Genomic DNA, 230,686 nt, shown 5'->3' on the forward strand with positions numbered 1-230,686 from the left:
TATTACTACAATTAAGAAATAGTATATAACTATTAAACACGCATGCACTATGAAAAACAACCGGAGAAGATATTACCTGAGTTTGTGGATGATACTATTTGTTGGCATCTTTACAAGTTATGCTCAACAAACTGATACTGTTTATATGAATAATATTGTCAGTTCATTTAAGCAAGTTACTAATTTGCCGCAAGAGAAAGTATATTTGCATACCGATAAACCATATTATTTTGCAGGTGATACAATTTGGTTGAAAGCATATTTGGTGAATGCCATTACCCACTTTTCCGGAAATGGCAGTCACTATGTGTATGTAGAACTTATAAATCGCAAGAATAAAGTTCAGCAACGCATTAAGATTCGGCAACGCGAAGATATTTTCTCAAGTTTTATCCCCCTTCCAAAATTATTGGAGGCTGGTGATTATTATCTCCGTGCATATACCCATTGGATGTTAAACGAAAAATCCGACTTTTATTTTTCCAAAAATCTAAAAGTCTTTGCTTCCCAATCTTCGTTTATGTATCCGGAAATAAGATATGAACAGAAAGGGAAAAAACGTATAGCAACTGTTACCTTCAAAAGACCCGACAATACCGTCTATGCAGGTAATTACGTGCACTATATGGTTCGTACCAAGCCATACGAAAATAAATTCCGTCAGCAACAGACTAACAAGAACGGAGAGATTCAAATAGATATACCTGAAAAAGATAAAATAAAGCAATACATCTATGTTGTATTGGAAGATAAACAGTTAAAGCACAAACACACATTTTATGTTCCGGATGCTTTTGACTACCATGTCGATTTTTTTCCGGAAGGTGGTAGCTTAATTTCGGGATGTACCCAAAAAGTGGGTATAAAAGCTATAGACACAAATGGAAATTCAGTAGAAGTGACAGGTAGTATTTTAAACAGTAAAGGTGATACCACTACTCATTTTAAGAGTGCTTATGCAGGTATCGGCAGTTTTATGCTACCTATTTCAATAGGTGAAAAATATAAAGCAGTCGTTAGTTCTATTACAGGAAATATGAAGAAAGAGTTTTTACTGCCTGATCCGGAGGCTGACAAATTCTCTTTATCCATTACCGAACGTAACGGCATCATACATTACACTGTATTACATTCTCCCCAAGAGAAGTTGCCGGATAATTTATACTTGATAGCCCATGTTCGTGGTTTTCTCCTATTTGTACAGCCCATACAGAAAGGACAAGGAGCGGTTAGTCTGAAATCCATCCCTGAAGGGATATTAACCCTTACTTTATTGGATGGAAATTACGTTCCACACAGTGAACGTCTGGTATTCGTTCGCCAAAATCATTCAACCTGGCAGTTAGCCTCTGATAAGACATCCTATGGTTCGCGTTCACCGATATCTCTTGATATCCACCTCTCCGATCTGTCAGGGCAACCTATAACGGGTGATTTCTCTTTAAGCGTTACAGACAACTATGCCATCAGATGTGATTCTACAGCAGATAATATTCTTTCTAATTTGCTGCTGACATCAGATATAAAAGGATACATCGAAACACCAGGATATTACTTTAAAGATAATTCTCAGCGATTGAAAGCCTGTCTGGATAATTTAATAATGACACAAGGGTGGAGTCGTTTTAATGTAGAAGACATTCTTAAAGAACAGCAAAAGAACCCCAAATACTTTATGGAAATCGGACAAACTATTTCCGGTAAGGTATTAGATATTCGTAATAAGCCACTTTCTGGAAAAACTGTGAATGTCTTCGTCAATAAACGTCCTTATCCCTCAACACAGACAGATAATAACGGAGTGTTTATTGTAGATAAGTTAAGTTTTGCAGATACAGCCAGAGTCGAAGCACAGGTAATAGAAAAAGGAAAATTCTTTCGTGCTAATATCCGGATAGACAGGGATTATTTTCCGGAAGCGGTAAACACCCATCCATACAAGGATGCAAAATATGAGCAACAGAACGAATATATAGAAGAAATGCAATCACCTTTTGTCAGAGAAGATGGAGTCTTGATGCTACGTCTTCCAGAAATCGTGATTAATGCCAGAAGTTTAGTAAAAGATCGTTTTTCTTCCTATAAAATGGATGATGAAGAGATGTTGGCTCAACAAGATGCGTGCACGGCACTCGATTTAGTCAAGAATGTTCCCGGATTCCGAATTATAGATAATCGTCCCTATATAAACCCCAAATACTCCCAACGTCCGGAACATCTGATGTCTAATGATGTAAATAACAGGAATGCATTGCGTCCCAAAGAGAAAATAGATTATGGCCGTACTGCGCGCTTCATGCTGGATAACAAAACGATCAGTTTCAATGCTCTTTCTCTCATCAATGCGGAAGACATCGTAGGAGTACATAAAATTGATCCGGAAGTTGATGCAGCCGTCAATATTACTCAAAATCTGAAATACTTGGAAGCAGCCTATAATGAAGCTTTTGAGAGTGGTGCCACCTTAGAAGAATTGGAAGAACTGGAAGTGGACAGACAACTCCAGAAAATGAAGGATGGTACTCAAAGTATTTCCGGTGGATGTATTGTGTTAACCTCACGTACCGGTAATTTAGAGATACCGCGTACTTCCCAAGGAGACACGGCATTTCTGCTCGGCTTTAATCGGTATAAATCCTTTTATAGCCCTAAATACGTAACAGACGAAGAACGCAAATCACTTGTACCGGATAATCGTACCACTATTTACTGGCAGCCTCAACTCCGGACAGACGAAAGAGGTAATGCCAGTGTACACTTTTACACAGCTGATCGTCCCAGCTATTATACAATTATTATTGAAGGCATAACAGATAAAGGTGTACCTTGTCGCTATGAACATTTATTAAAAAGATAAGCAGCTTATTTTTTATTTTAAATTTGATATCATGAAGCGTATAAAATTATTGTTAGCACTATTTGTATTGGCTATTCTTTTATGTGGAATAAGTTCTTGTTCAAAAGAAGAAAGTGATAAACCGGATACCGAACAGCCCGACCCAGAACCAACTCCTGAACCTACCCCGGACCCAGAACCGGACCCAGACCCGGAACCGGATGACTATAAACTACAGGGAAATATGCAAGCTGCACGACAACTGGTTGGAAAAGATTATTCGGAAATCCATAAGTATATGCGCTCTTATGGATGGGACTATTCTGAACATCCTAATTCATCTGATAAAGATCATAAAGACGGAGTGCATTGCGAAGTTATATATGACGAAGCGATACAGCAATATGTTTTCAAGTTTATCAGCCATGCCAATGCTGATGCCCTTGACGGTGACCGAGGGAAACTGGAAGACCGCCAACGTAATGAAATGAAAACACAAACGACTGCTGCCTGGTATAAATTGAATGGTAACTGGGATGAATGGCAACGCCTTGAATGGAAATTCCGTATTCCGAAAGATTTCAGACCTTCTACAAGTTTCTGTCATATTCACCAATTAAAGGCACAGGAGGGCAATAATGGTTCTCCATTGATAACCATAACTCCCCGCTGCAATAGCAATGGCAGTAACCGTCGTGTACAAGTGATCCATACCGGTGATAATACTGCTACTACTAAAGGAACAATCATAGACAATCTGCCATTGTCTGATTTTGAAGATGAATGGATACAAGTAGAAACAGAGATGCACTTTACGCACGATGGGGCATTCAGTATTAAGATGACACGTATCAGTGATAGTAAAGTATTAGTTGATAAGGCTTTTAGCAATATTGACCTATGGCGGAAGGGAGCGATAAGTATCCGAAATAAATTTGGCATTTATCGTAGCTTTGGAAGAAAGATGGAAAGTACTGATGATCGTCCTACCAATGGAATAAAAGATGAGACTTTGCAACTGGCAGATTTCAAGGTTTATGAGAAAAATACAAATCCCAAGCCTGAAAGCCACGATTAGGGTGATTTATTAAAAGTGTGCGCGAAATTACTGACGACGGGAAAGCATGTCGATACGTAAAACAGATAAGATAAATTGCTAATAAACGGAGGAGGCGGAGGCATAGTCAGATTATTTCCGTATCTCTTTTAAGGAACAATATGTTCACAGGCAAGAAATATTTGTTTCTTGCCTGAGAAATAAACGTTCCTCAGGGGTGGAACGACGACATAGCTTCTTCGTGGAGTCTTATTTATCGCACTTCGCTACAGAACAATCTATAAAAGAAAGCCTTATCGGACAGGGAAGCCTGCACTGGTCAGCGACGCCCAAGGCATAAACGATTGGTTGGCCGTTCCTTCCGGACGGCTTCTTTGAATCATCTTACGAGTGTACGGCATATCCATTCCTTTGCGGTCATGATAATGATGGTAAGCTCGTTCCCAAGCTGGACAGATCTTCTCCCGTTGTTTGGATGAGATCTCAGGTCCATAGACCGACTTTCCACACCAAGTGATATACTGTACATGAGGAACTTTTTCGCCGGACATGTACCGGGCCGTGTACTCAAATCCTTTGTAGAGGCGATTGTCGAACGCTCCATATAAGTCTATATCTTGATTCCAGGCAATTTCGGCGGCACAGGCAAGGAAAGCAAGGCCCATCTGTACATGTTGTTGGTCACGTCCACTCTCCTGGCATTGTCCGCTTTCATAAAAATAATTTTTGATAGCCCCATTCGTATTACCATCGGTAAGCTGCTTACAGGCAGTGTCAAAAATATCCCGTCGGTCAAGGAAAATGCCGATACACATAAGTGTTTGTCCGTTGGCAGCATCCCAGTTACCATTATAGCGAGGCGTCCAGTCCTTTATCACCGGATACCAGACGTTGATGACCATATCCTCAAATGCTTTACGATCTTTGGCATTCCAGCCCTTATAAGTATGTTTTATTATCTCGGCAGCATTGAGATATTTGATTCCTGCCGTACCCACCTTCAATTGACGGTTGTGATTTACGACCGATTCAAGAGTCTGAGCCCAGGCATTGAATATCTCGATAGCCTTCTCCGCATAAGCTTTGTCACCTTCCACATACCATTGCAAAGCCATGGTGTAGGCTGCTGCACCATCACGTACAAACTCTTTTCCTCCATTATCGGGGTTATTATAAGGGCCGTTATCTACAACCTTAAAAGGAGTCGGTTTGTAATTGAGCGAAGCGATTTCCGATGACTTGAGCTGACTCCACGCTTCCTTCCAAGGTGCTTCGCCTGCAAGGACTTTAGCTTTCATGAATTCAAGATCAGAGGTCGTGTGTAACATTCCGGGATGTACGAACTCCTGTCCGAAACAAACAGTACATATTAGCACATACAGGAGTGGAAAAACAGTTCTTTTAGTCATAATCATTAAGAAATTTATTACTGATATTATAATTATATTATTTTCCAACAGTTCTTATCAGAACCTTCCGGCTGTAAGCCTTCTGACCGGCTTCTTGCACACGAACCACGTAAAAATCATCGTTCAATGGCATACTCTCCACCCAATTGCCAGAAGAAGATTTGAGCATCTGCACCATGCTTCCATGAGTCGTGTAAATAGATACCCATGCATCTTTTTGCGATTTTACTCTCACACGATTTGTTTCCACAACAATATGCGGGATATCTTCTCTGCCTGCTTCAGGCATTATCCCCGTAGAGATACCTCTTGCCGCCCTCTGAGCCTCATAGAGTGATGCGGGCTGCAGGCCTTTACGATTCTGCCCTTCTATGTATCCATTGGTATATTCGCTCATATTGTTGCGGTATTTCCGTATTGTTTTAGCCGTGCATCCGATAGCGTAGTTTTGTCCCGTAGGCACTTTATCCAGATAAATGGCACCGTCCTGTACATCACAATTCCAGAATACACTGTTGGTGCCTCCCCATCCGTGGCCGCTTCCCATATTGTCACGCAGATACATACCTATTTTCCCGGCATTCGATTTTATAGTTCCCAATTCCGCCCAGTTATCAAACAGAATCCCCTGCGACCACAACCGGTGTCCCTCAGCTTGTGCAAGGGAAAGTTCCGAACGGAAATTCAACACAACAATTCCGCTGGTAGAGGCACAGCCGTTGGAGATATAATGATGACGTCCGTTGCGGGCATAACAGTCCTTCAGCAAGATGAGTTGTGAACGATGGTAATTCTCAAAGTTGTAATACGTACCGCCTGTGCAAAGTCCGGAGGGATCAATAGCATAGCAATCTTCAATTGTACTCCTCGTGGTTGAAGTCGTTTTAATACCCGCATGAACAAAACCGGACATTGAAACACCTTTCACCCATGAATTTTCCAACGAACTCATATAGATACAATTCTGATCAACGTTAGCCGTGGAATTCTCCGGACTTCTTTCAAAAGAGATGTGCAGATTCTCAATCCCTACATTGTGGCGGATTGTTCCCGGATTTGATATCTTATAGATATATGCCTGTGCATACTGTTTGTCGAGCGCATAAAATACGGGCGCATCCACTTCAATCATATTACCTTCCACTTTGGTGACGTAGCGATGGTAGGACATATCAATATCCTTAGTTTTCCATTTCTTGCTTTCATCTGTGTTGCGCTTTGTATTGCCGCCATACCAGACTGCCTCCAGCCAAGCTGTTGTGGTAGGATATTTTATACAAATCAAGTCGCCCACCCGATAGGCGCTTGCATCTTCCACCTGAAAGGAATAGTCGCCGGGCATCACCTTCTGTGTTACAATATTCACCTGAGCATCCCCTTTCCCATTTCCCCAATTGTGCGCGGAGGAATTTCCCATTAAGATAAGCCGTTTAGCCTTTTCTGCCGCATTTCTACCGTAGAGAACCGTGGAATCATTGTCCGAGAAGCAATTACCTTCGCCACGCAGAATGACTCCGTCGTAAGTCAGGTTTAACGTCCCGTCCACATTATACCGTCCGGCTTTCAGCAATACGACTCCTCTGATACCCTCTGCGTCCAAAGCCTGTTTTCCTACTTCGTCAATGGCTTTCTGTATATGTTGCGTATTATCGGCCTCCTTGTCCTCCAGAGGACTGAGAGTAATGGTGCGTTCCGGTAAACTGACCACAGGAAGGTCTTTTCCATTCCCATATCCGGCCTGGCTGAAATCTGGAATGACAAAGCCATCATTATCTTTCTTATAAGTCAGGCTTCCGGATTCATCCTGAATGACGAGTTGCGATTGCCAACTTTCCTGGGCATTAAGGGAACAGCTGCCTACAAAACATAAGCTCCCGATACATAAAGATACAAGTTGTGATTTCATATGTATTTATTACTTTTTTGTGATATGTAAAGAAAGGGAGATTTCTTCTATTAGTTTTGTAGTGTTATCTCATTTCCTTGCAATATTGTATCGGTCTATTTCATGGTGACATAGATTATAGCATTTCATCGACACAAAGACATACTACGGGCGATTATTCTGACAGGGCTTTAAGGAGAAAACAGTCTTTCAGCCGGACTAACCATCCGTTTTTTCAGAACAGATGGTCTATCTGACCGGAACAGACGGTCTGTTTACCCAAAACAAACCATGTATTTCAGCTAAACATACCATCTTTTCGGGCAAAACTAACATTCTTTTTCGTGATAAGGCTACACCTTATGCCCCAAAAGGTGTAGCTATGTTGCATAAAGGGTGACACCATACGGGATATAAGGTGTAGCCCTTTACTTATCGGGCTATATTCTTTTCTGGTTGCATCGGGAAAGTATTCGGGCGGAGAGTGTTCTTTTTATGCATGAAACGCTCAATGACTATCGTTTTCACTTAAGATATGATAGTCATAGCACCCCTTTTTATTATTTCGTCCCCTTTCCCTTTCTTTCCGCATTTCTTTAATGGAGAATGCTTGCGTTCTTTCTTTTTCCTCCACCGTCGGGCGGAAAGAAAGGAATCTGAGACAATAGGATTATCATTTTGTCAGCCTTGACAAAATGCTCTTTTAGAGGTCGTCATCTGAAAAACCGGTTAGTCATGCGGCTGAGGATTCGGATTGGTATGCGCTTCATAAACCTTGAAATCAGCCAACTGCAGGCTTTCATCTTTAAGTCCGTTATCGGGTCTGTCGGATGCACTTTGCATTTTCCGCCCCAGACTGCGATAAATACCGAATTTATTCCGGATACTTGTCGCCCCCTTCCTCCATAAGTCCACATCAGCGAAAGATTGGTCGGCAAGCACTTTTCCATCGCTGATACGGGTCAGTTTGATGCGGAACGTGCCATGATGGGTATAATGCATTTCTGTCTCCACTTGTATCCATTCATCTTCAAAGTCGGCAAGCGGAAGGTTGTCTATGATAACACCCTTGCCGGACGTTCGTGTGTCGCCTGTATGAATCACTTGTACACGCTTATTCCCTCCGTCTTCATCGCAACGGGTACTGATAGTAATGAGTGGGGCGCCATTGTTGCCTTCTTGTGCCTTCAGTTGGTGAAGATGACAGAACTTGGTGGTGGGTTGGAAACCTTTGGGTATGCGGAATTTCCATTCCAGCCGTTGCCACTCGTTCCAGTTTCCGTTCAGATGATACCAGTCATGGTTTGTCTGGCTTTTCATCTCATTGCGCTGGCGGTCACTTAGCAATCTTCCCCGGTCACTGTCCAGGGCTTCGGCATTGGCATGATTGGTGAATTTGAAAACATATTGCTGCAGGGCCGCATCAAAAAGAACTTCACAATGCACACCGTCGTAATGGTCGTTTTTTGAGATATTGGGATGTTCGGAATAGTCCCAACCCAAGGCACGCATATACTCATGTACAGCCCTGTAATCTTTTCCCGCTAACTCGCGAGAGGCTTGCATACCTCCCTGAAAAGTATAGTCGGAACGGACAGGGGAAGGTAACTGTACGGTAGGCCCATATCCAATGGCTTGCAATGCGGATTCGCCCAAACGTTCCTTCAATTGCGCCAGATAAAGACTTTGAGGGGCAACCGGAGTATCATGCGAATCGAAAATACCTACCGGCAACGTAGGACCGGACTGATTGAAAGGACGACGCAACGGAGTACTTTCTCCTTTACTGCCTATTACCCAGTTATAAGTGCCCGGGGGAATCTGATTTACATAACTCTTCGCCAAGCAATTCCAGGCAACAGACCAGGCTGTGCCCCAACCATGACCGGAACCCATAGAGCCGCGGTTCTTGAAATCAATACCTCCGCCCGGCAAATTACAATTATCAAGCAATAAACCTGTACTCCAGCGTTGATGTCCTTCTATACGGCCATTCCCTTTGAAGTTGCAATTAAGGAATACAATAGGCCCTGTTTGCCCGGCGCCAAGTGCCACAAACCAGATATTATCTCCCTCTACCGAACAACGGTCAATCAGAATCTGTCCTCCGTTCGGTGCAAACTCCGCCGGTTTGGAAGCTCCCTGGTGCAAAGCCCTTCTGATTACATTAATCTGTTGCAAAGTGATGCGTCGCCCGCCTACACCTATGCTCTCCATGGTTTCCAATGCATTGATGTCCTTTGCCCAACAGTCTTCTCCGTTGATTCTTAGTGCATAATATAATGCTTTCCCGTGATTGACCGCTTGTGCGGGCGACTCGATACGCAGATTCTCCACACCGCACTGACGGAGGCGTTGTACGTTATTGGCCACTACCAATGTAGTATTGTCATCGGTGAATTTCGCATCGTAAGAGTCTACCAGCGGGACACTCAGCACAATTGTATTTCCTTCAATACCTGCAATGGTCCGTTCGGCAATCAGTTGCCGTCCTGCCTTTATCCAAGTTTGAGGTTTCCCGTCACGAACCAAATCATTCATCTTCATATATTTGATCCATTTCTCGGTTACGGGTTTGCGTATTTCTATATTGTCACCGACGGAAAGTCCGGAAACATCAGCTACCGTCAAACGATATGAACCGGCAGGGATGTACTTGTCGATCACCTTTATGCTTTTTTCATTTGGAGAAGTTTCGCCTAAACGATTGCCTGCACGTTGGCGGATGCCATTATTCACCACGATTGCCGTATGTTTGTCTCCGGTCATGACGATAACGCTTCCACTCGGATCACTCCCGCTGCCGCGCAATACGACGCCATCTGCCATTATCTGAAGGGAACGGTTGCATGCGTAACGTCCCGGTGCCAGCAGAACTGCACCCCGAAAGCCATCGGCATCTTTGGGGAGTGCGGAAACCATATCAATGGCTTTTTGAATATAATCCGTGCAATCTTCGTTTTCTCCTAAAGGATGTACGGTCAGTTTTGCCGGAACGTATGGCAAGGTTACACCACCGCCCTTATATCCGGCATGTGAAAAGTCGATAATCCGGTCACCTCTCTTAGTGGCTTTATACACTAACTTTCCGTTAGCATCTCGATAAACCCACTGGCTTTTGCCCGTCGGTTCCTGTCCCATAATGGATAGGGGGAAAAGAAGGCATAATAGATAATAAATGTTCTTCATTCTTTGTCTTATTTTCAGGTTTACACTTTGTATTCCAACAATAGACAAAAGTAGGCAAAGGCAATAAATAGCATTATAACTAATGTCTCAAATTCTATAACTAATATCTATTAATTGATTTATTTGAGAGAATAAAGTATCCATTCAGGGATTTTCATGGCAGAAGAGTTAGCGAAGGATTATTTTATCCGTATGATGATAACGCCGTTCGCTCCTTTCATACCATACTCAGAACCATCTTTTTTTATTTCGACTTCTCGTATATCTTCTACTGACACTGCGTTATTAGCTTCTTCCAATGAATTATATTCGGTTCCGCCTACAATGAATAGCGGTTCGGTACTGAGAGCAAAAGATGAACTTCCCCGTATTGAGGCCTTCATTTGTCCATCAGAATAATTAATCTGCAATCCGGCAATATTACCTCGCAGCAAATCTATTAAATTGTTGACGTCTAATTGCCGGATTCTCTCATAAGTGATAATATTGCTGTTATAGGTTTGTTCCGGTATTTCCTGATACATGCAGGTTATTGTTTTTTCATTCGTGGCATAGCGCAATGAATTCTTTCCCAGATGTATGGTATAGGTTGGAATTCCCGACATAGGCACATAAGCCACTAACTTCCTGTTAGGATATACCAACAGTGTATCGCCTGTTTTTACATTATCCAGTTCAAATGTACCTTTTGATGAAGTGGAAAGCATCTTCATGCGCCCCTTTACACGCATTTTTATCTTCTTGGCCGGTTTACCCTTTTCATTCAGGATAACTCCTGCCACATTGTCCTGTGCTGTTCCCACTAGTGAAATCAGAATAGCTGATAATAAAATCAGAATACGATGTTTCATATCTTTATAATATTAATAAAAGGAGAGAATATTCAAACACAATATGTATGTCCAATATTCTCTCCTTTTTCGATGAATGAGATTGATTATTTATCTTTCACGAGGTTCGGCTGTGCAGATTGTACCATTATCAAATACAAATAGATTATCGGCAAAAATAACGACTTTGTTGTCCAATCCGAAACCAGAACGAGATACATAATATTGATCCTGCACACTGGCTAATGCACTGCTCTCAAAATATTTCTTGCCATCATAGTAAACAATGAATTTCTTATTTGCATCGATTGATACCGCAATAGTTTTGAAAGCATCCTTTTTAAACTTAAAGTTTGCCGTATCCGTACCTTCATCTATTGTAATATCTTCCGTCTTTCCTGTTGTCACATTGGTTGTGGTATAAGTTGCTTTCCATGCTCCTGTTTTGGGGTAGGTTGTAAAGCATGCCTTAGTTACATAAAACGTGGCATTATTGATACGGGCAAATTCAATACGGATCTCTGCAAAATTATTATCTGAAGGACAAGCATTTACTGCATAGTCCACTTGTGTGGAGAAAGGAACAGATACATTATCCCAGCTACGGGCAAAACGTCCGTCAGCTTTAGTGGAAGTTAATTTAACTGCACCATTCGTTCCCTTATTAGCGTCAAATGCTACTGTCATAGATGCATTAGACCAGCCTTCATTATAATAAGGAGTCTCAAAGTTAGAGTAAAACAGTTCATCCAGTACAGTCATTTTGGAACGACGGGTTTCTTTCTTACCACCACATTTTACCGTGCACCAAATTTCATAAGTTCCGGCTTCATTCGGAGCTTTCCATACATTCTCAAATAGTCCTTGAGGATTTGTCATGCTTCCACCATCGCATCCCCATTCATAACTAACATCTGTATCATCACTGAGTTCGGCAGAAACAAATACTTTCACCACATCATTACGGCAAAACTTTGTGCCGAAAGTGTTCAATGAAACAATATTTACACTGTCATCGTCTGAACAGGAAGTGAAGATCACACATATTAATATAGCAATATTGAATACTAGTTTTTTCATACGTTTCTATATTATTAATTTATTCTTGACCCAAAAAATATCTCGATGGGCGAGGTTGCCACCAGTCAGATACATGGATATAACCATCACGTGCATGAATGTTAGTGGTGCGGCAACTACCGGAAGATGCAGCTAACAATCCTCTAAAATTCCATTCAAAATTATTCAATTGAAGCGGCAGGTTACGGTCATGTCCGGCCTTGACACACATTACTGCAGTATCTCCTTGAAGTGTCTGACCATCTTTGTTGTAGGAAAAGCTACCTTCTCCATAAGTCCCGATCCAACGGTCCGAAGAATCTATATTAAAATATGACCATTCTCCTCTTACAATATGATAAGTCAGCAATTCTTTTACCACTTTCTTGTCATATTGCTCCCACGCAGTAGCAGCTGCGGCTTCCGTAGCTCCTGGAAGCATCACCGGATTTTTCTTCCAAAAACAGTTATCCCCACTGCTAAGAGCGCTATTGGTCAGCAATATATGCGTATTTCCTGCTTCTTTATACAAGTCTTCAATTCCTGCATACTGAATACCTTCAATTAAAGAACTGAATATATCAGGACGGCTCTGGATAAATTCCCAGATTGTCATATTTACCTTATTATCCGCTTTTTTTGCTTCATATTCCTCGTTGCTTTGAAAATCAAGGTCAAACAAGGTGCATGAACTCAGTGAAATGCAAAATAAGGCCAGACTTATAAAATATCTATAGATTTTCATATTCATTATTGTTTAAAACATTATTGTTATTCTTCATAAGGTTTGTTCTGTTGTCCTCTCATAGATGGGTTCTTACGGAATACATCCTGATTCAGAGGCCACAAAATTCTGCCGTAACCGCCAATCTGATTAGCTTCTTTCTCAGCACCAATAACAAAACCTTCCGGAATTCTCTGATCACCCAAGTCTTCATTCTGCAAATATGGATCTAAATATTCTTTTACCATATCATTGCGTACCAAATCAAACCAACGTTTACCTTCTGCCCAAAGCTCAATGGTACGTTCATCAATAATCAACTTAATCAAATCTTTCTCGGTTGGGTAATCCTCTAAAACTGCAATATTTTCCCAACCTGCACGTTCACGTATTTGATTGACGATATTAATCGCGCCTTGATAATCTTTATGCGTACCTAATACTAAAGCTTCAGCTTTTAGCAACAAGATATCTGCTAAGCGATAAATTGGCATATGGGTAGAACATGATCCGTTAGCAACATAGGAATATCCGGGCCTGCCATCATTAGCAGTTGCTCCGTATTCTGTGAATTTCGGACATTTAATTTGGAAATTAGCGGCATTACCATAATCACCGTTCATTGCTTTTTCATACGATTCGTCTATCATCTCGTCAGGAGTAATGAAATAGCTGATAGCAAATGTATCCATAATCATAGTGACGCGGTTATCTTCTCTCTTACGGGATACCAATTCCTTATAATATGCCTTTGTCGGATGATATCGGATCGTGTTTGAACCTGACGCAAGTTCCTGAGCATATCCAAAGCCGTTGCTATCTTCTTCATAGTTCCAGAAAAGATTGAATATCATTTCTTTAGAACTTGATGGATTCAAAAACATACTGGAATAGGTAGATGCCGGTTCAAGACTATATTTATAGTTTGTCAGTAAGTCATTAGCTGCTACGAGCGCTTTGTCATATTCCTTATACCACATTAATACATCTACACGCAATGCCATAATAGCTCCGCGATTTAAATAGTACTTACTGGCACTGGACATATCTGTAGAAGCACCAATATGTTCTAATGCTTTCTCTATATCTTCCAGAATAAAAGCTTTCAATTCTTCTACAGAAGTTCTTCCATAATATCGTTCCTGCGAAGAGACATCTTCCATGGGTTCAGTGATTTTAGGTACACCGCCCCATACACGTATAGCATAAAAATACATCAATGCACGCATTGCATAAGCCTGACCTAAATATGGAGCAGATACAGAACTGCCTATAGGGCTGGTGGGAATATGCTTAATAGCCGCATTCGCACGATAAATAGTTTTATAAAGGTCACTCCAACTGGAAGAGCCCGACTGAGAGTTCAAACCATTGTATAGTAAGTTACGGTCGTAAGCCGTTCCACGTTCTGCATACACACCGGAACGAAGTTCGCCCCAATAGAACCAGTTTGTACGTAAGGTAGATTGCAGACCGTCATACATACCTGCATTCCAGGTTTTCAAATCCTGTTCTGAAGTCCAGAAAGTCTCGCCCGACAGCGAACTTTCGGGTTGTCTGTCTAAGAAGTTCTCACAAGAAGTGAGCAGCAGACTGACACCAGCGATCAGTAAATATTTTAATCTTTTCATAAGTTGTTACAAGTTAAAAGTTAACATTTAGTCCGAAACCAATTTCTCTTGCGGTAGGATATCGTCCGTTATCAATACCCGGACGCAGCACATTGCTATTGGAAATACTTGACGGATCAAATCCTTTGTATTTTGTCCAAGTAAGAAGGTTGTTTCCATATACATACAACTGAAGATCGGAGATATGGAACCGTTTGATAAGATTACGGTCAACCCTATAAGCTAAACGAGTATTTGTAAGGCGAATATAGTCGCCATCTTCCAGGAAGAAAGAAGAAAGTTCACGCGCATTGTTTACACCAGTTGTTGCTTTGGCACTACTATAAACTTCTGTTATTTGTCCCTGATATTTCCACAAACGATAACAGTCTCTTGCTAATGGAGTCATATTCGATGATGAATTTTGTAACAGGTCACGGCGTTGTTTATTATAAATCTTGTTACCGAAACTTCCATAAAACGAGAAGGATAATGAAAAATTCTTGTAATTCAAATAGTTAGTCCATCCCATATACCATGTAGGCATGCCATTACCCAAGATACGTCTGTCCGAATCACCAATTACACCATCATGATCCAAATCATCCCAGATTATATCACCACCTTTGCTCACTGAACCGGCGGTAGTCATTTGACCTACATCACCTGTATATTTCTGACCACCTTTTGTCTCATAGTGTAAGAAAATGGGTTTACCGTTAGAACCATAAATATAGTTATTATAGTTATTCGGATCTCTTTGATACACAGGAACCAAACGATCACCAAACGAACCGTCGCTATTCTTGATATATGCATTTGCTTCATCTGTGGCATAAATGCCCAAAGCTTTTTGTCCAAACCATTGTCCCAAAGGCGAACCTTCTTCAATTAAGTATTTACCATCTTCCACAAAACTCTTGCCTTCCGATAGCTTTAATACTTTATTCTTGTTTTTAGTATAGGTAAGAGTGGTCTGCCATGAAAAATCACGAAGCTGAACAGGAGTTGCATTTATTGTCAGCTCAATACCTTTATTCTCAATATTACCCATATTGACACGCATACTACTAACACCTAATTCTGAAGGGATAACTTCATCGGCCAACAAATCTTTAGTCTTCTTGATATAATATTCCGCTACTAAAGAAACTCGTCCGTCAAGTAATGTCACATCCAAACCAATGTTAGTTTGTTCTGTTGACTCCCAACTTAAATCAAGGTTAGCCAACTTATCCGTTTGGGTAACTCCGATGACGCCATTATAATATGAACCAATATTATATTGGTTAATTGATTCATAGTTACCTACGCGTTCATTACCATTTGTACCCCAACTGAGTCTGAATTTAGCATCAGTCAGTACAGGCTTTGCCCAGTCAAAGAAAAATTCATCAGAAGCGCGCCATGCAATAGATGCAGACGGGAATAGTCCCCAACGGTTACCAACGAAACGTGAAGAACCATCATAACGAAGATTTGACGTAAATATATATTTCCCTTTATAACTATAGTTTACACGTCCGAAGAAAGATGCCATAGCATGACTTTCATAAGTGGTCTTAGTTTTTGTCAGGTCTTTCACTTGCTGAGCGTTAGAAGTTAGGATCGATTCTGATACATAATCGCTACCTTCTAAGTGGAATGTCTCATCACGCCAATCCTCGACACTGGTACCGAACATAGCGCCTACTGAATGATCTTTGAAATCTCTGGCAAAGTTAATGTAGGTTTCCGCAGATAATTTACGAGGGATTTTTGCATCATTAGAACCGGAACTGATACCTGAAGAAACCAAATCTCCACGGATTAACTGGTCATTACGGTTAACTTTCAATTCTCCCTGTACATTGGCAGACCAGATTAAGCCTTTCATAAGCTGAAATTCTGCTCCCTGATACAAAGAAACTGAATAAGAAACACTTTTATTAACACGTTCATATGCATCAGCTATCGGATTGAACTGCCCACCATTATTATATACATAAGATCCATCAGGGAAGTAAAGTGCCATTTGTGGCGGACGACGTAATGCCTGATTAATTACACCACCAGTATTGATGTTATTCTTATCCGTATAAGCCACATTAAAGCGGCTCATTAATTTGAAACGATCCGACACAGCGAAATCAACGTTAGTTCTAGAAGTTATACGATTCAAATAACTATTTAGTACAATACCTTGTTCGTTCAAATAACCAATACTTGTATAATAACTCATTTTATTCTTTGCACCACTGATATTAATATCAACTTGGTTAGAATGAGCCATACGAGTAATCAAATCCTGATAGTCGTTATCAGCCATGAAGTTAGGATGCAAAGAGTCATTACTGGTTTTCCATAAAGAAGTTCCTGCATTACCGGCTCTTTCTTTCAAATAACGTTCAAATGCATTTGCCTGATCAATCTTATGTCCTAACTTCTTCATTGAGTGGTTGTACTTCACTGAAATTCTAGCAGGAGCACCTTCTTTACCACGTTTAGTACTGATGATAATTACACCAGCAGCCGAACGTGAACCATAAATAGCGGCTGAAGCAGCATCTTTCAAAATTTCCATGCTTTCAATGTCGGCAGGATTGATAGTAGAAATATTATCTACTGCCACACCGTCTACAATGTATAACGGAGTAACACCTGATCCCATAGTAGAAGCACCACGAATCAGCATAGTACCTGTATCCCCAGGAGCACCTGAGTTATTGGAAATCTGCAGACCGGATACTTCCCCCTGTAATGCTTGAAAGATATCAGTCGGTTGGCGTTCTTCAATCGTTTTGGCATTTACAGTGGAGATAGCACCTGTCAAATCTCTCTTCTTTACCGTACCGTAACCTATGACTACAACTTCATCCAATGCTTGGGCGTCTTCCGTCAGTACTATATTCATTTTAGTACCCATTGCTACCTGCGTTGCATCCTTATAGCCAATATAGCTAAATTTCAATGTAGCACCTTTGTTACATTTAATAGAGAAGTTACCATCAATATCAGTAATTGTCCCATTACTACCTTTCATAACGGAAACCGTTACTCCAATTAGAGGTTCCCCATTTTGATCGACAACCGTACCAGTTGTTGTTATTTCCTGAGCATATAGATTAAAACTCATAGAAAATGCAAACAGAACGAGGAGAAACCGCCATAACAGCGATTTCGATTTGTGTTCTTTCTTTTTCATTAAACTACTTTTTAAATTAGACTTAAATTAACAAGGGATTTCACCTAAGATTCTTTTTGAGTTGTTCATGATTTGATTGTTTTTACATAATATCAATACATCATTTTAAAGTTAAACATCATTGTTTTCCATACCGCAAACAAACAACAATTTCCTCAAACAAGATTTAAAGATTGTATCAAATACTATCAATTATATCTCAAAGTGTTATAGACTGTAAACGAAAGAAGAAATAACAATCTAGAAACCAATACATTACCAACAATCACGATTTTACAACACCAAATTACAAGCTAATTCCGGCTTATTTAGTCAATATTCGCAAGTCCATATTCTTATGACGAGCCATTAATTGTGCTATATAAAGTGAACGGGGGAAAACATTCTTCTCATTCTGTCCTTCCCAAACACCATCCGGACGATCAATAAAAACTCCCGGATATTTTTCACCCTTCATACCAAAACTATAATTATATCCTGATGTCCAGGGGCTCTGTACAGCAGCACGCTTCACACGACAGTTCCAAAGTACCTGAGTTACTCCGGCCCAGCCATGTCCACTTCCCATTTTACCACGATCCTGCACATTGATTTCTCCATCGGTAATCACATTATCATAAAGGGTTCCAACTGCCCAGCGATGGTGAGGACCTATATCCGCATAAGTTTGCGAAGCCGTACAATTATAAAATACATTGGGACCACATACACGTGCACCCGTCACATAGTCATGACGCCCCTCTGTACTCTGACAGTTCATAAACAGATTTTGCTGTCCCCAATTATTAAAAGAATATCGCAGTCCACCGGTTATCAGAGATTTTGTTTCCAGGCAGCGGCAATCCGTCACAGTTACATTCTTCGCATTGCGTTCACAACTTACCGCTGAATACCCGAAATAGCGACAAGTTAGATTACGCGCCCAGCAGTTTTCCACTTTATCGAACTGAACGCCAATCCAACCATGCTCGTTATCCTCATAATGTTCAAATTCAGATTCCAAACACATATTCGTCACCCCGACTTCACTGATACGACTGTCAAATGTATACTTAAAAACTTCACCACCACCATATTTCTCTTCCATTTGCATTACTACCGGATTATCAATATAAATACGGTTACCTTCTACTTTTATAATTTCACGTTCGAAAGAAAGATTATACTCCCGTGCAGTCCATTGGCGGGTTCCCTGGCGTTCAACGATTTGATCCATCTTAATATCATGTATCCAATTCTCCGTTCCCGGGCGATAAACAATGATACGATCACCCACTTTAAAATTTGTAGCAGAAGAAACCTGAAAAGAGTGTGTTCCCACCGGTACAAAAGCATCCGTAATCTTCACCCTTGTTCCGGATACTTCCTCCATTCTACCATTACCAGATACTTCTATCAATGAAAAACGCTGCTTACCGATAGCCAATAGACGGGTTTCATTCACATTATCTCCTTCTCCGGTCAAAATAACTCCACTTGCATTTATATGAATCGTTCCATGAACATGATATACTCCCCGTTTTAGCAGAACCGTTCCACGGTGTCCGTCTTTATCCGGTTGCATACGAGACACTTCATCTATTGCATTCTGAATTCTCTGACGGCTATCCCCTTTTCCCACAGGATATACAGTTTTTGTTACCGGATAATCAGGAATTGATTTATCACCATGATGATAACCAACCCGACTAAAATCCGGTATCGTATTTCCCTGTTTATCGGGATAATAAGCTAACTCCCCTTTCGGAGTAATTTTCACATAGCTGGATTGCCAGCCCGGAGGTAATTTGGTCTGGGCAGATACACTTACACAAAGTGTTATCGCCAATATACCTCCCACAAGTTTCTTTACACGATTCATTCTATTCTCAATTATTAGTTTGTATATAAATTCAGTTCAATCTTCTCACCCGCCACAGTCGGTATTTGCAGATATTCTCCATAAAGTATGTCCGATTTTCCATTTTCCCGGATAACTTGCACAGGGCATCCTTTCCATGGATTTTCTATTTTACAGACACGCCCTTTCTCACTAATCAGGGTTACTTTCCGAATTAATCCTTTCTTCAAAGTAGAAGTAACTAGAAACGCACCATAAGCTCTCAGATTTTCAAAAGATGCATCCTTCTTATGATTCCAATTTGGAAAAACACGAATAACGCCTTCATAACTTTGTAGCAGCATTTCATTAATAGTAAGGGGAACAGCTGCTAAAGTTTCAATGCCTCCCCCACCTTGCACAATCCAGGAATTGGGATATACATCCATCTCAATCCGCTTCTTCAAATGAGATAGAATCTTATCCGAGGGATACCCCACACGCACAGCTCCGGGATAGCAGGTTTCAATTCCATTGTTAGATGTATTTCCCCAATCATTCGGATCACGTTGTTTATCTGACCAATGCGCCACATCTTCCAGCAAGATAGTATTGAAAGCCGCATCTGTCATGGGTCCCACAACACCTGCAGGGAGAATCAAGCCATGAATAGACACCCTGTTCAGCCCCGATGGACGTACTTCTTTATCCTGAGGTCCCTTCTCCATATTCTTCAAACTTTGACGTCCGCCTTCTGTAATTCCCAATGGGTATTCACTCAGTTTCTCCAAAATATCCTGCCAGCGGGATTGCCGTATCTTGTCAATGGAAAGGAAATCACTCATATCCATCACACCCTGAAACAGCATACGAACCAAACCCAACGAAAGAGTTGAATTAAAATCACCTAACCGATTACGCCAGACACCTCCATTGCGTTTATTAGGCATCACCTCGTTGAAATGATCCATACGAATGACATAACGTCCATTCTCTAGAGAGAGATAATCTTCCCAAAAATCCGCACAGGCCAGAAGATACGGATATACTTTACGGGCATACGCCTCATCATACGTACTGTAATATCGCATCAACATATTTCCAACACTAAACACCGCATTGATTTTCTGTCCCAAAAACTTATAACCGCCATCAATTGTATTTTCACGGGTCGAATACTTTTCCTGCATTTCTTCAGGAGTTAACGGCCACATAGCTGTACATAAACCTTTAGGACCGATACCTACCGGATAATAAATACCTTTGCAATTCAGCAATTCCTGCGCATGCTTCCGTCCAGCCTCCATATAATCTAATAGAGGCTGATCAAAATTATCCGTCAGACTAATATGATTGGAAGAAAATGACGCCCAGTAAGGTGCCTGATAATTGTAATTCAGATGATAATCACCTCCCCATGCCGCTTCGTCACGCGTAACAAATGGTCCCCAGATACCAGGCGCAAACTTACCCTCACGGGAAGAACAAGCAAACAAATATTGCGATTGATAGTAATACTTTTCAAAATAACTATCATCTATATTAATATGAGACTGTTTCCAAAAATGATTCCACCAGGAATGATGTTCTTTCCGTAATTGCTCGACACCCGCTTCCGTTACTTTCTCTGCTTCTGTAATAGCTTTGTTTTTCCAATCCGGTGTATCATGATTCGTATAAACAGATATAACCAATTGTACTTTCTTACCTGGAATCAAGGAAAACTCATCAGAACTTGAGTTTAGAGCCAATGCCACATGAGTAGACCAACGCAGCAATTCCGTATTTTCAAAGGAACGACTTACCCACATTACTTTATCTTTGCCTCCCGCCGTAGTCGAAGTATTACTTTCCGCAGCCCATAGACGCAAATGGGCAGTAACGGCTTTGTCCGATTGCAATTCTATAATAATCTTATTATCCGTTGCAGCAACCCATGCAGACAAATTCAACTGACAATGAGGAGTTGTGAATTTAGTTCTGATTTCAGCAGATCCGGGCAATTGTTCCGCATAGTAAGTAGCTCCTTGCAGTTCTTTTATCTCTATATTCAGTCCACCCGGAAGCGCAATTCCTCCCGGATAAACAGGATAAGCCCTCCAAAAATCATTTTTACCAATATAAAAACAGAGTTTATCAGGAGTACCTCCCATTGTGATACCGATATCTCCATTACCGGCTAAAGGAGCATCCGGAGTTTTGGTAGTGGGAACATGCTGTGGGGATGAGGTAAAGACAGCTTTATAGTTATCAATGGCAAACTGAGCCTTCACCCCAATAGTGCTCAGCAATGCTACGCCCAAAATAAAAGCCTTGTGTGTATTCATAGTCTATAATCATTTATCTAAAAACAAAAATAGACGTATCTTACCAACAAGGCTTGCAATATTATTTCAATCGTTTGGAGAAATGGTTCAAAATGTGTTTTTTAACGAATTAACCCACTATGGAAGTTGTTTTCCCCTTCTCTTTTCCTTCGGGAAGAGAAATACGTACCTTTTTATGATTCAACTCAAGTTCTGCAACGCTTCTCTGTTGAGTCGGATCGGCATAGTTTATTATGTACCGACCGGATTCACTTTTCCGTATCATATAGATTCCGGGAGTTTGAATATTCAATATCAGATCCGTACTTACAGTTAATTGTACCGGCTGATAAGCGGCCACCCAACAAGTAGTATTTCCTTCACTATAGACAGCCTGAACAGTAGCATCATTACGGAGTATCCGTATATCCGATAAATTAAAAGCAGCCACATTTTCTTTGTCCATTTCGGGCAATATCAAATATTGATATGCGCCTTGCTTAGGTGCAACGCCATGCGTCAAATAGATGGCGGTCACCTCTCCATGTGTTTCTTCCGGGTGATACATTTGCATCACATCATACCATGATCCCGTACGTTTTGCTGTTTCAGCTACAACTTCATGAGTATTGCCCCATACAATATATCCTGTATGATCATGAAAATAGCGCTGTTCCTTTCCCTTAGCAGATTGCTTTGTATTCACAACATTCCATCGTGCATTTTCCCAAGAAAGCAGTTCCCCATTTTTATGACATTGCTCTATAGAAGTGGTAACAACAAGATTACTATCTGACTGTATACCTGCTCCCAAACAAAGAATAAAGTCATCCGTACAAACCCATGCCTTATGAGCCTTCACTCCGGAACGATCTAACTCCATAACAGTCATTCCTTGTTTTCCATCCGAAACAGCTCCTACAAAAGTTCCTTTATTACGAGGTTGATAACTTTTAATCAGAGGCATAGGCGCATTATCTTCAAAAGCTGTTACTCCCGGTAATTTCCGCCAGTCCCAAAGAGGAAAAATATCCAGATACTCCTTACCATCTTTATAAATATAAGTAGCTCCATCTGCCATATAATACCCTTTCATATTATCGCCATTCATCATTTCCGTACCGATAATACGGTCAGAAGCCATTTTTATAGACGCCATCCAGGAAGGACGGCGATGAATTGTATAATCCGACTGCCAGAAATGCTTATGTCCTGTAAGCACATTCACTGCAGGTGCAGGATAATTATCACGAAGCAAAGCTGTTGCCACAGCCACGCACTCATCTGATTCACCTCCACCTAACTCCGAGGCTGCAAATGCAAGACTCAGTGCTTTATGTACGGGAGCATGATGAAACAGTTGACGTCCCAAAGCATTTACATCCATCATTCCTTTCCAGATTACCCAACGATATCCCTTATCAATCAGCGTACTCAGAATACTCAACTGTTTATCATCAAATGCTAACGACGTCCCTGAAAATAACCCAGAGAAGAAACTCATTCCGGATACGAACGAAAGCCCATAATTACCAAATTGCTGCTGAGCACCATGCTGGTGAAAGCACCAATCGTCTTTTATACCTTCTGCTCCCCCCGTGACTATTTCAGATGCAATGGTATCACGCGCCATCTTTACCAACTCATAATCATTCTGTAATAATGCACGCATCATCACATTTCCGGCAAGCCATACCTTATTCTGTCCGGTCATCCCAAACTTAGCATTCTCCATTACAGTTATAGCGTTCTGTTTCTCCACAGGGGTCAATTGCTTCTCAAACAAGATAAAAACCGTACCCAGTGTTTTAGGAATACCTATTTGATTATACCACCAGTTCAAACATACCGGTTTAGCAGTAAACCAATAATTCAAAGCTTTATGAATAATCGCTTCCACCTCCGAAGAATGATAGTAGGAAGTCTGATCGGAGCTATAGAGCTTTACCAGCTCCAGAATACGTTCCGCATGAATTTTAGGCTCCCAGCCGGAACGCTTTTTGTCATCGTAATTAATATCCGGCCATGTTCCTGCTTCCGTGAAAGAAGACAGATAAGTTTCTACTTTCTTTAAATCAAAAGGATATCGCTGATGCAACTCTACCACAACCTGATCCGAAATCTCTGTTTCCGGTTGAATAGACGAAAGGATGGACAATAAACCAAACGGATCTTTACCAGAAGGAACCAACATTCGGGCATAATTTTGCTTGATACGCACCAACTCATCCACACCACTTGCCTGTACAGTAACAGATACAAGTAATACACTAATTATAATCAGATTACGCAAAATTCTCATTCCTGTTTATTTTTTCAGTTGTTCTGTTTCCATTATAACAGCCGCCCACAATATGCCGGCAACAGCCTCTTTGGCATTCAATATTTTGGGAACAGTAACATATTCTACAAAATTCTTTTTAATCACAACTCCATCACATGCTCCTATCACATCCAGTAAGCCTCTGTCATTCACCTGTATAAAAGGAAAGAGACTTTGATATCCCCTATATGCAACCAGAGTATATTCCTTTGCTTTTAAGAGCCCTAACTCTACACCACGCTGAATAGAGTATACAAACATAGCAGTTCCGGATGGATCTACAAAATTTAAAGGATTATCTCCTTTATCCACAACCATAAACCAACCGCCGGTCTTCTTATCCTGCACTTCTTTCAGCCCTTTACACATTTTCAGATAAATATCAAGGACCTGCTGATAATTCGGATGTGTTGTTGGTAGTAAAGCCAGTAGTTCAGGTACCACCAAAGTGTACCACCCCATGCCTTCACTCCATACCTCCGGTGACAGTCCGGTAGTTTTATCCGCCCACACAGCCCTTTCAGGCTCTGTAGTCCATGCATGAAGGATAAGTCCATCCGGGCGTTGCAAATGACGGGCAGCAGTAATAATATTCCTACATGCCACATCATAGCAATAATCGGCTTCCCCCACATATTGTGCACAACGTATAAGGAACATCTGCATCATAAAAACACCATCTATCCACATATTAGGACTCCGGTTTCCGTGCCAGAACTGTCCATCAGAACTGGGATACTGATCCACAGCTTTCAATATTTGCAAGGCAGCTTTCTTATATTTCTCATCACCCGTACGCCCGTATAATGTACAAAAGGCCGAACCAGTCATGAAATTATCGAGATTCGTTAATCCACCTCCTTTGTAATTACCCGCTTCATCGACGAAATGATCCATATATTTCTTTATATATTCCAGATACCTGCTATCGCCTGTCAATTGTCCCAAACGGTCTATAGCCTCAAACATATATCCCTGCACATATGTATAGTCTTTCCAGTAAGCCATCCGATAATCCGGATACCTCGCCATGACAGTTTCCGACAAAGGTATAGCCAAATATTCCGGAGTAACTCCGGGGGTATATCCCAGTTTAGCTTCCGGCACTCCCTGAGAAGTAGTTCGCCGATAGCGGGTAGTAGTCTCCTGAGAAAAACTCGTACCGACTGCACATACGATATAAACTCCTACTATTATTTTCCGTGTTATTATCATAGCATCATTATTAATGATTAAATCCAAATCAACGGATTACGTACAGGCAGATTACGCACCACTTCATCGGTTACAGGGAAATGCTCTAACTTCTCCCATGCTGACTGCCAGTTTTTATTATGAATCTGTAACGCACCGAATATCAGGAAAGGATGTGCTACCGGCCATTCATCCCAATACATTACATCTTTCGTATAATTCCATCTTTCTTTATCAATGACATAAGGATAGATAAAATTAATACCTTTCTCCATATTCTTACCTCCCTCTGCCGTATAAATCCATAAATTATCATTCTTATCCGAAAGCGTCTGGCATATTGTTGCCATGGCATCCAGATTAAATAAAGAATAACCATAAGGTTTTGTACGCGCTGTCTCTAACGGAAAACTTCCGTCTTCTGCCATCTGCTTAGGTAAAAGTACTTCTTTATAACGCCGCTTACAAAAATCCATCGTATCCTTATCACCGGCATAACGGGCAAATACAGCAGCCTGCATCACCCAACAGGTACCATGATTATTCTTAGCATTCATCTCGTCTATGCCATACTGATGTGTGAACATCCATTTCAAATAATCAGCAAACCACTGTTTAGTAGACTTTATATCATCCTTAGACAATACTCCAAGCTTTTCTAACTGCCATAACGATTGGGCTACTTCCATAAGATGTACCGTATCAATGATGCCAATACCACGTCCTGTAGCAATTCCCTTAATAGCTTGCGCATACTGCAAGTTAGGATTCATTTTCGTAGACTCATTCACAAACCAGGCACGCACATGCGCCAGTATCGCATCTACATATTCTTTATCCTGAGTCAATAAATAAGCAGAGGTCAGATTACCTACGATTGAACTAAAGCGTATCATAGCATGACGATGAGCTACAAAATTATCCGGATTGGTCTCACCATCCCGACGCACATAAGGTCCGTCAGGGTTCAAAGTATCCGGCCACCAATAATCACCCTCCGAATAAAAATCATGTATATCCCCTGCACTGCGTTCCGCTATAAAGGCGGTAACCGTTACCGGCTCCTCCTTTATATTCATAGCGGCACGTTCCAGTATACCCTGCTTTAAAACGCACTTCACAAAATCTTTACCGTCTTTATCCGATGTACACGAAATAGCCAGAAAAGAACATATCCCTAAAAATAACATACCTACCTTTTTCATAATCTTACTGCACCGTTATAAATGATGTTTGGACTTTATCAGCTTTTACAGCTACACAGGAAGTACCGCCTTGCGTACGAACCCGTATTTGTGCCCGCCCGTTACGTGCCTGTACTTTGCGGGAACCGGTTGCCGTGCCCTGATTCTGTATCAGTTCTCCGTCACCGGCAATATCGAAAGAAACAAAAACTCTGGAATCAAGACACCTGATACCATTACTATCTACCAGCTGGGCTTCAACTTCAACAATTCCGTCTTCTTTAGGAGTAGAAGTTACCCGGAATGCATGTTCTTTCCCCCACTTCTCGGTCTGATATTCAAAGCTCAATTCATCAGCAAGAACTTCTTTTCCAGCAGCCACTGCACGCAATGTATTCTGCCCCTTAGCAAGCTTCACATTCCAGCGCAAACCCGCTGCGGGAAAATCCTGACTATTACGCTTGCGTATCCCCTGGCTTTGTCCGTTCACAAACAGTTCCACCGATGGACAGTTAGAGTAAACCAAGACCTCTTTTTCTTCATCGGCATCTCCCCATCTCACAGGCCAACCATGCCCATAGATATGAACCATAGGCTTTTCTGTCCAATAGGATTGGAATACGTAATAACTTTCCTTTTTCGTAAAGTCACGTTCCACCACTCCTTTCTGATTCATATATGGTACCGGATTATCCGGACGCACCGGTGTGGAAAAGTCCTTAAACGGCCAATAAGCAGCGCCGGTCAGCCAAGGCATATTCTCCTGTTCCTTCAAATGCCAATCTATCAGCTTAACGATATAACTTTCCGACCAGTCTCCTTTCTTCAACACCAGAGCCGAACCGTTCAGAGCTGCATCGCCATCACTTTCACCTTCTTTTCGTATAGGAGCAGTAGCCTCCGCATGACGTCCGGCATGGCTATCACCCCCCCACTCTACATGCAGAAAATGTTTCACCTTCTCCATTTCTTCTTTGGACATCTGCTGATAATCTGTATAAACCCCACGATACCAACCGGCCCAGATCGAAGGAGAATATACATCTACAATATCGCTACAGAATGCACAACGGCGAATTGCCGTCTTGCGTTCGGCATCAAGATGATGTGCCAGTGTATTCAACTCACTCATCAGGCTCCGTATCTCGCGTTGTTCAAATTCAGGAAAGTCATTCGGCCAGTCATTCTCATTACCCAATCCCCAGATTATCACTGAAGGGTGGTTATAGTGCTGGGTTATCATATTCGTCAACATACGTTTCGCTTGTCCGCGATAAGTTTCATTCCCCACACCACCACGGCACCAAGGAATTTCTTCCCAAACCAGAATACCCAGTTCATCACAAAGATTCAAAATGATTTCAGATTGCTGATAATGTCCCAGACGGATGAAATTCACTCCCATCTCTTTCATCATTTTCATTTCCTGTATCATCTGCTCCTCGGTCATGGCAGCAGCTACTCCTGCATGATCCTCGTGCCGATGTGTTCCCCGCAACAAGAGGCGCTTTCCATTCAGCATGAAAGGCCCCTTATCTATAAACTTAAAAGAACGGAAACCGAAACGTTCACTCGCTGTCACTTTCTGCCCATTAGCAGTTACAGTAACCTCGCAAGTATATAATACCGGATGATCTACATCCCAAAGTTGTGGTTTATCAATCTGAATACCCAACATATCCAAATCTCCCAACGGAGTTATTTTATCCAGCGTACGGGTAGATACCACTTCACCTTTAGCATTCTTCACAGTAACTTCCACCAGTGCTTCACGCACATCCGCAGGATTATAGAATGTACCGGATACCTTTAACATCCCCTTTTTCAATTTAGCGTCCAATGCCGGTTCTATCCGGAGAGAAGCCACGGAGACTTCCGGAAGATACACCAGATTCAGATAACGGTAAATGCCGCCATATAAATTGAAGTCCGATAAATCCGAAGGTATCATTTCAGCATCCCGGGTATTATCACAACGAATACTCAATGGAATTTCACCTCCAAAACGTTCAGCATCTTTGCTTACCAGAAAAGTTCGCACGGCATCTGTTATATCTACATTCCAACTATCATATCCACCGACATGACTACCCACTTTGGTCATATAAACATATACATCCGTCTTCTGTCCCGCTCCTTCGAATTCCAATACCACCCGTCCGTCAGGATATGGATTATCCAGTTTCAGGCGTGTTTTATACCACCCCGGTCCCTGATAGTAATTCAAATCCGGATCGACAGCATCCTCCGCATTAAAGCAGTGGGGCAACGTAACTTTTGTCCATATAGGTTGTTCTTCCGGCTGGCCTTTCTTTACAGGGCGTACCAGTTCCCAAATATTGCCCACATCCTGACGGAGAAACTCCCAGTTATCCGTTAACCGGATCTTATTGCCCATCACAGGTACCTTCGCAAAGGTACCTGCAACAAAGCAACTCATCACTAACAATGCAATTATACGTCTCATACCTATTGATTCTCCACATTTACAGAATAGCCGTACCTTCTTTCTCTAATTTAGCTTTCTTAAGCAAAGCTTCCAGGAAGTAATAGTCTGCATAAACCAAAGGCACGTCTCTTTCAAAGTTACGGGCACCTGTGCTGTGCAGAAGCAAGAATCCACGGTCACCCTCCAATTGCGCACGATAGTTCTTGCTTAAGCTCTCAACAATCGTATCCGCCCATTTCTTGTATAATGCAGCTTTCTCCGGATTGTACATAGATAATTCGTACATGGCACAAGCCATCACTGCGGCAGCAGAAGCATCTCTCGGTTCGTTCGGAATACCCGGAGCATCAAAGTCCCAATATGCAACCATATCTTCCGGCATGGTAGGATTGGTAAAGATGTAATTGGCTATATTCTCAGCCTGCGACAAGAATTCCGGAAGTTTCGTTTCACGATAACACATGGTATAGCCATACAAACCCCATGCCTGACCTCTTGACCAGGCAGATTCGTGATTGTATCCCTGGTGCGTATGCTTATGAAGTACGTCGCCGGTGATTGTATCATAATCGATTACATGATAAGAGCTATAATTATCGCGGAAATGATTTTTCATTGTAGTGCGGGCATGTGTATTCGCAATGTTATAATACACGGAGTCACCGGTTTCCTTAAATGCCCAATACAGCAATTCAAGGTTCATCATATTATCAATGATAACCGGACATTGCCACTTGTCCCGACTGTGATCCCAAGAACGGATACAATCAATTGTAGGCTTATAGCGGGTAATCAATGTGGCTGCAGATTCCAGCAGAATATCTTTGTAGTTCGCATCATTGGTCAGGCGATAACCATTACCAAAGCTACAGTACATTTTGAATCCCATGTCATGCGTTCCACCATTCGTTTTCTGGTCTTCTATATTAGCAGTAAACGCCTGTGCCTGCTTCTTCCAGAAATCATCTTGTGTATACTCATACATATACCACAATTCACCGGGAAAGAAACCACTGGTCCAGTCTCTTGATGCTACCAGGCGCAAGGCACCGTTATCTTCTATCGTGCGGGGAGAGACCGGCTTCCTTTTCAGTTGTTCCTCCGGCATGCTTGCTTTAGCAGAATCTATTTGCGTAAATGCATACTTCAACTGCTGTCCGGCAAAATCAAAACTGTCTTTTACGACATCCGTTTCTTTTGTCGCTTGGCTGCATGCTCCACATACGACCAATAACGATACTAATCCTGTTTTAAATTTCATAATAGTTATTCTTACTAATGTTGATATTGATTTAAAGATTAAATTCTCCATAAAAAGATTGCGCTAAGATAGGCGATTTATCTTAGCGCAACTTTCAATATTGTCTTATTCATTTGAGATTCTATTCCAAACGATATGTAAAACATAAGCTATTTGGGAGTTTCTCCCTTATCATTATGCCTTTGTACCCACTCTGAAGGTGAATAGCCATAAAATGACTTGAAGCAGTTGGTGAAATAAGCATGACTATTGAAGCCTGTGTAGACCGATATTTCAGAAACCGTATAACTGGATTCCAACAAGAGTTTGGCAGCTATCTCCAAACGTTTATTACGTATCAACTCTGTTGGAGAAAGCTCCGTTACCGCTTTCAGTTTCCGGTACAGGTTGGCACGGCTCAAACCTAACTCCTGGCTCAACAAGTCCACTCCAAGCTCCGGATTAGAGATATTCTTCTCAATGATCTCAAAGAAACTCTGCGTAAACCGATCATCCCCCGAAACAATCTCGATACCCATCGCTTCCGGAGAGAACTTCTTTCCATATAGTTTCTTCAGTTTCTCACGGGATTCCAGCAAACTGTTGATACGGCAAATCAACACATCCATACTGAAAGGTTTCACGATATAGTCATCGGCACCAACCGAAAAACCTTCCTTGATATGAACCACCATGGACTTGGCCGTCATCAGTACTACCGGAATATGCCCAAGCTGTAAATCCTGCTTCACACGTGAGCACAGTTCCAATCCGTCCATCTGCGGCATCATGATATCACTCAGTATCAAATCCGGATATTTCTCCAGACTCAGTTCCAGTGCATCCTTACCATTGTTTACATCCAGCACATAGAAATAAGGATCCAGACATTCTTTGACGTAAGCTCTTACTTCATCATTATCTTCCGCCAGAAGTACAGTCCACTTCTTCTCTATCTCAAAGTGCATTTCCTTGGCTGACGGGATAACGTCCTCCACTACCTGCTCTTCATCATCCTCCACTAACTGCTCCTTGCCGTAGACAGAATTGCTGATCGGAATATAAACTTTGAAGATCGTACCCGTAGGCTGATTATGGGATACGGAAATAGTGCCTTTATGCAGAAGCACGATTGAGCGTGTCAGACTCAGACCTATACCCGTACCCACATTCTCTTTATTGTCATCTTCACCCTGATAAAAAGGTGCAAATATATTCTTCATATCTTCCTCCGTAATACCCTTCCCGGAATCGGTAACCGAGAGACAGGCAAACCTGGTATCGGCAGGCATCTTATTCAACTCCGCCTGCTGTTCCGACGGAAGTTCGGCAAAGGTACACCGGGACAGTGAAAACACAACTTTACCATTATTCGGAGTAAACTTCATCGCATTGGACAAGAGATTGAAGACCACCTTTTCTACGATAGACTTGTCAAACCATGCTGACATTCTCTCCTCATTCTTCTCAAAAGTAAATTCTATGGATTTCTTTGCTGCAAGATGGTTGAAGGCATAGTAAATCTCTTGCAGGAACAGATTCATATCCGTTTTGGCAATATGCAACTTCAATTTACCCTCCTGGTTCTTGCGCAGATCCATCAACTGATTCACGAGCAGCAACAGGCGTTGGGCATTACTGAATATCAGGCTCAGCTTATTCTTCACGCTGGAAGAGAATTCCGGCATAGACACCAGATCCTGTAAAGGTGCAATAATCAGTGTAAGCGGAGTGCGGAGTTCATGGGAGAAATTGGTAAACATACGTATCTTCGCCTGATGGAACTCTTCCAGTTGTAGTTTCTCCTTCTGTTTGAATTGCAATTCACGCTCCAGCTTTTGCTTTTTCGATATATAATACATGATGAGTGTCATTATAAAGACAAAAGCAATGGCATAAAACAGGTAAGCATACCAGGTTTTCCACAAGGGTGGATGCACAATGATGCGTATCTTACGTGTCTGTTGGCTCCAGACTCCATCATTATTAGAAGCCTTCACTTCAAATACATAGGTTCCCGGACTTAAGTTCGTATAGTAGGCTTCCCGACGATTGCCAATATAATTCCAGTCTTTATCGTAGCCTTTCAGGAAAGTGGCATACTGATTCTGCCGGGCAAAAACAAAGTTCAGTGCGCAGTAACCGATAGAGATATTATTCTGATTATAACTCAGTTCTATTTCTTCCATACCGTCCAGCACGGTGTCCAATATTCCGGTTTCGTCTTCCGGTTCAATCACCTGGTTATTCACTACCAATTTCGTGAACACCAATGGCGGTACAAAAGAGTTTAATTGCAACTCCTGCGGGCTAAAGGTCACAAAGCCGTTGTTACCACTAAAGCAGATTTCTCCATTGGGCAGTAATAAACCACTATGGGGAGTAAACTCATAGACTCCGATTCCATTCAGAGAATTGTAATTGGTAAACTCCTCTGTCTTCAGATTGTATTTCGAAATACCATTGCTCGCACTGATCCATAGGTTATTGTCGCTATCTTCCACAATGGAGCAAATATCATTCTCTATCAATCCCTGTTCCTTCGTTACGGTCTTTACAATTCCTTTCTCTTCATCGTACAAAGCGATACCGCCACCAAACGTACCAATCCAGATACGACCGGAACTATCACGCACAATACCCGTCACATAATTACTAAGCAACCGATGAGGCTCTTTCTCATCCGTATCATAGTAAACCACCTCTTCCCTATTTACATCGTACTTTATCAGACCATCATTACGGCTGCCAATCAGCATTACCCCATCACGCAACTTCAGTATGCAGCGCGAACTGGCAAACAGGCAACTGTCCTTTCCGCCATTAATAGGAAAGTGTTTCTGAAGTTCCTTTTTATCCGACAAGCGCATCACTCCCATACGCGAATCGGAAGTTATAACCCACAGACTATTATCCTTATCACGAAGCATGGAGTAAATGGACATTTCCCCCGGCAGCTGATAATAGAACGTATATTTCTTAGTACGGGTATTGAATTGATAGATAGATCCCTTATTCGTTCCGCACCAAAGTATATCATCTTCCAACAGAAGCCCTTTTATAATATTCTGGCTGTACTGCAACCGTGAAGCCTTATCTATCGGGTAATACGCATACTGCCTGTTTTCCAGATTATAATCGAGCAGCCCTCTGCCCTCCGTTGCCATATATAAAGAACCGCCGGGAGTGGAAACCATACAACCGTATATCCCAAACAATGCATCAAACACCGTAGCAGGATCATGGAAATCAAAGCGGTTGTTAAAACGGCTGGAGAAACTCACTCCACCGGCATACGTCCCCACCCATACCGTCTGACTCCTGTCTACAAACAACGAATAAATGGAAAAGTGACTCAGATTCCCCTTTTCAAGGGAAGCATCCGTATGTTTCCAGAAAGAATTAGTGGAAAGATCGATGGTATACAGCCCGTCGAACGTACCGACAAGCAACATTCCGCGCAACTCCGATATGGCTCTGACGCTATTGCTCGTCAGGACACTGTTACCCTTATGGTAGGTCACCATTTCCTCCTTCTCAAAGTTTATGCGATACAATCCGCTCAGTCCGCTTCCCACCCATAACGTTCCGTTTGAATCTTCATAGATAGTAGAGATGCTATTGCCAAGCAGATGAAGCCCCGGCGTCCGGGTGGTCAGTTGCCGTTGCACTTTCATGTTCATATCGCAGACAAACAGGCCTTTCGTAGAAGTGCCTATCAGAATCTGATGCTGCTTCGTTTCGTAGACTACAGAGATAAATTCATCTTTGATCTTCCCGTTCAGGTCTATACGCTGAAATACATCCATTGCAGGCACATACAGGTACAGCCCCTTGGTAGTTCCTATCCAAAGGCGATTACGAGAGTCTACCGTCAGGCAGCGTACTTCACTTTTGGCAAAAGCGCCGTATCGTTCGTCAACAAACGGCTTGATACGGTTGGTTTTCAGGTCGAGTTTATTCAATCCGCGTGCCGTACCAATCCACAAATTGCGGTCGTTATCTTCGGCTAAACTCCAGATATGATTATCACTCAGGGTCAGAGAGTCTTTCGGATCATGTTTATAGATCACGAACTCACTGCCATCATAACGATTCAATCCGTTGCGCGTACCAAACCAGATGAAACCTTTGGTATCCTGGAATATTTTAAGCACAGATATCTGAGACAAACCATCTTTCAGATTCAGGTTCGAGAAATAGAAGTTCTCATTATTCTGCGCGGTTACTTCCAGGGTCGCCAACAAGGTTATCAGCAAAAGAATATGTTTTCTCATAGGTCAAAAAGAAATGTGATAGGCTTTATTTCGTCAACAACTCCGTAGCGCACCATAACAATGGAGCGTGAGCGTGCAGGTCACCGGTGATTTGCTTGCGGTTCATGTAATGGTTCTTGTCATTCTTGATATTGGTTCCCTCGCATACGTTTGTTACCTCGTCTTCATCATTGATATAAGAAACCAATGCCAGCCATCCTTTTGTAGCGGCAGGAGCATAGGTTTTCTTATCGAGCCAACCGTGTTTTACACCCACCAGCATGGCATAGGTGAACATTGCCGTGCCGGAAGTCTCTTTGTACGAAGCGGGTTCATCGATCAACTGGTGCCACATGCCATCGGGGTCCTGATTTTCGAGTAAGGTAGCCATCATCTTTTTATAGGCTTCCATAATAACCGGGCGGTTCGGATTATCCTTCGGAAGTACGGAAAGCAGACGGGACATTCCGGCAGCCATCCAACCATTGCCACGTGCCCAGAAGAAAGGGGCTGTGGGGGCGTGATAGAAAAGACCGTTCGGTCGTTGTATCTTCTCCAGATACATCGCCATTTCAGCAGCGGCGCGGTCTATATACTTCCGGTCACCCGTAGCCAGGTAGGCTTGCGACTGTATGGTGGTTATCATAAACATGTCGTCAATCCATACACGCGTTTGCCAGGAATAGCCCTGTTCGGCATACGCTTTCTCCTCCGGCTTGGCATCGGCAGGAACTTCCCATTGGGTATCGGCATACTTCATTCCGAGATCGAAGTATTTCCGGTCGCCCAACTTCTGCATATGGATTTCGAGGGGAACAGCCCCCACCACGTTATAGTCTACGTGCACCATGCGGGGGAGCATCTTCTTTTCTGTAGTAAACAAGGGTTCAAAGCGTTCCTTCAGCCGCAGTTGCATATCTTTATTCTTCACGGCTTTGCTGAACCATAAGGCGCCCAACCAGGTACAGGCATCAGGATAAGTCACATAATTGGGAGCTTTTTCCGCCCGCGGATTTCCAAAGCGGGTATGAGGGGTGACCAGGAACTTATTGACTATACGCGTACCTATCACTTTCGGATCGGCATCTTTCATACGTTTCTTCAAATCGGCATCCTGGGCGTTCATTGTTCCACACCAGCCTGAAAAGGCGGCAAATAGGATAAGTAAGATCTTGTGCGTCTTCATTCCATAGCATTGTTAGCAGATTAATAACTATGGCAAAATTAGGGAATTTGGGGCTGAGGGGTTTGAAGGATCGTTCCAAAAGCTTGAACTATTCGCTCAAAATAGCGTATATAGGCCTATCTTACAGCATCTTCCTCTTCTGCCGGCTCCTCGCCCACCCTAAGCACTTTATGGTCCACCCACCGCACCGGTTCTTTCAGCGGTGTAGGTTTGGTGCAGCACTGCGAACTGACGGCCAGGCGATAGGTTCCATCGGGCAAATCTTTGGGCAGACGGAAGAAAAGGCGCGAACGGGTGTTCATACTCCCCAGCTCTGCGGCAGGGAAATGGTGTATCACTTCTTCAGTTTCCGCATCCAGCAGTTCCACTCCGCGCAGGGGCGAATCACCGTTCATCAGCAGCAGGCGTCCTTTGAGAAAGACGTAACCTCCGGGAGTGAGGCGTTCATTGTGCGTGCCGCTCTCCATATCGCGTATATCGAAGATGAAGGGGCCTTGTTGAAGGGAGTTTTCTACGTGGAAGAGAGGGTCTTCGAATACTTTTTTCAGTTCGGTGCTCAAGGCGTAAGAGAGCGATGCCTGGTTCTGTGCGCGGGCGGCAGGGTTGATACGGTTGAAATTCCACATACCACGCACGACGGGGGTGAGCCGTCCCATAGGCGTGTTCAAGGCATAGCCGTCTACAAGCGCGTCGCGGGCAACGGACATGAGTTGGTTTACAATCAGTTCGGTGTCGGCGGCACGGTAGATGCCCCGGCTGCGCTCTTCGAGGATAAGTGCCAGGTCGTGCACATCGAGTGTGCCCCGCAGCACGACGCGGGGATGGAGGTCGTCACTTTCTTTCAGGTTGTAGTGCTGGAGGCGGACGCCCCATTCTACACGTTTCTTGTATTTAGCCATAATGATGGAAAAGTTTTATTCAGAGAGGTAAAGGTAGGCAATGCGTGTGAGAGTATGATGGTAGTGGCGGTTAAAGTGTGTGAAAGGGTAAGGATGAAGTTCATATACGCTCCGATATAGTGTTTTATACCGAAGCGTATATTAAATTATACCGCACGGTATATTTATTTATATCACTCGGTATAAACAGATATACCGCACGGTATAATTAGATATACCGAATGATATAATTCAATATATCGGATGATATGTATACTTCATCCTTAGGCTGTAGGAAGGTATAACAACAGGAGGAAGGGAGGAATGAAGAATGAGGAACGAAGAATTACCTTGCGGCATGCTTGCATAGCGCAGCCAAATTCTTCATTCTTCATTCTTAGTTCTTCATTAAATTATCATTTCCCAAAACGCGCCCGCCTATACCCAGCATAAATCATCAGCGCAAAAGCGCAGGCATACGTAATGAAGACGGCAGTCAGTCCCGGCGGTGTATCACCTCCGCCATACGAATGAAGACCGGACAGATAGTAGTTCACACCGAAGTAAGTCATCAGTACCGAAGCAAGTCCCAGTACGGACATGACGCTGAATGCATAATCCGAACGGAGAACGGGAAGAAAGCGTGCATGCAGGATAAAAGCATAAACTACCATCGTAATCAATGCCCAAGTCTCTTTAGGATCCCAGCCCCAATAACGTCCCCACGACTCATTTGCCCAAACAGCACCAAGGAAGATGCCCGCCGTCAGCAGATAAAGCCCTATATGCAGGGACATTTCATTGATGATGCGGAGTTCACGGATATGGGGCTGCAACAAGGCTACTTTCGACGGATTGCCGGCACTCATGAATGCAAGGGTAAGCAGACCGAGCAGGAAACTGATACCGAAGAAGCCATAACTTGCCGTAATTACAGCCACATGTATCATCAGCCAATACGACTTCAACACCGGAACCAGGGGAGTGATTTCGGGGTCCATGAAGTTCAGGTTGGCAACAAACAGGATGATACCTGCGAAGAAAGCCGCCAAAGCCAACGTCATGGAGGAACGCTTGATAAACAAAAGTCCCGCCAACGCTGTAGCCCAGGCCACATATATCATGGACTCATAAGCATTGGCCCAGGGGGCACGCCCGGATATGTACCAACGGATACCGATTCCGGAAGTATGCAACAAGAAGATCAGTACGACCAACGCCACCAAGGGAATGATAACGGTTTTCAGCAGACGGCGTCCGGGCTTCAGCAACCGCCCTACCACGAATATCAACAATAACAGTCCGACCGCCATATACCCCATAGCCGACCAGAAGAACAAACGTGCTTTATTATAAAACAATTCCCACGACACTTGCTTCTCCGTCAGCAAAGGTGTGGCGCTCTGCTTCTGTTGATACACGTTCATCATGGAAAGCACCTCTCCCGCGCTCTCCCATGTACCGGTACGCAAGGCATCAAAAGCTTCTCCCAGATACCACGGCATGATTTTCGATACGAACAGAGAGTCTTTCCCGGAATACACACTCAGATCATCTCCCGGAGAATACCATTTGCCACTCGTATCTCCCGGCAACGGGAACAGTGCAAACATCTTTCCTTGTTGCAGGGAATACAGGATATTAATCTTTTCGTCCAGCTTCAACAGGTCTTTTTCAAGCCGCGAACGTTCGGCTGCCGGACGGGAATATGCCTTGTCTACGGCATCGGAAATCAGATAGCTGCCATCTTCACTGAATACATCAAAGAAACGGATATATTTGCCTTCGGGCAGAGCGTAGGCTTGCGGCAATTCTTTATTAGTCTGGCGGATAAAGGGAATATTTCCCCAGTAAGACGGATTCATAAGAAAACCGATAATGACCTGTTCGGAACTAAGTCCTTCGAAAGTATCGCTACGGTAGATCTTGCGCAAGAGTTTGTCCGTATAAGTATCTACTGGTTCAATACGGCCTGTAGGACATTGTATCTGCATTCTCCCCCATTGTTCAGCCTGTTCCGCAGGGATGGTGTTCTTCAGCAGATGTTCCGTTTCTGCCTTTTGCGCAAAGGAAAGGGTGGGAAGAAAAGCCAGTAGCAAAAGAGGAGTCACCTGTTTCAATTGTTTTGCCAGTTGGCGGAAACGGGATTTTTTATCTGCCAGAGTCAGCAACATACCGGCAAGCAGCAGCAGATATCCGGCATACGTAATACCTGTTCCTGCCGTATCATTGTTGACGGTCAAGACGGTGCCCTGTTCATCGGCATCATAGGAGGACTGGTAGAGCCGGTATCCCTGTTCGTAAATCACCTTATTCATGTAGATGTGTTCGCTCCGTTCTCCCTCTTCCGTATGAATGGTAAGGAAACTCTCAAAAGAAGAAGGGCTATGAGAACCGGGATAACGAACTAACTTAAAGTCATCCAGGCGGATGGAAAAAGGTAACGGGCGTTGGTCTTCCGTTGTACGCATATGGGACACGGTTTCTCCTTCCCTGATATGCACAATGCCCTCAAAACCGAACATATTGGTCACCAATGCTCCCAGCAGAATTACAATGAAGGAAATATGCAATAGTAAGACTCCGTATTTGCGCCGGCTCCACAGACGTGCTTGCCAGGCAGTAGCACAGAAATTGAGTACCAAGAGAAATTGCAGAAGATAGAAAAGCGGATTGTTATAGATTATTTCCCTTGCCATTGCCGTCCCTTGCGCCTTCTCGACAAAAGTTGCGGCAGCCAGCAAGATCACATAATGCACCAGCAATATCAATGTTATCTTCCACGAGGTGAACATCGCTTTCAGGGAGGAGCTTACTTTTTTCATGCGCGGATATATCCTTTCAATTGTTTTATGATTGATCTGTCATTCTATTGAAACATTGTTATTCTATTGAAACATTCAACGTAGCCAACAATTCTGCCAGTGCCGGTGGTGTCAGTTGCTGGGCAGCATCAGAAAGAGCTTTCTGCGGACAGCAATGCGACTCGATAAACAGACCGTCGGCGTGCAAAGATATGGCTTTCTCGCAAATAGCCGCCAATAATTCACGTTTTCCTCCGATATGGCTCGGATCACAGTAGAAAGGCAATTCAGGAAAATGAGTATGAAAACGTTCCGCCAACTCCCAAAGGGGGGCATTGCGGTAAGGAGAACTATCTACCGTGCAGAAGCCACGATGAATGATGCGGATGTCTTTCAGTCCGGCCTGTTGAAGGCGTTCTACCGCACCAATCCATAAGTCTACGTCGGGACATACAGGATTCTTCACCCATACCGGCATATCGCACCCGCGCAGGGCTTCTGCCAGTTCGTGCATCATAAAAGGGTTGACCGTAGTACGCGCACCAATCCAGATCATATCCAGACCGGCTTTCCGTACAGCTTCCACGTGGCAGGGAAGTGCCACCTCAGTCATAACCCGAAGTCCCAGTTCCTGTTGTATCTCTCGCATCCAGTCCAGTCCTTCTTCGCCAACTCCCTCAAATGTTCCACAACGCGAACGGGGCTTCCACAAGCCGGCACGCAGAATGCCAACGCCCATCTCTTTCAATCCTCTTGCTGTTTCCAACATCTGCGTACGACTTTCCGCACTACACGGACCGGCCACTAAACCTATAGTTTTCATATTATAATAGTTACGAGTAACGAGCTAAGACAGTTACAGGCTACAAGCTACAAGTACCTTTCGGCATAATAACCGAAGTATCTCAATTCTCCTCCTCTTGGGAATTTAGATAGTCTGTAAATAACACGCCGAAAGGTACTTGTAGCTCGTAGCTCATGTAGCTCGTAGCTTTCTCACTCTTCGATAATCACACGGAAACCCACATTGTATACTTTCTGCCAAGGCAAATACGATCTGCGGTAGTATGTGGTGGACGCTTTCGGATGATCATTCCATGATCCGCCTCTAACCACTTTTTCCGCACCCGTACCTTGCGCCTTTTCATTGTAAGGATAAGGCAGATAATCAGAGGATGTCCATTCGGCAACATTACCCTGCATATCATAGAGCCCCCACGCATTAGCCTGGTACTCACCGCCTTTCACCATCAGCATATTGCCGTCATCCACACCATTCTCCTTGGGTTGATACGTGTAGTACTTATACCACGGATCATTCTCCCGCATCGGCATCGGATTCACTCCCTTCACTGCCATCTGATTCAGGTGCTTGTCAGCCAGATTCTCAAACTTACCAAAGTCTGTGTTCAAGGAACCATACCAGAACTCACCGTCGCTACCTGCACGGCAGGCCCACTCCCACTGAACCTCGGTAGGAAGAGTAACGGTCTTACCGGTCTTTTCACTCAGTTTCTTGCAGAATGCCATTGCCTCTTCCCAGCTCACACGGATGGCAGGCTGTTCAGGGTTGTTGGCAGGATAGCCCTGGTGTACATGGTCTTTCCACAATTGGCGGATGAAGCGGCTGTCATGTTCCGGGAAGATTGTGCGGAACTGTTCATTGCTGACTTCTATCTCACCCATCCAGAATCCTTTCTTCACAACTTGCTTATGAGCAGGAGAGTAATCGGAATGCCCTCTGTTACTACCCATCACAAATGAACCGGCAGGAACACGGACAAAATTCATCTTTACGCCCGGAGCCAATTCAATGCTCATTTTCGTTTCTCCTTCTTTGGCAAGCATAGTCTGGGCAGCGGCTTTATCAAACGGCCAGCCTTTGACTTTTACATCCTTGTCTTTATACTCCTTCCTTTCCGGTTTCACTGGGGCCGGTTTCTCTTGTCCTTCCAGGTATTTGGCATACGAACGGATCTCAGCCTGCCAGTCTACACCGGAGCGGGCATATTTCTCCGTCAATTCCGTACGGCGGCTGATTTGTTCCACTCCCTTAAATTCATTGGCTTTGAACTTGCCATGATAAGGAGCATTGAAGTCAATCCAGTTGTACAGAGCTTGCCATTCTTTGTCAGTCAGTTCCACTCCATGATGCCCCGTCTTCAATATCTTGATCAACGGACTCACGGAAGCATGATATTCATACGGATCGAGCACTTCAATCTCCGCTTCCGGACCTTGACGGTACACATAAGGATGCAGATTCAGGTAACTGACTCCAAAACCGGAGAACTTATCTATCTTTCCACCTGTAAAGTCAGCCAGTTTATTGGAACCATCGTGGCAGGCAATACAAGCACGATCCAGTACAGGCTGTACTTCCAGATCAAAAGTGAAAGAACGTACTCCACCTTCCGGCTTCGTAATCTCATGGGGCGCCATTGCCGAAGCTTTCACACGTTTCGGTATAGGCAATTGGTTCTGGTCTTCGTGGCAACCTACACAAGAAACAGTTTCTCCCGGCATACCGGTCAGCCAGCTACGCATCCACTGAATGGCACGTCCTTCCGAATCCAACGGCTGCAATGAAATTGGTGTATTGGCAGGAATCTTAAATATCGCGGAACCGTCTTCTTCTACAGGAACGGTCCCCAACAAGCGCTTGATATCCCAGCCGCTCTGAACACCTTGCGCCCAATGGTCGGACGGAGTTCTGTTATAAGCATATTCATAAGCAAGCACACGGAATGCTTTTACTGTACCACGGGGCACACCTTCCAGACCTTCACCCTCGTATATATCCTGAATGAATACGGTAGCCTCTTTACTGGCCGGATTAATCTTTTCAGGAATCACCGGAGGTACCGGACGCTGCACAACCGGAGTCGGGCAAATAAGACCTTCACCTTCAAATTCGGCAATCAACGTGAGGTTATCGTATATATCAATCAGATAGACTCCCCACAGGGCACTTTCATTCAGCTTAGCAGTAACCAGGAAATATTTATCGGTCAACGGATAAGGCTTGATAAACTGAGGCCATACGCCATCTACCAAGCGGTCTTTCACAATCGGTTCTATCTTACGGTCGCGGAAAGGCAATTCCTGTAACATACCTTTCTCCGACTTACGACTCTTTGAAGGATCAAACAACATCAAACGGCCGGAACGTGTCACACCATGATGACCGGAAATCACACCGATAAACTGTGATGAACCACCGGGCAGAGGTTTGGCATCGAACGTACTATTCGGGAAGTAAGAACCACTACCATACAAAGACTTCTGTTCCGTTCCGTCCGGATTCATGTGCATTACGAAGCGTGAGAAATAGTGAGTCAAATCCGTATATTCCCAACGTGTGTACATGATACGGCCATTATTCATAACCGTTGGCGCCCAGTTGGCATCCTGGTCAAAAGTCAGACGACGCAAAGAGCCATCTTTCGGATCATACAAGCACATATTACCTACCTCATCATTACCATTCACGCAAGGTACACCGTTATAACCGATATTGGATACAGCGATAAGCTTGCCGGAAGGCAAATAAGTAGCATCAAAGAATTCCAAATCCTTTTCCGGAGTCTCTATGAGTTTCTTCAAACCGGTACCATCCAGCTTCACCTCAAATACTTGCCAGCGGCGGTCGGTATCTACCATAGAGAACATCAAACGGTCAGCATCCCAATGTAATTTCAAATCAGGAACAGAGGAACCGTTGGTAGGTTTAAAGATAGTACGGGTCTTAACATCTCCACGCAAGTTGGATAACTCTGCAATCTCAGCATTAAAACCACCGCGTGAAGCGGAAGTCTGGTTGGACCAATTGTTATTCTGAGTACCCAGAGCACGCGGATTCACCTGACGGGCGGAAGTACCTATCTTGTAACGGCCGACAATGATCTTATCCATATCCAACGCTGTATTTGCCAGCAGGATATCACGCTTCAGTTGCAAAGCTTTGCTGGCAGCTTCCAGTGCAGAAGCTTCATTCTTATAAATACCGGAGAAACCTTTTCCGGTCAACAGCTTCAGTTCGGCAAGTCTGGCCTGGTTCGCATTCTTATCATAACCGGCATCTTTTGCCATATCATTATAAGCCTCTTCAATGGCACGCATATTCAGCCAACTCAGAGACTCCTGCAACTGATATACTTTCATAGCCTCCTGTGCCAGATTCAAATAGCCGATAACCTGATCGTCCAAGGTCGGTTTAGAAGCAATCTGGGCAATCTGGGCAGTGAAATAGGATTTATCATTCAGCAAATTAATGACTTCCGTTACTATATGCTTTTCGATACCGGCATCATAGGTCGTAACCAACGCTTTCATATCGCTTCCGCCGAATGGCAGGAACAAAGTAGCCTCTGTCGGATATTTAGCAACAAGATCCGAAGCAGCTCCGGCACCGGTAATCCCTTGGAGACGGAAAATCACCGTACCCGCAGAAGAGCGGTTTTCCAATCCGATCTCCGCCTCAAAGCGGGTATATTTCTTATCCAGAGGAACCACGATTTGCGCATTGGCATTTGCCATGATCGTGCGTTTGTAGGTTTTACCTTTCATAACCACATCCTGTCCCTTGGCATTCTCATTAAAGCGCAGACCACCGCTACCTGTTTTCTTGAAAGTACTTCTCAGGTCGTTCAGCCAAACCGAAGAGCCGTCTGCCGCCACTAATTTAGCATTTGCCCATACAGCCTGGTCATCTCCTGTACCATCTACAGTACCCCAGGTATAAAGCACCATTTCATCCAGTCCGGTTATATCCGCCGAGAAAGGCACTGCCGCCTCTTTTGCCTTAATTACCTTCGATGCAACCGGCAAACAGGTCTTTTGCATTTCCGCATGGGCCTGATTCTTAGCCGCAGCAATGCTTTCCGCCCACGTAGCAGGCGCTTTCACCTTCGCACTCGCCCTTCGCTGTGCCATAGTGGGAAGCGACAGGGCAATGCATACAGACATTACTAATAATTTCTTATTCATAATACTTTGTTCTAAAGTTAATCTCCTATTTTAAGTTCGGTAAGCGAAAATTGTCTATATAGCAGGCAGCGGATATCTTACCGACATTCTTCTTATCATGCAAGTTCCACACCACTTTACCGTTTTTATCTATCTCTATCAATTGCGGTTCATCCACCGTGGTATCTTTTGTATGTCCGTACCAGTTACAAATCAATAGATTCCCATTCTTCAATTGCAGGATTTGCCCTACAAACAATAAAGCAACTCCTTCAATATCCAGTGCATTTACCCGTTTCAACTCTTCGCCTGTCTTGCGGTCGATCACGATGTAACAATGATTGTCGCCACAAGGCAACAGCAGATTTCCATCAGGAAGTTCAAGAGACGAGAATGCCTTGCCCTCAATCTGATGCTCAGCGATGATCTTCCCTTTACGGTTTACTTCCAGCACTTTCTGTTTTGCCATTACCGGTATCAGATAATTGCTGTTCCGGAGTTGGAATACTTGTCTGAACTGGCTGTGGGGTCTTTCCACCTCCAGATTCAATGTTACTTTGTTTACTTCTTTACCTTTCTTATCCAATTCTATGAATTGGGCAGGAACACCACATATTCCCAATAACACGCCACCGTTCTGCAACAAGGTAGCTGATTGTAATTCTGTCTTGTCCGGTGTTTTATAATCCCAGACCACCTGATGGTCCCATGTCACGAGTTTTGCTCCCCGCTTATACGAATACAAGATTTCTCCCTTTTGAGTCAAAGCAACCGCATTACATTCTTCCCCTTTCTCCAAAGCATGCTGCCATTCCACTTTCCCCGTCTGTTTATCCAGCAGCAGAATATTCGGATTTCCGGAACCGGCAACCAAGAGTTTATCTTGTGCTGCCGCCCGAAATCCCATGGAAAGAATGATCCAAATAATTATATAAACCCTCATCATTCTTTTTGTAATCAGTGTTACTTATTCTTCAGTTCATTGAACAGTTCGAATGCCTGTTCCGGTTTCAGGTTTTCGTGTACCACTGCATGAACGGCCTGTATCATAGCGGCAGGTGCTTCCGACTGGAACACATTACGTCCCATATCCACACCGGAAGCACCCTCACTGATTGCCTTATAGCACAGTTCCAACGCCTCCAGTTCAGGAAGTTTCTTTCCGCCTGCAATCACTACAGGAACAGGACATGCTGCCACCACCTTTTCAAAACCATCACAATAATAGGTCTTCACGATATTCGCCCCATTCTCGGCAGCGATACGGGAAGCTAAACCGAAATAACGGGCATCACGTGCCATATCTTTACCAACAGCCGTCACTCCCATCACCGGTATTCCGTAACGGGTACCTTTATCCACTGCCTTGTACAGGTTGGCAACCGTTTTTGCTTCGTGGGCTGCATCTCCGATAGACAGCATGATTGCCATGGCCGATACATTCATACGTATCGCATCTTCAACGTCAATCAAGACATTGTCATTCAGTTCTGTAAGAATAGAAGTGCCGGCATCCGAACGAAGACAAACAGGTTTATTGGTACTGGGCGGTATTACCGTACGAAGAATACCGCGTGTACACATCAGGCAATCTGCATATTCTATCAACGGAACGATGTTCAAATCGATACGCTCCAAACCGGATGTCGGTCCCATAATAAAACCATGGTCAAACGCCAGCATCACGGTTCTGCCTGTCTTCGGATTGAAGATACGCGATAAACGATCCTTCATACCCCACGGAAGATGTTCCGCTCCTTTTACATGAAAACTATTATTAGTAGAAGCTACCCCCAAACCGAAATTGCAGCCTTCTCTTAAATCATCTAAATCAGCCATTTCTTATCTTTTCATTAGTTATTTATTATAAAGCTTTTGCGAACGCATCAAACATACACGACCAGGATGAAGCCCCGGAATCCGCGTACCCGATAGAACGTTCGCCGTAATTACGGGCACGTCCGAAGTTTGCTTTCATATCTTTAGTAGCTTCAGCACCTTTCACAGCTGCTTCGGCACCCGCTGCCAGGATAGCCTTCACATCAGCAGAATCACAAGCCTGAATGGCTTCCACCGCCGGTATCAGGGCATCCATCATTGTTTTATCTCCCTGTTTTGCTTTTGTTTGTTTTCTCACACCTTCAAGTCCACCTGCAAACATAGCTTTTACGCCTGCCACATCCAGTTCGATACCTTCCGCATGGTCGCTCATTCCCAGGAAGAATCCCCCCAGTAATGTGCTGGTCGAACCGCTGATCTCAAGCATCAGGTTAAAACTCATGTCATTCAGCATCGCCTTAAACTCAGTGCTCTTATCAGCCGTAGCAACAAGGGCGGACATGGATTGAACGATAGCTGTTCCATGGTCGCCATCTCCCAATACCGCATCCAGTTTTGAGAATTCGTCGGAGCGCTCCGTAATGCACACCAGCGCATTACGAAGCATCTTCTTGAAATCATCTATAGTCAGTTTATCCATCTTTTATTTACCGATAGTCGTCCAATAAGGAGCATTAGACATTTTATTGTTCAGATAATCGATGTGATCGTCATCCAGCAAACCAAGAATCATCTGGAAACCTGCCTGTTCCTGAACGGTCAGCAACTCACCGATACGGGCAGCAGCCACTTCGATTCCGGCATTTTCCAACACCTGATGCGCTTTGCGATAAACGATATTCATCTCCATGTGCGTAGTTGCCCCCACACCGTTAATGATTAATAAAACCTTGTTACCGGCTTTCGGCTGTAACTTCTTCATCAGCAAACCGATCATTTTTTCGGCTGTTTCATCGGCAGAAACCAATTGCTTGCAACCGCCGCCACCTTCTCCATGCTGCCCCATACCGATTTCAATTTCACCGTCCGGAAGGTCGGAGATGGTCATGCCGTTTTGCGGATGGGTACAGGATTTCATAGCCACTGCCAACGTAGCCAAACGTGCATTGAAACGTTCACCTATTTCAATAATCTCGTCCAACGACTTACCTTCTTCAGCGGCAGCTCCAACGATTTTAATCAAAGGAACACAACCTGCCAGACCACGGCGATCTTCATCCGGTGCATCCAATCCGGCACTGATATCATCGTGTGTCAGGATAGTCTTTACCTTAATGCCTGTACGTTCAGCCAACTGGCATGCCATGTTTGCACTCATGATATCACCGGAGTGGTTCAACACCACAAGCAAGATACCGGCCTCACGTTTGAACATCTGCAAAGCCTGGAACAAGCGTTGTGCACCCGGAGCTGCAAAAATATCACCGACTACAGAACAGTCCAACATTCCGTCGCCCACGAAACCGCTTAATGCGGGTTCATGACCGGAACCACCCAAAGTGATCACAGCTACTTTATCTTCAGCTTTCGCATGTGCACGCACAATAATATTTTCTCCGCCGATGGCTACCTGATTACTATAAGCCATTACATATCCTTCCAGCAATTCAGCTGTCAGATTATCCGGATCATTTATGAATTTATTCATCATAGTTTCTTTCTACTAATTGATTATTTATCAAACTGCATTAACTCCAAAGCAATACCTTCTTCTTCAATGAAAGCAATTGTCAGATTCTCTCCACCCGGCATCGGTTCAACCAATACTTTTGCACCTTCCAGTTCGGCTGCCAGATCATCTACTTCATAAGCGATATGTGCTACTTTCTGAATCAGCTCAGGCATCCAGCTGCCTTCTTCGAAACGCAAGTATTCTATCTTATTGGGGCTTTCATTAAAGTTAGTCAGCCATACCTTCAATCCTTCCGCATATACCTCACCCGGTTGCGGTGTGGTGGTCGGTACTCCAAAATGATTAATCTTTCTCATGGTATTCTTAATTATTGAATGATTTACAAAGCAGCCTGTCCATTAGTAAAACGCAGACCATCATTATCATGGTAACATGCCCACTCATCTACAATGGCTCCCTCAGGACCGGCCATCATAAAGTGGAAAGTACCCAGCTCTTTCAGACGGAGAACATCACCCACACTCTGTTTCACGAAATTCTTGCTCTTGATAGGACCGTGAGATGCCGGAACCGCAGGAGCATTCGGAGTTTCATCTCCTACTTCGGAGAAGTTATAAACCCAACCGTGATTTACCATCCACGACTCGTGTTTCGCAGGGAATGCCGTTTTTACATGGGCATGTTCCGGAATCATCTGTCCCGGCAACAAGTAAATAGCATGTGCAAAATAACCATATTCTGGATCGTTTACCCAGAAAATGCCTCCCATACCTACATTCTCAAAGTCGCCCAAACCGAAATCTGTAAACCAGATATCTTTCTCCATCAGTGGAGTGTAAGGCACGCCATAAAATTTAAACATATCAAGGAATGCTTCTTTAGCAGCTTCCTGGTCAAACTTTCCGTCTTTGTAGAAGTCAGCATTCGTGTACTTCTTCTGATACGTTGCCTTTTCCTGTGTCATAACTTGTTCTGTTTTTTTAGATTCTGCCGTACAAGAAGCGAGTCCCATACCGCAGGCGGCAATTAATGCCAGGGTTAATACTTTTTTTAATCTCATGTACTTATCTATTTTAATGGTTAATAATCAGCCTCAGCAAAGCACTCCCATTCCTTCTATCTCTATCAATAGTTCCGAACGGCACACATCTGTTAAAGTATAGATGGCAGGTAAATCGGGATATCGTCCTGTCACTACCAGTTTTGCTTTTTCCATATCTTCCCAACGTTTCACGTACACGCGGAAGGTGATAAGGGTAGCATTCTCCGTAGCAGGAATACCGGAACTATTGAGGTTATCACGGGATACCAGATATTCTATATTCTCCAAGGTAGTCAGGGTTTGCTGTTCAATACCAACGCCTTCCAGACTCTGTTCACCACGAATAGCTGCTGTGCCCGATACGTATACGAAACCATGATCCTCTTTCCATACAGCCTTGGCACGTTCGAACTTCGGAGTGCTCTTTTGAGGAAGAGCCGCATCTTTTTCTCCCAATAATACATTCTGCGAGTAAGCATGAGCGGCAATCTGCAAAGGATTATCCACCCCAAGGATCCGGACACTTCCATCTTTACAAAGTAAGGCATCCACATCAATCATAACGCCACCCCACTGAGTCCCGATACCGGTAGCTGCCGGATAACCGGTAGTCCATTCCACACCATTATAGAATAGCGAACGTGCATCATTGAAATCCTGATAATGCTGGTGACCGGTTGCATCGCAAGCTGTTATCTTTTCAATATAGTTCCATTGACGTATGATTGAGGAAACAGGCATACCTTCCGTTTCCAATACCCTGGCTATCCTGGAGAATACTTCATGAGATTGCTCACGGATATTCTGATGTAGTACATCTCCTGTCACACCACTCAGAAACAGGCGTTTACAACCTTCTCTTTCGATCGTGATATAAGGCAAATCTCCCAGTATCCGATATTCAATGTGATCTTGCTCTGTCAGTTGCACTTCATGCACTTCCATCACCAATCCCATACTCTGAGGCGGTTGTGCCACATAGCTTACGGAAGGTTGCTTCTCTTTAAAAAGCTCTTGCACCGCTTCCCTGATGCAAGCAAAGCGGGCTACATATTCTTCATTATCCACCGGTGCATCGAATATCACTATACGTACAGGAGTATGAATAGCTTTATATTCCGCCAGTAGCTGCGCCAACATTTCCTCAAAGGGAGCTTTATCAACCAACAGGAAATAATGGATAATCTCTATATTTTCGTGTGTAATCATGGTCTTCTTATTCTATTAAAGTGAATTCACGTATTCGGCAAGTTCTTCCGCTTCTTTAGCTGATATTTTCTTTTCAATACCATGCTTATGTACCGTGAACACTTCTTCCATAGTGGCAGCACGTCCGTCAAACAGATAAGGAGCCGTACGCCAGACTTCACGCAGCGTCGGAGTGTCCCACCCGTTCTCAAATTCGATATCTTCACCGATACGGTGCATCTTCATATCCGTATAATAGGGACCGGAATGACATTCGTCGCAATTAAACTTTTCATAAACCTTACGCCCCCGTTTAGCCTTTTCCGAAAGCTCACCATTTACCAGATACGGACTGGGAACGGGTTTCAGTGCCATCAAATACTCATCCACACACTCTGCAAATTCTTCCGGCAGATCACTGAACTGAATGAGCTTATATCCGGCACGAACAGCAATTTCGGCATGAGCACGAATACCGGAAATCATACACGGCGGAGTGACATGGGAGAATAACAGGCTCTTGCAGTTTTTCGAGTTACCAATACCATCATTCATCAAATCCCAATTCATGGCATCCATACGCGCATCTCCCGGATGGCATCCGTTACACGACTGCCAGTTCTGAAAACAATGTTCCGCATCATTGAAGTATTTCTCACCACGCTGTATTCTGCTCTCCGTACGATTCTTCACCATAGCAACCGACTGAACATTTGCCGTATTCAAATCCACGATATTCAATGTATCAGAGAAATAAGTAGGAACAACAGCCGTTCCGTCCTTCAGCATCATACAACGCGGTCCATTGCCTACCAAGGCTACACGTTTACGCATACCATATAAAAAGCGTAAATCATATGCCAAAGCATCCTTTTGAGGATACTGCTCAAACTTCTGAATAAATGCAGGATAATCTATCACACTAACCTCATGGGTACCGGAGTGACTGACCACAATCTTATCCTCCGTACACTTCACATCCCAGATACCTGCTGCCCCCCGTTCCGGTTCATCCAGCAATACGGCACCCTCAAAGTTCAGAGTAGCCAGATTAACGATACTGATGGCACTGGTATTCATCCAGCCCTGTTGCAACTGGGATGTCGGAACCTGAAAACGACCCAGATTATGAGTAACCAGCAAATAACGCCCGTCCGGAGAAAGCGACATTCCACGCAAGGCATTACTTCCATTGGCCAGTTGAATATCCTTTATCTTCCGGAAACTGTTCATATCAATCACTGATACGCAAGCAGCTACAGTATCTATATCCGCCCGTTGCATAGGTAGGAAATTGGTAACAAACAAATGTTTCCCTTCTTTATCAAAAACAGCAGATTTCGGTTCACGCAATACTTTCACCGTTCTTACCACATTCTTTCCATTCTTATCCAACTCTGACACTGTGCCGGCAAACTGGTTGCAAATATATAACTTGCCGTTACCCGCATTTACCAACGGAGCGCAGGCACCGGATGCTGTTTCCACAAAGACTTTTTCCGAAGGATTGGAAGCAGACAGGAAATAAACACCATTCTTATGTTCACCTGCCACCGTTGCATAAATCTGATCTCCATCTGTAGCAACTCCGGTAGGGACTTCATCCAATTCCCACTCTTGCAAGCGTTCTTTATAATCTGATGAATAAATAGAAACCTTCTGAACGCCCTTCTGAGATACGATCATTCCGGATTTATAAGGAGTGATACCCGTTATAAACAATGGAGTTCCTTCCGGCTGCTCCGCAGTATGAGTAGTAAATGCAAATAGAGATACCACTAAAAACACAGGCACTATAACCTTTGCGATGCTACGACTTTTATACTTCATAGTGATTGAATTAAGCTTGTTTTTCACATCACAAAGATAGGGCATCACCGGTCTGAGGGGTATCAATTGTGTATCATTGACTTGCAATAATGTCTCAAAACAAATGTAGTAAGCATTTTGAGACGGTAGTGGGAATCGTTTGAGACAAAAAAGGCGGAAACTCCTTTCCGCCTTAAATCTTATTTTTCATCTTATCTCTTCTCTTTGTTCGCACTGTTCATCTGTACGAACTCCGTAGGCGTGAACCCATAGAACGCTTTAAACGAATTGGAGAAGTAGGAATGACTGTTGAATCCCAACAAAGTTGCCACTTCCGAAACGCTCATATTCGTTTCCTTCAAATAGCGCAATGCCACCTCCAGACGCTTATTACGTATCAGTTCCGTGGGCGAAAGCTCAGATATAGCTTTGATTTTGCGGTAGAGATTGGCGCGGCTGATACCAATCTGGTCACAAAGCATCTCTATACCCAGATTCTGATCAGATATATTCTTCTCAATAATCTCATACAGTTTCTGTGAAAAACGTTCATCCGCCGAGGTAGTACTTACACCTACCACTTCGGGCGAGAAGCGTTTGCCATACAGTTTCTTTAATTGCTCCCTCGACTGCAACAGGCTCTGAATACGTATCCGAAGCACATCCATACTGAAAGGCTTAATCACGTAATCATCCGCCCCTGCCTCAAACCCTTCCCTGATATGCATCACCATGGAGCGTGCAGTCATCAGTATCACCGGTATATGTCCGATACGGATATCATTCTTAATCATGGAGCAGAGTTCAAGCCCATTCCGTTTAGGCATCATAATATCGCTCAGCACCAAATCGGGAAAGAACTGTACCGCCTTGTCATATCCTTTGATACCGTTTGCCGCTTCAATGATCTCATAGTCATTCTCCAAAGACTTATGTAGGTAATCCCGTACGTCTTTGTCATCTTCCACCAAGAGAACCACCGGCTTTTTGGATGCTATTTCTCCAATGGGAGATGTTTGCGGTTTCTCCACCGGCTGTGCAAATGCCGTATCGCCAATCGTTTCCACAGGCATGGAATCCGTCTCTTCCTCTGTGAAAGCTTCACGGGAAACAGGCAGCAGAACAATGAACCGTGCTCCTTCCGTCCCATCTTCCCGGTCTTCAATACGGATCACTCCCTTATGCAGCTTCACAATGGAATATACCAGACTAAGCCCGATGCCTGTACCCGGTACATTTACCCCTGACGTTTCAGGTACCCGGTAGAAAGGTGTGAACACCTTATCCCGTTCCTGCGGTGGGATTCCACAACCGGCATCCACAACCTGCAACATCATATACAGGGCAGAAGGGGCTACTTCTTTTCGATACGATTCTTCCAACTCTCCGACAGAAATGCAATCTACTGACATACGTATGTCTTTACCGGAAGGAGTATACTTGAATGCATTGGACAGTAAATTAAATACGACCTTCTCAAGCAGCACTTTATCATACCAAGCCTGGAACTCCCGGTCCCGGCAATCCAGTGTGAAAGTAATTTCATTGGTTTGCGCTATCTGATTGAACGCACAGTAGATCTCTGTGACAAACTCATATACATTATTTTCCGTGACCTGCAATTCCATTGTACCACTCTGGTTTTTCTGCAAGTCCATCAGCTGATTGACCAACAAAAGAAGCCGTTGGGCATTTTTATAAATGACCATCAGTTTATCCCGCAGTTCCAAAGTCACATCCATCCGCTTCACCAGCTCTTCAAAAGGAGTGATGATCAGCGTCAGTGGAGTACGTAGCTCATGGGCGAAATTCGTGAACAGATGCATCTTTGCCTGATGGAACTCTTCCTGTTGCAGTTTCTCTTTTTGCTCCATTTGCAGCCTTTCCCGCAAGCGGCGACGGGCATTAAAATAATGGAATATTGCGTAGAACACTCCTATCAGCAATAGTCCATAAATCAGGAAGGCATACCAGGTAGCCCATAAAGGTGGGGTAATGACAATCTTCAAAGTCTTCCCTTCCTCATTCCATACCCCATCGTTATTACAAGCCTTGACATGAAAAAGATAGGTACCGGGACGCAGATTGGTATAGTAAGCAGTACTACGCTCTCCCACATGATTCCAGTCTTTATCATATCCTTCCAATTTATAGGCATACCGGTTCATCTCCGGATTGATGAAATTCAACGCTTTATAATTGATTGCCAGATTATTCTGATTATACTGCAAATTGATACCCTCCGTTTCATTAAGCAACCCATTCAAGATTCCTGTTCCATCATCTGCACGCACCACACGATTATTCACCAGCAGGTCTTCCAATACTATTGGCGGTACAAAACGATTCATCGGCATCTCCGGCGTATAAAAAGTGATAAAGCCATCATTACCGGTAAAACACAATGTACCGTCCGGCATGGCTACCCCACCCCGATACGTAAACTCACGCAAATGAATACCATTATTGAATGGAAAGTTTTTAATCTCCCCGGTAGATGGAGAATAAGAGGAAATACCCTGCAACGAACTCATCCATAGATTTCCATCCGCTCCCTCCAGCAATTTACAAATATCCTCCCCCATCAATCCCTCTTTCTCTGTTACCCGGCGAAGCACACCACCACGTTTGTCCAGTTGAAAGATACCGCCTCCATAGGTAGATACCCATACATCACCGGATCTGGTTGATAATATGGAAGATATATAGTTACTTGGAATTTGCATTTCCTGCTCCGAGCGCGATGTACGAAAGACGGTCATTTCACCTGTACGGGTATTAAAACGGTATAGTCCGGCAGAACGCATACCTATCAATAACACACCGGGACTCTCTTCTGCCATGCAACGAACGGAAGAAAAGTGCAATTTTTCTCCTTTCGGTCCGGTAAATTCAGTCTTCCGCTCACCGGCAGGAGTAAAACAAGTCAGTGCATATCCACCTTTTGAAGTTCCTACCCATAAATTACCGTCTGCATCACGCACAATACCATAAACAGCAAGTTCTATGGGATATTTATAGAATAAAGAAAAACGCCGGGTAGCAAGATCAAAACGATAGACCTCCCCCAATACCGTACCACACCAGATACAGTCATCCTCAGCATATACCGTCTTGATAACATTCGAATTATGCACGGAATAACTCTCCTTATCAATCAGGTAAAAGTTTCCCTCTCCTGTCGAGATTTCGTATTGGAGCAATCCATACCCTTCAGTAGCTATCCATAAATTTTTCTGTTTATCGACACAAGCCGTTCCATAGATTCCCGTTTGCTGATTCACCGCCTTTCCCGGAGTATGATGAATGAAGCGGTCGGTAAGCGAACTCAGCCAAGTGACGCCACCGGCAAAGGTACCAATCCACAACGTACCGGTATGGTCACGACAAAAAGCATAAATGGAAAAATGCCCCAAGCCACGTCCGGGCTCGTCATAACTGCTCACTTTACGAATCTGATCTTTCAACGGTGCATAAGCATAAATACCATCAAAGGTACCAATCAGCATCTCTCCATCCCATTCGGCAAGACAGCGGACATAATTATTCTTCAGACCACTGTTGGCAGATGTATAAGAAGTTATTTTATGGTTACGGACATCAATGCGGTTCAGTCCTCCAAATTGACAACCGACCCAGATACGATGATAAGAATCTTCATAAAGAGTGGAAACACTATTGTCCGGTAAACCGGCACGACGGTCATAATGATTCATCACCTGCATCTGTTTGTTACACTGGTAAACTCCGTTCACTGCCGTACCTATCCAGAAGTTACCTGCCTTATCCTCCATCAAGGCAGTGACGGAACTATTGAAATTTTCCACAAATTCCACCCTTTTAAAGTTGTCTTGTTCGGGAATATAACAACAAAGCCCGCTACGGGTACCCACCCATACTTTGCCGGAACTATCAACTAAAAGAGAAAGGATACTTGCACTGGAGAGTCCATCTACATTAAAATAATTGCGGATACGTTCCGTACGAAGGCACATCCGGCTTAATCCCCGACTGGTAGCTATCCATAAATTCTTGCTATGATCTTCGCGTATTTCATTGACTTCATTGTCTGCCAAACTCAATGAGTCCCCCGGATGATGGCGAAAGACGGTATATTCACTGCCATTATAACGATTCAGTCCATTACGCGTCCCCAGCCAAAGGTATCCCCGGGTATCCTGGCAAATAGTCATCACGGAGAGTTGGGAAATCCCTTCATTCAGTTTCTGGCTGTAGTAGAATGAATATTTAGAATGTTCTGCCCACACGTACAAGGCTGAAAATGAACAGATTAATAAAGTCAACAATATTTTCCTTTTCATCAGTATAGATATATTTACTGCACAAAAATAAGAAAAGCGTAGAAATAACATAGGATATAGTGCAGAAAGGTATGGAAATAGAATAAGACGAGCAAGGGTCAGTGGTAAACCCATACTATCAGAAGTTACGACAGAACTTACAATCAATGGTATTGATTGTAGGAATCATTGGCAATGATTGTATGAATCATCGGCAATGATTGTAGACATCATCGGTATTGATGATAAGATGTCTCTTACACTTATCTATCCTGCATGCATTATAGATTCACCCTCACTGCTACACCTTCCGTTATATTCTTCCTTAATATGGGCTTGCCACCTTTCAAGACTTCTACATGCAGTTTCTTTCCTGCACGGGATACACGAATATCAAACTCCGAATTGAAAGCACGTACACAATTCAGATTCATATACTCCCACTCCTGCGGCAAACGGGGTGTCATCTCGAAACTGCGTAATCCTGTGGGACGGATGCCAAACAGACCTTCGGTATAAATACGGCAATACAGTCCGCTTTCAGCAGAGAGATGACGCTGATCTCCTTCGGGCCACGCTTCAATGGCATAAGGCACATGATCGCCCAACAAACGACGGTGCGAATACTTCTTAAGGAAGCTCATGCCTTTCTCCACTTCTCCGGCTGCAATGGTGCCACGCAGGGCATAGAGAGTACTACGATCCCAAAAGGTTTCGGTACCGGCTTGCGTCAGTAACCCATCGTCCGTCCATAGGCGGGGTGAGAAGAGAGCATCAATAGTGCCTTGCGCACGGGTGTAAATCCCCATAACAAGAGGCATACAAATCCAGGAACGCAGGATATCATTACCTTCATAATAGCGGTAGCTGTGGAAACCTTCTATCTCGTAACCAAAATGTTTTTCTATGGCTTTCTCTAAAGCATCCGCTTGATCACGATACGTGTTCAATTGCTTTGCCGATACTCCCAATTCACGTCCCAGCATAACGGCTGAACGCAAAGCGTCATAGTAAAGCGTAGAGGTACAGAGGTTTGCATCACCAGCCGGAAAGCGGTTCTCCAATTCATCCGAATTCGATGCAACCACGCCAGCCGGAGTTAGTTTACGGTTGCAATACTCCAGACACCATTCGATCAGAGGCCACAGTTCACGCGCTTCCGCCTTATCTCCACGAGCCAACGCATAGCGTGCAGCACCGTAAGCAATCATCGCACCGTCTCCCCTATCTTTGGCTCCATGCCAGAAGCTGACACCTTCGGAGATGATGGAACTCGGAATAGGTTTATACTCCGGATTCATATAGCGGGCAAAGTGGCGGAAAGAGTTCAATGCGGACTCATCACCAATCTCATAACCCAGGAAAGGGAAGAAAGGATTGATATACTCTGCCTGGTCGTTAGCCCAGACAGCCGCATAATAGGCTTCACCACCGGGACCATGCATCAATCCGCCTTTCGTGCGGTAGATGCTTTCAGCACCACGCAGTTTGGCGAAGGCAAACATACGATTGAGCACGGGATCAGGGGTCTCCAAAACCAAATTGCCCCACCACTGACTGATAAGCGCTTCACGCGCGGCACGTTCACTAAGGATGTTGATGTGTGAAAGGCCGGCGTTGTTTCGCCCGGACGAGGCATCCGCCAGTTTCCTTCCGGAAAAGATTGCATAGAATTCAAGCGTCTCTCCCGGTTTCAAAACAAAGACACCACTTTTGGAAAGAGCGGCTTCAATGCAATAAGCACCATATACACCGGCTTCCTCAGGAGTAGTATATGTTACATTCCACTCAGGCACTCGCAGCGTTATCTGATTCGGACTGCTATTCTTGAAAGTATATTCCTCACAATAGCGTGCGGCGTTGGTGGAGGGATAAAGTACACGAGTCAATTGTACGGCATCTTTCAGTTCCTTACGCCGGTACACATAGCCGAAACTGCTTTCCACACGCATGATACCATTAAAGGTTACGTCGCGTACTTCTTCATTCAGCAGGGTTTGATCGTCCACTGTTACTAAAGCGGGAATATTCACATCGAAGCGTTGCTTCAGATTGTTCTGTGTCTTGTTGGGATGCATGCGAAGCATAGGAAAAACAAGACTGCGGTTCAGATGAAAACGCTTCTGTGCATCTACACCGTAACGAAGGACAACGGAAAGTTGCTGCCCACTCATCTCAAGATGATCGTCATGTGGAATATTATCATTGATATTCCAGCGGATGGCTCCATCATCCTGAATAGTCCAACGGTCTTTCGGTTGTGCAATGGCCAGTGAACCGACCAAGATAAAAGAGAAAAGTAATAAGCTTCTTCTCAAGTCCATAAGGTTATTGTGTTTAATTGTTAGCTATTAATATCAATACTGCACTCTCAAACTGGGTATTCAATGGATTCTCCAGACCTTTCTCCATCAGTTCCGCTCCCGTAAATACCTTGCCATTGGCAGGGAAACGGGAAGTCACTCCCTTTGCCTGACTTACTTCCTCCACACGATATTTCTTATGGGCATCCAGGCCACCAAGCTTTACACGAGGTTCATTACCATCTTTAGTCTGGTAGAAGTAAACAACTGCCTTTTGCTTATCTGTTGAAACATAACTCAAAGAAGCCAACGGAGACTCATAGGGAGAAACCAAGCGATAAAGCTCACCATGCATCACCAACGGACGGATACGCTCTTTATATAATTTCACAGCATCGGCAATCTGCGCACGTTCTTCAGCCGTAGCCTTATCCAATGCCAGGTCTATTCCGAATGCACCGCTCAACGCCACATCTATGGCCATCTTCAAATGACGTTTCCCCATACGGGTGACGTGAGCAGAGATCGTATTTGCAGGGAAGAAATGTGAGAAGCCCCATTGTATCTTGATACGTCCCAACGGGTCTGTGTTGTCACTGGGCCAGAAGGAATGGAAATAGGGCATTGCACCATAGTCCACACGTCCCGATCCACCGGCACAAAGCATGGCCATCACATTGGGGAAGCCTTTGGCGAAACGATCCATCAGACGGTAAAGCGCCCAGTTATAGTCTATCCAGAGATGACTTTGATCAGCAGGCTGCAAATAAGAAGACCCGGGTTGGGTGATGTAACGGTTACAGTCCCACTTCACATAAGTGATATCCGGGTTAGGCCGCAAGGTTTTGTCGATAATATCCCATTCAAAAGCCTGTACCTCGGGGCGGGTAAGATCCAGTATTTCCTGATGACGACCCAGTATCGGTTCACGCTTGGGTTGAGTAATGATCCAATCCGGATGTTTCTGATAAAGTTCACTCTGAGGATTCACCATCTCGGGTTCCAGCCAGATACCGAAGCCAACTTTACGCTTCAATGCTTCTTTGGCAATATATGACAGACCTTTGGGTAACTTCTTGGTAGAAGGGGCCCAATCTCCCAGACCATGCTTATCATCATCACGGGAGTAAGGGCCATTACCGAACCAGCCATCATCCAATAAGAAAAGTTCAGCACCCACCTGGCGGGCACCGTCAAAGAGTTGTTTCAGGCGGTCTTCATCAAAATCGCAGTGTGTAGCTTCCCAGTTGTTCAACAATACAGGGCGGTCTTTCTCTGCATCGCGGATGGCATTTGCCATAGCCCAACGATGGAAACGACGGCTGGCTTCTCCCTTACCCTGCTTACTATACGTGTAGAGAATGGCGGGTGTAGTGAATGTGCCGCCACGCTCCAGATTGTATTGTGAGCCCAAAGGATTCATACCGGTCAGCAAACGCAGGTTCTTGTTCCAGTCTACATCGAAAGCGAATTGGAAACTGCCGCTCCAACGCAAAGAAGCAGCCAGTACCTCACCTTCATTTTCTTTAGCCGGTCCGTTTAGAGAGAGGATAAAAGAAGGAATACGCATCTGATGCGCACGGATGCCTAATTTGGAATCCAGAATCTTGACTCCTTCCGAAAGGCGTTCTTCATTGAGGGTTGCTTCGCGCTTATAGTTACCGGAGAATTGAGTAAGCCAGTATTCCTTTGCCTTTACCACCGGGGCAGCTGAAGCAAAACGATGCAGAATAACTTTACCTTTCTCATTATGCGTAACAGTATTCCATATCTCCATCATGCTATTGTCTGCATAGCACTTGATATAGACATCTACGGTGAAAGGATAGGCAGGGTCTTTCAGTGAAATAACGGTTTGTTCGATACCCGGTGTCAGCGCTTCCGTACGATGTCCGGCGTAGTGAAGTTCCGTAGATGTATTTCCATCTACATGAGTTGCCTGAATAGCCGGTTCTGTCAGGACACCGTTTCCATAAGGAGGAAGAAACTCCCATTCACGTGAGGGTATCTTAGCAGGAGGCTCTACTTCACGGGCAGCATCTCCAAAACCCAATTGGTAAAGGCGATTGTCCGTACCCACCATAAAGGTCAGTTTCAGTTCGCCGGATGTAACGGTGAAGAGCTTCTTCACATTCGGATTATCTGCTGCATGCACCGTGAGGAGAAGGCAGAGAAATAAACAGGTCGTCAATATATTCTTCATAATCTTATCATTCTTCTGTCATAAACTTCCAGGTAACATTGTCAATACTGTTCGGCTTACCTTTTTCTGCTTTGGATATAGCACCCTTCAGCTTGCCTTTCTTATCGCGTGTCACAGTGATATCACGCCAGGAATAGGCGCCTTTCTCATAATCGAATGTTTCTCCGTCATCATCATACAAACGGTAAGAACCATCCGCTTTTCCATAATGGCGTATTTCCAGATTCACCTTCTCTCCTGCTTTCGGTGCATGCAGGCGGGGTTCCATAAATGGCAGGATAGCTCCATCCTTTACATATACCGGAATACGGTCCAAGCCCGGCGTAACAGTAATCTTCTCGCCATTGCCCGCATATTTACCTGTATAGAAATCGTACCAGTCTCCCTTAGGCAATACCACCGTACGTTCTTTCTGACCTTTGAACATGGGAGCCACCAACAGATATTCACCAGCCATATACTGATCCTTAATTTCCTTGGAAACAGCTTCCAGATAAGGATTCTCTTCCAGATTTGCATCCGACAGTTTCGCTGTAGTTCCTTGTTCCGGGTTGAAACCAGGTTCCAGATTCATGGCACGGAACGGAGGAATACCATCGAAATGATAACGTGCAAATTCACTATACCAGTAAGGCATCATCTGCATACGCAGCATAGCATACTCTTTTATCTGATTCTCTACTTCGGGGAAAGTCCAGGGTTTCGTACCGCTTGCCCAGGCATTAATCATTGCCATCGGTGAGAATACTACAGACTGGAAACGACGTAGCCAGTCTTCCGATGAACTGGAACTACGTACTTCCGGAGTCCACAATACGCCACTAAAGCCTGAATTAATCAAAGCAGTGATAAAGTCCTGATGGCTGTAATAGTCATTGTAAATCACATAGGGGAAAGAAGTCGCACCGGCATTCGATGCGCGAACCAATCCGAAGGTACGCTGATTACGTTTCTTGTACAGTTCCGCAGTAGTGCGTTGAACCCACAAACCATAAGTCTGGCGCATCTGCTCGGCAGCAATTCCACTGGGGAAAGTGGCTACATCCGGCCACACATAACGGTCGTATCCGTCTACTTCATCCACTTTATAACCGCTGACACCGATATTCACGTGTTCCTGTTCCAGCTTATCCATCCAGATTTTGCGGGCTTTCTCGCCTGCCAGGTCGGGCACGATGCCACACCATACGGTGTGTGAGCCGCTTACCGGATACATTTCCTTATATATCTTTGAATCAGGAGATACGTATGGGTTTGTCCATAAGTTGATGCGTACTCCTTTAGCCAACATATCTTTCACAAAACCGGCGGGATCCGGATAGCGGGTAGCATCCCATTCAAAGGTACAAGGATACGCTTTGCTTTGCCAGCCCGGTTCCAGTCCGATGAAGTCCAACGGGAAACCGCGCTGTTCAAACTCATCCGCCTCGTTCTTCACGTCTTCAGCTGTATAGAGCTTCTTTGTACGTTGCGTAAAGCCCAATCCCCAGCGCGGAGGTAATGTACCTCCTCCACAGAGCAGGTTATAACGACGGACAACATCCATAGGAGTAGGTCCGGCAAACAGATAAATTTCTGCACCCGGGGCAGGAACCAAGATAGAAACGGCATCCGAGTAAGGAGCGGATGTCCAGGTCTTATCCATATTACGGTCTTTGGCTACCGGAGCATTCGGACTATCCTTACGTGCGCCGCTACCAGCATACACCGTCAGATAACGTGCCGAATTGATCAGTACCCCATAACCTGAACTGGAAATATAAAAGGGAACAGGAGCATGTGTGCGTCCGTTGTCACGTCCACCGTAATGGTCTACATGCAGATTCAGAATCTTGCCGCGCTGGTGTACCGTCTGGAAGTTCAGTCCAAAGCCGTACAACTGTTCCTTACGTTGCAAAGGAATGCGGAAACTTGTTTTACCATCCTGTATGGAACCCACAATTTCATTCGCTAATTGGGGTAATGTCACCTCCGGTAAGCGGGCAAAACCTTCCTTTTGCGGTGTGACACCGGCCACTCCCAGTAATGAATACTCTTCAGGAGTACCTACCACGCCTTTCCAAACACCGGGCTCCACTTGCTGCCAGGCTATCTGCGCTTTAACAGGGCAAAGCATCACCAAAGCCATTGCCCCTACAATCAAAATCTTCTTCATTCTCTTCATTTTATTATAATAGTGTTATTCTCATTTCATCGGATTATACCGGCAAAGCCACCGTTCGGAAGCACCTTCACTTTTACCGTTCCGTTCATATTCTCCACAGGCATGTAGTCAAAACTATCCTTATCTTTTCCATCTATAATCATAGTAAATGGTTTACCTTCACATCCGGCAGGCAAAGTAAATTCTATTTCACGCTTCTCTTCCTTACCACTGATGCCGCCGATATACCAGACATCACCGGAACGACGAGCTACAACAGCATAATCGGCCGGATAACCAGCCAGCAGGATACTTTCGTCCCAGGCAGCGGGTACTTCTTTCAGGAATTGTTTCGGTTGTTCCGATAGAGAAAGATAAGACTCCGCCTTATCAGCAAAACATTGGAAGCCGGATTCGAAGACAACTGCAAGGGCTAACTGATGCCCCATAGTCGTCTTACGTATAGCAGGTATCCCCTGACGCACTTTATCAGAGAAAGTCACCGGAGTATAATCCATCGAACCGACTACATTGCGTGTGAAAGGTACAGTAGCATTGTGCTTTGCCGCCTGGTCACAACGTTCCTGACGTCCCAGGGTTTCTGCACCCCGGATAGCTTCCGTGGTCAGCATATTCGGATACGTACGTTCAAAGCCACGGGGTAAAGTAGCACCATGAAGATCTACCAGCAAATGATTATCTGCCGCATCTTTCAATAAAGCCGGATAAAGTTGGATAATACGTTGTTTGTCTGTATCAAAGAAATCGACCTTGATTCCTTTCACTCCTACTTCACTGATGTGTTTCATTTCTGCACGACGTAATTCCGGATCACTCATCAGACGATGCGTCGGTATAGAGTCGCTGTCACGCCCTGCACCGGAATGGTACCATAACCAGACACCCACTCCCTTTTGCTGCGCGTATTTCACGACATCTTCCATAGTGCCACCGTTGCCCATGCTTTGCCATCCGGCATCAATCAGCATATATTCCCAACCCATTTCTACACTAAGATCCACATACTTCAGTTGTGCTTTATAATCACGGGGAGTACCGCCATTAGACCACCAGCTCCAGGATGCGCGTCCTGCCTTTATCCAGGACTCATCGCTCACTACAGACGCAGGATTCAGGTGTGAAATCATTTGTGTCTGGAATATGGTATTCAGATTATCTCCTATGATAATGGCACGCCAGGGAGTGAACCACGGTAATTCCGATACCGGCTCTACTGCATCCGGTACAATTGGCTCATCCGGTTCTGGAAAGCGGATTTTATATGCTTTATCTGTTCCGGCATTATCTATATGAGTAGCTGGATATGAACCATCCAGATGAGCTTCTGTGATCATCATCCAGATTCCGTTAGTATTGAATAGCATAGGGAATGCCCAACCACGCCCATGTCCACATTCCGAACGGATATCTATTTCACTCCGGCAATATTGTTCATAGCTCGGTTTATGACGATCGTTCCAGTCATACGGATGTATCCACGCTTTTCCATTTACGGGTACGGCAAACTCTGTATGTTCGGCCTGGATAGTGTGCATTTGTCCATCCTCTCCGGGTAGTTCATAGCGAAAAGCCACTCCGTCATTATATACCCTTACGATCAAATTAAATTGCTTATCCTCTTTGGTACGGAAAGTAAAAATCTGCTCACAGCACTCATCCGTAGCATTCAATTTCTTACCGGATTTTAACTGATAAGCAGTAGAAATATCTTTCACTGCAGAAGCGGAAACAAATTGTGCGTCTTTTCCATACTCACAATTATCCATAACCAGCCCTAAAAGAGATTTCTCCATTGCCTCTCCGTTTTTATAAAATACAGAGTAGCTAAGCGCCGTACTTCCATTTTCCTGTTTATTCTCCAAGGCAAAGCGAATATTGCTGTCCTTAGACACTAATTCCCATGCATCAGGAGCCGTACAAGAAGTCATTAATATTACAAACAGAAACAGTGCTGTATTCAATAGTTTTTTCATGGTATTCATCATTTATAGATTTGCATATCTCCATCTTCACAAATAATCTCCGGACGAGCATCGGGATTCTTCAACTCAAACGTAACATTCTTCAGTTTCAATCCTTTCACATGGCGTGCCCATACCCCGTATGCCGGAATCTTAGGACCGAAAGTTTTCACTTCCGGATATTTGTCTATAGCTTCAGGCACCTGAGACAAGGCATCTTCAGGAGTTCCTGTACCCAATAAACGAATATGAATATTTTCCAAAGTCAGGTTTGTAATATAATGTCCCGGAATGCCGGTAATCAGAATACCGGAAGGAGGTGTCAGTTGAGCTTTATCGGCAGCCACTGCCTTTACGTTGCGAATCGTCACATTTTCAAAGACTCCAATCGGTTGCTGACGGTCTTCTTTTTTGCGAAAAACACTAAGACGGGCACCCAAACGAAACAGCATCGGTGTACGTACTTCGTCCATTGTGATATCAGAGATTTCCACATTACGCAAATGGGCTCCATCTACAGAGAATAACTTAATACCTCCATTCTTGGTGTCGTAAATATGACAATTACTGATCTTGATGTTCTCAAATCCTGCCATGGATTCTGTTCCCATCTTGATACCTGCCTGATTACTTTTCAACTTCATGTCCGTAACAATGATATCATCACATCCCATTTTACTGGCAGTAGTCTTAAAGCAAAGAGCATCGTCGCCACTGACAATATCACAATTACTAATGCGTACATGCCGGCAACCATCAATATTAATACCATCGTTGTGAGCCACTCCAAAGCTACGTATCGTCACATTATGGATATTCACATTGCGGCATTGGAAATAATGGGAAGTCCAGGCACCTGCATATTTTAAAGTAACTCCTTCTACGCGTACACCTTCGCAACGCACCCAGCGAAGCAGGAAAGGACGCAATCCCCAACGCTGTCCTTCCGGACGGGTATCTACTTTTATATGCCGTTCTTTCAAAGCCGAACCTTGACCATCGATAGCACCTTCACCCTCCAATGCCACATTTTTAGCATCCACCGCTACCAGTAATGCCCAACCGACATCGATACCCAGACCTTCGGTAAAAGGATCAAGGTTATCATAAGCTTTATAATCGGTAGTACCCAGAATAAGGGCATCTTTCTCCAAATGCAAAGTTACATTATCTTTTAGCACGATAGTAGCCGACAAATAGGTTCCGGCAGGCACAAGCACCGTTCCACCACCTGCTTTATGACAAGCATCAATTGCTTTCTGGATGGCCGGTGAATCCATCCTTTTGCCGTTTCCCCGTGCACCGTACTTCTTTACATTGAATGTTTCAGCCTGCAAAGTAAATGGCAGTACAAGCAATAGTGACAACAGTAATAAATTCTTTTTCGTTTTCATGATTAGTATATGTAAGTTAACTATTTAATTTCCTTTGCAATATTCACTGTATAGATCCTGTTACTGCGCCGTCCCGGATGTTCCAAACGCAATTCATTGGTACCTTTAGCCAACGCTACAGGGAATACAAACTCTCCGCGTTTCCCACCAAATGTAGCCAAATAACCGATATTCTCACTTCTTTTCTCTCCATTAATATATAAGTAAGAAGGAACCGGATTGCCACCCGCATAAGATACTACCAAATAATATTCACCTTTATGTGGAATGTTGACTTTCCAACTCACACTTCCTTCTGAACTTCCTTTCTCGCCTTTGAATTCTACCGAACCATCCTCATTCAAGGATGCAGATCCCTGTCTTTCCATATCTTTAGCTTGACATATCTCTATATTTTCCAAGCGACGTACCACTACACGTTGTGAAGATGTTACTTTTCCATTTGCCAAAGTCTCCAGATTAAAATCAGTCGTTTTAGAGATAGATAAAGGAATGACGCCTTCTGCATCTTCCAAACGTTTACCATTCAATCGCACTTCCTCTGCATGGGATGTTTTATAATGCAAAGCATTTTTATCTGCGTAGAAGTATTCTATTGCCGGACGTTTTTCATGCAACGGAACTCTGTATAATTCAATCCCTTTACCTGTGCCCAGATTACGACTGTACATCCGGTGCGTTGGATTATTCCAATGCTCATGTACGCCCAGGCTACCTTGCTCTTTTCCAATATAAGCTATTCCCGAAGGAGGATTCCCTATATTCGCCGCCTCATGAAGAAAATTGTCGGCATTGGCACATAAAGGAAGTTCCGAATAAATAAAATCAAGTACCACTGATTCGATGGCAACCTGATCATTGGAAGCCAGGAAACTGGAAGTCCAGCCATTATTGAACGGGGGAAGTTGGAAACGTACCGCTTTCCCGTTATGCTTGGGATTTACGTACATAGCATCCACCAGATACACCAAGGTATTTCCACCTATACGTTCGTGAGCCATCAGATCGACAATGCAGTTATAAGTACCCATACCACGGAAAGAAGACCAGTCACGAATAGAAAGATGCAAAGGCGGTACATTGCCTATCGAACCGAACTGATTCTTACCGGTAGCCGTTATAGCTGTCTGTCCGGCACTGTCCCGCCATTTATCGGTTGGTTCGGAATGTCTTTTCATTAATGCCATGTTAATCATATAGTCGGCTTCATAAGCCGCACGTGCCAAACTTCTGGCACCGGCATCGGTTATCTCACTGGAATAACGAATTACATCGGGAACAAATCCTCCCCAGTTCTGATAATTGACATTTGGATAAACCGGTTGTACATAATCGTAAACAGCCGAAATGCCCCGACGCTGTGCATCATATACCGTAATACAGTTCTGGGGAATTTTCATTATATCCACCAATTGATGCAGCAAAGAATATACAGACTGTGGAGTAGCATCAATGATATTAGTTCCACCATTGTCATTCAAATTGATTTTGATAGCAATCTTCTCACCTTTCTTATACTTTACCGCACCTTTACCTTTCTTATAATTAAAGGTTCTGAACAATTCATCCCATGCCTTATCAATCGTATTCTGGCGGGTCAGTGCAATGATCACTCCCTCCATCATATCATCAACACGTGTCTGACTATTATTATCCGGGTCCGAATAAAACCCTCTTTTTCCATCCCAGGCAGCCGCCTTCGGATCATATGCCCATGCCACCCGCCCCGGATGAATTCCTCTGGCTACTCCCATCGGAGTGTTGGGAGCATCAACAGGCACAAAACGTCCCATATCAGTACCATTATCAATCTGCTTACGAATGACCTGCCCCATTAAAGAATTATCCACTGACATTATATATAATGTACCCGATAATAATATACCGACCGCCAATACGGACAGCCCCATATAGAACCGACGGGAATGCCACAAGAATTTGAAACGTTTCCACATACCAAATCCAACCAATGTACTACTGATGAAAGCTACGAAAGAGAAAGCGATAGGAGCAGCGATTTGCTGACAAGGATATTCTATTCTGGAAGGTTTGGGCACTACCCGTATCAGAAACCAAATCAGAGCTGCTAATCCGAACAGAGGAAAGCAAATCTTCAAAACAACATTTTTCTTGTTGATTCCAACGATCCGTCCACTCTTCGGACAAGTCTTAAAGAACCATCTTTTTATTTTTGTATTCATTTCATTAGATATAAAGGATTATCTTTCATGGTTACAAAAATAGGCAGATAAAAAAGAGACGATTATCAGTATTCCATCAAATACTTGAAAAATCGTCTCAACCAAGCAGACAGTGTCCTATTTATGTAAATAGAGTAACTCTATTCCAATATCTTTCCCCATATTACGGCTATATTTCTTTTCTTCCGGATTATTCCAATGTTCCAAAACTCCGAGACTGCCAACTCCTGTACCATCTCTTTCCGGATCATAGAAAGTAGTGGATAACGGACGGTCTGCCAGAGCCGCTTCCACCAGATACATATCGCAATAATCCACATCGGCCATACGTGGAAACTCTGCACTCAGGAAATCAATACCCACCGCATCAATGGCTACCGGATCCTGGGAAGCCAGCAGTGAGCAAGGCCAGTCTCCATTAAACGGTGACATCTTCCATTTACCGGAAGGCGCCCCGTTCACCTTTTCCGAACCGTACAGACCATCTATCAGAAAGAGCATTGTCTTTTGTCCCAAATCCTTATGTGCGATATAATCGGTAAAGGTCATATAGCGCGGCTTTCCACCACGATCCTGATTAAAATTATTATGCTGATTTTTCCGGAAGTCCCGGTTGATGTCCGTTACTCCATACCAGTTTTTCGCACAGAGTGTTACTCCCTGTCCGCCATGTCCTTTCAGCAATGCCATATTGATCAGGTAATCAGCCTCAAGTGCACAGTTTGCCAATCCTCGCGCCAAACGGCCATTATCAGCTGAATACGGAATTGCATCTGCCGTATAAATAGATTGGGTACGCCCGTTTCCTCCTTCATTATCTAAATATACAACACCGGGAAATTCGGCATGACATTTATCATAAAGAGTTTTCGTAATAAAACGACTGGCATCAAATACTGTGATTTGCTCCTGAGGCACTCCACCGTCATTCACCAAACTACGAAGCAAAGCAAGCGTCAGATGCGGAGAAGCATTCAACTGTTCACAATCTTCATGTGAGAAAGTATTATTCTGATTAATCTTGATAGCAATTCTTTCTCCTTTCCTATATCCATACTTCCCTTTATCATGCTGTTGATTGAAATAAATAAAAAGAGATTTCCAAGCTGCCTTTTCTTTCTTCTCTCCGGTCAAGGACAAGAGAGACTGGTTTAGAAGCCAGTCGGCATCTGCCTGATTATTCCAGCGATCTTCAAACCAAAAGCCCTCTCCTTTCTCCCATGTAGCTGCACCCGGTGCATGAGTCCAGACCACCCGTCCCGGATAAATACCTTTCGCCTCTCCTACCGGATTATTCTTTCCCCATGCCATACGCGGTTCTCTAGCCGGAAGAAAAGTTTGTGCCAGCATGTCAGTGCTATTTTCTACCAACATCAAAGTACCGAAGAAACAAAAACCTGCAAAAGCAAAGACTCCTACCACTACCTTCCGGTTACGGAATGCTTCACGCAACTTACGCAGACTCACCCAGACTCCCGTGAATGAGAGTAAGTACATGACAAATGCAGACATCAGCGGTGCCGCTGTCTGCATACATGGATAACTGGCACGGGAAGGTTTCGGAATAACCCGCACCAAAAACCAGATAGTGGAAAAAAGACCGAGTCCCCAAAAGAAGAGTACCTGTATCCCTCTGGAAGTAAATTCCCCCTTCTCGATCCTCTCTTTAAAATATAAATAAATACGTTTCATACTTTCTTACCATTATCTATTATTTTTTTCATGTTTCTCTGTTCTTATTTGATAATAACCTTTTCACTACGGAGCGATTTTACGTTTTCTTTATCCGTAATGCCTTCTTTCACTTTCAGATTCCTAATCTCAGCGCCAATCACATCATCCAGTACTACTGCATAACGCCCATCTTTCTGCTCAGCACTGATACTGCAATTATCTAATAGGAAGCCCTTCACATGACGCGCCCAGAAACCAAAAGAAGGTTGTATTTTCAAATCACCTACATTATAACGTCCCACCCCGATTTCAGGCGGATACGCTTCTGCATCTTCCACCGGATGTCCGCCTTTCACAAGTAAATTCACATCATGGAACTGTACATTTTTAATATACCCCGTATGCTGACCATTCGGCAAACGGAATGTCAGTCCTCCTTCTACAACTTCCGTATCCGGCAGTTTGAAACCTGCGATGATGGGAGTTGCCGTACTTTGAGAGCCATCGTATGCTTTCCAGCGATCTCCCCGGAAAGAACTTCCACCATAAACCTCATCAATGTCTACTCCACAAATCACAATATTCTCCACCTGCCCGATATCAGAGTTAGTTACCAACAATTCCTTACGTACACTTCCATTTTCCGTGAAAGTAAAAGGAGCGACATCGGCACCCAACACACGGCCTCTATTGGATATAGATATGAAGAACGGAGCACGCGTACGATGCATCACCGAACGGGAATGTATCGGTCCTGTCTTTCCACTATTCAGATAGACATTTTTTACATATCCGCCATCATTGGTAGATATGGAGAAACCTGCTTTATTGGCACCCAGTACATAAATATTATCCACGTATAAATCCTGAATATCATCCGCTGTTTCCGAACCTATCTGGAACAGGTTACAATTGGTATCTCCAACTATATTGCGTACCATATAGTTACGTGCCGGACGGGTAAAACCTAATGAACAATCCGAACCCGGTTTCACAATATCATCCGAACTGACACGCGAATAAATGTTCGTCACCGTTACATCATTACATGCCATAAAGTCGTAAATATCACGGGCATTCCGGGTATTATGTTTGGCAAAATAGGTATCATGCACATGAATACCATCAGTACCTGTAGCCAACAAAACAAAATGCCCTCCCTGATCTATATGCAGCATATTGCTGACATCATAATTCTTCCGATTATCCGTATCTATATAGTAGGGCTCATCTTTTTGTGGATCATACCACATATCTTTACCTATATTCCAGCCTCCAATTTCAATATTGGTACAAAGTTTCAAAGAGAACATTTTGTCGCAACGTTTCTCGGGAGCATTATTCATTACTTTATCAGAAGTAACCAGATTACCATTACCCGTGATACGTCCTGTACCCACAATCTTCACATTATCAATACGTTCTCCAAAGAACATTGCATTACGGAAAAATGTATGTCCCACATCCTGCTTCGTCAGATAGTTTTCCGGATCGGCATAAGGGCGAGGATCGGTAGGAGAAAGTCCCGAACGGTAAGCCCGGTCACTAAACCAGGTCGTTTCCGGCACATCACCACCCGGAAGTCCCTGAATTGTGGCATCTGCATCCAGATGCAGCCAAACATCGCTCAACAGATGAACCGTCCTCACATTATAGGTACCTGCCGTGAATCGCAGAATACCCCCACCCAACTTATTCATCTCTATAATAGCTTTGTTTATAGTTTCCGTATCGTCTGCTATTCCATCTCCTTTTACTCCCGTAGTCTTGATATCCTGCAAACCGGAATAGAACCAAGCTATATTTGATTCGCCCTGATTATCTCCTCCTTTCACAAGTAATTTAAAAGCATACAGTTGATTAGGATTCAACCGGCCGACGGCAGCAAAATCATCATCCGGTAATATCTCCGTTCTTACAGGTTTCCAAGTCTTTCCCCTATCCTCAGATAATAACAAAGTCACGGATTCCGCATTACGAGGAGTTGTCCAGTAGAAAGAAGTGAATGATAAATCCCAATCTTTTTTATACGTAAATGCCCGTAAGGGAGTACGGGTAAAATCGGCAACGGTCGTCACACCTTCAAAAGTTGCAATGGCAATCGGACTATGCAAGACTTCAGGTTGAGAGGTTATATAATCAGCCTCGAATGTATAGTTCCCCTTTTCCGGTATTGCCACTCCACGGAAACAAAGACGGATATCAGGTCCGTTAGAGGGACGGAAATCCAAATCTTTAAATATCAACAGAGTGCCATTCTTCCCATCTTTACGTATTTCCACATCTCCAACTTTTTTATAAGAATAGTTGGTTCCGGTTCTTCCGATAGACTGCTTAGGCAAATCACGGAGAATTACTTCTCCACGGCCTATTACATTTACCGTTGTATTATCCAACGTTATGTCAATACCTTCCGGTACACGGATAGTAACAGTAGTCATCGGACTACGTTGCCCTGCATAGAAATCAAGTGTCAGATTTCCCGCAGTCTTTATAGTAAATGCAGTACGATCCAACTTAATCAGAGGCGGCAATGCCCCTTTACGTATCCCCACAGGCAAACGCTTTTTAGAAGATGATTGCAAATAATCGCCATTAGCGGGGAAACCTTCCGTTTTCTCCTGTCCGGTAGAAGTAAAAAGACGATAAATACCAGAACCGGAATGAAACAATTGCTCCTTCAAAGCTTCAACTGAGGGCAAAATGGAACTTAACCCTGCATTCTCGGGAGTGTCTACAGTATAACGATTGGTAGTACCTTCAAACAATAATAAAGAGTCACGCGTTAGTTGCCAGGGATACAATTCACCTGCCTGTATATTTGTTCCTGCCACTCCCAGCAGCAAAAGAACAAGAAAAGTTTTTAATAGTATAAACTTCATACCCAATAGTGTATTTCTCATAAATTAGCGGTTCGTATTGATATAGTTTACATTCTCATTCACTGCCTTATACCATGTCGGACCGGCAGTAAAGATACAGGCATCTATCCGTTCTTTTTCCTTTTGTTCCAAACCGGAAGGCATGTCAATCGGTTTAAATCCTTCTCTCACCTGTTCATAAGAAACAGCTGAAAGGGCATTCTTATCAGAAAATGCCCACTGATTATCCAGCAATAAAAAACCGGGAAGTACTTCGTCCGCTCTCACTATCTTCAATTCAGGAGTTTGTCCTGCGAACAAATTATGGGCAAAACGAACATTACGGGGCATCTTTTCTCCGCGACCTGATCCTAACTCCAAAGAACTATTCAGAAAAGTATTATAAGCGATATCCACATTCTCTACCCGATGGTATGAAGTTAACGGTTCTTGCTTCACATCCGTTTCCGCCGTAGGGCGTTCGTAGACTCCCACGCGCACCAACAGTCCAAATGACCTTACATCTTTAATATAATTATCGTAAACCGTATGTCCCTGATTAATGATACGAATACCGGCAGTTCCACGCAGATTATGCCCTATAAATGTATTTGCCTCTATCACATTGTAATGTCCATGGCGACAAACCAGTCCTCCGGCGGATTCATAAAACAAGTTTCTGCGCAACACATTATGACAGGACTTCACAGAAATAATCTCATTTTCCCCGCTACACCTGAAAAAGACATTGTCCTCAACAATTGTCCGAGATTCCAACTGAGAAGACCAAGAGTGTCCGATACGAATAATTTCTGCTCCATTACCACCATAAGGCTGACGTTCGCCGAAAAAATTATGATCTATCAGATGATTGTTCAAGTGGTTATCAGCACTTAGCCATACCTGTAAAACCAGTCCTCCTACCCGTTTATTAGCAAAATAGCAGTGGTCTATCCGGTTATTTGTTCCTCGTAATCCAACCCAGTATTCATCCCCTTCATTCGGGCGTTCGCCTTTTTGGGGGTCATTACACTCATCAATCACACAACGAGTCATCCGGCAATAAGATGCATATTCTCCTTTCTCCCTCTGAAAATCAATCATATCATGCCCTATGGCCCACGCCTTATAAAAGAGTAAATCCTCCAGTTGCAGATACTCTCCATATATCTTCAGCCTTAACTTCCCCGAAACAACAGCCCTTCCGGGATTCTCAGCCCGCCAGACAATCGGCTTACCGAAAACCCCTTTACCCGTAAAATGTATTTCTTCCAGATTATGATACGTTCCGTCTTTCAGTACAACGGCATCCCCCGGCTGCAAATTTCCACTACCCAGCAACTGTTTCATCGCCGGAACATCTTTCGGTGAAAATGTATACTCTTTGGCATTGGCAAAGAGTGACACTGTTAAAAGCAAAAGAACACAAAGTTTTTTCATCATGTTTTTCTATTAGAGTTTAAAATCACAGAGCAAATATAAGTGATTAAAACATGAACGGAAATAGCCTCCTTCACTCCTGAAGTAGTTTGAGAAGATAATTCAAAAGAATGGTACGTTTTTATAAACCTGAAGTGCAGATATAAAAAAATCGTCCCCTTACATTGTGATTACAACGTAAGGGGACGACCCTTTTCTAAAAATAGAAATTATTTATTTCTTAGCCGGTGCCGGAGAAGAATATCTTGCATTCAATCCATCTACGATTTCTTTTGTAATATTATAGATGCTGTCAGCATACAACAGGTTATCAAAACCGGTATTGCTGATGATCATGCTGTATCCCTTTGTCTTATTATACTCTTTCAGGAAAGCATTGATAGAATCACGCAATTGCAAGCTGTTCTTTTCGTTTTCGCTCATCAACTCTGACTGCAATTTATTGCCTAAAGCCTGCAAGTCTTGTTCCAGTTTAGCAATACGGTTGTATTCCTGCTGTGCTCTTTCCTGAGAAAGATATGCATTATTCTGTACTTTGGTCTGGAAATCCTGTTTCTGTTTTTCTAATTCCCGAGCTTTCTGATTTATCGTCAAACGAACATTTTCACTCTTCTTTACCATACCTTCATTCAGGTCGATGCAGAAATTATATTGTGACAGAAGCGTATCTATTTCAACATAAGCAATCTTCATTCCAGAAAGTTCACCTGAAGCTTGTCCTGACGTAGTTGCCGTTTGATTATCAGCTTTACCTGTACACTGAGAAAATAAAACGATAAGTGCAAGGGCAGCCAAACCGTTTACGAGGTAGTTCAATCTCTTCATAACTTGTAAAAAATATAGTTTTTAAATTATTAATTCATACTATCATTTAAGGCTTTTTCCAATTCATCAATGGAGAAACGGGGTTTCTTCTGTGCTTCCCGGTCCTGCGACTGGGCACACCCAATACCTCTCTCCCGCATTGCTTTATTACCGCTGACGTGCCCGTTCGGGAACTTTCCGCCTTTCACAAAAAAGACTTTTACACCTAATAATGCAATGCAAATAGCAACTATTAACAAACTTATCAATACTGTATCGAGCATTTCTACTATTTTTGTAATACGAAAATAGACTGCATTTCAGCAAAATGAAAATAAGATTTTCTTTTGCACTCAATTTGCTCTATTTTTGTGGGTGCAAATATAGGGCTTTGTATGGACTAACCCACTTTTTTTACCATAAAAAAAGAGAAACGGTAATAAAATAGCCAATTGATTTAACCATATTTAGCAATAAGAGGTTAAATACGAACATTCATAAAGGAATTAATATGGAAAAGAATGAACTGAAACCGGCAGGCGTTTTTCATTATTTCGATGAAATCTGCCAAGTGCCGCGTCCTTCGAAGAAGGAAGAGAAAATGATTGCTTATCTGAAAGCATTCAGTGAGAAACATAAGTTGGAAACACTGGTTGACGAAGCCGGAAACGTCCTCATCAAAAAGCCCGCTACACCGGGTATGGAGAACCGTAAGACCGTAGTACTGCAATCTCACATCGACATGGTGTGCGAAAAGAACAACGATGTGCAGCACGACTTCCTCACCGACCCGATAGAAACCGTAATTGAAGGGGAATGGCTGAAAGCCAAAGGTACAACGCTGGGAGCCGACAACGGTATCGGTGTAGCTACAGAACTGGCTATCCTCGCAGACGACAGCATTCAGCACGGACCTCTGGAATGTCTGTTTACGGTGGACGAAGAAACCGGACTGACAGGTGCCTTTGCCCTGAAAGAAGGTTTCATGAACGGTGATATTCTGTTGAACCTCGACTCGGAAGATGAAGGAGAACTCTTCATCGGCTGTGCAGGAGGTATCGACTCCGTTGCAGAGTTTACATATAAAGAGGTAGACGTACCTGCCGGATATTTCTGCTGCAAGGTGCAGGTAAAAGGATTGAAAGGCGGACACTCCGGTGGAGATATCCATCTGGGACTCGGTAATGCCAATAAGATATTGAACCGTTTCCTGAGTCAGACTTTCCAGAAGTATGATATGTACTTGTGTGAAATAGACGGTGGTAATCTGCGCAATGCCATTGCACGCGAAGCACACGCGGTTATTGCTATACCGGAAGATTACAAGCATGACCTGCGTGCCGATCTGAATATTTTTGCAGCGGAAGTACAAGCTGAGTATGCCGTAGTCGATCCGGGGTTGCAACTCATCTTAGAATCGGAAAACACCCGTGCGAAAGCCATCGACAAAGATACTACGAAGCGTCTGCTGCAAAGCCTCTACGCTTGTCCTCACGGAGTGTACGCTATGAGCCAGGACATTCCCGGACTGGTAGAAACGTCTACAAACCTTGCATCCGTCAAGATGAAGCCGGGCAACGTTATCCGCATCGAAACCAGCCAACGCAGTTCTACCGCTTCGTCTAAGCAAGATATAGCCAATATGGTACGTACCGTATTCGATATGGGAGGCGCCAAAGTTACTTTCGGTGAAGGCTATCCGGGCTGGAAACCTAATCCACACTCTGAAATACTGGAAATCGCCGTCGAGTCATACAAACGTTTATTCGGTGTAGATGCCAAGGTGAAAGCTATCCATGCCGGACTGGAATGCGGTCTGTTCCTCGATAAGTATCCGGCGCTGGATATGATTTCCTTTGGTCCTACTTTGCAGGGTGTGCACTCTCCCGATGAACGGATGCTGATTCCTACAGTAGATAAGTTCTGGAAACACCTGCTGGATATCCTGGCTAATGTTCCCGTAAAGAGATAACCCACATCCCTTATTCCTCTTATACGGATGGTTAAAGGGGAGTATGTAAAAGATGGCATCTTTTGATGTAAAAGATGCCATCTTTCGTAACATAAGATGCCACCTTTCGCTGCAAAAGATGGCATCTTTTGCATAATAGCCTATAGAGATGTAACTCCTTTCAATATACCATCGTCTCATCAAGGTAGTAAGATAAAAGCGAAAGATATAATAAAGCGAAAGAAATACCGTTATTTAGTAAAACCTACAGAACGTACGGTATGAAATCGAAAGCACTATACCTTATATATATATTCCCGGTACTTTTCCTGTTGTCCTTTGTCGCGTGCGACGACATGGATGATTATTCGTCCGACCCGAAGCATACACTTTGGTTCTCACAGGACACGCTGCGTATGGACACCGTACTCACCGGCATTCCCACTTCCACCCGCCAACTGAAAGTTTACAATCCACATAAGAAGGCATTGCTGATATCTTCCATTATTCTTGCCGATGCCGGCAAATCCGGTTTCCGTATCAATGTGGATGGCATTAGGGGAGATCAATTCTCCGACATAGAAATTGCAGGAGAAGACAGCCTCTACATTTTTGTAGAAGCGACTCTGCCTCAGCAGGACAATGCCGACATCAGGTTGATAAAAGACTCTATTCTCTTTCAACTGAATGGCATCCGGCAAGAAGTTAAGCTACGGGCGTATGCACAGGATGCTTTTACTTTCCGGGGGAAAGTAATCGAGAAAGATACATTGATAGCCTCCCGACGGCCGATATTGATTTATGACAGTATCAGCGTGGCTCCGGATGCGCACTTAACGCTGGCGGCAGGTACCCGCCTGTATTTCCACGGAAAGGCTGGAATGCAGGTGCACGGACGCTTATCTGTGACAGGCAGCCTATCCGCCCCGGTCGTTTTCCGTGGAGATCGCACCGACCGTATGTTCCCTTATCTTCCTTACGACCGATTACCGGGACAATGGGGCGGCATACGATTCTACAAGACCAGTTACGAGAATCATCTTGTTTATGCAGACATTCATGGAGGAAGTTTCGGTATTCGCTGTGACTCTTCGATGACAGACCGCAGGAAACTGACATTGGAGTCTTCTATCATACGGCAGGTATCAGGCAATGGACTGGAGTTGACATCATGCCAGGTGGTGGTAGGAAACAGCGAAATCAGTAATGCGGGAGAGAATTGCGTCAGTTTGTTAGGAGGAGATTATACATTCACTCACTGTACGCTGGCTAATTATTTCAGTTGGAACGTACGGAAAGGAACAGCATTGCAAATCCGGAATGAACAGGATGACATGGCCTATCCGCTTTCATCAGCCATATTCCGCAACTGTATCATTGCAGGTTCGGGCACGGATGAAGTCAACGGAGGACGCTCCAAGAATGAGGGTATAGCTTTCAATTATTACTTCTCACACTGCCTCATCAACTCGGTGAAAGAAGAGAATGACAAGATAGTCAATGTGATTTGGGAGAAAGACGATAACTTCTTGCTGATGGATAGCCGTACACAGGAATACAGCTTTAACCTCAATGAAAAGTCTAAAGCCACCAATTTAGGAAAGCAAGAAGATGCTATCGCTTATCCGACAGACAGAAATGGGAACTCCCGACTACAAGATACAGCACCGGATGCAGGATGTTATGAATCTATGATCCTGCCATCACACTAAAAACGGCTTTCAATGAACATTAAACAATATATCACCTTTTCATTTCTGTTCGCTCCTTTTTTCTTCCTCTACGGACAAACGAAGAGAGATACTCTCTCTTTTCGCGTCGTCAGCTATAACGTTGAAAACTTATTCGATTGCCGCCACGATACGCTAAAGAATGATTACGAGTTTCTACCCGACGCGATGCGCCACTGGAATTATACGAAATATAAGAAGAAACTGGATGCCATAGCCCGCACGATCACAGCCGTAGGTGGTTGGACTCCGCCTGCACTCGTAGCCCTTTGCGAAGTAGAAAACGACAGCGTATTGCGCGATCTGACCCAGCGTTCGGTTCTTAAGGAAGCCGGATACCGCTATGTAATGACCAACTCACCCGACCAGCGCGGAATTGATGTGGCACTGCTCTATCAGAGAGATCAGTTCAAATTGATTTCCCATCAGGGTATTCCCATACCTCACAGATCCGGCAAAAAGAAATTCCGCCCTACACGGGATATACTGCACGTCTGCGGAATGTTGCTGAACAGCGATACCCTGGACATCTTTGTTGTACATCTTCCATCCCGTTCAGGAGGTGCAAAGGAGAGTGAACCCTACCGTCTATTTGCTGCCGGACAGCTGAAAGCCGCGGTAGACAGTATCTATTCCCATCGGCATCATCCGCAAATTCTTATCATGGGAGACTTCAATGATTATCCCGATAATGCATCCGTCAACAAAATACTCTCAGCAGAAGCACCAGCCCAGAACGGTGACAGCCTGCAACCGCAAAAGCTCTATCACTTACTTGCCCGCAAGAGCGCAATTCGAAAGCACTTCGGCAGTTACAAATATCAGGGTGAATGGGGATTACTGGATCATATCATCGTGTCCGGCACTCTTCTTCAACCGGATGCGGATTTCTGCACCGGCGAGGATAAGGCTGATGTATTTCATTCTTCGTTCCTATTGACGGAAGATAAAAAGTATGGCGGTGTACAGCCATTCCGCACTTACTACGGGATGAAGTATCAAGGTGGTTACAGCGATCACCTCCCTGTATGGACGGATTTCCGGCTCATTTATTAATCCGAATACTGATACAGTTTCAAATCAAACTTCTGTACCATCACCAGCAAATGATCGAATATATCGGACTGAATACGTTCGTATTCTTTCCATACCTTATTTCGGGAAAAGAAGTAAACCTGAATGGGGACTCCATAAGTGGTCATTTCCTTCTGGCTGATAATCAAGTCCAAATCCTGGTTCACGACAGGAAGGCTGCAAAGATAACGTTCGATGTAAATACGGTAGAGTTGTGCATTGGTAGGTACCTCGCCTTCTGCCGGCTGATAGTCTGCCATCAAAGGAACTTCCTTACGGATGGTATCCAACATTTCGGGAGTGCAAAACTTCAGGGTCGTCATGTCCAGATAGATATTCTTATCCACACGCCGGCCGCCACTCTCCTGCATACCGCGCCAGTTCTGGAAAGAGCCGTTCACCAAGGTATAAGGCGGAATGGTAGAAATCGTGTTATCCCAGTTCTGTATCTTTACGGTGTTGAGGGTTATCTCTTTCACAATACCGTTGGCAGAGCCATTGGGTAAGGCAATCCAGTCGCCGATACGTAACATTTCATTGGCAGAGAGTTGCACTCCAGCCACAAAGCCCAGAATACTATCTTTGAATACCAACATTAATACTGCCGCCGAAGCACCCAGCCCGGCAAAGAGGGTTGCGGGAGATTTATCTATAAGAATAGAAATGGCAATGATAGCCGCCACAAAGAATAACAATACCTGCAATACCTGGACAAAGCCTTTCATCGGATGGTTCTTACTGGTGCCTTTCTGATTATGAAAATCCAGAAAGACGAGCAACAGCCCATTCAGCGCAAAGGCTAAAGCAGCCACTATATACACGGCACAGACTTTCTGCGACAACTCCAACAGTTCTACTCCGTGTACAAAGGTATGAGGCAACAGGAAGTAAATCAGAATTCCCGGTAAGGTATGTATCAGATGGGGAACCACTTTCCGCTTCATCAGCAAAGTATTCCAGCGATGGGGGGAACGATTGGTATAATGCTTCATTCCCCCTACGAATATTGCTTGAAACAGATAGTCCAGCCCTATAGCTACGGCAATGATTAATATGGCGATGATAGTTTCATCAAATGTATTCGCTATTTTAGGATCTACTCCCCAGCCTATAAGGATTTTATTCATCCACCCTCCTAATGTCGTCATATATTCCTCCGATCTTAATTGCTTATGGGAATAATAACAAATAAAGGGGAGCTGTTGTTTAATGAAACTTCTTTCCAGCTTCATCTCTTACTTTTCCGGCTTCAGCAAAATAGTCCCGGCATATCTGTCTGGAACAGATTACTTTCGTTCCCGGATTAAACAAAAAAAGTATGAACCGAAACGTAAAACTTATCAGTATTCTTAGCCTCGGACTAATGCTGGGGGCCTGTGGTGGTAATTCGTCTTCACAAGAAGAAACTATCATTGTAAAAACTGCTACAGCGAGTACCTACAGCAACGAAACAGTCAAAGAATTCCCCATTATCACCCAACCGTTCCGCACCACAGAGCTGTCCTTCCGCGTCAGCGGACCTATCGACCGGCTGGATGTCTATGCCGGAAACTATTACCGTCGCGGAGATATTATTGCAGAAATCGATCCACGGGACTACCGCATCCGGCGTGAACGTGCTGAGGCCGTCTATCGCCAGGCAAAGGCAGAGTATGAACGTATCAGTGCGCTTTATCAGAAAAACAATCTTTCCGCCAGTACTTACGAGAAGGCACGTGCGGAATATACTTCTGCCAAAGCTGCTTTCGACACAGCCGCCAATGAACTGGAAGATACCCGCCTTATAGCCCCCTTCAACGGATATGTAGGCGAAGTCTACGTAGAGAAATTCCAGGATGTCAAGGCCAGCCAGCCCGTATTGACATTTATCGATATAGACCAACTGAAAATAGAAGCTTATGTAACGCAAGATATAGCCTATCGTGTTCAACCAAGGCAGAATGTGCAATTAACGCTGGATGTACAGCCTGACACGGAGCTGGAAGCACAGATTGCAGAAGTATCCAAAGGAACCACACAAAACAATCTCTCTTATCTGGTAACGGCATTGTTACCCAATAAGGAAGCCCGGTTACTGGCAGGTATGTCCGGAAAGATACGTTTCGAAGAAGGTGCTTCGGAATTATCGGATAGTACTGCCACCGGCGGACATTTGATTTCTATTCCGCAAACAGCCTTGTGCAATCGCCCCACAATGGGAAGTTATGTATGGACGGTACATCCTGAAAGCGGGATAGTCAGCCAACGTAAAGTTAGTGTCAGCAAACTGCTGCCGCACGGCAATGCAGGCATCACTGCCGGACTGCAACCCGGTGAAATAGTGGCCACAAGCAGCCTGCGTTTCTTATCAGACGGAATGAAAGTAAAAATCCAATGAAACAGTAAGCATCATGAAACTAATCAAATATTTTCTGCAACGCCGCTCTGTCACTATTCTGCTGCTGGTACTGGTACTTGCCGGCGGGTTATTCTCGTACGTCAAGATGGGAAAGCTGGAGGATGCCCCTTTCACCATTAAACAAGCGTTGGTGTTGACTTCTTACCCCGGTGCATCTCCCTCGGAAGTACAAAGCCAGGTGACAGATGTATTGGAAGAAGCCATCCAGTCATTGGGCGAACTTTACTACCTGAAAACCGAGAACCGTGCCGGACTCTCCAAAATCACCGTATATGTAAAGAAAGAGACACGGGCTGACGAGATGCAGCAACTGTGGGATAAACTACGCCGTAAGGTAGGCGATGCACAGAGCAAGCTGCCCGCAGGAGCCGGACCTTCGGTTGTGAATGATGACTTCGGTGATGTGCTGGGCGTCTTCTACGGACTAACGAGTGAAGGGCGCAGCTACCGGGAACTGGAAGATCAGGCAAAACTTATCAAAAATGAATTGTTAAAGATAAAGGATGTCGCCCGTATCGAGATCTATGGAACGCAAACACCTACAATCGAGGTAGTGGTCAGCCCCGCAGTTATGTCCCGCAGCGGCATTACGACAGCGGATATAGCCAATGCGTTCAATGCCCAAAACAAGGTAGTGGATGCGGGTGGAATCACAGCAGGTACAGGACGTATCCGAATCGAATCCACCGGTAACTTCTATTCTCTGGACGAGATACGAAAACTCACCATCGTTTCACGTAGTGGAGAACACTTCCGACTGGGAGATATTGCCGACATCAACGAAAGTTACCAAACGCCTGCCAGTAACCTGATGCGCATAGACGGAAAGCCGGCTGTAGGTATTGCCATTTCTACCGTGCCCACCGGTAATGTGGTAGATATGGCTGAAGCTATCGAAGCACGCATCGAAGAACTGAAAACCGATATGCCGGAAGGTTTCGTTCTCGCCCCTATCTACGACCAGGGCCATGAGTCCGCCATTGCCAACCAAGGCTTTATCATCAACCTGATAGTTTCCGTAATTACCGTAGTGGCTATCCTGCTTTTCTTCATCGGTTTCAAAAATGGCTTACTGGTAGGTAGCGGATTGGTATTCTCCATATTTGCCACACTGATTGTGATGCTGGCGGGAGGAATTGCTTTGCAGCGCATGTCATTGGCTGCCATTATCATTGCCATGGGAATGCTGGTAGATAATGCCATTGTAGTATCCGACTCTGCACTGGTAAATATGCAACGGGGGATGCGGAAACGGGTATCCATCATGAAAGCATGTTCCGGAACCGCCCTCCCCTTATTGGCTGCCACGGTCATAGCGATACTGACCTTCCTGCCTATCTATTATTCACCACATATCACAGGAGAATTACTGTCCTCCCTGGTTATTGTCATCGGTGTATCGCTCATGTTCAGCTGGGTATTTGCACTGACACAAACCCCGTTCTTCATTCAAGAATTCGTACGCCGCCCGCGCCCTTCGGAATTGCGCGGAACCCTATTTTCCGGCAAGGCTTACGACCGCTTCCGAAGCGCATTACGTTTCGTAATTCGCCATCGTTATGCCACAGTGGGGTTGATGGTTGTATTGCTTGTTGTTTCCGCCTGGAGTTTCAAGTTCATCCCGAAAGTTTTTGTACCTGCTCTGGAGAAACCCTACTTCACGTTGGATGTATGGCTGCCCGAAGGAACCGATATCGCTGAAACAGACCGCATGGCCTCAGAAATGGCTGACTATATCCGCAACCAGGAAGAAACAGAAATGATTTCAACTTATGTAGGACGTACACCACCCAGATATTATCTGTCTAATGTATCTTTCGGCCCGCAACCCAACTATGCACAGTTATTGGTAAAAGCGCGTTCCTCCAAAGAAACCAAAGCGTTGCGCACCAGACTACAAGACTCTATCCGTACACTTTTCCCGGGTCCACTCATCAAAGTGAACAAATTCGAACTGAGCCCGCTAACGGAAGCTGTTATCGAAGCACGTTTCCTGGGTCCCGATCCTGCCGTACTCGATTCACTGGCAGGCATGGCCATCGAGGTTATGCGCCGCAACCCGAAAGTAGCGGATGCCCGCAACGAATGGGGTAACATGACACCTATTATCCGCCCGGTTTATGATCCGGTAAAAGCCGGTGCACTGGGAATCACAAAGTCTGCAATGATGGAGTCGGTCAAATCCATCAATGACGGACTTACCGTGGGAGTCTATCGTGATAATGAGAAAAAGGTTCCCGTACAACTAAAATCCGCAGGTACTGATATCACAGATGCACAGGGACTGGGAAACTTTTCTGTATGGAACGGACAGAATTCCGCTCCATTATCACAAGTCACCGAAGATATTGGGGTAGGCTGGGAATGGCCACAGATGCGTACTTATAACCGACAACTGTCCATGGCCGCCATGTGTGGGGTAAAAGCCGGACACACTATGGCAGAAGTACATGGTGAAATCCGCCGGGAAATAGAATCCATTCAACTTCCCGAAGGATACACCTTCTTCTGGGATGCCCAATATAAGGATCAGCGCGAAGCCATGCAAGCCATAGCAAAATTCTTCCCGTTGGCATTTCTGGCACTAGTAGTCATACTTGTAGCCCTGTTCGGTAACTTCCGCGATCCGTTAATCATCCTGTGTGTACTGCCGCTATCTCTCATCGGTGTTGCCGTAGGCATGCTGATGACCGGTTTCGAATTCGGTTTCTTTCCTATTGCCGGTTGGCTGGGATTACTGGGAATGATTATTAAAAATGTGATTGTACTGCTGGATGAGATACAGGTGCAACGCCGGGCGGAAGTACCGGTCTATACTGCCATTATCGAATCTACCGTGTCGCGTACCCGGCCTGTACTGATGGCTGCCACCACCACTATTCTGGGTATGGTTCCTCTATTGTTCGACGTGGCCTTCGGTGGTATGGCGGCCACTATTATCTTCGGATTGACGTTCGCAACGTTACTGACTCTGTTCGTCACTCCGGCACTCTATTCATTGTTTTATAAAGTAAAAGAGAAATAGATTATGAAGAAAATATATATCCTTTTTATTCTATCGTTGTGTGATCCGTTCGCTTTTGGCCAGCAAAGTGCGATGCTGGAGAAGTACAGGTCGATGGCTCTTGAATATAGCCACGACCTGAAAGCGGCGGAGAAAAATCTGGCTGCCAGCATTGAACTGGAGAAATCCGCCCGTGCAGACTTGAAACCCAAACTCTCCGGTGATGCCAACTTTCAGTATACCGGAAATCCCCTAGAGATTAATCTGAACCTCCCCGGTATGGATAACCCGTTACAGATACAAGGACGTGATACCAAATACGGTGCTTCCCTTACCTTATTACAACCTATATATACAGGCGGGCGCTTACTTGAAAGTATCCGCATGGCACAACATCAGCACGCTCTTGCTTCACACCAGAAAGAACAACTTTTATCCGAAGTCTGTTTTCAAACGGATATTCAATACTGGAATACCGTTGCCCGCCAGGAAATAGTGGACATCGTTGCAGATTACCGGAATTCTATAGCTGCGCTGGCTCAAACAATCCGTGAACGGGTGGAGGTCTCACTCGTCAATCCCCAGGATTTGCTAATGGCCGAGGTGAAATTAAACGATGCCGAATTTCAGTTACTCCAGGCACAAAAGAACTTCGATACCGGACTTATGGCCTTCAATTCCCTGATCGGATTACCTCTGGAAGAACCTACCCCTATAGATACAATCATTCCACAAGTGGATATTCCGGACAGTTCACGACTGGCACTCGCTATCCCACGCCCTGAAATTAAGATAGCGCATGACCAGATTAAGATGGCAGAAAGTTCATTAAAGTTGAATGACTCAAAATATAAGCCTCAACTATACGTAGGAGTAGACGGAAGTTATTCTTCTCCGGGCTACGACCTGCGTGCCGATCCGGACCCTAACTATGCTATATATGCCAAAGTCAGTGTCCCTCTGTTCGAATGGGGAAAACGACGCAATGAGAAGCGGGCTTCCAACCAAAAGATCGGTATGGCGAAAGACAATCTGAATCTGATTCAGGATAAAGTCAACCTGGAAATACAAACGGCCCGCCTCTCTTTGTCACAAGCATTGGACCAGGTACAACTAAGCCGGCAATCGCTGGAAAAAGCCCACGAGAATGAACGTCAGGCCATGGAACGCTACAATGAAGGTGAAATATCCATTGTAGAGGTAATAGAGGCGCAGACTTACCGGCAAAATGCTGAAATAAATCATGTACAGGCCAAAGCTTCCGCACAAGGACAGTACTCGGCATTAATAAAAGCATCGAACCAATATAAATGATAAGTGGAAATTCGTAACTTTGCCCTTATGAAGTGGAACACTCTTTTATACAGCCTACTCTTTTCAGGATTGGGAGTTTTCTCATTCCTGTTGCTGGCTAATTATACCAACCTTACTCCGCAGGTTACGGATATCATCCACACTCCCGGTGCATTTGTTTTTGTCGTTGCCACTTTCAACATATTGGGATATTGTACTCTCCGCATCAGTTCGTGGATGAACCGTTTATACTCCAACAATTTGCGTTGGAAGTGGAAGTTTTTAGCGGTATATATAGGTGTTATGCTATTGTTTCTGTTGCTGAACTACGGTCTGTTAGTGGCTGCCAAACTGATGGGCAGAGCGGAAAACCCATTTACTTTCCAGATAGGAGGAGTACGTATTCTATTAGTAGTGTGGTTAGTGGAACTTGTAATTCTGGGATTATTGCTTGCCAACCGTTCCATTAAAAATGCCCTCCGGCTGCAACAAAAAGCAACACTACTACAGAAAGAGAATAATGCAGCCCGATATACTGCCCTTCAAAATCAGCTGAACCCTCACTTTCTTTTCAATAGTCTGAATACGCTGATAGCTGAGATAGAATATAATCCGTCAAATGCCATACGCTTCACCCGGAATCTCTCTGATGTATATCGCTATGTACTTCAATCGCAGGATAGAACCCTGATTACATTAAGTGAAGAATTAGAGTTCATTCAATCCTACCTTTTCCTGCACGAAGTCAGGTTAGGCAACTGCATCACCTGCAACATCACGATACCAACCGAAGCTATGGATTACCAGCTTCCCCCGCTAACCCTGCAACTATTAGTGGAGAATGTCATTAAACACAACTCCATTAACAGCAATAAACCGATGGAGATCACGATACAAATTGCCGGTCACTTTCTGGTTGTCAGTAATCCGATACATGCCAAAAAGAGCGATACCACTTCAGGTGTAGGACTACAGAATCTATCAAACCGTTGCAAGCTAATGATAGGTACCGATATTATTATCAATAATGAGAATCATATATTCACTGTAAAAGTTCCCTTAATCTATGAGTAAACTAACTGCTGCCATTATAGAAGACGAAGTACCCGCTGCCCGCCTCCTATCTTCCATCATCACACGTCTGCGTCCCGACTGGGAGGTTACCGTACTACCCGGAAGTGTGGAAGAAGCCATTGTTTGGTTCAGGACACATTCTCATCCGGATATTCTGTTTCTGGACATTCAGTTATCGGACGGTAATTCATTCGACTTCCTATCTGCCGCACAACCTTCTTCATTGATTATTTTCACAACAGCCTATGATCAATATGCCATTCGTGCCTTCACCGTGAACAGCGTAGACTATATACTGAAACCGGTAGATGAGAAACGTTTGCTGGATGCTATCGTAAAGTACGAAACTCTGAAAGGGAAAGATTATAAACAAGATAATTACATAGGGGATTTAATTCAGAGTCTGCAAAAACAGGAAAAAAACTATCGCACCCGCTTTCTTATTGCCGGAGTGGATAAATTCTGGGCTTTGCAAGTCAGTGACATTGCCTATTTCTATTCAGAAAATAAAATCACCTTTGCCGTCACAAAAAGCGGACAGGAGCATATCATAGACCTGTCTCTCACCCGACTTGAAGAGCAACTGGATCCCAGACGTTTTTTCCGCGCCAATCGCCAGGTAATAGTCTGCATTGATGCCATTGTGCATGCCGCACCTTATTTTAACGGGAGAATAATACTTCACGTAAAACCAGTTCATAAGGATAAGATAACCGTCAGCGAAGAAAAAGTATCCTCTTTCAAGATGTGGCTGAACTTTTAATATCCAAAGTAGTAACAAGTAACCTATTATCTTTCGCGCCACTTCATCTGTTTTATAACCGGATAAAGTGGCGCGAAATAATATATTATAATTCTAATATCCTTCGTTTTGCGACATACTTGGATTCACATGCAACTCGCGCATGGGAACAGGAAACACCTGTCTCCAAACAGGTATATTCAAAATATCCACTGCAATATTATTACGCTTCAGGAAAGCAAAATAAGTACCTGTCCCTCTTAATTCCGATTGCCATACATTCGCCAAACGATGAATGAACTCATCAGAAGTACGAGTGGTAAAAACTGAAGAAGACAGCGATACATTTGAGGGATAAGCCGGAGATCCTATATTAGCTGTCATCACCTGATTCAAATAATTCTCAGCCTGCGCAGAATTTCCTAAACGAGACTCACATTCAGCCAAACTAAGCAGTACTTCTGTATAGCTAAAGCAAATATCCGATACCTGTTCAAACTGGACATTCCGATTCGTATCGGAAGCGGGTAATTGATAGATTAAATCTCCCAATTGATATCTGCCACTGTCTACAATTCCAGTCAGCATAGATTTAGCCTCAGTTATTTTCCCCTGTTCCATATAAATACGGGCCAATAATAAAGAAGGAAAGTCACGGGAAGGGAAGAAAAAATCATTCATCACCGACTGTCCATTTATCTCTCCCGGCAAGCGTTCACGTAAGAACAGCAATGGTTCTACAAAAAGCTTTAATACTTCAGCCTGTGATATTGCAGGCATACTTGTTATTATTCCTGATGGATACTCAGGAAAATATACAGCTTTTCCCCATAAATTAACTTTCTCATAAAATAATATAAAACGCTGCATATCCAGCAATTTCGTTATAGTTATACTATCCGAAGAAGTCAACTCTTCCTTGCTCGAACGTGGTATTTGCTGATTCATGAATAGAATCATATTTACAGCACTATAAAAGGAGCTCCATGCATTTTCTACCTCTCTATTATTTGAGTTCAATGTATGATTTATAAAATCGAAATGCCATTCATAACCTTGTTCCTTTTCTGACTGCCGGGAATAGAGTTCCTCTTGCGTATACATTTGTTGCAAAACCAAATAAGAATTCTTATAAAGCCCTGCAAATGTTTGTTCGCCGTATTGAGTCAGACACAAACGTACTACCTTTGTCGGATCAGTTTCTTGCTTGATTATCAGTTTCGCTTCTTTGTTCTCATGCTCTCCATAAATGGTGATTGTAGCAGAACTTGCTTCCGCACTAACTGCCGGTTCTACCTTTATTTCCAGATACTGGCCATCGTCAGATAAGGTTGCCTGATAAGGAATCCGAGGTTTGTTTTCATACATAAACAAAGGCTCCTTGAAGTAAGTATCTACAGAAACATCATAAATAGGGTCATTCTCCTTGCCTTCCGGCCACAAAAGACTCCACTCCGTCATCTTCACAGGTACATTGGCATCTACTTTAATACGATAGGTTCCACCCGCCATCGGTACATCCAGCCTTGTCTGTTCTAATTTCACGGATGTAGGTTTTCCTGCTTGCCAGATTTTCAAAGTATCACATTCCTGACCATTTTTGCTCTTTATCAAGACCCTTCCCCGACGAGGAGCGAATCCGTCATTCCTGGCTGCTTTCAGATAGATTTTGCGAAGTTGCAAGCCGCGAGCCGCCGCACTTTCCGTAATCCACTGGCAGGTATCCGCAGGATGTATTTCTACATCGACATTGGCATTTACATCTATACCTATAATCGTATCATTAGGGGTTTTCAATTCGATATTCTTATTATCAATCACTACTGCATCTTTCTGCGCTTGTATCACAGTCAGTGTATCAGCAATCGAAGTATTATCTTTGTTATAGAAAATAATTTTGGCGCGGCGGCTCTCATTCGCCTCATTGGGACTGATTGTATAATAAATGGTGTGACTGGACATTCCCCGACTCATTGTAGCTTCTTTAATCCAACTCACATCCGGCATGGTTATGCCATACTCACAATTACTACGTAACTCTACCTTAATCGTCTCTCCCCTGTCGCCGACAGGATATTCATTCTCATTCAACAATATCACATCACCTCCATACTGATAAACTTTTACGGTTTCGGTCAAAGTACCATCAGTGATATATATTTCTCCTTCACGCTTCTCTCTTTCCCCATTCATCTCTATCTTGAAGCTGATAGTAGAGGCCTTCAATCCGCGAGTAATAGTAGAAGCTGCAGGCTTTATCCAACTCTGACAATCATCTGCAATAACAGCTTTATACTCCACATTGGCTTCCACTTCCACATTAATTGTTCCGCCTTCCTGCTTCACCTCCCTACGCTCACTTGATATTAGCAAAGCATTTTTCTGCTTTTGCGCAACCATCAATGTTTTCTTGGTCTTACCGGCATTAATGGTAATAGCAACGCTACGTTCATCATAACTATCATTATCCTCAACACTGATAGAAATATCCGCCTTCCCGGGACCTCCACTGGTGGGGTAAACCTGATACCACTTTTCACCATTCCGAGTAGTTGCAGTGGTTATGTTCCAGTTTTCTGTAGCCGTAAACTCCAAAGACTGAGTACCCGCAGCTGTTGTAAAATTCACACCTTTCTCAAACAGGGTTTCCGTTTCAGGTGGCAAGGTAATTGTAGTTTCATCTTCTACTTTATCATCACTACAAGCAACTAATAACATCAGGCACGCAATTAGATGCCATGTGTTTTTCATAAACAATTTTACTTTCATATATGATTGTTTCATTAATAATCAAGATTTCAAGGTTTTATTCTTCATTTTTCCTCCTCACCTGATTCCCTCCAATACGGAGGACAAAGATATAAAGACTTCCATAAAAGAAGATTAAAAGAGGCAGAAAATATACTTTGAAAGCCATTTATTCATCTATTGCATAGCTTTCTCCTGTTTCATAGCCTGATAGAGTTGCACGAAGTACCTGTATCATATCCTGTCGGAATGATTCCGGTGAAAGTATCGTCAATTTATCCCGATGCCAAAGTAGGTACGTATTCTGACTACCTTATCGCCCATTGCAGTCATTAAAGGATAATATATACCCTTTCTTCATCAACGATTCTATCTTCACTGAAGGATCATTGCGAAGCGCCTTACGCAAATAAGTAATTTGCACATTCAGCGCCAAAGAGTTTGCATAAGAGGCACTGCTCCAAACTGTATTCAACAGCAAGTCACGGTCTACAGCCAAGTTGAGATTCTTCGCCAACAAGCGGAGAATCTCTGCCTGACGGGAGGTAATAAGAACCTTATTATTTCCCGTTCGTATTTCATTGGTACTGTAATTGAAGACAGAGTGACCAAAACGGTAAGTTTCTTCCTCCACCGTATCGGAAAGTTGGGAAGTAAAACGTTCATGGATACGGGCTATAAGTTCTTCCGGATAAAACGGCTTGGCAAGATAATCGTTCGCACGAAGCTGGAAACCTTGCAGGCGGTCGGCCTTATCGCTACGGTCGGAAAGGAAGAAGATTAGGACATGTTTATCCGTCTCACGGATGCGTTCGGCCACTTCAAAGCCATTGTAACCGGGCATATTGATATCGAGCAATACCAAATCGGGCTTTACAAGCGGAAACTGTTCCAGAGCAATCGTACCGTTTCCGGCATAAGTCACTTCATAGCCTTCCTTCTCAAGAAAGCGTTTCAGCAACATCGAGTACTTCAAATCATCATCGGCAAAAAGTATTTTCAAGGCTTTCATATAGTTGAATGTTTTTTCAAAGACAAGCAACTCGTTACTTGTAACTCGTAGCTTGTAACTTCTTCATTGGGGAATATTAATTTCAATCGTTGTCCCCCTGCCTGGCTGGCTATTTAAAGAGACACTTCCATGATGCGCTTCTACCAGCAACTTTACATAGCTCAACCCCAGACCAATACCGGGCAACGAACGGTCGGGAAGATTACTGCCCCGATAGAACTTATCAAATACACGATTCTGTTCGGAAACCGGAATGCCGATACCATCATCAGACACCCGTATCATTAATTGGTGATCCTGCAAAAGACAATCTACAACAATATGCACAGACCTGCCCGAATACTTCACGGCGTTCTCTATCAAATTACTGATAATATTGGAAACATGCACCGGATCCGCCGTTACCAGAGTCTCCGAACTGAAATGGGTTTCAATAGAAACATCCTTATCCTCAGGAACATGGTAAAGCCGGACAAGCTTTTCCAAACTCGTCTTTATATCAAATGTACGGACAGAAAGCTGCGTGTGTTCATCATCGGCACGCGTCATATCACGTAATTTTGAAAGATAGGCCGACAGATTATCCAGCTCGGACATGGAATCGTGAATCACTTCATCCATTGCTTTCTCGTCTATTCGCATAGACTTGTCATTGAGAAAGGCTATACACATTTTCAGAGCCTGGACGGGACGTTTCAGTTCATGTATCATAGTGTTTACAAAGCTTTTTCGCAGTTCGTCTATCCGCCGTTGCTTCAAGATGGTTTTTATCTGAAACAGCAGACAAAGCCCCAGCAAAAAGATCAGGCAGGTACTGCCCACTAACTGCCAACCCATACGCACGAGTACCGCATGGGGCGAAACCTTCACGGAAACAAGCACAAACTGGCGTTTCAGGGGATTATAAGGATACATTACTTCTATATACGGATTGAACAATGTACCTTGCCGTTTCAGCTCAGCATTCCACCGGTAAATGGAATCTTCGGTAACCACCAGATGCGTAGTAAACAGTTGATTGTCCAGGCGCATGGCAAGCAAAGAATCAAATTGCTGCAATGCGAAAGGTACATCCAATTCAAGACGATAAAGATTAATCACCGAATTCAGATTAGGAGCATCCTTATCGGACATATTAATCTTAAATGAATCCATAACGATGATTCTTTCTTTAGGAATGATACTATCCAACGTCCATTGCTCACGCTGTGTTTTCTTTGTTTGGTCATCCACCTTAGCCGAATCTCGCGTCTCTATCTTGAGAGTTTCTACATTCACCCCCATGTTCTCCAGCTCTCTTCCTTTCAGAGCACCCAAAATCACTTCATCAATGGTGGTGCGGTGTTCCAAATCAATGGATTTGCTCAGCTGATAGAAGAACATATTGGCATTGTTGAGCACCTTTTTGGGTTGAGGAGTACGGATAGAGTCATACTGTTGAGTGGTCTGCAAGATGCGATCATAAATATCATTGATCTGTTCATCATTCATATACTGATACTGATTACGCAACCAGTAGACCTGTCCGCAGGTAATAAGCAGCATCGATACGATGGAGAATATCCAAACGATCTTAATCCGTTGTTCCATAATTGTTCTTTTTTTAGTCTCGCTTAGAAAGACTTTCATTTAGTACCGGCAAAGGTAAAAGTTAGCTTGCAAATATAAGTACGTGCGAGGCAGATATTATGCATTGAGTAATATTTCAGTAATAACTTTCAGCCTCTTCTGAAGTAAAATCCGCATAGTTTTGCACTACAATATTTGCTGGCAACAGCATGTCAAACCTCTAAAAAGTAAAACTATGAGTACAAGAATTATCTTTCTTAATCTGTGTCTCGCCATGTTGTTCACATCACAGGCAAAGGCACAAATCATCGTTTCTGATGGAACGAAAATCCAAAATGATACCATCGGTGAGGCACAGCTCCTTGTGCAATATGAAACGCGCTGTATCAGCAATACGGAAAAGCCGGAAAATGTTACGGAAGAAACTATGATGTTGGAAGTCGGTAAAAATCTCTCCAAGTTCTATAGTTACACCAAGTATGTTTGCGACTCCGTACTGGCAGTGGACTTCGCCAATAAAGCCTCGCAGGAAATGATTAATGAACATCTGAAACAATACGGGACAAGCAAACTGAGCGAACGCACATTCAGAGGTTATCCTGCCGGAAAAGTAACGACTCTCGATGAAATAGCAGGCATATCCCGCCTGCGTTGTGAAGAACCGGATGAACGTCCGCAGTGGAAGATACTGGCAGAAAACGACAGTATCCTCTCCTACCTCTGCGGCAAAGCCGAATGTCGGTTCAAAGGACGGACATGGACAGCATGGTTCACTACAGAAATTCCTGTCAGCGAAGGTCCCTGGAAATTATGCGGACTGCCTGGACTGATACTAAAAGCCGTAGACAGTGAAGGGCATTATTCATTCACTGCCATAGGTATAGAGCAATGCCATACTGACAGACCCATACTCTTCGATGGAAAGAAGCATGAACCGATAAATCGTAAAGCATACAACAAAGTACATGAACGCTATTATGCAGATCCGGTAGGATTTATCACCGGAAGTATGCCAAACGTTACCATCAAAATAAGTGATGAACACGGTAATGCAACCAAGAACCCGAAGAACATTCCTCATAATCCATTGGAACGGGGTGAATGAGTTACGAGCTGCAAGCTACAGGCTAATTGTCAATAATTATACATGCCTATTTTTCTATATTTATCTCCTTATTCTTTATCTTCTGATTTTAATGACTGGACAAGCTGAATTTTGCTGACCCACGCTACAGTACATTGTAGAGGGGGTAACACCTCCCATTTTAGGGGGGGTTAACTCCCCAGCTGGGGAGTGCGTTACTCCCCGGTTAGAGAGTGCGTTGCTCCCCAGTTGGGGAATGCGTTACTCCCCAGCTGGGGAGTTAACACCTATTCAACTGGGGAATTTTCATCTGTAAAGTGATGATATCGGAATATAGATATATATAAGTACTTTTTACTATCATATATATATTTATAAAGTCATCATCGGAATAAAAGATGGACTAATAACCGTATCCTTTATTTTTTTAATGAATTGAATATATGAACAGATCAGTTTTCTTTATGGCTTTCCTCTCTTTTCTTTATTTCTCAACAATTAGTCGTGCTCAAACTCTGAGCGGAATAATAACAGATGCAGAAACCCATCAACCGCTGGAAGCTGTAATGATTAGTGTGTTACGCGGAAACATGATGATAGATTACACGCTGACCGACACCAAAGGGCAATATTCTCTGCCCTGGAAGCATAGCGGGACATTGCAGCTTAATGTTTCCCTGTTAGGCTATAAGAGAGAGATGCGCAATATCAGTGCAGCAGGAACCCTGAATATCAACCTACAGGCAGAATCGATTATGCTAAAAGAAGTACAAATACGTCCCGGACGTATCAATACCCGAAAGGATACGGTAAGATATGACCTGGCACAGTTTGCCTCATCCAAAGATGTACACATAAAGGATGTATTAAAGAAACTTCCGGGTGTGGATATAGATGAAAACGGACAGGTAAAGTATAAAGGGAAGGCCATCGACCATTATTTTGTGGAAGGAATGGATGTGACAGGCGGACGTTATAACCAAATCAACAACAATCTGAGTGCCAAAGCCGTAAAGAGTGCGGAAATCATGGAGAACTATCAGTCGGTAAAGGCCTTGAAAGGAAAAATTAATTCCGAAGAAGTGGCATTGAACCTGAAACTGGACCCGAAAGCACGTGACCAATGGATAACAAACGGTACCCTGGGAACCGGATGGAGTGACAACAACGACAAAATCCTGTGGGAAGGCGGACTGAATGCCCTTCAACTGGGTAAAGGAAAACAGAGTGTCTATAATTACAAGACAAATAACAATGGCAAGGATCTCAGCAACGAGCAAACAAGACTGACCGGAAATAACCAGCAACAAGTTCCGCTTTCCGGTTTTCTCTCCCAGCCGGGCATCAGCGCACCATTAGACAAGAATCGCTTGCTATTCAATGAAACCCACACCCTGAACGGTAACCGCATGTACAAATGGAATGATGACCGCAGCTTGCGCCTGCAAGCCGGATATACTCATGATCTAATCCAACAGCAACGGGGAAATACCCAAATCTATTATCAACCGACAGATACCATACAAATAGACGAAACCTACCATTATCGTCTAAGAAGTGACATCGCTAATCTGGAACTGCGTTATGAAGATAACAGCAGCCGGAATTATATATCCAACCGCTTCACCGTAGACGGAGAAATAAATCGCGGACGTTCGGAGGAACTGGGACAAACTCTGCAAACTTCACAACTAAGTGCCGGAAACTACTTCAATCTTATCCGGAACCGGGAAAGCGGAACCTGGGAATTCCGTTCGGCAGCGCAGTATGCTTACCAGCCTGCATCCTTATTACTCGAAGAAGGAAAAAGTAAATTCAACCAGCATAACTTCTACACAGATAACAGTGCCGCATATCTACGAAAGTATAATGGATTTACCCAACAATATAAAGCAGGAATACAAGGGGAACGGGCTACCCTGAAATATACCCCGGCAGGACAGTCCTATGATTTCAATGCTTCGCATCTATCATTATATCTTACCCCCTACTTCCAGCTGAAACGGGGAAAATGGCTGACTACGCTTTCCCTTCCTCTGAAAGCAGAATGGTATTTCTCACAACAGCGTTCGTTCCTGTTCTTCAATCCGTCCATGTATTTGCGTTATAAACTGGATTATCATTGGACGTTCTCCCTTTATGGCAGTCTGAAACGTTCAGCAGGAGATTTCTCCGACTTGTATCCGGGACTCTACCAAACCGATTACCGCACCTGGCGAGACGGCAACGGACTTTTCCCTACCAGCACCACGCAAACCTACAATCTCTACGGAGAGTACAAAAACACTGTACAGGAATTTTTCATCACCGCCGCACTAACCTACAGCCGCAGCAATCGGAATACCCTTTTCGAACAGAGTGTTTCCGAAGATGCCATTGTCTACACCCGTCGTGAATTACCGAACCATAACGATAGCTGGAATCTCAGCAGCACCCTGTCCAAAGGTATATATGACTGGCATTTGAAAACCTCACTCACCCTACTACTCAGTCGCAGCAATGGCGAGCAGCTTACCCGCTTGGCTGACAGCGAGGGCAATCAACAAAGTCTTCTGCAAACCTATCGTTATGATTATCTGAAAGCAGAGCCTAAAATAATCTGGTCGCCCGCAGATGTTTTTGAAGCGGAATATCATGCCACATTAGGCTACGGTGGCAGCAAGATAGGAAGTGACCCCCGTCTCACCCCGTTACTGGACTTCGTACAACGATTACATCTCACATTCAGTATCGGGCAAGTAGACCTGCGGCTCTCCGGCGAGCATTACCGGAATGACCTGGGAGGAAACACACATCTCAACACAGTATTCGCAGATGCATCCCTTATCTATAAAAGAAAAAAATGGAGATTGGAAGCAACCCTTAACAATCTCTTCAACAAAAAAGAGTATGCTTACACAACGTATTCCGCCACGCAAAGTTACACTTCACGGCTAAATATACGTCCAAGGGAAGCAATGGTGACAGTCAATTATCAGTTCTGAATCTATAAGATCATCACTGTGGAATATATCAGTATCCCCACTATCGTCAATCCGCCCACCAGTATCGGAGCATAAATGTGGGGAACTTTCTCCATAGTCTTATGTCCGCTGACTTTCAGGAAAAGGCGGTATACAATATATGCGGCCAATAATCCGATCAGTGTTCCCACTATGAGATCGCCCGGATAATGTACTCCCAGGTAGATACGTGAATAGCAGGTCAGCAACGCCCACCCCATCATAAATACGGTGAGCCATCGTTTACGGAAAAGAAACCAGACAAAGAATGCCAGGCCAAAAGTATTGGCAGCATGGCAAGACGGGAAACCATAACGCCCTCCTCGACGTCCATTTACAATATGCACCATATCGGATATAGGATTTTCCAGATTGGAAGGGCGGAGACGTTCCACATACGGACGTATCAATGTTGCCCCCGTCTGGTCGGCAATGGTAATTACGAGTGCCAGACCGACCATGCAGAACAAAGTCACTTTCCAATGGAAATTGCGTAGCATCACGTACCAAATGGCGGCATACATGGGTATCCAAATCCATTTACCACTGTAGGTACTCATGAAATAATCAAAGAACGGACTGTGCATCCGATTGATGGAGAGGAATATGTCAGTATCAATGTCAACAACCTCATTCAAAAGTTCTAATAGCATCATCTTGTTTTATCTTTTAGCAATGTCATCATACAATTTCTGCAAATAGGCCTTGCCCGGTAGCAAGTTCTTGCCTTTCGTACTGCCTTCATCTACTGCCACGGCATTAGCTTCGCAGTTAAATATCAACTGATTGTCCGGTGTCACCATACCAAAGGCATCCGGAACGGCAAAGAATGCAAAATGTGGAGAAGCCGGATTCAGCATATCTTTACTGAACACAAAATCCTGATGTGGCAATGATAATTGTGCCAATAAAGTAGCCGCAATATCATGTTGGGAACCATATATATCAATGCGTCTTGGTTCGCTAACCGCACCTCCTATCAATAACAGGGGGATTTGGTAACGATCTACCGATAGATTATTCAAATGTTCGGGATACGCGCCCAAGTGGTCGGGAACCAATACCAGCACTGTATTCTTCCATTGGGGCAATTCGCGGAAACGCTTCACAAAGTCGCCTACACAACTATCAGTATAAGCAAAAGCGTTTAAACGATCATTCGCCAGACGGCGATACGGAACTTCAAAGGGTTCATGACTGCTGGAGGTTTGCAATACCTGGAAAAAGGGACGGGCATTTTCCGCCGAAGTTGTGTCTGCCGCCTCAGCTTTCATATCTTCCAGCAGACGGTTGAAAACAAGATGGTCATGCGCTCCCCATTTACTCAAGCGCTCTGATACGGGAAAGTCCTGATCGGAAATAATATTCTCGAAACCGGAAGACATCAGATAGGAACGCATATTCGTAAAGTCGGCATCACCTCCATAATAATATTTAGTACGGTATCCGGCATCACGCAGGCTACCTGCAATGGCAGGAAGATTCTGTGTCTTACGGGGATACTTCATGATACTCGTGGTAGGCTGTGCGGGATAGCCACTCAGAATAGCCACCAGTCCACGGTCTGTGCGGAAACTGTTGGCATAAAAGTTTGTAAAGAGTACTCCCTCCTTTGCCAGACTGTCCATCTGTACAGCAATATCCGGTTCACCGCCCAAAGTTGTCATCAATCTGGATGAGAAGCTCTCCAATATAACAAAGATAACATTGGGGCGTTCTGTCTTGAATAAAGTCGTACGTAAAGTATCGGGAACCACTGCAGTACTGTCCAGCACTGACGGATCTACCAGATTCTTTATCAACTCATCCGCCTGTGCCGCTTCCATAAAACGATATTGCTTGCCGAAATCCTTTTGCTTGGATAGAGATTCCATCAGGCTGAATGCCGGATTGATAGCTGCATGGTTCAAGCGTTGGTTGGAACTGAAATAAACTTTGCCGGTGTTCATTGTAGAAACGGTAAAACCGCCACGGATAGGAATAAAGAGCAAACCGGTCAGTAACAGCATTACACCTGACACCGACAATCGGCGATAAGGCAGTTTCATCCTTTTCCAGATACCTTTCTGTATCCAAAGAAAAAGAGCGTAAAGCAATGATGCATACAGGATCATGGCTACTATTCCTCCCAGCACCTGCCATATACTGATACTTGCCAGCGCATCTTTGGGAGAAGAAAAGAAATAAAAAAGCGGTGTAGCATCCAGACGGAAGCCCCAATACTCATATAAACCTATATCAACAATGAAAATGACAGCGAGCAAAATAGCGATGAAGAAGTAATAGCCGTTCCAGATGCGGCGGAGTGCCTTGGAAAGTGTCCAGGCGGACGCTATGAAGAGTAGTCCGGGAATAGCCGTTAAATATCCGGCAAGCGAGAGGTCGAGGGGTAAACCATTCCAGATAACCTTGAAAGGGTCTGTCCAGGAAGTTCCTGCATACAAAGAACTGTAGTAGAGTATAAATAACGGTTTCTGTAGTATAAAGATACAGACGAAGAGAATGTACGTCTTTATCAATCCAATAAGCCTTTCTTTCATCAGCTTTTTCTCTTTTTATATTTATATTGAGCGCAAAAATAGTTGTTTTATTCTATTTTACGCCAATATTGTTCAAGAAAACCGTGAAAGATAGGCTTATAGAGTATTTTTTATTATCCGTTTACACGTTTATAGTCTTCAAGGAACTTTTTCAACCCGGAATCCGTCAACGGATGATTGAGTAGACCTTTGATGGCAGACAACGGACAGGTTGCTACATCAGCCCCCACTTCAATACATTGCATGATGTGCGCTGTATGACGAATGGAAGCTGCAAGTACCTGTGTAGTATAACCGTAATATCGATACATTTCTACAATCTTGCCTACCAGTGCAATACCGTCTTCACAGATGTCATCCAGACGCCCGACAAACGGAGAAACATAAGTAGCTCCTGCCTTGGCGGCCAGCAATGCTTGTCCTACGGAAAATACTAATGTGCAATTGGTACGGATACCTTTGGAAGTGAAATATTTGACAGCCTTGATACCGTCGGCAATACAGGGAACTTTTACTACGATGTGAGGGTTGAGTGCAGCAAGTTCTTCACCTTCCTTAATCATACCTTCATAATCCGTAGCAATTACTTCGGCACTGACATCGCCTTGCACGATGTTGCAGATTTCTACATAATGTTTCCGCTGGTTATCTACTCCTTTGATACCCTCTTTCGCCATGAGCGAAGGATTGGTTGTCACTCCATCAAGAACGCCCATATCATAGGCTTCCCGGATTTGATCTAAATTTGCAGTGTCAATAAAAAACTTCATGGTATAAACTGTTTTATTGTGATTTAAAAGATAATCATGCTACATCAAACTAATTGAATTTACGAATGTGAAGCATATATAATAAGAACAGATAGTTTAGTTAAATGTTTTCAGTGCATGCTATTTTATCCTTATAAAGAACAGAACAAGCCAATAATCCAATAAACTCCGGCTGCCAAAAGCCCACTCACCGGGATCGTCAGCACCCAAGCAATCATCAGACTTCTTGTCACTCCCCAACGTACAGCGGAGAGTCTTTTGGTAGCACCGACTCCAATAATAGCTCCGGTAATTGTATGTGTAGTACTCACCGGAATTTTCAAGAACTCCGTAAGATATAAAGTAAAAGCACCGGCTGTTTCCGCGACAACACCTTCCAAAGGTGTTACTTTAGTAATCCTGGTACCCATCGTTTTCACAATCTTCCACCCACCGGACATTGTACCAAGAGAAATGGCTGTAAAACACGAAAATGCCACCCAATCCGGCAAATCCTCAATACTGTTTATTCCCATTCCCAAGCCTTCCGAATGGGCTGCTATCATGGCCGCCGCTATAATACCCATTACCTTTTGCGAGTCATTCAAACTATGCCCTATACTGAACATAGCCGAAGAGACAAGTTGCAATTTCTTAAACCAGACTTCAGCCGTATGGGGATGCGCACGCCGACAAGCATAAAGAACCAACAATGTAAATCCGAAGGCAACAATCATTCCTATCAAAGGAGCAAGAAATATGAAAGCCGCAATCTTCAGAATGATATTGAGTTGAATAGCATCGAAACCATGAGCCATAATGGCGGCTCCTGCAAATCCGCCAATAAGGGTATGGGAAGAAGATGAGGGAATACCTCTCCACCAGGTAAACAGATTCCATGCTATGGCAGCAATCACTCCGGATAATATAATAGGCAGTGTTATAAACTGTTCCATCACAGTCTTGGACACAGTATTGGCTATACCGAAACCGCCGATTAAATATTTGGCAATAAAAAATGCAACGAAGTTAAAGAAAGCCGCCCATATTACTGCCTGAAAGGGAGTAAGAACTTTGGTCGATACAATAGTGGCTATTGAATTTGCCGCATCGTGGAAGCCATTGATATAGTCGAATATCAGAGCCAGTACAATAATTATTACTAATAATTCCATGTTCTCAGCTTCTTCTATGCATATTTTATAATCAGATTCTTTAGTATCTTACCTACCTGCTCTGCCACATCGGTTGTTTTTTCCAATTCATGCATGATCTCTTTAATCTTGATAAGTTCAATGCAATCCTTTTCTTCTTCAAAAAGCTTCGTGATAAAGTGTTCATATACATCATCTGCCTGATTTTCTATATCATGTAACTTATTGCAGTATCCACGCAATGCGGCCGGTTTCTGACGGAAAGTTTCAAGTTCATCCATCGCCTTGCCAATATATACAGCCTCCTGTTGAATCAGGCGACTCAACTCTTTTCCGCTATCGGAAATCGGGTGGGGATTATAGATATTAATACGTTTGGCACAACTGTTTATCCCGTCTATAACGTCATCCATGGTTGAAGCCAACGCATGAATATCTTCACGATCAAAAGGAGTAATGAAAGTAGTTCCAAGCTCATCAAGGATTAAATGAGTTAATTTATCCCCCTCACGTTCCAGGTCTTTTATTCTTTTATAATAATCTGCTCTCTCTTCCGGTTTATCATGTTGTAAACTTTCTACCAAAAGAGTGGATGATGCAGACAAAATCTCAGACAATTGTTTCAACAGAGGAAAGAACTTAGGTTCTTTGGGAGTAAACCTGCTAAAAAAAGAATTTTTCATAAGAATAAATATATCAAATTATTTCTGTTTTTTTGATTTCTTTTTTTGCCCGTATCACCTCTATAATGGCAGGTAATATGGATATAACTATAATTGCCACAATCAACAATTTAAGATTTTCCTGTACAATCGGGAGGTCTCCGAAGAAATATCCGGCATAGCAGAAAAGTGCCACCCAAGCTGCACCTCCTATCAGATTGTATACCATGAAATAATAGTAATGCATTTTACCCATTCCTGCTACAAACGGAGCAAAAGTGCGCACAATAGGGACAAACCTGGCTATAATTATGGTCTTGCCTCCATACTTTTTATAAAATTCATGTGTTTTATCCAAATGACTTTGTTTGAATATTCTGGATTTGGGATTATTGAACAATTTGCGTCCGAAGAGATGCCCTATCATATAATTACAAGAATCTCCCAAAACTGCGGCGAAAAACAAGATCAAAACAAGAATATTTACCTCAAGAGGCGTCCCGGGTAACGAGGCAATAGCTCCCGCCACAAAGAGTAATGAATCTCCCGGAAGAAAAGGAGTAACAACCAATCCCGTTTCACAAAAAATGATTATGAACAATATTATGTAAGTCCAGGCATGATATTCCTGCACAATGTTTATCATATATTGATCAATGTGAAGAATAAAATCTAATATAAATTCCATTATCTATTGAATATTAACATATAGGTATATACATATTCCACAACAGAGATATGACTTTCCAGTTATTCTCAATGAGAGGAATACATATGAATTGAAGTAATAAGAAGATATAAGACACACTAAATGCCTTATAGAAAAGAGAAAGATTAAATAATAATATGTCTTAACGCATAGATATAGTATCTACTGGAATAGTGAGTAAGAGAGAGTTGATACGGAAAAGACATTCTTTTTTCTTCGGGAAGTAGCACCTTTATGGATTTGACGATCTTTGCTACAACTGAAAGGGCATTAAATCTTAGAACTTGTGAAGAAGGAATATTACTGCGTGAAACGGATGTTGCTATATTACCAATAGCCTTACTTGCATATTCTCCGCCATAGACAACTTTCCTACATTGCTCTGCACCTGCCTCAGATATATTACATTCCGTCCTACCCTGCTGCAGGTCTGTTACACAAAGTTCCCCATACTCCTTCACACCACCGGACACAGATTCGAATCCCGATACAAGGAATACACCTAATAACATGCAAAATAAAAGTATATACTTCGCCATAACGGCTGCAAATATAAAAAGTATTTTTTAGAGATGAATCATTTTAGCCTTTTATCTTACGAACCTCCTTTATTCTTTTCCGGGTAATATATACAAAAAGAGCGGATCGTCATACATATAACATACCTGATACAATCGCTTCCCATCTGATACAACCCTGCCCCAATGGTCAAGTTTATAGGAAGAAATAATCATTCGCAGCAGATATTCCCCAATAATAAGTCACATTATCCGGACCTAATGTTAGTATATCATTCTTGGCTTCCACACAGCAGCAAAAGTAATATCCCGTACGGTTTGAGCAGATGTATCCATTACCAAGACTTTACGAAAATATTTATAGGCATATGCCATCCGGTTACCGGAAGGAGAAACAATAGATAGGACCTTCTTCATCTAATATTTGATGAATACCAGCCAATTCTATAAGTTCTCCGAAATCCTCATCTTTTAATGTCACACATCCGGCCACCAGCTGAGCATCTTGTATTACTTTCGGAGTTTCTGCAATAATCGTGTCGTTCGCCTCCCGCTGTTTCTGCTCTGCCCGCGGCTTGCAGGCAGAGAGAAACGATAGAGACAGCAATATAATGTAAAGTAAGTGTTTCATTTATTATTTCAACTTAGCGTACAGAATATAGTTATTGTCATTCTCATGAATGCTATCTGCCAGCTTTTGTACACGTTCCCGGTCGGCAGCAGAAATGTCTTTAGCATCTACCAGATATTTTTCCAATGTTTCTTTCAGAGTTACAGGTTCCATGTTGGCCGTATAATATCCGTTTGAGCAACAGTCTGAAAACCAAGAAATAGGTAAATTTCCCAGATAGTCATTCTCCACTTTATAGAAAGCCCCTTTCAAAGACTGTTTATCTATGACAAAATCGGCAGGGACCTCAGTCGTAAAATTATTTTCATCCACTTGTTTTTCTACAAATATACTTCCCAAGAAATGATGTGGAAGTTCCCTATAATCATGGATAGGAACCTCTTTCTTAGCAAAACTCATAGTGAAACGAGGATTCAAACGCCCGTTGGCATAATGATAAAGGCTATCCGAACGGCGTTCCCAGAATGGGGAAAGAGATACATCAAAATCAGCACCATTCTTATTACTGTGTACCTCATTGCTGAAATCAGGTTTTAAGGCCAGATGGCGTGAACGTATCGTATCTTGTATTTCTCCACTGAACTTCTGAGTCCATGCCACATACGGCAAATAATCAAAAGGCAGAAGGAATACAGACAAAAGAGAATCCTTTGTATTTGCCTTGAAGACACCTTTCGGCACCAAACTAGGTAATGGAATGTTCTGTACAGCCTGTCCTTTCAAATCATAGGCCAGCAGAGATCTTGCATTCCATGGAAGCAAATATATACGCCCACCAGCCTCGTCTATCTGAGCATCATAAATCAACTGATACTCACCGGGACCTTGTCCAAACGCCCCCACATTGCCAAGAAACTTCCCTGATTTATCGAAAAGCTTAAAAGGAGTTTGGTCTTTGCCCCATACCAATATATAATTGTCAGAAACAATCACATTCCGCACAGGCACCAATGCTTCATCCCGGTTATCCAACTTCACAATCTGCAATTCATCTGCAAAATAACTCAATGGAAGTACTAATGTATCTTTCAGTGCCGATAGGTTGCAAACCCATACAGAATCTCCGTTTAAAATCTCCACCGAACCAACTATCGGTTGTGCGTCTAATGCATCACCTTTTGATCCTTGTCCACCATTTGTACAAGAACTCAACCCTCCAATAAACATCAGGCATATCAGTCCTGCACTTTTCCATTGTTTGCTTTTCATATTCTTATTTTTTACATGAAACAATGAGGCAAAGATAGCTGGACAAGGAAGGAAATACAAATTATCTTATAGACAAAAGGTACAAGTTGTCAAGCACATAAATACATGATTATAAGCTACATATAAATTAATCAATCACAATAAGTATAGACAAAAGCTCAAAAACGGCGCAAAAAATCATCCAAAGTCTCATTATTCTCCGTCAATCCCAACTTATCTCGTTTCATCCGCTGTTTCTTACGACTTATCGAGGTACGACTGATACAGTAAATGTCAGATAGATCTTTAATACTAACGTTTATTTTCACCAGGCAACAGAAATACACATCCTTCATGCTCAATCCCGGAAAAGCTTCCAGCAACCGCGCTGAAAAATTATCATAACTTCCATCCACCGTTTGGCGTATATCCTCCCACTCTTCATTAGACAAGGCTATACGTCGATTTTGATTATCATTTTCCTCTTCAGTACTCTCTTCTTCTTTTTCCAAAGAGGGAATTTTATGAAACGACTTCATCCGTCGAAAAAGCGATTCGCGAAGCAGACTCTCTTTTTCGCGCAATATACTCAACTCTTCCGACTGCTGTAACAATTGTTCCGTCTGACTCAGTCTCAGGGATTGCTCACGCCAAAGCTGCTTATACATCTGGCGTTTGCGACGTTGCCAAACAATATAACTCGCAGCAAATGCCACAACAAAACAAAGTCCCAAACTTAACAGCCAGATTTCCCGCCTCTGCTTATCTATTTTCAACCGGTTCAGTTCATTTTCCAGTTTAGCCTTTTCATACTTCGTCCGGCTTTCAACTCCTTCCTCTCTTCTCAGTTCATTTACAAGATGCTCATTAGCAGCAAGTGCTGAATAGAAAGAGCAGCTGTCTTTCCCCAGCGAAGAGTATAGCAACTTCAACCTCCGGGATGCCTCGGCTGCAACCCAACGGTTCAAGGACATCGACGCAATACGATAATAGGTAGAAGCAGAATCATATTCGTTGATACCGGCCCAAAGATTTCCTTTAGCTAAATGATAATAAGGTACCATCTGCCTGTTATCCATATTCTTCCGTATAGAATCTAATCCAGATACCCCCTCCCGGAAACGCCCGGCAGCAGTATAAGCATCAGCTATTCCCTGACAGATAAAACTATACTGCCATTCTTCTGCCGTACGACTGGCCCTCAGAAAATAACGGATAGCCTCATCCGATTCTCCTCTTGCCGAATAGACAGAAGCAATGTAACGGTTCACCTGCGCTTTATGCCCATCACGTATGAAGAAACCTTCAGCCAATTGCATATAGAATAACATGCTGTCCATGTTATTGGAATGATGATAAACTGCCCTTCCTTTATTATACAAATTCAAACCAATCGCAAAAGAGTCGGGTATTATCCGGGAACTTTCACTTATCGGTACCTTCCCTCTCCCACAAGAAAAGAGGAAAGAAAGTATCAAAAACAGGAATAACAGTTTCTTCATAATTTTGACTGATTACCGATTACGCTTTAAAGCTATGCGATCTGTAATAGTAGCGGGCAACTCCCTTTCATAGTGGGTAACCATAATCATGGTTTTATCCTGCCGGCGGCAAAATGCTTCGATTATCTTCTTTACCCGCCGACGATTGTATGTATCCAGACCATGCAAAGGCTCATCCAATATCAATAATTCCGGATCTTTTACAAAAGCACGTGCCAGAAGTGCCAGACGTTGCTCACCGCTGGATAATTGCAAGAAAGGTTTGTCTTTTAAGGCAGCAATACCGAAAATATCCATCCACCATTCACAAACAGACATCTGTTCCGCTTTCGGACGCTTGTATAGTCCGATACTGTCGTGCAGGCCGGAGGCAACTATTTCAATCGCCGGTAGATTCTTCAAATAAGCACGGTGCATTTCAGGGCTGACATAACCAATATGTTTCTTTATTTCCCAAATGCTCTCCCCCGTCCCTCTCTTTCTCCCGAACAGACTGATATCGCAAGCGTATGATTGAGGATTATCGGCACACACAAGACTAAGTAAAGTAGACTTTCCCGCTCCATTCTCACCACTCAACGCCCACTTCTGTCCTCGCATCACTGTCCAGTCCAGTTCTTTCAAAATAGTACGGTCACCATAACGAATACTGACTTTATTCAATCGGACCACTTCATCGGATACATAATTGGTATTATCATAAGGAAGGTCAATAACACGCTGCTGTAAATCTTCGGGTACAAGTATATCTGCATTCCGGAATATGGTAAGATATTGATCACGTTGCATCATTTGCCCTACCGTACGATTAGCTATCGGCAGTACTTTATTAATATATGAGGGAATATCATCCATCATAGAAAGTATCAGGATAAGTTGTACGGCAGAGCGTTTGGCTAGTCCTGCCAACAAAGTATTCAGCAATTCACGGGTCTGGGCATCCAGTCCAATGAAAGGATTATCCATGATAAGAACACGGGGAGCTGTAAGCAGTGCTTTCACTAACTGAAATTTACGCAATTCACCACTGGAAAGAAGAATCATCGGCTTATCCAGCATAGGTTCAATACGGAATAATTCAAAAAGTTCTTGTTTCAGTTTTTCATCCCTGACTTCTCCCAACATATCCCTAACTAACGGAACATCATCATGATCATGAGTATTCCAGCGCTGCTGATAATAATAGTTGGCATCCGCCGAACCATACGTATCGCGAAAAGCAATATATTTGATATTCTCATAGACTGTTTTTGACGTTGAAGGAGAAAAGTCATAGGTTATTGTTCCTTCCTTCAAAGGGTATTTTCCGATAAGCATATCTACCAAAAGGCTTTTTCCAGAACCGTTAGGTCCGACAATGGCAATGTGTTCATCTGCCGGAAAAGATGCGGAAGCAGGTGCAGCTAATCGCACAAGTGGATTACGGGCCACACCACCCGTCAAACATATAGTATATGGTTGCATTATTTCAGACGTATTTTGTTTAGTGATGCCACAAAGATACCAAGTTTTCCTTTTAAATGCTCAAAATGAGAGCAGTTTAATCAATTCTTCCTTTTTTAAGCAACTAATATGAAAAATAATCCATATATTGGGAAACAATTTCCCTAGGAAATCTGTTTCTTTAAAAGACATGTATCAAAAGTATTAAAAAAGGATGGAAAAAACATTCGCTAAAAGATATTGGCCTACAATCGTAGGTGCAATAGTCGGGGCTATTGGCGGCTATCTATATTGGAGGTATGTCGGCTGTAGCACGGGTACTTGTCCAATTATCTCATCTCCACTAAACAGCACATTGTGGGGAACTGTCATGGGTGGCCTATTAGGGAACATTTTGCAGCCAAATATCATAAAAAAGAACAATCAAAATAAATAATACAGGAGTCTATGGAGAAAGAATCAACACCAGAACGCCCGTTAGGCCAGACCTATAACCTTTCCGGTATGTTTTCGCTGGCTCTCCGCCTGGTAGTCGGATGGACTTATTTTTCTGCATTCTGGCGAAGATTAGTTCTGGAAAATAAGCTGGTAGAAGATGCCCCGGGATATATCGGTGAAAAATTTAACCACTTTCTACCGAATTCATTGGGCATAAAGCCAGTCATAGAATATCTCGTAAGCACTCCGGATATCCTTTGGTGGGCAATGGTTCTTTTCACCATCATAGAAGCTATTGTAGGTTTACTATTTATATTAGGATATTTCACAAGACTGGCAAGTGCAGGAGTGATTGGGCTGGCAGGAGGAATATTATTAGGTTCGGGCTGGATTGGCTCAACTTGCCTGGACGAATGGCAAATTGGAGTTTTAGGAGTCGCATCCGGATTCACTGTATTCATGACAGGTGGTGGATTTTATTCTCTCGACCGTATACTTATGCCCAAAACTCCCTGGCTGAAAAAACGTAAATGGTACCCTTGGATAGCATCCGGAAATTTATCTATAAAAGAAAATACTGTAAAAAAGATAGTAGTTACCGGCAGCATAGCCATTCTGGCACTAACACTTTATACCAATCAGGTTTTCCATGGTGGGGTATGGGGTGAATTACATAATAAATCCGTAAAACCCAAAATCGAAATCTCTGATGCCCAGTTAAAGGGTAACAAACTCAAATTCACAATATCAAGAGTTGAGGGAATAGATGTTTACGGTTCTTTTCTGATTGGTATCACTTTAAAAGATGATGCAGGTAATAATGTACTTGAACTGAATGCAGAAGAATTAGCTAATTTCCCGGTGAGCAATATACGTAATAAATATGTTGCAAAAGTAAAACCCGGGGAACATAGTCTCGTTATTCCATTAGGGGCTAAAGCAGAAATTAATATTGAAAAAAACACTAGCGATATACCAACTGGAATATATAAACTTGAATTAATGGATATAAGCGGAATTACCTGGAAAACGGATATCGCTAAAGAATAACACAAACTATAATATAATGCCCAAACTCTCAATTTTTATGTATCCGGGCGAATACAGATGCGCCCCTACAAGTAACACAACTCGTAGGGGCGATATTTTATTATATATACGCTATTCTTATTTATAAATAATCAACGCAGACTGTGCAGGAACGATCACTTCTGATCCGTAAAGTGTACCCAATCCTTTTTCACTGATGAAACCATCCTTGCAAACAACCGTATACTTACCTTCGGGAACTGTCAGTTTAGCAGGTTCTTTACGTGAGTTCAACGCCACTATAATATCTTCCCATGCATCACTGTTGGCATGTTCCTTCAAACGGTAGGCTATCAAGTTACCGCCCTCCACCGGAAGGAATTCCAAATGTTTACGTACCAGATCCGCATCTCCCATGCGGAAAGCAGGGTGATTCTTGCGTAACTGTATCAAACCTTTATAATAAGCGAAAACATCTGCATGTTCTGCTTTACGTTTCCAGTCAATAGCATTAATAGAGTCAGGACTTTGGTAACTGTTATGCACGCCCTTCTTATCACGCATCACCTCTTCACCGGCATAAATAAACGGTATGCCTTGTGAAGTAAATACAGCCGTTTGAGCCAATTTATCCAATTTTATCAACTCCTGTGGCGTAATACCCGGAACACTTGCATTCAGTCTGTCAACCAAGCACATATCATCATGACAAGAAACATAACTGACCATCTGTGTCGGCTGTTCAGCCCAGGAAGCCTTACTATAATTCACCAAATCATTGTCCACTTGCGGATGCTTGATAGCACCAACAATACCAAACTTGATACTCTCCTCTCCTCCCGGAACTCCGGCAAGAAAAGCACCTTGATGATTATCATTGAACGGACCACGCAATCCATCACGCATTTCATCAGAGAATGCAGCAATACCCGGCATCCGGTAAGTATTTGCTTTCATAGCCAACGAGTCTTCCGGCATCTGGGGAGCTTTAGCCGCCCAACCTTCACCATAAATAATGATACTCGGGTCAACCGCTGTGGCTGCCTTACGAATTTCATTCATCGTTGCTATATCATGAATTCCCATCAGGTCAAAGCGGAAACCGTCAAGGTGATACTCATTAAGCCAATGCAACACGGATTCTATCATATATTTCCGCATCATAGGGCGGTTACTTGCCGTTTCATTGCCGCAAGCGGAAGCGTCAGCAAAGCTGCCGTCCGGCATCTGGCGATAAAAATATCCCGGCACCGTACGTTCAAAGTTGCTTTCAGCCGTATTGAATGTATGGTTATACACCACGTCCAGCACTACGCGAATTCCTGCTTTATGCAACGCCTGCACCATCTGTTTGAACTCTTTAATACGAACAGCAGGATCAAAAGGATCGGTAGAATATGACCCATCAGGCACATTGTAATTCTGCGGATCATATCCCCAATTGTATTTGTTTTCATCCAATCTGGCCTCGTCTACGGAAGCATAGTCATAAGATGGCAGAAGATGTACGTGCGTCACCCCCAGTTCTTTTAAGTGATCAATACCGGTTGCCAATTGTTCAGGACTCAATGTACCTTCTTCTGTCAATGCCAGGAATTTACCTTTGTGCTGAATACCGGAAGAAGGATCAATAGAGAAATCGCGATGATGCATTTCATAAATAACCGCATCTGCCGGAGAAGCCAACGCAGGGCGTTTATCGGCTGCCCAACCTTCGGGATCAGTCGCATTCATATCTATAATTGCGGCACGCTTTCCGTTCACTCCTACGGATTTAGCATTGATGCCCGGAGTATCCCCCAGCCATTTATCTTTAATCTTTACGTTGAAAGTATAGAATTTCCCTATCAGGTCTTTCTCCACCTTTGCTGTCCAGGTTCCTTCCTTATCAGCCACCATCGAAACGGTTTCATAAGCATGACCACCGTCACCGGTATCAAACAACATCAGACGTACTTCATCGGCAGTGGGTGCCCACAATGTAAAATTTGTAACTTCAGGAGTATACTCCATCTCCGTCAAGTCGTCCGAGCGGACAGGATACAGCTCATAAGATGCGTACTCTTTTTTTGCCGGAGAACAACTGACAATCGTAGCAGCAGCCACTCCAATCAAGGCAAGTTCATTCAGTTTCATGGTCGTTATTTTAAGTATTAAATGTCATGTATTAAGTATTAAGTATCAAGTATTAGGTATGAGATATTATCGCTTTACTTTATCGGGATTCTTGGCAATGAAATCTTTCCAGCCGTGATATCCTTTCTCTACTGTAGGACGTCCCATTTGCAGAAAGTGGCAATAAGCGGCAGCAAGACCGTCCGTAGCATCCATAAATGTAGGCATATCTTCCTTTGCAAAATGCAACATGCGTTGCAACATATCCGCTACCTGCTCCTTGGAAGCCTGACCGTTTCCGGTGATAGCCATTTTAATTTTTAAAGGAGCATATTCCGTGATCGGTATATCCCGGCTGAGAGCGGCCGCCATGGCAACACCTTGTGCACGCCCCAACTTCAGCATAGACTGTACATTCTTCCCGAAAAAGGGTGCTTCAATGGCAAGTTCATCAGGCAGATAGCTCTCGATAATACTCAACACCCGTTCGTGTATATGACGTAATTTCAGGTAATGATCACCCATTTTGCGCAGATCAATAATGCCCATAGCTATCATCTCAGGTTTTGTTCCCTGCACACGCAAAACTCCGTAACCCATAATGGTCGTACCGGGGTCAATGCCCAGAATTATCTTTTCCTTGACAGGCTGTATCACTCTATCACCTCCATCAGTGTAGGAAACCCTACTACTTTATCCTGGAATATCTTAACCAGCTCTTCGTTCAACTTCGTTCCCTGTTCCAGATGCCAGCGATGCAATATACCGGAATTTTCCACTTCAAACTGAAGGGAATAACAAGTGCTGCCCTCTTCACGGTGGCTGAGTACACGAACCATGCGCGGTGTATGCAATGCCCCTGCCTTTTCTACTTCGGGTAAATAGAATTCTTTGATCCAGATCAGGAAGTTATCTTCCTGTCCTTCTTCTACTTGATAGGTTGTATTATAAATCAGCATATTTTTTCTTTCACTTTGTTTCGCAAACATAGCAATTATTTCAGAATAATGCATTATATTTGCGCCACCAAAAAGAGAGAAACCTCGCAAACGTTAGCGAAGGGTCAAAAAAGGGGGGTTAGCTCATCTGGCTAGAGCGCGACACTGGCAGTGTCGAGGTGATCGGTTCGAGTCCGATACTCTCCACCATAGAAAACGAGGAATATATCAGAAAGATGATATATTCCTTTTTTTATTCCATTTTCCTCATCTATCTTTTATAAATCCGGAAAAGTAGTAAGTGAATAAAGTGAAATGGTTCATTCAAGCATCCACACTCGAACAAACCATTTCACCTTTAATCAAACAATGCAATGATTGCTAAAACTTATCCTATTGTAACTTAAACGTCACAGGCACTGTAAACTTGCAGCGTACGGGTACGCCACGTTGTTTTCCGGGCTTCCATTTCGGCATGGTAGAAATAACGCGAACCGCTTCTTTGTCCAGATAAGGATCAACACCTCTTATCACGTTCACATCCACGATACTACCATCCTTGTTTACAACAAACTGCACAGTTACACGCCCCTGGGTTCCATTCTCTTGTGGAATGGTGGGGTACTTGATATTCTTACTCAAATACTGTAAAAGACCGACTGTACCACCATTGAGGAATTGCGGATTTTCTTCCACAACTTCAAAAATCTCATCTTCTACCGGCACATCTTCGTCCACCGTGACAGGTATATGTTTCACTACCACATCCTCACCGGTTTCTTCCGAGGAAGCGAAATTGGTTTCTTCTACATTAGCGTCATCATCTATTATTGTTAAAACATCATTAATAGGAGTAACTTGAGGTGGAGGTGGGGGAGCAACCTCAGGCTGCCTTGTAAGAGGGATCTCCATGTCCTGTTCAAATACATTTTCGACGATACGACCACTCGTGTCAATCTTAATATCACGCGTCCATTCAAACGCTACGAACATGAAGGCAAGTACGACTACATAACCTACAAGTAACCACGTGGGTCTCTTGCTTTCCAAGTTTGCTTTGGGTGTTTTCTTGGTTTCCATAGTTTACAAATTAGTTACTATACAATGTCTTCCGTTAAGAATCCGACACTATACAGATATTGTTAGTAATGCGAAAACACTTGTGGCCACTATTTTCTGTAATAAAGATAGTTGAATAGCTATTAAGTTGTTATCAGAGAGGCCTATTAATATGCTTTTTTAATATCTGTTCGAAAAAATTGCTTAGCAAAAAGATTATTTACGCCAGAATACTTAAGAATACTAAAAAAAGCTACTACCTTTGCCTAATAAATCAATCATAAAAAATGAAACAAACTAAATCAGGGAAAAGCGACATCATACTGCATACGCTTAACCCTTATGACCCAGAAATGCAGCGTTACATTTCCCTCTCTAAAAAAATCGAGCAATTGATGAATAATGCGGAAGATGAAAATGACTCATGTATTCCCATTGAGCTTGTAGCAGAATTCTGTGTATTGCAAGAAGAACTTTATCAGAAAGCACTAAAAAAGAACAAAGAAGAAGCTAATTAACCTCCCACAAAGATAATAAGAAGAACGGTGCATAGCTGACAAGGATAATGATTATCCGCAATCTATACGATTCGTACCCGGCCCGTATCTGGTCCGTGGTTGCTCCGTAGTTGCTCCGTGTCTAAGAAATCAGGTAAAACATAGAGCTGATACGGAGCATCTACGGACTTGATACGGACTTAATACGGACCTGATACGGACCTGATACGGAGATTGCATGGAGATGCTACGAAGATTTACACCTAACCAGCCACAGACTTTTTCCCCGCGACCGATTAATTTTATAAAAAGATTGGGAGCGAAATCATGATAAAGTTGTATCTTTGCACCGTTTTATGTATTTCGGAAATAAATAATAACGACGATATGATAGATAAAATCAACCAGCTTCTACAAGAAGTGGAAGCACTGAAAGCTGCCAACGCCGAGGAACTGGAAGCACTCCGCATCAAATTCCTTAGTAAAAAAGGTGCTATCAATGACTTGATGGCAGACTTCCGCAACGTGGCTGCCGAACAGAAGAAAGAAGTCGGCATGAGACTGAATGAACTGAAAAACAAGGCGCAGGACAAGATTAACGCCCTGAAAGAACAGTTCGAAAGCCAGGATACGGGTTGTGACGACATTGACCTCACTCGTTCCGCTTATCCGGTAGAACTGGGTACACGTCACCCACTCACCATCGTAAAAAACGAAATCATCGATATATTTGCACGTCTGGGTTTCAGCATTGCCGAAGGTCCGGAAATTGAGGATGACTGGCACGTGTTCTCCGCATTGAATTTTGCCGAAGATCACCCCGCACGCGACATGCAGGATACCTTCTTTATCGAAGCACATCCCGACATCGTATTGCGTACGCACACTTCATCCGTACAAACACGCGTTATGGAAGTTTCACAACCTCCTATCCGCATCATTTGCCCGGGACGCGTATATCGTAACGAAGCTATCAGCTATCGCGCACACTGCTTTTTCCATCAGGTAGAGGCGTTGTACGTAGATAAAGACGTATCTTTCACTGATCTGAAACAGGTGTTATTGCTCTTTGCCAAAGAAATGTTCGGCGAAGATACCAAGATCCGTCTGCGTCCGTCTTATTTCCCGTTCACGGAACCCAGTGCCGAAATGGACATCAGTTGTAACATTTGTGGCGGAAAGGGCTGTCCGTTCTGCAAGCATACCGGTTGGGTAGAAATCCTGGGTTGCGGTATGGTAGACCCCAACGTATTGGAAAGTAACGGCATCGACAGTAAGGTATACAGCGGATATGCCCTTGGTATGGGTATCGAGCGTATTACGAACCTGAAATATCAGGTGAAAGACCTTCGTATGTTCTCCGAAAACGACACAAGATTCCTGAAGGAATTCGAAGCCGCTTACTAAAATAAGTAGAGAGTTGAGAATTCTCAACTCTCAATTTAATAAGAATGAAAGATAAGCTTGTCACTTCCAGTTATTGTTTTATTCTCGCAGCCAACTTCCTGCTGTATTTCGGATTCTGGTTGCTGATACCGGTACTACCTTTTTACCTGTCCGAAGTATTCAGTGCCGGCAATTCCATAATCGGTATCATTCTTTCCTGCTACACAGTAGCTGCATTGTGTATCCGCCCCTTCTCCGGTTATTTTTTGGACAGTTTTGCACGTAAACCTTTATATTTGATAGCTTACTTCATCTTTATGACGATGTTTGCCGGATACATCATTGCAGGCTCGCTTACACTGTTTATCATATTCCGTATCATACAGGGAGTATCGTTCGGAATGGTAACCGTAGGTGGTAACACTGTGGTGATTGACATCATGCCATCTTCACGACGCGGAGAAGGATTGGGATACTATGGGCTTTCAAACAACATTGCAATGGCAGTGGGTCCGATGTCAGGATTATTTCTGCATGATGCGGGAATGAGTTTTACTACCATATTCTGCTGTTCACTGGGTTCCTGTATGGCGGGTTTCGTTTGCGCTTCTCTTGTAAAGACTCCTTATAAACCACCCGTGAAACGGGAACCGATATCCCTCGACCGATTCATATTACTGAAAGGTATTCCGGCAGGTATCAGCCTCTTGTTGCTTTCCATTCCTTATGGAATGACGACCAACTATGTGGCTATGTATGCCAAACAAATCGGGATTAATGCCACCACAGGTTTCTTCTTCACTTTCATGGCAATAGGAATGGCTATTTCACGTATATTCTCCGGAAAGATTGTGGACAGAGGTAAGATAACGCAGGTTATTTCCGCCGGACTGTATCTCGTGGTGTTCAGTTTTTTCCTGCTTTCGGCCTGTGTATATCTTATCAGCTGGAACAACATGGCATGCACAATTGTTTTCTTTTTCGTGGCCTTGTTGCTGGGAGTGGGGTTCGGCATTATGTTCCCCGCTTACAACACCTTATTTGTCAACCTCGCCCCCAACAGCCAACGTGGTACCGCCACTTCCACCTACCTGACCTCCTGGGATGTGGGCATCGGTATCGGTATGTTGACAGGAGGATATATTGCAGAAGTCAGCACCTTTGATAAAGCTTATTTATTCGGAGCCTGCCTTACCATTGTTTCCATGCTCTACTTCAATGGCAAAGTGGCTCCCAATTACCATAAAAACAAATTGCGATGAGAAAGAAAGAACGTTATGAAAAAGTCCTTGCCTGGTTTCGGGAAAATCGTCCCGTAGCCGAAACGGAACTGCACTATGAGACTCCGTTTCAGCTGCTGATAGCGGTCATCCTCTCCGCCCAATGTACGGACAAACGGGTGAATATGATTGTTCCGCCACTGTACCGCGACTTCCCCACCCCGGAAGTTCTCGCTGCCAGTACTCCGGAAGTGATCTATGAATACATCCGTAGCGTGTCTTACCCCAATAACAAGGCAAAACATCTGGTAGGTATGGCGCAAATGTTGGTGAAAGACTTCAACAGCGAAGTGCCCGGCACACTGGAAGAACTCATAAAACTTCCCGGTGTAGGACGTAAGACGGCAAACGTCATCCAATCCGTTGTATTCAACAAAGCGGCAATGGCAGTAGACACCCATGTGTTCCGTGTAAGCCATCGCCTCGGACTGGTTTCGGACCAATGCACCACCCCGTTCAGCGTAGAAAAAGAACTGGTGAAAAACATCCCGGAAGCCGACATTCCCATTGCTCATCACTGGCTTATTTTGCACGGACGATACGTCTGCCAGGCACGTACACCGCAATGTGACAACTGCGGTTTGCAATTGATGTGCAAATATTATTGCGAGAAGTATAAAGTTAGCAAAGAGAAGCCGAAAGATAAAGAATAAATGACGGTTTCATAGCAAAAGAAAGAAATATACATTATCTTTGCACTCACAAAAAGGAATTAATAACACTTTTAAATAAAATAGAGTATTATGACAATTGATCAATTCAACTTTGCCGGTAAAAAGGCATTCGTTCGTGTGGACTTCAATGTACCCTTGGACGAAAACTTCAACATTACAGATGATAACCGTATGCGTGCTGCTCTTCCTACGCTGAAGAAAATTTTGGCTGACGGTGGCAGTATAATTATTGGTTCTCACCTCGGTCGTCCGAAAGGTCCGGCTGACAAGTTCTCTTTGAAACATATCCTGAAACATCTGTCAGATTTGTTGGGTGTTGAGGTGCAATTCGCTAACGACTGTATGGGCGAAGAAGCTGCTGTAAAGGCTGCTGCTCTGCAACCGGGTGAAGTGCTGTTGCTTGAAAACCTTCGTTTCTACGCTGAAGAGGAAGGCAAACCCCGTGGCTTGGCTGAAGATGCAACAGACGAAGAAAAAGCTGCCGCCAAGAAAGCCGTAAAAGAAAGCCAGAAAGAATTCACCAAGAAATTGGCTTCTTATGCTGATTGCTACGTAAACGACGCTTTCGGTACAGCTCACCGCGCACACGCTTCTACAGCTTTGATCGCTAAATATTTCGACAAAGACAGCAAGATGTTCGGCTACCTGATGGAAAAAGAAGTGAAAGCTGTTGATAAAGTATTGAATGACATCAAACGTCCGTTCACTGCTATTATGGGTGGTTCTAAGGTTTCTTCTAAAATCGAAATCATTGAGAACCTGCTGAGCAAGGTTGACAACCTGATCATCGCTGGCGGCATGACTTATACTTTCACTAAGGCTATGGGTGGCAAGATCGGTATTTCTATCTGCGAAGATGATAAACTGGATCTGGCTCTTGACCTGGTAGCAAAAGCTAAAGAAAAAGGTGTAAACCTGGTATTAGCTGTTGACGCTAAGATTGCTGATGCTTTCTCTAACGACGCCAACACCAAGTTCTGTCCGGTTGACCAAATTCCTGATGGTTGGGAAGGTTTGGATATCGGTCCTGAAACAGAGAAAATCTTCACAGACGTTATTAAAAACTCCAAGACTATCTTGTGGAACGGTCCGACTGGCGTATTCGAATTCGAGAACTTTACTCATGGCTCACGTGCCGTAGGTGAAGCTATCGTAGAGGCTACCAAGAACGGTGCTTTCTCACTCGTAGGTGGTGGTGACTCTGTAGCTTGCGTCAACAAGTTCGGTTTGGCAAGCGGTGTTTCTTACGTTTCAACCGGTGGTGGTGCATTGCTCGAAGCAATCGAAGGAAAAGTTCTTCCGGGTATCGCTGCTATCAACGAATAAAAACAGACATTATCATACCCAAAGGCAGCTCTTTGAAAAGAAGGGTTGCCTTTTTTAATCTTATATCTTCACATCTATAAAAATAATGAAACGAATTCTGTTATCCTTCGCTTTCCTATTCTCTGTCCTGATAGCAACGGCACAAGATGCTTGTTTAAACGATGTAGTAAACACTCTTAAAGACCGTATCAGCCTTGTCGGTTATGCACAGGTGGGATATACGTATGATGATGCCGGTGACGGCAGTAATACCTTCGACATCAAGCGGGTTATCTTCATGGCACAAGGTAAAATCACTGACCGCTGGCTATGTTATTTCATGTACAGCTTTGCCAATACGGGAAAAATACTTGAAGCATACACCGAATACAAATTCCTCCCCCAACTGACTGCCCGCATCGGACAATTCAAAACGATGTATACCATTGAAAACCCAATGTCTCCCTGCTATGTAGAGTTGATCAATTGCTACGCGCAGTCTGTCAATTACCTGGCCGGTATCAACGGCAGCGATCCGTTATATGGTTCCAGCAGCGGACGCGATATGGGTCTCCTGATTTATGGAGACCTGTTCGGCAAACTGGTAAATTATAATCTTGCATTGATGAACGGACAAGGTATCAATCTGAAAGATAAGAACAACCAGAAAGATATTGTAGGCAGTCTGATGGTTCATCCGCTCGGCTGGCTGTCCGTAGGCGGTTCTTTTGTTAAAGGAAAGGGATGCGCAGTAGCCACTTCCACTCTGAATCCGGATATACAGGTGGGTGAAAACTATACCCGTAACCGTTGGTCGGCAGGTGCAGTGATCAAGACCAAACCGGTTGATGTACGCACAGAATACCTGGCCGGAAAAGACGGACACGTGAAAAGCGACGGCTACTACGTAACGGCATCTGCACATGTATTCCCCAAAGTGGATGTCATTGCATCTTATGACTATCTTAACAAAAGCAAAGTGCTGGATGACAAGCAAACCAATTACGTAGTGGGACTGCAATACTGGTTTTATCCTAAGTGCAGAGTACAGGCACAATATACGTACTGCAACCGCCATATCGGAGAAAACAGTAATTTATTGCAGGCACAGTTGCAAGTGCGCTTTTAAACAAAAACCTTACATGCTATGGATTACATCCGAATTCTGAAAGAAATATACGAAGAAATACAGCCGTATGCACAGGAAGGCAAACCGGCAAGTTATATCCCTGAACTGCTGAAAGTCAATCCTGATCGTTATGGCATCTGTCTGCGCACCATCGAAGGCAAGGAATATGCCCAGGGAGACAGTGATGAACGTTTCGCCGTGCAGAGTATTTCGAAAGTATTTTCTCTTGCCATGAGCTTTGGCCGGATAGGTAACGAACTTTGGAAACGCATAGGCGTAGAACCGTCCGGCAATGCATTCAACTCCATCTTTCAGCTGGAAATGGAGAAAGGAATCCCCCGCAATCCACTCATCAATGCAGGGGCATTGGTAATGGCAGACGTCTTGCTCTCAGTACTTGAATATCCGGAAAGGGAATATCTCTCGTTTGTGCGGAAACTCTGCGGCAATGACATGATTCAATATAATGAAAGCATGGCTACTTCCGAACGGGAGTATGGATATCTGAATGCCGCCATCACCAATATGCTGAAATATCACGGCAATATAGAAAACGATATCGAGCGGGTACTTCGCTTCTACTTCCGTCAATGTTCCATAAGCATGAATTGCCGGGAACTGGCACACGCCTTCCTCCCCTTTGCCGATCACACAAGATCGTTCAGCTTTGATGGAACCGAACTGACGACTTCGCAGGTGAAGCGTATCAATGCCATTATGCAAACATGCGGTTTCTATGATGAAGCCGGAGAGTTTTCTTATCTGGTAGGATTACCCGGGAAAAGTGGTGTCGGTGGTGGTATCGCTGCTGTATGCCCACGCAAGTATGCAGTAGCTGTATGGAGTCCGCGACTCAATTCCAAAGGCAACTCCGTAATGGGCATGAAAGCTCTGGAATTACTGACAACCAAAACTGCTGTCAGTATTTTCTAAGAACCCGAACTATTTTGGCATCATTTTTGTGCCTTATACTAATAAAGTATTAAAGAAAGGACTGAATATGAATGAACAATCCATCCAAAAACAATATTATCAGATAGCCAGTTTACTGGAAGATAAACGGCTGAAAGAAGCTCTCGTTCAGCTGGATGCTTTCTTATATAATAGTAATGACTGGACCCTGCGTAACCGCCTGGAACAAATCCAGACTTCCTATCAGTATATGCTGCAATACATGAAGCTGGGAATGAAAGATCCGGAACGGCATAAACTGTATCGCCAACTATTAGCCGATACCTGGGAAATTGCCGATCAGACGCGCATCCTATTGCTGGACGAGATATCCACCCACTACTATCATTCTTTGCGCAGGAATCCGAACCAGTTGCCAAAGGCTTATGACCTCTCTGTCCAACAGAGGATACTGGAAGGATTCTCGGACGAGATGGCTGTATCACAGTTGGCAAACTATCAGGGCTTGGACGCTATCTTAAAGCGACATGAAGAAACACACCAGGTTATGTTTCTTACCACCTGGAGCAACAATAACTGGACTTTGGAAGAATTTGCCCAGGCAGAAGATATGCTCCGCTCGGAAACATTACCAATCAATGATTTATGTCTGTTTGTCAGTGCTGTCACACTTAGTTTAATGGAGTGTTTCGACGAACGCAAGATCAATTGGCTGCTCGACGGACTCCGCCATACCCATCCGCAAATCAACCAAAGGGCTTTGGTAGGACTTGTCATCACCCTGCATCTCTACCCCACACGCATTACACTCTACCCGGAACTGGAAGCACGCATTTCTCTTTTCAGAGAAGATCCGGACTTCAGTAAACAGGTGAACCGTGTTTACATCCAACTGCTTCGCAGCCAGGAAACCGAAAAAATAGACAAGAAGATGCGGGAAGAAATCATTCCCGAAATGATGAGGAACGTGAATATCATGCGCAACATGAAATTCGGTTTTGAAGAAACTGATGAAAACGACCGTAATCCGGACTGGGAACAGGCTTTCGAGCAATCAGGACTGGGAGACAAAATACGAGAAATGAACGATTTACAGTTGGAAGGCGCTGATGTCTATATGAGTACATTCGCACAACTGAAAGGCTATCCTTTCTTCCGCGAACCACACAACTGGTTCTATCCTTTCGACCGGATGCACTCCAGCATCATCCACCAGGTCGGCTTGAACCAGACGAGTGAAAGTTCTGTACTCTCTATCATTCTGCAATCCGGATTCTTCTGCAACAGTGATAAGTATTCATTCTGCTTCACCATTGCCCAACTTCCGCAAGGACAGCGGGATATGATGTTGAGCCAAATGACGCCCCAGGATCAAAGTGATTTTATGGAAGAGAAGAATAGCGCCAGTCTGAAGCAATACGCAGAACGGCCTGACGTTATCAGCAACCAGTATATTCACGATTTATATCGTTTCTTCAAACTCAGCCAGCGCAGGTATGAGTTCCACAACATCTTCCAGGAAGAGATTGCTTTGCACCGTAATCCTGTGCTGAAAGAGTTGTTGAGCGCTCCCGAACTATTGGTGGCTGTTGCCGATTTCCACTTCCGCAAAGAGCACCCTGCCGAAGCATTGGAGCTCTACCAGATACTGATAGACCGGAAACAGGCCAATGCGGATATTTACCAGAAAATAGGTTTCTGCCTGCAAAAGGTGAAATGCTATAAAGAAGCTATAGATGCTTATCTGAAAGCCGATATGCTGAAACCTGATCATTTGTGGACGCTCCGGCATCTGGCTACCTGCTACCGCCAGATGAAGAATTTCGATGCCGCTCTGGAGTACTACCACCGCGTGGAAACAATCCAACCTGAGAACCACAATGTGTTATTCTATACCGCAAGTTGCCTGGCAGAACAGAAAAGATACGAAGATGCACTACAATACTTCTTCAAACTGGACTTTCTGGAAAACAACTGCATGAAAGCATGGCGCGGTATCGGCTGGTGCTCATTTGTCAGTGGCAAGCATGAACAGGCAATGAAGTATTATGACAAACTTCTCGCAGCCAAGCCGCTTGCAACAGATTATCTCAATGCCGGACACGTGGCATGGGTATTGGGAAATATAGAAAAAGCTGCCGGACTATATGGCAAGGCCATGGCAGAAAGTGGTAGCAAGGACGCATTCCTGGAAATATTCGACAGAGACCGGAACAGTCTGCTCAAACAAGGCATCGCAGCCGAGGAAATTCCATTAATGCTGGATATGATTGAATAAAGACAACTACACTTTCAGTAATTCCCTGTACAGCCTCTGTACAGGGAGTCCCATGATATTATAGTAACTCCCCGAGATATTCTCCACCCCAATAAAACCGATCCACTCCTGCACTCCATAGGCTCCGGCCTTATCCATCGGTTTGAAGTTATCTACGTAATATATAATTTCATCTTCGCTCAATGTAGCGAAACGTACTTCAGTCTGTGCTGTAAAACTTCGCTGCCAATCGGTAGTGGTTATGCATACGCCGGTGAAAACCTCATGGGTACGTCCCGACATAGTCCGCAACATCTGCAAAGCATCTTCCCTATCCCGGGGTTTGCCAAGAACCTTGCCATCCAGCCATACAATCGTATCAGCCGTAATTATCAGTTCATCAGGTTGCATCATAGGTATGTAGGCGTCCGCTTTTTCCTTAGCAATGTAGAGCGGTATTTCCTCCCCCTGCAAAGTATCCGGATAAGATTCATCCACATCCGGAAGAATCCGCACTTCATAATTCACGCCCAAACCTGCCATCAATTCTCTCCTGCGGGGAGATCCCGAGGCAAGAATCACCTTATATTTTTCTAAATTGTCCAACATAACGATTTAAAGTATTAATTTTTAAGTATTAAGTATTAAGAGGAGATTACCAGCCAAAGGCTTTATCATCCATCCAAAGTCCCTGAACTTTCAATACTTGTTCTACAACGTCCCGACCACAGCCATAGCCACCATTGGCATAGGAAATGTAGCGGGAGACGGTCTTCACTTCTGCTGATGCGTCTTTAGGACAACAAGGTAATCCGCACTCACGCATTACTTCAATATCCGGAATGTCATCACCTACATAAAGAATCTCTTCGTCCTTCAAGCCATGACGGTCACGAAAATCATGATAATCATGGATTTTTACGGAAGAAGCCATGTAAATATCCTCAGAAGGAATTCCCAAGGCCATAAAGCGTTTGCGAACAGCTTCGGAGCGTCCACCGGTAATGATTCCCAGTAACAAACCCTGTTTACAGGCAAGGTGCAAAGCGTAGCCATCTTTAATGTTCACGGTACGCATCGGTTCTCCATCCGGACTCATCGGTATGACGTTAGCACTCAAAACGCCATCAACATCAAATACAAGTGCTTTTATCTTTTTCAGATCGTAATTGATAGTACTCACTATATTCGGTTTTTAATTAGGTTATCTTTCAAAAAGAACAATGCTTGTTTTAGGATAAAACTATGCTTGTTATGTACCAAAACATTGCTTGTTATGCATCGAAACATTACTTGTTATGCAAACGATGTATATTCTCGCTCACAAGCTGATACAATTCCTGCATCTCCGGTTCATCAGCAAGCATCTCCAGATGCTTATTGATTACATTTTCATCATAACGTACAGCCGGACCTGTCTGAGCCTGCTTCGGTTCCAGTTCATGCACTTTACGGGCTGTTTCATCAATCAAGGGTAACATCGCATCGAATGGAAGATTATATTTCTTCAATAATTCAGCCGCCAGAGCATACATGTGATTCGTAAAATTACAAGTGAACACAGCTGCCAGATGCAGGCTTCTACGCTGCTCAGAGGTAGCTTCATACACCTTTTCCGAAAGGACAGAAGCAATTGCCTTCAACAATTCCGTATCTTCGGATGAATTACTCTCTATGAAGAAAGGAATCGTACGGAAATCCACCTCGCGCTGTTTGCTGAAAGTCTGCATAGGATAAAACACACCGTAACGCGAAGTTTTTCCTTCCCAAATGCTCATCGGAATGCTTCCGGCTGTATGTACCAGCAAAGCATCTTCCTTCCCGGCAACAATCTCGGGTAATAGTTCCACGAAAGCAGCATCCTTCAAAGAGACAATATAGAGCCGGGCATCTCTGGATACTTCCGAAAGTTCAGTCGTATATTCCGCCTCTATCGCTTGAGCCAAGGCACATGCAGCCTCTTTTGTACGGCTGTAGACCTGTACTATACGAAAACCATTTTGATATAAAGCCTTGGCCAGATTCGTTGCGAGGTTTCCGGCACCGATAAAGACTACCGGCGTATCTTGTACACTCCTTTTCATCTTGTAGCCAGCCAATATAGAATAATTCCGAGAACCAGCAAAGCCACAGGTAACAGATAGGCAGACATCGTGCCGAGCAATGCCGTTATCAATCCGAAATTCAGTATCAGCCACAGCCCAATCAACACCAGCCCCACTGATTTATCACGCTTGAAGATGAGAAATATCACCGCCGTATAAAGCAGAAAATTATCCTTATTCATCACCCACGGCAGACCAATACTTGAGAAATGTATCAATTTGTCCACCAGATAAAGTATACCGAAAACAATCAACGTAACCGCTGTGGCCCTGTAAGTATCGCGGTTATTGTTTGCTTTTGCTGCACCCACCGTTACTTTCCTCCGTATTTATTGATATGAACTTTTTCCCATTGCAGATGTTCTTCACTGAAAGGCTTACGTTCCATGCCTTTGTGTCCGATAGCAACGACACTGAGCACTTGCAGTTGTAAGGGAATATCGAGCACTTCGCGTACATATTCATCGGACGGCATACCGGAAGCGGTGAAACGTTCGCGCACCTGCACCCAGCAACTGCCTAAGCCCATATCTTCTGCCTGTAATTGTATAATAATCGAAGCAATGGAAGCATCTTCAATCCACACATCACTCACTAACGGATCAGCCGTTACTACAATTGCCAACGGTGCATCAGCAATAAATTGCGACGCTTGCGCCTTGCAATGTGATAGTTTTTCAAGCAACTCCTTATCGTCCACCATAATAAACTGCCATGCATTTGTCCGCTTGGAAGTGGGTGACATCAGCGCAGCTTTCATCAGGGTAACCACCTCTTCCTGCGTCAACTCTTCATCCGTAAATTTCCGCATACTGCGGCGAACTTTTAGCAATTCACTGAAATTTTCCATATATCATATTTTATTAGTTACGAGCTACAAGCTACGGGCTACGAGTGCCATTCGGTATAATAGCGCAGCTACTCGTAGCTTGTAGCCCGTAGCTAAATTATCGTTTAAGAATGCAAAGATACAAGATTATTTTCTAAATTTGCAGTCAATGCCTTTGAAACTGACGACATATTACCACGGGAGTGACATCCCGGAACTGCCGGGCAATAATACATTTCACTCCATCGAGTTGTTTCATATCTACGAAGCAACCCCGGGTTATACGCCCCTTCTCATTGTTGCATCAGAAGCCGAAAAGCCTGTCGCCAAGCTATTGGCAGCAGTACGAAAGAGTGTCCGTCTGTTCCCGCCCGCCATTATCAAGCGATGTGAGGTTTATGGCACAGGAGAGTATTTTGATGAAACTGTTGACAAGGAGTTTGTCTTTGGTGAGATGTTGCAACGGTTAACGGCTGAAGCGTTACGGGAGGCATTCCTTATTGAATTCCGTAACCTGGAAAACTCCCTGTTCGGTTATAAATCTTTCCGCAAAAACCATTACTTCGCCATAAACTGGCTACGGGTACGTAATTCATTACATAGCATTGAGCATGTAGAAAGCCGCTTCAGTCCCTCGCGCATCCGGCAAGTCAAAAAAGGATTAAAAAATGGTGCAGAAGTAAAGGAAGCTCATACTCCGGAGGAAGTGCATGCATTCTCCCAGATGCTGCACCATGTCTATTCTTCTAAAATACGCCGTCATTTCCCCAGCAGAGTGTTCTTCCTACGCATGGAAGAAGAAATGATGAAAGGGGAACAAAGCAAAATATTCATTGTCACTTACAAAGATAAAATAATAGGCGGCAGTGCCTGCATCTATTCCGAAGACAGTGCTTACCTTTGGTTCTCTGGTGGTATGCGCAAGACGTATGCCCTTCAATACCCGGGTATACTTGCCGTATGGTATGCTCTGTTCGATGCCAAGCAGCGGGGATACCGTCACCTTGAATTTATGGATGTCGGTCTCCCCTTCCGCAAGCATGGTTACCGCGAATTTGTCTTACGCTTCGGCGGTAAACAAAGCAGTACCCGTCGCTGGTTTCTTTTCCGCTGGGAGTGGCTGAACAAATTGCTGAATAAGATTTACGAATAGAATTATTCCACACTCTGATACGTCAACGGCGGATCAAAGTAACGGGACATACTCTTCATATTTTCTCTGTAAGAAGGCTTTGCAAAATGAGTATTCATGAAATAATCATCTTGTTGTTTCTTCTGTTCCTGCTTGAGTGCATCCAGTTCTGCTACGTAATTGGCTGTCTTCTTACCAGAGGCATCAGAGACATCCACTGTCATACGTGCTCCCTCTGTCCTGATACTTACCGAGTGATCTGTTGAAACCGGAACATCCAATGTCTGATAAGAATCGATATCCAGTTTGAGAGTTACGGGTGTACCGGTCCATTCATAGCGGTAAGTTCCGCTAGCATCGTTTTTAGCAATAATCATACGTAATGTACCATCTCCTATATTTACCCGACTATCCACTAGCTTCAATTCAGAAGGAAGCTGCGGATCAATGGTTATGGAATGATTGAGCATATCAGGACGGATTCCCAGGAAGTATTGGTTCCACACGCGAATATGCTCGCTATTACTCCACGCCTGCAGGAAAGTTCCACTTCGACGTACCCATGTCTGTCCGGCACGTGGCCATGCATCCGCATTCTCTGATAAACTACCGACAGCACCTTCCGCAAGTGCCTGGCGGTTCATGTTCCTGAACAAAGTATACGCGATGTCAGCTTGTCCGTTTTCTATCATCCGCTGCATGGCCATACCATTATTCCAAAGCCATATCGTGCCATTATGATAAGCATCATCTTTATGATAACGATACCATTGCTCATGATAAGGATGGAACTGTTCGTCAGACTGATCGAGTGAAGACACTCCCCACGGATATACCAGACGTTCCCAAACTTCTTTTGTCTCATGCATCTTCAAGTCAGGATCAGAAACCAGATCCAACGCATAGATAGCATTGGGGCGGAATTGCGCATCCCCACTTCCATCTGTATTCAGATGATCATAGATTGACTGGGCGGCTGTGTCTACAAAATCCTGTTCAAAATTTGAGCGGAGACGCTCCGCGGCAAGATTCCAACGCTGGGCATCTTCTTCACGGTTCATGTAGCGGGCAAGATCCGAGGCATTCATCAATTGGGTATACCACAATGCCTGCACATCCACAGCACGATTGCCACGTGGTGAACAGGGATACTTGCTTTGACGTTTGGCATCCATCCAGGTATCTGCGTCCGCATGGGTGAGATACCCTTTTTCGTCCGTATACAAGCGAAGAGAAGCATCCGTAGCAATCTTCACTGAAGGATAAATTTCTTTCACGAAGGCGGTGTCACCCGTATATTTCAGATAATCATGCACCTGCATAACGAAACGAGGGGTTCCGTCAGTGGTATTATAAAGAATACCTTCCAGATTCAAACGATTAGGTACACGTCCGTAAGTAGGAGATGTGGAAATGGTATCCTGATAACGTGCAAATGACGCAAGAATATCACGTGCCGTATCAAACTGCCCTGTACAAAGCACTGCACCCGGCATAGAAATAAACATATCCCGCCCCCAGAAGTCCGTGAACCAGGGTAAACCGGCATACATACCATAACCACCGTGCTGATGAGTGATCAACTGATCATTGGTAAGCATAATCCAGGCAAGGGCATGATCCAAAGAATCCAGATTAGTCTTTAAAGGATTATGGTCCAGTAAGGATTGAATACGCTGACTACGTGCAGCCAACCACTTCTCTCCTTCTTTACGAAAACCGTCTATTGCTTGCCGGCTATCTTCTTCCGTACCAAAAGCAATCAGGAAACCACCAGCAGCAACCGGAACAGTTATCAGATTATCTGCAAATTCAATTCCTGCCTCCGCTACGGGTGCTATACGTATTACATTTTCCGGTGACTCTTTCGTTGTATAGAGTACAGAATTTCCATCCTTCCGTGCATCCACCACATTTTCCCCCATCAGCATGAATGAGATCTGCTTCCCTTGTACACTATCCATACGAACATACAACAGCTTCGGTTCATCCACCAGACAGAATGTTTCCACAGCCCTTTCATATCGGCGAACTAATTTGTCAGGATATACCGATATGCGGGCATTTTCCCGAAGCAATCTTTCTCCATCCACATACAAGCGGTAATCTGCAAAGATACGTTTGGCATAAATATTCCAGCCTGCATACCAATCTCCCCAATCATCCGTAGAGGTCATTCCATAATAGAAACCTCCGTTTTTGTCTGTATAAGAATATTCACGCGACTGGCCGCCAGGTATGGCAATGCCTAATTCGTGCGTACTTAACGGAGACAACTCTTTTACATTTTCACTACAAGCCATCACTAAGAAAGAAGTAGCTGCGAGTAATATACCCGCAGCTTTCTTCGAAAAGCATAAATTCACTTTGTTGTTGATCATATTTACAGCAACTAACCTATTTTATCGTACCTAATCTATTTCATTATTTTGCAAACCTGCACTCTGCCATCTTCCATATAAACCCGTGCCATATAATAACCAACGGGCAAAGCAGACAAACCGACAGAAGTACATTTTTCCTGTGTCATCACCAGCATTCCATTCACAGAATATACTTCTATGCGTTTAGCTTCTCCGGCAGGCAGCACTAAAGTATCTATACCTCTATTGTAATATATTAAAGGTTTTTCGGCATCAGGAGCAGTGGTCTCAATACCTGTCAGAGTTGGTTTAAAGTTAGTAAAGAGACGGAATTCATGGGCAGGAACAGCAATAGTTTGCGTAGTGCTTGATACACTCAAAGGCTCATTGTCTTTCAGTAACTCATACCATGTACCTGTTTCCTGGAAAGTTACAGAAAAGTTCTTATCTGCCAGCGCAAAGTTGCCAACAACTACAAGAGACTTGCCGTCAATGGAAGTAGCCGACAAAGTACGTCCATTGTCCCAGTTAGCAGTACCTACTTTCCAGCTAAATGTAGTACTTGAAGCAAACAGTTCAGGATAGGAATGACGTAAATCTAAAAGAGCAGCATACGTCTCATACAATTTCTTTCGATCAGCATCTTCAAAGTAATCCCAACGTATCGGTTTAGGATCCGTACGATAACCGCCCTGATCATCATATTTAGAGCCGTCACTATTGTTGTTTATTGAGAAATCATATCCTAACTCACCAAATTGCCAGATCATCTTCGGTCCGGGTACGGTAAGGAAGAAGGCCGCATTAGTGGCTAAACGTTTGGTGCGGGTAGAGAGATTAATATTACTTCCTGTTGCAGGGCTCATTCCGGTATTTGTACTCGTAGTTGATGCTATTACTCCGGAATTTCCCCATTTCCAGGCTTTAAACCCTGTACGTTCTTCATCATGACTTTCCATATATCCTACTAAGCTACCAGCAGGCATACCGGATGTCCCTGCAAACAAACCAGAAAAATCGGTTTTTGAGCCACTCCATCCCATAGCAGTTTCACAATATGCTTCATTTTTATTACGCCATAGCAAGATGCCTGCATCTCCTAACTGCTTTTCTTCACTGGTAGCTGCCAAATGTTCAAAAATAACATAAGCACCCGGTTGCCGTTCCTGTACGGCAGCCGACATACGTTTCAGATTGGCAATACGTGCATTATCCGGTCCATTTGCCCAATCATTCTCTCCATAAGAAGTATTAGAGAACCCTTTCGTAAAGTCATAACGGAAACCGTCAATTTTGTATTCCGACATCCAGAAGCCGGCTACACTATCCACCAAAGCTCGGGTATATTCACTATCATGATTGAAATCATATCCCCATGAAAGACTTGGATTCTTAATATTTGATTCTTGATTATACCACGGATTATCAGCAGAGGGCCTTCCATCCGCATCTTTATACAAAAGATAGAAAGGAGACTGGCCAAAGCTATGATTCAGCACAAGGTCGATAATAACAGCCATCCCTTGACCGTGACATTCATCTACAAAAGCTCTTAAATCATTTTTTGTACCGTAATACTTATCTACGGCAAAATAGAATGAAGGATTATACCCCCAACTCGTGTTTCCTTCAAACTCATTAACAGGCATCAGTTCGATTGCATTTACTCCCAGATTCTTCAAGTACTCCAGTTTTTCTTTCGCAGCATTGAAGGTATGTTCCTCGGTAAAGTCACGAATCAGCATTTCGTAAATAACCAACTTTTCAGAAGCAGGGCGCTCAAAGTTCTTCACTTTCCAGTTATAAGCAGCCTGTCCTGTTTGCAGGACGGAAACAATACCTTCTGCTTTTCCGGTCGGATAGGCTTTCAAATTCGGATATGTCGTACTCTCAATATACTGGTCATTCCAAGGGTCCAAAACTTTATCTGTATATGGGTCTGCCACATAAATAGAACCATCTACCAAATATTGGAAAGCATATTCTTCTCCTTTAGTCAATCCTGAAAGAGTTATCCAGAAATATTCACCGTCTTGTTTCAGTTGATAGTCTGCTTTAGGCATCCAATCATTAAAGTCACCTACCACATATACATACTTTTTACCCGGAGCCTGCAACACCAAAGTTACTTCCGTATCACTGACATAGTTAATACCGGGACGTACTCCCTTAGGCATCGTTTCCGAAGTACTTGTTCCATTCAGTACTGTCACACCTTGTGTAGCGGATTCTGTTTTACCATTAGCAGTAGCCTCTATTTTCAAAGTATAGCTTCCGGCAGTTGAGAATGTATAAGATTGGGAAATAGTAGTAGTATTAGTTGCTGTAGCTATTTCGTCCGCATTTACATAAAGTTTCAAATCGGAAGCCGCAGAGGCAGAAGCTTCAATTGTAAAGGGCGTACCGATAAGTATATTTTCTTTTTCAGCAGGTTTGTCAAAGCGAACGGTTAAGCCAGCGGCATGTACATCTACAAATATATCTTTGCCACCTGTTTCTTTTCCTTCTTTCGATTTATCGGCACTACGAAACACAAAAGCTAACTGCGTTACAGTTTCACCACTCTTAACGCTATAATATTCACGAATACTGGGAGTTAGCTTTAATTGCCATTTATCATTTCCCAGTGAAGTCATTTTATATTTCGCTGAGTTATCTCCCCATGTCGGAGCATATTGCCAAGCTGTGCCCCCAATTGTCACCCCTGTATGTGCATACACATCACCGGTAAAACCTTTCAGCCCAGCCGTACCTTTCGTTGCATCAAAAATAATGGTGACTTCATCATTCTCCGTCGGGAAAGCCGGAGTAGTGGTTACTATTTGCGCTTGCATGGCAACCACTGCCAGCAAACAAATAAATAAGGAGTAAAGTCTTCTCATTCGGTATCAATTTATTGGTTAATGGCTCAAAAGTACACCAGTTATCCCGGATTATCAAGTACTTGAAACAGAAGCAGGGAAAGAAGTAGTGCAAACGGTTGCATGAATCAAAGCATACATTCCTGATCAGCTGGTTTCTGTCGGCAAAGATATAACGGACCGGAAATCAGCTTATGGGATTTGGTGGATTTCATCGGTTTTATTAGAGAAATATTTTTTTCCAGTTGGAGAAATATTTTTTCCCAAGTAAGAAAAAAAGCAGAGCTCTGCAAAACTTGCAAACTTGCAAGTTGTTACGACCTATGAGCTATGCAGCTTTTAATTTTTAATACGATTAAAAAATTATTAATGCAAATAACAAGTTGCAGTCAACTCATTATAGGACGTTATGAATTTTCATTTTGATGTGGTCGCCTTGAAAGAGAACGGAAAAGAGAAATCAAGCAATAGTTTTGTTATTATGGAGTAGAAACATTATTTTTGTATCACATAATATTTGCAGCTATGGAATTTGTTGATAGAATAGAGGAACAGCAACGTCTGATTAAGACATTGAACAGTGAAAAGCCTACTTTTATCGTGGTATATGGCAGAGCAAACGGAACGTGCCCACCAAATCAGTTTGTTGGCAAAAGAGGTCGGTCTGGTATTTCCGGACTTCGACAAGGTAGTTTATCCCGATTAGCAAGAGTGGAGGTGCTTTTACCATTGGTTGATGATAATACTCCTGCAAACGATAAGAATGCAGTGGAACTCACCGTTATGTCTGATATAGTGATTGCTTACGAAAAGGAACATTGCCCAATAGAAAAGCCTACGGTTGCTGAACTAGATTACTTTGCCGGGTACTATTCCTCCAGCTGCAATGTTAGGATTTTAAGGAAGGGCTATGACCGCCCTTAAACCTACTTAAGCTCCTTATCCTTTACTACAACCTCCTTATCGCCCTTTACTAAATAAATATGGCAACAGTTTGCTGAAACAACATAGTTTTCAGTAACTACTATTTTTTCTCCTATTTTACCAACAAGCTGCAACTCAATCTCTTTTCCTGCAAATTCTTCTCTATCAAGATCTGAAGCAATGGTATATGTATGAAATTCTTCTCCCCAATTAGGAACATCCCGCACTTTTCCTGTAGCAACTTCTATAACTTCATAATTATCCAATACAACAGGTGTACCATCTTCATATTTTATTGTAATTGGAATACTCAAAAACGCCATATCGCAAATTACATCAGAACAATCCTCTGTTCTATCATTATTTTTATCACTACTACACCCTGTACACAAAATAGCCAAACATAAAGAGGCAAAAAATAATAAGTTTTTCATAAGTAATATATTTTTAGGTTTCTACTTATATAGTAAATACCTAAAAACTGAAATACTGCATTCTATAAGCAAGAAAATACTATTTTCACACTTACTTTCCTGCCTATAGAATGCATCTATTATATTTTTAAGTCTACTTTCCTACTGTTATTTTATCAGTCAAGACCTCATCCCCTACTACTACACGAATAATATAGACTCCCGGTGTCCAGCCTGAAGTATTTAATTGATAATTAGAATCCATTATTTTTTTTACATCACAAACTTTTGTACCATAAAAAGTGTTATACACTTCCATTTCCCATTGAGTGGAATTCTTTGTTGACGTTTCAACAGGAATTAAAACTATTTGTTTCACATTACTTGATAAAGATGACAACACTTTTAATGAATAAGTATATATTGGCGCGTTTGCATTACGAGAATAAGAGAAAAAAAGTAAATTCTTTGTTCTACAGTATCCATCTCCACCTATCTTAAATGTAAATGGTATACCTCAAGACCCATAAGGTAATTGAAAATCCAAACGACTTCCATTATAAGACCAATAAAGAGGTTCTGGAACTCCAAAGCTATTATCAAATCTGACACTCCTACCATATTCACCATTTAAATAAACATGTACCATACAACCTTGATGAACAAATGTCGCTGCCTCAGGTTTCAATGAACCGCTTAGTTCAGGATGACTTACTCCATAAAAATCGCATGCTTCCTGTTGATAGGTCCCTTTAACAATATGAGTTTTATCTGAAATATAAATTCGCCTAGTAATTGTTCTAATTGTATCATTAAACGATATATGAGCCTTCAAATCGACTTTAGCCGGCAAATAATCACGATTCCATATTTGACATTTATTCATCGTAGGCTTGTCTACTTGTAATACAGGACCATATGACTGTATAGCAATACATTCCCACGTAACCAAAGCATCTACAGGTAATTTGTCTACATAGTAAATCGCAGAGTCACATACAACATTATCACCCACAATATCCAGATCCAGATTCCTTGCTTCCATCTCTATTATTCCCAAATTATCAGGATCTAACCAATCTTTTAATCTTCTCGTTGCAACACTTCCACAATTCCAAGATTTATCGAAACGATCGTAGTATTTAATAACCGGACCTCCACAAATAGCATTAGCTCCTCCTCTCAATTTTCCGATTAATTTATGGTTTTGATTAATCAAAGGAGAGCCAGAAGAACCATTTTCAATCATACCCTTATTAAAGTCAGCTACCCAAAGAGTATTAGGTGCTGAAAAAGTACCATTATCCCAACTATACCTAAACTGATAACTACGTATGGGCTCATAGTCTATCGATATTTTTTTTATATCTCCTTTAGGATGATGAATACATGTTCCTCTAGTAGCTGGAATTGTATCTCTTGACCATCCAATATAATAAGGAATATAACCTACTAAATTTACTATTGGTTCTGTCAATTTTAACAATGCAAAATCCAAGTCTGGATTGTTCGCAACAATAGCTGCAGCCGCAGTACTAGGTGGATTTACATTCATTGCATTAGCACAAGTTGGACTTTCATTATTCCAATAAAAAATGAGCTGATTTACTTGACTTTTTCCTTCAGCATCATAACTTGTACCATCAAAACAATGATCAGCTGTTAAAACATAATCTTCTTGAGCCATATTATTTATTAATGTACCTGTACAAGCGTATCCATTTGCACCATAAATACAAACAACCGAGCGCTTATCCCTTTGGTAATCACCTCCATCAGGACAATTTATATTAATGTTGCAAGACATTGATTCTCCAGGCTCTGGTAGCGATATACGAGGCATTATATTAGATTGAGCAGCAAGAATATTTTTATAAATATAAACTACATGTTGTAAAGATATAACTCCCATAGAGTTGCCTATAGGCTCATAATACTCCAATACAATATTATCACCTGCAACAAATCCTGTTGCAAAATCCTCTGGTTTTTCTCGTGTTCCTTTATTATTAGAATGCGTAAAGGCTCCTATACAGAATGTTTTATCTGCGTTATAAATAAAAAATTTAGCACCTTCCGGTATCCAAAATTTATCATAGCTGACAGTCATTGCCTTTGCCCCTGCTGCATGTAGTTGTAGACGCCAAACCCGCACACTATCTCCCAAGACTTGCCAATGGCCAGAATTCTGAAGATTGTAACTTACAGCAAGAGGTAAACCAACACGATAAGGAATATTAGCATCCGCAAACAAGCTGTCTTCATGTAACGCTTCAGCTACATCTGGAACAGGCAAATTAATCACATCACTCGAACGAGTAGAGAATAAAGAGGATGAAAAACTCGGAGGTAATTCATTGGTGCTGATTTGAGCATTAGCACAGACTGAGCAAATTGCAATAAGACAAAATGCAAAACTCTTCAATAAAGCTTTTGTTTTCATAGTATTATATTTTTGTTCATTAACAAAAATAATACACAAATAGGATATAAACAACAAAAGAGTATGGACAAACAAGCACTACATAAAATATTAAGGAACAGAATATTAGGCGAAAAAGCAATCTATTTTAGTGGACAATTACTAAATCCATATTAGCAATAGCATACCATTTTAATAGGCTTATCATTCATATAAGACAAAAAAGCATCTCCTACTTTCCACTTCATTGGACGTTTTCATACCTCTTTTTAATATTCATGAATTCTGTCACTGTCTCCCAGTATTGCTTTTTGTTCTCAGGACACGGATGCCAATCCGGATCAGGGCTATTACGAACAGCCTCTTCCCAATTTCCATCATTCACAAATTTATAGTCAATAGTGCAGGAAGATAATTCCTTTATAGGTTTAAGAAATATATATCCATCAAATAAATCTGCTAAAGTAAAGTCTGTATACCCCATTGAGTAGTAACTATGATCACGTAATTCTCCTATAAGCGACCTCTTCAAATCAAAACCAACAGGTTTATTGTTGTGTTTGCTCATTAACACTTCCAATTTTCCTACTGCTGGAGAAACCAATGCAGGCTGATGATTTGGATAATTAAAGAAAGGTTGATGTAAAGCCACAGAAACTACTTTCGTATTATATTTTGAATAGAGTAAATTTCCTAAGAAGCGCTTTTCATAGCGCACAAAATCAGGAGAAGTATAATCATAATAAGGAAAACAATAGGATGTAAATGCATGAATTGTCCCTGTCAAAACCAATATTTTCTCATGGCAAGACAGCACTTCACGTTCTAAAAGTGCACATCTGAAATCTTCCGTATTCCCCAAAGGAAAAACTTTTTTCATATTTTCCGGTGTTCTCACCTTTTCAAACGCTTCCCAATTATACCGATAACTGATATTCAAAATACGGAACCTCCTCGCTTGTTCCGGTAACGAACGATTCCATTCCCATGCAGCCTTATAAATATTCATATACTCAACGATAGCCCATCGGGTATTATAATTAAACATCAACTGACGAGCCAATTGTTCATCATACTTTGGTGCATTTATCAATGAATCTAATTGTCGTTGATCTTCGTATGCCCCGAACTCCATACCCAACATATAAATACCATTCTCATACAATTTAGGTATCATGTTTCGAACAAAATCCAAATTCTCTTTCACCCCATGATCCTCAGCCAACAAAACAATGTCTGCTTCCTTAAATTTAGATATCAAATAATCATCAGGTGAAAGGTTCTTATCGTGATTATCACAAATAGCATTCTTCCTTTCACTTCCCAAAAGAAATATCAACGGATTATCCAAACGCTTATTCCAATCTTCCTCCGTATGTCCAGCTCCCGGAAAAACCTTAGATATCCACATGGGGGGCTTCCAACCTTTCCTCGCCATCAGACTATCCAGTTTATCTTGATAAGGAGGATAATAAGCATCTAAAGTGGCATCCCCCCTATCCATATAAATCATACGGCTGTTAGCCTTTGGGAGATTCTTATCCAGATAATTCCGAAAAGCTTCCGACCATTGGTCCGCTTTTTCTTTAGAGAGTTCATTACTTAATATCATAGGGACATGAGTTGACATACAAGCAGCTCCTCCAAACACTTCTGGGTATTCGCATAGTGCATATAGTGAAATTAAGCCCCCCATACTAGAGCCCATCACAAAGGTATGCTCGACACTTTTATTCGTGGAATACTTTTTATCAATAAAAGGTTTAACTTCTTCTACCAAAAAACGAAGATAGTTATCCGCATTAAACCCCACATCACCCGGAACCACATTATCCGGTAAGTTCTTCAATGCTTTTTGAGGAAAGTAGTCTGCATATCTCGCTTCCGGGATGTTTGCCACTCCTACAACAATACAGGGTTTGATCTTCTTTTCATTCAGGAGTTTTCCTACAACTTCATCAATCCCCCATTCTTGCTTATTCCAAGTGGTATTCGCATCAAACAGCATTTGACCATCATGCATATAAAGAACATCATACTTCTCTTTTGGAGAATAATCAGAAGGTAGCCAAACAAAGACATCACGCGGGGTGACAATTGAAGAGTTAAAGCCAGGATACTCTACAAGTTGTCCTAAAGAAACGGCTTGCTGCGCAATACCATAATGACATAGCAGCAAAGTAAATGCTATAAAAAGGAACCTCATTTTCATTGTATTACATATTTATCCATGACCAATGCACTTACAAGCTGTCACTAATACAGTTTAGAATGTTATTAAACATACCATTATCTCTAATATTGTCTGTTCCTAAACAAATCACTAACTTACCAAGCATTAATCTCCAATATCATAATTCAAGCACAAGCACTTCTTTTGGCTGTAAATGAAGTTTTTTTCCTAATGGCACATTACTATCCGTCAACACATTCTTCGAATTAGTTCTATCTCCTATAACCTCTTTATAAAACGTTAAATCCAAGTCAACTTCCTTGTTAACTCCGTTCATTATAACCAGTATGCTCTTGCCATTATAAGAACGCTCATACACATATACATTGCTACGAGGCATGAAATGCTTCATTTTGCCTTTAGATATAGCATCATTTCCTTTACGCCAATGCAGCATTTTTTTCATAAAATTGAAAGCTTCCTGTTGCATAGCCGTTCTCCCACTTTCTTGAAAAACACTAATTTCATCTCCATTCCAACCTCCTGGCATATCCGGACGTACATATCCAAAATCTTCCTTTGTACTACCAGTCATTAATAATTCTTGTCCATAATATAATTGTGGAATACCAGGAATTGTCAACAACATGGTAACCGCCTGTTTATATGCATTCAAATTTTCCGGATCTTCCAATAAAAAACGATCCGTATCATGATTCTCAAGCAGACGCATCACATTATTAATATCAGGATAGCAAAAATCATAAGCAAAATGTTCAAAAAGAAGTTGCAGACCGGTATTCCAAGATGTTTCTTCATGGAAAACGTCAGCTGCTATTGTCCTTAAACGAAAATCCATCACTGATTTCAGTCTTGTATTAGCTTTCCCATTTACTATGCTGTTTTGCTGCCAATATGCAGTACCGACAGGGTTATTAGGAACCATTACTTCACCCACAATATTAAAATTTGGATACTCCTCAAAAACTTCTTTACACCAACGTACCATCATATCCGGATCCGGATATACATATGTATCTTGACGAATACCGTCCAAATCAGCATATTCAATCCACCAAATTGAATTCTGAATCAAATAATCAGCAACAAAACGATTCCTCTGATTCAAATCGGGCATTGTAGGTACGAACCACCCATCCGTTAATTCCTGTTTATCTATATCCGAAGCATAAGGATCAAAAAATACAGTTTTATTATGATTGGTCTCAACATATTTATGCGAATTATTAAACCAATTGTGCATCGGTGGATCGAGCAACCAAGGATGATTGGTTCCACAATGATTAAAAACCATATCCATTATCAGTTTCAGGCCACGTTGATGCATGAGTTCTGCCAAACGGACATAATCCTCATTAGTTCCCAAACGAGGATCTATTTTATAGTAATCGGTTGCAGCATAACCATGATAAGAGCCTTCACCCATATCATTTTCCAAGACAGGAGTCGTCCAGATTGCTGTAACACCTAAACTATCTAAATAATCAAGATGTTGCATGATACCGGCTAAATCCCCGCCATGACGAGCATTCACATCCTTACGGTTTACCTCATAAGGATGCCTCATCTGTATATTGTCATTGCTTTCATCACCATTAGCAAAACGGTCCGGCATTAATAAATATACAACATCAGAAGAATTAAAGCCAATCTTATCTTCACTGCTACGCTGGCGTTCTTTCAATTCATAAGTACAATTCAGTTTACGCTTACCCTTAATAAATTCTATTTGAAATTTACCTGGCACCGCATCTTTCACATCCAAATACAAAACCAAATAGTTTGGACTTTCCATTGGACACACTTCCTTTAGAACAACTCCCGGATAATTAATTTCAGGTTTATATGCTGCTATATTCAAGCCGTATACCATCAACTGTAAGCGAGTATTCTTCATACCACACCACCAAAAAGCAGGTTCTATCTTATCAATCTTCTCACTCTTCTTGTCAGAAGAACCTGCAGAAAGCCCAACAAAAATATCATGCAAAGGTATAATAGAAGATTCAAGCTCAGGATATTCAATGAGCCTCCCTGACGGCACTATTTGTTTAGCAAATCCCGATTGGCATAACAATAAAACAAGAAATAAAAATAAAGTTCTAATTTTCATGATACATAAAGTTTAAAGATACTATTACAAAACATAATGATCCGCTAATAAGGAATAAGAAAAATTCAAATCAACGAGTAATCGGTTGTATAAAGAAATGAAGCTCTTTCATTGCTGGAAGTACCTTCCCTGTATGATTATCAAAAAGTCCACGGTTAATCCATCCCTTAGTTACGGTATTGCCACAAGCATTTTCTTCGGGAAACCACCAAAACAGTCCCGTTACATTGGTATGACGACGTAGTTCAGCTACCAGCTCATGAGTAAATATACGTTGCCCCTCGACAGTAATAGGATAGAATTCAGAGTGTTCATCTGCACTTTTTGCCCATTGATCATTCTCGTGGGAATAGTAGGCAGCAGCCTCAACTACCATCACCTCCTTGTCCGGAAATTCTATAGCAAGAGAATCAAGCGTAGCAGCAAGTACCCCTACAGCCTTATGCCACATAGGATAATAACTAAGCCCAATGACATCGTAATCAAGTTGCCGTAAATGATTGTAATAAGTTTTAGTTTTATTCCATTCACCTGCTTTCTCTGTATGTATGATTATTTTTGCTTTGGGACAAATTTCACGACAAGCCTTAGCACCACTTTCCAAAAGTTTAACAAACAAATCCCAATTTTCCATTCCAAGCGGATCCACTTTTGCTACTGGCCATAACATTCCATTGGTTATCTCATTACCCACTTGTATCAAGTCAGGGGACGCTCCTTCTTTCACCATATGCTCAAGACTATTCTTAGTATATTCATATATGCTATCTGGCAAAGAAGCCACATTGACATTCTTCCATCTGTCAGGCATAAATTGCTTGCCAGGATCAGCCCATGTATCAGAATAATGAAAATCAAGCATAAATTGAAAACCCTCTTTTTTTATCTGCTGTCCAAATTTAGTTACATAATTCAAATCTTGACACACACCTTCACCTTTGTGCTCAGCAGAGGCTTTAGAAGGGTCAACAAAAAGACGGACACGGATAGCATTCCAACCTTGTTCTTTAAAATATTCAAGAGGTTTTACAACTCTTCCTTTCTCATCACGATACACAGTTCCTGCCTCCTCGTAACTTGGCAACAAAGAAATATCACCACCCAAAAGACATTGTTGAGCATGAGTTTCGACACATAAAGTTAGCAAGAATGAGATAACAAAAATTAATCTAAAATTCTTCATAACGACATTATTTATGACTTCAATGGAAAAACAAAATCCTCTTCCCCATTTTTTCAATTATGAGAAAGAGGATCTTTATCAAAATACCTAACAGCCTTGATCTTTAAAATCGCTATAGATATTCTATAGCCAACCTCAGTTAGTTAACAGCTTCAATTGTACAATAAGATTTACCTTCACAAAGAGGATAAAGGTTGATGGTATACGTACCAGCCGTTTCAATCTTCAAATTAGCACCGTTATTGGTAGTTAGATTTTCGCGAGTACCTCCCCAACTAATGTCCCAAGCATCATTGGCACGAAATTTTAATTCATCCGCTTTCAATTCAGTAGTGATAGTCCAATAATGTACCGTACCTTTACCTTCTTCTGTGTATTCTGCCAATTCCATATCCGTATCGGCATCCCAACCACTGGGAGTAGCAGGACCAATGATACCTATCGCAATGGGAGTCAGGGTATAAGTTTTCTCATTCAGATCAACAACCACTTGATAGAAACCCGCCTCTTCGGTCATCATAATATTGGCAGCATCAGCAGCAGTGCTGAAGTCTGCGCCATAGTTAGTACCATTCCAATTTTCCTCTGAACAGAATTTGAAACCTTCCTGATTGAGATACATATACCCTTTGTAGACATTATCATATTCAGGACTTGCCATTGCATCAATCTGTTTCCAGCCGTTTGCAGCACCGGCCATATAGAGATAAGCAGTAGCAGGAGTAATCGAATAAGTATAGTTGACAGCATCAAATGTAATGACGAAATGCCCTTTTCCTGTAATTGTAGGAGTTTCCACATTATATACATCACCCGTCCAAACAGCAAAGTTTTCAGTTTTGTCGTCACCATTTACACGGCAACCAATCTGCCCGGCATTAGCAGCATCCCAACCGCCAGCTATATCATAAGATTCATAGATCTTAAACCAGTTAGAACCTGCAACCTTAGTTTCTATCGTAGCTTGATAAATCCCTTCTTTACCTTCAACGGCCTTCATAATGACGGGATGTTCAGGATCCCAATAGTCGCCCACTTCAACAAAATCACCTATCAACGCATATCCATCAGCACAAACTTCCGGGGTAGTTATCGGAGTAAGTTTGGCTTGAGAAGTGCCCGAGATGTTTACCGCTTCACCATTTTTCAATTTAACGGCAAGATTCATATTCACATCCAGCACACGCTCTACATGGGCACGGCTGAAAAAAGCATCGCGAACCACAGAATCAAGTTCAAGAGTATTCACCTTCACTATATTCCCTGTCTTGAATGCAGCATTGATGGTTACCCCGTTGATATTTATACTGTTCACCTTGATTGAAGCCACCTCGGAATTCGATGAAGATAGAGCAGCTATTTCCACAGAATCAGTCTTTTGTGCTTCCTCTTCAATAGTACTGTAAAACTTATCCATATCTATGACCGCATCAGCACCTGCAGCGAAACTGATTTCATATTTAGCAGCAGCCTCTTCGGGAGAATTGGATTGGGGGTTAGCCCAATCCGTATAGTCGTCCGTACAAGCACCTAAGGTTATTCCGGCGAGGAATAGACCTGCGAGTATTTGATTTTTCTTCATAATGTTTTTCTTTTTAAATAAGATTATCATTCAGCTTATTTCACCTCACCCGTATCTAAGCCATCTTCAGTAGAACCTACAGTAAGATAGAGCTTTTGTCCCGCTCCGGCATTTACACTGTATTCGGATCCCATATCAGTGTTCCAATTGCTGGCTATATTGGCATTCTCACGCCAGAAAACCTTGCCATCCAAAAGCGTAAACTCTGTTTTCCACCAGTCAAATTCACCTACTTGAGCATAAGCACGTAACTCACCTCCTGATACAAATTCAGCAGACACCCACTGACCACTGTTATCTGCGGGAGCAACCATCGGAGTAGAAGGAGTACCAGGAGTAAATCCTCCATTAGGATCACCAGTAATAAAGAGTTGTGCCGGATAAAGAGTCAGCGTGTAGTCAATAGCTTCACCATTAATCTTACCCTTAATATAGAGCGTATACCAGCCACCATTTTTTACTTTCACATTGCCACCATTATCAGAAATATCTGCACCTGCTTGATCATCAATAGTTTTAAAATCAGCATGACCCAACCATTGTTGAGGATAAGTTCCCCACTTGAATTCGGCATCGTTAGGAAGATAAACTATCGTAAAGAAGTTACCAGCCATACCATTAATAAGCGCCATTGGTCTCCAAGTTGTCCAAGCAGCACCAATGCTCGAACCGCATACATAGAGATCTTCGGGCAACGTTATACTCGGAGCCTGATAAGTAGCTATCACCTGAATCTTAATAACATTAGAGTAGCAATTCCCCAATTCCATACCATTAACGTTAGCATGTAGACGTACATAGAGTTCTTTCACTTCATTAGAAGGATATGTCACGCCTTCATTAGCATCCTGAAACATAGTAATTACAGCATCATTCAATCTACTACCAGATACTTTAATGGTAGCAGAAGTAGAGCTTGTCACAACTTTATACACAGGTTCTTCTGCTGTAAAATCTTCAAAAGAAATCTCCACGTCGTAGTTAGTACTCAAAGGTATGCCACCGTAATCAGGTTGGCTGGTGGTAAAAGTGAGTTCATCAGTAGTCAGCAAATCCAATACATTATTGGCTGCGTTGGCAGGCATATTCAATACAAATCCTGTAGTATTTTCGTGGAATGTAGGATTGCTATCCATATCCTTCTCACATGAGGTGACCAACACCAAAGTAAGAACGGGTAGCAACATTCCCAACAGTATCTTTTTCATATTATTGTTTCGATTTTAGTAGTTCGATAATAAATTCTATTAATAACGCGGATTTTGAGTCAAGTTCTTATTGCCATTGATGTCATCAGCCGGAATCGGATATACGTTGAAGAAATCTTCTACACTTTTTCCTTCTGCTACACCTCCCTTGAAATCCCAAACATATTTGTCACCAGTGAAAAGCCCGAAACGAATCAAGTCACTACGACGACGACCTTCCATATAGAACTCACGACACCATTCATCAATAATATATTGTTCGGTAATGGTAGCAGGAGTAGAAGCACCTGCACGGCTACGCAAAACTTCAATGTCAGCACGTGCTTGTTGCGGATCACCTGTCAGACGGAACTTAGCTTCTGCACGAGTCAGATACATTTCGGCATAGCGTATCAAAGGAATATCCACATCGGGGAATTCATTGTGTGAAGTCGCTGCACCATCCGTGCGGATATTACTCCATTTCACAATAGAAAGACCGGAGTTAAAGCCTGCAATCTGTTCAGCCTGTAACTTACGAAGTCCACCACCGCAACCGGAATAGAAGAGTGCACGATGATCGTTAGCCTTTTCCTGTACATCTTTGGTAGCAGTCCCTGCTGCAGCATCAAGTGCTATTATTTCAGCCTCCGTTGCACCATCGGGAGCTTTCTCTGTAGCAAGCGGACAATCTTCAATAGTAGGGAAGAACTTCTTAACTAAAGCCGCACGGGAGAAGTTACAACTCCAACCATTGGAAGTACCCATATAAGGCATTCCGGTGATACGAGTAGAACTTACCAAATAGTTGGCACCACTATAACTTTTTGTTTTAGCTCCATCCTGACGGATAGGCAGAATAATTTCTTTCATGGCTTGCTGGTTTTGGTCATTGTCGGCCATAAACACTTGTTCATAACCTGTATAGCCATTCTTTTCAGCCTTGGAAAGCTCGTATTTTCCATCAAGCAGGTCACAATAGTCAATAGCCTTCTGATAGTCCTTTACAGCACCTTTGGTATAAACAGCAGAGTTCAGAGCTAAACGGGCATGGAGCATATAAGCAGCACCTTTGTCGGCACGCCCAAAGTTGGAAGAATTATTAAATGCACCCACTTCGGCAAGATCCGGCTCTATTTCAGTCAATTCTTTGTCAATCCAATCATAAAGTTCTTTACCTGCTTTCTCTACCGGCAACTCATAAATGTCATAAGTTGTTTTGAAAGGTGCCTTTCCCCAAAGATCAAGGAAGTACCACATATGAAGCGCACGTAGGAAACGTACCTCGGCACGATAAAGTTTATAATCAGGATCTTCTGCTTTATCCTCTGTGTTAGTAAGATAGAAATTACAAAGAGTCACATCAAAAGCCAGACGCTGGAATGCCCATTGCACGCGGACAGATGAAGCCGTCCAGTCAATATTGGTAATTTGAGGAATATCAGCGTCAGTCTGCCAAGCCCAAAGACATTCATCAGTACACAGTTCTTGCAAATTGAATGTAGTACGGTAAAAGCCGCTTTCACCTTCATCACTACTAATATCGCCACTACCGGCAGGACCTTTTTGTCCAGTCAGACCCAGTGTACTGTAAATTTTAGCCAGCAGCTCCATATCTCCATACGATGAACTGGACTGCGGATCAATAGACGAAATATTCAAGTCGTTGATACACGACGTTGCCACTCCACCCATAAGAAGGGCTGCAAGGGCTGTTTTCAAAAATATATGTTTCATCTTTATATGCATTTAATAGATTAGAAATTCAGGCTCAAGCCTATTTGAATACTGAAAGGACGCGGATAAGGATTAGAGTCAATACCGCTTGCCACTTCAGGGTCGATACCTTTGTACTTAGAAATAATGAAAGGGTTTTGAGCGGTAAGGAATGCACGGCCAGAACATGTTTCATGACCAGCCACCTTAAACAATGCAGGGAAAGAGTAACCTAAAGTGATGTTCGAACACTTCAGATAAGAAGCATTACGTACGAAATAGTCGCTCAAATAGTTATCGTTACCTACTCCTACACCGGTAAAGCCTAATGCTACAGCCTCTGCAGTAGAGTTATGCAGGGCACTATTGGAATACAGACCGGATTGGCTGACCATTGCACGATTCGACAAGAAGTCGTAGTAAACATAGTTACCGATAGAAGCACGGAAAGACATACTCAAATCCCAATTCTTATAAAGGAATTTAGTCGTAAGCCCCATAATAACATCAGCAGAGGGCTTCTTGTAAAAATAGCGGTCACCATTGTCAATACGTCCGTTTCCATCACGGTCTACGTACATACCTTCAATAGGTTTGCCATTCTCATCATATACTTGTTGATAAACAAAGAACGAGTTAGTAGCTTTACCTACAGTATTAGCCTGAATCAGAGTATTGTTACCACGACTGATTTTATCTCCTGCCCATGCATAGTAACCGGCATCGCCATCCACTAAGTCAGTAATCTCATTATGATTCCAGGCAATATTATAGCTCACGTCCCAAGTAAAATCTTTAGTAACAATAGGTTTAGCATTAATAGAGAATTCCACACCATAATTCTTCAGCGAACCGATATTCTTTGTCAATTGAGAACCAAACTGCATTCCTACAGGAATAGTAATAGAGTTCAGCAAATCTTTGGTTTCACGATAGTAACCATCAATATTGGCTGAGATACGGTTATTCAGAAAACCCAAATCTAAACCGGCGTTATAAGCAGTTGTAGTCTCCCACTTCAAATCGGGATTGTAAGCCGACGGACGCATAGTGCCATAGTAAGTATCACCAAAAGGATACTGAGCGAAAGAGTCACTTGAAGTATAGTGAGTTTCATAACCGAAGTCAGAATTAATATCCTGCTGACCTGTCATACCCCAACCTAAACGGAGTTTAAACTCATTCCACCAAGTAAGCTTCTTCATAAATGCTTCTTCATTGATTTTCCATGCCAATGCCACGGAAGGGAAATATCCCCATCTGTTATCACTTGAGAAACGCGAAGAACCATCGGCACGGAACGTAGCTGTAAGCATATATCTATTAAGTAGCGTATAGTTCAGACGTCCAAAGTAAGAAACTAAAGAATTATGCGTAGCCCATGCTTGTTCTTCTCTTAATTTGGCATCATGAGGAGTACCATCGTAAGGATCGGTACCTTGACCATAGTCGTAACCACTGCGGTGGAAATGACTTTCTTCAGCACCAACCATTATATCGAAATTATGAGCGCCTACTTCCTTCACATACTGAGCATAAGCATTAGCAGTAACACTATATTTATAAGTCTGCGTTATTCCATTCCAGCCAAAGTAGTTGTTAGAATAAGAATACTTGGAGATTATATCGTCCTGTTTACTTTCCGTATACTGTCCACCATAGCTGGCATGCAGACGTAAATCTTCAAAACCATGCACCTTATAGTCCACATCAAAGTTACCTGTAAAGTCATTGGCAGCAGCCTGCACATCTTTAAGTTTCAACAGAGCCAGAGGATTCTGAGGAGCATTGGGATTATTAGTATATTTCCACTCAGCATTGAAATCTTTAGGCGACTGTGTATGTTGGAAATAGCCATCAAAGAAAGGAGCACGGGCATCATCTGCATCGAAATATACAGGCTGCGTGGGATCCATCGAAAGGGCAGATCCTATCGCACCTCCTGCATCAGCATAACGGTCTTTCTCGTACATATACTTGGCATTGATCTTCAAATTGAGGTGATTGTCGAAGAAAGAAGGAGAAAGATTCAAGCCAATGTTGGCACGACGCATCCATGAAGTTTCAACGATACCATCAGAAGAATTATATCCCAAACTCAAACGATAAGGCATATTCTTCAAACCACCGGATACTGAGACATTGTGGCTATGCGAGATGGCAGTGCGGAATATTTGGTCCTGCCAATCCGTATTAGCATTACCCATACCTACCTCACCGGCTTTATCTCCCCAAATGTCATTGACAAGTGCACGGAATTCATCACCATTAAGTACATCATACTTTTTCTGAATCATTGAAATCGTCATGTCACCATTATAAGAGACTTTGGGAGCAGAACCACTCTTACCTTTCTTAGTAGTGATAATGATAACACCATTTGAAGCGCGGCTACCGTAAATAGCAGTAGCAGAAGCATCCTTCAAAACTGTAAAGGTTTCAATATCATTTGGGTTTACCATAGCCAAAGGATTACTCATTCCTTTTGGAGTATTGTTATCGATAGTCAAACCATCAATTACAATCAACGGGTCATTTGAGGCATTGAGGGAAGATCCACCACGCACGCGAATCTGAGCACCTGCACCCGGAGTCCCCCCCGCAGTGATAACATCAACACCAGCTACTTTTCCGACCAACATGTCTTGTGCATTGTTAGTGATACCTTTACTGAGTTCATCCGGTTTGATTGCCGTTACCGAACCTGTAAGGTCATCTTTCTTCGTACGACCATATCCCACAACCACAACTTCACTCAAGAGCTCCGCATCATCTTTTAGCGTCACCATTACCATAGAAGCGGCTGCCACCTCTTGTGTCTGATAACCAATAAAAGATATTGTTAATGTAGCGCCTTTGGGAACAGTCAACGTAAAGTTTCCATCAAGGTCAGTAATTGTACCATTAGAGGTATTACCTTTCTCTACGACATTTGCGCCTATCACTTCCAACCCCGTGGCATCTTTTACATGCCCTTTCACGGTGATGTTCTGTGCATAAACGCCTACAGACAAGAATAACCCTACTAATAGGGGAAGAATCATTCGATAGATTCTAAGATTAACTTGCTTCATGCATTTAAAAAATTAAAGTTAACAATATTAATTACCTATATTTATTATTCGAAATTATCTTTCGATTGCTTTTTCCTTTATAAGGTATCTATAACATGACGCAACAAAAATATGCTTTATAAAAATATTAAAATACAAGAAAGATAAGAAATATGCAATAGCAGCAGTGCAAACGATTGCACGGAATTGCACAACTACAGCCAGATAAAGAATCTATATTTCAAAAGAAGATCTGATAGATATATTAAGCATTTTCAAATGGGAAAACTTCATGAAATATCAAAACGGAGCCTAATTTTACAATTTACCCTCACAATGATTACATTTGCATACATTCCATAACACGAACAAAAATTCAAAACTGCATTCCAGCATATTCTATGAATAAACAAGGAATAAAAATCCGTCATTACTGCATATACATACAACCATACAAGTTATTTATGCAGAAAAGGGTTACTACTTATGGCTAACATGGTTACTACTTATAAGTGATATGGTTACTACTTATAGGTAAAAGGGCTACTACTTCCGGCTGAAGCACTTATTTGCATCATGCTTTTCACTTATAAGAGTAACTTTCAAGGGATATTCTACTCCAGAATAAATGTAAGTATTTCGATATTCCCCAATCAATCTGTCACTTGCTTACTTTCATTCGCATATTTCAGCTTTCACCAGCATCAGGACAGAAACAATGGATTCTCAGCCAACTTAAAATACAATTTGTCAAAATGACAAAGAAGCCACTATAGTCTTGATCAAGCATTTTGATGATACTTGTGCAGAATACTAAAAATAGGTATTCACAGCAAACTCAAATTGCTCCATAAAGATTCTTTTGAAAGCGGATATATTATTCTGCTCATAAAAAATCAGCATCGCTTTTTTATAGTCAATTGAATCCTTGTTGAACGATACGTTCGTCAATTTCTTTTTCAAAATAAGTATCGATATTAAGCGTGATTAATACATGAGCTTGTGGGGTAATGTTATATTTAGTCGCTTCACCCTTTACCGTTACATGTATAAGATTCTATTTTACAGCTTCGGATATTGCTCGTTTAAGAGTTGCCGAACTTACTTTTAAAACGAATGAATACAGCTCAACTTGAGCCGAAAAGAATGCTTTTTAATAAATTCTTGAGTCAAATCGGTCCATTACATCTCCATGCAACCTCCACGCAATCTCCGTAACATCTCCATACCCGGTCCGTATCTGCTCCGTAGCATCTCCGTGTCTATAGGAAGGGAGCAGGTACGGAGATGCTACGGAGCAGATACGGACCGGGTACGGCTTTGACACGACTATATTAAATTTCCCTTTTTAATACCAAGAATAAAACAGAAATCAGTACTTTTGTGTATTGATGTGCAAAAACAGAAAAATATGAGCAATAAGATTTATCCCATAGGCATACAGAACTTCGAGAAGATTCGTAAGGACGGTTATTTCTATATTGATAAGACAGCCTTGATTTATCAAATGGTAAAGACCGGTAGTTATTACTTCCTGAGCCGCCCACGCCGTTTCGGCAAGAGCTTGCTCATCTCAACACTGGAAGCCTACTTTCAAGGGAAGAAGGAGTTGTTCAGCGGACTGGCCATGGAAAGGCTGGAGAAAGACTGGATAAAGCATCCGATACTGCATCTCGACCTCAATATCGAGAAGTATGATGTACCGGAGAGTTTGGACAATATACTTGAGAAATCACTGACTGCATGGGAAAAACTCTATGGTACCGAACCATCCGAACGTTCTTTCTCCCTACGCTTTGCAGGTATCATAGAACGTGCCTATGCACAAACAGGGCAGCGCGTTGTTATCCTGGTAGACGAATACGATAAGCCCATGTTGCAAGCCATTGGTGATGAAGAACTGCAAAAACAATTCAGGAACACCTTGAAGCCATTTTATGGAGCACTAAAAACAATGGATGGTTGCATCAAGTTTGCCTTATTGACAGGAGTGACAAAATTTGGAAAAATCAGTGTATTCAGCGACCTGAACAACTTGGACGACATATCAATGTGGAATGAATACATTGAAATCTGCGGCATCAGCGAACGGGAGATTCACGATAACCTGGAAGCTGAACTTCATGAATTTGCCGCTGCCCGGGGAGTGACATACGATAAGCTTTGCACCGAACTCAAGGAGAATTATGACGGTTATCATTTTACGCATAATTCCATTGGTATGTACAATCCCTTCAGCCTGCTCAACGCCTTCAAACGCAAAGAATTCGGAAGCTATTGGTTTGAGACGGGAACGCCTACCTACTTAGTGAAGTTACTCAAGAAACATCATTACGACCTCGAACGAATGGCACACGAAGAGACCGATGCCCAGGTGTTGAACAGCATAGACTCTGAATCGACCAATCCTATTCCGGTGATTTATCAAAGCGGATATCTTACCATCAAAGGATATGACGAGCGCTTTGGTATGTATCGCTTAGGATTCCCCAATCGCGAAGTAGAGGAAGGCTTTATCCGTTTCCTCTTGCCTTTCTATACAAACGTCAACAAAGTAGAAACTCCATTTGCTATTCAGAAATTTGTTCGTGAAGTAGAATCGGGAGATTATAACTCCTTCTTCCGCCGCCTACAAAGTTTCTTTGCAGATACCACTTACGAAGTAATCCGCGAGCAAGAATTACATTATGAAAATGTACTCTTCATTATTTTCAAATTGATAGGTTTCTATACCCAAGTAGAATATAATACAAACGACGGACGCATCGACCTCGTATTGCAGACTGATAAATTCATCTATATCATGGAATTCAAATTAGAAGGCACTGCCGAAGAGGCTTTGCAGCAAATCAATGACAAGCATTATGCGCTTCCTTTTGAAATGGATGAACGGAAACTATTCAAAATAGGAGTAAACTTCAGTGAGAAAACCCGGAATATTGAAAAATGGGTGGTAGAATAAAACTAACGAAACGAACAGACGCTATTTTAAATAGCAATAGACTTCAGCAAGAAAGCTCTTTTTAACTTTGGAAAGATTTGCGCACATCAAACTATTGAGTAATTTTGCATTAAGCATTGAGTAAAATTACGCAGTGCATTGAGTAGTTTACCATTAAGGAGCACTAACTATGTACAAAAGAGCTTACTTCCAATCAGTTAAAGAAAGAATTGAAGAACCCAGAATGTTCATTCAAGTGATTGCCGGACCGCGGCAGGTAGGTAAATCTACCCTCGTTTCACAAGTATTGCAAGAGATTTCAATCTCTTATACATCCGTATCAGCTGATGATGTACCTACAGCCGATGCCGGATGGATTAGCGACATCTGGGAAAGTGCGCGGATTGCCCAAAAGCTGAAAAAGGAGAAAGAGCACTTGTTAGTCATTGACGAGATTCAAAAGTTAGATAACTGGAGTGAAACCGTGAAAAAAGAATGGGATAAAGATAGCCGCGAAAACAATAACATAAAAGTAGTATTATTAGGTTCATCCCGGTTGTTGCTCAAAAAAGGATTGACCGAATCACTCGCAGGACGTTTCGAAATCATTCGCATGGGACACTGGGCTTATGAAGAAATGCAGGAGGCTTTTGGATGGGATATAAATCAATATGTCTATTTTGGCGGGTATCCCGGTACAGCACGTCTGATAAAAGATGAAGAGCGCTGGCGCATATATGTGAAAGATGCATTAATAGAGACTACTATCTCCAAAGATGTACTGATGCTTACCCAAATCAATAAGCCGGCATTACTGCGGCAAGTTTTCGAGTTAGGTTGTATGTATTCCGGACAAATATTGTCATTAACCAAAATGTTGGGACAACTACAAGACGCTGGAAATACCACCACAATCTCCAACTATCTGAATCTGCTTGATGAGTGTGGTTTATTGGCTTCCCTGTCTAAATACGCAGGAGATGAAGCACGCACAAGAGCCTCCGTTCCTAAGTTTCAGGTTTACAACAGTGCACTGATGAATGCTTATAACCCACTCCGCTTTAAGGCTGCCCGGACAGACACTAAAGAATGGGGAAGATTGTTTGAGTCTGCTGTCGGTGCCCATCTGGTGAATGGAGCTGACAAAGGAAATTATAAAGTGTTCTATTGGAGAGAAGGGAACGAAGAAGTGGATTATATTATCAAGAAAGATGGCAAGTTGGTGGCTATTGAAGTGAAAAGCGGAAGACGAAGTACCAATAGCGGCCTGTCTCGTTTCCGTGAAACATTTCATCCCCACCTCGCATTCGTAGTAGGTACAAATGGGATGGGGATGGAAGATTTTCTTAAATCAGATGTTACACAATTATTTTAAAGTTCTCAGCATAAGTTTACCGGATTTCACCCCCTTAGCCTTAGCCTCGAAAACGATTTCGCCGGGTTGTTCAGCCGTTTGAACAATTGCCGTTAACTGACCGCTGAAGGCGGGCATCTTCGGTAAATGGAATAAGTCGAGCGAAGTAGCATCGCCATTGGCAGCAGCACGATAACGACCGGCACCTTTCACTGAGAAATTAACAAGCCGGCTGTCGGCAGGACAAAGATTACCGTCTTTATCAACTACGCGGACGGTGATATAAGCCAAATCCTTGCCATCAGCTTTCAGCTGACTGCGGTCGGCAATCACTTCCAGATGGTGAGGTTTACCGGCGGTACGGATTACTTTTTCCTCTACGGATTTGCCGGAAGCATCGTATGCGACCACTTTCACTTCACCCGGTTCATAAGGAACATCCATCCACATCAGGCGGTAACGACGCTGCAAAGCAAGAGCATCTTTCCCCTGCAATGCTTTACTCTCTTCGGCAGTGAGTTTACGCTGCTTGCCGAAGCTCTTACCATTAACAAAAAGCTCAGCCGACGGATAGCTCGTATAGACAAACACAGGAGTGTTCTCCCCTTCCCTACCCGGCCAAGTCCAATGAGGAAGAACATGAAGAGTATTAGCCTGCTTATTCCAAAGACTGCGGTAAAGATAGTAACGGTCTTTGGGCAGACTGGCAAGATCGATGATGCCAAACAGCGAACTATGGCTTGGCCAGGCATCCGTATCGTATGGTGAGGGTTCACCCAGATAATCAAAGCCTGTCCAGACAAACTGCCCGATAGTCCAGTCATAATCATCGGCAAGGGCAAAGTCCTCATCAGGCACATTAGACCAGGAGCAATGTTCCAGATCATAGCCTGAAGATTGATGATCCTCATACTTTGCATCGCCGCGTTTCTCTACAGGGAATTTATATACACCACGAGAACTGACAGTAGAAGATGTTTCCGAACCAAGCACAATGTTCTGTGGTAGTTGTTCATAAGCTTCCAAATAACGATGTGCGCGATAGTTGAAACCGGGAACATCAATCATGGCGGCAAAGCCGTTCTTCAAGACACAAGTCACCTGGTCCATACCACAAGTTACGGGACGCGTCGGGTCTTCGCGGTGGCAGATATCCTGCAAGAAAGAAGCCACCTTATAACCTTCGGGACTACATTGGGTAGGAACTTCATTACCAATGCTCCACATCACAACACAAGGATTATTACGATATTGATGCAACATATTTATCATATCACGCTCCGCCCACTCATTGAAGTAACGGTGATAGCCGTTTGTACATTTGGCAATATCCCATTCATCGAAAGGTTCCAGCATCATCATGAATCCCATTTCATCACAAAGTTGCACTAATTCCGGCGCAGGCATATTATGAGCTGTACGGATGGCATCGCAACCCATATCTTTCAGCATAGTAAGCTGGCGGCGTAAAGCGGCAACATTGATAGCCGCGCCCAACGGCCCAAGATCATGATGATTGCACACACCCTGGAATTTACGGTGCTTGCCATTCAGGAAGAAACCCTTATCAGCTATGATTTCTATGCTGCGGATACCGAAACGGGTAGTATATTCATCCGTTTGCTTGCCATCGGCATAGATTTTAGAAACTGCCTTATATAAATAAGGTGTTTCCGGTGACCACAGGCAAGGAGCATCCACCAGAAAGTTTTGTTCGAAAGGCTGACCGTGATTAATCTTACGGGTATTATCCTTCGTTGCTACGACTTTACCATCCGGTGAGATAATCTCCGTAACGATACGGATATCTTTCCCCTCATCATTGGCAATAGTGGTCAACAAGCGAACTGAAGCATATTCATCGGCAACATGGGGCGTAGTCAATTGTGTGCCCCATACAGGAACATGCACTTTCCCGGTAGTCACTACACGCACATTACGATAAAGCCCGGCTCCGGGATACCAGCGGGAAGACTGCGGTTTGTTTTCCAGACGAACAGCCAGAGTATTGTTCTTACCGTCTTTATTCAAAAGAGAAGTGACATCGCAATGGAAAGAATTATAACCGAACGGCCAGAAACAGGCTTCCTGCCCATTGACGTAGACACGGGCTTCACTCATAGCGCCATCGAAGACAAGAGTGGTCTGCTTATCGGCGGTGACATCAAAAGTAGTACGATACCAGCCGATACCCACATAAGGAAGCCCGCCTGTGCGCCCGGTCTTGACGGAAGCTTTCTTCTCGAAGTTCTGCGTTATTGCCACTTCCTGCAAGTCGTTGTTGCGGTCGAAGGGACCGAAGATGGCCCAGTCGTGAGGCACGGTTACGGTTTCCCACTTGCGGTCGTCAAACTCCGGTTTCATAGCTTCCGGAGCGTCGCCTTTGGTGAATTTCCAGTTCTTCTCAAGAAGAGACTCGCTGCGTTGCGCTTGCAGGGAGGCAGCGAGTAAGGTCATTAAGAATAAAGTCGATAGTTTTTTCATGATGGTATATTATTGATTAAATGCGTCCAGTGCAACAGTCGGTTTACCACTTTCATCAAAAGCTCCCAACGTATATCCGTTCCAACTGCCATAAGACTGCGGTTCCCAATAGAAAACGCCAAGACACTGTTCGATTGCTTTAGATTTGGCAATCAGCTCGGTCAGGCAAGATTTTGAGATTTCAGGCTCATCCCACGGCATGCCGACTTCGGCAATCATAACCTCCTTATTATAACGGCTCACCATATCCTCCATATTGGCCACACAGGCGGCAACCATCTCTTGCCAGTTATCTGTTCCGGGATAAAGGGACATAGCTATGACATCATAAGGAGTGTTGTTGGCTTTCAGAATATCGAATATCCAGCGATAGGTACCGTTGTTGTTTCCATCATGCAAATGTACAATAACTTTTGCATTGGGGAATACCTCTTTCACTGCATTCGAACCGGTTGTGATAAAATCTGCAAAGTTCTTCTCATTTTTCGCATAAGTCACGCCCTCCTTCGGAACGTCATACGTGGCACCGCTCACCGTGGCATCCTCATCCCACAACATACCGGGAGTAATCTCATTACCCACCTGCACCCATTCGGGAGTAATACCTTTCTCTTTCAAGGCATTCAGCACATCTTTGGTATGGTCGGCAATTGCTGTCTTCAGTTCATCAAGCGAAAGTCCCACCCAGGCGGCAGGCTTATACTGGCTACCCGGATCTGCCCATACATCACTGTAATGGAAGTCAATCATCACCCGCATACCCAGTTGATGGGCACGCCAGGCTTTCGCCACAACATCACTCTTATTGCACCAACCATCCGAAGGATTCACCCATACACGCAGGCGGATGGAGTTCATGCCCAGGTCACGCAATAAAGTCATACACTCCGTTTCACGACCGGAAGCGTTGTAGAACTTCTTTCCCGACGCTTCCATCTGTGTCAACCAACTGACATCGGCACCTTTGGCAAAGCCGGTCATGTCATAAGCCGGTTCTTCGGGAAATGTCGGTTTATCATCGTCACTGCAAGCGGCTGCTCCCCAAAGGAGCAAGCCGGCTAATAATATATTCATTAATTTCATAATTGATATCCTTTATTCAATAGTATAGGTTGCATTAATTAAATCTACAGTCAGAGTGTATGTGCCCGGCGCCAGCGTAGCATCATCCGTGATGCCGTTATTGCTCTTGTAATAGAGTTTCCCGGCACTTCCGCCATAAACGTAATTCCAGTCTCCATTAAAAAGATAAATCTTAAATCCCCAGGCAGACGGTTGGGTAATAGTGATACTGCCACTATATACACCACCGGTAGCTGTAGCGGGTAATGGCTCAAAAGTCCAGTCTTCATCTTTCAGTTTATTGAGACCGGCAACATAAATTTCATTGCCTATAGCCGTCAATTTATAAGTCAATGCTTTCAATGATACATCAAAGAAGTAAAGACCGCCATCCGGTGCAGGAATATTGTTCTCCGCATTAAAAGCTAACGTTCCGGCATTGGCATCGCCTTCGCCCAATTTATAAACATCTCCCCAATTACCTTCTTCTATTGCAATCTGATATCCCCAGGGAGAATTAACATCCGCCACACCGGCATATCCCAGATTATCCTCATCATAAAGCCGGAGGTAGTTATTGAAGTTCCAGTCACCTTCTCCTTCACTGATACCCAGCATATAAAGAGTCTCTCTCACCGGTTCGGGCTCGGCACTGCCACTGGTTACTTCTACCGTCCACTGTTTCGGATTGCTCAAATCAATAACCAAAGTACATTCTCCCGCTGCCGGAACATTCACAGTGATATTACCCGCTTCTCCGCCAAAGATAAGATTTTCTCCGTTTTGCGCAAAACTTACAGGAGTTTCAATTCCTAAGTTGGCATCACTATCCGAACCATCGGTGCCCGTAGAAGAATCGTATAGACGACCGGTTCCGTTTACCTTGAATGTAATATTTCCCGCCTGTGCAGCACTAAATGCATACGTCCATTTCACATTCGGACGATCAAAAGTCATTGTACCTGCCACATCGCCTGTAAGCGTAAGAGACGGTATGTAAAGGGCCGACCAAGCTTTCTTGTTAGTGTTTGCATCCACATAATAACAACCGCCCATTCCGGGGAACCAGAAGTTCCAGGAGGATTCTTCCGAAGACATCAGAAAGGCCGTTCCTGTTACGCCATCATTACCCCAAACCGTTCCATCACCTTCTTTCATAAAGAAGTTGTACCAGGCAGTGGCTCCCATGAAACCCAGATATTGCCCGTCGGAAGCAGCCGAATAGAGTGTCACACCGGTTTCTGCCTTATCGGCATTAAGAATATACCCCAGACTCATGTCAATCGTATAGGGAGTGACCGCTACTGTAACTACATTAGAGTAAACAGGGGTCATATTCTTTCCCGTCTGCGCAGCAAGCCGGAAATAAACGTTATTCGCCACATCAGGATTGGCACCGATATTCTTGGCCAGTGCATTCAAGGCAGCACCGGTATAAGCCTTCGAGAGGGAAGTTTCTACATTTTCGCTCACCACACCCGAAAAATCCTGAGTAGTGGAAACCTGCAAGGTCTGGATGGTCACATCAATAGCCGACAAAGCAGGGTCACTGATCTGCAAGGCATCTTTCGTCCATGCCAAAGACAGGACAATGTCATTACTGTTTTCCTGCGACAAGACGACTGTACTTTCCGTCGCAACCAGTTCACCGGATTCAATACTGCTCAGATATATTTTGTCTTCATCCTTTTCGCAAGAGGCAAAACTAAAGACTGCCGCAAGAAGGAGAAGGAAATTCTTCATTGTCTTCATATAGTATAGAATTAATAGTTTTCGTTATAAAGATTCGGGTTAGCCGTCAGTTCGGTGGACGGAATAGGATAAATGTTATATTTGTTGTCTACCGCCTGTCCGTTCATCACACCGCCTTTCCACTGCCACAGATAGCTGGAAGTGGTAAACTTGCCGTAACGTATCAGATCCGTGCGGCGGACACACTCCAGATAGAGTTCACGGGCACGCTCGTCAAGAATAAAGTCGGCGGTCAACTGTCCGTCGGTAATATTCCCCGAATCGTTACCAAAGGCACGTCTGCGCAAGTCGTTGACATAACCTAAAGCTGTGGAACGGCTGCTGCCTTCTCCCCCTCTCACTACAGCCTCAGCCAACATCAGATAGACATCCGCCAGACGGAAAACCGGGAAATCGGTATTCACACCACCGTCGTTGCTATTGGAAGCGGCTTCGCCCGCATCAGTCAGGTTAGTCCATTTCTCCGGAAGATAACCGTTGCTTTGGTTTTCCACCACATCTATTGTTTTGGTCTGTCCCTCAGTATAGAACATCCCCCGGCCATCACCATCACTGAAAAGATCGGGAAGTTCGCCTCGCAGGCGGAAATTGCCCCAACCGGAAGATACACCGTAATCGGCAGGTACCTGAGTATCGGAAGTGTTATTCACGCCTCCGCAGATGATATAAGTAGTTGCTCCCCACGATACGGTGTGTGTTGCATCCACCGGAAAAGCATAGATGATTTCATTGGTACGGTTATGGTTGTCGGCATTGAACAGTTTGGCATAATCACCTTCCAGCGTATAACCCGCTTTCAGGATTTCGTTGCAGTAGGTGATGCAATCCGTCCAATGGGCAGTACCCGTATAAACTTCCGCATTGAGATATAAGCGTGCCAACAGGGCATAAGCGGCTTGTTTGCAGGCACGGCCGTATTCACATTCTGTGCGGTCCAGCAAGTCTGCATCCACATCTTTCAATTCCGTCTCCAGATACTCGAACATTTGTGTAGCAGTGTAGCGTGGCGGCAGATAGCTGCCTACAGGATCATTCTCGGTGACGAGAGGTATGTTACGATAAAGATCGAGTGCATGATAGTATGCCAATGCACGGAGAAAACGGGCTTCAGCCCGATAATGGCGTATTTCCGCCTGCTCACTCTCACTGAATTTTTCAATCTGCCCGTCGGTGGCATTACGCAGGAATTCATTGCAAAGCGCTATGGTATAGTAAATACGATAATACGTATCGGACACCCACGCATCATTGGCATCCCAACTCAGATAAGTAAGCCCACTCATTTTTTCGCCTCCCAGCCAGGTGTAGACCACCTCGTCGGTGCCACATTCCTGCATATTGAAGTAACAGCGCATATAGTCGTAACCGAAGTTACTGTCGAGGTCTTTATCTCCGCCGCCTTTTTCTTGTCCGGCAATGACGAAAGACACATAAAGTTTTCCTAAGACGGCTTTATAGTTAGCTGCGGACGTATAAACATCAGCCGAAGTGGTTTCCGTATGCGGATACTGGTTGAGGTCATCCAAACAGGAGGTTGTGAATAGTGTACCGGCAAAAAGCAGTACGGTATAGAATATCTTTTTCATATGATATGTCTTGTTTTTAATGGTAAAGATTAGAATTCAAGTCCCAGGCTGAGTGAGTAAGTACGCGGACGGGGATAGAAAGAAGAATCCATTCCACTCGGAACCTCCGGATCAACACCCGAATACTTGGTTATGCAAAATACGTTTTGCACCATGACACTGGCATTCAAACTGAGCCAGCGGCATACACGGCCAAAGTTGTAGGATAGTGACAGGTTATCCATTTTCAGGAATGAGCCGTTCTCCACATAATAGTCCGATAAGTGCTGGCGGCTTTGGAAACCGGTATTCAGATAACTGCTGTGCAGATTATTCAACTGGAATGAGTTATAGCTCATCGTCTCCCAGGCACCGGTGTTCATAGCCATACCGTTATATACGTAATTCCCCACATTGGCACGAAGACTGGTGCTCAGCGTCCACTTCTTATAGTTCAGCGAAGTACTGAAGCCGAAGATAAAGTCGGGTGTAGGTGATTTATAGCGATAAAGGTCACCTGAGTTTATCTCACCGTCATTGTTCAGGTCGGCATAAGCTCCCTCGATGGGTTTGCCGGTTTCGGCATCGTAAAGCTGTTTATAGACGTAGAACATATAAGGTTCGTAGCCTTCGCTCAACACCTGCACATTTTGTCCGTCAATGGAGGCACCGGCCGAGATGTTGGTGGCAGCACCACCTTCTACCAGAGAGAGGTTCTTGACTTTCATCTTTTGCCAGGTCATGTTGAAGCTGACATCCCAGTTCCAGTTCTTGCTTTGAATGGGGCTGGCGTTCAGGGAAACTTCAATACCCTGACTATCTACATTACCCACATTGGTCAGGATATTCTTATCGAAATTAGTACCGGCGGGAGAGGCAACAGTAGCCAACAGGTCCTTGGTCTGGCGGGTATAGTAATCAAAGCTACCGGTAATACGGTCTTCAAGGAAGCCAAAATCAAAACCGGCATTCCAGGCGGTAGTAGTCTCCCATTTCAAATTAGAGACGTATGCCTCAGGGCGGTAGGTGGTGATGTACTGATTTCCGAACTGTGCTTCCGCCCCACTCTGGCTGGCTGTATAAACGGGCAGGTAATTATAGTTACCAATGCCATCCTGCTGACCGGTGACACCGTAACTGGCACGGAGTTTCAGGTTACTCAACACTGCATTGTCTTTCAGGAAAGCCTCTTCACTGACTCTCCAGGCCAGAGCTACAGAGGGGAAAGTTCCCCAACGGTTATCTTTGCTGAAACGAGAGGTACCATCACGACGCATGGTGGCCGTCAGCATATAACGCGAATCAAAAGTATAGTTCAGACGCGCATAGTAAGAGAGAAGCACATGGCGCTCGTCGGAAGCGGCAGTCGTACTTTGTATCTCGCCTAATGTGCTCAGTTCACTGTATTGAGGGGAAGTACTCTTCCAGTATTGATAATCATATCCCACAGTGGCATCAATGCTGCTCTTCCAGGAGTCGAGGTATTTATTGTAATTGAAATAAGTAGTCAGCAGGCGGTTGGTATTCTTTTGCGGGCCATATTTATAATCACGCCCATGAGTTGTCTCATACTGGGCTGCCTCAGCCGGAACATATATTTTGCCTTGTCCCTTGGCATAATCATACCCCAAAGTAGCATGAAATTTCAGTTCGGGCAGGAAGTGCATTTTGTAGTCCACATCAAAGTTACCGACCAGACGGGACACACGGCTGGTTGATTTATACTGCTTGAGAGCCCCCAGAGGATTGACCGTACCACCTGTAACCAACTGCCCTACATTGTCAGTAGCCTCAGTGTATCCGCCAAACGTATTGTTACCCGAATAAACCGGAATGGTAGGGTTCCAGGTTGCTGCATTCCAAATGGCATTTGAATTGGCGAAACGGTTGTCGTTACGCGAACCTTTCACATTGAAGTTCAGTTTCAGATGGTCGTCAAAGAAACTGGGAGATAAGGATACACTTCCTGTGATGCGCTCTGCATTGTCCGTCTTCACCAAACCATCCTGGTTATAATAACCTAAAGACACACGGATAGGAAAGTTCTTTGCCAGACGACCGGACAGGCTGAGATTATTGTCCGTACCGAAAGCGTTATGATAGATTTTGTCATTCCAATCCGTGTTGGCATTACCCAGCAAGGCTTTCTGTGCATCCGAACCCTGAGTATTGACCACATTGATGAACTCTTCGCGTGAGAGCATATCGTTCAATTTAGTACGGGTCTGTATGGAATTGGTAGTTGTGAAACTCACTTTCATACGGTCAGTACTTCCTTTCTTGGTAGTAATGATAATGACACCGTTTGACGCGCGCGAACCGTAGATGGCGGTGGACGAAGCATCTTTCAGGATAGTCATACTTTCTATATCGCTCGGATTGATTAATGCCAAAAAGTTACCGTCATTACCACTGATACCACCCGTTTCAAGGGGTACGCCATCCAACACGATAAGCGGGTCGTTACTGGCATTCAGCGAAGCGCCGCCACGGATACGGATGGTACTTCCGGCTGTGGGCGAGCCACTATTACTCATAATCTGTACACCCGATACTTTACCGTTAATCAGTTGTTCGGGCGAGGAAATCAGCCCGGAATTGAAATCCTTGCTGCTGACATTAGAGACAGATCCCGTCAGGTCACTTTTGCGGGTTGTTCCGTAACCGATAACAACCACATCACTCAGTACCTGAGAGTCACTTTTCATCTTTACATTCACGGTATTGTTGTCCGGAATGGGAACAGTCATAGTTTCATAGCCCACATAGGAGATTTGCAAAGTGGTAGCTCCCGAAGGTACAACAATGGAAAAGTTTCCGTCAAGATCGGTTATCACGCCGGTACTGGTGCCTACCACCAGGATACTGGCGCCGATAAGGGGTTCGTTCGTGTCGTCTACGACATGCCCGGTTACTTTTCTTCCGTCCTGAGCGGAAAGCGGGCTCGTAATTGCTGATAGTGCGATGCACAGCAGACATAGAAAAGCTGTGACGCGATGTCTTAAGGTTTTGTTTCTCATACTTGGTATTTAATTTAAAAGTGTTACTTATTCCAGCCAAATGCCACCTATTTCTATTTCCGCCTGTTTCCCGGCAGTTCCTTCAAAGGACAGTTCAAGGCTTTCTATCTTTTCTACTTGGAAAGGTATCTCCGTTTGCGGACGGAAATAGTTGTCGAGGAAAACCGGATAGGCATGAGGCAACAGGGCGGTATTGGTCTGTCGCAGTTCCGTGAGAGGAATGCGAATGATATCATCCGTTGCAGCCGTACACGGTGCGAGATAGGTATATCCGTCCGAAGTAATGAAACCTGCTTTAAGCCCTTCCGGCATCTTCTTCACATGCAGACAAAGCTTACGGCCGGCTGCAAGGCGTTCGGGACGGCCGCTAATGTCATCTTTAATATAGCGGCGAAGAAAGAATACCGGATTCGGGTCCTTGGATTCAAAAGTAATGCGGAGAGTCGGTCTCTCCGTTGGGGCATTCTCAATCAATTCACGATTGGTACGGCTCCACTCCGGCAAGGTATAGACTTCCAGGTTATTGTCGGTATCTCCCACTTCCAGTAAAGAAAGTGGCTTCGTAGAAGCAACTACATTCGTCTCCCACAGGGTAGCCGTAGTATAGTCCCAATCCAGCGGACTCTTGGCTACCCCGGAAGGGAATGTCTGTCGTTTATCTCCCCGACATACAACGATGTTATACCTAAAACAACCTTCTTTTATATCTGAGGCAGGAACAATGGCACGGTATGTGTAACCACCTGCATAGTTCATCTTGATAGATGGATTCTTTTCATTCCAAAAGGAGATTTTATCAGTATAGATAATAACGGAGTCGGGCTGTTCATTGCCGGCTACAGTGGCTTGTATGGTCAGGTCTTTGCCGGCATCAACAGTTCCCACCGGAGAATGATTGACTATGAAGTCAAGGTCTGAAGGTTGAGAGTGGAGAGTTGGGGAGACGTATTCGCCGAGAGTGATGTTTTGCCAATGGGTATCAGCAGTCCAGGTTCGGGAAGCGGATATGCCTTCGCGTTGCAAAAGATAAACACCGGGACGAAGGGCGGAAATGGTACCGTTCGTGGCGGCAGTATGTCGGGAGTTATCTTTATCTAATCCATTTATCTGGAAATGTTTACCCAAGTCAGGCAAATCCAGCACCATATCCCATGCATTGGAAATGATATGCATCACTTCTTTATCCAAAGAAGGTTTGGCAAACGGATCGCTCACCTGCACTACATCGGGCATAACTTCCAGGCGCCAAACACCATCTTCCAACTTATCTATCCAATAAGCACCTGTACCCTCGTAACTGACAACGGGAGAACTGCCACATCCGGCAATGGCACGAAGCCGTGAAACATCTTTCGGAAGGGTCTGCGTCGTATTGGAATAGTAGAATTTCTCTCCATCGTTCAGTTCACTCAAATCCTGTACGTAGCTGACGCGGAAGTCATTGAACAGCGTATCTGCCGGATAGCCTCCAAAGCTCTCTCCCCTGCCCACTTTTTGTGCCACTTCTGCGGCAATCATCAAGCCAAGAGCCTTGTTCGGAGTATAAGCCACATTCAGGTAATGAGTCTGATATTCGGTATTATATGCCGCCATATCAATAGGATCATACGCAAACTGTGTAATCCACTGGAAACCGGCAGAACGGAAAGTGCGGACAGTGGCAGGATAAAGATAGGAATAGAGATTGTCCGCAGGATCAAATTCATAAACCAGACGCGCCTTTTTATTGAAACCTTTCAAATTGGAGAAAGGAATATCGTATCGGTCTACCGCAGGCAGGAAGTTTCCTTTACGGGTATGTCCGGAAACAAGACCCACGGGATACCATTGATAAGTAGTACCCTGAACGGCAGTATCGTAGTAAGCCTCAACCACATGCTGATTGTGGCTGACATTATAGAATACCGGTTTCCGGTTGCCTGCACGTTTCAAGGCAGATAACATCTTGTTGATATAAGTACGCGTCTCGGCTACCGTACCCGGATGGCAGGGTTCGTTGTTGATTTCAAAACCTACGATGTAAGGATCGTCTTTATAGGCATAGCCTGTGTAAGAATTGACGTGGCGCACAAGGGCGGCAATATATTTTTCCTGCGCGGCAATGGCCTCTGCATCGCTATGAACAGCACATTTACCATAATTATAGGAAAAGCCGCCGGTAGGCTGGTTACGTTCGGGATAGCCATTGCCGAAGTTGGTTTGAGCAGTAATAACGATGCGAATGCCACGTTCCTGCAATTTAAAGATAAGATAATCCAGCAATTCCAAATGCTCGTTCTCCAGCAGGTTGCCTTCGCCATCGGAAATCTCAACGTCCCAGATGTGGATGCGATAAGCATTCAGTCCCAGACGTGCAAAGTGGTAGACATCACGGTCGATAGCAGCTTTGCGATCAATGCCCAGATAGCCCATTGCACGGTAAGCATGGGCAAAAGGCAGGGTATAATTCACACCAAAGAAAGAAGCCTCTTTCCGGGTATCGGACCAGCGCATGACGCCGTTGGCATCCACATAAACAGTAGGGATACTTTTTCGTACTTGGGGCTGTGCGCTTTTTTGTACTTTGTTCTGTGCCGGGGCAACTACCGCCAGCAAACAAGTAATCAAGATAAGAATGTGTCTCTGCATGTCATCAAATTCAAGTTGGTTTTTCTTGACGGCAAAAGTAATGGAGGGCAATTATTCATCAAAGCAGATATCGGACATAAAACAATACAAAAAGGACATCCACTGATTATCAACAATATACATATAACATTTATGAACAATAAGCATAATAACAGCCGGGAATTCTCAATCAAAAGACTACTACTTTTTCTCCATTTTCTTGTAATTATTAAGCATAAAAAAGTATCTTTGCCACATCCCTTTGCTAAAGATAAGATGAAAAGATACACTAACATACTAATTTTACTACTTCTTACAGGACTTTTTATCCCTGCCGGGGCACAAAACAACCCTTATAAGATAGATGACTCTTTATACCCCTTTTTTCAGCGCGCCACCAAATCACGAACTTATCCCCAAGGATTGCTTATCGCTGACACTCTTTATGCAGAAGCAACCAAAAAGAAAGACAAAAAAGCACAATGTTTGGCACTTACCATTCCGGTAAGTTTCTACTATAGTTCCGGCAATTATGAGAAACTGGAACAGGCAGCCACTAAATTAAAGGAAGAGGCACGCAAAAACAACTATCTGCAATATTACTATTCCGCATATACGAGCGAAATAAATTGGCTCCTTAACAACGGACATTCACTGCGTGCCCTGCACAAAGCCGAAGAAATGAAAGAACAGGCTTTCAAAGACCAGCACAACTACGGCATCTTTTCGTGTATTCGTACCTTGGGACACATCTACTATATGCGTCAGAATAGTGAGGTAGCAGCCGAGTACTACAAAAATGCCTTAGAATACATGCTGAAGCATTTGCCCGAACAAGATCCGTCATACCTTTACATGAACCTTGCTGAGTATTACCGAAAGAAAGACGAAGGTGAAGTAGCATTGGAATACAATGAGAAAGCCGTGAAAACTGCTAAAACCAATGAGAGCCGTGTAGCTTCCCTAATGGATAAATGCCAGACTCTGTATAGTATGGACCGAATCGATGACTTTAACACTTGCTATGAAGAATGCCTGCAACTGGTCGAACAATATGGTGTTATCCGCAAATCAGCTTTGTTGCGTTTACGTATCTGCAAACTTGTTCTGGATAAAAAATACGATCAGGCATATATAACCGCTGATTCGATAGGAAGCCCATTACAGATTTACCAGATACGCCATGAGTTATATCTGAAATCAGGAAACTATGAAAAAGCTTATATATATAATAAGTTGATTCACAGATATCAGGATTCAATCAATCGCCTGGTACAATCCGCAGACATCGCCGAACTGAATGCACAGATAGGCAACGAACGCATGAAACTGGATGCCAAGGCCCTGGAATATAAGAATGCAGCACTCAACCTGAGGAATACCCAACTGGAACTGGACCGGACAAAGTCACAATCTGAACTGGAAAAGATAAATGCTGAAAACAGCAGATTGGTATTGAGGAACCGGAATCTGGAACTGGCACGTCTCAATGTAGAAGCGGAAAAACAGAAAGCCATCTTAAAAGAGCAGCAAAGTGCTTCTCAACATTACATCGTAACTCTCAGCCTTGTACTCTCATTCTTATTTCTTTTCACCTGTTTCCTGATATTCTACCTATACAGACGCCGTAAAACAATGGCCATCTTACAAGAAAAAAATGGAGAGCTCACCATTGCACGCGACCATGCCGAGGAGTCGGATCGGATGAAAAGTTTCTTTATACAGAATATGAGCCACGAGATACGTACACCGCTCAATGCCATAGTCGGATTCTCACAAGTTTTATCCACTCCGGATATGGAGGTGGACGAGGAAGAGAAAGCAGAGTTCAGCATGCTTATCCAGCAGAATTCCGAGTTACTGACTACGCTAATTAATGATGTCCTCGACCTTGCCAGTTTGGAAAGTGGTAAATACACCATGCATCTGGCGCCTCATCGCTGCAATGAATTATGCCAGGTAGCAATGATTTCCGTTGTACATCGTAATCCGAAAGAAGTGAAGTCCTATTTCACTTCCGATGCACCAAATGACTTCTTGTTTGTGACGGATAAAGAACGCCTGCAACAGGTACTTATCAATTTCCTGACCAATGCGGAGAAACACACGGAACGGGGTGAGATTCACCTCCATTGCTCTCTCACAGAGAATCCGGGAAAGATAACCTTCTCCGTTGCAGATACAGGTCCGGGAGTTCCGGCAGACCAGGCAGACTATGTTTTCGACCGTTTCAGCAAACTGGATGAATTTAAACAGGGCACAGGACTCGGACTGAATATCTGTTCCATCATTGCCGAACGCCTGAAAGGTGAAGTGAAACTGGATAAGAGTTATACCAAAGGAGCACGTTTCCTGTTTATACTTCCACTGGACGGTGCTCCTGGTAACTAAACAAAACTCCCCACTCGTTGTTCTCTTCGGAGCGATAACAATCTAAATGAAGGAACAATGAAAAAGTTGACGTATTCTTTCCTGCTTCTGATGCTCCTGACATCAGTTCCGGCCCTGGCCGATTATGCGCCTGTCAATGTACAGACAGCACTGAAAAAGATGTACCCTGCCGCCAAGGATGTTGCCTGGTCACGGGATGAGGCTTACTATGTAGCGGACTTTATACAGAATGGTTACGCCACAAAGGTCTGGTTCAACTCCGAGGCACAATGGGAAATGAGACAGATTGACTGGGGAACAATGGACGAAGTGCCCAATGCCGTGTACAACGCTTTTGTTGCAAGCGAATATTCCGATGGAATGGTGCAGGGAGTCACATTGGTTCAATTCCCTAAGAAACAATCAGTAATTTCCGTAGTTGTGGGAATGGCGAATACACAAACCAGATACCAACTACTGTTCACCCCCGACGGAGGACTTGAGGATGAACGGAATGCCACTTACTTTAATAATCTGCTGGGAGCCGAGGTGTTCCTGAACACTTAACTTTGCCAATTCCGTGCCACCTTGTTGGCAAACTTTTGCCACCTTATTGGCAAACTGTTGCCACCCTATTGGCAAGACTCTGCCACCCTATTGGCAAAACCTTGCCAAGCCTATGGCAAAGAGTTGGCAAAGCCGAACTAAACATATTGCTTAGGCGTCACCCCGAACTCCGTCTGAAAGCACTTGGAAAAGTAAGAGTGATTGGAGAAACCGACCATGTACATCACCTCGGCAACCGTGAACTTCTGTTGCTTCAACAGCATGGCGGCTTTCTTCATGCGGATGGATTTAATGTATTCCACAGGTGTCATGCCCGTCAGTTGTTTTATCTTGCGGTACATCTGCTTGTTATTGGTGCCAGTCCATTCGCAAAGGGCATTCACATTCAGTTCGGAGTCTGAGATGTGTTCTTCAATCAGATGAATCACACTTGCCAGGAACTTTTCATCATAAGAAACCGCCTCTATCTCCTTCGGGGTGGAAAGAACTTCCATGCGGGCTTTCGCCTCATGCGTCTCCCGGCTATGAAGTAACTGCTCCACACGCGAAAGTAAAATATCTGGTTCAAAGGGTTTAGGAATGAAAGCATCTATATGCAACTGGATACTTTCAAGCTCTGTTTCCTTATCGCTTTTCGCCGTCAGCAAGATAATGGGAATAGTGGATGTAGGAACATGCTTCTTGATATGACGCACCATTTCAAGACCATCCATTACGGGCATCATGACATCAGCAATAATCAGATCGGGCATTAATTCCAGGGTAAGTTCCATACCTATCTTACCATTTTCCGCCAAACGGCAACGATATTTAGTATGCAGTATCTGATAAATAAACTCTGAAACCTCCGGAGTATCATCCACAATCAGAAGCAATGGAGCATCCGGAGCGGGCGTATCTGTATCTGGAACCACAACTGTAACTCCGGCAGCGACAGGTTCGATATCAGAAGATACAATTTCCGGAGAAACCTCTACGACAGGCTGTTCCATAGCAATCACCGGAAGGGTCAGCGTAATGGCAGTACCTTTATTCTCTTCTGAAGAAAGCTGAACTTTACCACCATGCAGTTCCGTATAAGTCTTTACCAAATACAGGCCGATACCTGTTCCCTCCTTCGTGCCTGCCGTCTTGGGAGACTGGAAGAAGCGCTGAAAAACATACGGTTGATCCTGACGGGGAACACCGATACCTGTATCGGATACAGAGATATGCACTTCTTTATCAGAAGCCTGCAGACGAAGCGTTATCTCACCCTCTTCCGGAGTATACTTCACGGCATTGGATAAAAGGTTATCCAAGATAGATTCCAGTTTTATGGCATCCATCTGTATGTATATCTTTTCACGGTCGGCATGGAAATGGAAAGTCAGCTTCTTCTCTTTCGCCTTCTCCTCTGCATACAAGGTGAATAAGCCACGCGCAAAAGACACCAGTTCGATTTGAGAAAGTATCAGTAATGTATTGTTTCCGCTATCCACCCGGTTGAAGTCCAGCCCCTGATGAATAAGCGAATTCAACTTCATGGCATTGCGATGCACCTGTTCCAGTTGTTTCTTCTCCTGCTGATCCTTGATGCCGGGCAGCAACTTGCTGATAGGCGCGATAATCATGCTCAACGGAGTTTTCAGGTCGTGGGAGAGATTCGTAAAGAACTCCATCTTAGCCTGAGACTGCTCCAGGATTTTCTCTTTCTCCAGACGCTCCAGTTTTAGACGGTTCTTCACGCGGAAGAAGTTGATTGTCCAGAGTATCAGGACAAGGCACAGCAAGACATAAACGGCCTTTGCCCACGGGGTGTAGTACCAGGGCGGAATGATGTGGATGTCCAATGCATACGTTTTTTCGGACGGCTTGCCATGCGCATCCAGTTTGCTCACTATCAGGCGGTAGTCACCGTAGTTCAGATTGTTGTAAGTAATCCGGTTCGTATTCGGTTTCAACAGGTTCCATTCACGGTCCACACCTTCCAGGCGATACAACAGTTTGCTTTTCTCTTCAAGGGAATAAGGCAGGTCGGAGAGTTCAAAAGCAAGATTGTTCTGGTCGTAGTCCAGATTTATACGCTGTGAGTAACGGATGCTTTGTGCGGATTGCACTGCATCAAGCGCCTGCCCCGCCCCAGACTGGTAAAGTTGGTTGTTGACATAAAGGGCGGTTAATATCAAAGGCTGTTCAAGGTGTTCCGCCAGCAAGGCCTCGGGTGAGGAGATGGCAAACCCGTCTGCGGTGCCCAGATAGAGTTCTCCGCTTGTCTTATCAAAGAACATGCTGGTGAAACGCTTGTCGGTGATATTCAGGCGGCGGACTTCCAGAGTCTGCTGGTCGGCTACCCAGAAACCATCTGTGGTAGAGATCCAGATGCGACCGTCGGCTTCGGCCATGGAAAGCACTTCGTAATGATTATAAGCATCAAATGGCAACATACGGATACTGTCGTTTTCGGGAGTCACGCGCATCACTCCGCCGGGGAAGCCTATCCAGATGTAGCCGTCCTGGGCACAAAGGATAAAGTTGGGAGTACGCTCGCCTTTCAGTTCACCGGCGGCAATATGGGTGACTTCGCCGGTACGGGGATTTATCTTTTCGATGCTGTTGGGACTGTTATAGAGCAATGCCCATACATTCCCTTCCCGGTCGGGAATCATCTGGTTGATGAACATGCCGGACAGGCCGTTGTGGATGGAATAAGTCTTCTCCGCCATGTAGAGTCCGCCGGAAGAACGCATGAGGTTTTCCTTATCTACAACGAAAATACCGCCGAGACAGGTAGCTATCCAAAGTTGCCCGTCATGGTCTTCAAAAAGGCTATACGTCCAATTGGCGTTGTAGCGGCGGGTGCTGTCCACTATGTTATAATGTATAAACTGGCGTTTCGCCGGGTCGTAACGACTGATGCTGCCATCCGTAGCCACCCAGAATTGTTGTTCACGGTCTTCGTAAAGATGGCGTACCCGGTTGTGGGACAAAGGATATTTCCGGTCTCCCATCTTATACCAGGCAACGTCCTGTTCCCCATCCATAAGAGCGGTGAAGCGAATGAGGCCGTTGGTGCCGCCAAACCAATAAGTTCCGTGCGTATCGCGCAGCATGGAATAGAACTGGTTGCCCTCCCCTGTTCCGGTAATCTGCGAGATAGGGATGTGACGCAACACACTGTTATGGCGGGACATGGAGATGCCGTAATCCGTACCCAGCCAGACGTTATGCTCTCGGTCGGCAAAGATGGTCCAGATGATATTGTTAGAAAGGGACTGGAGGTTTCGGGAGTCATGAACAACGTGCAACAGGGGCTCGTCCTCCTGATAGACGTACAGACCATTATCGGTGCCTACCAGCAATTGTCCGTTCCCGTCCAGTGCCAGAGACTTGACGGAGTTATCATGGAAAGCATCTATCCGCTGCGTATGCCCGTCGGCAAGGGTGTATTTGAAAAGACATCCTTCTGTGCCTATCCAGATGCAACCGCGTGCGGTATCTTCCAGAAGTGAATTGACAAACTGATTGCTTCGGCCACGGGTGACGGGCAGGTCTATGGTTTCAAAGCGTCCGGCGGCGGGGATGTAGCGGCAACAGCCGTTGTACGTGCCAATGTAGAGGTTATCGTCCGAAGCGCGGATAATGGAATAAATGGTCTGGTGCGGAAGTCCTTCGGTGATGGCGGAGAGTTGCCGGGTTTCCGGTGAGTAGGTATAGAGGCCGTTTAGTGTCCCCAGCCACAGCACGCCGTCACGCAATGCCAGTGTGCGGATGTCGGTCGGGAAGTCCGCTTCCGGTTCTTGGTAAGTGTCTGTCCGGTAGTTATAAATCAGTAGGCCATTGTCCGCACCTATATAAAGATAGGTGCTGTCCACCACCGTACCGCAATAAATGCGCGTATTGCTGCGCTCGCCGAAAGTGAAATGCGGTTGTGAGGAATAGCCGTCGTAACTGAACAGTCCTTTGTTGGAACCTATCCATATCAGTCCTTGCGTGTCTTGCAGGAAGCAACTGATGACGGATGCTTCCGTCCCCAGACTGATATTATCAAACAGCCTGTAATCGGACTTCTGCCCCGCCAGAGTGCAAGGAAGCCATATCTGTAACAGAATGAAAAGAAAAAGAACTGGTCTGTGCATATGCCGGGTTACGTTAAAGGTCCGGACTACTGTATTTCTTCGCACACCCGCATTTCCATGCCTTTATACACCACCACAATCTTATGTAGCCGGGTGCTGCCGATGGCACGCTTCACCGTATCGGTATCAGCGTAGCGGTTGGCTTGTGCGATAGCCTCCTGACGCAGTTCCTCCACACGGGTTTCGGGGTCTTTGTACTTGGCATACTTCAACTCTATAATGTAGCTGTGCGTCATGTCGGAGTAGATGTCCAGCATCGGACAGAGGAAAATATCGACATAGCCCGCCTGCGTATCTTGTTCGGAGATGGGGCGGTAGAAGCGGTTCTGTGCGGTCATGGCAAGGGTGAAGCCATGCACGAAGAACTCGCCCTTCTGCTTGTCGCGCTGCGAGGCGTAGGTCTTCAGGCAGTCAGCGATGTAGTCGAAGTAGGCTTGCCAGTTGCCATCGTAAGCGAGCTGACTTGCCAGTTCACTCTTTTCGTAGCTGCTGAAACTGAGGTCAGCTTCGTTGTAGGTGCTTAACAGATAGGTATAGAGTTGTTCCTGAACTACCAGATTGGGGATGATGAGTTTGGTTTTTCCCCGGTGCATGCCGTTGATGGTGAGCATGCCGAAATAGTAGAGTAAGCTCACGAAATTATCGGGATTGGTGATGCCGGAGGCAGGGAAGCCACTCTTCAGTTCGCCGGTGATGAAGCCCTGGCTCACGAGGGTTTGAATGACTGAGGCGTCGTGGGCAAACTCCTTGTCCTTGCGGATGAGCATGCGTAGTTTCTCATAGTCGATACGGATGTTCTCTTCCACCATGCTTAGCGGTGCTTTGCCACGCGAGATGTAGTTCTTGACGAAATAAAGCACCATGTTGGAGTTATACATCGTGGTTTCGCCGTAACATTCCTGCGCGAAGCAATAGTTATCATACCACGGCTTCATTATCTCTATCAGTTCGTCAATGGTATGATTGAAGGGGCTGGTGGTAGAATAGTAGGTCAGCATTTCGCGCACTTCTTCTTCTGTAAATCCCATCATTTGGTTGAAGTCCGGTGAGAGGGAATAGTTGGTTCCTATGTTAAATCCGCTGGTGAGGTCGTCCATCGTCACGGGGCTTACACCGGTAATGAAACAGCGCTCGATGCTGGAATAGGTTCCCGCTTTCACTTTGTTGAAGAAGGCGCGCAGATAACCCTCGCCATGCGTCTCGTTGGTGTAACGGTGCAGACTTTCGGGGTCGGAGAGAATGGCGTTGGTGAAGTGGTCGTACTCGTCTATAAAGAGATACACCTTTTGTCCGGCACGTTCGCATTCCGAAATCAGATAGTCTAATTGGTTGACGGCTCCGTCCTTCTCGTCCAGCCGATCCCTGATGCCTTCCGGCAGAAGGTCGGCATAGACTTCGCAGAAAAAGTCGAAGCGGATTTGGCAGTGCTCATCCAGCCCTTTGCGATAGTCGTTCAGTGCACCGGTGATGCCGGAGAAATTGAGGTAGAGCACAAGATAAGTGTTACGACTCGGTGTGGGATGCTGCCCGATGTAGAGGTCGCCAAAGAGGTCGTCGAACTTGTCGCGGGTGCGCACATCGTAGTAATGTTGCAGCACGTTCAGCGTCAGGCTCTTCCCGAAACGGCGCGGACGGATGAAGAAGAAAAAGCGGTCCGCCTGCTCTATCATGGGGATGAAGCGGGTTTTATCCACATAATAATAGTCTTCACGGCGGATGACCGCGAAGTTCATCATGCCGTAGGGAAGTCTCCTTCTGCCGGGTACTAAGTATTCTAATGGATCCATATGATGTCCTCCTGCTGTTTTTGGGATATTTAATCCGTCGCTTTATGACGGGATAACGACACAAAGATAATGCAAATTGAGTGCAGAACTTTCATGCAAGCATGAAAAAGTTATGCCGAAATGCAGCTTATCTTATCTAAAGACAACAAAAGTTCTTATAGGGGGGCATCGCAGTTATTATTTATGCAGACCCGACAGTTTCATCTGGCAACAAAGCGTCTCGCAAAAAAGCAATGGCTTTGTTTGCGAGACGATCATTTTTCTGTATATCGGGAAACGGGGAACACTTATAGCAGAGCAGCGTATTTACGTATCTGGTTCAAACGCTCCATGAGTGTTCTGTCGCTCATTGCTTGCTGCATGTTATATTTCAATTGCAATCGCATCAGTGAATCGGCAGGAATATCCAGCGCAGCCTCAAACATCATGGCAGTGACTGTGGTCAACGTGCGACGCCCATTCAAAAGGTCGTTGAGTACCTTGTAAGAGATGCCCATTTGTTCCGCCAATTTCCGTTGTGAAATCTTGCGGTATTCTATTTCATCCTTCAGCACCTCGCCGGGATGGGTAGGAGTATATCCGAACTTTACAGTTGCCATATCTTTTGTTCACTTATAATGATTAGACAATTCAGTTATATTGCACACGGTGATTACAATCTCAGAAACTACTTTAGTTGTTTTGAACTCTATACGATACTGGTCGTTCACCCGAACCGATTCCAAGCCAGCTTTATCGCCAACAAGTACCTCGTAATGCAACGAATGGTATCTGAAAAGATCTTCTGCTACTGCCACCGATTCCAACAAATCTATCGTCTTACGATATTTGGCAACGATTGGGGGCTGAAAACGATGCTTCTTATCAGAAGTCTTTCCCTTGAGATACAATTCCTCTAAATATTCTTTATCAAACTTTATCTCCATGCTTTGATTGTAGTCAACTGATGCAAAGTTAATGCAATTCTTTTAAAGTCCACAATATTTAAGGATTTTGTTTTAAAGCAACAGAAGAAAGACACTTGCAAACGTTTGCACTATTCTATAACCCGATAATTCTCAACGAAGAAGCTTATTCTCATCTATTCCGCTATTTTTGCAATCGGATTAGTTGGCTTTACATTTTTTAGTTTGGCAGCTATCCTCATTTCAATTACCTTTGGGAATATTTAGAAAATACCATGAATAAACCGCAGATAACCATCAAGGATATTGCCCGGGCGTTGAACGTCTCGCCATCCACTGTGTCGAGGGCGCTGAAAGACAACCCGGATATCAGCCAGGAGACCCGTGACCTTATACATGCGTATGCCCGGGAGCATAATTACAAGCCTAACGTACTTGCAGTGAATCTTCGTGCCAGCCGCTCGAATACGATTGGTGTGATTGTGCCGCAATTGGTGCACCACTTCTTCTCGTGCGTACTGAGTGGTATTGAAAAGGCTGCCGCCGAAGCGGGATACAATATTTTGGTAGCGCAGAGCAACGAGTCTTACGAACAGGAAGTAAAGATAGTACACTCATTCCTTGCCGCCCGTGTCTGTGGTGTGATTGCTTCACTGGCAAAAGATACTTCCCAATACGACCATTATCAGGAACTGCTGAACAACAACATCCCCATTGTTTTCTACGACCGCATCTGTACCGGATTGAAAACGGAACGGGTGGTAGTGGACGACTATGCCGGCTCTTTTGCCGCCGTGGAGTATATGATACAGACAGGTTGTAAGCGTATCCTGTTTTACGGTGCGGCGCCTCATCTGGAAATCACCAAGAACCGCCGGAACGGATATCTGGATGCCATGAAGAAGTATAAAATCCCTGTGGACGACAGCATGATTATGTTGTGTGACACACGTGAACGCGCCATAGCCATCACTCCGGATATTCTGGAAGGTCCTGGCCACCCCGATGGTTTTTTCGCCATCAATGACGAAACAGCTTCGGGCATTCTGTATGCCTGTAAACTGGTTGGAAAGAAAGTGCCCGACGAAGTATCGATCTGCGGATTTACCGACGGCGCCATTGCCCAAAGCACAGATCCCAAACTGACCACCGTGGAACAGCACGGAGAAGAAGTCGGAAAAAGTGCTTTCAGCATTCTGACAGGTAAGTTGGAAGGGGGCGATGACAAGAGTAGCAACAAGATTGTAAGGACGAATCTTGTAGTGAGGGGAACAACGAAATGAATAAGTGACAAGCTATGAGCTACGAGTGACGAGTAGGCTGTGCGAAATTGCCAGTATGCCGAAAGGAACTCGTAGCTTGTAGCTCGTAGCTCGTAACTAATAATTTATTAAGAATGAAAGTAAAACCTGATTTGAGCTTTTGGAAGTTGTGGAATATCAGCTTCGGCTTCTTTGGCGTACAGATCGCATATGCTTTGCAGAGTGCGAACATCAGCCGTATTTTTGCGACATTGGGTGCAGACCCGCACAATTTGAGTTATTTCTGGATATTGCCACCATTGGCAGGTATCATCGTGCAGCCCATCGTAGGTGCTGCAAGCGACAAAACGTGGACACGCTTCGGACGACGTATTCCTTACCTGTTTGTCGGTTCACTGGTAGCCGTACTGGTAATGTGCCTACTGCCGAATGCCGGTAGTTTCGGTATGGCAGTCAGCACGGCAATGATATTCGGATTAGTATCGTTGATGTTTCTGGATACATCCATCAATATGGCGATGCAGCCATTCAAAATGATGGTGGGCGACATGGTAAACGAAAAGCAGAAAGGCCTTGCCTACTCTATCCAGAGTTTCCTGTGCAATGCCGGTAGCTTGGTAGGTTTCCTGTTCCCGTTCATCTTTACATGGATAGGCATCAGCAACATAGCTCCCCAAGGTGTAGTTCCCGACTCGGTTATCTATTCCTTCTATATCGGAGCAGCCATTCTGATACTTTGTGTCATCTACACCACGGTAAAGGTGAAAGAAATGCCACCTGCCGAATATGCGGAATACCATGGCATCACCGAAGAGGAAAAAAAGGAAAAGATCAATATGGTGAAACTACTGGTGAAAGCACCGAAAGCTTTCTGGACGGTAGGTTTAGTTCAGTTCTTCTGCTGGTTTGCTTTCATGTTCATGTGGACCTATACCAATGGTAGTGTAGCTGCCAATGTATTCGATGCTCCTACCGTTGAAACTGTGGTGAACGGTGCAAGCAAAATAGTGCTGGACACTAAGAGTATCCAATATCAGAATGCTGCCGACTGGGTAGGCGTATTGTTTGCCGTACAAGCCATCGGTTCTGTACTCTGGGCTGTATGTATCCCGATGTTCAAGAACCGAAAACAGATCTACTCACTCAGTCTTGTTTTGGGTGGAATAGGTTTCATCTCCACGTATTTCGTTCACAATCAATATGTATTGTTCATCTCCTTCCTGCTTATCGGTTGCGCATGGGCAGCTATGCTGGCATTGCCTTTCACCATCCTGACCAATGCTCTAAGCGGCGGACACATGGGTACCTACCTGGGACTGTTCAACGGAACGATCTGTATTCCGCAGATTGTAGCTGCTACGCTGGGTGGTAGTATTCTGGCTCTGTTCACCCCGAAAGGCATGTTACCGCCTGAAATAAATATGCTTGTCATGGCAGGCGTGATGTTGATTATCGGTGCCGTTTGTGTATATTTAATCAAAGAGACCAAAGGAGAACAAGCAAAAGCATAATCCTTATAAAAAGGGTGGTAAAGTGATGAAGTGGCAAAGTGATAGTGGAACAACACTCTGTGATATATAGCGCGGCTACTTTATCACTCTATCACCTTACCACTCTATCACTTTGCCACTTTATCACCTTATCACTCCCCCTTCATCTACTTTTGTCATACTTTCTTGCCGTTTATCCGTTTATTTGTTTATCTTTACCGCCATAATCACCATTGAGATACACACCATGAAAAGATACCTTAAAACCGATGAATGGAATATTATTGAAGATAACTTTCACGCTGACAATCTGCGAATGTCCGAAAGTATATTCAGCCTGGGGAACGGTCGCTTCGGCCAACGGGGAAATTTTGAAGAGCCTTATTCAAGCGATTCGTATCGCGGTTCATTCGTTGCCGGTATTACCTTTCTTGATAAAACGCGTGTAGGCTGGTGGAAGAACGGCTTTCCCGCTTTCTACACCCGCATCCCCAATGCAGCGGACTGGGCACGCGTCAGTCTGCGCCTCATCGACGAAGAACTGGATCTGGCACAATGGGACGTGAACAGCTTCAGCCGCAGGCTCGATATGAAAGCGGGTATCTCCTACCGCGATTTTGAAGTGACTTCTCCCAGGGGAAACCAACTGCGCATCCATGTGGAGCACATCAACAATATGGCTCACCCCGATTTATGCCTGATAAAATACAGCGTCACCTCCATTAATTATACGGGAAGAATATCACTGATTCCCTCCCTGGATGCAGTCATAGTCAATAAGGACGATGATCCGAACGAGAAGATATGGAATATCCTCCGTTCCGGCGTCACAAAGGATTGTGCTTATCTATGGACGCAAACCCGGCGGGAAGATGCGCAAGTGTGCTATGCCATGACCTATCAGTTCTTCAAGAATGGCAAAGAAGCCACCTCGAACCCAATACGCATTGAAAAGGAGAAACAAACCGGATTCAGTATCGGGGCAGATGTGAAACCGGGAGACAACGTAATGCTCATCAAATATACCGTTATAAGTTCGTCGCTCTATGATGAACGCCAGGAATTGATAGATCATTCCATCGCCAAAGCCCGTCAGACTAAAATAGACGGCTGGGATAAGCTGGAAAACGATCATCAGCAAGCCTGGGCCAATATATGGAAAGAAATGGATGTGGTTATCGAAGGCGATCCGGAAGCACAACAGGGTATCCGGTACAACATCTTTCAACTATGCCAAACGTACCGCGGTGATGATCCGCGCCTGAATATCGGTCCGAAAGGATTCACTGGTGAAAAATACGGCGGAAACACATACTGGAATACGGAACTTTGTTGTGTACCGTTCTTCCTACTCTCTACTCCGAGGGAGATTGTGAAAAATCTGTTGATATACCGTTATAACCAACTGCCGAAAGCGATAGAGAATGCCCGTAAACTGGGTTTCAAAGAGGGTGCCGCCCTCTTCCCGCAAGTTACTTACAGCGGTGAGGAGTGCCACAGCGAATGGGAAATTACCTTTGAAGAAATACACCGCAATAATATCATCGTCTATGCCATTGCACAGCATGCTGCAATCACGGGCAGCAAAGATTATGTAGCCAAATACGGACTGGAAGTAATGATTGCCGTCTCCCGCTTCTGGAGCCAGCGTGTATCTTTCTCCAAACCAAAACAGAAATATGTGATACTGGGTGTAACCGGACCGGATGAGTACGAAAACAACGTGGATAACAACTGGTACACCAATTACTCGTGTGTGCAGTGCCTGCAGATGACACTTAACTACCTTGAAATCATTGCCGGAGAATACCCCGACGAATATGCCCGTGTACGCCGTGTCACCAACCTCCGCCAACAAGAAGAGGCTGAACGCTGGCGCGACATCATCAACCGTATGTATCTGCCGGAAGATAAAGAACTGGGGATCTTTGTACAAAATGACGGTTTTCTGGATAAGGAACTGAACAGTACCGATGCCATTCCACCCGAAGAACGCCCCATCAATCAGCATTGGTCCTGGGATCGTATTCTTCGTTCATGCTACATCAAACAAAGTGATGTATTGTTGGGCCTATATCTGTATTACTTCAATTTCGACAAGGAAACCGTCCGCCGTAACTTCGATTTCTATGAAACAATGACGGTGCATGAATCTTCACTTTCCCCGCACATCCACTCCATTCTTGCCGCCCGCATTGGCGAAGTGGAAAAGGCTTACCGGCTCTTTCTGCATGCCACCCGTCTCGACCTGGATGATTACAACAACGAAACTCACCAAGGACTGCATATCACCAGTATGCCGGGCAGTTGGCTTGCCATTGTACGAGGCTTTGCCGGGATGCAGATTCTGGAGGGCATACTCTCTTTCTTCCCAGTCATTCCAGAGAAGTGGAACAGTTACTCCTTCCAGATAAATTATCAGGGACGTACACTTCATATGCATGTAGGCAAAGAAATAAATATTTCACTTATTGCCGGAGAAGAACTGAACATACAAGTATATAAAAACGTTTATAAGCTCAAATTGGGCACCGATTTGTTGCTCAGGATAGAGGAGTAGAAGCCTGTATCATTAACAACGCGTAACAAAATAAACCGGGAGAACAATTATCTGTTTTTCCGGTTTTATGTTTCTATACCTAAACGAACAACTATACATTAGTATGAAGAAAATCTATTTGTTCGCCATCAGCGTGATGCTGCTTGCCACATCATGCGGGCACAAGAAAGAGGGCGATGCCACGCTGATCCGACCCGTCAAGACAGCTACCGCCAGCTCCCAATCGGTCATCCGGAAAGACTTCTCCGGTATTGTAGAAGCCGTAGAATACGTGAAACTGGCCTTCCGTGTCAGCGGACAGGTCATAAATCTGCCTGTGGTAGAAGGTCAGCGGGTAAAGAAGGGACAGCTGATCGCCGCCATTGATCCGCGTGACATTTCCCTGCAATACGCCGCCGACAAAGCCGCTTACGAGACTGCCGCAGCACAGGTGGAACGTAACAAACGCCTGTTGGGACGCCAGGCTATCTCCGTGCAGGAATATGAAATCAGCGTTGCCAATTATCAAAAGGCAAAGTCAGCTTATGAACTGTCCAGCAATAATATGCGGGATACCAAACTGACCGCTCCCTTCGACGGTTCTATTGAAAAACGTCTGGTAGAAAACTATCAGCGCGTGAATTCCGGGGAAGGCATCGTACAATTGGTGAATACACAGAAGCTCCGCATCAAATTCACCGTGCCGGATGATTATCTGTATCTGCTTCGTGCAAAAGATGTAACATTCAAAGTGGTTTTCGACACCTATCCGGACATGGTGTTCAACGCACAGTTGGAAGAATATCTGGACATTTCTACAGCCGGAACAGGTATCCCGGTAACTATTACGATTGAAGATCCTGCTTTCAACCGTTCCCTATACGATGTGAAACCGGGATTTACGTGCAAAATCAAGCTGGCTTCGGACGTAGCTCCCTTCCTGGAAGAAAAGCTTGTGAATATTCCGCTCAGTGCCATATTCGGTGAAAGCGAGAACCAGAAAACCTATGTGTGGGTAGTAAAGGATAATAAGGTAAACAAGCGGGAAGTAACCGTATACTCTCCTACCGGAGAAGCCAATGCTCTTATCTCTGCCGGTGTACAGCCAGGAGAAACTATTGTGATTGCCGGAGTGCATCAACTGGTAGATGGGCAGACGGTGAAGATTATCGATTGAGACCGTTGAATACTCATTCTACAGACCGGTGAATACCTATTCTACAGTCCGTTTAATGAATATCTCCAATAAAACCTAAACATTCAGCATTATGAACCTATCTAAATATGCATTAGACAACACCAAGATTGTATATTTCTTCCTGGCTGTGTTGCTAATCGGCGGTATACTATCATTCGGCCGGTTGGGAAAGAAAGAGGATGCACCCTTCGTCATCAAGTCAGCGGTCATTATGACCCGCTATCCGGGGGCAGAACCGGCAGAAGTAGAACGACTGATCACCGAACCGATCTCCCGCGAGATACAGTCGATGAGTGGTGCATATAAAATCAAGTCGGAGTCCATGTACGGACTATCCAAGATAACATTCGAGCTTCAACCTTCCCTTTCCGCAGAATCCATTCCGCAGAAGTGGGACGAACTGCGCCGCAAGGTGCTCAACATACAACCGCAACTACCCGCCGGCGCTTCCGTTCCCACGGTATCGGACGATTTCGGCGATGTATTCGGCATCTATTATGGTCTGGTAGGCGATGACGGTTTCTCTTACGAAGAAATGCGCAACTGGGCAGAACGTATCAAAACCCAGGTTATCACTGCTGACGGGGTAATGAAAGTAGCCTTGTTCGGTACACAAACCGAGGTGGTGAATATCTATATATCCGTCAATAAACTGGCCGGTATGGGTATAGATCCGAAGCAAGTAGCAAGCCTGTTACAATCGCAAAACCAAATTATCAATACAGGTGAAATCAATGCCGGTGAACAACAACTGCGCATTGTAGCCAACGGAACCTATACCACCGTCAATGACATCCGGAACCAAGTGATTACCACTCCGGGCGGACAGGTGAAACTGGGCGATATTGCCGTCATTGAAAAAGGATATATGGATCCTCCCGGCAACATTATGCACGTCAACGGGAAGCGTGCCATAGGTATCGGTGTTTCCACCGACCCGACGAAGGATGTAGTAAAGACCGGAGAACTGGTAGATCAGAAACTGGCTGAACTTCTTCCCCTTATTCCGGTAGGGTTGGAATTGGAAAGTCTGTATCCGGAAAATGTCATAGCTCAGGAAGCAAATAATGGTTTCATCATTAACCTGATAGAATCCCTCCTCATTGTAATTGTCATCATCATGCTGGTGATGGGGCTGCGCGCAGGTATACTGATCGGCAGTTCGCTGCTATTTACCATTGGCGGCACGCTGCTCATCATGTCCTTCATGGGGGTAGGACTGAACCGTACTTCCCTGGCAGGTTTCATCATCGCCATGGGTATGCTGGTGGATAACGCTATCGTAGTGACAGACAATGCGCAAATAGCCATCGCCCGAGGTATAGACCGGCGAAAGGCACTGATAGATGGAGCTACCGGACCGCAATGGGGATTACTTGGCGCTACGTTCATCGCCATTTGTTCATTCCTGCCGTTGTACCTCGCCCCTTCTGCCGTAGCGGAAATCGTGAAACCCCTGTTTGTCGTACTTGCCATTTCTTTGGGATTAAGCTGGATACTGGCACTCACACAAACCACCACTTTCGGTAACTTTATTCTGAAAGCCAAATCCGGCGATGCCAATAAAGACCCGTATGATAAACCTTTCTATCACAAGTTCGCCTCTATCCTCGGAGTACTTATCAAAAAGAAGACTCTTACACTGGGTAGTATGGTAGTCCTGTTTATCATCTCACTGGTCATCATGGGAATGATGCCGCAAAACTTCTTCCCCTCACTGGATAAGCCCTATTTCCGCGCCGATATATTCTATCCGGACGGTTACAGCATCCGTGACGTGGAAAAGGAAATGAAACAGGTGGAAGCGCACCTCCTGCAACAACCGGAAGTGAAACGAATATCCACCACATTCGGAAGTACGCCGTTACGTTACTATCTGGCATCTACTTCCGTCGGTCCCAAGCCCAACTTTGCCAATATACTTATCGAACTGACCGACAGTAAATATACAAAGGAATACGAAGAGAACTTCGACCAGTATATGAAGGCAAACTATCCGAATGCCATTACCCGTACCACTTTGTTTAAGCTATCGCCTGCGGTAGACGCCGCCATTGAAATCGGCTTTATCGGTAATAATGTCGATTCACTGGTGATGCTGACCAACAAAGTCCTGGAAATCATGCATCGGGATAATGATCTCATCAACATACGCAATTCATGGGGGAATAAGATTCCTGTATGGAAACCCGTTTACAGTCCGGAACGTGCCCAACCGTTAGGTGTCTCCCGGCAAAGTATGGCACAGAGCATTCAGATCGGTACAAGCGGTATGACATTAGGTGAATATCGTGAAGGCGATCAGGTGCTGCCCATCCTGCTAAAGGATAACACAGTCGATTCTTTCCGCATCAACGACCTGCGTACACTACCCGTATTCGGAACAACACAGGAAACCACTACCCTGGAACAAGTAGTCAGTGAATTTGATTTCCAATATAAGTTCTCGAATGTGAAAGACTATAACCGTCAGATGGTAATGATGGCGCAAGCCGATCCACGCCGGGGAGTAAATGCCATAGCAGCATTCAATAAGATATGGAAAGAAGTGCAAGAAGAAATTCAGGTACCGGAAGGATACACCATGAAGTATTTTGGTGAACAGGAAAGCCAGGCAGAAAGTAATGCAGCATTGGCAGCTAATATGCCATTGACGTTTTTCCTGATGTTCATCACCCTGTTGTTCCTGTTCAGGACCTACCGCAAGCCAATTGTCATCCTATTGATGTTGCCGCTTATCTTTATCGGAATCGTACTGGGATTAATCTTGCTTGGTAAATCATTCGACTTTTTCTCAGTTCTCGGCCTACTGGGATTGATTGGTATGAATATCAAGAATGCAATTGTATTGGTAGACCAGATCGATATAGAAGCAGCTTCCGGAAAAGCCCCCCTAAATGCCGTAATCAGTGCTACAACCAGCCGTATCATACCTGTAGCCATGGCGTCCGGAACTACGATTCTGGGTATGTTGCCGTTGCTATTCGACGCTATGTTCGGTGGTATGGCGGCAACCATCATGGGTGGTCTGCTGGTAGCCTCAGCATTGACGCTGTTCGTGCTTCCGGTGGCATATTGCGCGATACATAAGATAAAAGAGTGAAAAGAAGAAATACAAGTAATCATGAAGAAGAAGATATTCATAATCACCCTACTCTGTTGCTTCGGCATTAATGCCGGAGCGCAGCAATACCTCAGCCGCGAAGCATATCGTGACAAAGTAGAAGCCTACAGCCAGGTGCTGAAACAGCAGCGCCTGAAAACCATGGCAAGCACTGAAGCGCGAAAAATAGCAAATACCGGCTTCCTGCCACAAATAGACATCACAGCCGAAGGTACCGCCAACCTCAACCACCTGGATAAGTGGAACAGTCCGAAAGGTGAATACCGCCCCTACACCTATCAGGCACTCGCAACTTTGGCACAACCCCTCTATACCGGTGGTTCTCTGATAGCCCAGAAACGTATGGCGCAGGCTGATGAAGAATTAAGCCAGCTCACCACAGAACTGACTCTCGATCAAATTCATTATCAAAGCGATGCCGTTTACTGGAATGCTTCAGCCGCCTATGCCAGTCTTGAGGCTGCTGCTACATTTCAGGATATAATAAAGAAGCAGCACGATATTATTCAGGATCGTTTCAACGATGGCGCTATCAGTCGTACAGACCTGCTGATGATTTCCACCCGCCAGAAAGAAGCTGAATTGCAGTATATCAAGGCCCGCCAGAACTATACCCTTGCTCTGCAACAACTGAACATTCTGATGGGAGTAGCACCCAATACCCCTGTAGATAGCCTAAGTGAAATCAGTATAGCCAGTGAACCCGTCGACATTCTTGGACTTGACGATGTACTTCCACGCCGTGCCGATTATGCCAGCACAACGGTAAACATAGTCCGAAGTGAAGCACAACGCCATGCCGCCCTCAGCAAGTACAATCCTCAGGTAAGCATGTTCCTTGCCACAGGTTGGGATACCGGTATCACGTACATGGGACAGGAAATCCCCCATACGCCTGTAGCCGGAGTAAACGTCAGTATCCCCATCTTCCGTTGGGGGGCGCGTTTCAAGACAAACCGGCAACAGAAAGCATTCATTGGTATCCAGAAGCTGCAACAAAGTTATATCACTGATAATATTCTTGAAGAACTCTCCGCCGCCACCACAAAACTGACGGAAACAGAGCAACAAGTAAAGACAGCAAAGGAAAATATGGATCTTGCCGAAGAGAACCTGGACCTTGTCACTTTCTCTTATAACGAAGGAAAATCCAGCATGGCAGATGTCTTGTCCGCACAATTATCATGGACACAGGCGCATACGAACCTGATTAATGCATATCTGGCAGAGAAAATGGCAGTGGCAGAATACAGGAAAGTGATTAGTGAATAAAGATTCAGGCGCGGATTACACGGATTCTTTTATTGCAACAAAAGAATCCGTGTAATCCGCGCCTGAAAAAGAGTCCGCGTTCGTCCGCCTCAATCCGCGTCGTCCGCGTATCTATTCTCCTTATCCCAAGAATGAGATCAATACACCCGCAGCTACCGCCGAACCGATAACACCGGAGATATTACTGGACATACAGTAATTCAGCACATGGTTCTTCGGATCATACTTCGTAGCAATCTCATTACATACACGACTTGCCATAGGCACAGCACTCAGTCCCGTTGCACCAATCAGCGGATTGATCTTCTTCTTGCTGAACAGATTGAACAGCTTCACAAAGAAGATACCACCTGAAATAGAAAGTGCAAACGCAAGGAAACCACCCACTACAATACCGATAGTCGTCCAATTCAGGAACGCTTCGCTTGTCATAGTTGCACCTACACTCAGTCCTAAGAAAATAGTTGCCGCATTCATAATGCTATTTGCAGCTGCATCAAACAAACGACTGGTATCCGCACCGATTTCCTTAATCAGGTTACCGAACATCAACATACCGATCAAAGGCACTGCCGTCGGTACAAAGAGAGCGACAACCGTAGTCACTGCTATCGGGAAAATAATTTTCAGTACACGCAGATTCTTGATTTCCGTCTTCGAGGGATAGAGTTTTTCCTGTTCCTTCATATTGATCATCAGCTCCTTCTTAGAGCATAACAATTTCACTACCAACGGAATAATCACCGGGACCAACGCCATGTAAGAATAAGCGGCAATAGCAATCGGGCCCAACAAATGCGGAGCCAACTTGATAGTAGTAAAAATAGCAGTCGGACCATCAGCACCACCAATGATACCGAGAGCACCTGCTTCCTGCGGTGTAAAACCAATCATCACTGCACACAACAGTACTGTAAAGATGCCCAACTGCGCTGCCGCCCCGAAGATGGAAAGATGCAAATTACGGAGCATCGGTCCAAAGTCCGTCAAAGCACCCACACCCATAAAGATGATGGGGGGCAGGAAACCTGTCTTAATCAACATATAATAGATGAAGTTCATCAATCCCAAGTCGTGTGCAATTTCATGCAACGGCATTTCCCAGATGTTCTTCAACGCCCCATTTACCATTACCATTCCGTTTTCATCCGCCTGAATGACACCCATTTCGCCACCGGGAAAGTTGGCGATGAGCACACCGAAAGCGATAGGTACCAGCAATAACGGTTCGTAATGCTTCTTGATACCCAGATACAGCAGGATGAAAGCAATGGCATACATCACCAGAAACGACGGGTCTTCAATGATATTGCTGAAGGCCGTCATACCGTAGAGTCTTCCAAATATATCTTCCATGCTGCGTTATCCTATCTTCATTAATACATCATCTTCTGAAATGGTATCGCCCGGAGTAGCACAAATAGCAGTAACTGTTCCGTCGAAATCGGCACGGATGGCGTTATACGTCTTCATAGCTTCGATGTAGCAAAGCAAGTCACCTTTCTTCACCTTGTCGCCCACCTTCAACGGAGTTTCCTGCGCATTCTTCGTCAGGAAGAATTTTCCTTCCAACGGAGCAACCACATCCTGACCTTCGCCTACAGGAGCTTCCACTTTTGCTGTAGCATCTGCCGGCAAATCAATATCACCGTAAGCTACCGTTACGCGATAAGCCTGTCCGTCCACCTGTACGGTAAGTGTCTTTGGTTTGGCATCATCCAGCGGGGATTTGTTTAGTTCCGCCTTCCGTTTTTCCACGTCTGCCAGGAAGTCTTCTTTCGCCTTGCCACTCTTGTATGCTTCGTATTGTGCCGGATGCATGGCATATTCGAAGAGTTCTTCATCATCTTCACCCAAATCCCATTTGTTCTCTTTCATCATCTTGCGATACTTATCGAGCGCATCCGGATAATTATCCTGCGGGTTTCCGGTAAAGAACTTACGGCCTTCACGTTCGGCTTTCTCAATGATTTCGGGAGCCAGCGTACCCGGCAATTTACCAGCTTTACCTAACAGCATATCCCAGATATCATCAGCAATCATACCCCAACGTTCCTTGCCTTTTTCCATAGCAATCACGTTCATCATCGCCAGATTCTTAACATACTGGCTGAACGGAGTTACCAACGGAGGATAACCTACGCGCGGCCATACGTAAGCCACTTCATTGAACAGCTTGATAAGCAACTGATCCTGCGTCATAAACGGCAAGTTACGTTTCGCCTTATATTTATTGATAGATTCCAGATTGGACTCCAAGTCAGCCATCAAGCTACCCATCATACCACCCGGAAGTCCCGGACCGATCAACAAGGAGTTCATCAAGCGGTTCTTCGGACTGATATACAAACCGAGGAAGTCATCCATAAATTCCTGAATCAATGCACGCACCTTCATGTATGCTTCCATATTCACCTCAGGAACCTGGAAACCTGCATCTTTCAGCATAGCCTGCACACTCAGCAAGTCAGCGTGTCCCGTACCCCATGACAACGGTTCCATGCCCACGTCAATATAATCGCAACCAGCCTCGCAAACTTCGAGGATACTTGCCATATTGAAACCGGGACCTGCATGACTATGATATTGAATAGGAATTTCAGGATGTGCAGCCTTGATATTAGCCACAATCTTGCCCAGCGATACCGGACGTCCGATACCTGCCATATCCTTGATACAGATTTCATCAGCACCCGCCTTGATGAGCTCTAACGCCATATTGGTGTAATATTCTACTGTATGGATGGGCGAATGGGTGATACAGAGCGAACATTGGGAAATCATTCCGGCTTCTTTAGCGTAAGCGATGGAAGGAATAATGTTACGGGTATCGTTCAGTCCACAGAATGTACGTGTAATGTCCGTCCCCTGCACTTTCTTCACTTTATAAAACAGCTTACGCACATCGGCAGGTACGGGACTCATGCGAAGACCGTTCAGTGCACGGTCCAACATGTGAGTTTGTATACCGGCTTCGTGGAACGGCTTCGTCCATGCACGTACAGCTTTATTAGGATTTTCACCAAACAATAGATTTACCTGTTCAAAACCTCCGCCATTGGTTTCTACGCGGGCAAAACAGCCCATCTCAACAATAGCGGGAGCAACCTTCACCAGCTGGTCTACGCGGGGCACATATTTTCCGGCACTCTGCCACATGTCCCTGAAAACCAGGCTGAACTTAATTTCCTTTTTCATACTAAATAAATAGGTGTGTGTTTTTTATTAAAGATTATCATTTTATTTTCTCGACCTTGGCTACTTTACCCTTGCCTTGTGTCACCACTGTTACAGCGGCACTGATAGCAGCCAAAATGTTTCCGGGAATTGCGGCAGGACCTTGCGCACCTTTCTTATCCGGCACCACCTCTTCGGGGGCGTACTTGTTTACCAGAAGAATAAGTCCTTTACCTAAGTAGATTACAATCAGCAGGATAGCGAACACTGTCGTCATACCTACTACCATCAGCAGAAGCGCTGTGTTGAGATTTTCCATATTATAAATTATTAGTTATTCGGTCTGTTTTACAAAAAATCGTCCGAAATTAGCGAATATTTATAGAAGAAAGGCAGAAAAAAATGATAAAAGATGCTAAAACAAAAGTTCCCGTACTGCCGGAAGGGGCTGTACGGGAACCATTTATCACAAGTCGGATGCTCCAAAAACGGAGGTTAACGAAGCACGGGGGGAAGGTTATCCTAACGGATTTTCATCCAGACCACCTTCACCGGAACCGCCACCGGGATTGCCACCCTCAGTGTTGTCACTGGTAGTGCTGCCATTGGCAAGCTTCTCTAGATCCGTCCAGTCAACATCAACATCCACCATAGAGCGGGTGGTAACCTGCTTGCCGCTGCTACGTTTCACCTCGGGAATGAAACGTACACGTATGCCATTAATCTGTCCGGAGTTCACCTCACCAGGTGTGGCAACTCCCCTCTTGTTCGTAGCAGCTGTATAGTAGAAAGTCCCTACGCCCTCAATCTTCACCGTACGCCCCATGGCCATATAGTCAGCCATTACGCCTCCCAGGTTTTTCAGCACGGCAAATGTGTCACCGCGGGTGACAGTAGAGAGCAAGGACAGTTTGTCCGCTACCTTGTCAGTAGTAATAGGTGTACCGGTAGTAATTGCTTTCGGATACCACAAATCATTCAGTTTCGATTGAAATTTCTTGTAAAATGCCATAATAATAATGTTTTTAAATGATTAATTAATAATGTATATCTGATTTCTCTTGTCTCACCCGAGAAGCGGAAGTTTTCATCGTGAGGCCTCAACGATTCAGCCATCCGCTTTTCTCAAATTCGATGTTGCAAAGTTAGGGTGGAAAGCAAGAGAAAACAAAGAAATGGCATCTACAATCATTTTCAACATCCCCCTCATAGACAGCATGTTATAAAACACGCATCTCTACAAGAGGGAAAAGATAAAGAAACAGGGGAAACGAAAATAATGTGACAATCTCTACAAGTAAGAGGTATAAAGCACTGATAATGAATGGTGGCATTCAAAGTAGTCTCTACAACAAGGAAATAGCCATTCATAATTGCATAATCAATACAGTCAGTGAATATTTCAAATCTTTATCATATACTTCAACCGCTGCCATACATTTTTAAAGATTATCTTTTTGCTGAATATTTTCATCTACTATTTTACTGAACGCATCGGCACAGCTTTTGATGTCTTTGTACTCCTGAAGCTTTTTCCCGTCAAGACCTTCAGGTGACCAATCTCCAATATTCTTTGCATAAATACCTTGATTTAATCGTTCCAATAAGTCCATATTAAAAGGCACAGGAATATTTGATAGTTGCATCTCATCAATAATTCTTTTAAAATAAGTGTAATCACCATCGATAATGAATCCTTTGTCAGCTGCTATACGGTAAATTGCTTCCCAGTGCCGTTGCTTGGAGAAAGCCGATTTTTTAGGATTATATCCTAAAAGTTTAACAATGCATTTCTTGAGTATTTCAATTCGCTTTTCTTCCGGCAATTCTCTGATATCAATAGATTCCGCAGCTACACCAGAATATTTTTCATCATTAGTAACGGAGTAAAGTCTACAACTATGGTGTGGCGTAGATTCAGGTACAATCATTTCTACATCATGGCCTGCCATTTCCAAATCGGTGATAGAGGCTCCTGTAGCATAGAAATACATTGAAATGATTATACTGATGGCAGTATCTACTTCCTGTTCAGAAGCAGTAGGCGAAATATGCGATTCATCATTACGCCAACCCTTAATCAACATTAGGTATTGATACAATTGCTGTTTGGCTGCATCGGTACTAAATTTCAAGTTCCAAAGGCATCTATGAGCATAGATTACATTTTTCCATGTCACATCCTCACCTTCGTTTCGTGCAGGTACACCACTGTTATGCATCAAGTAATATAGTTTTTTAAGGTAAGCTTCATATTTGGTCACAAGCAAATTGAATGCCACAAACTTATCTACTATGGTTACTTTCTTTCCATATAGATTGTTGAAAGCCCTATTGATGAACAACCCCACATTGTCAAGCGACTCGACGGATTCCTTGCCAATCACATAGAATACGCTATTTAGCACTTCTTCTATGGGACGCATTTGCGGAAGTACTCCACTTAAAGTCGTTGTCAGTATATCTTTTATTTTTGCTTTTACGACATCAATGTCGAAAGACTGCTCTCTTTCGGTTTCTTGTGAATTTTCTAAAACCTCAACGGATTGTCCCGTTAATGATTCCTGATTGATTGTATCAGTAGAGTAATTTTCATCTTCATTCAGATAAGCTTTTAAGATACGCTCTCTACAGCTTCCGTCAAGGATAAACTCTCTAAGTATCTTATCAATTTTGGGCATAACCATGCGTGCAGGAACTTCCGAGCCTTCTGTTTTGGTAAGGAACTCACGAGTCTTAGCCATATTCAAGGTTAACTTCAGATTATCAAATTGACTATACTCATTTAAGTTTTGTTCCGTAATGCCTCTGTTCATGATATGTTCCAACTGACTGGCATTTATACCTGTAGCTTCTACTAAAATCATTATCTGCTTGTGTAGCTCACGGAGTTGATATTCTGCGATATAGTCATAGATAGTTTTGCCTGGGGCAAGATGCAAATCACCCGATTGAATGTCGTGCAGTATCACCATCGCCGTTCGTTGGTCTTTCTGCGAAAGTGAGGCGAATGTTTTATGCAGCTCTTTAAAGGCCTCTTTCGTAAGTTCGCTGCCAGGACCGGTAGTATAAAGGTTTTTGATGAACTTCACAAACTTCGAGTTGATATATTCCGCATCTATGGTGCCCGTACCGGTTTCAGTGATATAAGTATCGATAGGATAGTCGAAATCGTTGGCTTCACCGCCACCTTCTCTACCTTCAAACAACTCGCGATAGCGTTGTAACAAAATTAAGTAGGTCTGTTCATCAAGCTCCATTCTTACATGGGTATAAGTATCACCATGCTGAAATTCATACTCGACTTTATCCCATAAGAATCCTTGCAGTTTAGCAGCTTCGAGTAGATGAGTCATCTGACTGAAGTCCTTAGCAAACATATTGCGGTCTTCACGAGTATCAGGCAACCGCTCAAAGTTGGCTATCCGGTGTGATTGGAATATGTCGCGTATATGCAGGAAACGTTGATTGATATTAACCAAATTACTTTCCAACTTATCTACAAACACACCAAGCGGGCGATCCACATATACTTCAAGCGCATCGTTAATATTCTGCTGCATAGTGTATGGGAATGTGTAGTAACGGATAATGCCAAAAGGTTTATCAGGTCCAAACAAGCGGTTGGTACGCGAGAAAGCTTGGATGATGTCCACATACTTCATCAACTTATCCACATAGAGCGTATTCACCCATTTTGAATCGTAGCCGGTAAGCATCTGCGTAACCACAATGAGTAAATCTATCTGCTGATTGTGGTCATGCTCTATACTAAGATAGGGCTTTTTGTGAGCCAATCGTTTTGCCACATCTTTCTTATATTTCGCGTAAGTAGAAAGCTGAAAAGAGGTGTGATATTTATCATTATAATCTTTAAGTATTTCCAGTAATGCATCTTCCTTGGCAATTCCTTCATTGGAATTGTCGATATTATTGTCGAACACAGTTACCACATTCAACGAAGGATATTGCTCTTTGAATAGTTTATAGTAAGCTATAGCTTCCGGTATGTTTTGTGTAGCCAGTATTCCATGAAACTTGTCGTTCTTGCTTAGCTGGCTACGACTTTTTATAATATCGGCCGCTACGGCTTGATGATGAATGGGCTGTTGATAAATATCATTGGGAAGATAATATTCTATACCATGTTTTGTCTCACCGCCTTCAGTGTAAGTTTTGGGCATCTGCAACTCATTGACAAATTTATTGTAAATTGCCATTTTCTCCTCATCACCCTCAATCTCTTCAATGCGCTTCACTCTTAACTGAGCAAATGCAGCTTTTTCGCGTAGCTCGTTGTCATCATAGGTGTTTATGCGATAAGGGTCAAAACCAAGTACGTTATGGTCGGGGATGCCATTGGCAATGGTGTATTTATGAAGCATATCGCCGAAAAGCGTTTCGGTCATGATTTCGTTGTGGGCATTTTCTTCAAACACCGGTGTACCAGTGAAGCCAAAAAGTAACGCACGAGGAAATGTATTCTTAATGTTGATAAGCATATCGCCAAATACGCTTCTATGACATTCGTCTATGATAAATACCAATCGTTTACGTCCGATGCTGTCTATTTCAGTCTGTGAAATGCCATATTCGCTGTTGACATTCGACATCTTTTGGATAGAGGTTACAATCAAGCGGTCATCGTTATCAGTACTTTGCAGTTTGCTGACCAGAATGGCAGTATTCTGTGTGTCTTGTATTACATCAGATTCTCCGGCAAAGCCACGATATTCATCAAGCGACTGTATGCTCAGCTCAATACGATCCATAAGGAATACCACTTTGTCCGCATCGCCTGAGTTAGCTATCAGTTGTGCCGATTTAAAACTGGTCATGGTTTTGCCAGAGCCTGTTGTATGCCAGATGAAGCCTCCACGATGTTGGTGCGTGTCCCAATTGGTTTTATGGGTCACATCACTTATCTTGTTGACAGCAAAATATTGATAACTGCGAAGTACTTTTAACGTCTTGTCTTTATCGTCCGCAATGGTGTAATATCCCACAAGCTGGTGAGCCATAGGAATACTTAGCAGGTCGGATACAACTCTTCGCCAATCACTAACGATGGTATTGTTGAAGTCCTCCCAATGAAAATAATATTCAGGTTTGAAGTTTTCTTCCAGTCCGGGATTGGCAAAGTAAAGCGTCTCTTCAGGGGTCATTGCAACAAATATCTGTACCATCTTAAAAATGCCACTGCCAAATACACCTTCGTGGGTGTAGCGTTTGATCTGAAAAGTAGCCTGGCTCACATCCACTTTCGAACGTTTCAGTTCAATGTGGATAACAGGCATGCCATTGATCAATAGCATAACATCACCTCGCCGGTCTCCACCTAAAGGGTGTGAAACCCTGAAACGGGGCTGGCGCACTATCTGATAACGGCTTTGTCCGGCACTGATTTCACGAGCATCGAATATTTTGAGATATACCTCTTTACCACAATTATTCGTATCCACAGGATTATCACGTTTGATACATACCTGCCCGCCATTAATAAGTCTGTTCACGGCATACGGACTGTCACATCTATTCACTTGGTCGATGACTTGTTGCATCTCACTTGTGGTGAGCGTAGCATTGCCAAGCCGGTTGATGTCTCTATTATTATCAAAGATTATGTTGGCCCAGTTTTGTATCAGATCTGCTTCACTGGGTTGCATCATTACCTCCTTCTCCCAACCGTGGTGGGGAAGTAAATCAACAAGTGCCTGTTCAAAAGCACTTTCTTTGATGAAGAATTGCGTATTGTCGTTTGGCATATAGTTTTGGTCATTTATAAGGTTATACATACAAGACTATTTCTTTCCTTTTACTTTTTTGTTCAATACCTTTATATTATCCAGATAGGCTTGTTCTACGGGAGAAAGTGTACGGACATCAAACTTCCTATATTCCTTTTCCGCTTTTTCCATGGCCTGCTCATGACTGACGGTTCCACAACCATTCAAGAGTTGTTCTCCCGTAGAGGAAAGGATTGCTTCAAGATGCTGAATATAATCTTTCATATACATAATCCGATGCTTCATGGCTTGCACTTCGGCAAAATCGAAATATCCGGAAACTAAATTATTCAGAACTTTCAATTCTTCTTCACTTAAGTAATTCTTCGCTATTTTGGCATCGCGCAATGTAGGATGGTCTCCCTTGAAAGAGGTCAGTCCCATCATGTGTTGGTCTGCATCCGCCCGTTCATAAATCACTTCGGCGGCAGTATGCCCATGAGCGGCAAAATGCAGTTTGTTTTGCACTATTTTGAAGAATTCGATAGATACATCAGAACGTGGGTCATAGTCAATCGCCGTAGCATAAATATCGAGCACCTGTCGATACATCACTTTTTCTGATGAACGAATGTCGCGTATGCGGTCGAGCAGTTCTTTCCAATAACCTCCTCCTCCCGTTTGCTTCAATCGTTCATCATCCATAGTGAAACCCTTGATGATATATTCTTTAAGACGTGCCGTCGCCCATTGACGAAAATGAGTGGCTTGAATTGAATTTATTCGATATCCTAAAGATATTATCATATCAAGATTATAGTGAGGTATTTCTCTTTCAACCATGCGTGTTCCTTCTTGCCGAACTTGTCGGATTTTCCGACAGGTTGCTTCTTCTACAAGTTCACCATCTTCATAAATGTGCTTAATATGTTCTACCACATTTGTTCGAGACGTCTGGTAAAGGTCGCTCATTTGTTGTTGGGTTAACCATACGGTATCTTCGTCCATCCGCACCTCTATGTGTGTCTGTCCGTCTTCACTCTGATAGATGATGATATTGCTCTTATCCTTTTCTTCCATTTTATTGAATTGTTCCGTTATACAAACATTTTATCTAAACAGGCTGACTTTATTTGCTTAAGTTTATCAAGTCGTTGAGTCTCTAAGGATATCTGTGTGTCAAGGGAACAGAAGAAAGAGGCAATTTGACACTGCTCGGCAATATTGCTCGGAAAGGAGATACTTGTATTCAATAATGCAGACTTTGAAATACTGGAAATTTTAGTACCCTGCATAAGTGGTAATAATTGGTTATGGTAAGAAGGGGAATTTAAATAAAAGCCTAAATATCCCTCGCTAAACTCAAATAAAGTTCTACACGGTATCGTATGTAATCCTGCTACAACTTTTTCCTCACCAATGAATGCAATCTCCGTACATTTACCTACGGTACTATCCTCTGCTGCATCGGCAAAAATAATATCGCCTTTTTGTAATTTACAATTATTGGTTAACTGATTAGCTAAGAAATGATTTGTAATGTATGGTAAATCGTCTTTTCTAATATCAATCAAAGTTCCAAATTTAATTAATATATCACCATAATGTATATTTCTAGCACTTCCTAATGTTTCATTTAAATCTGCGCGTGATAAGGTATTGCTTTTTAAATAACGGAAAACAATATCAAAAGGAACTGTCTTCCAGACTTCCTCAAACCCTTTGAAACGGACACGAGGCTTCGTTTCTCCTGCTTGTGGAAACATAGAAATAAGAGAAGCGGATTTCAATTGCTTGAGCGAAGCTATTTTCTTCGTGACTGATTGAATAAGAACGTCTAATGATTTAAAGTAGGAGGCTATTTGTTGTTGCTCGGTTTTAGATGGGGTAAGGAATGGTTGTTTTAATAATCCTTTAATATCAACAGAAAGCAGACCTCCTGAATTGGTGTTTTTCAAAGACCATTCATCAATCTTATAAAATGCATAGTATATGAAATACGAATCGTATTTATCAATCAGCGATTTACGAATTGAAAAATTCGTAAATCGCTGATTCGCAAGCGAATCAGCAATTACCATTGCGTGAACACCTATTGTCGCAGTTGTCGCAAGAATAATGGAATATGGAACAAACAAACCACCTCCTTTAACAGCTTGAGGGGTGATATGTTGAATTGAATCGGACAATATTCCTCCATTGGCGCGTATATCTTCCATCCTAAACCATGGAATTACTCCATTTTCCCAATATTGATTTACATTTTTTGATGGAGTATATCCATTTCGTAATTCAAAAACATCATCAATTACGAATCTATCCCAATCTGAATGATTATTCCTAAATCTTATTATCGGTTCTGCCATCTCCTCAATCCTTTAATCTATTCTGTAATTCCTGCAAACCCTTCACCGCAAACTCATCACCCGTAAGCTGCCCAATCAATTCCGACAACTCTTTTTGAGCATCGACAATATTGTTTTCAATTTCATTATATGACAAGGCATACTTTGCTTCCAGTGCCGTGACTGATTTCTCAAGAGCGGAAAAAACAGATGCCAATGTGCCATTAATACCGCCACACACCGGGTCAATCCACTTCTTGTGCAGGAAGAACTCTATCTCTTCATCGCTTAGATGTTCTATGGCATCAATAGTAAGTTGTACCAATGTAGCTTTATCCTCCTTGATATTCTTATTGAGTTTAGTGATTTTATCCCATAAACTTACAATCTCTTTCAGTTTAGCTTTGGTTTCCGGTTCCACTTCATCGCCTTTAGCTTTGGCATCTGCCTTTATGGCATTCTTATTGAACTTGGCATTGTCATCTTCATCCAGATAGGCTTGCCCTTCTTCTTCGGTGAAGCCGTCACGCAGCTCTTCAAGCGAGGATGCAATTTCCTCTACTTTAGCTTGTTTTTCACTGATAGCATCAAGTTCAGCTTGAAACTTTTCATGTTGTATCAATTCAAACGGCAAGATGCGTCCCTTCAATCCATCGGGCACTTCTATCTCTTCATCGCCTTTCTTCACAAGTTTATAAGCCTGCTCTACTATCCGCACAGCATCAATTCCCTCACTTTGTATAGTCTCTATATCGCCCGCTATCACCTGCCAATTATCTGAAAGAGCTTGGTAAGCGACGTATTTATCCACCAGAGGAATCGGCTTTAGGCGGTTAAATATATCGTCGGCTATATCGTCTTGTTCATTTTGTTCATTTACAGTACTGACATTTGTAATCAGTCGGCTGTGAAGAACATTGCTAAAATCGGAGAATGCATCCGCAAAGGTTTGCTTCAAATTACACACATCCGCATTCTCTTCAATAATCTTGGCCACATCTTTATTCTTCACCGTGGCATACGGACTACCGTCCTCCTTGGGCTGGAAAAGGTCTGCACGAAGTGAAGGCAGCGCATCCCAATAGGTCTGCAATTTATCTATCTCGCTTTCGGGAATGCCACCAAACATAGTAGCATAGATATCATATTGTTCGGCAGCCTCCGAAGAATCCACATAACGAGGAATATTGAGGTTATATCCATTCTGCCGGATTTCGTCACGGCTTACCGGGCGAGAAAAACCAGGAATAGGCTTACGCTCACAAATGGCATCGGCAATGCGCTTTATGTCGCAGGCACGGAGTCTATTGTTCTTGCCTTCCTTGACAAATCCTTTGGAAGCATCGATAATAAGCACATCGTCACTATCCCGATGCTGCTTCAAGACCATAATCAGTGTGGGAATACCTGTTCCAAAAAAGATGTTAGCCGGCAGCCCGATAATGGCATCTATATTATTAGTCTCAATAAGATTCCGGCGGATTTTCCCTTCTCCTTCGCTATCTGCGTCCACATCGCCACGGAAAAGTACTCCATGAGGCAGTACGATGGTGAGAATGCCATCGGGTTTGAGGTGATGCAGTTCGTGAAGTAAGAAAGCATAATCGGCTTTACTTTTAGGTGCGACACCATAATTCTTGAAACGAGAATCGAGTTCACGATCCGTGGCATCCCAATGCTGCGAATAAGGCGGATTTGACACAACCGCATCCACATAGAGTGGTTTACCAATATCACTACCTATGGTTTGCAAAGGCCAGTCTTCATCCAGAGAATCAGCACAACGGGTATCAATATTGTCTGGCTTGATGCCACGCATCACGAGATTCATTCGGGTAAGGTTATAGGTATTCTCCTTCAGCTCTTGAGCATAATACTTCACTTGGTTTTTATCGGCGATATGGCGGCCAATAGATTTGCCAATGGTAATCAGCAGAGAGCCGGAACCACTTGTCGGGTCATATATTTCAATTTGCTGTTTATCCTTATGATGCTCTGCTACAATTTCCGACATCAGTATTGCCACCTCGTGAGGAGTGTAGAATTCACCGGCTTTCTTTCCGGCATTGGCTGCAAAATTACTGATGAGATACTCATAAACATAGCCCAGCACGTCGTAATCCTGACTGCCATCGGTAGGAATGTCTTTAATGAGCTTAATCAAATCCTTCAAAGCACGGGTTTGAGAAGAAGGATTCTCCCCCAATTTACTCAATCCGGCTTGTAGCGTCTTGAAGATGTTGGCATATACATGCTTGTAGTTTGGACTAATTAGCCGGTCGAAGCTATTCAACGCGGCACTAAGGTCTGCCACACTGAAATTAGAGTTGGGTAGCAGCCAAGTACCGAACAAGTATTTATATTCAATAAAATAGCCAATGTTATTTTTACAATAAGCAATCATCATTGTTGCTTCCGGGTCTTCATAATCCTCTACAAGAGCCGTCATGTCATCATCATTCCATCCGATACTACGAAGATAGTTCACTTCATTGTCTGATAGGAATTTATAGAACACAAGTCCAAGAATGTAATCCTTATATTCATTGGCATCTATTTTAGAACGCATCTTATTGGCCGAGGCCCATATTTTATTTGCAAGCTGCTGCTTATTCATACATTTAATATCTTAATTATCTTTTTTTTAATACAAAAATCTTTTATTTCCTATAATTCATCATCAATTATATACGTACAAAATTAACAATTTATTCCCATATTTATTGCCGATTTAGAAAATATACCCCCAAAATAGATGAAAAAATATTTGTTTAAGCAACAATTAGAGACAAGTGTAAGATTTATCTCCGCATTTTTTACCACTTCCTCTTCATGTCTGCCCTCCTTCCTATACCCCCTTCAGAACACCTTCTGAGAGGGGGAACAATGAGTCAGGAACAGAAAGGCATTCAGTCCCTGAGTGAAAGGCTTTCAGTCCCTGACTGAATCACGTTCATTCAGCGAGTGAAGCCAAAATCCTCCGCAAAACAAAGGTTTTCGGAAAATATTTGTAAAGAAAAGAAACAGGTATAAACTTGAAGTACGAAATAAATGCATCGCAATACATCAGGTCTCAGCATCCCCCAATAACCGCATCCACCGTCTCCCCATTCTTAAACAACTCCCCATCCTCCTGCATCAGCCTCTTCTTCAACCGGAACTTCTGTTGCGAAACCGAAGCGGGCGACACGGCAATAAGCGTAGCCACCTGTACATTCATGAAGCGCAGGCGCATCAACAGGCAAAGCTGCAAGTCGGCAGGCGTCAACGAAGGGAAACGTTCTGTGAGTCGCCGGGTAAAACCATCGTACACACGGTCGGCAAGTTGAGACAGATATTCCCAGTCTTTATCGGAAAGGAATTTGGGCTGACGGCGCAGGCGTTCCACCACATCGTCACGGTCTATCAATGTGGAGGTAAGAGCCTGTACCTGGCTATCAAGCAGACTGATGCGTTCGTTCCGTTCCTTCAGCAATTCCGCTTCGCGGGGCACGGGACGATTTTCGTAGTCCTTGAGGCGGGCACGGAGGGATGTGTTCTCTTCGCACAAGTGATTGCCATGCTCCATAAGGTTCATCAATGACCGTTGTACTTCTTCCCGTTCCTCATCCGTCAGTGACATTTCCTTCAGGCATTCCTGCAATTCATTCTTTTCCTGTTCGTTGTTACGCAGGCGTTGTTCGTTCTCGCTCAAATTTACGAGATAGCGGCGGTGCTTGCGATCCTTGGAAAACTGGATATCTTTGATGGAAAGCCATACATTGAGGCCTATCATCAATGCGGTGAATGTTCCCCACATAAATTGTTTCCGCTTGTCGGCAGGCTTTATGCGAACCAGACTTCCACCGGAATGTTCCTTCACCTGAGTATATTCATTGTGCAGATCAGACAGTAACCGAACGGTAATGGTACTATCAGTGACACCGGATTGCGCCAACGAATCGGCACGGACGAGAAACTGTTCGTAGTTCATCAAAGTCGGGGCGGCAGATTTTGAGCAGGCCACCAGCCCTAAAAAAGAAGTCAGTAAAAAGAGAAGAAAAGATGCGTGTTTCATATTGAATGTATCTGTTAATATAATAAGGTGCAAAGGTAGCGCTTTCTCCCTACAAAAAAGCACAGGAGGCATAAACTTTTTAACAAGCTCATGCCTCCTGCGCTTTATCAATCAAGAGAAAGCCCGACGGGTCGTTCTCAGCACATCCATATCATCAGTAGCCAATATATCTCGAGCCAGTTCATTATCCTTATATATAAAGAATACAGGGATACAAAGTTTCTATTCTTTGCATCCCTGTATCTGTCAATCCCAATTCAGAATACGAATCAGAACTCGCTTGTAAAGTGGAATTTTATATTCTTGAAGTCCATCTGAGCCATTTGAAGCACATAACCGCTATCAGCCAGGAATACATCTCTGCCCTCACGGTCTTTCGCCATATACTGATACTTACGCTTCTTGAATGCTTCCAGTTCTTCAAGATTATCGCTCTCTATCCAGCAAGCCTTATAAAGGCTCAACGGCTCCCAACGACACTTCGCACTATATTCATTCTCCAGGCGATACTGGATAACCTCAAACTGCAACTGCCCTACCGTACCGATAATCTTCCGGCCGTTGAACTGGTTGACAAACAACTGTGCCACACCTTCGTCCATCAACTGGTCGATACCCTTGGCAAGCTGCTTCTGCTTCATCGGGTCAGCATTCTCGATATACTTGAACATCTCCGGTGAGAAACTCGGCAAACCACGGAAATGAAGCATTTCCCCTTCTGTCAGCGTATCACCGATCTTAAAAGTACCGTTATCCGGCAAGCCGATGATATCACCCGCCCAAGCCTCGTCAACAGTCGTCTTACGCTGTGCCATGAACTGTGTGGGCGAAGAAAAACGCATCGTCTTTCCATGACGCACATGCAGATACGGTGCATTACGCGTAAACTTACCTGAGCAAATCTTACAAAATGCGATACAAGAACGATGATTCGGGTCGATATTCGCCGTAATCTTAAAGACAAATCCGGTGAATTTAGGCTCTTCCGGTTCCACTTCACGTTCTTCCGCCTGTACAGGACGAGGACTTGGAGCGATCTCTACAAAGCAATCCAGCAATTCTTGTACACCAAAGTTATTCAGAGCCGAGCCAAAGAATACAGGTGCCAGTTCACCTTTCAGATATTCTTCTTTATCAAATTCAGGATAAACTCCATCTATCAATTCCAACTCACCACGCAACTTATCAGCCAATTGCGCACCGATTTGCTTATCCAGTTCTTCGGTATTGATATCGACCTCCACCTTCTCCGTCACTACCTGCTTGGAGGGCTGGAAAAGATTCAGATTGTTTTCATAGATGTTATAAACCCCCTTAAAGCGCACACCACTTTCGATTGGCCAAGTTAACGGACGTACATGAATAGCAAGCTCTTCTTCCAGCTCGTCCAACAAATCGAAAGGATCTTTGGCCTCACGGTCCATCTTATTGATGAATATAATGACCGGCGTATTACGCATACGGCACACTTCCATCAGCTTACGCGTCTGCGTTTCCACACCCTTTGCACCATCCACTACGATGATAACGCTATCTACAGCGGTCAGCGTGCGGTAAGTATCTTCGGCAAAGTCCTGATGACCGGGAGTATCGAGAATATTAATCTTATAATCTTTGTAATCAAACTCCATCACAGAGGTGGTTACAGAGATACCACGCTGCTTCTCTATATCCATCCAGTCCGATGTAGCCGTTTTCTTTATCTTATTACTCTTTACGGCACCAGCCACCTGAATCTGCCCACCGAAAAGCAACAGCTTTTCAGTCAAAGATGTTTTACCGGCATCCGGATGTGCGATAATCGCAAAGGTTCTTCTCCTCTCAATTTCGTTATTATTGGCCATATATAAAATTTGGTATAATATTATTATTGGGCATTCAGTTTTTCAATACATACTTTCAGACTCTCTTCCCAATGAGGTACTTCAATGCCGAAAGTCTTTTTAATCTTCGTCTTATCCAATACGGAATAATGCGGACGCGGTGCCTTTGCCGGATACTCGTCCGTATGTAAGGGACTCACCTTGCATGTCGTGATATCCGCAATGCGATGTATAGCCACCGTAAAGTCATACCATGAACATACGCCTTCATCACTGAAATGATAAATACCCGGTACAATTCCCTGATTGATGGCTGCATAGATGGCAACCGCCAAATCCTTCGCATACGTCGGCGTACCAATCTGATCAAAAACCACACCTAAAGACTCACGCTCACGTCCCAGACGAATCATCGTTTTCACAAAGTTGTTTCCATAAATAGAGTATAACCATGCTGTACGAATTACCATCGCTTTCTCACAATTCTGCATAACCTCCTTTTCTCCACCCAGCTTAGTAAAGCCATAAACTGAATTAGGACAGGGTTCGCAATCTTCTTTATAAGGTATATGCGCTGTTCCATCAAAAACATAATCCGTAGAAACCTGTATCATAGCAGCACCATGGGCCTGTGCAGCACGTGCCAGTATTCCCGGAGCTTCCTGATTCAGTTTGCGGCACAATTCTTCATTATCTTCCGCCTTGTCAACTGCTGTGTAAGCAGCACAATTCACTACAACCTCAATCTGATTCTCTGCAATGCAAGCCTGTACAGCTTGTTCGTCACAGATATCCAATTCCTGTACATCAGTAAAAAAATAAGTGTGTTGCGGATTCTCTTTTGCAAGAACTTGCATCTCGTTGCCAAGTTGTCCGTTGGCTCCGGTTACTAATACTCTCATGCTTTATCTATTATTTACAATTTACTATCTTCGAAAGTTATTCCGGTTATTCATCCAGTTTCAACTCCCCTTTCTTGTCCTTTTCGTAATAATTGGCAAGCAAAGAAATGAAACTGCTGATGGCCTCTATCGCCTTTGCGGTTCCCTCCGTGATTTCTTTCTTCTGCAAGCGTAGCAATAAAACACCATACAAAGCCTCAAAACAGGTTTCCAGTTCCGGTTCCTCCTGCTTCCCACTCTTCTGACGAAGTTCTACGATGAAGGGCAATGCTTTGAAATAAGCCGCACTATAATAAGGATACTTCGGTGACGCCAACAGTTCTACGTGCAATTCCGTCAAATTCACTATTACGTTACGATTAATTTGCAGATGTCCCTTTTCCTTCACCCCTTCTGTACGCATCATGTCTATCAGATTACCGTACCATTCTTCAAGCACCGGATGTTCTTCTTCCGGATAACGGGAGATAATGCTTTCGCGGATCTTATCAATATCGCACCCGTTGGCACGTATCAAATCTTCCACTTGCCACATATATATAAGGTATTCCGCGATATTCTTCGCTTTCAATTGTTGCGCTATCTTCATGATTCTATAGTTTCTTCTCAGTAAAGTGACTCACCCATCAACGTAAACACCAACCCAAACACAGACACAACAATGACAATGCCTCCAATGATACGATTCAATATCCAGATGCCGCGCAGGTTGAATTGCGTACGGACTTTATTAACAAAGAAAGTAATGCCGAACCACCATGCTAATGCTCCCAGTGCAATAGCCAGATATCCGGTAACCGCTTCGAACACCAATACCCCCTCACTGACGAAGGCAAAGCGTGCAAAGAGTCCGATAAAGAGGAATATAATAAGTGGATTGGATAATGTGACGGCAAAGGCGGTAATGAAGTTATGAAAATAAGAGCCTTTGTTGGTTGAGACGGGACGGATGGACTGGACGGGATTACTGCGAAACGTATAAATACCAAACGCTAACAGCATGATGCTTCCGAACAACTGCAAATAAAAGATATTTTTATTTACGTAATCGAATACGAAGCTCATTCCGTACCCTGTCAGCAAGGCGTAAGCAATGTCACTCAACGAGGCTCCCAGTCCTGTTATGAAACCATACCAACGCCCCTTATTCAACGTACGCTGGATGCACAACACACCCACGGGTCCTAATGGCGCAGACACAACTACCCCAATAATAAAACCCTTCCATAATATATCGAATATGGTCCTTATCTCAATCATGGCTGCAAATATCGTACTTTTTTATGAGACGAGCCAATTGTGTTAACGTTTTTTCGACTGATTATTATAAAACGCTCAATACTTTACTTTTGACATCCCTCTATTTTTTATTCCTTTTCTTTCTCTGCACCAACGATTTTATATATCTTTGCGCCAAAGAACGAAAAATCAAAAATATCAGTATGATTCTTTTTTTCAGAACCCCATCCAAGAGCGTGATGGCCGTAGAATGTGACCACGCACTCACCCAGGCAGAAAGCGACAAACTCTGCTGGCTTTTTGGAGAAGCCACCCCCGAAAGTGAAGAAAACCTGAAAGGACATTTCGTTGGTCCACGCCGCGAAATGATTACTCCTTGGAGTACAAATGCTGTGGAAATCACCCAGAATATGGGTTTGAGCGGTATATCACGCATCGAAGAGTATTTCCCCGTAAAGGACGAAAACGCCGACCGCGACCCGATGCTGCAACGCATGTACAAGGGACTGGATCAGGAAGTATTCACCACCAACCGTAAGCCGGAACCGATCGTCCACATCGAAGACCTGGAAGCTTACAACGAAAAAGAAGGTCTGGCACTCTCTAAAGAAGAGATGGACTACCTCAAGAAAGTAGAACAAGACCTTGGACGTAAACTGACCGACTCCGAAGTATTCGGTTTCGCCCAGATCAATTCCGAACACTGCCGCCACAAAATCTTCGGCGGGACATTCATCATCGATGGTGTGGAACAAGAGTCTTCCCTCTTCCAAATGATTAAGAAGACTACACAGGAGAATCCGAATAAAATCATTTCAGCTTATAAAGATAATGTAGCCTTTGCCGAAGGTCCGGTAATTGAACAATTTGCTCCGGCAGACCACTCAAAGCCCGACTATTTCCAGGTAAAAGATATTAAGAGCGTTATCTCACTGAAGGCTGAAACACACAACTTCCCGACTACCGTAGAACCGTTCAACGGTGCATCTACCGGTACAGGTGGAGAGATTCGTGACCGTATGGGTGGCGGTAAAGGTTCCTGGCCAATTGCCGGAACTGCCGTTTACATGACTTCATATCCCCGTACAGACGAAGATCGTTCCTGGGAAGAAATCCTTCCGGTACGCCAATGGCTGTATCAGACTCCCGAACAGATTCTGATCAAAGCATCCAATGGTGCCAGCGACTTCGGTAACAAGTTCGGTCAACCGCTGATCTGTGGTTCTGTACTGACTTTCGAACATTGTGAAGAAGCTACGAGCTACGAGCTACGAGCTACAAGTTCAGCGCAGCCACTTGTAGCTGGTAGCCCCGTAGCTGGTAGCTCCACCACCTACGGTTACGACAAAGTAATCATGCTTGCCGGTGGTGTGGGTTACGGTACGAAACGTGACTGCCTGAAGGGTACTCCCGAAGCCGGTAACAAAGTTGTCGTGATTGGTGGTGATAATTACCGTATCGGCTTGGGTGGCGGTTCCGTATCTTCAGTAGATACCGGACGCTACAGCAGCGGTATTGAGTTGAACGCCGTACAGCGCGCCAACGCAGAAATGCAGAAACGTGCCTACAATGTGGTACGTGCCCTCTGCGAAGAAGACAACAATCCGGTGGTATCCATCCACGACCACGGTTCAGCCGGACACGTAAACTGTCTCTCCGAATTGGTGGAAGAATGTGGTGGCGTGATAGACATGAGTAAATTGCCCGTAGGTGACAAAACCTTGTCTGCCAAAGAAATTATCGCCAACGAAAGCCAGGAACGTATGGGATTGCTGATTGAAGAAGAAGCTATCGAGCATGTACGTAAAGTGGCTGAACGTGAACGTGCCCCAATGTATGTGGTAGGTGAAACTACCGGTGACCATCGCTTCGCTTTCCAACAAGCTGACGGTGTACGTCCGTTCGATCTTGCCGTAGAACAGATGTTCGGTTCGTCTCCCAAAACTTACATGGTGGACAAAACCGTGGAACGCCACTATGAAATGCCTAAATACGAACAATCCAAGTTGCACGAATATCTGACGAACGTATTGCAGCTGGAAGCTGTTGCCTGCAAAGACTGGTTGACCAATAAGGTAGACCGCTCTGTAACCGGCAAGATTGCCCGCCAACAATGTCAGGGTGAATTGCAATTACCGCTGAGTGACTGTGGCGTGGTTGCTCTCGACTATCGTGGTGAGAAAGGTATCGCTACTTCACTGGGACATGCTCCGCAAGCTGCACTGGCAGATCCGGCTGCCGGTTCAGTACTTTCTGTCAGCGAAGCACTGACCAACCTGGTATGGGCTCCGATGGCTGAAGGAATGGACAGTATTTCACTCTCCGCCAACTGGATGTGGCCTTGCCGCTCACAGGAAGGTGAAGATGCACGTCTCTACACCGCCGTAAAAGCATTGAGCGACTTCTGCTGTGCACTGCAAATCAATGTGCCTACCGGAAAAGACTCTCTGTCCATGACTCAGAAGTATCCCGACGGTAGCAAAGTAATCTCTCCGGGAACCGTCATCGTTTCCGCAGGCGGTGAAGTTTCTGATGTGAAGAAAGTGGTTTCTCCCGTACTTGTCAACAACGAAAAGACAACGATTTATCATATCGACTTCAGTTTTGATACACTGAAGCTGGGTGGTTCGGCCTTTGCGCAATCATTGGGCAAGATTGGCGACGAAGTACCCACTGTACAAGATGCCGAATATTTCCGCGACGCTTTCCTTGCCGTTCAGGAACTGGTGAACAAAGGACTGATTCTTGCCGGGCACGATATTTCTGCCGGTGGCCTGATTACTACCTTACTCGAAATGTGCTTCGCCAATGTAGAAGGTGGTATGGAAATCAATCTCGACAAGATGAAGGAACACGACCTCGTGAAACTCCTGTTTGCCGAGAACCCGGGTATTGTTATCCAGGTAAGCGACAAGCATAAGGAAGAAGTAAAACAAATATTGGAAGATGCCGGAGTAGGTTTTGTGAAGATTGGTAAGCCGACCGATGAACGCCACATCCTCGTATCTAAAGATGACGCTACTTATCAGTTCGGTATCGACTATATGCGTGATGTTTGGTATTCTACTTCTTACCTGCTCGACCGCAAGCAATCTATGAACGGTTGCGCCAAGAAGCGTTTCGAGAACTACAAGATGCAGCCACTGGAATTCGCTTTCATGCCCGGCTTCAAAGGTAAATTCTCTCAATATGGCATCGACCCGAACCGCCGTACACCGACAGGCATCCGCGCAGCAATCATCCGCGAAAAAGGAACGAACGGTGAGCGCGAAATGGCTTACTCCCTGTATCTGGCAGGCTTTGATGTGAAAGACGTCACCATGACCGACCTTATCAGCGGACGTGAGACATTGGAAGACGTGAACCTGATTGTTTATTGTGGTGGTTTCTCCAACTCAGACGTATTGGGTTCTGCCAAAGGTTGGGCAGGAGCTTTCCTCTTCAATCCGAAAGCTAAAGAAGCACTCGACAAGTATTACGCACGCGAAGATACGCTTTCATTGGGTGTTTGTAATGGTTGCCAGTTGATGATGGAATTGAACCTCATCAATCCCGAACATAAGAAAAACGGTAAAATGCTGCATAATGAATCTCATAAATTCGAATCGAGATTCCTGGGACTTACCATTCCTACCAACCGCAGCGTAATGTTCGGCTCTCTAAGTGGCAGCAAACTCGGTATATGGGTAGCTCACGGAGAAGGAAAATTCTCTTTGCCTTACGACGAAGATAAATATAATGTGGTAGCCAAATATAGTTATGACGAGTATCCTGCCAATCCGAATGGCTCCGACTACTCCATAGCAGCCATAGCAAGTGCCGACGGACGCCATCTGGCTATCATGCCTCACCTGGAGCGCTCTATCTTCCCGTGGCAGAACGGTTGTTATCCTGCCGACCGCCTGCACAGCGACCAGATCACTCCATGGATGGAAGCCTTCGTCAATGCACGTAAATGGGTAGAAGAAAAGGTTAAGTAGTTCTGACTACAATCTATAAGTGAAACACAGGCGCAGGTTATAATATACAACTTGCGCCTGTTGTCGTCTAAACAATGCGAGGAATCGAACATTATTCTTCTTGCTTTCGTGTTGCTTTTATCAAACAAAATGCATATTTTTGCGTTAATTTCACAAATACCCCCAATAACGAACGACCGTAACTGTTATGAGAAAATTTATCATTTTCTTTTTATTCACATACATTTCCTCCTTCTGCATCGCCCAAACTTATAAATATCTTGGCGTAGAAGATGGCTTGAGCAACCGTAGGGTATATGCCATTCAGAAAGGGCCGAAAGGATATATGTGGTTTCTTACGCACAATGGCATTGACCGCTATGACGGAAAAAATTTCAAGCAATACCGGCTTATAGACAGCGAAATAGAAGTTAACTCCATGCTCAATCTGAGTTGGCTATATGTTGGTGTGGATGGAACACTGTGGGAAATAGGCAAAAAAGGAAGAGTATTCCGCTATGATGCCAAACATGATCGCTTTCAGCTTGTATACAAGCTACCTGATGAAGTGGTAAAAGGAAATCCGACTCCCGTAAGCTATGGATTTATTGACAGCAACAATATTGTATGGCTCTGTAACGAAGAAGCATTGTATCTCTACGATACGAATACTGAGAAAACTACCGTTATCAAAAACCATATCGGAGAAAGTATTACGGATATCGAGCAAATCGACCCTGAACATTATTTCATCGGTACAGACGTCGGCATACATCATGCCGAATTAAAAGACAACGTTCTCAACCTTTCTCCATGCAACTGGCTTGATAAACTGAAGATGCAAGTGAACGAGTTATATTTCCATAAAGCAAACCGCAAACTATTCATCGGTACGTTCCAGAAAGGCATTTATCTGTATGATATGAATATTCATCAAACTGTAGAGCTGAATGTCGGTTTGCAGGATGTCAGCATTACACGTATCAAAGCCTTCAATGACAAAGAAATATTGATAGCTACAGATGGTGCCGGTATATATAAAATGAATGTGGATACCTATGAGTGCACCCCCTACATCGTGGCGGATTACAATAGCTACAATGCCATGAACGGCAACAGTATTTACGACTTCTATGTAGATGATGAACGCATCTGGATGGCTAATTACCCTATCGGCATCACAGTACGCAACAATCAATATGCCAGTTATGAATGGATCAAACATTCTATCGGCAACAAGCAATCACTCATCAATGACCAAGTGAATGCCATCATCGAAGATCACGAAGGTGATCTTTGGTTTGCTACCAATAATGGTATCAGTCTCTACTCCACTAAAACAAAGCAATGGCGCTCATTCCTCAGCGTGTTTGATAATGGCAACATAACCAAAAACCATGTTTTCATTTCTTTGTGCGAGGTATCACCCGGCATCATCTGGGCAGGCGGATACTCTTCGGGCATCTACCAGATCGATAAAAAACAGATGAAGGTGGAGTTCTTCACTCCTTCTACATTTGGCGATTGTGATATCCGCCCGGATAAGTACATACGTTCTATCATGAAAACTTCCGATGGTAATATCTGGTCCGGCGGCTATTATAATTTAAAACAAATAGATTTTGCACGCAAAAATATACGCACTTATCCGGGACTAAGCGGCATCACGGATATTAAAGAAAAGGATGCGCAACACATGTGGATAGGCACAGCCACAGGACTGTATCTCCTAAATAAGGAAACCGGTAAGTTTCAGAATATCTCGATGCCTATAGAGTCTTTTTATATCAACGCACTTTATCAGATAGCTGACAGTCTTCTGTATATAGGAACCAGTAATTCCGGATTGCTCATTTACAATTATCATAGAAAGTCGTTCGAGCATTTCCACAAAGACAACTGCCCGCTGATTTCCAACAACATATATACCATTCTTCCGGACGGGAATAAAAGTGTCCTGCTGAGTACCGAAAACAGCCTGACAAGTTATTACCCAGAGGGGAAAATTTTCCATAACTGGACCAAAGAGCAAGGATTGAAGAGCGATCACTTCAACGCATCATCAGGCGTACTGCGAAAAAACGGAAACTTCATTCTTGGAAGTACGGACGGAGCAATAGAGTTCCACAAAGATATGATGATTCCACGCAATTATGAGTTCAAAATGATATTCAGCGATTTGCGCGTATTCTATCAAACCGTTTACCCCGGCGATGAGGGTTCACCGCTGGAAGTGGACATAGATGAAACTCAAGTGTTAAAGCTGAAATACAATCAGAACATATTCTCTCTACGGATATCTTCTATCAACTACGATTATCCGTCATTGGTTCTGTATTCCTGGAAACTGGAAGGTTTCTATGACGGATGGAGCCGTCCTGAGAAAGATTGCATGATCCGGTTCACAAATCTGAGTCCCGGAAAATATACATTACGGGTACGTGCCATCTCCAGTGAAGACCGACGAATCGTTCTCGAAGAGCGTGACATGGAAATCATGATAGAACAGCCCTTATGGCTCAGCATATGGGCATTAATACTTTATGCCGCCGTGGTAGCCGCGATTGCCATTATCACATTGCGTGTCATTATCCTGCGCAAACAGCGTAAGGCTTCGGATGAGAAAATACGTTTCTTCATCAATACAGCGCATGATATTCGCACTCCGTTGACACTGATCAAAGCGCCACTGGAAGAACTCAGTGAAAAGGAAAATCTGACACCGAGCGGACGAAGCAATATGAATACTGCCATACGAAATGTGAACGCCCTGTTGCGACTGACGACCAATCTTATTAACTTCGAACGTGCAGACACTTATTCCAGTGCCCTATATGTATCCGAATATGAGTTGAGCACCTACATGGAGGAAATGATCAATGCTTTCCGGGCTTATGCCGACGTAAAACGTATCAGCCTGACTTATGAAAGTAATTTCCGCTACATGAATACCTGGCTTGACAAGGATAAGATGGATTCGATTCTGAAAAATCTGATATCCAATGCCTTGAAATATACACCGGAAGGTGGAAGCGTACATATCTATACAGCAGAAACAGAAGACTATTGGAGTGTGGAAGTAAAGGATACGGGTATTGGTATTCCGTCCTCAGAACAGAAAAAGCTCTTTAAAATACACTTCCGGGGTAGTAACGCCATCAACTCGAAAGTAACGGGTAGTGGTATCGGACTGTTACTGGTATGGAAACTTGTTCACCTGCATAAAGGCAAAATCAACTTTACGAGCACGGAAGGAAAAGGCTCCTGTATTAAGGTCACATTCCCAAAAGGTGAAAAACCTTATCGAAAAGCTATTCACAGTCCGAAACCGGGAAGTGAGAAAGTTGCTTATGCTGAATCGGGAGTGCCTAAGAATGTTACGCCAAACATTGCTTATGATGCAACTAAACAGAAACAACAGCAAAACAGTGATCTTCCGAAAATCCTGATTGTGGAAGATAATGATGAGTTGAGGGAATATCTCCGCAATACACTGTCGGACGACTATAACATACAAGTATGCAGCGATGGCAAACAAGCACTCGAAATAGTCAAGGAATATATGCCTAACATGATTATTTCGGATATCATGATGCCGGAAATGCGTGGGGACGAATTGTGTCATGTCTTAAAGAATGATATTGAAACCTCTCACATCCCCATCATTTTGCTCACAGCACTGAACAATGACCGCAACATCATTGAAGGATTGAAGACCGGAGCAGATGAGTATATTGTGAAGCCTTTCAATATAGGTATTCTCCGTGCTACGATATCCAACATCCTGACGAATCGCTCTTTGCTGCGACATAAATATGCTAATCTGGAACTGAATGATGATGAAGATGCCACAACTTGTACCAATTGTTCCACCGACCTTGACTGGAAATTCATTTCTTCCGTCAAGAAGCATGTGGAAGAAAATATGGATAACGGTGCACTCAATGTGGAAATGCTCTGTTCATTACTGAATATGAGTCGTACCAGCTTCTATAATAAAATTAAAGCCCTGACCGACCAGGCTCCGGCAGACTATATCCGATTGATACGTCTGAAACGTGCCGCACAACTACTGAAAGAGCAGAAATACAGCATAACTGAAGTTGCAGAAATGACTGGTTTCAGCGATGCGAAATACTTCCGAGAAGTATTCAAGAAGCATTTCAGTGTCAGCCCGAGCCAATATGCGAAACAGAAAGAAGAAGGGGAATAAAGTGGTAGAGTGATATCATATTATCACATTATAACATTAAAACTATGAATATTTATTTAGAGGCATTCGGCCTTTTTTCTAAAATAGGAGTTTTCACTATCGGAGGTGGCTATGCCATGGTGCCACTCATAGAGGAAGAAATTGTGGAGAAACGAAAGTGGATCGCCAAAGACGATTTTATAGACTTACTTGCCATTTCCCAATCGACTCCTGGCATTCTTGCGGTTAACATTTCTATTTTCATAGGATATAAACTACGGGGAATTCGTGGTAGTCTGGTGACTACTTTAGGTACTATATTGCCATCATTCTTCATTATTCTTGCCATTGCTTTATTCTTCCATAACTTCAAAGACAATACAGTTGTAGAGCGCATTTTCAAGGGCATCCGCCCGGCGGTAGTCGCACTGATTGCCGCTCCTACATTCAGTATGGCGAAATCGGCAAAAATCAACCGTTACAATGTCTGGATACCCATTGTATCTGCACTGATCATCTGGTTGTTGGACTTCTCTCCTATCTGGGTAATCATCATCGCCGGTGTAGGAGGATACCTGTACGGACGGTTACACCATCCCAAAGTTGAAAGTTGAAAGTTGGCTGCGCATCATAAATCATAAATTATAAATTATAAATCTCCCATGCTTTATCTCCAGTTATTCTATACATTCTTCAAAATAGGTCTTTTCGGCTTTGGCGGCGGATATGCCATGCTTTCAATGATACAAGGTGAAGTAGTCACACGTTACGAGTGGCTGACACCGCAAGAGTTTACAGATATTGTAGCTATCAGTCAGATGACTCCCGGACCTATCGGAATCAATTCGGCAACGTATGTAGGCTTCACGGCTACCGGAAGTGTGTGGGGTTCTGTCATCGCTACTTTTGCAGTAGTGCTTCCTTCATTCATCCTGATGTTGGCTATCAGCAAGTTTTTCCTGAAATACCAGAAACACCCGGCTGTTGAAGCAGTATTCAGCGGATTACGTCCGGCAGTGGTAGGTCTTCTGGCATCAGCGGCCTTGATATTGATGAATACTGAGAATTTTAGTTCACCTAAAGAAGATATGTACTCGTTTATCGTCAGTTGCATCATCTTCCTGGTGGCTTTTGTGGGTACCCGGAAATATAAAGTCAATCCGATAGTGATGATTATAGTCTGCGGAATAGCAGGTTTCATATTGTATTAACAAAAAAGGTGAAGCTTATAGCGAGGGCACTGAAAAAGCCCTCCCTTCCTTTTTAAGAGAAAATATCTGCACATACCTTACAATCCTTTTGGTTCTGTGCAGATATTTTAGTATCTTGTGTGCTACAAATTCAGACTGCCATGTTATCACAGCAACAAGATTTTATACTCAGCCCCTACACCGCTCTATATGATCTAGTGGTGTCAAAGGATAACCTTTTACGGCGTATTAATGATTTGGTGGATTTTTCTTTTGTCTACCAAGAGTTGGTTAGCAAGTATTGTAGTGACAATGGACGTACTGCAGAGAGTCCTATCCGTATGTTCAAATACCTTTTGCTCAAAACCATCTATGATATCTCTGATGTAGATGTTGTTGAGCGTTCTCAATATGACATGTCATTCAAGTATTTCCTAGGTATGGCTCCTGAGGAAGGTGTCATCAATCCCAGTTCGCTTTGTAAATTCCGCAAGATGCGTCTCAAAGATATGGACTTGCTAACTCTTCTGATAAAGAAGACTGTAAGTCTGGCTGTGGAAAAAGGAATCATCACTTCCAGGACAATCATTGTTGATGCGACTCATACAGCATCAAGATCCAATCCATCTTCTCCCATAGAGCTTCTCAAACTACGTAGCAAACAATTAAGAAAAGCGCTTTATGAAGTTGACGAGGATATAAAAGACTCACTGCCGCAAAAAAATGAAGACGATGATCTGTCCCGTGAGTTGGATTATACCCAAAGGCTTCTTTCTACAATAGAGGATAACCAGGGCATGTCCAATATTCCGGCAGTCAAACAACGTCTTAATATGTTGAGGGAAACTCTTGATGACATTCAAGACCACTATACTACGTCCATAGACGGGGACGCGAGAGTTGGTCATAAGAGTGAAGACAGTTCCTTCTTTGGCTACAAGACACATATAGCCATGAGCGATGAACGTATCATCACCGCGGCTATAGTTACTTCCGGAGATAAAGGGGACGGCCCCCAATTGAGCTCATTGGTGGAAGAGAGCAGAAAGAACGGTATGCAGGTCGATACCGTTATTGGTGATACCGCATACTCAGGAAACGAAAATCTGAAATTGGCAGAAGATGAAGAAAAAGGATTCGAGTTGATATCCAGGATACATCCTATTATTAGCAACGGATTCAGAAAGGAGGACGATAAATTCGATTTCAATAAAGATGCCGGTATGTTTGTCTGCCCTGCCGGACATATGGCTATAAGAAAAGCCAAACAAGGAAAGAGCGATGGTAAATGGAATCAAACCTGGACGTATTATTTTGATGTAGAGAAGTGTAAGGTATGTTCACGGCGGGAAGGATGTTATAAAAATGGGGCAAAGAGCAAGACTTATAGTGTTTCCATTAAGACAAGCCAACAAGAAGCCCAGCTGGAATATCAACAGACAAAAGATTTTAAAACAAAAGCCGGGAAAAGATATAAGATTGAAGCCAAGAATTCTGAATTAAAACACGTGTATGGCTATGAGAGAGCGCAGTCATATGGCCTGTATTGTATGCAGATGCAAGGCGCATTGGCTATTTTCGCATCAAATATCAAGAGAATTCTCAAATTAATCTAAGAGAAACAGCCAGAAAATCCATTTTTAGCCAAACAACCATCAAAAAAGAAGATAGATGGCTGCATAGGTGGCACAAAAGCTGAAAAACAAAAATAGATTGGGAACCCAAAGAAAAAGGATTCACAATCTATTTTTTGTGTATTAGGGAGAGACTTATTACAAGTGGGGAACTTTTTCAGTGCCCTCGCTTATAGCTTCACCTTTTTGGCCACTACCTTCGACTCATTATGCAGTCGGTCGAGTGCTGTTACCACATAGCGATATTTAGTCTTTCCATTTTCATAGGGTAACTTATAGAAGTTATCCCGCGTGATGGCTACAATATGAGAAGGATCACTGATGTCCACTTTCTCTTTAGCATCGAAACGGTAAATCACATACTGTACGGCACGATCCATTTCATCCTTATACTTCGGTGCTGTCCAGAACAAAAGATATCCATCTTCTGTCCACACCGGTTTCATCTTGCGCACTTTATCCGGCGCTTCATTATCCATGAAATCAAAAACAGGAGGCAAGGCGGGATATTTGTGGTATTCAGCCATCAAAGCATCACGATACTTTCCGGCATTCTCCACCACTGCACTTGCAGGCCACTGACAACTTCCACCAATCGTCTGATAAGCACGTTGCAACGCCATCTTACGGGGAAGCTGGTTCATGGAAGGAGTCTGCGGATCAGCATTCTGCACCGTATTCATTACCGACTGACCAATGAACAAAGGACGATTTTCCGTATTCTTTGCCCACCACTTCACCAATGTCTCATAATCAGCTACCGGATGACCTATCTGCCAGTATATCTGCGGAATGTTATAGTCTATCCAACCTTCACGGGCCCAAAGAAGCACATCGGCATAAAGATCATCATAGTTTTGCAAACCGTTGGTCTTACTACCCAGCGGATCACTCTTCTGATTACGGTAAATACCAAACGGAGAAACACCGAACTTAACCCATGGCTTCAATTCACGCACTGTCTCATGAATTTTCTTTATCAACACATTGACATTACTGCGACGCCAATCCGCTTTATTAGAAAATCCACCGCCATAACGGGCAAAGCTGGCATCATCCGGAAAGTCTACTCCCTGTTTAGGATAAGGATAGAAATAATCATCCATATGAATAGCATCAACATCGTAGCGGGAAACAATATCCGTAATCACCATACAGATGTGGCGACGGCTTTCCGGCAATGCAGGGTCGAAATAGACTTGGTCACCGTAAGTAACAAACCATTCGGGATGGATATTATAAACATGGCCCGGCGCCAATTCATTCTTCAGTGAAGTCTTCACACGATAAGGATTAATCCAGGCATGAAACTCCATACCACGCTTGTGACACTCTTCAATCATAAATTCCATGGGATCCCAATAAGGATTGGGTGCTTGTCCCTGTACACCGGTCAGAAAGCGGCTCCACGGTTCCAGTTGCGAAGCATAGAGAGCATCGGCTTCGGGACGTACCTGAAAGATAATGGCATTAATGCCTGCCTCTTGCAGGGAGTTCAACTGACTGATCAGGGTCTGTTTCAACTTCTCGGTGGGAATTCCGCGGAATTGTCCGTTAACAGCTTGTATCCAGGCTGCACGAAATTCACGTTTGGGGTATCTTTCGGGTTGGAATTGCGCTGCCACTGTCAGAGAAAAGAGCAGGGCACATACGCACAAAAGGGTTCTTACTTTCATTCTTTATAAAATCTGATTAGGGTTTATTCAATTCATTGGCCATTCAACAACTACACGGACGCCACCGTTGTACGAAGTATCCAGGTAAATCTTGCCATCTACAATATCCATCACCTGACGGGCAATGGAAAGTCCCAGACCTGTGCCGGGAGTAAAGCTATCTACTTTAAAGAAACGCTCGAAAACAGTTTCCTGATATTGCGGCTCAATGCCGATACCAGTATCTTCTATTATGAAACGTATGATATTATTCTCCTTATCTTCCTCACATTGCAGACGGATCACACCCTTTTCGGTAAATTTCCCGGCATTATCCAGCAAAAGGGTAAGCACACGCTTCATCCAGGCCCGTACAGTCTGTATCACCGGGGCATCCGGAGAGGGAACCCATTGCAGTTCCACACCTTCTTTCTGCTTCCCACCCAACTCATCTATACATTCAAGACAGCAGGCATTCACATCCACCGCTTCTTTGGGCATATCCGCAGTCTGTGAGTCCATATCGGCAATATCTATTATATTATCAATCAGTTCTAACAAATAAGCACTGTTCTTCTCGACCTGACCGGAATACTCACGGGCATCTTCCACATCCAAGCCTTCTTCGGCAAGCAATGCAGAAAAACCTACTACAGAATTAAGCGGTGTACGCAACTCATGCGTGACGTGCTGGATGAACGAACTCTTAATGCGCCCCATTTTTTGCAATTCCTTACGGGCAACATCCAGTTTCCGGTTCATAGAAAGAGTACGAATATAAAGGTAAGTAACCAATATCAATAGCAGTAATATCACACAACCCGCCCCAAACACAAAAGCCAGACGCTCACGGCTCATTTTCTCACTCAGTTCCAGCTTCTCCATCTTCAGACGGTCAACCTCAAACTGAGCGGTATATTTGTTCAGCTGTTCATCCATCTCTGCCGTACGCACAGAATCATTCAACTGAGAATACTCTGCAAAAGCACGACATGCCTCCCTGTAATGTCCGATCTGTTCCAGCATAATGGCTTTTTGCCGGTAGTTTCCCGGATAATAATTGCCTATCGAACGCTGGTAATTAATCAGAGAATCCATATAAGCCACGGCATTGCCTATGTTACCCAAGATCTGACTGCACATAATTTTATAGCCGAACCAGCCCTCCTGTGAAATAGACTCTTTATTTTTAAGATAATAAGCATTTGCTTCACGAATATAAGGTTCTGCCGCTTTCTCTCCTTTTATCCCCAAAACCGCAATAACCCGAAACTGATAATAGCGCATATACAGGGCTTCTCCTATTACAACATCCTTCCCCTCTACTGTCTTCCCCAACTGTCCCAACCGATCCAGATAAGGCACGGCGTCACTATATGACTGACGTGCCAGATAAGTTTGAATGATATTGAGGGAAACAACATAAGCATCACGGTAATATTTGCCTTCTTCAAAGTGCTTCAATGCACTGTCATAATATTCAAGGCATAGCTTTATATTCTGACCGAACACACGGTGATTATAACCTATACACATTTCACCGGATGCCATGCCGTATTTATCTTTCCGTTTCTCGGCGTCTTTGCAGAGTAAATCCGTCTCCTTCATCACCTCTTCCTGCAACCCCTTTTCGGTCATTCGCTGGATGTACTGCCTCCATGCCTGATAGCGATCGGTATTACGGTGGCAACGATCTGCCCAGTCCATATATTCATAAGTCACCAGGCGCAAACTGTCCGTATCTCCTAATTCATAATAATGATTGGCAAGAATAGCATAAGCGTCACTGATATTAGCCGTATCCTTCCGCTCTTTTGCCAATTCAAGGAAGTGCATACCCAAGGGTAGAAAATTCGGTTTACCATTCGCTTTCCGTACACTGTCGGCAAGCGATTTCAGATCAATTGTCTCTTGTCCCATAACTGTCCCGAAACAAGAAAACAAGCATGCCAACATGGCACACAAGCATATCCGAGGGTATTGCATAAGGATGATTGGTTTTTAAAGTGCGCATAAAAATAATGCTTTTCCCGCTTGTATGTCAGCAACTATTTAAAAGTATAACAAATCTTAACCTGCCAATCATTATACATATTTGAATTGCAGTGATTATCTTTGCAACTTAAATTCACTTTAGTGACTCAGATTATGACCAAAAACAACTCCATACTCATCAAAGGCGCACGCGTCAACAACCTGAAAAATATAGACGTAGAAATACCCCGAAACAAACTTGTTGTCATCACCGGGTTGTCCGGTTCGGGTAAATCCTCCCTGGCATTCGACACACTTTATGCTGAGGGACAACGTCGTTATGTAGAAAGCCTGAGCAGTTATGCCCGCCAGTTCCTGGGACGTATGAGCAAGCCTGAATGTGACTTTATCAAAGGGATTCCACCTGCCATCGCCATAGAACAGAAGGTGAGCAGCCGCAATCCACGCTCCACTGTCGGCACCTCTACCGAAATATACGAATACCTGCGATTATTGTATGCCCGCATCGGACGGACATTCAGTCCCATTAGCGGAGAGGAAGTAAAAAAACATTCCACTGAAGATATCGTAAACTGTATGTTAGGCTATCCGGAAGGGACAAGATACACAGTGCTCGCTCCGATATTGCTACGTGAAGACCGTACCATGAAACAGCAACTGGACATTGATATGAAGCAAGGTTTCAATCGTCTGGAAGTAAACGGAGAGATGATACGCATTGATGAATACGAACCCAAGAAAGGAGATACCGTTTTCTTATTGATAGACCGTATGGTAGCATCCAAAGAAAAAGATGCGGTCAGCCGACTGACGGACTCTGCCGAAACGGCGATGTACGAAGGCGACGGTGCCTGTCTGCTCCGGTTCTATCAGCCTGACGGAACAACCAGCCTGTATCGCTTCAGCACTAAATTCGAAGCAGACGGTATTGCTTTTGAAGAGCCGAGCGACCAGATGTTTTCCTTCAACTCCCCCATCGGTGCCTGCCCTGAGTGCGAAGGTTTCGGTAAAGTAATCGGTATTGATGAACATCTGGTGGTTCCCAACCGTTCGCTTTCCGTTTACGACGGCGCTGTTGTGTGTTGGCGTGGCGAAGTGATGGGTGAATGGAAAGATATGGTGATACGAGGTGCCGAAAGAGCCGGATTCCCCATCTTTACACCTTACTATGAGTTGACGGACGCACAACGCCGGATGCTATGGGAAGGCACTCCTTACTTCCAGGGTATCAACGCCTTCTTTAAGATGGTGCAGGAAAATCAGTACAAAATACAATATCGTGTGATGTTGGCACGCTATCGTGGCAAAACACTTTGCCCGAAGTGCCATGGCACCCGCTTAAAACCCGAAGCCGGCTATGTACGAGTAGGAGGACGAAATATTTCCCAACTCGTAGATCTGCCGATTACGGAGCTGAAAAACTTCTTCGATAACCTGCAACTGGATAAGCACGACAAAGATGTTGCTACCCGTATTCTCATGGAAATCAACAGTCGTATCCGCTTCCTTCTCGATGTTGGATTGGGATATCTGACACTGAATCGTCTCAGCAACTCGCTTTCGGGTGGTGAGAGCCAACGTATTAATCTAGCCACTTCACTGGGCAGCAGCCTGGTAGGTTCACTCTACATCCTTGACGAACCCAGTATCGGACTACACAGTCGCGATACCGACAAGTTGATACACGTATTGCGTCAATTGCAACAACTGGGTAACACGGTTGTCATCGTGGAACATGACGAAGAAATCATCCGTGCAGCGGATTATATCATAGATATCGGTCCCAAAGCCGGTCGCTTGGGCGGACAGGTGGTCTATCAGGGAGATATGAAAGATTTGCAACCGAACAGCGATAGCTACACCGTTCGTTATCTGTTGGGAGAAGAAGAAATTCCTGTCCCGGAACATCGCCGCCCATGGAATAACTACATAGAACTGACCGGGGCACGCGAAAATAACCTAAAAGGAGTAAACGTGCGCTTTCCTCTGAATGTAATGACTGTAGTGACCGGCGTCAGCGGATCGGGAAAGAGTACTCTGGTACGCGACATCTTCTTCCGTGCCCTGAAACGCGAACTGGATGAGTGCAGCGAACGTCCGGGCGAATTCGCTTCTATCGGCGGTGACCTGCAAAACCTGCGAAATGTAGAATTTGTAGATCAGAACCCTATTGGCAAATCCAGTCGTTCAAATCCTGTAACTTATATCAAGGCTTACGACGAAATCCGCAAACTATGGGCAGATCAACCACTTGCCAAACAAATGGGATACACTGCCGGCTACTTTTCATTTAACAGTGAGGGCGGACGTTGCGAAGAATGTAAAGGTGACGGAACCATCACAGTAGAAATGCAATTCATGGCCGACTTGGTGTTGGAATGTGAAACTTGTCACGGAAAACGCTTCAAAGCTGATACACTGGAGGTTAAGTTCCATGATGCTAACATCTACGATGTACTGGAAATGACCGTGAACCAAGCTATAGAGTTCTTCACTAAACACGGACAGAAGAAGATAGTAAAAAAACTCGCTCCACTACAAGATGTAGGACTAGGCTACATCAAACTGGGACAGTCTTCCTCTACCCTTTCAGGTGGTGAAAACCAACGCGTGAAGCTGGCTTATTACCTCAGTCAGGAAAAGGCAGACCCTACCCTGTTCATCTTCGACGAACCGACTACAGGATTGCATTTCCATGATATTCGCAAATTACTAGAGGCTTTTGACGCCTTGATATTACGGGGACATTCCATCGTAATCATCGAGCACAACATGGACGTTATCAAGTGTGCCGACTATGTGATAGACCTCGGACCGGAAGGTGGCGACAAAGGTGGAAATCTGGTAGCGGCAGGTACACCGGAAGAAGTGGCAAAATGTGCGGCAAGTTATACAGGACAATTCCTGCAAGAAAAACTGCACATGAAATAATTGAATTTATAATAATCTGCAAAACGGAAAAATCTTAACCCGCTTAATTCATAATAGGAGTTAAAGAAGTTATCACTTCGTTAGGAGTTAAAGGAGTTAGAGCCGATAGTGCTTTTTACGGATGTCAATAGTATTGGCTCTAACTCCTGCGTATGAGTTATGTAAGTTAGAAGTAGAAACCGAAACCAACCTTCAGACCAAATACCGAACGGTCACCGTTTACGTTCCAGTACACAGCCGGCTCAAGTGTCACCGTCCTCGACAGGAAGAAAGCGTAACCCGCTTCAGCACCGAAAGAAAACTTGGTATCATCGCTTGTCCCCCAATCCCAACGGTCTACGTTGACATCAGCGCCCAGATATAGACCAATCTTACTGAAATAGTAACGACCGCCTACACCGAGGGTATAAACATCCGTATCACCTCCTTTTTCATTCCATTTGGCTCCTGCATGTATCAGTAACGCCACATTATCCAGCAGAAACGCACCACCTTTGGCTTCAATGCCAAATGAAGTCTTGTCTGTCTCTGTATTATGCGACAAACCTAAGCCGGAAATCGACGGATTCAAGATCCACTTTCCTTTTTCAAATTGTGCCTGGGCAGCCACTGTGGCCACAAGCAGACAAACGAGTAATGCTAATTTTTTCATTGTTACTTATTAGTTTTTGGTGTTATTGTACTTCTCATCTTCCTCTTTACGTTTTCGCTGCAAGTCTTCTTTCTTACGCAACACCAACCAGAGGATAAACACAATGATATAGGATGCTGCAACAGTGACGTATTTTTCCGTATCACTGATAACAGTGTTGCGCGGCAGGAAATAAGCTGCCGTAGCACTCACATAGATAAGCAGAGCGATCGTGATGCTTGTAGATTTTTTAAATCTCTTCATTACCAAAGTTTTTTAGTCGTTTTAAAATACCAGATACTAAACCAGAGCGCAGCTACCACAGCCGCCAGGATGGCAACACCGAGAGCTGCCTGAGGTCCTAAGCCAAAGCCTTCGGGGGCTATGCAGATGTATGTTGTACAAACAGTTGTCATAAATACAGCCGGAACATAAGTTACATAAAAGTAATGCCCTTTCTTTTCACGCACCAGATAGACGGTAATCGCCCAAAGCGTAAAGACGGAAAGCGTCTGATTGGTCCATGCAAAGTAACGCCAAATCATGTCAAAGCCCTCTTTGTCGCTCAAACTGTAGAGCAACAAACCAATAGCAGCGAGAAACATAGGAATACATATATACAAACGACGACGCATGGATTTTTGTTCCATTCCGAGGAAGTCTGCCACAATAAGGCGGGCAGAGCGGAAAGCGGTATCACCACTCGTGATAGGCGCGGCAATCACACCTAATATAGCAAGGAATCCTCCCGCAGTACCGAGCCAATCTTTGGTGATAGCATCCACTACTACGGCAGCATTCGTCTCCCCCATTCCGTTTTCATGAAAGAAATAGGTGGCAGCTGCAGCCCAAATCAGGGCAACAATACCTTCGGTAATCATAGCACCATAGAACACAGGGCGACCGTGACGTTCACTCGTCATACAACGGGCCATCAACGGACTTTGCGTAGCATGAAAACCACTGATAGCACCACAGGCTATGCTGACAAACATAATCGGGAAAATGGGCAGTTCAGCGGCATTAGGATTCGTATTCTGTAATCCGTCCCAGAATTCCGGCAAGACAGGATGCTTCACATAAAGCATCACCAGTATACCCACCGCCATAAATAGCAATGCAACAGCAAAAAGCGGATATATCTTACCTATGATTTTATCAACCGGCAACAAAGTGGCAAAAATATAATAGATAAATACTACTATTATCCAGAACGTAACATCCAAAGATTCCGGTGTCAATTTTGCCAGCAATCCGGCAGGGCCGGCCACAAAGACAGCTCCTACCAATATCATCAAAAGAACTGTAAAGCCGCGCATCACTTGCTTGGTAGTTACTCCCAGATAGCGACCGATGATCTCCGGCAAGCTTTCACCGCCATTACGCAGAGAGAGCATACCTGCCAGGTAATCATGTACGGCTCCGGCAAAGATACTGCCGAGCACAATCCACAAATAAGATGATACACCAAATTTAGCCCCCATAATAGCACCGAAGATAGGACCCAAACCGGCAATATTGAGAAATTGTATCATGAAAATCTTCCAGGTGGGCAAAGGGATATAATCCACCCCATCGGTCTTAGTCAAAGCAGGCGTCTTACGATCGTCAGGACCGAAAATATGTTCGATGAAACGCCCGTAAAGAAAATAACCTGCTATTAATGCCAACAGACAAAGCGTAAATGTAATCATGGTGCGTTATTCATTATTTTTAATGGACGCAAATGTAATAGTTTCTAAGGAAACTGCACAATATTCTCAAGTGTTTTACTTATCTTCGCCGCTAAAAATGACAGAAATAAAGAAGGAAAAGAGAATTTGTTTAGAATAAGTATATAGGTATTACAATAAAATCTCTATCAACATGAAACAGTTACTTCTCACTATATTATTTTTCACATTCGTTCTGCCCCTTACCGCGCAATCCGCCGGTGAGATGGTTACCCGTCCTCCAAAATACGAAGTGCGCGCTGCCTGGCTCACCTCCGTCTATGGTTTGGACTGGCCCCGTACCCGTGCCACCAGCCCCGAAGGCATCCGAAAACAAAAGGCAGAACTAGTCGAGATACTTGACCGACTGAAGGATGCTAACTTCAACACTGTGCTCTTCCAGACACGAACGCGCGGTGACGTGCTCTACCGCTCGAAGATAGAACCGTTCAACTCCATCCTGACCGGAAAAACAGGCACTGATCCGGGATACGATCCACTGGCTTTCGCCATAGAAGAGTGTCATAAGCGTGGTATGGAGTGCCATGCCTGGATGGTAGCCATTCCGTTAGGCAATCGCAAGCATGTTGCCAATCTGGGTAATGCCTCCGTAACCAAACAGAAATCCGCTATTTGTGTGCCTTATAAGCGTGAATACTTCCTCAATCCCGGAAATCCGGAAACCAAAGAATATCTGATGAGCCTTGTACGCGAAGTCGTAGAAAAATATGACATGGATGGCGTCCACTTCGATTATCTGCGTTATCCGGAGAATGCTCCCCGATTCCCTGACACCTATGATTTCCGGAAATATGGCAAAGGACGCGACCTCGCCCAATGGCGCAGGGATAACATTACGGAAATCGTCCGACACCTCTACAAAGGTGTGAAAGCTCTGAAACCCTGGGTAAAGGTAAGTACCTGCCCTGTAGGAAAATACCGTGATACTTCCCGTTATCCCTCCCGCGGATGGAATGCTTTTCATACTGTTTACCAGGATGCACAAGGTTGGTTGGGTGAAGGCATACAGGATCAGATATATCCCATGCTTTACTTCCGGGGTAACCATTTCTACCCTTTTGCCCTCGACTGGCAGGAACAAAGTAATGGTCGCCAGATCATTCCCGGACTGGGTATCTATTTCCTCGATCCCAGTGAAGGAAACTGGACACTGGATGAAGTGGAGCGTCAGATGCACTTCATCCGTACCCACAAACTGGCAGGTCAGGCTCATTATCGCGTGAAATATCTGATGGACAACACACAAGGGTTGTATGATGTATTGGAAGAGGACTTTTATACCGCTCCTGCCCTGCAACCTGCCATGCCCTGGATAGACAACGTACCACCGACAGCTCCTACCCGCCTTACCGTCACTCAACAGTCCGATGGTTATGTACATCTGAGCTGGCTGCCTGCCATGGATAATGATAAACGCAATGTGCCGACATATGTCATTTACGGCTCGGACACTTACCCGGTGGATACCTCCAATCCGGAAAACATCATTGCCCAGCGAGTACAGGGAACGGAATACACGTATGCTCCCATCCGCTTATGGACGGCAAAGAGGTATTTTGCCGTCACTGCCGTGGACCGTTGCGGCAATGAAAGCGAAACGTGCAGATAAATTTTATGATAAACAGTTATAATATCCAAAAATTTCATTACATTTGTATGTCTTAATACTAATGCAATGAAAAAACATTTTCTCCTGACGACCAAACTCTACCCTATCTTTACCCTTCTATTGTTATTACTATGGATGGGTGAAAGCACTAGTTGTAAATTCCGTCCTTCTCATGAAACATCATGGCGGCAACTTATTGACTCCGTAGCGCGTGCCAACTACAATCTGGCATTCAGTAATCCCGACTCTATACGCCAAATCTTATCAGCCCTGCCTATCCCACTCGAAGACAGTTTAAACCGATACTATCTTTTCCTGCATTATGGGCGCTGTTATTTTCTAAATGATCAATGGGATTCCACCATGGCCTGTGCCAATACCGTAATAGCTTTCTGCAAGCGTTCACCTATGTCCCCCGCCAAACACTCTCTCTTAGGAACCGCCTATAATATGAAAGCTGTTGTTTACACAACTCGTAACCAACGGGATTCCTCTCTATTTTATCTCAATCTTGCATACCAACATATACAATCAGGCGATACTCGTCGTGAAATGCCCAACATATGCGTCAACGCAGCCGATGTCTGCCGACAAATGGGCAAACTCCCGCAAGCCGCCGCTTGGTATCGTCGTGCAATGACAGCCGCCGATTCCCTGCAAATGCCCTCATTAATGCACTGCATCCATGCCGGATTAGGTCTGATATACGCCGATCTGAATAATTTTGAAAAAGCACACCTCTATTTTTCTATGGCAGACACTCTTTACCCACCGGAAACGTCCTATGAAAAATATTACTTTTACAATTCCCTTAGCAACTGCTATTTCTTTGAAAAGAAACACACAGAAGCTTTGAAATATAGTCGAAAAGCCTATGCAGTTACTAAAGAGTTAAAACAAGCATATGCCAGCGCCAATGTAGAAGCAAACTTAGGTGAGCAATTTTTAGTAATGGGGCAACTCGACTCTGCCCGGTATTATCTGGATATCGCCAACCAATACTTCGCAAACTCTCCGGATGCAGACACTGGCATACGTTTCTATGTCCGTCGATTATACGCATCTCTGGCTTTAGCCGAAAACAACCTGGCTGAAGCCCACAAGATTCTTTCAGAACCATACGATCCCTCTATTATCAGCCCTGTTTATCTTTATGAGCATAACAAACGCCTTGTGGAATATTATACTAAAACCGGTGATTACCAAAAAGTAAATCAATATCAGAAAATGGTCACTCTTTATGACGATTCTTTACGTAGCACCCGTTATCAAAACAGCATCGCTGAAATGGATATGCGATACAGCCAGGACACGGCTCTGTTGCGGCGCGACGTAATCATCGCCAATACCCATACCCAAGTTTCTCATCTACAAAGCGCTGTCATCCTCAGCATCATCCTGCTGATACTGACATTAATCATCGCCTTCTCCATCTATAGCTATATCCGCCGCCGCAACGAACGTAAACGCCGCGAACAGCTTAGCCTCATCACCCACTTACGTATGGAAAATGTTCGCAACCGCTTCTCACCCCATTTCGTATTCAATGTGTTGAATGCTGTCATCGGCTCCTTGTCACAGGAAGAGAGCAAAACATTGCCGATACGTCTTCTTATCCAAGTACTGCGCAATAACCTGCTTATCTCCGACAAGATAGCTATACCACTGCGTGAAGAGATGGAATTGGTAAAAAGCTATATCGGTTTGCGCCAAAGCATCAACCCGCAAACACCAACTGTGGAACTGGAGATTTCACCAGATATCGACATGGAGCAGCCATTGCCGGCTATGATTATCCAAATACCGGTAGAGAATGCCCTGAAACACGCCTTTCCTCCGGGATACAGCACTAACGAGTCCCCTTTGGTGTGCATAAGCATCCAACCGGAAGATACCGACTATTTCCACATAACAATAGAAGACAACGGAACAGGCTATATGCCAGGCGCCAAGCCCACGGATAGGTCGCACCTCAATGACACGGGCACAGGCATTCATATTTTGGTTCGTACCGTGGAACTATTGAACCAAAGAAATACACTTAAAATGAAGTTTGAAATCAATGATCGCTCCGTCGTCTGCGAAGAAGAGCACGGCACGTGCGTCACAATCCTTATACCTTATACATATAACTATCACTCATGAAACACTCTCCAATTACCACCATGATTATCGATGATGAACCCGCTTGCATCAAACGCCTCATCCAAGACCTCGAAGCCTTCCCCGAAGTGCAAGTGATAGAAACTGCCACTTCCGCAGATAAAGCCCGGAAGATAATTGTCAAACAACAGCCCGACTTGCTGTTTCTTGATGTGGAAATGCCGCAGACCAACGGCATCGAACTGTTGCAAAGCATCCGTCCGGAAGTCCATCCCGATCTCTGCGTAG

The 230,686-nt window shown here is 43.8% G+C and carries 148 protein-coding genes, 1 tRNA gene and 2 pseudogenes (2 of these 151 cut by a window edge); 45 read left to right on the forward strand and 106 right to left on the reverse strand.

What is annotated here, in order from left to right:
- The 3 genes in view from K6V21_RS24210 to K6V21_RS24220 are tightly spaced (at most 31 nt apart) and all read left to right on the forward strand, a layout consistent with a single transcriptional unit that may run on beyond the window.
- Positions 1-22, forward strand: the 3' portion of a protein-coding gene (locus K6V21_RS24210) for a TonB-dependent receptor plug domain-containing protein (protein WP_217714711.1). 644 nt of this gene lie to the left of the window's left edge; only the last 22 of its 666 coding nucleotides appear in the window; its start codon lies off the left edge, out of view; it ends in the stop codon at positions 20-22.
- A 27-nt stretch (positions 23-49) separates the two neighbouring features.
- Positions 50-2,857 carry a hypothetical protein gene (locus K6V21_RS24215; protein ID WP_224320151.1) on the forward strand — a complete coding sequence of 936 codons (2,808 nt, stop codon included), beginning with the start codon at positions 50-52 and terminating at the stop codon, positions 2,855-2,857.
- A 31-nt stretch (positions 2,858-2,888) separates the two neighbouring features.
- Positions 2,889-3,914, forward strand: a complete 1,026-nt coding sequence (locus tag K6V21_RS24220) for a hypothetical protein (RefSeq protein ID WP_224320152.1) — start codon at positions 2,889-2,891, stop codon at positions 3,912-3,914.
- 272 nt (positions 3,915-4,186) lie between these two features.
- Here the strand turns inward: K6V21_RS24220 and K6V21_RS24225 are convergent, their stop codons facing one another.
- From K6V21_RS24225 to K6V21_RS24425, 41 genes are all read right to left on the reverse strand, one after another.
- The gene (locus K6V21_RS24225; RefSeq protein ID WP_224320153.1) at positions 4,187-5,302 is read right to left on the reverse strand and encodes an alginate lyase family protein; all 1,116 of its coding nucleotides are present in this window, start codon (positions 5,300-5,302) and stop codon (positions 4,187-4,189) included.
- 37 nt (positions 5,303-5,339) lie between these two features.
- Entirely contained in the window at positions 5,340-7,208 is a 1,869-nt protein-coding gene (locus K6V21_RS24230) for a hypothetical protein (protein ID WP_224320154.1), read from the reverse strand.
- Positions 7,209-7,916: 708 nt separating this feature from the next.
- Positions 7,917-10,376, reverse strand: a complete 2,460-nt coding sequence (locus K6V21_RS24235) for a hypothetical protein (protein WP_224320155.1) — start codon at positions 10,374-10,376, stop codon at positions 7,917-7,919.
- 179 nt (positions 10,377-10,555) lie between these two features.
- The gene (locus K6V21_RS24240; protein ID WP_224320156.1) at positions 10,556-11,227 is read right to left on the reverse strand and encodes a TonB-dependent receptor plug domain-containing protein; all 672 of its coding nucleotides are present in this window, start codon (positions 11,225-11,227) and stop codon (positions 10,556-10,558) included.
- A 90-nt stretch (positions 11,228-11,317) separates the two neighbouring features.
- Positions 11,318-12,286 carry a hypothetical protein gene (locus K6V21_RS24245; protein WP_224320157.1) on the reverse strand — a complete coding sequence of 323 codons (969 nt, stop codon included), beginning with the start codon at positions 12,284-12,286 and terminating at the stop codon, positions 11,318-11,320.
- A gap of 19 nt (positions 12,287-12,305) precedes the next feature.
- On the reverse strand, positions 12,306-13,010 hold the full coding sequence (locus tag K6V21_RS24250) for a hypothetical protein (protein ID WP_224320158.1): 705 nt from the start codon (positions 13,008-13,010) through the stop codon (positions 12,306-12,308).
- A gap of 26 nt (positions 13,011-13,036) precedes the next feature.
- Entirely contained in the window at positions 13,037-14,620 is a 1,584-nt protein-coding gene (locus K6V21_RS24255) for a RagB/SusD family nutrient uptake outer membrane protein (protein WP_224320159.1), read from the reverse strand.
- Between the two features lie 13 nt (positions 14,621-14,633).
- Complete coding sequence (locus tag K6V21_RS24260; protein ID WP_224320160.1) at positions 14,634-17,783, reverse strand: SusC/RagA family TonB-linked outer membrane protein; 3,150 nt, start codon at positions 17,781-17,783, stop codon at positions 14,634-14,636.
- Between the two features lie 304 nt (positions 17,784-18,087).
- Entirely contained in the window at positions 18,088-19,644 is a 1,557-nt protein-coding gene (locus tag K6V21_RS24265; protein ID WP_224320161.1) for a hypothetical protein, read from the reverse strand.
- 14 nt (positions 19,645-19,658) lie between these two features.
- A complete protein-coding gene (locus tag K6V21_RS24270; RefSeq protein ID WP_217714702.1) occupies positions 19,659-21,929 on the reverse strand; it encodes a glycosyl hydrolase family 95 catalytic domain-containing protein in 2,271 nt (756 codons plus the stop codon).
- A 109-nt stretch (positions 21,930-22,038) separates the two neighbouring features.
- A complete protein-coding gene (locus K6V21_RS24275; protein ID WP_217714701.1) occupies positions 22,039-24,210 on the reverse strand; it encodes a polysaccharide lyase 8 family protein in 2,172 nt (723 codons plus the stop codon).
- Positions 24,211-24,216: 6 nt separating this feature from the next.
- Positions 24,217-25,446 carry a glycoside hydrolase family 105 protein gene (locus K6V21_RS24280; protein WP_224320162.1) on the reverse strand — a complete coding sequence of 410 codons (1,230 nt, stop codon included), beginning with the start codon at positions 25,444-25,446 and terminating at the stop codon, positions 24,217-24,219.
- 17 nt (positions 25,447-25,463) lie between these two features.
- Complete coding sequence (locus K6V21_RS24285; protein ID WP_224320163.1) at positions 25,464-26,630, reverse strand: alginate lyase family protein; 1,167 nt, start codon at positions 26,628-26,630, stop codon at positions 25,464-25,466.
- Between the two features lie 4 nt (positions 26,631-26,634).
- On the reverse strand, positions 26,635-29,076 hold the full coding sequence (locus K6V21_RS24290; protein ID WP_224320164.1) for a glycoside hydrolase family 2 protein: 2,442 nt from the start codon (positions 29,074-29,076) through the stop codon (positions 26,635-26,637).
- 19 nt (positions 29,077-29,095) lie between these two features.
- On the reverse strand, positions 29,096-30,319 hold the full coding sequence (locus tag K6V21_RS24295) for a glycoside hydrolase family 88 protein (protein WP_224320165.1): 1,224 nt from the start codon (positions 30,317-30,319) through the stop codon (positions 29,096-29,098).
- Positions 30,320-30,468: 149 nt separating this feature from the next.
- Entirely contained in the window at positions 30,469-34,575 is a 4,107-nt protein-coding gene (locus K6V21_RS24300; protein WP_224320166.1) for a two-component regulator propeller domain-containing protein, read from the reverse strand.
- A gap of 25 nt (positions 34,576-34,600) precedes the next feature.
- Positions 34,601-35,740, reverse strand: a complete 1,140-nt coding sequence (locus tag K6V21_RS24305) for a glycoside hydrolase family 105 protein (protein WP_217714695.1) — start codon at positions 35,738-35,740, stop codon at positions 34,601-34,603.
- 116 nt (positions 35,741-35,856) lie between these two features.
- Positions 35,857-36,552 carry a DUF4469 domain-containing protein gene (locus tag K6V21_RS24310; RefSeq protein WP_224320167.1) on the reverse strand — a complete coding sequence of 232 codons (696 nt, stop codon included), beginning with the start codon at positions 36,550-36,552 and terminating at the stop codon, positions 35,857-35,859.
- A 482-nt stretch (positions 36,553-37,034) separates the two neighbouring features.
- A complete protein-coding gene (gene ccsB, locus K6V21_RS24315; protein ID WP_224320168.1) occupies positions 37,035-39,443 on the reverse strand; it encodes a c-type cytochrome biogenesis protein CcsB in 2,409 nt (802 codons plus the stop codon).
- A gap of 58 nt (positions 39,444-39,501) precedes the next feature.
- Entirely contained in the window at positions 39,502-40,245 is a 744-nt protein-coding gene (locus K6V21_RS24320) for a phospho-2-dehydro-3-deoxyheptonate aldolase (RefSeq protein ID WP_195653039.1), read from the reverse strand.
- Between the two features lie 173 nt (positions 40,246-40,418).
- Positions 40,419-44,411: an SUMF1/EgtB/PvdO family nonheme iron enzyme gene (locus K6V21_RS24325; RefSeq protein ID WP_224320169.1), complete on the reverse strand. Its 3,993-nt coding sequence runs from the start codon at positions 44,409-44,411 to the stop codon at positions 40,419-40,421.
- Positions 44,412-44,436: 25 nt separating this feature from the next.
- Positions 44,437-45,336: a hypothetical protein gene (locus K6V21_RS24330; protein WP_224320170.1), complete on the reverse strand. Its 900-nt coding sequence runs from the start codon at positions 45,334-45,336 to the stop codon at positions 44,437-44,439.
- A 17-nt stretch (positions 45,337-45,353) separates the two neighbouring features.
- Positions 45,354-46,229, reverse strand: coding sequence for a 3-hydroxy-5-phosphonooxypentane-2,4-dione thiolase (gene lsrF, locus K6V21_RS24335; RefSeq protein WP_044263231.1), 876 nt, complete (start codon positions 46,227-46,229; stop codon positions 45,354-45,356).
- Positions 46,230-46,254: 25 nt separating this feature from the next.
- Positions 46,255-46,869: a dihydroxyacetone kinase subunit L gene (locus K6V21_RS24340; protein WP_224320171.1), complete on the reverse strand. Its 615-nt coding sequence runs from the start codon at positions 46,867-46,869 to the stop codon at positions 46,255-46,257.
- Between the two features lie 3 nt (positions 46,870-46,872).
- A complete protein-coding gene (locus K6V21_RS24345; RefSeq protein WP_224320172.1) occupies positions 46,873-47,880 on the reverse strand; it encodes a dihydroxyacetone kinase subunit DhaK in 1,008 nt (335 codons plus the stop codon).
- A gap of 20 nt (positions 47,881-47,900) precedes the next feature.
- Complete coding sequence (locus K6V21_RS24350) at positions 47,901-48,218, reverse strand: VOC family protein (protein WP_025726315.1); 318 nt, start codon at positions 48,216-48,218, stop codon at positions 47,901-47,903.
- 23 nt (positions 48,219-48,241) lie between these two features.
- A complete protein-coding gene (locus K6V21_RS24355) occupies positions 48,242-48,922 on the reverse strand; it encodes a hypothetical protein (protein WP_224320173.1) in 681 nt (226 codons plus the stop codon).
- A 33-nt stretch (positions 48,923-48,955) separates the two neighbouring features.
- On the reverse strand, positions 48,956-50,113 hold the full coding sequence (locus K6V21_RS24360) for a hypothetical protein (protein WP_224320174.1): 1,158 nt from the start codon (positions 50,111-50,113) through the stop codon (positions 48,956-48,958).
- A gap of 15 nt (positions 50,114-50,128) precedes the next feature.
- A complete protein-coding gene (locus K6V21_RS24365; RefSeq protein ID WP_224322092.1) occupies positions 50,129-51,967 on the reverse strand; it encodes a YVTN family beta-propeller repeat-containing protein in 1,839 nt (612 codons plus the stop codon).
- A gap of 146 nt (positions 51,968-52,113) precedes the next feature.
- The gene (locus K6V21_RS24370) at positions 52,114-56,223 is read right to left on the reverse strand and encodes a hybrid sensor histidine kinase/response regulator transcription factor (RefSeq protein WP_224320175.1); all 4,110 of its coding nucleotides are present in this window, start codon (positions 56,221-56,223) and stop codon (positions 52,114-52,116) included.
- A 260-nt stretch (positions 56,224-56,483) separates the two neighbouring features.
- A complete protein-coding gene (locus K6V21_RS24375; RefSeq protein WP_224320176.1) occupies positions 56,484-58,526 on the reverse strand; it encodes a hypothetical protein in 2,043 nt (680 codons plus the stop codon).
- A 13-nt stretch (positions 58,527-58,539) separates the two neighbouring features.
- Positions 58,540-60,708 (reverse strand): alpha-galactosidase, encoded by a 2,169-nt coding sequence (locus tag K6V21_RS24380; RefSeq protein ID WP_224320177.1) that lies wholly within the window; start codon positions 60,706-60,708, stop codon positions 58,540-58,542.
- 7 nt (positions 60,709-60,715) lie between these two features.
- Positions 60,716-62,863 carry a TIM-barrel domain-containing protein gene (locus tag K6V21_RS24385; protein ID WP_224320178.1) on the reverse strand — a complete coding sequence of 716 codons (2,148 nt, stop codon included), beginning with the start codon at positions 62,861-62,863 and terminating at the stop codon, positions 60,716-60,718.
- Between the two features lie 35 nt (positions 62,864-62,898).
- On the reverse strand, positions 62,899-64,845 hold the full coding sequence (locus tag K6V21_RS24390) for a glycoside hydrolase family 97 protein (protein ID WP_224320179.1): 1,947 nt from the start codon (positions 64,843-64,845) through the stop codon (positions 62,899-62,901).
- An 8-nt stretch (positions 64,846-64,853) separates the two neighbouring features.
- Positions 64,854-66,227, reverse strand: coding sequence for a glycoside hydrolase family 28 protein (locus K6V21_RS24395; protein ID WP_224320180.1), 1,374 nt, complete (start codon positions 66,225-66,227; stop codon positions 64,854-64,856).
- Between the two features lie 20 nt (positions 66,228-66,247).
- Positions 66,248-68,428, reverse strand: coding sequence for a DUF362 domain-containing protein (locus tag K6V21_RS24400; RefSeq protein WP_224320181.1), 2,181 nt, complete (start codon positions 68,426-68,428; stop codon positions 66,248-66,250).
- 117 nt (positions 68,429-68,545) lie between these two features.
- Positions 68,546-70,120 carry a DUF362 domain-containing protein gene (locus K6V21_RS24405; protein WP_224320182.1) on the reverse strand — a complete coding sequence of 525 codons (1,575 nt, stop codon included), beginning with the start codon at positions 70,118-70,120 and terminating at the stop codon, positions 68,546-68,548.
- A 44-nt stretch (positions 70,121-70,164) separates the two neighbouring features.
- The gene (locus K6V21_RS24410; RefSeq protein WP_224320183.1) at positions 70,165-73,005 is read right to left on the reverse strand and encodes an endopygalactorunase; all 2,841 of its coding nucleotides are present in this window, start codon (positions 73,003-73,005) and stop codon (positions 70,165-70,167) included.
- A 3-nt stretch (positions 73,006-73,008) separates the two neighbouring features.
- The gene (locus K6V21_RS24415) at positions 73,009-74,406 is read right to left on the reverse strand and encodes a polysaccharide lyase 6 family protein (protein ID WP_217714679.1); all 1,398 of its coding nucleotides are present in this window, start codon (positions 74,404-74,406) and stop codon (positions 73,009-73,011) included.
- Positions 74,407-74,616: 210 nt separating this feature from the next.
- Positions 74,617-75,228: an OmpH family outer membrane protein gene (locus K6V21_RS24420; RefSeq protein ID WP_217714678.1), complete on the reverse strand. Its 612-nt coding sequence runs from the start codon at positions 75,226-75,228 to the stop codon at positions 74,617-74,619.
- Positions 75,229-75,257: 29 nt separating this feature from the next.
- Positions 75,258-75,491: a hypothetical protein gene (locus K6V21_RS24425; protein ID WP_007214686.1), complete on the reverse strand. Its 234-nt coding sequence runs from the start codon at positions 75,489-75,491 to the stop codon at positions 75,258-75,260.
- Positions 75,492-75,718: 227 nt separating this feature from the next.
- Here K6V21_RS24425 and K6V21_RS24430 point away from each other — a divergent pair, with 227 nt between their 5' ends.
- The 3 genes from K6V21_RS24430 (at position 75,719) to K6V21_RS24440 (ending at position 79,944) form a co-directional block, all read left to right on the forward strand.
- Entirely contained in the window at positions 75,719-77,179 is a 1,461-nt protein-coding gene (locus K6V21_RS24430) for an aminoacyl-histidine dipeptidase (RefSeq protein WP_224320184.1), read from the forward strand.
- 260 nt (positions 77,180-77,439) lie between these two features.
- Positions 77,440-78,870 carry a hypothetical protein gene (locus K6V21_RS24435; protein WP_224320185.1) on the forward strand — a complete coding sequence of 477 codons (1,431 nt, stop codon included), beginning with the start codon at positions 77,440-77,442 and terminating at the stop codon, positions 78,868-78,870.
- Between the two features lie 12 nt (positions 78,871-78,882).
- Positions 78,883-79,944: an endonuclease/exonuclease/phosphatase family protein gene (locus tag K6V21_RS24440; RefSeq protein ID WP_224320186.1), complete on the forward strand. Its 1,062-nt coding sequence runs from the start codon at positions 78,883-78,885 to the stop codon at positions 79,942-79,944.
- On the opposite strand, the gene K6V21_RS24445 is transcribed toward K6V21_RS24440, so the two are convergent.
- Positions 79,941-81,110, reverse strand: a complete 1,170-nt coding sequence (locus tag K6V21_RS24445) for a mechanosensitive ion channel family protein (protein ID WP_224320187.1) — start codon at positions 81,108-81,110, stop codon at positions 79,941-79,943. The genes K6V21_RS24440 and K6V21_RS24445 overlap by 4 nt on opposite strands.
- A 170-nt stretch (positions 81,111-81,280) precedes the next feature.
- Between K6V21_RS24445 and K6V21_RS24450 the strand changes: the two genes are divergently transcribed.
- From K6V21_RS24450 to K6V21_RS24470, 5 genes are read left to right on the forward strand one after another with little or no spacing between them, the layout of a single operon-like run.
- Positions 81,281-82,339: an efflux RND transporter periplasmic adaptor subunit gene (locus tag K6V21_RS24450; protein WP_224320188.1), complete on the forward strand. Its 1,059-nt coding sequence runs from the start codon at positions 81,281-81,283 to the stop codon at positions 82,337-82,339.
- 13 nt (positions 82,340-82,352) lie between these two features.
- Positions 82,353-85,385: an efflux RND transporter permease subunit gene (locus tag K6V21_RS24455; protein ID WP_224320189.1), complete on the forward strand. Its 3,033-nt coding sequence runs from the start codon at positions 82,353-82,355 to the stop codon at positions 85,383-85,385.
- A gap of 3 nt (positions 85,386-85,388) precedes the next feature.
- Entirely contained in the window at positions 85,389-86,678 is a 1,290-nt protein-coding gene (locus K6V21_RS24460) for a TolC family protein (protein WP_224320190.1), read from the forward strand.
- A 27-nt stretch (positions 86,679-86,705) separates the two neighbouring features.
- A complete protein-coding gene (locus tag K6V21_RS24465) occupies positions 86,706-87,731 on the forward strand; it encodes a sensor histidine kinase (protein ID WP_224320191.1) in 1,026 nt (341 codons plus the stop codon).
- Positions 87,724-88,494 (forward strand): LytR/AlgR family response regulator transcription factor, encoded by a 771-nt coding sequence (locus K6V21_RS24470; protein WP_224320192.1) that lies wholly within the window; start codon positions 87,724-87,726, stop codon positions 88,492-88,494. The genes K6V21_RS24465 and K6V21_RS24470 overlap by 8 nt, the downstream gene beginning before the upstream one ends.
- 93 nt (positions 88,495-88,587) lie before the next feature.
- Here K6V21_RS24470 and K6V21_RS24475 read toward each other — a convergent pair whose 3' ends face one another.
- From K6V21_RS24475 to K6V21_RS24485, 3 genes are all read right to left on the reverse strand, one after another.
- On the reverse strand, positions 88,588-91,224 hold the full coding sequence (locus tag K6V21_RS24475; protein ID WP_224320193.1) for a BACON domain-containing protein: 2,637 nt from the start codon (positions 91,222-91,224) through the stop codon (positions 88,588-88,590).
- Between the two features lie 310 nt (positions 91,225-91,534).
- Positions 91,535-92,233 (reverse strand): response regulator transcription factor, encoded by a 699-nt coding sequence (locus K6V21_RS24480; RefSeq protein ID WP_118404072.1) that lies wholly within the window; start codon positions 92,231-92,233, stop codon positions 91,535-91,537.
- A gap of 63 nt (positions 92,234-92,296) precedes the next feature.
- Positions 92,297-93,823, reverse strand: a complete 1,527-nt coding sequence (locus K6V21_RS24485; RefSeq protein WP_224320194.1) for a sensor histidine kinase — start codon at positions 93,821-93,823, stop codon at positions 92,297-92,299.
- A 214-nt stretch (positions 93,824-94,037) separates the two neighbouring features.
- On the opposite strand from K6V21_RS24485, the gene K6V21_RS24490 reads away from it, so the two are divergent.
- Entirely contained in the window at positions 94,038-94,907 is an 870-nt protein-coding gene (locus tag K6V21_RS24490; protein ID WP_224320195.1) for a GLPGLI family protein, read from the forward strand.
- A 422-nt stretch (positions 94,908-95,329) separates the two neighbouring features.
- Positions 95,330-97,870: a carboxypeptidase-like regulatory domain-containing protein gene (locus tag K6V21_RS24495; protein ID WP_410490257.1), complete on the forward strand. Its 2,541-nt coding sequence runs from the start codon at positions 95,330-95,332 to the stop codon at positions 97,868-97,870.
- 2 nt (positions 97,871-97,872) lie between these two features.
- Here the strand turns inward: K6V21_RS24495 and K6V21_RS24500 are convergent, their stop codons facing one another.
- The 11 genes from K6V21_RS24500 to K6V21_RS24550 all read right to left on the reverse strand — a co-directional run bounded on the left by K6V21_RS24500 (position 97,873) and on the right by K6V21_RS24550 (position 109,005).
- Complete coding sequence (locus tag K6V21_RS24500) at positions 97,873-98,544, reverse strand: phosphatase PAP2 family protein (RefSeq protein ID WP_217714472.1); 672 nt, start codon at positions 98,542-98,544, stop codon at positions 97,873-97,875.
- 6 nt (positions 98,545-98,550) lie between these two features.
- Positions 98,551-100,428, reverse strand: a complete 1,878-nt coding sequence (locus K6V21_RS24505) for an LTA synthase family protein (protein WP_224320196.1) — start codon at positions 100,426-100,428, stop codon at positions 98,551-98,553.
- Positions 100,429-100,541: 113 nt separating this feature from the next.
- The gene (fsa, locus tag K6V21_RS24510; RefSeq protein ID WP_007214717.1) at positions 100,542-101,198 is read right to left on the reverse strand and encodes a fructose-6-phosphate aldolase; all 657 of its coding nucleotides are present in this window, start codon (positions 101,196-101,198) and stop codon (positions 100,542-100,544) included.
- A gap of 131 nt (positions 101,199-101,329) precedes the next feature.
- Positions 101,330-102,352 (reverse strand): inorganic phosphate transporter, encoded by a 1,023-nt coding sequence (locus K6V21_RS24515; RefSeq protein WP_224320197.1) that lies wholly within the window; start codon positions 102,350-102,352, stop codon positions 101,330-101,332.
- A gap of 14 nt (positions 102,353-102,366) precedes the next feature.
- Positions 102,367-103,014 (reverse strand): DUF47 domain-containing protein, encoded by a 648-nt coding sequence (locus tag K6V21_RS24520; protein ID WP_217714462.1) that lies wholly within the window; start codon positions 103,012-103,014, stop codon positions 102,367-102,369.
- A 13-nt stretch (positions 103,015-103,027) separates the two neighbouring features.
- A complete protein-coding gene (locus tag K6V21_RS24525) occupies positions 103,028-103,681 on the reverse strand; it encodes a DedA family protein (RefSeq protein WP_224320198.1) in 654 nt (217 codons plus the stop codon).
- Between the two features lie 146 nt (positions 103,682-103,827).
- Positions 103,828-104,241: a hypothetical protein gene (locus K6V21_RS24530; protein ID WP_224320199.1), complete on the reverse strand. Its 414-nt coding sequence runs from the start codon at positions 104,239-104,241 to the stop codon at positions 103,828-103,830.
- 358 nt (positions 104,242-104,599) lie between these two features.
- A complete protein-coding gene (locus tag K6V21_RS24535; RefSeq protein WP_224320200.1) occupies positions 104,600-104,851 on the reverse strand; it encodes a hypothetical protein in 252 nt (83 codons plus the stop codon).
- Between the two features lie 3 nt (positions 104,852-104,854).
- Positions 104,855-106,060, reverse strand: coding sequence for a 6-bladed beta-propeller (locus K6V21_RS24540; protein WP_224320201.1), 1,206 nt, complete (start codon positions 106,058-106,060; stop codon positions 104,855-104,857).
- A gap of 158 nt (positions 106,061-106,218) precedes the next feature.
- On the reverse strand, positions 106,219-107,541 hold the full coding sequence (locus K6V21_RS24545; RefSeq protein WP_224320202.1) for a hypothetical protein: 1,323 nt from the start codon (positions 107,539-107,541) through the stop codon (positions 106,219-106,221).
- Positions 107,542-107,553: 12 nt separating this feature from the next.
- The gene (locus tag K6V21_RS24550) at positions 107,554-109,005 is read right to left on the reverse strand and encodes an ATP-binding cassette domain-containing protein (RefSeq protein WP_195653725.1); all 1,452 of its coding nucleotides are present in this window, start codon (positions 109,003-109,005) and stop codon (positions 107,554-107,556) included.
- Positions 109,006-109,198: 193 nt separating this feature from the next.
- Here K6V21_RS24550 and K6V21_RS24555 point away from each other — a divergent pair, with 193 nt between their 5' ends.
- On the forward strand, positions 109,199-109,420 hold the full coding sequence (locus tag K6V21_RS24555; RefSeq protein WP_224320203.1) for a DUF6132 family protein: 222 nt from the start codon (positions 109,199-109,201) through the stop codon (positions 109,418-109,420).
- 11 nt (positions 109,421-109,431) lie between these two features.
- The gene (locus K6V21_RS24560) at positions 109,432-110,472 is read left to right on the forward strand and encodes a TQO small subunit DoxD (protein WP_224320204.1); all 1,041 of its coding nucleotides are present in this window, start codon (positions 109,432-109,434) and stop codon (positions 110,470-110,472) included.
- A 117-nt stretch (positions 110,473-110,589) separates the two neighbouring features.
- Here the strand turns inward: K6V21_RS24560 and pulA are convergent, their stop codons facing one another.
- From pulA to K6V21_RS24575, 3 genes are all read right to left on the reverse strand, one after another.
- Complete coding sequence (gene pulA / locus K6V21_RS24565) at positions 110,590-112,587, reverse strand: type I pullulanase (RefSeq protein ID WP_224320205.1); 1,998 nt, start codon at positions 112,585-112,587, stop codon at positions 110,590-110,592.
- 66 nt (positions 112,588-112,653) lie between these two features.
- On the reverse strand, positions 112,654-113,223 hold the full coding sequence (ruvC, locus tag K6V21_RS24570) for a crossover junction endodeoxyribonuclease RuvC (protein WP_007214744.1): 570 nt from the start codon (positions 113,221-113,223) through the stop codon (positions 112,654-112,656).
- Complete coding sequence (locus tag K6V21_RS24575; protein ID WP_217714482.1) at positions 113,220-113,525, reverse strand: DUF4286 family protein; 306 nt, start codon at positions 113,523-113,525, stop codon at positions 113,220-113,222. Before K6V21_RS24575 ends, ruvC begins: the two co-directional genes overlap by 4 nt.
- A 112-nt stretch (positions 113,526-113,637) precedes the next feature.
- Between K6V21_RS24575 and K6V21_RS24580 the strand changes: the two genes are divergently transcribed.
- Positions 113,638-113,714: transfer RNA gene (locus tag K6V21_RS24580), tRNA-Ala, on the forward strand.
- Between the two features lie 183 nt (positions 113,715-113,897).
- On the opposite strand, the gene K6V21_RS24585 is transcribed toward K6V21_RS24580, so the two are convergent.
- Complete coding sequence (locus tag K6V21_RS24585) at positions 113,898-114,584, reverse strand: energy transducer TonB (RefSeq protein ID WP_007214747.1); 687 nt, start codon at positions 114,582-114,584, stop codon at positions 113,898-113,900.
- Positions 114,585-114,850: 266 nt separating this feature from the next.
- Here K6V21_RS24585 and K6V21_RS24590 point away from each other — a divergent pair, with 266 nt between their 5' ends.
- The 8 genes from K6V21_RS24590 (at position 114,851) to K6V21_RS24625 (ending at position 124,024) form a co-directional block, all read left to right on the forward strand.
- Positions 114,851-115,081 carry a hypothetical protein gene (locus K6V21_RS24590; protein ID WP_224320206.1) on the forward strand — a complete coding sequence of 77 codons (231 nt, stop codon included), beginning with the start codon at positions 114,851-114,853 and terminating at the stop codon, positions 115,079-115,081.
- 366 nt (positions 115,082-115,447) lie between these two features.
- Positions 115,448-116,467: a phenylalanine--tRNA ligase subunit alpha gene (pheS, locus tag K6V21_RS24595; RefSeq protein ID WP_217714452.1), complete on the forward strand. Its 1,020-nt coding sequence runs from the start codon at positions 115,448-115,450 to the stop codon at positions 116,465-116,467.
- A gap of 44 nt (positions 116,468-116,511) precedes the next feature.
- Entirely contained in the window at positions 116,512-117,708 is a 1,197-nt protein-coding gene (locus K6V21_RS24600) for an MFS transporter (protein ID WP_224320207.1), read from the forward strand.
- Complete coding sequence (gene nth, locus K6V21_RS24605) at positions 117,705-118,379, forward strand: endonuclease III (RefSeq protein WP_007214751.1); 675 nt, start codon at positions 117,705-117,707, stop codon at positions 118,377-118,379. Before K6V21_RS24600 ends, nth begins: the two co-directional genes overlap by 4 nt.
- An 87-nt stretch (positions 118,380-118,466) precedes the next feature.
- Positions 118,467-119,726 (forward strand): phosphoglycerate kinase, encoded by a 1,260-nt coding sequence (locus K6V21_RS24610; protein WP_217714481.1) that lies wholly within the window; start codon positions 118,467-118,469, stop codon positions 119,724-119,726.
- Between the two features lie 85 nt (positions 119,727-119,811).
- Entirely contained in the window at positions 119,812-120,834 is a 1,023-nt protein-coding gene (locus tag K6V21_RS24615; protein ID WP_224320208.1) for a porin, read from the forward strand.
- Between the two features lie 18 nt (positions 120,835-120,852).
- Complete coding sequence (locus K6V21_RS24620) at positions 120,853-121,767, forward strand: glutaminase (protein ID WP_224320209.1); 915 nt, start codon at positions 120,853-120,855, stop codon at positions 121,765-121,767.
- Positions 121,768-121,834: 67 nt separating this feature from the next.
- Positions 121,835-124,024 (forward strand): tetratricopeptide repeat protein, encoded by a 2,190-nt coding sequence (locus K6V21_RS24625; protein WP_224320210.1) that lies wholly within the window; start codon positions 121,835-121,837, stop codon positions 124,022-124,024.
- 6 nt (positions 124,025-124,030) lie between these two features.
- Here the strand turns inward: K6V21_RS24625 and K6V21_RS24630 are convergent, their stop codons facing one another.
- The 5 genes from K6V21_RS24630 to K6V21_RS24650 form a co-directional block, all read right to left on the reverse strand.
- Complete coding sequence (locus K6V21_RS24630; RefSeq protein WP_217714447.1) at positions 124,031-124,612, reverse strand: Maf-like protein; 582 nt, start codon at positions 124,610-124,612, stop codon at positions 124,031-124,033.
- 46 nt (positions 124,613-124,658) lie between these two features.
- A complete protein-coding gene (locus K6V21_RS24635; RefSeq protein WP_224320211.1) occupies positions 124,659-125,186 on the reverse strand; it encodes a KdsC family phosphatase in 528 nt (175 codons plus the stop codon).
- 106 nt (positions 125,187-125,292) lie between these two features.
- A complete protein-coding gene (locus K6V21_RS24640) occupies positions 125,293-126,087 on the reverse strand; it encodes a Rossmann-like and DUF2520 domain-containing protein (protein ID WP_007214760.1) in 795 nt (264 codons plus the stop codon).
- On the reverse strand, positions 126,084-126,419 hold the full coding sequence (locus K6V21_RS24645; RefSeq protein WP_044263311.1) for a hypothetical protein: 336 nt from the start codon (positions 126,417-126,419) through the stop codon (positions 126,084-126,086). The genes K6V21_RS24640 and K6V21_RS24645 overlap by 4 nt, the downstream gene beginning before the upstream one ends.
- Before the next feature lie 2 nt (positions 126,420-126,421).
- Positions 126,422-126,958: a nitroreductase family protein gene (locus K6V21_RS24650; protein ID WP_007214762.1), complete on the reverse strand. Its 537-nt coding sequence runs from the start codon at positions 126,956-126,958 to the stop codon at positions 126,422-126,424.
- 148 nt (positions 126,959-127,106) lie between these two features.
- Between K6V21_RS24650 and K6V21_RS24655 the strand changes: the two genes are divergently transcribed.
- Entirely contained in the window at positions 127,107-128,090 is a 984-nt protein-coding gene (locus tag K6V21_RS24655; RefSeq protein WP_224320212.1) for a GNAT family N-acetyltransferase, read from the forward strand.
- Positions 128,091-128,092: 2 nt separating this feature from the next.
- On the opposite strand, the gene K6V21_RS24660 is transcribed toward K6V21_RS24655, so the two are convergent.
- Together K6V21_RS24660 and K6V21_RS24665 are read right to left on the reverse strand one after the other, a co-directional pair.
- Positions 128,093-130,450, reverse strand: coding sequence for an amylo-alpha-1,6-glucosidase (locus K6V21_RS24660; RefSeq protein WP_224320213.1), 2,358 nt, complete (start codon positions 130,448-130,450; stop codon positions 128,093-128,095).
- A 35-nt stretch (positions 130,451-130,485) separates the two neighbouring features.
- Positions 130,486-133,314, reverse strand: a complete 2,829-nt coding sequence (locus K6V21_RS24665; protein WP_224320214.1) for an alpha-amylase family glycosyl hydrolase — start codon at positions 133,312-133,314, stop codon at positions 130,486-130,488.
- A 648-nt stretch (positions 133,315-133,962) separates the two neighbouring features.
- Here K6V21_RS24665 and K6V21_RS24670 point away from each other — a divergent pair.
- Positions 133,963-134,145 (forward strand): annotated as a pseudogene (locus tag K6V21_RS24670) (hypothetical protein); the annotation flags it as partial.
- Between the two features lie 74 nt (positions 134,146-134,219).
- On the opposite strand, the gene K6V21_RS24675 reads toward K6V21_RS24670, so the two are convergent.
- From K6V21_RS24675 to K6V21_RS26855, 11 genes and pseudogenes are all read right to left on the reverse strand, one after another.
- The gene (locus K6V21_RS24675; protein ID WP_224320215.1) at positions 134,220-134,651 is read right to left on the reverse strand and encodes a hypothetical protein; all 432 of its coding nucleotides are present in this window, start codon (positions 134,649-134,651) and stop codon (positions 134,220-134,222) included.
- Positions 134,652-134,784: 133 nt separating this feature from the next.
- Positions 134,785-135,009, reverse strand: coding sequence for a T9SS type A sorting domain-containing protein (locus tag K6V21_RS24680; protein WP_224320216.1), 225 nt, complete (start codon positions 135,007-135,009; stop codon positions 134,785-134,787).
- 138 nt (positions 135,010-135,147) lie between these two features.
- Positions 135,148-137,073, reverse strand: a complete 1,926-nt coding sequence (locus K6V21_RS24685) for a trypsin-like serine peptidase (protein ID WP_224320217.1) — start codon at positions 137,071-137,073, stop codon at positions 135,148-135,150.
- Between the two features lie 223 nt (positions 137,074-137,296).
- Positions 137,297-139,264 carry an alpha/beta hydrolase gene (locus K6V21_RS24690; RefSeq protein WP_224320218.1) on the reverse strand — a complete coding sequence of 656 codons (1,968 nt, stop codon included), beginning with the start codon at positions 139,262-139,264 and terminating at the stop codon, positions 137,297-137,299.
- A gap of 139 nt (positions 139,265-139,403) precedes the next feature.
- Positions 139,404-141,359: a glycoside hydrolase family 13 protein gene (locus K6V21_RS24695; protein WP_224320219.1), complete on the reverse strand. Its 1,956-nt coding sequence runs from the start codon at positions 141,357-141,359 to the stop codon at positions 139,404-139,406.
- Positions 141,360-141,429: 70 nt separating this feature from the next.
- A complete protein-coding gene (locus K6V21_RS24700) occupies positions 141,430-142,542 on the reverse strand; it encodes an arabinogalactan endo-beta-1,4-galactanase (RefSeq protein WP_044263318.1) in 1,113 nt (370 codons plus the stop codon).
- A 139-nt stretch (positions 142,543-142,681) separates the two neighbouring features.
- Positions 142,682-144,124, reverse strand: coding sequence for a DUF5115 domain-containing protein (locus tag K6V21_RS24705; RefSeq protein WP_044263319.1), 1,443 nt, complete (start codon positions 144,122-144,124; stop codon positions 142,682-142,684).
- Between the two features lie 35 nt (positions 144,125-144,159).
- Positions 144,160-145,332 (reverse strand): SusF/SusE family outer membrane protein, encoded by a 1,173-nt coding sequence (locus K6V21_RS24710; protein ID WP_224320220.1) that lies wholly within the window; start codon positions 145,330-145,332, stop codon positions 144,160-144,162.
- Between the two features lie 39 nt (positions 145,333-145,371).
- Positions 145,372-147,048 carry a starch-binding outer membrane lipoprotein SusD gene (susD, locus tag K6V21_RS24715; RefSeq protein ID WP_044263320.1) on the reverse strand — a complete coding sequence of 559 codons (1,677 nt, stop codon included), beginning with the start codon at positions 147,046-147,048 and terminating at the stop codon, positions 145,372-145,374.
- Positions 147,049-147,068: 20 nt separating this feature from the next.
- Positions 147,069-150,101 (reverse strand): SusC/RagA family TonB-linked outer membrane protein, encoded by a 3,033-nt coding sequence (locus K6V21_RS24720; RefSeq protein ID WP_224320221.1) that lies wholly within the window; start codon positions 150,099-150,101, stop codon positions 147,069-147,071.
- Positions 150,102-150,893: 792 nt separating this feature from the next.
- Positions 150,894-151,007: pseudogene (locus tag K6V21_RS26855) on the reverse strand (cell filamentation protein Fic); the annotation flags it as partial.
- Positions 151,008-151,491: 484 nt separating this feature from the next.
- Between K6V21_RS26855 and K6V21_RS24725 the strand changes: the two are divergent.
- Together K6V21_RS24725 and K6V21_RS24730 are read left to right on the forward strand one after the other, a co-directional pair.
- On the forward strand, positions 151,492-153,042 hold the full coding sequence (locus K6V21_RS24725; RefSeq protein WP_224320222.1) for an ATP-binding protein: 1,551 nt from the start codon (positions 151,492-151,494) through the stop codon (positions 153,040-153,042).
- A gap of 169 nt (positions 153,043-153,211) precedes the next feature.
- Entirely contained in the window at positions 153,212-154,396 is a 1,185-nt protein-coding gene (locus K6V21_RS24730; RefSeq protein ID WP_224320223.1) for an ATP-binding protein, read from the forward strand.
- Here K6V21_RS24730 and K6V21_RS24735 read toward each other — a convergent pair.
- From K6V21_RS24735 to K6V21_RS24760, 6 genes are read right to left on the reverse strand one after another with little or no spacing between them, the layout of a single operon-like run.
- Complete coding sequence (locus K6V21_RS24735; protein ID WP_224320224.1) at positions 154,388-156,859, reverse strand: glycoside hydrolase family 2 TIM barrel-domain containing protein; 2,472 nt, start codon at positions 156,857-156,859, stop codon at positions 154,388-154,390. The two genes, K6V21_RS24730 and K6V21_RS24735, sit on opposite strands and share 9 nt — an antisense overlap.
- Positions 156,860-156,868: 9 nt before the next feature.
- The gene (locus K6V21_RS24740) at positions 156,869-157,942 is read right to left on the reverse strand and encodes an arabinogalactan endo-beta-1,4-galactanase (RefSeq protein WP_224320225.1); all 1,074 of its coding nucleotides are present in this window, start codon (positions 157,940-157,942) and stop codon (positions 156,869-156,871) included.
- 12 nt (positions 157,943-157,954) lie between these two features.
- Positions 157,955-159,673, reverse strand: a complete 1,719-nt coding sequence (locus K6V21_RS24745; protein WP_224320226.1) for a DUF5114 domain-containing protein — start codon at positions 159,671-159,673, stop codon at positions 157,955-157,957.
- Positions 159,674-159,684: 11 nt separating this feature from the next.
- Positions 159,685-161,259: a RagB/SusD family nutrient uptake outer membrane protein gene (locus K6V21_RS24750; protein WP_224320227.1), complete on the reverse strand. Its 1,575-nt coding sequence runs from the start codon at positions 161,257-161,259 to the stop codon at positions 159,685-159,687.
- A gap of 29 nt (positions 161,260-161,288) precedes the next feature.
- The gene (locus K6V21_RS24755; RefSeq protein WP_224320228.1) at positions 161,289-164,258 is read right to left on the reverse strand and encodes a SusC/RagA family TonB-linked outer membrane protein; all 2,970 of its coding nucleotides are present in this window, start codon (positions 164,256-164,258) and stop codon (positions 161,289-161,291) included.
- 27 nt (positions 164,259-164,285) lie between these two features.
- Positions 164,286-166,886 (reverse strand): hypothetical protein, encoded by a 2,601-nt coding sequence (locus K6V21_RS24760; protein ID WP_224320229.1) that lies wholly within the window; start codon positions 166,884-166,886, stop codon positions 164,286-164,288.
- Between the two features lie 255 nt (positions 166,887-167,141).
- Between K6V21_RS24760 and K6V21_RS24765 the strand changes: the two genes are divergently transcribed.
- Positions 167,142-169,256, forward strand: a complete 2,115-nt coding sequence (locus tag K6V21_RS24765) for a sensor histidine kinase (RefSeq protein ID WP_224320230.1) — start codon at positions 167,142-167,144, stop codon at positions 169,254-169,256.
- 57 nt (positions 169,257-169,313) lie between these two features.
- Positions 169,314-169,802 (forward strand): PepSY-like domain-containing protein, encoded by a 489-nt coding sequence (locus K6V21_RS24770; RefSeq protein WP_224320231.1) that lies wholly within the window; start codon positions 169,314-169,316, stop codon positions 169,800-169,802.
- A 137-nt stretch (positions 169,803-169,939) separates the two neighbouring features.
- Here the strand turns inward: K6V21_RS24770 and K6V21_RS24775 are convergent, their stop codons facing one another.
- The 4 genes from K6V21_RS24775 to K6V21_RS24790 form a co-directional block, all read right to left on the reverse strand.
- The gene (locus tag K6V21_RS24775) at positions 169,940-173,920 is read right to left on the reverse strand and encodes a two-component regulator propeller domain-containing protein (protein ID WP_224320232.1); all 3,981 of its coding nucleotides are present in this window, start codon (positions 173,918-173,920) and stop codon (positions 169,940-169,942) included.
- Between the two features lie 26 nt (positions 173,921-173,946).
- On the reverse strand, positions 173,947-175,707 hold the full coding sequence (locus K6V21_RS24780) for an AAA family ATPase (protein ID WP_224320233.1): 1,761 nt from the start codon (positions 175,705-175,707) through the stop codon (positions 173,947-173,949).
- 287 nt (positions 175,708-175,994) lie between these two features.
- Entirely contained in the window at positions 175,995-176,306 is a 312-nt protein-coding gene (locus K6V21_RS24785) for a HigA family addiction module antitoxin (RefSeq protein ID WP_224320234.1), read from the reverse strand.
- Positions 176,307-176,315: 9 nt separating this feature from the next.
- Positions 176,316-176,633, reverse strand: a complete 318-nt coding sequence (locus tag K6V21_RS24790; protein WP_224320235.1) for a type II toxin-antitoxin system RelE/ParE family toxin — start codon at positions 176,631-176,633, stop codon at positions 176,316-176,318.
- 254 nt (positions 176,634-176,887) lie between these two features.
- On the opposite strand from K6V21_RS24790, the gene K6V21_RS24795 reads away from it, so the two are divergent.
- The 6 genes from K6V21_RS24795 (at position 176,888) to K6V21_RS24820 (ending at position 187,497) form a co-directional block, all read left to right on the forward strand.
- Positions 176,888-177,895 carry a LacI family DNA-binding transcriptional regulator gene (locus tag K6V21_RS24795; protein ID WP_224320236.1) on the forward strand — a complete coding sequence of 336 codons (1,008 nt, stop codon included), beginning with the start codon at positions 176,888-176,890 and terminating at the stop codon, positions 177,893-177,895.
- A gap of 113 nt (positions 177,896-178,008) precedes the next feature.
- Complete coding sequence (locus K6V21_RS24800) at positions 178,009-179,385, forward strand: SLC45 family MFS transporter (protein ID WP_224320237.1); 1,377 nt, start codon at positions 178,009-178,011, stop codon at positions 179,383-179,385.
- Between the two features lie 226 nt (positions 179,386-179,611).
- Complete coding sequence (locus K6V21_RS24805; protein ID WP_224320238.1) at positions 179,612-181,924, forward strand: family 65 glycosyl hydrolase domain-containing protein; 2,313 nt, start codon at positions 179,612-179,614, stop codon at positions 181,922-181,924.
- 103 nt (positions 181,925-182,027) lie between these two features.
- Entirely contained in the window at positions 182,028-183,080 is a 1,053-nt protein-coding gene (locus tag K6V21_RS24810) for an efflux RND transporter periplasmic adaptor subunit (protein WP_224320239.1), read from the forward strand.
- 91 nt (positions 183,081-183,171) lie between these two features.
- Positions 183,172-186,204: an efflux RND transporter permease subunit gene (locus K6V21_RS24815; RefSeq protein ID WP_224320240.1), complete on the forward strand. Its 3,033-nt coding sequence runs from the start codon at positions 183,172-183,174 to the stop codon at positions 186,202-186,204.
- 21 nt (positions 186,205-186,225) lie between these two features.
- Positions 186,226-187,497 (forward strand): TolC family protein, encoded by a 1,272-nt coding sequence (locus K6V21_RS24820; protein ID WP_224320241.1) that lies wholly within the window; start codon positions 186,226-186,228, stop codon positions 187,495-187,497.
- Positions 187,498-187,617: 120 nt separating this feature from the next.
- On the opposite strand, the gene K6V21_RS24825 is transcribed toward K6V21_RS24820, so the two are convergent.
- The 13 genes from K6V21_RS24825 to K6V21_RS24885 all read right to left on the reverse strand — a co-directional run bounded on the left by K6V21_RS24825 (position 187,618) and on the right by K6V21_RS24885 (position 206,787).
- The gene (locus tag K6V21_RS24825; protein ID WP_224320242.1) at positions 187,618-188,853 is read right to left on the reverse strand and encodes a sodium ion-translocating decarboxylase subunit beta; all 1,236 of its coding nucleotides are present in this window, start codon (positions 188,851-188,853) and stop codon (positions 187,618-187,620) included.
- Positions 188,854-188,859: 6 nt separating this feature from the next.
- Positions 188,860-190,695 carry a biotin/lipoyl-containing protein gene (locus K6V21_RS24830; RefSeq protein ID WP_149925181.1) on the reverse strand — a complete coding sequence of 612 codons (1,836 nt, stop codon included), beginning with the start codon at positions 190,693-190,695 and terminating at the stop codon, positions 188,860-188,862.
- Between the two features lie 37 nt (positions 190,696-190,732).
- Entirely contained in the window at positions 190,733-190,993 is a 261-nt protein-coding gene (locus K6V21_RS24835; RefSeq protein WP_007214805.1) for an OadG family protein, read from the reverse strand.
- Positions 190,994-191,191: 198 nt separating this feature from the next.
- The gene (locus K6V21_RS24840; RefSeq protein WP_149946089.1) at positions 191,192-191,686 is read right to left on the reverse strand and encodes an HU family DNA-binding protein; all 495 of its coding nucleotides are present in this window, start codon (positions 191,684-191,686) and stop codon (positions 191,192-191,194) included.
- 430 nt (positions 191,687-192,116) lie between these two features.
- Positions 192,117-196,439 (reverse strand): HsdR family type I site-specific deoxyribonuclease, encoded by a 4,323-nt coding sequence (locus tag K6V21_RS24845; RefSeq protein WP_410490273.1) that lies wholly within the window; start codon positions 196,437-196,439, stop codon positions 192,117-192,119.
- A 36-nt stretch (positions 196,440-196,475) separates the two neighbouring features.
- Positions 196,476-197,480: a virulence RhuM family protein gene (locus tag K6V21_RS24850; RefSeq protein ID WP_224320244.1), complete on the reverse strand. Its 1,005-nt coding sequence runs from the start codon at positions 197,478-197,480 to the stop codon at positions 196,476-196,478.
- A 17-nt stretch (positions 197,481-197,497) separates the two neighbouring features.
- On the reverse strand, positions 197,498-198,766 hold the full coding sequence (locus K6V21_RS24855; protein ID WP_224320245.1) for a restriction endonuclease subunit S: 1,269 nt from the start codon (positions 198,764-198,766) through the stop codon (positions 197,498-197,500).
- A 4-nt stretch (positions 198,767-198,770) separates the two neighbouring features.
- Complete coding sequence (locus K6V21_RS24860) at positions 198,771-201,362, reverse strand: type I restriction-modification system subunit M (protein WP_224320246.1); 2,592 nt, start codon at positions 201,360-201,362, stop codon at positions 198,771-198,773.
- Between the two features lie 456 nt (positions 201,363-201,818).
- A complete protein-coding gene (locus K6V21_RS24865; protein WP_224320247.1) occupies positions 201,819-202,802 on the reverse strand; it encodes a hypothetical protein in 984 nt (327 codons plus the stop codon).
- A 269-nt stretch (positions 202,803-203,071) separates the two neighbouring features.
- A complete protein-coding gene (locus K6V21_RS24870) occupies positions 203,072-204,646 on the reverse strand; it encodes a peptide chain release factor 3 (protein ID WP_224320248.1) in 1,575 nt (524 codons plus the stop codon).
- A 23-nt stretch (positions 204,647-204,669) separates the two neighbouring features.
- Positions 204,670-205,527, reverse strand: coding sequence for a dTDP-4-dehydrorhamnose reductase (gene rfbD, locus K6V21_RS24875; RefSeq protein ID WP_224320249.1), 858 nt, complete (start codon positions 205,525-205,527; stop codon positions 204,670-204,672).
- Positions 205,528-205,573: 46 nt separating this feature from the next.
- Positions 205,574-206,116: a DUF4924 family protein gene (locus tag K6V21_RS24880; RefSeq protein WP_224320250.1), complete on the reverse strand. Its 543-nt coding sequence runs from the start codon at positions 206,114-206,116 to the stop codon at positions 205,574-205,576.
- Positions 206,117-206,133: 17 nt separating this feature from the next.
- Complete coding sequence (locus tag K6V21_RS24885) at positions 206,134-206,787, reverse strand: LysE family translocator (protein WP_044263364.1); 654 nt, start codon at positions 206,785-206,787, stop codon at positions 206,134-206,136.
- Between the two features lie 218 nt (positions 206,788-207,005).
- Between K6V21_RS24885 and purL the strand changes: the two genes are divergently transcribed.
- The 5 genes from purL to K6V21_RS24910 all read left to right on the forward strand — a co-directional run bounded on the left by purL (position 207,006) and on the right by K6V21_RS24910 (position 217,723).
- On the forward strand, positions 207,006-210,746 hold the full coding sequence (purL, locus tag K6V21_RS24890; RefSeq protein ID WP_408912914.1) for a phosphoribosylformylglycinamidine synthase: 3,741 nt from the start codon (positions 207,006-207,008) through the stop codon (positions 210,744-210,746).
- A gap of 187 nt (positions 210,747-210,933) precedes the next feature.
- Positions 210,934-214,938, forward strand: coding sequence for a response regulator (locus K6V21_RS24895; RefSeq protein WP_224320252.1), 4,005 nt, complete (start codon positions 210,934-210,936; stop codon positions 214,936-214,938).
- A 44-nt stretch (positions 214,939-214,982) separates the two neighbouring features.
- Positions 214,983-215,531, forward strand: a complete 549-nt coding sequence (locus K6V21_RS24900; protein WP_149925401.1) for a chromate transporter — start codon at positions 214,983-214,985, stop codon at positions 215,529-215,531.
- 48 nt (positions 215,532-215,579) lie between these two features.
- The gene (locus K6V21_RS24905) at positions 215,580-216,128 is read left to right on the forward strand and encodes a chromate transporter (RefSeq protein ID WP_118402441.1); all 549 of its coding nucleotides are present in this window, start codon (positions 215,580-215,582) and stop codon (positions 216,126-216,128) included.
- A gap of 140 nt (positions 216,129-216,268) precedes the next feature.
- A complete protein-coding gene (locus tag K6V21_RS24910) occupies positions 216,269-217,723 on the forward strand; it encodes an IS1182 family transposase (RefSeq protein WP_217716775.1) in 1,455 nt (484 codons plus the stop codon).
- A 188-nt stretch (positions 217,724-217,911) separates the two neighbouring features.
- On the opposite strand, the gene K6V21_RS24915 is transcribed toward K6V21_RS24910, so the two are convergent.
- A complete protein-coding gene (locus K6V21_RS24915; protein WP_149934296.1) occupies positions 217,912-219,417 on the reverse strand; it encodes a glycoside hydrolase family 10 protein in 1,506 nt (501 codons plus the stop codon).
- Positions 219,418-219,444: 27 nt separating this feature from the next.
- Positions 219,445-221,382, reverse strand: coding sequence for a sensor histidine kinase (locus K6V21_RS24920; protein ID WP_224320253.1), 1,938 nt, complete (start codon positions 221,380-221,382; stop codon positions 219,445-219,447).
- A 162-nt stretch (positions 221,383-221,544) separates the two neighbouring features.
- Here K6V21_RS24920 and uvrA point away from each other — a divergent pair, with 162 nt between their 5' ends.
- A complete protein-coding gene (uvrA, locus tag K6V21_RS24925; RefSeq protein ID WP_224320254.1) occupies positions 221,545-224,322 on the forward strand; it encodes an excinuclease ABC subunit UvrA in 2,778 nt (925 codons plus the stop codon).
- Between the two features lie 166 nt (positions 224,323-224,488).
- Here uvrA and K6V21_RS24930 read toward each other — a convergent pair whose 3' ends face one another.
- The 3 genes from K6V21_RS24930 to K6V21_RS24940 are packed head-to-tail and all read right to left on the reverse strand — an operon-like array spanning position 224,489 to position 226,647.
- On the reverse strand, positions 224,489-224,974 hold the full coding sequence (locus K6V21_RS24930) for an outer membrane beta-barrel protein (protein WP_007214818.1): 486 nt from the start codon (positions 224,972-224,974) through the stop codon (positions 224,489-224,491).
- 9 nt (positions 224,975-224,983) lie between these two features.
- On the reverse strand, positions 224,984-225,217 hold the full coding sequence (locus tag K6V21_RS24935; RefSeq protein WP_044263376.1) for a hypothetical protein: 234 nt from the start codon (positions 225,215-225,217) through the stop codon (positions 224,984-224,986).
- On the reverse strand, positions 225,217-226,647 hold the full coding sequence (locus K6V21_RS24940) for a carbon starvation protein A (RefSeq protein WP_224320255.1): 1,431 nt from the start codon (positions 226,645-226,647) through the stop codon (positions 225,217-225,219). The genes K6V21_RS24935 and K6V21_RS24940 overlap by 1 nt, the downstream gene beginning before the upstream one ends.
- Positions 226,648-226,819: 172 nt before the next feature.
- On the opposite strand from K6V21_RS24940, the gene K6V21_RS24945 reads away from it, so the two are divergent.
- The 3 genes from K6V21_RS24945 to K6V21_RS24955 all read left to right on the forward strand — a co-directional run.
- Positions 226,820-228,295, forward strand: a complete 1,476-nt coding sequence (locus K6V21_RS24945; protein WP_224320256.1) for a glycoside hydrolase family 10 protein — start codon at positions 226,820-226,822, stop codon at positions 228,293-228,295.
- A 66-nt stretch (positions 228,296-228,361) separates the two neighbouring features.
- Positions 228,362-230,440 carry a histidine kinase gene (locus K6V21_RS24950; protein ID WP_224320257.1) on the forward strand — a complete coding sequence of 693 codons (2,079 nt, stop codon included), beginning with the start codon at positions 228,362-228,364 and terminating at the stop codon, positions 230,438-230,440.
- On the forward strand, positions 230,437-230,686 hold the 5' portion of the coding sequence (locus K6V21_RS24955; protein ID WP_224320258.1) for a LytR/AlgR family response regulator transcription factor. The gene runs 515 nt beyond the window's last position; 250 of the gene's 765 nt are visible here — the first part of the coding sequence; its start codon is at positions 230,437-230,439; its stop codon lies off the right edge, out of view. Before K6V21_RS24950 ends, K6V21_RS24955 begins: the two co-directional genes overlap by 4 nt.

It is taken from the genome of Bacteroides cellulosilyticus (assembly GCF_020091405.1).
Taxonomy (GTDB): domain Bacteria; phylum Bacteroidota; class Bacteroidia; order Bacteroidales; family Bacteroidaceae; genus Bacteroides.

Coding starts and splice junctions, on each gene's coding strand:
- K6V21_RS24395 (WP_224320180.1), bottom strand. CDS start 66,227: ATGAAAACGAAAAAGAATTTATTACTGTTGTCACTATTGCTTGTACTG.
- K6V21_RS24760 (WP_224320229.1), bottom strand. CDS start 166,886: ATGCAGAGACACATTCTTATCTTGATTACTTGTTTGCTGGCGGTAGTT.
- K6V21_RS24865 (WP_224320247.1), bottom strand. CDS start 202,802: ATGAAACACGCATCTTTTCTTCTCTTTTTACTGACTTCTTTTTTAGGG.
- K6V21_RS24515 (WP_224320197.1), bottom strand. CDS start 102,352: ATGGAATTATTAGTAATAATTATTGTACTGGCTCTGATATTCGACTAT.
- K6V21_RS24685 (WP_224320217.1), bottom strand. CDS start 137,073: ATGAAAACAAAAGCTTTATTGAAGAGTTTTGCATTTTGTCTTATTGCA.
- K6V21_RS24400 (WP_224320181.1), bottom strand. CDS start 68,428: ATGAATACAAAAATAAAAAGATGGTTCTTTAAGACTTGTCCGAAGAGT.
- K6V21_RS24830 (WP_149925181.1), bottom strand. CDS start 190,695: ATGAAAAAGGAAATTAAGTTCAGCCTGGTTTTCAGGGACATGTGGCAG.
- K6V21_RS24745 (WP_224320226.1), bottom strand. CDS start 159,673: ATGAAGACAATGAAGAATTTCCTTCTCCTTCTTGCGGCAGTCTTTAGT.
- K6V21_RS24230 (WP_224320154.1), bottom strand. CDS start 7,208: ATGAAATCACAACTTGTATCTTTATGTATCGGGAGCTTATGTTTTGTA.
- K6V21_RS24285 (WP_224320163.1), bottom strand. CDS start 26,630: ATGAAAAAGGTAGGTATGTTATTTTTAGGGATATGTTCTTTTCTGGCT.
- K6V21_RS24930 (WP_007214818.1), bottom strand. CDS start 224,974: ATGAAAAAATTAGCATTACTCGTTTGTCTGCTTGTGGCCACAGTGGCT.
- K6V21_RS24255 (WP_224320159.1), bottom strand. CDS start 14,620: ATGAAAAGATTAAAATATTTACTGATCGCTGGTGTCAGTCTGCTGCTC.
- K6V21_RS24320 (WP_195653039.1), bottom strand. CDS start 40,245: ATGAAAACTATAGGTTTAGTGGCCGGTCCGTGTAGTGCGGAAAGTCGT.
- K6V21_RS24430 (WP_224320184.1), top strand. CDS start 75,719: ATGGAAAAGAATGAACTGAAACCGGCAGGCGTTTTTCATTATTTCGAT.
- K6V21_RS24370 (WP_224320175.1), bottom strand. CDS start 56,223: ATGAAAAGGAAAATATTGTTGACTTTATTAATCTGTTCATTTTCAGCC.
- K6V21_RS24555 (WP_224320203.1), top strand. CDS start 109,199: ATGGAAAAAACATTCGCTAAAAGATATTGGCCTACAATCGTAGGTGCA.
- K6V21_RS24805 (WP_224320238.1), top strand. CDS start 179,612: ATGAAAAGATACCTTAAAACCGATGAATGGAATATTATTGAAGATAAC.
- K6V21_RS24850 (WP_224320244.1), bottom strand. CDS start 197,480: ATGGAAGAAAAGGATAAGAGCAATATCATCATCTATCAGAGTGAAGAC.
- K6V21_RS24845 (WP_410490273.1), bottom strand. CDS start 196,439: ATGCCAAACGACAATACGCAATTCTTCATCAAAGAAAGTGCTTTTGAA.
- K6V21_RS24905 (WP_118402441.1), top strand. CDS start 215,580: ATGCTTTATCTCCAGTTATTCTATACATTCTTCAAAATAGGTCTTTTC.
- ccsB (WP_224320168.1), bottom strand. CDS start 39,443: ATGAAAAAAGTAAGCTCCTCCCTGAAAGCGATGTTCACCTCGTGGAAG.
- K6V21_RS24665 (WP_224320214.1), bottom strand. CDS start 133,314: ATGAGAAGACTTTACTCCTTATTTATTTGTTTGCTGGCAGTGGTTGCC.
- K6V21_RS24675 (WP_224320215.1), bottom strand. CDS start 134,651: ATGAAAAACTTATTATTTTTTGCCTCTTTATGTTTGGCTATTTTGTGT.
- K6V21_RS24365 (WP_224322092.1), bottom strand. CDS start 51,967: ATGCCCTATCTTTGTGATGTGAAAAACAAGCTTAATTCAATCACTATG.
- K6V21_RS24935 (WP_044263376.1), bottom strand. CDS start 225,217: ATGAAGAGATTTAAAAAATCTACAAGCATCACGATCGCTCTGCTTATC.
- K6V21_RS24800 (WP_224320237.1), top strand. CDS start 178,009: ATGAAAGTAAAACCTGATTTGAGCTTTTGGAAGTTGTGGAATATCAGC.
- K6V21_RS24620 (WP_224320209.1), top strand. CDS start 120,853: ATGGATTACATCCGAATTCTGAAAGAAATATACGAAGAAATACAGCCG.
- K6V21_RS24910 (WP_217716775.1), top strand. CDS start 216,269: ATGTTATCACAGCAACAAGATTTTATACTCAGCCCCTACACCGCTCTA.
- K6V21_RS24550 (WP_195653725.1), bottom strand. CDS start 109,005: ATGCAACCATATACTATATGTTTGACGGGTGGTGTGGCCCGTAATCCA.
- K6V21_RS24600 (WP_224320207.1), top strand. CDS start 116,512: ATGAAAGATAAGCTTGTCACTTCCAGTTATTGTTTTATTCTCGCAGCC.
- K6V21_RS24860 (WP_224320246.1), bottom strand. CDS start 201,362: ATGAATAAGCAGCAGCTTGCAAATAAAATATGGGCCTCGGCCAATAAG.
- K6V21_RS24765 (WP_224320230.1), top strand. CDS start 167,142: ATGAAAAGATACACTAACATACTAATTTTACTACTTCTTACAGGACTT.
- nth (WP_007214751.1), top strand. CDS start 117,705: ATGAGAAAGAAAGAACGTTATGAAAAAGTCCTTGCCTGGTTTCGGGAA.
- K6V21_RS24660 (WP_224320213.1), bottom strand. CDS start 130,450: ATGATCAACAACAAAGTGAATTTATGCTTTTCGAAGAAAGCTGCGGGT.
- K6V21_RS24540 (WP_224320201.1), bottom strand. CDS start 106,060: ATGAAAAGCAAACAATGGAAAAGTGCAGGACTGATATGCCTGATGTTT.
- K6V21_RS24750 (WP_224320227.1), bottom strand. CDS start 161,259: ATGAAAAAGATATTCTATACCGTACTGCTTTTTGCCGGTACACTATTC.
- K6V21_RS24330 (WP_224320170.1), bottom strand. CDS start 45,336: ATGATGAGGGTTTATATAATTATTTGGATCATTCTTTCCATGGGATTT.
- K6V21_RS24390 (WP_224320179.1), bottom strand. CDS start 64,845: ATGAAAAAACTATTGAATACAGCACTGTTTCTGTTTGTAATATTAATG.
- K6V21_RS24350 (WP_025726315.1), bottom strand. CDS start 48,218: ATGAGAAAGATTAATCATTTTGGAGTACCGACCACCACACCGCAACCG.
- K6V21_RS24895 (WP_224320252.1), top strand. CDS start 210,934: ATGAGAAAATTTATCATTTTCTTTTTATTCACATACATTTCCTCCTTC.
- K6V21_RS24280 (WP_224320162.1), bottom strand. CDS start 25,446: ATGATAATAACACGGAAAATAATAGTAGGAGTTTATATCGTATGTGCA.
- K6V21_RS24490 (WP_224320195.1), top strand. CDS start 94,038: ATGAGTACAAGAATTATCTTTCTTAATCTGTGTCTCGCCATGTTGTTC.
- K6V21_RS24300 (WP_224320166.1), bottom strand. CDS start 34,575: ATGAGAAAACATATTCTTTTGCTGATAACCTTGTTGGCGACCCTGGAA.
- K6V21_RS24525 (WP_224320198.1), bottom strand. CDS start 103,681: ATGGAATTTATATTAGATTTTATTCTTCACATTGATCAATATATGATA.
- K6V21_RS24735 (WP_224320224.1), bottom strand. CDS start 156,859: ATGAAAAAACTATCGACTTTATTCTTAATGACCTTACTCGCTGCCTCC.
- K6V21_RS24780 (WP_224320233.1), bottom strand. CDS start 175,707: ATGGATCCATTAGAATACTTAGTACCCGGCAGAAGGAGACTTCCCTAC.
- K6V21_RS24535 (WP_224320200.1), bottom strand. CDS start 104,851: ATGAAACACTTACTTTACATTATATTGCTGTCTCTATCGTTTCTCTCT.
- purL (WP_408912914.1), top strand. CDS start 207,006: ATGGCCGTAGAATGTGACCACGCACTCACCCAGGCAGAAAGCGACAAA.
- K6V21_RS24305 (WP_217714695.1), bottom strand. CDS start 35,740: ATGAAGACGCACAAGATCTTACTTATCCTATTTGCCGCCTTTTCAGGC.
- K6V21_RS24445 (WP_224320187.1), bottom strand. CDS start 81,110: ATGACGACATTAGGAGGGTGGATGAATAAAATCCTTATAGGCTGGGGA.
- pulA (WP_224320205.1), bottom strand. CDS start 112,587: ATGAAACTGAATGAACTTGCCTTGATTGGAGTGGCTGCTGCTACGATT.
- K6V21_RS24690 (WP_224320218.1), bottom strand. CDS start 139,264: ATGAAAATGAGGTTCCTTTTTATAGCATTTACTTTGCTGCTATGTCAT.
- K6V21_RS24585 (WP_007214747.1), bottom strand. CDS start 114,584: ATGGAAACCAAGAAAACACCCAAAGCAAACTTGGAAAGCAAGAGACCC.
- K6V21_RS24575 (WP_217714482.1), bottom strand. CDS start 113,525: ATGCTGATTTATAATACAACCTATCAAGTAGAAGAAGGACAGGAAGAT.
- K6V21_RS24475 (WP_224320193.1), bottom strand. CDS start 91,224: ATGAAAAACACATGGCATCTAATTGCGTGCCTGATGTTATTAGTTGCT.
- K6V21_RS24840 (WP_149946089.1), bottom strand. CDS start 191,686: ATGGCATTTTACAAGAAATTTCAATCGAAACTGAATGATTTGTGGTAT.
- K6V21_RS24815 (WP_224320240.1), top strand. CDS start 183,172: ATGAACCTATCTAAATATGCATTAGACAACACCAAGATTGTATATTTC.
- uvrA (WP_224320254.1), top strand. CDS start 221,545: ATGACCAAAAACAACTCCATACTCATCAAAGGCGCACGCGTCAACAAC.
- K6V21_RS24290 (WP_224320164.1), bottom strand. CDS start 29,076: ATGAGACGTATAATTGCATTGTTAGTGATGAGTTGCTTTGTTGCAGGT.
- K6V21_RS24385 (WP_224320178.1), bottom strand. CDS start 62,863: ATGAAGAAGATTTTGATTGTAGGGGCAATGGCTTTGGTGATGCTTTGC.
- K6V21_RS24415 (WP_217714679.1), bottom strand. CDS start 74,406: ATGATGAAAAAACTTTGTGTTCTTTTGCTTTTAACAGTGTCACTCTTT.
- K6V21_RS24920 (WP_224320253.1), bottom strand. CDS start 221,382: ATGCAATACCCTCGGATATGCTTGTGTGCCATGTTGGCATGCTTGTTT.
- K6V21_RS24360 (WP_224320174.1), bottom strand. CDS start 50,113: ATGATTACACACGAAAATATAGAGATTATCCATTATTTCCTGTTGGTT.
- K6V21_RS24425 (WP_007214686.1), bottom strand. CDS start 75,491: ATGCTCGATACAGTATTGATAAGTTTGTTAATAGTTGCTATTTGCATT.
- K6V21_RS24530 (WP_224320199.1), bottom strand. CDS start 104,241: ATGGCGAAGTATATACTTTTATTTTGCATGTTATTAGGTGTATTCCTT.
- K6V21_RS24700 (WP_044263318.1), bottom strand. CDS start 142,542: ATGAAGAATTTTAGATTAATTTTTGTTATCTCATTCTTGCTAACTTTA.
- K6V21_RS24440 (WP_224320186.1), top strand. CDS start 78,883: ATGAACATTAAACAATATATCACCTTTTCATTTCTGTTCGCTCCTTTT.
- K6V21_RS24375 (WP_224320176.1), bottom strand. CDS start 58,526: ATGGACTTGAGAAGAAGCTTATTACTTTTCTCTTTTATCTTGGTCGGT.
- K6V21_RS24785 (WP_224320234.1), bottom strand. CDS start 176,306: ATGGCAACTGTAAAGTTCGGATATACTCCTACCCATCCCGGCGAGGTG.
- K6V21_RS24505 (WP_224320196.1), bottom strand. CDS start 100,428: ATGAAAGAAAGGCTTATTGGATTGATAAAGACGTACATTCTCTTCGTC.
- K6V21_RS24215 (WP_224320151.1), top strand. CDS start 50: ATGAAAAACAACCGGAGAAGATATTACCTGAGTTTGTGGATGATACTA.
- K6V21_RS24500 (WP_217714472.1), bottom strand. CDS start 98,544: ATGATGCTATTAGAACTTTTGAATGAGGTTGTTGACATTGATACTGAC.
- K6V21_RS24405 (WP_224320182.1), bottom strand. CDS start 70,120: ATGAAACGTATTTATTTATATTTTAAAGAGAGGATCGAGAAGGGGGAA.
- K6V21_RS24630 (WP_217714447.1), bottom strand. CDS start 124,612: ATGTTGGACAATTTAGAAAAATATAAGGTGATTCTTGCCTCGGGATCT.
- K6V21_RS24560 (WP_224320204.1), top strand. CDS start 109,432: ATGGAGAAAGAATCAACACCAGAACGCCCGTTAGGCCAGACCTATAAC.
- K6V21_RS24460 (WP_224320190.1), top strand. CDS start 85,389: ATGAAGAAAATATATATCCTTTTTATTCTATCGTTGTGTGATCCGTTC.
- K6V21_RS24755 (WP_224320228.1), bottom strand. CDS start 164,258: ATGAGAAACAAAACCTTAAGACATCGCGTCACAGCTTTTCTATGTCTG.
- K6V21_RS24810 (WP_224320239.1), top strand. CDS start 182,028: ATGAAGAAAATCTATTTGTTCGCCATCAGCGTGATGCTGCTTGCCACA.
- K6V21_RS24820 (WP_224320241.1), top strand. CDS start 186,226: ATGAAGAAGAAGATATTCATAATCACCCTACTCTGTTGCTTCGGCATT.
- K6V21_RS24795 (WP_224320236.1), top strand. CDS start 176,888: ATGAATAAACCGCAGATAACCATCAAGGATATTGCCCGGGCGTTGAAC.
- K6V21_RS24775 (WP_224320232.1), bottom strand. CDS start 173,920: ATGCACAGACCAGTTCTTTTTCTTTTCATTCTGTTACAGATATGGCTT.
- K6V21_RS24880 (WP_224320250.1), bottom strand. CDS start 206,116: ATGAAGATAGCGCAACAATTGAAAGCGAAGAATATCGCGGAATACCTT.
- K6V21_RS24945 (WP_224320256.1), top strand. CDS start 226,820: ATGAAACAGTTACTTCTCACTATATTATTTTTCACATTCGTTCTGCCC.
- K6V21_RS24545 (WP_224320202.1), bottom strand. CDS start 107,541: ATGAAGAAACTGTTATTCCTGTTTTTGATACTTTCTTTCCTCTTTTCT.
- K6V21_RS24410 (WP_224320183.1), bottom strand. CDS start 73,005: ATGAGAAATACACTATTGGGTATGAAGTTTATACTATTAAAAACTTTT.
- K6V21_RS24485 (WP_224320194.1), bottom strand. CDS start 93,823: ATGGAACAACGGATTAAGATCGTTTGGATATTCTCCATCGTATCGATG.
- K6V21_RS24730 (WP_224320223.1), top strand. CDS start 153,212: ATGTACAAAAGAGCTTACTTCCAATCAGTTAAAGAAAGAATTGAAGAA.
- K6V21_RS24655 (WP_224320212.1), top strand. CDS start 127,107: ATGCCTTTGAAACTGACGACATATTACCACGGGAGTGACATCCCGGAA.
- K6V21_RS24770 (WP_224320231.1), top strand. CDS start 169,314: ATGAAAAAGTTGACGTATTCTTTCCTGCTTCTGATGCTCCTGACATCA.
- K6V21_RS24520 (WP_217714462.1), bottom strand. CDS start 103,014: ATGAAAAATTCTTTTTTTAGCAGGTTTACTCCCAAAGAACCTAAGTTC.
- K6V21_RS24240 (WP_224320156.1), bottom strand. CDS start 11,227: ATGAAACATCGTATTCTGATTTTATTATCAGCTATTCTGATTTCACTA.
- K6V21_RS24705 (WP_044263319.1), bottom strand. CDS start 144,124: ATGAAGAAAAATCAAATACTCGCAGGTCTATTCCTCGCCGGAATAACC.
- K6V21_RS24740 (WP_224320225.1), bottom strand. CDS start 157,942: ATGAAATTAATGAATATATTATTAGCCGGCTTGCTCCTTTGGGGAGCA.
- K6V21_RS24480 (WP_118404072.1), bottom strand. CDS start 92,233: ATGAAAGCCTTGAAAATACTTTTTGCCGATGATGATTTGAAGTACTCG.
- K6V21_RS24855 (WP_224320245.1), bottom strand. CDS start 198,766: ATGGCAGAACCGATAATAAGATTTAGGAATAATCATTCAGATTGGGAT.
- K6V21_RS24455 (WP_224320189.1), top strand. CDS start 82,353: ATGAAACTAATCAAATATTTTCTGCAACGCCGCTCTGTCACTATTCTG.
- K6V21_RS24720 (WP_224320221.1), bottom strand. CDS start 150,101: ATGAAGCAAGTTAATCTTAGAATCTATCGAATGATTCTTCCCCTATTA.
- K6V21_RS24470 (WP_224320192.1), top strand. CDS start 87,724: ATGAGTAAACTAACTGCTGCCATTATAGAAGACGAAGTACCCGCTGCC.
- K6V21_RS24325 (WP_224320169.1), bottom strand. CDS start 44,411: ATGAATAAGAAATTATTAGTAATGTCTGTATGCATTGCCCTGTCGCTT.
- K6V21_RS24725 (WP_224320222.1), top strand. CDS start 151,492: ATGAGCAATAAGATTTATCCCATAGGCATACAGAACTTCGAGAAGATT.
- K6V21_RS24220 (WP_224320152.1), top strand. CDS start 2,889: ATGAAGCGTATAAAATTATTGTTAGCACTATTTGTATTGGCTATTCTT.
- K6V21_RS24915 (WP_149934296.1), bottom strand. CDS start 219,417: ATGAAAGTAAGAACCCTTTTGTGCGTATGTGCCCTGCTCTTTTCTCTG.
- K6V21_RS24650 (WP_007214762.1), bottom strand. CDS start 126,958: ATGGAAAATTTCAGTGAATTGCTAAAAGTTCGCCGCAGTATGCGGAAA.
- K6V21_RS24340 (WP_224320171.1), bottom strand. CDS start 46,869: ATGGATAAACTGACTATAGATGATTTCAAGAAGATGCTTCGTAATGCG.
- pheS (WP_217714452.1), top strand. CDS start 115,448: ATGATAGATAAAATCAACCAGCTTCTACAAGAAGTGGAAGCACTGAAA.
- K6V21_RS24640 (WP_007214760.1), bottom strand. CDS start 126,087: ATGAAAAGGAGTGTACAAGATACGCCGGTAGTCTTTATCGGTGCCGGA.
- K6V21_RS24710 (WP_224320220.1), bottom strand. CDS start 145,332: ATGAAAAAGATACTGTTGGGAATGTTGCTACCCGTTCTTACTTTGGTG.
- K6V21_RS24295 (WP_224320165.1), bottom strand. CDS start 30,319: ATGAAATTTAAAACAGGATTAGTATCGTTATTGGTCGTATGTGGAGCA.
- K6V21_RS24825 (WP_224320242.1), bottom strand. CDS start 188,853: ATGGAAGATATATTTGGAAGACTCTACGGTATGACGGCCTTCAGCAAT.
- K6V21_RS24265 (WP_224320161.1), bottom strand. CDS start 19,644: ATGAATCGTGTAAAGAAACTTGTGGGAGGTATATTGGCGATAACACTT.
- K6V21_RS24695 (WP_224320219.1), bottom strand. CDS start 141,359: ATGAAAATTAGAACTTTATTTTTATTTCTTGTTTTATTGTTATGCCAA.
- K6V21_RS24495 (WP_410490257.1), top strand. CDS start 95,330: ATGAACAGATCAGTTTTCTTTATGGCTTTCCTCTCTTTTCTTTATTTC.
- K6V21_RS24345 (WP_224320172.1), bottom strand. CDS start 47,880: ATGATGAATAAATTCATAAATGATCCGGATAATCTGACAGCTGAATTG.
- K6V21_RS24250 (WP_224320158.1), bottom strand. CDS start 13,010: ATGAAAATCTATAGATATTTTATAAGTCTGGCCTTATTTTGCATTTCA.
- K6V21_RS24275 (WP_217714701.1), bottom strand. CDS start 24,210: ATGAGAATTTTGCGTAATCTGATTATAATTAGTGTATTACTTGTATCT.
- K6V21_RS24835 (WP_007214805.1), bottom strand. CDS start 190,993: ATGGAAAATCTCAACACAGCGCTTCTGCTGATGGTAGTAGGTATGACG.
- K6V21_RS24435 (WP_224320185.1), top strand. CDS start 77,440: ATGAAATCGAAAGCACTATACCTTATATATATATTCCCGGTACTTTTC.
- K6V21_RS24885 (WP_044263364.1), bottom strand. CDS start 206,787: ATGATTGAGATAAGGACCATATTCGATATATTATGGAAGGGTTTTATT.
- rfbD (WP_224320249.1), bottom strand. CDS start 205,527: ATGAGAGTATTAGTAACCGGAGCCAACGGACAACTTGGCAACGAGATG.
- K6V21_RS24625 (WP_224320210.1), top strand. CDS start 121,835: ATGAATGAACAATCCATCCAAAAACAATATTATCAGATAGCCAGTTTA.
- K6V21_RS24420 (WP_217714678.1), bottom strand. CDS start 75,228: ATGAAGAGATTGAACTACCTCGTAAACGGTTTGGCTGCCCTTGCACTT.
- K6V21_RS24615 (WP_224320208.1), top strand. CDS start 119,812: ATGAAACGAATTCTGTTATCCTTCGCTTTCCTATTCTCTGTCCTGATA.
- fsa (WP_007214717.1), bottom strand. CDS start 101,198: ATGAAGTTTTTTATTGACACTGCAAATTTAGATCAAATCCGGGAAGCC.
- K6V21_RS24900 (WP_149925401.1), top strand. CDS start 214,983: ATGAATATTTATTTAGAGGCATTCGGCCTTTTTTCTAAAATAGGAGTT.
- susD (WP_044263320.1), bottom strand. CDS start 147,048: ATGAAACATATATTTTTGAAAACAGCCCTTGCAGCCCTTCTTATGGGT.
- K6V21_RS24235 (WP_224320155.1), bottom strand. CDS start 10,376: ATGAAGAACATTTATTATCTATTATGCCTTCTTTTCCCCCTATCCATT.
- K6V21_RS24940 (WP_224320255.1), bottom strand. CDS start 226,647: ATGATTACATTTACGCTTTGTCTGTTGGCATTAATAGCAGGTTATTTT.
- K6V21_RS24870 (WP_224320248.1), bottom strand. CDS start 204,646: ATGGCCAATAATAACGAAATTGAGAGGAGAAGAACCTTTGCGATTATC.
- K6V21_RS24225 (WP_224320153.1), bottom strand. CDS start 5,302: ATGACTAAAAGAACTGTTTTTCCACTCCTGTATGTGCTAATATGTACT.
- K6V21_RS24465 (WP_224320191.1), top strand. CDS start 86,706: ATGAAGTGGAACACTCTTTTATACAGCCTACTCTTTTCAGGATTGGGA.
- lsrF (WP_044263231.1), bottom strand. CDS start 46,229: ATGGCTGATTTAGATGATTTAAGAGAAGGCTGCAATTTCGGTTTGGGG.
- K6V21_RS24245 (WP_224320157.1), bottom strand. CDS start 12,286: ATGAAAAAACTAGTATTCAATATTGCTATATTAATATGTGTGATCTTC.
- K6V21_RS24270 (WP_217714702.1), bottom strand. CDS start 21,929: ATGAATACACACAAGGCTTTTATTTTGGGCGTAGCATTGCTGAGCACT.
- K6V21_RS24355 (WP_224320173.1), bottom strand. CDS start 48,922: ATGAGATTAAAAAAAGTATTAACCCTGGCATTAATTGCCGCCTGCGGT.
- K6V21_RS24590 (WP_224320206.1), top strand. CDS start 114,851: ATGAAACAAACTAAATCAGGGAAAAGCGACATCATACTGCATACGCTT.
- K6V21_RS24450 (WP_224320188.1), top strand. CDS start 81,281: ATGAACCGAAACGTAAAACTTATCAGTATTCTTAGCCTCGGACTAATG.
- K6V21_RS24950 (WP_224320257.1), top strand. CDS start 228,362: ATGAAAAAACATTTTCTCCTGACGACCAAACTCTACCCTATCTTTACC.
- K6V21_RS24790 (WP_224320235.1), bottom strand. CDS start 176,633: ATGGAGATAAAGTTTGATAAAGAATATTTAGAGGAATTGTATCTCAAG.
- K6V21_RS24380 (WP_224320177.1), bottom strand. CDS start 60,708: ATGAAGAATATATTGACGACCTGTTTATTTCTCTGCCTTCTCCTCACG.
- K6V21_RS24260 (WP_224320160.1), bottom strand. CDS start 17,783: ATGAAAAAGAAAGAACACAAATCGAAATCGCTGTTATGGCGGTTTCTC.